Raw genomic sequence first — 228852 nt, forward strand, 5'->3', positions numbered from 1 at the left:
TCCGCACCCCGCCCCCACCGCGCCGCACCCCCGAACGCGACGCGAATCACACCCCGGTCCCAGCTGCCCCGCCGCCCCGTCCGCTTCCGGTGATCAAGAGATTTGCGTCAGATCGGAGATCGAACAGGACACAAACCTCTTGATCACCGGGGCTGACGGAGCGCGGGGTGGGGGTGGGGGTGGGGGTGGGGTTGGGGTTGGGGGCGGGGTGGGGTGGGGTGGGGGTTAGAGGGGTGGGGGGTTGACGACCTCGCCCAGGCCCGTGGCGGTGAGGTCGTCGCGGATCACCGCGGCGTCGCCCTCGACCACCAGGGTCAGCGACTCCGGGTGCAGGTGGGCGGCGGCCGCCGCCGAGACGTCGGCCACGTCGGCGGCGAGCAGCGCCTCGCGCAGCCGGGCGTGGTAGTCGTCCGGCAGATCGTGCACGACCAGCGTGGTCAGGGCCGAGGCGATCGACCGGGGACTCTGCAGCTCGACCGAGAGCTGCCCGGCCCGCCAGGAGCGGGCCACCGCCAGCTCGTCCTCGTTCACCCCGCCGGCCTGCGTACGGCTGATCTCGCCCACCGCCTCGACCAGCGCCGGCGCGGTGACGGCCGTCTGCACGGCGGAACTGACCGCGAACCGGCCGAACCGGCGGGACGAGGCGAAGTCGCCCCGGATGCCGTACGTGTAGCCGTGCACCTCGCGGATCAGGTGGTTCAGGCGGGAGGTGAAGGCCCCACCGAGCACCGTCCCCGCCAGGGTCGTCGGTACGTGGTCCGGGTGTGCCCGGTGCGGGGACGGGTGCCCCAGCCGCAGCGTGGACTGCACCGACCCCGGCCGGTCGACCAGGATGATCCGTCGCTGCGCGTGCGGCGGGACCTCGATCGGGCCGCCCCGCTCGGCCGGGCCGCCGCCCGTACCCGCGAAGGCCGCCGCGCCGAGCGCGTCCAGGTCGATCCGCTCCAGGTCGCCGGCGATGATCAGGGTGCCCGGGCGGAGGAACCACTCGGAATGGAAGACGGTGACGTCCTCGACGTCCAGGCCGGCGACCGAGTCCGGGTCGCCGTACATCGGCCGGCCCCAGCGGTTCTCGGCGCCGAACAGGTCCGCGCGCAGCACCGCGTCGGCGCGGGGGCCCGGGTTCGCCCAGTCCATCCGCAGCGCGGTCGCCTCGTCGTCGCGGACCCGGCGCACGTCGCCCGGGTCCATCCTGGGCGTGCGGACGGCCTCCGCCAGCAACTCCACGGCGGCGCCCAGCCGGTCCACCGGCACCTGGACGCTCACCTGGAACGAGTCCCAGTCCAGCCCGGTCACCAGCTCGGTACCGAGCCCCTCCAGGGCAAGCGCGTACGCGGCGGCGTCCCGCTGCGCGGTGCCCTCCTCCAGCGCCTTGGTTAGCACGGCGCCGAGCCCCTCCTTGCCGACGGGCTCCCGCCCGGCGCCGGCGTCGAGCAGCAGCAGCGCCACGGCGAGATTCTGCCCGGGCAGGTGCGCGGCGACGACCGGGCCGCCGGCGACGGTCCGCCGGACCACCTGGGGAAACCGGTACGGCCGGGCCAGCCCCGGCCCGGGACGGTCGGCGATGAGGCTCACGAGTTCTCCTCCGGCAGGTAGGTCAGGGTCACCCGGTCCTCGGGGCGCAGGACCTCGGCGGCCAGCTCGGCGATCTGGTCGGCGGTCACGGCGAGCCAGGCGGGCAGCCGTTCGGCGGCCTTCGCCGGGTCACCGAACAGGGTGGCGTAGCGGCCGAGGGTGTCGGCCCGACCGTCGACGGTGGACATCTGCCGCCACCAGGCCGTGGTGAGCAGCGCCTTGGCCCGGTCCAGCTCGGTGGCCGTCACGGGGACCGTGACCAGCTCGTCGACCACCTCGGCCACCCCGGCTTCGAGCCGCTCGGCGGTCACCCCGGGCCGGGCGGTGGCGGTGACGACCAGCGGCGCGGGGGCGTACGCGAGGTCCACCCCGTACGCGGCGACGAGGTCGGGCTGGGCGATCCGCTCGCCGTCGGCGAGCCGCTGGTAGAGGCGGCTGCCCCGGCCGCTGCCCAGCATGGCGGCGAGCACGGTGGCGACGTCGTACCCGGGGGTGCCGAACGGGTGGGTGCGGTGCGCGACGAACACGCGGGGGGCGGGCACGGCGGCGGTCACGGTCTCCCGGGCCGGCTCGCCGGTGGCCGGAACGTGCCGCCCGTCGGGCGCGGCGGGGATGTCCTCCCGGGCCGGGATGGCCCCGAAGTACTTGTCGGCGAGCGCGAACACCTCGGTCGCCGTGGTGTCGCCGACGACAGTGAGCACGGCGTTGTTCGGCGCGTAGTACGTCCGGTGGAAGCCCTGGAACGTGGCGAGGTCGGCGGCGTCCAGGTCGGCCATCGACCCGATCGTCGCGTGGTGGTACGGGTGACCCGGCGGGTAGAGCAGCGGCAGCAGCCGCAGCCACGCGTCGCCGTACGGGACGTTCTCGTAGCGCTGGCGACGCTCGTTCTTGACCACCTCGCGCTGGTTGTCCAGCGTCTCCTGGGTCAGCGCCGGCACCAGGCCGCCCATCCGGTCGGCCTCCAGCCAGAGCGCCAACTCCAGGTGCTCGGCCGGCAGGGTCTCGAAGTAGTTCGTCCGGTCGGGGTTGGTGGTGGCGTTGAGCGAGCCGCCCGCGCCCTGGACGAACTTCATGTGCTCGGTCTTCGCCACGTTCACCGACCCCTCGAACATCAGGTGCTCGAAGAGGTGGGCGAAGCCCGTCTGTCCCTCCGGCTCGTGGCGGGAGCCCACGTCGTACCAGAGGTTCACCGCCACCGCCGGGGCGGCGCGGTCCTCGCTCACCACCACGCGCAGGCCGTTGTCCAGTCGGGTCGTCTCGATCGGCCAGGGGTAACCGCTGTCGGGCATGGCCCGACGCTATCCGATCGCGCGGGCCGAAAGGTGACGAGCCGGCCGCCACGGCCCGGACCGCCCGGCCGCGTGGTCCCGCGGCCGGGCGGCCCGCCGCCGCGCTCAGTCCGGCGGCTCGTCCGGGATCGCCGCCCCCTCGGAGGTACGCCGCTCCGGCACCACGGTCGCCGCCTCCTCGGAGGTACGCCGTTCCAGCACCGTGTCCGGGGCGAGGTTCACGTCCTCCCGGATGTCCGACTCGGTGAGGATGGCGTCGGCCTGGGCCTGCGGGTCCTCGCTGCCGACGGCAGCTTCCTCGGGCAACAGGTGGGCGCGTGACTCCACCCGGTCCTGGTCGCTCTGGTCGTGACTCATACCGTCCCCTCGCTGCGCTCGGCGCCATCACGAGTCATGGCGCTGAGCTGGCCGATTCGGTCGCTACGCTCGCTCATGCCGCCTCCTGTACCCGGTCCGGGGCGCCGCGGAACGGCCCCGCCCCGTCGGGCCTGGGCAGCACCGCCTCCTCGGGCCCGGGCAGCACCGTCTCCTCAGGCCCGGGCAGCACCGCCTCCTCAGGCCTGGGCAGCCCCGCCTCCTCGGGCTGAGCGCACCGGGCCGCGCAGCTCCCCGGCTCAGCGGAACGGGCCGCGCACCTCCCCGGCTCAGCGGAACGGGCCGCGCAGCTCCCCGGCTCAGCGGAACGGGCCGCGCACCTCGTAGGTGATGCCGCCCGAGGACGAGCCCGAGGTGCCGCGCTGGGAGGAGAAGTAGAGCCGGGTGCCGTCCGGGGCGAACGCCGGGCCGGTGATCTCCGAGGAGCCCTGCCCGGTGCTCCTCAGGAACGGCGTGACGACGCCGGTCGGGGTGATTTCCATGTTCCCGCCGTGCTCCGCCACGAAGAGGTCGCCGGAACGGGCCCCGGTGATGTTGTCCACGCCGGTCAGCGGCGCGGCGCCGCCGGTCACCAACGAGTCGTCGTACGCCAGGTCGATCCGCTGGTTCACCGCGTCGTACGCCCAGACCCGGTTGTCGCCCTTGGTGGTGAACCAGCAGGTCCCGTCGGCGTACCAGCAGCCCTCGCCGCCGTTGAACACCTTCGCCCCCGAGACCTGCTGCCGGGTGTACGTCGGCGAGCCGTCCGGATCCGGCACCCGCGCCCAGCTCCCGCCGACGCCCCGCCGCCCGGGCTGATCTCGGAGTTCGAGACGTAGATCCAGCCGGTGCCGGCGGGGAAGCAGGCGCCGCCGTCGGGCGCGTCGTGCCAGGTGTACGAGGTGCCGGCCACCGCCTGCCGGGAGCGGGCGATCACGCGGCTGGTGAACCCGGCCGGCAACTGGATGCCGTTGGCGTCGGCGGCGCCCAGCGGCCCGTACGGGCTCGGGCCGGGCTGGGCCGGTGCGGCCGACGCGACGGCGGACCAGAGGCTGCCCGAGACGGCGGCGGTCCCTCCCGCGACGGTGGCGAGCAGCAGCGTACGACGGTCCATCCCGACCTCCCGGCGTCGGCGGTGTGTGGTGCCGACGCTACCGACTGCGCCATCGATGAAGGTGAACGTGAGGCGAGACTTTCCCCACGACTGGGTGAGCACCGCCGTCGCGTCGGGTAGGCTGACCGGCGTGACGCGGTCGTATCGATGGTTTAGGCAGCCGGCTGGAGGAGCCGGTGACCTCACCATGATCTGACGTCACTCCTCTTCGAGCCGGCACAGGCAGGGCGAGCCCCTGCCTTTTGCGTACGAGCAGCCGGCTCGACCCCGGGCGCCGGCCCCGGGCGCGGTCGGCGGAAGGAACCCATCGTGACGACCCCCGACCGGGTCATCGACCAGCGGATCGACCGCGTCGTGCCGTTGACCACCCCTGCCCTGCTCCACCACGACCTGCCCCTGGAGGCACCGCTCGCCGCGACGGTGCTCGACGGCCGGCGCGCGGTCGGCCGCGTGCTGGACCGCGCCGACGACCGCCTGCTCGTGGTGGTCGGCCCCTGCTCCGTGCACGACCCGGCCGCCGCCCTCGACTACGCGCGGCGGCTGCGCGCGGCGGCCGACAGGCTCGCCGACGACCTGCTGATCGTGATGCGGGTCTACTTCGAGAAGCCGCGCTCCACCGTCGGCTGGAAGGGCCTGATCAACGATCCCGGGCTGGACGGCTCCGGCGACGTGAACACCGGCCTGCGTACGGCGCGGGCGCTGCTGCTGGACGTGCTGCGCCTCGGCCTCCCGGTGGGCTGCGAGTTCCTCGACCCGATCACCCCGCAGTACATCGCCGACACGGTCGGCTGGGGCGCGATCGGTGCTCGGACGGTGGAAAGCCAGGTGCACCGGCAGCTCGCCTCGGGCCTGTCCATGCCGATCGGAATGAAGAACCGTCCCGACGGCAGCATCACGACGGCGGTGGACGCGATCCGGGCGGCCGGCGTCCCGCACGTCTTTCCCGGCATCGACGTCTCCGGCACCCCGGCGATCATGCACACCCGGGGCAACGCCGACGGTCACCTGGTCCTGCGCGGCGGCCGGGGCGGCCCGAACTACGACGCGGACTCCGTCGCGGCGGCGCTGGAGCAGCTCGGGTCGGCCGGGCTGCCGGAGCGCGTGGTGGTCGACGCCAGCCACGACAACAGCGGCAAGGACCACCGCCGTCAGCCGCTGGTCGCCGCCGACGTCGCGGCTCAGCTCGCCGCCGGCCAGCGCGGCATCGTCGGCATCATGCTGGAGAGCTTCCTGCTCCCCGGGCGGCAGGACCTGGACCCGACCCGGGAGCTGGAGTACGGCCGCTCCATCACGGATGCCTGCATCGGCTGGGACACGACGGCGGAGGTGCTGGACGACCTGGCGACTGCCGTCCGCGCCCGCCGCCGCACCCCGGCCCTGACCACCCCCGCCTAACCCCGACCCACCCACCCCCACCCCCACCCCCACCCCACCCCACCCGCACCCCTCCCCCCACCCCCCACCCCCTCCACCCACCCCCCTTCCCCCCTGGCCGACGAGGTAGCGCGAGCGCACCTCCGTGCCGTCGGCCAGCTCGGCGATCAAGAGGTTTGCGTCGAGTTCCGACTCCCCTTCTGACGCAAACTTCTTGATCGTCGCGGACCGACGGGTGGGCCGGGGCGGGGTGGGGTGGGGGGTGGGGGTGGGGGGTGGGGTGGGGTCGGGGGAATGCAGCGGCGCCCCCGGCCGGAAGGCCGGGGGCGCCGCTGGGTGTCGGTGTGCAGGTCGCCTCTCGGCGCGTGGCGCGACGCGGCTCCAGCCGGACGGTATTCCGCGAAGGCGATTTCAGGTGAGGCCCGGGGACACTGGGCACACCGACACCCCACACAACCGCGGCGAGCACCCGGCTGTTCCGGGGTGATCAGTGACGCGCGTCACATCCTGCGGGGGCATGGCGGGCCGGGTGACGTTTGACCGTTTCCGGCCCGGGTAGCTGGTCGTCATGAGCGACGAGGCCATCACCGACGGGCCGGGAACCGAGCGCACCGCGCCCGGCCGGGGCGTGCCCGACGCGGCCGTGACGAATGCCGCGGCGACGGACGCGCCCGCGGGCCCGGAGGCGGGCGACGAGCCGGACAGCCGGCCACTGGACGAGCTGCTCGACGACATCTACCACGGTCAGGAGCGGATCAGCCAGGCGACGATCTACCGCCGGGCGGTCGCCGCCGAGCTGCCCGCGGCGCTGCTCACCCGGATCGCCGCCCTTCCCGAGGGCGAGTACGCGGTGGACGAGGTGGCCGACCAGCTTGGCGGGACGGTGACGTGAGCCGCGTTGCCGGAAACAGCGGCCGGGCCGGGAGCCGCGCTGTCGGCACTCCGAACAGCGGCCGGGCCGGGAGCCGCGCTGCGGGCGCGTCGCGAGCAACAGGCGGCCCGGGCCCGCACGGCCCCGACGGAGAGGACAGCGAGATGACCGATCGCGAGGAGCAGCGCCCGGAGCACGTCGCGGCGCTCGGGCAGCCGCCGGCGGGCCGGGACGCCACGCCCGACCCGGACTTCGCCAACGAGCACGACCGGACGGCGGTGGCGCGGGACGTGATCACCGGCGAGGACGAGGACGACCGCGAGCCGGAGTCGCCGCACGGCTGGTCCGGCATGCAACCCTGAGGCCCGCCGGACCCCTGCGGCCCGAGCCGGGGCCCGTGCAGCGCCCGAGACCCGCGTGCGCCGTGCGCCCCTGAGTCCCGCAGGACCCGCAGACCCGCGTGCGCCGTGCGACCCTGAGTCCCGCGGGCCCCGTGCAGACCCGCGGGCCCCGTGCGGCCCGCCAGACGTCAGTCCTGGCGACCACCCTCGGCGGCCCGCTGCGCCACCGCGTAGCCCATCTGGAGGAAGTCGGACGCGGCCACCGCGGTCAGCGCGGTGGCCACCAGCCGGGTCAGCCGGGGGGCCAGCACGAGGCCGCCCGTGAGGCCGGTGGCGACCCACACGGCCAGGCAGAACGGGCAGCTGAGCAGCTCGCCGATGGCGTGCCGGGTGGAGCTGCCGGAGTCCCTGACCTGCTCCATCACCTCGCCGCTGCCGGTCGGGCGGTCGTAGCGGGTGAAGGGGGCGCGCAGCGGGCTGGTGACGGCGTCCTTGGACAGCAGCCGGCTCAGTTTGTGGGTGGCGATGCCGAGCAGCACCACGTCCGCGGCGGCGGGCCGTTCCGGTACGGGTCGGCCGGTCGCCTTGGCCAGCGCGGCGATCGAGGCGGTCACCCCCGCGTACGTGCCCATCGCCGCCAGGTAGCCCCCCAGCGGGCGGTGCTCGTGCGGCGCGTACGCCTGGCGCAGCCGCGCCACCTTCTGTTTCAGGGTGCTCTGGGTCAACCCGGTCTCCTCGTCGTCTCAGGGAACCCGCGCGTCGCAGGGGGCGGTGAACGGCGGCTCAGCCCGCGGTCAGGTTGTCGTCCACCTCGCGGGCCAGGTTGGCGAGGGTCTCGTCGGCCAGCCCCGCGTCCTGGACGGACCCGCCGGCCAGGTCCAGGGTCACCCGGGCACCCCCGGCGTCGACCGGTTCCACCTGGATCTCGGCCGACCAGCCGGGGGAGGACTCGCTGGCCCACCGGGCCCGCATCTGCCCCGTGCTGACGTCGGGGCGGCTGCCGCCGTCGGTCCGGAGCGCCTCGGGCAGCCACGCCGCCGCGCGGTCGGGGTCGGTCGCCGTGTTGAAGACGACCTCGGGCGGCGCGGACATCCCGCGCTCGGCGTGGTGCCGCATCACTCGTCCCGGAGGCGGTTGGGGTCGATCTCACGCCCGGGATACCGGGCGAGGTACTCGGTCTCCAGCTCGGCCGTGCGGCGCAGGTGGTTGGCCAGCGCCGAGTCGGTCGCGTGCCGCAGGGTGTCGAGGCGGGTGCGGTGCAGGCTGTGCATCTCGCGGATCAGGTCCTCGTCGGCCAACTCCGCGGGGTCGATCCCCAGCTCGACGTCGCCGGCCGCGGCGTCCGTGGACATGTCGTGAAGGTGGTCGCCGTCCCACTCGGGCACCCGCTGCTCCGGGCTGGCGTCCGTCGTACCGGCGCTCCACCGTACCGATTCGGTCATCGTCGCCCCCTCGTCTCGTCTGGGCTGGCGTCTAGACGGATGCCCAGAGCCGGTGCCACCAAACCCCGTGCAACTACGACACCGCGTCGGAGAGCGCCGCCGGCCCCGGTACCCTCGTAGGCATGAAGCGGCTCTGGACACCGGCGTGGATCGCCCGCCACGTGGCCATGGTCGTGCTGGTGGTGGGGTTTCTCGGCCTCGGCTGGTGGCAGGTCAGCCGGGCCGCCGACGGCAACACGCTGAGCTGGGGCTACGCCGTGGAGTGGCCGGTCTTCGCCGCGTTCGTGTGCTACGTCTGGTGGCGTGAGCTGCGCCACGCCCTGCGGCCCCCGGCCGCCGACGAGGCGACCCCCGCCGCGGGCGAAGCCGAGGCCGCCGCGACCGCGCCGTCCCCCGCGGCCCCCCCAGGGGTACGTCGACCGGTGCGGGTCCGGGTGCCGGCGGCGCCGGCGGACGACGCCGAGGACGCCGACCTGGCCGCCTACAACCGCTACCTGCGATGGTTGAACGCCAACCCGGGCGCCCGGCCCGGTGACTACCCCGGTTGACGCCGGGTTCGCGACTACCCCGGCCGACGCCGGGCTCGGAAGGACGGACGACGGTGGGCGGAGCCCTTACCCGGTACCGCGTGATCGCCTGGATCGTGGGCGTGGCGCTGGCCGTGCTGGTCCTGATCGGCATGCCGCTGAAGTACGGCTTCGACCGGCCGACCGTGGTCGCGGTCGTCGGCACGGCGCACGGCTGGCTCTACATGCTCTACCTGGCCGCGACGTTCGACCTGTCCCGCCGCGCGGACTGGCCGCTCAAGCGGATGCTGCTGGTGATGCTCGCCGGCACCGTGCCCTTCGTCTCCTTCTACGCCGAGCGGAAGGTCAGCCGCTGGGCCGCCCCGGAGCGGGCCCGCACCCCGGAGCCGGTCGCCGGCTGAGCGACCGGCTGGAGGGCGGGGTCGGCCCGCGCGCCGAGGTCGCCGGGCTGGCCGCCCGGTCGACCGGGTGGGTCAGCGGTCCGGGCGCCAGAGGTCGGCGGCGGGCGGGTCGCCCCAGCCGCCGTACCGCAGGCCCTCCCGGGCCCGCCGCACGGCGCGGCTGACCTGCCCGAACTGGCGCTCGTCGTCGCTGCTGAACAGCAGCACCTCCACGCCGCGGTACCAGCCCCACAGCTCGTACGGGGGCGGGCGCCAGCGGTCGCCGAGCGCGGCGAGCAGCACGGGCAGCAGGACCACCACCCCGAGGGCCAGGTACGCCCGGGCGGTGAGCCGTTCCAGGCCGCCGATGAAGCCGAGCACCACCCCGATGCCGGCGATCACGGTGGCGGTCGCCGCCACGGCCCGGACGGCGAGCCGGTCGTGCGGCCCGCGGGTGGTGTGCAGGTGGGTGATGTCGGCGACCTGCCAGGTGGTGCTGCCGACGGTGAACCGGTCCGCCGTGACGAGAATGCCGGGCCGGGAGTAGAGCAGGATCGGGGGCACTGGGGTCACCCTCGGTGACCGGGGCGGGCGGGTAGCGGAGCCATTTCTGGTCATGGCTGCCTCCGACGGCTGAGGCGCCGGGCGCGGTCCCCGTGGGTGCCCATCGACGCCGACGGGATTCCCGGCTTTCACGTTCATTCTCTTGCCGTCGCGCCAGCCCAGGCGTGCATTTTGCAGCGCGTGGCGGCCCTCGGCGGCGCCGGCCGGCGCCCGCAAACCACCGCCAATTCCGGCTTATCACGCTATCGCACCCGGTGCCCCGGCAGCATCCGCCCAGAACGACGAAAGCGGCCGATCGCCCGTCTCGGCGCATCCCACCCAGCCACGGTCACAGCCGCACCAGTGGTCGACTACCGAACGTGACAGCCACTCGCGAAACATCCGGTCGGTTCCACCTCTTTCGTCCCTGCTTCACCTGCGGGTCACTCCCGTCCCGGGATAGGTTGGGCGGGCCGGAACCGGCCGAGCGCTGTCCACCCGGGCAGCCCCGGTGCCGGTGCCGTCGCGGCGAGCGTCGCCCGGCGGGCCGTGGAGAGGAGCCCTCCGCCCTTGTCGTGTGTCAGGAATCTGCTGCGCGCCTTGGTGGCGGCCGGCGTCTCGGCCGTGCTGGTCGCCCCGGCGTCGGTGGCTCGAGCCGAGCCGTCGCCCGCCGAGCTGACGCGGCGGATCGAGAAGTCCTCGACCGAGCTGGAACGGGTCGTCGAGTCCTACAACAAGCTCACCGAGGACATGAAGGCGAACAAGTCCGCCGCGGCGGCGCTGGCGGCCCGGCTCGGGCCGCTGGAGCAACAGGCCGCGCGGAGCCGGGCGGACGTCGGCCAGATCGCCGTCACGGCGTACAAGACGGGCCGGTTGGAGGCCGCCAACGCGCTGCTCGGTCCGGGCGATCCCGGCACCCTGCTGGACCGGCTGGGCACCCTCGACCAGCTCACCCGGCAGCGCCAGGAGCGCATCGCCGGCTTCACCGAGAGCCAGCGCCGGCTGGTCGACCAGAAGACCCGGCTCGACACGACGCTGGCCAGGCAGGCCGCACAGGCGCGGCAGCTCGCCGCCACCCGGCAGCGGATCGAGAAGGACCTGGCCGAGCTGTACAAGATGCGCCGGGAGGCGTACGGGCGGGCCACGGAGCCGCCCGCCCCGCGGGCGCGGTCGGGCGGGGACGCGCCCGCCGTCTCGGGTCGGGCCGGAGCTGCGGTCCGGTACGCGTACGGCGCCCTCGGCAAGCCGTACGTCTGGGCCGCGGAGGGCCCCAACGGCTACGACTGTTCCGGCCTCACCCTGGCCGCCTGGCGGGCCGCCGGCAAGTCGCTGCCGCACAACGCCCGCATGCAGTGGGGCGCGGTCAGCCACATCAGCCGCAGCCAACTGCGCCCGGGCGACCTCGTCTTCTACAGCAACCTCGGGCACGTCGCGCTCTACGTCGGCGGCGGGCAGGTGATCCACGCCCCGACCTTCGGCCGGAACGTGGAGAAGCGGGACGTCGATCTGATGAGACCGTACGGGTACGGCCGGGTCCGCTGACGGGCCCCGGGCACGGCGAACGGCCGGCGTCCCCTGTCGGAGGACGCCGGCCGTTCGCCGTCATTGTCGCCGGGCCGGGCTGCTCGCAGCCCTGCCGCCGGCTCAGGCGGCCTGGAGCCCCTCGGCCCGGGCCAGCTCGCGCAGCCGGCCCAGCGCCTGGATCTCCAGCTGCCGGATCCGCTCCCGCGACAGCGAGAAGCGCGAGGCGACCTCGGTCAGCGAGTGCTCCCGCCCGTCCTCGAGGCCGTACCGGGCCCGCATGATGCCGGCCGACCGGTCGTCGAGGTGGTTGAGCAGGCCCTCGATGCGCTGCCGCTCCAGCCCGGTGAGGACGATGTCCTCGGGCGACGGGGCGTCGCTGTCGGCGACCAGGTCGCCGAGGTTGGTGTCGCCGTCGTCGCCGACCGGGGTGTCCAGCGACACCGTGTCCTGCGACCAGCGGACCAGCTCGTTGACCCGTTCGACGGTGACGCCCAGAGCCGCCGCGATCTGCTCCGGCTCCGGGTCGCTGCCCAGCTCGCGGGTGAGCTGACGGGCCATGTTGCGCATCCGGTTGACGTCCTCGACCAGGTGCACGGGCAGCCGCACCGTGCGCTCCTGCTGGGCGATCGCCCGGCTGATCGCCTGCCGGATCCACCAGGTCGCGTAGGTGGAGAACTTGAAGCCCCGCTCGTAGTCGAACTTCTCGACCGCCCGGACCAGGCCGGTGTTGCCCTCCTGGATCAGGTCGAGCATGGGCATCCCCGAGCGCACGTAGCGCCGGGCGATGGAGACGACCAGGCGCAGGTTGGCGCGGATGAAGAGGTCCTTCGCCCGCTCCCCCTCGGCGACCAGCCGCTCCAGTTCCTCCCGCTCGACGCCGGCGGGAACGCGGCCGGTGTCGAGCAGGTGCTCGGCGTAGAGGCCCGCCTCGATCGTCTTGGAGAGGTCGACCTCGGTGGCGGCGTCCAGCAGCGGCGTCCGGGAGATCTCGTGAAGGTAGACTCCGACCAGGTCGCGCTCCTCGGCCACCTCGTCGGTTCGCATGCCGATGTTCTTGTCCACGTTGCCCACGGTCCCCTCGCTCGCGCCGGTTGCCCGGTTCCTTGCCATCCCCACGTCCATCAGCCCTCCCCCGTAACTTCCGCTGTGCCCTCCGGTGCTGACCTGACACCTGCACAACAGATGAGACGCGTCGGGGATTCCATGTCGTGAGTCGAAAGTGTCACGAATGCCTGAGTACTAGCTGAGAGCCCGGTCCATGTTTGCTGTCAGCAGCCGTCGGGTGGCTCGGCGCTGGGCACCACGAACGGGTCGGCGGATCGACGCCCCCCAGGCATGGCACCACCGCCGACCCGGGCGGCGCAGCGACCCGCGTCACCGCCGGACTGCGATCCCTGTCACCAGCAAACACGCGCCGGCGGACCGGTGGGTTCATTCATGGATACGGAATACCCTCGCCCCGGTTGAACAATCCGCACCGGCCGCGCAGTCCCGTCCCGCCCACATCGTGACCAGGGTCACCGTACGCGAGGCGTGACAGCCGTCACGGATGCACCCGGTGGGCGGCGCTGGACGGCCCCGGCCGGCGTACGAAGCTCCGCCGGGGCGGCCCCGCGGAGCCGGGGTCAGGGGGTGGGCAGGGCGGAGGGCGCCGCCGGTCCGGGGGCGAGCAGGGCGAGGGCGCCGCGCACGTGGTCGGCGGAGCGGGCCAGGGCGACCCTGGCCGCCGGGACACCGGCGCCGGAGACGAGCGAGACGAGGGCGGTCTTCAGGTCGCCGTCGGCCTCCTGCAGGGCGCTCCGGCAGGCCTCCTCGGCGCAGCCGGTGGCCTCCATCAGAATCGAGATCATCCGGCCACGGAGCTTCGCGTTCGTGGCCACCACGTCGATCATGAGGTTCGAGTAGACCCGGCCGAGGCGCACCATCACGGCGGTGGAGAACGTGTTGAGCACCAGCTTCTGCGCGGTGCCCGCCTTCATCCGGGTCGACCCGGTCACGACCTCGGGCCCGGTGTCCACGCCGATGAAGACGTCCACCGACGACGCGGCCTCCGCCTCCGGGTTGGCGCACAGCAGCACCGTCGAGGCGCCCTGGGCCCGGGACCCGGCGAGCGCCCCGAGAACGTACGGCGTGCGCCCGCTCGCGGCCAGACCGACCACCAGGTCGCCCTCCCGGACGCAGTCGGCCGCCTCGGCCGCGCCGCCCCGTTCGTCGTCCTCGGCGTCCTCGACGGCCCGCCACATCGCGTCCGGGCCGCCGGCGAGATGGGCGCAGAACCAGTGCCGGGGGGAGTTGAAGGTGGGGGCCAGTTCGGCGGCGTCCAGCACGCCGAGCCGGCCGGAGGTGCCGGCGCCGAAGTAGTGCACCCGGCTCCCGCCGCGCAGCGCGGCGACCGCGAGGTCGACGGTGGCGGCGATCTCGTCGAGGACGGCCGCGACGGCGGCGGGCACCCGCCGGTCCGCCTCGTTGATCACGGTGAGCACGTCCCGGGTCGACATCAGGTCGAGGTCGGCGCTGAGCGGGTTGCGCCGCTCGGTGGGCGCGCCCACGCGCACGACCGGGCGGGCCGGCGTGGCGGCCATCTCGCCGGGCTCCACCCGGTTGGCGGTCATGCCCGCCTCCGGCCGGCGCCGACCCGGTGGGTCTGGACCGCCTCGGCGGTCGCCTCCAACGCCCGGCGGGCCCGGGCGCGGTTGCGGGCGGCCACCCCGACGAAGAGGCAGTCGACGACAGTGAGCTGGGCGAGGCGGCTGGCCATCGCGCCGGAGCGGTAGGTGGTCTCGCGGGCGGCTGTGGTGAGCACGAAGTCGGCGACCTCCGTGATCGGTGACCTGGGGAAGTTGGTCAGCGCCACCGTCACGGCGCCCCGGGACCGGGCCTGCTCCAGCACCTCGATCACGTCCGACGTGGTGCCGGTGTGCGAGATGCCCACCGCGACGTCGCCCCGGCCGAGCAGGGCCGCCGAGGTGAGCGCGGTGTGCACGTCGGGGAAGTAGAAGGCCGTGCGGCCGATCCGGTGCAGCTTCTGCTGGAAGTCGGAGGCGACGAAGCCGCTCGCGCCCGCGCCGTACACGTCGATCCGGCCGGCGCCGACGATCGCCTCCACGACCTGCTCGCAGACCGCCGGGTCCAACTGCTCCGCCGTCTCCTCGACGGCGCGGGCGTCGTTGAACGCGATGGTCGCGATGATCTGGGCCAGGTCGGCTCCGGGCGGGATGTCGCCGCCGACCACCCGGGCGTCGGGCGGCTCGACCCGGCGGGCGGCCTCGGCGGCGAGCCGGATGCGCAGCTGGGGATAGCCGTCCATGCCGACGGAGCGGCAGAACCGGATGACTGTCGCCTCCGAGGTCTCGGCGGCGGTGGCGAGGTCGGTGATCGTGCGCCGGGCGGCGTCCGCCGGATCGGCGACGACCAGGCGGGCCACCCGCTGCTCGGCGGGCGACAGCGAGGGGAGCAGGCCACTGATGTGGACGATCAGTCCACCGGGCTCGTGACTCGCAGAAATCTTCGCACTCTTCGCCACGGATGAAACTTACTTTCATGAGGCGTGAGCGTCAACCACGTCTCCGCGTATCGGGAAAAAGTACTCCGGCTGTTCACAATCGTCGTGGGAAGAGTGCCATTTTCGCAGCGTCCGCCGCCTCCCCCGGCGGGCCCGGTCCCTCTGCCGGACGGCGCTGGCGACGCGCCGTCCGGACGGGGTCCCCGCGCCGTACGACGGCCCGCTAACTTGTCGGGCATGGCGGATCGCAGTGTGCTGGTCACCGGAGGCACCGGCGGGCTGGGCGGGGCGGTCACCGCCGCGTTCCTGGCGGCGGGATGGCGGGTGGTCGTACCGGCGCGGGAGGGGCCGAGCCCGGCGGAGCCGGCGCGGCCGGGCGTGGTCCGGCTGGCCGCGGACCTGCTGGACCCGGCCGACGCCGCACGGGCCGTGGAGGTCGCGGCCGGAGAGCCCACCGCGCCGCTGCGCGCGGTGGTCAACCTCGTCGGCGGGTACGCCAGCGGCGGGCTGGTGCACGAGACCCCGGTCGAGGAGTTCGAGCGGATGCTGACGCTCAACCTGCGGCCGACGTACCTGGTCACCTCGGCCGCCCTGCCGCGGCTGGTCGCGGCCGGCGGCGGCGCGGTGGTCTGCGTCTCCGCCCGGGCGGCGCTGGCGCCGTTTCCCGGCGCGGCCGGGTACGTGACGGCCAAGGCCGCCGTGCTCGCCTTCGCCAACGCGGTCGCGGTGGAGTACCGGCAGCGGGGCGTGCGCTGCAACACGGTGCTGCCCAGCGTGATCGACACCCCCACCAACCGGGCCGCCCAGCCGGCCGCCGACCACGGCCGCTGGGTCTCCCCCGCCGAGATCGCGCCGGTGGTCCGCTTCCTGGCCAGCGACGAGTCCGCGCCGACCAGCGGCGCGAGCGTCCCGGTCTACGGGCGGGCCTGAGCCCACGCCAGCCACCTGCGCGGCGCCGGAGCCGCCGGGTCGGCCCGGCGCTCCCCGCGGCCGGCCCGCCGACCGGGGAGGCGTCCTCGGCCGGCAGCCACTCGGCCAGGTGGGCCTGGATCTGCCGGGACACCTCCTCTGGCGACCGGCCGGCGTCCACCACGACGAAGGTCGGGTACTCGGGCAGGGTGCGGTACGCCGTGTCCGCGGCCGCCAGCCAACCCATGGTCTCGTGGTCCTCACCGCGCCGCTCGATGCGCCGGTACGCCTCGGCTGGGTCGACGGTGAGCAGGAAGGTCACCTGCGGGGGCGGGAAGACCCGGTAGCCGGCGCGGGCCAGCCGTTCCCAGCGCTGCCCCCCGTGGGCGCGGATGCTGGCGTACTGGCAGGCCGAGTAGCGGTCCATGACGGCCGTCCGGCCGGTCATCACGCAGCTCAGCAGCGCCGCCGCGATGGCCAGCCAGCGCAGCACGGACTCCACGGCGAGCAGGCCCCGCCGGCCGACCAGCCGCTCGGCGTCCGGGCGGCCGAGCCGCTGCGCGAGCCGGCCCAGCCAGCGCCGCCCCCCGGCGTTGCGGTGATAGGTGGCGGGCCGGCCCGCGGCGGTGAGCGCGTCGGCGAGCCGGTGCGCCTGGGTGGTCTTGCCCGAACCGTCGATGCCGATCAGGGCGACGGCGCGCAGTCGGGCCCCACCGCGCCGCACCCCCAGTGACCTGGCCACCCTTGACAGGCTATCGGAGCCGCGCTCACCTCCGGCGGTTTGTCCCGGTCCGACCCCGTGCGTCCCCGACCGGGCCGCGGCAAGGTGTGGGCGACAGGCATGCCGGGTACGCAATTTGAATCCGCCTGTCCACCCTGACGACCGACGGGAGAACCAGATGGCCGAGCGCGGGGACGAGACCCTGGTACACACGTTGAAGAAGGTCGCCGCCGTGCTCAAGCAGTCCGAGATCCCGTTCGCGCTCGGCGGCAGCTTCGCCGTGTACGCCCACGGCGGGCACTCCAGCGACCACGACGTCGACTTCCTGATCCGGGAGCAGGACGTCGACCGGGCGCTGGAGGCGCTGGTCGAGGCCGGCTTCACCGCGGAGCGCCCGCCGGAGGACTGGCTGGTGAAGGTCTACGACGACGGCCGGATGGTGGACCTGATCCACCGCCCGATCGAGACCCCGGTGACGGAGGAGACCTTCGCCGACACGATCATGCGCCCGGTCGACGCGATCCACATGCCCGTGCTCTCGGCCTCCCAACTGATGGTGCACAAGCTGCTCAGCTTCTCGCAGCACTACTGCGACTTCGCCCGCGCGCTGCCGCTGGCCCGGTCCCTGCGGGAACAGATCGACTGGGAACGGGTACGGAAGGAGACGCAGCACTCGCCGTACGCGGAGGCGTTCCTGGTGCTGCTCGACCGGCTGGACGTGGTGCCGCACTCCGGCGCCACCGAGGAGAGGGAGACCGCGTGAGTGAGCACCACGCACGCGCCGCCGGGACGCCGGCCGGCGCCGCCGGCCCGCCCGACGAGTACGTCGAGGCCGAGATCCACCGCATGCTGGCCGAGGACCCGGACGTCGCCGAACAGGGGATCACGGTCGTTCTCACGGAGCGCGGGCTCGTCCTCTACGGCGAGGTGGAGAGCCCGCACCGGCGCGAGGAGATCCTGCGCCGCGTGGCCGAACGCTTCCCGGACGTGCCGATCAGCAGCGACATCGGGGTGATCCGGACCCAGGCGCCCACGCAGATCGAGCAGTTGCCGTGAGGGAGGTCGAGTGGTGATCCGGATCGCCGCCGTCGGCGACGTACACATGGACGAGGACGTGGTGGGCCGGTTCCGGCCCGCCCTGGAGGAGCTGCCCGACTGCGCCGACGCGCTGCTGCTCGCCGGCGACCTGACCCGGCACGGCACGGAGTCCGAGGCGCGCTGCGTGGCCCGCGAGTTCGGCGGGCTGGGGGTGCCGGTGGTGACCGTGCTCGGCAACCACGACCACCAGTGCGACCAGGTGCCGCAGGTGGTCAAGGTGCTCTCCGACGCCGGTATCCGCGTGCTGGAGGGCGAGGGGATCGTCCTGGAGTGCGCCGGCGGGCGGCTCGGGGTGGCCGGGGTGAAGGGGTTCGGGGGCGGCTTCGCCGGCCGGTGCGCCAGCGACTTCGGCGAGCCGGAGATGAAGGCGTTCGTGCGGACCACCAACGACAGCGCCGAGGCGCTGGGCGCGGCGCTGCGCCGCCTGGACTGCGACCTGCTGGTCGCGCTCACCCACTACTCCCCCGTGCCGGACACCCTGGCCGGCGAGCCCCTGGAGATCTACCCGTTCCTCGGGTCCTACCAGTTGGGGCAGGCGATCGACTCCGCGCCGACCGCGCTGGCGCTGCACGGGCACGCGCACGCGGGCAGCGAGCGGGGCACCACCCCGGGCGGGGTGCGGGTACGCAACGTGGCCCACCCGGTCATCAAGCAGGCTTACAGCGTCTTCCACCTGGGCGACCACCTGGATCAGGCGGAGGTTTCCCGGATCGGCGCGTCGGGTACCTGAGCAGCCATGGAGCTGATTCTCTGGATTCTCGCAGTCGTACTCGTGGTCGCCGGCATCCTCGCGCTGTTCCGCCGGCAGATCCTGTGGGGCATCGTCCTCATCGTGGTCGGGCTGCTGGTCGGCCCGGGCGGCGTCAGCATCTTCAGTTGACCCGGATAATCCCCTCCACCGACCCGCCGGGGTCGTCCTGACCGGGGCTCCGTCCTCCCAGACTGGAGCGACCCGGCCCAGGACGACCCCGGCGCTCCGCTGTCCCGGGCGCGACGGGCCCCGGCCGACGCCGGGGCCCGTCGCCGTCTCAGCAGCGGGGGACGCCCGGGATGTAGCCGTCGTAGCCGGTGTAGACGTACGCGTCCGAGACGTAGCGGCCGGCGCCGATCCGGTCCCAGATCGAGCTGGTGCCGTACGTGCCGGTGACCGTGGTGCCGCTGGTCTGGCACTGGATGGTCACCCGCGCCCCGTCGGCGACGGTGTCGACGGCGGTGTACCCGGTGCCCGGGCCGGAGCGGACGGTCAGCGGGCTGCCCGCGGTGTTCACCGTGCCGGTCGCGGTGCCGTTGCAGTTGTTGTCGCTGGTGTAGTTCTTCGTGCCCCAGTACAGGGCGAGCGTGCCGTTGAACCGGACCTGGATGTCGTTGCCGTTGAGCCGCTGCTCGTAGTGCAGGTGCGGCCCCGTGGAGCCGCCGGTGCTGCCGACCCAGCCGATCACCCTGCCGATGTTCATATTCTTCAATACGCTGCGCACAGCCTGACAGAAACCTCCAGCCGAAGGAAGTGCCTTCCATCAATCTCCGACCCCTATGAATGGGAACGCACCCACGCGGGAAGCGCGGGTTTCGGGATTGTTACTTGTCCGTGTCCGATCCGGGGTGGACTGACCCCAATGCAAGCGCTTACATGTGGGGACGTCCATCGGTACCGGCGCCGGGTCCGACACGGCTGCGCGCCGGCTAGGTAAGGAGAACGGCATGGCGGTCTTTGCCAGACCACGCCAGGCTCTCGCGATCGCCGGCGTGCTGGGGCTGGCGCTCAGCGTCACCGCCTGTGGCACCGGCAACGACAAGAAGAGCGACAAGGCGGGCTCCGCGGAGTGCGCCGCATACGACAAGTACAAGGGCCACGACGGCAAGAAGGTGACGATCTACTCGTCCATCCGGGACATCGAGGCCGACCGCCTCGACCAGTCCTGGAAGGCGTTCGAGGACTGCACCGGCATCAACATCGACCACGAGGGCAGCGCGGAGTTCGAGGCCCAGCTCGGTGTCCGGGTCGACGGCGGCAACGCCCCCGACCTCGCCTTCATCCCGCAGCCGGGTCTGCTCAAGCGGTTCGTCGACGCGGGCAAGCTGAAGCCGGTCGGCGCCGACACCAAGGCGATGGCCGAGCAGAACTACTCGGCCGACTGGCTGAAGTACAGCACCGTGAACGGCCAGCTCTACGGCGCCCCGCTCAGCTCCAACGTGAAGTCGTTCGTGTGGTACTCGCCGAAGACCTTCAAGGAGAAGGGCTGGACCGTCCCCACCACCTGGGACGAGCTGATCGCCCTGAGCGACAAGATCGCGGCGAGCGGCACCAAGCCGTGGTGCGCCGGCATCGAGTCCGGTGACGCCACCGGCTGGCCGGCCACCGACTGGATCGAGGACCTGATGCTGCGGACGCAGACCCCCGAGGTCTACGACCAGTGGACCACCCACGGCATCGCGTTCAACGACCCGAAGGTGGCCGAGGCCCTCGACAAGGCCGGCCAGATCCTCAAGAACGAGAAGTACGTCAACGGCGGCTTCGGCGGGGTGAAGAGCATCGCCACCACCGCCTTCGGTGAGGCCGGTCTGCCGATCACCACCGGCAAGTGCGCCCTGCACCGGCAGGCGTCCTTCTACGCCAACCAGTGGCCGAAGGGCACCACGGTGGCCGAGGACGGCGACGTCTTCGCGTTCTACTTCCCGGCCGTCGACCCCGCCAAGGGCAAGCCGGTGCTGGGCGGCGGCGAGTTCGTCGCGGCCTTCGCCGACCGGCCCGAGATCCAGGCGGTGCAGACCTACCTGGCCTCCGGCGAGTACGCCAACAGCCGGGCCAAGATCGGCGACTGGGTGTCGGCGAACAACAAGCTCGACCTGGCCAACGTGCCGAACCCGGTCGACAAGCTGTCCGTGCAGATCCTCCAGGACCAGAAGACCGTCTTCCGCTTCGACGGTTCCGACCTGATGCCGGCCGCCGTCGGCGCCGGGACGTTCTGGAAGGGCATGGTCGACTGGATCAACGGCAAGGACACCGCGACCGTGCTCCAGGGCATCGAGAGCAGCTGGCCGAAGTGAGCTGAGGCGGTGGTCCGGCCCGCGGGCGCGGGCCGGACCACCGGCCGAGCCGTGACCCCGAGGGAGGGTTGATGGAGTTCGACTTCGCCGCGGAGCAGCCGAAGCTCCTCATGCTGATGTACGGGCTGATCGCGTTCGTCGCGGTGGTCGGGGGCCTGCTGGTGCTCCTCGACGCCGTGCCGGCCTGGTTCGCCCGGCGCCGCGAGGCACAGCTGTTGGCCGCCTCGGCGAGCGGGGCTCCCGTGCCCCGGCGCCCGAAGCCGCGGGAGGGGATGTTCGCGTTCTTCTTCCTGCTGCCGGCGGTGCTGCTGCTCCTCGTCGGCCTGGTCGTCCCGGCCGTCCGCACCGTGCTGTTGTCCTTCATGGACGGCAGCAGCGTGGACTGGGTCGGCTTCCGGAACTACACCTGGATGTTCTCGGAGGACTCGATCGTCCGGGTGCTGACCAACACCCTGGTCTGGGTGTTGCTCGTGCCGCTGGTGGCCACCGCCTTCGGCCTGCTCTACGCCGTGATGGTGGACCGGGCGCGGTTCGAGTCGGTGGCCAAGTCGCTGATCTTCATGCCGATGGCGATCTCGTTCGTCGGCGCCGCGATCATCTGGAAGTTCGTGTACGCCTACCGGGGCGACGGGGAGGAGCAGATCGGCCTGCTCAACCAGATCGTGGTGAGCCTGGGTGGCGAGCCGAGGCAGTGGCTGCTGGATCCGCCGCTGAACACCCTGCTGCTCATCGTGATCATGGTGTGGATCCAGGCCGGCTTCGCCATGGTGGTGCTCTCCGCCGCGATCAAGGCCATCCCGGCCGACATCGTGGAGGCCGCCCGGCTCGACGGCGTCAGCCCGTGGCAGATGTTCTGGCAGATCACCCTGCCGAGCATCCGGCCCGCGCTGGTCGTCGTGGTGGTGACGCTGTCGATCGCCACGCTGAAGGTCTTCGACATCGTCCGGACCGCGACCAACGGCAACTACGACACGAGCGTCATCGCCAACGAGATGTACAACCAGGCCTTCCGGTACGGCCAGAACGGCCAGGGCTCGGCGCTGGCGGTGTTCCTGTTCGTCCTGGTGGTCCCGCTCGTGATCTACCAGATCCGCAACCTGCGCAAGCAGCGGGAGGGCTGAGATGACCACCGCAACGCCCACGCTTCCCGCCGGGGCCCAGGCCACCGGGAAGACCTCCACCGCGGCCGGCCGCGTCCGCAGGCGGCTGAACAGCCGCACCGCGACCGTGGTCTCGGTCGTCATCGCGGTGCTCTGGACGATCCCGACCTTCGGCCTGTTCGTCTCCTCGTTCCGGCCGGAGGACCAGATCAAGACCACCGGCTGGTGGACGTTCTTCAGCGACCCGCAGTTCACGCTGGAGAACTACCAGGACGTGCTGTTCGGCGGCTCCTCGTCGTCCGGGCAGCTCGCCAGCTACTTCATCAACTCGCTGGCGATCACCATCCCGTCGGTGCTGTTCCCGCTGGCCTTCGCCTCGCTGGCCGCGTACGCGCTGGCCTGGATCAACTTCCGGGGGCGGGACTGGCTCTACATCGCGATCTTCGCGTTGCAGATCGTGCCGCTGCAGATGGCCCTGGTGCCGCTGCTGAGGTTCTTCTCCACCGGCGTCAGCCTGGGCGGGGTCACCCTGCTGCCCGCCTGGGACCTGGTCGACGAGCAGAAGTTCGCCCAGGTGTGGTTCGCGCACACCTGCTTCGCGCTCCCGTTCGCGGTCTTCCTGCTGCACAACTTCATCGCGCAGCTGCCCCGGGATCTGATGGAGGCGGCCCGGGTCGACGGTGCCACCCACCCGAAGATCTTCCGCACCATCGTCCTGCCGCTGATCACCCCGGCCCTGGCGGCCTTCGGCATCTTCCAGTTCCTCTGGGTCTGGAACGACCTGCTGGTCGCGCTGATCTTCGCCGGAGGCGGCAACGAGACCGCACCGCTGACCGTCCGGCTGGCGGAACTGGCCGGCACCCGCGGGAACGAGTGGCAGCGGTTGACGGCCGGCGCGTTCGTCTCGATCGTCGTACCGCTGATCGTGTTCCTGTCGCTCCAGCGGTACTTCGTCCGCGGCCTGCTCGCGGGCAGCGTGAAGGGCTGACCCGGACGACCGCCGCCGCCCGTGCCGCGGGCGGCGGCGGTCGGTCCCGGAGCTGGGTGAACCGTGACGAACATCGATGATGTTGCCCGCCTGGCCGGGGTTTCCACGGCCACCGTCTCGCGCGCGCTGCGCGGCCTGCCGACCGTCTCCGCGGCCACCCGCCGCCGGGTGCTCGCCGCCGCCGAGCAACTCCAGTACGCCGTGTCGCCGAACGCCTCGCGGCTGGCCGGCGGCCGGACGGCCACCGTGGCGGTGGTGGTCCCGCGGATCACCCGTTGGTTCTTCGGCACCGTGGTCGAGGCGGTCGAGGACACCCTGCACGAGTCCGGATACGACCTGCTGCTCTACAACCTCGACGGCCGGGAACGCACGCGCCAGCGGGTGCTGCGCACCGCCAACCTGCACAAGCGGGTCGACGCCGTCATGCTGGTCGCCACCCCGCTGCGGCCCGCCGAGCTGACCGAACTGGCCGCGCTGGGCCTGCCCGGCGTGACGATCAGCTCCGGCAGTCGGGTGCCCGGCTGGCCCTGCGTCCGCATCGACGACGTGGCCGCCGGGGGCACCGCGACCCGGCACCTGCTCGACCTGGGCCACCGCCGGATCGCCCACATCTGCGGCGACCCCCACGACGAGCTGGCCCACACCACCCACCTGGACCGGCGGCGGGGCTACCAGGAGGCGCTGCGGGCGGCCGGCATCGTCCCCGACCCCGGCCTGGACGTCGAGTCCCAGTTCACCATCGACGGCGGCAACCGGGCCACCACCGAGCTGCTGGCCCGGGGTGAGCCGCCGACGGCGATCTTCGCCGCCTGCGACGAGATGGCGATGGGCGCCGTCCGCGCGCTGCGCGAAGCCGGCCTCCGGGTGCCGCAGGACGTCAGCGTCATCGGCATCGACGACCACGACCTGGCCGGCGTGCTCGGGCTGAGCACCATCGCCCAGCCGGCGGCCGAGCAGGGGCGCCTCGCCGCCCAGATCCTGCTGAACCCGCTCGGCGGGCGGGAGTTGTCCCCGCAGGCCGGGCGGATCCCCGACCCGGGCGACGACCCGGGGGCCGCGCCGGTGATCCTGCCCACTCGACTCGTGGTGCGCGAGTCGACCGCCCCGCCCCGGGCACACTGACCGGAACGGCTTCGACACACGGGAGAAGACCCTGAACACCAACGCGACCCACCAGGAACCGTCCGCCGGCCCGGCCACCGGCTGGTGGACCGAGGCGGTCATCTACCAGATCTACCCGCGCTCGTTCGCCGACTCCGACGGGGACGGCATGGGCGACCTGCCGGGCATCACGGCCCGCCTCGACCACCTCGCCGAGCTGGGCGTGGACGCCGTCTGGCTGTCGCCGTTCTACCCGTCGCCGCAGGCCGACGCCGGGTACGACGTGGCCGACTACCGGGGCGTGGACCCGCTCTTCGGGCAGCTCGCGGACGCGGACCGCCTGATCGCCGAGGCCCACGACCGGGGGCTCAAGGTGATCGTCGACCTGGTCCCCAACCACACCTCGTCGGCGCACCGCTGGTTCCGGGCGGCCCTCGCCGCCGCCTCCGGCGACCCCGAACGCGCCCGGTACGTCTTCCGCGACGGTCTCGGACCCGACGGGGACCAGCCGCCGAACGACTGGCGGAGCGTCTTCGGCGGGCCGGCCTGGACCCGGGTCACCGACCCGGACGGCCGTCCCGGCCAGTGGTACCTGCACCTGTTCGACCCGGGCCAGCCCGACCTGAACTGGGACAACCCCGAGGTCCGCGCCGAGTTCCTGGACGTGCTCCGGTTCTGGCTGGACCGCGGGGTGGACGGCTTCCGGGTGGACGTGGCGCACGGGCTGGTCAAGCAGGCCGACCTGGCGAACTGGCAGGAGCCGCAGGAGATCCTCTCCGGCAGCGAGGCCGACCGGCCGCGCCCGCCGATGTGGGACCAGGACGGCGTGCACGAGATCTACCGCGAGTGGCGCCGCCTGCTCGACTCGTACCCCGGAGAGCGGATCCTGGTCGCCGAGGCGTGGGTGGAGCCCGCCGAGCGACTGGTCCGGTACGTCCGGCCCGACGAGATGCACCAGGCGTTCAACTTCGAGTACCTCCAGGCGGCCTGGAGCGCTCCCGCCCAGTACGCCGTCGTCACCCGCTCGCTGGAGGCCACCGACGCCGTCGGCGCGCCCACCACCTGGGTGCTGTCGAACCACGACGTCGTCCGGCACGCCTCCCGGCTGGGCCTGCCCGTGGGCACGCCCCGGCCGAACGGCATCGGCGTCGGCGACCCGCAACCCGACGCCGCGCTGGGCCTGCGCCGGGCCCGGGCGGCCACGCTGCTGATGCTGGCCCTGCCCGGCTCCGCGTACCTGTACCAGGGCGAGGAACTGGGGTTGCCGGAGCACACGACGCTGCCGGACGAGGTGCGTCAGGACCCGACCTGGGAGCGCAGCGGACACACCGAGCGCGGCCGGGACGGCTGCCGGGTGCCGATCCCGTGGGAGGCCGACGCCCCGTCGTACGGCTTCGGGCCGACCGACGCGAGCTGGCTGCCGCAGCCGGCGCTGTGGGCCGAGTACGCCCTGGACCGGCAGCGCGGGGTGCCCGGCTCGACGTACGAGCTGTACCGGACCGCGCTGCGGCTGCGCCGCGAGCACGCGCTGGGCCGGGGCGCCCTGTACTGGCTCTCCTCCGCCGACGAGGTGCTGCACTTCCGCAACGGCGGGGTGGGCGTGCTGACGAACTTCGGCGGGCCGGCGGTGCCGCTGCCGTCCGGCGCCGAACCGCTGCACGCCAGCGGCCCGCTGACCGCGGACGGCCTGGTTCCGACGGACGTCACGGTCTGGTACCGCGCGGCCTGACCGGGTGTGCGGGGGTCCCTGCTCGACGCCCGGCGTCGAGCAGGGACCCTACCGGCGGGTGGCGCGGGTGTGCAGGAGGTCGCGCACGGCGTCGATGTCCCGGGGCGAGGTGCGCGAGGCGAGCCAGTACATGACCCCGGTGGGCACGAAGAACAGCTGGAACGCGGCCAGGCCCACGGCGTAGTTCAGCGGCGGCGGGAAGGCCACCCGCAGGGCGTGGAAGGCCACCCCGACCAGCCCGTTGCCGGCCGCCCGGCCCACCCCGTTGACCAGGTTGCCGAGGCTGTAGACGGTGCCCCGGTGCTCGGGCGGGTTGACGTCGGCGATCAGGGCGAACCAGTTCGGCGAGTTCGCCGAGGTGAGCGCGAGGGCGAGCACGGCGGTGAGCAGGCTCAGCCCGACGGTGGGCTCGGTGACCACGCTGGCCAGCACGGCGGCGACGACCGCGCCGGAGCCGGCGCCGTCGGGCACGTCGATGCGGATGGGCACGAAGAACAGCACCAGGTAGAACGGCAGGGCCGCGAGGACGCCCACCGCCGCCACCAGCGCCCGGCCGCGCGGGGTACGCCGCTGCACGGCGTCGCCGACCAGGCCGCCCACGATGGACAGCACCCCGCCGAGCTGGAACAGGGTGGCGAACACGCTGCCCACGACGACGGCCGTGGCCGGCGAGTAGCCCTGCGCCTCGGCCCGCTGGGCGAACAGCACCGGCAGCCAGACCAGCGACCCGAAGGCGGCCTGCGCGGTCAGCCCCTGCAGGACCAGCCACCGGTTGGTCCGCCGGGCGAGGATGCGCGGCAGGTCGGCGCGGGTGATGCGGTAGTCGTACCCCGCGCCGGTGGCCAGCGCCTCGGCCAGCTCCGGCTCGCTCTGCCCGCGCCGGATGTCGTACGTGAACAGGTACGCGACGGTGGCGACCAGCCCGACTGCGGTGAGCGCCACGAACGGCCGCCGCCAGTCGGTGGCGCCGAGCAGCCCGCCGGCCAGCGTGCCGGCCAGCGTGCCGACCCCCTGGGACAGCCCCCAGAAGCTCATCACCAGGCCCCGCCGGCGCGGCGAGATCAGGTCGGTGACCACGGAGAAGCCCACCGAGCCGACCGCGCCGAGGCCGACCGCGGCGACGAGCTGCGCGGCCAGGAACGTCGGGTAGTTCTGGGCGAGCGCGCTGCCGCCGGTGCCGGCCGCCCAGATCAGGGTGCCGCCCATCAGCAGCGGCTTGCGGTTCGTCCGGTCCCCGACGTACGCCCAGCCGACCGCGGCGACGGCGCTGACCAGGAAGCCGACCGCGGTGACGAGGCCGAGCAGGCGCTGCGGCACGCCGAGTGCCCCGGAGATCGGGCCGTACAGCGGCGGGACGAGGCCGATCGCCACGTTGTCCAGCGAGGCGAGCACGACGAAGACGACCACGCTGTAGAACCGGTGCGCCGGGCTGCCGCCGCGGGCCGGCCACGGCCCGCTCCTGGTCCAGGTCATGCCGGGCAGCCAATCAAATGCGGATAACGACCCGGTGACGGCCCCGGCGCGAGCGGCCCGGGTTCACAGGTAGCCGCCGATCTCGACCGGGGCGGGCCCGACCGGGGCGCCGGCGCGCAGCGCGTACAGCTCGGCCAGGCTGGCCCCCGCGGGCGGCACCCCGGCCGCGGTCCCCAGCCAGTCGGTGGCCTCCCCGTACGACAGCGGACCCACCTCGATGCGGGCCAGGCACCGGCCGGGCCGCACCACCGCCGGGTGCAGCCGGGACAGGTCCTCGTTGGTGGTGATCGCGACCAGCACCTCCTTGCCCTGGCCGAGCAGCCCGTCGGTGAGGTTGAGCAGCCGGGACAGGGCCTGCCCGGCGGCCTGCTTCGCCTCACCGCGGATCAGCTCGTCGCAGTCCTCCAGGACGAGCAGCCGCCACCGGCGGCCCGGGCCGCCCTCGTCGTCGTCCTCGTCCTCCCCGACGGCCACCTCCGACAGGTACGCCGCGTCGGCGAAGAGCACGTCGGGGTCGAGCACGCAGTCGACCTGGCACCACTGCCGCCACTGCCGGCTCAGCGCCCGCAGCACCGTGGTCTTCCCCGTGCCCGGCGCGCCGTGCAGCAGCACCAGCCGCCCGGTGACGGTCTGCGGGGTGACCGCCATCAGCGCGTCCAGGGCGGTCCGGGCGCTCGCGGTGTAGTTGCGCCGGATCTGCGACCACTCCGGGGCGGTGATCGACCGGGGGTCGCGCTGCGCGCCCCGGCGGGGGTTGTGGTGCCAGAAGCCGATCCGGCCGGTGTCCGGGTCCTCCGGCTCGCCCGCGCCCTCCACGATCTGGGCGAGGGCGGCGCGTCCGACCTCGTCGCTGACCGCGGTGACGGTGACCTCGGCGCCCCGGCCCTTCCACGTGACCACCCGGGCCGTCCAGCCGTCGCCGGCGAGCAGGCGGGAACTCTGCCGGTGCTCGACGGCGGTGCGCAGCAGGCGCCCGCCCGCCGCCGTGAGCGTGGCCTCGGGGCGGACCCGGGACAGCCGTACGGTGTGCGACCAGGGGTGCCGGCCGGTGACGAAGTCGGCCAGTGCCAGCGCGTCGATCACGTCACACGGCGTGTCGGCGTCGTCGTACTGGAGGATCGAGGGCAGGTCGCGGGCGTCATCGGCGGGGGCGGTGCGCATCAGTCGATGATCGCTAGCGGAAGGGCCGGAGTACAGCCCTCCCACCCTCCCCGAAGGGCTAGGTTCTTTCGCATCCCGCCTACGCCCCGGCACCGCCGACGCGGTCGAGGACCCGGTCGCGGGCGGCGGCGTACCGCTCCCGGACGGCGGGGACGGCCTCGGCCGCGTACTCCCGGGTGCCCGCCGGGGACCACTCGGGCGGCGCCGCGCCACCCAGGGCGACCCACGCGGCCTGGCGGGCGGCCCCGTCGGCCACGTACTCGCCGGGCGGCGGGACCACGACCGGGCAGCCGAAGACCTCCGGCGCGATCCGGCATACGGCCGCGGAGCGCGCCCCGCCGCCGACCAGGATCACCCGGTCGGCCCGGGCGCCCTGCGCGACGAGCGCGTCGAGGCCGTCGGCGAGCGCGCAGAGCATCCCCTCGACGGCGGCCCGGGCCAGGTGGGCGCGGGTCGACGTACGCAGGGTCAGCCCGTGCACCGACCCGGTGGCCGCGGGACGGTTCGGGGTCCGCTCGCCCTCCAGGTAGGGGACCATGACCAGGCCGTCCGCGCCCGGCGGGGCGGACAGCGCCAGGCCGGACAGCTCGTCCGGGCCCACCCCGAGCAGCTCGGCGGCGGCGTCGAGCACCCGGGCGGCGTTGAGCGTGCAGACCAACGGCAGGTACCGGCCGGTGGCGTCGGCGAACCCGGCGACCGTGCCGGCCGGGTCGGCGGCCGGGATGTCGGCGACGCTGAAGACGGTGCCGGACGTGCCGATCGAGACGACGACGTCGCCGGGGCGGGCACCGACGCCGAGCGCGGCGGCGGCGTTGTCCCCGGCGCCCGGGGCGAGCGCCGCGCCGCCGGCGGCCGGCCCGCCGTTGCGCACCACGCCCGCCCGGTCCGCCGGCCCGACCACCACCGGTACGCCCACCCGCCGGCCGAAGGCCCGCTCCAGCAGGTCGAACCGGTACTCCCCCGTGCCCGGGGACCAGTAGCCGGTGCCGCTGGCGTCGCTGCGGTCGGTGTGCAGCGCGTCCAGGGCCGGCGCGCCGGCCAGCCGCCAGGTCAGCCAGTCGTGCGGCAGGCAGACCGCGGCGACCCGGGCCGCGTTCGCCGGCTCGTGCCGGGCCAGCCAGCGCAACTTGGTGGCGGTGAAGCTGGCCACCGGCACGCTGCCCACCGCCTCGGCCCAGAACCGTCGGCCGGCCTCGCCCCCGCCCGCCTCCGCGATCAGGTCGTCGGCCGCCCCGGCTGACCGGGTGTCGTTCCACAGCAGCGCCGGGCGCACCACCCGGCCCGCCTCGTCGAGGCAGACCATGCCGTGCTGCTGCCCGGCGACCGAGACGGCGGCGACGTCGGCCAGCCCGCCGGCCGCCTCGGTGGCCGCCTCCAGCGCCGTCCACCAGGCCGCCGGGTCGACCTCCGTGCCGTCGGGGTGCGCGGCGCGGCCCGCGCGGACCGGCGCGCCGGTCTCCGCGTCGCGGATCACCAGCTTGCAGGACTGGGTGGACGAGTCGAACCCGGCGACCAGTGGCATGGCGGCGGCCTCAGCGGGCGCCGAGCAGGTGCTCGACGGCGAGCTGGTTGAGCCGGACGAAGCCGAAGCCCTTCGCGCCGGCCGCGTCCGGGTCGAAGTCCTCGAAGGCGGACCGGTCGGCGAGCAGGTCGGCGTAGCCCTCCCCGGCGGCCAGGGTCGGGGTGGCCAGCTCGGTCACCTTGCTCGCGGCCAGCGCCTCGGCCACCTCCAGGTCGGCCCGGAACGCCGCGGCCCGCTCCTTGAGCAGCAGGTACGTGCGCATGTTCGCCTCGGCCGACGCCCACACCCCGGCGATGTCCTCGGTGCGGGACGGCTTGTAGTCGAAGTGCCGGGGGCCCTCGTACGCCGGGCCACCGTCGGGGCCGCCGTGCTCCAGCAGGTCGACCAGGGCGAACGCGTTGAGCAGGTCGCCGTGGCCGAAGACGAGGTCCTGGTCGTACTTGATCCCGCGCTGGCCGTTGAGGTCGAGGTGGAACAGCTTGCCGTGCCAGAGCGCCTGGGCGATGCCGTGGGCGTAGTTGAGCCCGGCCATCTGCTCGTGGCCGACCTCCGGGTTGAGGCCGACCAGTTCGGGGTGCGCCAGGCTGGAGATGAACGCCAGGGCGTGCCCGACGGTGGGCAGCAGGATGTCGCCGCGCGGCTCGTTCGGCTTCGGCTCGATGGCGAAGCGCAGGTCGTAGCCGCGGTCGAGGACGTACTGGCAGAGCACGTCGACGGCCTCGCGGTAGCGCTCCAGGGCCGCCCGGACGTCCTTGGCCACGTCGTACTCGGCGCCCTCCCGGCCGCCCCACATGACGAAGGTGCGGGCGCCCAACTCGGCGGCGAGGTCGACGTTGCGCAGCACCTTGCGCAGCGCGTACCGCCGGACGTCGCGGTCGTTGCTGGTGAAGCCGCCGTCCTTGAACACGGGGTGGGTGAACAGGTTGGTGGTGACCATCGGCACGACCAGGCCGGTCTCGTCGAGCGCCCTGCGGAACCGGGTCAGCCGGGCGTCGCGGGTGGCGGCGTCGGCGCCGAAGGGGATCAGGTCGTCGTCGTGGAACGTGATCCCGTACGCCCCCAGCTCGGCGAGCCGGTGCACCGCCTCGACCGCGTCCAGCTCGGGCCGGGTGGCGTCGCCGAACGGGTCCCGGGCCTGCCAGCCCACCGTCCAGAGGCCGAAGGAGAACTTGTCGGCGGGGGTGGGACGGGGTGCCATGGCAGACCTCCGGAGCTATTTGTTCAGTGGTTGAATTATTTGGCCGGGCTGTGGCAGTGTCAAGGGGTGAACCGCCCCGCCGCCCCGACCTCGGCCGTCCGCCAGGGCAGCCTGCGCGAGCTGAACCTCGCCGTGGTGCTCGGCCGGATCGCCGCCGCGCCGCGTCCGCCCTCGCGGGCCGACGTGGCCGCCGCGACCGGCCTGACCCGGGCCACCGTCTCCGCCGTGGTCGACGACCTCATCTCCGGCCGGCTGGTGACCGAGTCCGACCCGGCGCCCCGCACCGGGGCCGGGCGGCCGGCGCGCGGCCTGGTGCTGGCCGGAAACGGCCCCGCCGGGCTGGGCCTGGAGATCAACGTCGACTACCTGGCCGCCGGCGTGGTCGACCTGACCGGCCGGGTCCGGCACCACACCGTGCGCCGGGCCGACCTGCGCCCGGTCTCCCCCGCCGACGCCCTGGCCCGGCTCGCCCAGCTGGCCGCCGCGGCCCGGGCCGACGCCGAGCGGCAGGGCCTCACCCTCGCCGGGCCGCCCTCGCGGTGCCCGGCCTGGTCGACGCCGCCGGCCTGGTCCGGCTCGCCCCGAACCTCGGCTGGCGGGACGTGGCCGTCCCCGAGCTGCTGGCCGGGCACCCGCCGCTGGTCGAGCCGGTCCCCGGCGTCCCGCCCCTGGTGGTGGAGAACGAGGCCAACCTGGCGGCCCTGGGCGAGCTGCACGCCGATCCGGAGGGGCCCGCCAGCTTCCTGCACGTCTCCGGCGAGGTGGGCATCGGTGCCGGGATCATCCTGGACGGCGCGCTGTTCCGGGGCGTACGCGGGTGGAGCGGCGAGATCGGCCACCTGCCCGTCGAGCCGGAGGGGCGGCCCTGCCGCTGCGGCGGCCGGGGCTGCCTGGAGCGGTACGCCGGCCAGGAGGTCGTCCTCGCCGCCGCCGGGCTGGCCGGGGCAGACCTGCCCGCCGACACCGCCGCCGCCCGGCTGGCCGGCCTGGCCGCCGCCGACGATCCCGCGACCCGGGCAGCGCTCGCCGAGGCCGGCCGGGCGCTCGGGGTGGCCGTCGCCGGCGTGGTGAACCTGCTGGACCTGGACACCGTGGTCCTCGGGGGCGGGTACGCCCTGCTCACCCCGTGGCTGCGGCCGCCCGTGCTGGCCGAGGTCTCCCGGCGGGTGCTGACCGCCGCCTGGTCGCCGGTGACCGTACGGCCGTCGGCGCTCGGCCCGGAGGCCGCCGTGGTCGGCGCCGCGGGATCGGTCGTCCGGCGGATCGTCGCCGATCCGGTCGGCTGGCTCGGCCGCCCCGGCTGACCCGCCGCTCCGGCCGGTGACCGCCGCCGGCCGTCCCGTCCGCCGCGCCCGTCGCCCGCCCCGTCTGTACGGGCAGCTCCATAGGCGCCACCGGACCTACAGGTACGCCGGACTACCTCGGCGAACTCCATGCCGCGAGCCCCGTCCCCGGGCCGGCGGCGGGGGACACCGCGGGCCCGGGACGGGTCAGGCCGTACGCCCCATCGAGGGCTCGCCGGGCGGCCAGCCGGCCGCCCTCGCCGCCCAGTCGCCCGGCCCCGCCCCCGCCCCCGCCGGTGCCTCCGCCGTCGGCGGCTCGGGCGCGTACCGGAGCCGGGCCACCTCGTCGAACTCCCGGATGCCCGCGAGCAGGGCCGCCCGGCCCTCGGGGGTCATCCCGGCCAGGATCACGGCCAGCCGCTGCCGGCGGTCGGCCCGCAGCTCGGCGAGGAGCCGTTCGGCCTCCGGGGTGAGATGCAGGGAGATCTCCCGCCGGTCCGAGCGGCCCGGCTCGCGCTCCAGCATCCCCGCCGCCACCAGTCGGTCACACAGCCGGCTGGCCGAGGAGAGCAGCATGTCCAGCAGCCTCGCCAGCCGGCGCAGGTTGATGCCGTCGTGCCGCTCGACCACCATCACCGCGCGCAGTTGCGCCCCCGAGAGCCGGCTGATGGTCCGCTCGCGCGCCGCGTCGAAGACCGTGAGCAGGGCGCCGGCCGCCGTTTCCAGAGCGGCGGCCATACTCGCTTCTGGTCCGCGTGGACCGTTTTCTTCGGCCATGGTGGGCACGAGACTACCCGCCGCCGAAGGTACGCCGGCCCCCTCCGAACGAAGGAGCGACGATGAGCGGTGCGGAAGACCGGGCCCGCCGGGCGCTGACCGACGCGCCCGCCGACCTGCTGGTCGACCGCGTCGCGGGGGAACTGGAGCGGTCGTACGGGATCACGGACGTCGAACTCTTCCAGGTCGACTACCGGCTCTCGGCGCTGCTGCCGCTCGGGCCCGGTGAGCCGATCGCCGAACCGGGGCATCCGGCGTGGCGGTGCTTCGACCACCAGGAGCCGATCCTCGCCGGCGACGCCGGCTACCTTCCCGTCGGCATGCGCGGCGAACGGCGCGGGGTGCTGCGGGTGGCCCCCGTCCCGGAGGACCCGGCCGCCCTCGGCGAGTTGCTCGGTGTCGCCACCGCCCTCGGGCACGAGATGACGGCGGTGAACGACACCACCGACCTCTACCGGGCCGCCCGGCGCAGCCGACGGCTCACGCTGGCCGCCGAGATGCAGTGGGAGCTGCTGCCCGGGCGGAGCCGGACGCGCCCCTCGTTCAGCCTCGCCGGACAGCTCGAACCGGCGTACGCGGTGCGGGGCGACAGCTTCGACTGGTCCGACGACGGTCACCGGCTGTGGCTGTCGGTCATCAACGGCAGCGGCGAGGGAGTCGCCGCCGCCATGTTGACCGCGCTGGCCACCCACGCCCTGCGCAACGCCCGGCGGGCCGGGATCCCCCTGGCCGACCAGGCCGCCCTCGCCGACCAGGCGGTGTACGCCCTGCACCGCGGCGCGGAGCACGTCTCGGCCCTGCTGCTGGAGCTCGACCTGGCCAGCGGGGTGACGACGGTGGTGGACGCCGGCTCGCCCCGGCTGGTGCTGCTGCGCGACGGCCGGGTGGTCCAGCAGCCCCTGGAGGCGCAGTTCCCGCTCGGCATGTTCGACGGCACGGACTACCGCGAGCAGCGGTTTCCACTGCTCCGCGACGACCGGCTGTTCGTGGTCAGCGACGGCGTCGTCGAGGCGACCGGCCGGGACGCCCAGTACGGCGAGACCGCGCTGGACCGGTTCGTACGCCGTACGGGGCCGATGGAGCCGTTGGAGGCCGTCCGGTCGCTGATCGGCGACCTGCGGGCGTTCGTGGCCGGCGACCTGGTCGACGACGCGGTGGTCGTCTGCCTGGACTGGACCGGCCCCCGGCCCTGACCGGTCAGTACGCGCCCCGGCTGCGCACCACGGCGCCGAAGGTCTTCCAGAGGATGGTCAGGTCGGCGGCCAGCGACCAGTTCTCCACGTAGTACAGGTCGAGCCGGATGCCGTCCTCCCAGCTCAGGTCGGACCGGCCGCTGACCTGCCACAGGCCGGTCATGCCGGGCTTGACCAGCAGCCGGCGGGCGACGTCGCCGTCGTAGCGGGCCACCTCGGACGGCAGCGGCGGGCGCGGGCCGACCAGGCTCATCTGGCCGAGCAGCACGTTCACCAGCTGGGGCAGCTCGTCCAGCGACCACTTGCGCAGCACCCGGCCGACCCGGGTCACCCGGGGGTCGTCGCGCATCTTGAACATCAGGCCGTCGGTCTCGTTGCGGGCGGCCAGCTCGGCCAGCAGCGCGTCGGCGTTGACGACCATCGTGCGGAACTTGAACACGCCGAACTCGCGGCCGCCCTGGCCGACCCGGGTCTGGCGGAACAGCACCGGCCCCCGGCTGTCGAGCTTGATGGCCAGCGCGATGGCCACCAGCACCGGCAGGGCCAGGGCCAGGGCCACCGAGGCGGCGGCGCGGTCGACGAAGCCCTTGACGAGCTTGCGGACCCCCCGGAACTCGGGCGCCTCGACGTGGATCAGCGGCAGGCCGGCGACCGGCCGGGTGTGGATGCGGGGACCGGCCACGTCGGTCAGCGCGGGCGCGACGACCAGGTCGACGCCGGTGCCCTCCAGCTGCCAGCCGAGCCGCCGCAGCCGGGTCGCGGTCAGCTCGCCGGAGGCCGTGACCGCCACGGTGTCCGCGCCGATCGCCGTGGCCGCCTCGGGGATACCCCGGAACGACCCGACCACCGGCACGTCGCCCAGCCGCTGCGGCACCGGCGCGAGCAGCGCGTCCGGGATGCAGGCGCCCACGACCTGGTAGCCGGCGTACGGCTCCCGGCGGAGCTGGTGCACCAGCTCCAGCACGTGCGCGGTGTCGCCGACGACCAGGACCCGGCGCGACCACCCGCGGCCCTGCGACCTGGCCCGGTGCAGCCGCTTGCGGGCCGCGAACCGGGCCACCTCCAGCCCCAGCGTGCCGACCGCGAACGAGATGGCCAGGAAGCCCCGGGAGACGCCGACGTCGGCGATGTACCCGGCGATCGCCGTGCCGCCGGCCAGCCGGAGGCTGGCCATGCTCACCCGCCGGTACTCGTCCGCGCCGTAGCCGAGCACCCGGTCGTCGTAGCAGCGCAGCACCTTCAGCGTGAGCAGCCAGGTGATCACCAGCGCGGGGGCCACGAGGACGTACGGGATCTCCGAGCCGACCGGCTCCTCGTCACCGAACCGGGCCACGTAGCCGACCAGCACCGCCACGGCCAGCACGGCCGTGTCCAGCACCACCAGCATGCGCACGTACGCCCGCTCGTCAACGCGGGCCAGCGGCCTCGGTCGATCGACACCAGGCCGCGGCGGCGTACTGGCGGGGGTCAACAGCGTCGCCGACGTCAACGGCCCTCCCCATTCTGCTGAGGACGACCCCGGTCGACGGCCGGTCTTCCTGTACGGAACCGACGGCGCCGGAGCACCCCGACATCTTGCACTGAGATCACGGCCACCGGTCACTTCGGACGGATTGCCGTCAGTTCCCTGGACCCTAGCGTCCGGGGAACCCCGTCCGCCGCACCGGTTGTCCGGGGCGACGGACCGTGTGGTACCCCTGCGGCTCAGCGTGGTGCATTCGGGCGCAACGCGATCGCCTTGAGGAAGATGTCGCCGATCTTCGTGGGGTCCCCGGTGACGAAGGTTCCGCCACCGGTGACCTTGGTGATCGACTCCAGCTCCGCCTTGCTGACGTCGTTGCCGATCCCGATGATCACGACCTGGACGGGCCGGTCGGGGTCGGCGATCCGCTGCAGCTCGGCGAGCAGCTTCTGCTGGGAGATGCCGTTGGCGTCCTCGTTCTTGCCGTCGGTGAACAGCACCACGGAGTTGACCCGCCCCGGCTCCCAACCGTCCTGGACCTCCTCGTACGCGGCCAGCATCGTGTCGTACAGGCCGGTGTCGCCGGCGGAGGGCCGGATCCCGGCCAGCCCCTGCGCCAGCGGCCGCCGGTTGCTGGACAGTGGGTTGATCGGCACGATCTCCCGGTAGTCCCGCTGGCCGTCCAGCTCGGTGGAGAAGGTCCACAGCCCGATCGTCCAGGAGTCGTCGAAGAGGTTCAGGCCGCGGCTGGCCGCCGCCACGGTGACCTGTTCGCGGGTCGCGTTGCCGGCGCTCGGCACCGGCTGTTTCATCGAGCCGGAGACGTCGATGACGGCGAGCATCCGGCCGGACTGGGTGGCGGTCGACCAGCCGGACACGGCCCGCTCGATGGCGCCGGGGTCCAGCCGCCCGCCCGCTGCCGCCGGGCCGGGGTGGCCGCCCCGTCGCGCGCCGGGCCGGCGCGCCCGCGGCGCCGTGACGCCGTCGCCCCAGCTGCCGTCCGGCGCGCGCAGCGACCTGGCGGCCAGCCGGTCACGGAAGCCCGGTGCCTCCACCGGCTCGGACGCGGAGACGTCCACCGCGACGCAGGTGCCGTCGGCCGCCGCGCCGTCGGCCACCCAGCTGGCCGCCGCGGCCTGCACGGCGGGAGCCAGTTCGGGGGCCGCCGCCACCGACAGTTCGACCTGGCCCGAACAGCCGGGCTGCAGCAGTTGCCGGTAGCCGAACCAGGCACCCGCGGCGACGACGACGAGCGCCGTCGCCGAGGCTACGGCGGCGACTCCGCGGTTACCCGAACGCATGCGATGGCGGCCTGACACGGTGACCATCCTGCGTACCTGGGTGGGGATACTGCCACGTCCGTTCGGACGAAAGTTACTCACGAACAACAGTTGAGCACGGTTCAGTGACAACGAGTGACGAGGCGGTGCCCCTGGGCCGGCCGGAGCGGCCCTGAGCAGCGACGCAGCGAACGGCCGGGCGGCGCCGACTCACGGCAGCACGCACGTCGGGCTGGGCACCGCGACGGGCTCGCCGACCGGCGTGGGGACGCCGGTGGCGGCGTCCACCCGGAGCACCCGGAGCATGTCGGCGCGCTCGTCGGCGACGTACAGGTGCTCCCCGGCCAGGGCGAAGTGTCGCGGCCACCCCCCGCCCGTCTCCACCTCGGCGACCAGCTCCGGCAGCTCGCCGCCGACGGCGAAGACCGACACGGTGCCGACGCCCCGGTTCGCCACGTAGAGGAACCGGCCGTCCGGGCCGACCGCGATCTCGGACGGCTGGACGTGACCGGCCCGGCCGCTGGCGTCCACCCTGCCCCGCTGGTGCAGCGCCCCGTCCGGGGTCAGCTCGTACGCGGTGACCGTGCCGTCCAGCTCGCCGGCGATCCAGCAACGCCGCCCGTCGGGGTGCCGGGCCAGGTGCCGGCAGCCGCTGCCGGCCGCGGCGTGCACCCGGGGGGCCCGGGGCACCAGCCGGCCGGAGGGCGCGTCGAGGTCGTACCGGTACACCGAGTCGGTGCCGAGGTCGACGGCGAGCAGCGGCCCGGCGTCCGGCGCCGGGGAGACCATGTGGGTGTGCGCCCGCTCCTGGCGGTCCGGGTCGGGGCCGTGCCCGGAGTGCACGACCACGTCGCTGCGCTCCCCCGGCACGCCCTCGGGGTCGAGCGGGAGGACGGTGACGCTCCCGCCGCCGTAGTTCGCGACGACGAGGTGCCCGCCGTCCGGGGTGACCGCGAGGTGGCAGGGTTCCGCCCCGCCGGTGGCTCGCACGCCCAGCGGGGTCAGGTCGCCGTCCGGCCCGACCCGGAACGCGCTGACCTGCCCCTCGGGCAGCTCGTTCACGGCGTACAGGACCGGCAGGGCGGGGTGCCGGGTCAGGAAGGACGGCGACGGGGTGGCCGCGACCGTGCCGAGCGGCGTCAGCGCGCCGGTGGCCGGGTCACGCCGGGCGGCGACGATGCCCTCGCCCCGCCCGCCGCTGGCCGCCGTGTATCCCCCGATGTGGACGATCGCCCGCTGCCCGGTCACCCCGAACCACCTTTCGCCGGTCCTCCGTCGATCCAACCAGAGGTCTACCCACCACCCGGCCGGCTCAGCCCTGATTCCCGCCGGATCACCCCAGCCGGCCTGACGCGGCGAACTCAGGCTGCGGGCACCGGCTCGCCGCGCTGCCGCGCGACGTGCTCCACCAGGGAGATCAGCACCAGCTTGCCGGACTGACGGTCCCGGGCGTCGCAGAACACCAGCGGCACCTCCGGGTCCAGGTCGAGGGCGTCGCGTACGGCGTCCAGGCTGAACCGGCGGCTGCCGTCGAAGCAGTTGACCCCGACCACGAACGGGATGCCCCGCTGCTCGAAGTAGTCGATGGACGGGAAGCAGTCCGCCAGCCGCCGGGTGTCGGCGAGCACCACCGCGCCGAGCGCGCCGAAGGCCAGCTCGTCCCAGAGGAACCAGAACCGGTCCTGCCCCGGGGTGCCGAACAGGTAGACCTGCAGGTCCTCGTTGATGGTGATCCGGCCGAAGTCCATCGCCACCGTCGTGGTGGACTTCCCCTCCACGCCGGAGACGTCGTCGACGTCGATCCCGGCCCCGGTGAGGACCTCCTCTGTCTGCAGCGGCCGGACCTCGCTCAGCGCGCTCACCAGCGTCGTCTTGCCCGCGCCGAAGCCCCCGGCGATCAGGATCTTCAGTGCCAGCGGGATCCGCAGCCCGGATCCGTCACGGTCATAGCGCACGGAGTCCACTGACCACCGCCTTGAGGATGTTGTCGTCGGGTAGGAACGCGCCGCGGCGCGGCTCGTGCACGGTGACCAGGCCACGGGCGAGCAGGTCGCCGACCAGCACCCGGACCACGCCCACGGCGAGGTCCAGCTCGGCGGCCAGCTCGGCGACCGAAACCGGCCGCCGGGTCAGCTCGACCAGGCGCCGGTGCTCCGGGTGCAACTGCGGGTGGGCGAACGGGTCGGCACCCCGGTTGGCCAGCACGAACGCCACCAGGTCGAGCCTGACCGTGGGCCGGACCCGCCCGCCGGTGAGGGTGTACGGGCGGACCACCGGACCGGCGTCGGCGTCCAGCCACTCGTGCCGGGGCGCGGGGGACTCAGCCCGCATCGCTGGCACCCGACCCGGCCCGGGGCGGGGCGGTGAGGTACTCGCCCACCCGGATCACCAGCATCGCCATCTCGTACGCCACCAGGCCGATGTCGGCGTCGGCCTCGCAGACCACCGCCAGGCACGCGCCCTGCCCGGCCGCCGTGACGAACAGGTACGCGGACTCCATCTCCACGACCGTCTGCCGCACCCCGCCCGCGGCGAGGTGACGGCTGGCGCCCTTGGCCAGGCTGGAGAAGCCCGAGGCCAGGGCGCAGAGGTGCTCGGCGTTGGCGCGGTCCAGGCCGGCGGAGCCCCCGAGCAGCAGCCCGTCCGCCGACAGCGCCACCGCCTGGCGGGCGGCCGGCACCCGCTCCACCAGCTCGTCGAGCAACCAGTCGAGGTCCACGTTCGGCTCTGTCGTGTGCACCACTAGGCGTCCCTCTCAGTTGGGGGCGGGGAATGCGGCAGCGCCGCGGGGCCCGCCGGGGCGGGCGGCGGGGTGGGAACGACGGGCACGCCGGCAGGGCTGGCGGGCGCCGGGGCTGGCGGCGCGGGGGCGGCCCGGTCGACGCGCTCCGGGACGGGCGGCGCGGGGGCGGCCCGGTCGACGCGCCCGGCACGGGCGGCGCGGTGGCAGCCCGGCCGGGCCGTTCCGGCACGGGCGGCGGGTCCGCCGCCCCGTCGCGCCGGCCGCGGGCGGTGCCGGCCTGCAGCGCGGACATCAGCCGTCGAGCCTCCTCGGGGGCGCGCGGCGCGGGAGCGTCCTGGCCGGTCGGGCGGGGACGCGCGCCGGGAGCGCGCCGGCGCACCCGTCGCGGCAGGCCGTCGCCACCGGCGTCCGGGTCGGCCGGCACGGAGCGGCTGGGCACCAGCGGCACCACGGCGGTCGCCGTGTCCCCACGCTCGCGGGTGGTCCGGCCGGCCCGGGCCCGGGGCAGGCTGCTCAGCCGGGTCACCCTGGCCATCCGCCGCCCGTCGGCCGAGCCCTCCGGCCCGGGTCCGGAGGGCTCGGCGGTCACCAGCTCGGACGGCACCAGCACCACGGCGGTGGTCCCGTTCGGCGCGGCCCGGCGCAGCCGCACCCGGACGCCGTGCCGGTCGGCGAGCCGGGCCACCACGAACAGCCCGAGCCGGGCGCTGTCGGCCGGGTCGAACTCCGGCGGGCCGCCCAGGCGCCGGTTGGACTCCTCGATCGCCGCGTCGGGCATGCCCAGCCCCTGGTCCGTGATCTCCACGGCGTAACCGTTCGGCAGGCTCTGGCCCCGGACGGTGACCCGGGTGCCGGGCGGGGAGAAGGCGGTGGCGTTCTCGATCAGCTCGGCGAGCAGGTGGATGACGTCGCCGACCGCCCGGCCGACCGTCGCCGCGGGCTGCACCTCGCCGATGTCGACCCGCTCGTACGACTCCACCTCCGAGATCGCGCCCCGGATCACGTCGAGCATCGCGACGGGATTGCGCCAGCCCCGGCCGGGCGCGGCCCCGGCCAGGATGACCAGGTCCTCGGCGTGCCGCCGCAGGCGGGTCGCCAGGTGGTCCACCCGGAACAGCTCGGCCAGGTCGTCCGGGTCCTCGGTACGCCGCTCCATCCGGTCCAGCAGGGCAAGCTGCCGGTGCACCAGCCCCTGGCTGCGCCGGGCGATGTTGAGGAAGACCTCGTTGAGGCCGCGCCGGAGGGTGACCTCGTCGACGGCGGCCCGGACGGCGGTGCGGCGGACCTCGTTGAAGGCGTGCCCCACCTGGCCGATCTCGTCGCGCCCGTACTCCAGCGGCGGCGCTTCCCGGGCCACGTCGACGTCCTCGCCCCGGCGCAGCCGGGCGACCACGTCCGGCAGTCGCCGCTCGGCCATGTCGAGCGCGGCGGTACGCACCCCGGACAGGCGCGCGGCCAGCGACCGGCCCACCCGCACCGCCACCAGCACCGAGGCCACCACGGCGGCCAGCCCGAGCACGCCGGCGACGCCGAGCCGGGCCAGGATGCCGAGGGCCACCGGGACGCTCCGGTCGGCGAGCTTGTCGGCCTGGGTCAACTCGAAGTCGCGCAGGCGGCGCTGGACGGCGTCCTGGCTGTCCTGCCAGGCACCGGCGTCCACCGCGGGCGGCCCGGCGGCGTCGCCCCGAATCAGCGCGTCCTGAAGGGCGCGCAGTCTGACGAAGTCCGCGCCGCCGGCCAGCTCCTGGTACGCGCTCCGGTCGGCGGCCGGCAGGTCCGCCACCGCCGCCTCCGTCAGGAAGCGTTGGTTGCCGATGGCCTGCACGAGCTGGGCGTGCTCGCCCTCGGCGTAGCGCCCGCTGGTCAGCACCCCGGCGAGCAGGGCGTCGGCCTGCCCGAGCAGCTCCCGGGAGCGGCCGAGGGCGGTCACCGCCAGGATCTGCCGGTTGAGATCGCGGTCGGGCAGGTCGGCCATCGCGGCGAACGCGTGGAAGGCGGCACCGACCATCCCGCTGTACAGTCCGATCGCCCCCGCCCGGTCGACCTGCCGGCCGTCGATGAGTCCCCGGCCGGCGGGCAGCGCGTCCAGCTCGCCGAGCAGGTGGTCGAGCCGGCTGTCGAGCAGGCCGTCGGCCGCGTCGCGCAGCCGTTCGCCGGCAACCCGGCCCCGCAGCTCGGCGATCGCCCGGTCGGTGCGCCGCCGCTGCTCGGCCAGGGCCGGCAGCTCGCCGGTGCCGGCGAGCTGCAACACGGTCAGCCGGCGCTCCCGTTGCAGCTCCGCGACGACCGTTTCGCCGGGCCGGCCGAGGTCGTAGAACAGAGTGCGGGCGGAGAGCAGGTCCAGGGCGGGGCCGAAGGCGAGCGTGGTCGCGAAGATCCACAATGCCAGCAACGCGCTCACCGGCGCGACGACCAGCGCGGTCAGCTTCGAGCGGATCGGCCAGTCGCGGGTGTTCATCGGACCTCGCCCGGAAGGTGTGGCAGTGGACGGCGCCGCACCGGCCGGGCATCGCCCCGCCGCGGTGGCTGGGCACCGGCACGGGCGCCTTGGGCAGGATACGTAATCATCGCCCGTTCCGGTACCGGCCTCTCGCCGGCCGCGCTCGCCCCGGCACGCTCCGCTGTGGACGCCCGGGACACGCGAGCCGCCGCCCCACGCGGCAATGGACGGAGCGCTTCGTCCGCGTCCTCCGTGGTCAGACGCCGGCCCCGACGCCGACGCCCTCGGCGACCCGCCGGTCGTACTCCCCGCCGCCCTGGCCCGGCGACGTGACCAGGTTCCGCGCCGGGTCGCACCCCCTGGCGAGCGGCAACCCTCCCCGACATGTTCTGGAGTGAGTCAAGTTTCGCCGCGCGGGGCAGGTCAGGAAAGTCGCCCGGATCGGGATTGGCGATCTGGGAACGGAGGGAATACCGGGTGACGAAGGAGGAGCCATGTCGCCCACGCAGGTAGTCGTCATCGTCCTGGTCGTGCTCGCGGTGGTCGCGGCGCTGGCCGTGGTCGGCCGGCAGGCCGCCCGCCGCCGCGCGCTGCGCGCCCGGTTCGGACCGGAGTACGACCGGTTGGTCGCGGAGAGCAGCAGCCGCGCGACCGCCGAGCGGGAGTTGCGGGAGCGGGAACGCCGGCACGCGGAGCTGAACCTCACCCCGCTCACCCCCGAGTCCCGGGCCCGGTACGCCGCGGCCTGGGAGGAGCTTCAGGTCCGCTTCGTCGACACCCCGGCGGAAACGGTGCGCGACGCCGACGAACTGGTCAGTCGGCTCGTCGCCGAACGCGGCTACCCCACCGGTGACTTCGACGACCAGATCGCCCGGCTCTCGGTCGAGCACGCCCGCACGCTCTCCGACTACCGGGACGCGCACGAGATCCGGCTGCGCGACGAACGGGGCGAGGCCGGCACCGAGGACCTGCGCCGGGCCCTCGTCCACTACCGGACACTCTTCGCCGACCTGCTCGGCGCGGACCCGGTGGCGCCGGTGCCGCAGCAGCGCGGGTCGGAGCAGCACGAGCCGCAGCAGCGCGAGCCGGAGCGCCGCGACCCAGGGCAGCGCGGGTCGGAGCAGCGCGGGTCGGAGCAGCGCGGGTCGGAGCAGCGCGAGCCGGAGCGCCGCGACCCAGGGCAGCGCGGGCCGGAGCAGCACGAGCCGGAGCGCCGCGACCCAGGGCAGCGCGGGCCGGAGCAGCACGAGCCGCAGCAGCGCCAGCCGGACCGACGCGAGCAGGAACGGCGCCAGCCGGACACCGCGTCCGTCGACCGGGCGCACGACGTCACGAGCCGTTGAGGGGGAGCCAGGATGCGCCAGGATCAGCAGCAGGTGAGCAGCGACCACCCCGAGGCCGTCCGGTCGGCGCCGGTGCCGGTGCCCGGCGTCCAGCCACCCGCCCACGGGGGTCGCGACGCCGAGGGTCGGGCCGACGTACCGGAGGACGTGCTGGACGAGCGGGGCACCTTCGACGACCCGGCCGGGGCCGGCGAGCGGTCCGACGGCCGGTGGGACGGGCAGCGCCCGGACGCCGACGGAACACCCGAGTTCCACGAGCCCGCGCCGCTGCCGTCCGCCTTCGGGGCCACCAGCGTGGGCGACGCGGTGGCGGCCTCGGCGATGGCGAGCGGCCGCGCCGAGGACGAGCGGGACCCCCGGGGGGAGGACACCGCCCAGCCGGGCGACGGCGCGCCGGGGCGGACCGACGAGTTCGACGACGTGCGGGCCGACCCGACGGCGGCGGACCGGCTGCACGACCCCGCGCGGTGGGCCGCCGGCACGCCCACCGCCGCGCGCCACGACCGGCCCGGCGAGGCCAGGGAGGCCGGCGAGGCCAGCGAGGCCAGCCGAGCCGGGCAGGCCGGCGAGGCCGGCGGAGCCGGGGAGGACCGGCGGGCCGAACGAGACACGCGGGCGGCTGTGGCGGCCGGCGCCGCCGGGTACGGCAGCGCCACGCCCACCATGGTCGACCCGGACGCCACCGCGCCGAACGCGTCGGCCGCGGCCGGGGCGGGCGTGACCGGGACGGCCGGGACCGGGACGGCCGGGACCGGGACGGCCGGGACCGGGACGGCCGGGACCGGGACGGCCGGGACCGGGACGGCCGGGACCGGGACGGCCGGGACCGGGACGGCCGGGACCGGGACGGCCGGGACCGGGACGGCCGGGACCGGGACGGCCGGGACCGGGACGGCCGGGACCGGGACGGCCGGGACCGGGACGGCCGGGACCGGGACGGCGGGAGGCCGGGACGGCGGCGTCGTGGCGGCGGCCCGACCCACCGGCCGCGCGGTTCCGCATGACGCCGCCACCCTGTTCGAGCCGGACGCCGCGCAGGGCTTCCGGGACCGCTGGCGGGAGGTCCAGCTCCGCTTCGTCGACGACCCGAAGGCCGCCGCCGCCGAGGCGCAGTCGCTCGTCGAGGAAGCCATCCAGGCGCTCGCCGCCGCGCTCGCCGAGCAGAAGAACCGGCTCGGCGACTGGCAGCGCGCCGACGCCGACGACACCGAGCAGCTCCGGGTGGCCGTACGCCGGTACCGGGACTTCCTGGACCGGGTGCTCGGCCGCTGACACCCGACGCACGGGCGCCCCGATCGCTCCGGTCGGGGCGTCCGCCGTGCCCGGTGCGGGGGAAAGCCGGCCGGAACCGGGGTCGGGGTCGATCGGTTTAAGTACCGGTCGTCCAGACTGCGGAGTCCAAGTGCCGGTCGTCCAGACCGCCGGCTGCCGAAGGAGGGGGTGCGGAACATGTCGGACCACAGCGAGCGCCCAGCCGACCCGCTGGTGCACCAGAGCGAGGAGGAGCGCAGCCGCTCGGCCGCCGCGCGGCTGTTCGACATCCGTCGGGTGATCGGTGGGCTGTTCGTCGCGTACGGGCTGATCGTGGGCGACATGTGGCTCTTCGAGGGGCCGGGAGCTCGAGAAGGCGCAGGGCATTCAGATCAACCTCTGGGCCGGGGCGGGGATGCTGGCCTTGGGCCTGCTGTTCCTGCTCTGGCAGTGGCTGCGCCCCGCCGAGGCGCCCGCGCCGCCCCTGGAGCGGGACGCGGCCTGAGACCTCGTGCCCGCGCCGCCCGATTCCGGCGCCCCCGGCATGCGGGGGGCCCGTCGGGGTACGCCGGTGGGATCAGGAGTACCTGGGACAGGAGGGCAGCACGATGACCGATCGTGACCCGAACGCCGGGCGGCCGCTCGAGGAGCGCCCCGAGGTGGCCGCGGCGGTGGACGACGAGACGACGGTGCCGCAGCTCATGACCGACGGCGGGGCCGACCGGGACACCCCGTCCTTCGCCGAGCCACGGGAGCGGCCCGCCGACGCCGGGAGGACCGAGGACCAGCTCGGCGACCCGTACGGCGCCGGCACGGGCGCCGGGGGGCCCAACATCCGCACCGGCGCCGAGCAGCCGTGGGACCCGGAGGACCTGGTGGCGGCCCGGGGCCAGGACCTGACGCCGGAGAACATCGAACGGGCCCGCCGGGACCTGGCCGAGCTGGGGCGGGCGGCGGTGGAGCGTACGGTGCCCTGACCCCGGGCCGACGAGCCCTGGGCCCCGACCGGGTCACCGGGCGGCACCCCACCCGGGCGGGCCGAGGCCACCCTTTGCGCGAGCCGCCCTCGGGCGGCGATCGACCCCATGTCGCCGACATGGCGCCTTCCGACCCGCCCGGACCCCGCCATGTCGCCGACTTGGCGCCTTCCCCAACCCGCCCGGACCCCGCCATGTCGCCGACATAGACCACCCACCACTCCCCGGCCGGCCTCTCCTGGCACCGAATCGGCCCGGGCTGCCGCTCGGGCGTCCGGCATGCCTGAGACCCTCGGGCCGTCGGCCTCGCTCCTCGTCGGCTGGGGCGTGGTGGTCCCCGCCATGTCGCCGACATGGCGCCTTCCGACCCGCCCGGACCCCGCCATGTCGCCGACTTGGCGCTTTCCCCAACCCGCCCGGACCCCGCCATGTCGCCGACATGGACCACCCACCACTCCCCGGCCGGCCTCTCCGGGCACCGGATCGGCCCGGGCTGCCGCTCGGGCGTCCAGGATGTCTGAGACCCTCGGGCCGTCGGCCTCGCTCCGCGTCGGCCGGGGCGTTGGTGGTCCCCGCCATGTCGCCGACATGGCGCCTTCCGACCCGCCCGGACCCCGCCATGTCGGCGACATGGCGCTTCCCCGACCCGCCTGGCGTGGTTGAGCCCGTGTGGACGGTGGGCGACTGCCGTCCGACGTGGGAGCGCTTACAGCGCAACCGCTCGATCAAGTGATCCGCTAGCCCGAGCCGGACGCCGGGTACGAGCAGGGCGCGCCGCGGGCACCGGTGACGAAGCGACATGACCGACGCGCGCGGGGGCGCCAGCTCGAAGACGCGACAAAGGGGCACGGCCCGGCCTGAACCCAACCGCGCCGAGACCAACCGACAGGGACGAGACGTGAAAGGCCTTAGCACCCCAACAACCCCAAGGCCGCATAGACTCTTAAACGCGAATCTTTCCCCTGATAAGCCGCGAAACGGTCTAACGTCTCTCGTAGCTCGACTGACGTCGGGCTCAGGACAACAGGGATGGAGTGACGCAGGTCATGGCTAACAAGAAGCTCGGGAGAGTCGTTGCGGGTGCCGCCCTCGGCGGTGCGTCCCTGCTGGTGTTCACGCCGGGGATCGCGTTCGCGGACGGCGGCCACCACGACGGCGACGAGGGCAAGGTCTTCGCCAAGCCCCACGTGGTCCGGGCCGGCGAGGAGGTCAAGCTGCTGGAGATCTGCAAGGAGCCGCAGAAGGACGCCTTCGTCTGGTCCAAGGTCACCGGCAAGGTCAAGTTGCACAAGGTCGACAAGGACAGGGACGAGCACGGCAAGGGCAAGCACGAAGAGGGCAAGGGCGAAGAGGGCAAGCCCGGCGGCTGGGGCGGTGGCGCCGCCGACGAGGACTGGGGCGGCTTCGAGCAGGGCCAGAAGCCCGAGGACGAGAAGGGCTTCAAGGGCAAGGAAGAGGACAAGCGCAAGGACGACGAGAAGCGCAAGGACGAGGACAAGGGCAAGGACGAGCACAAGGGCAAGGACGAGGGCAAGGGCAAGGACGAGGACAAGGGCCGCCACGAGGACGACAAGTGGGGCACGGACGACAACTCGACGTGGGGCAAGGACGACGACAAGAGCCGCCACGACGAGGACATGCGCAAGGACGAGGACAAGGGCAAGGACGAGGACAAGGGCCACCACGAGGACGACAAGTGGGGCACGGACGACAACTCGACGTGGGGCAAGGACGACGACAAGAGCCGCCACGACGAGGACATGCGCAAGGGCAAGGGCAAGGACGACGACTGGGAGCACGGCCGGGACTTCGTCTACCTCGGCGAGGCCACGGTCGACAAGGACGCCCGTCCGGGTCGCTACGAGCTGCACGGCTCCTGCGGCGAGGGTGAGCTCGTGGTCCTGCCGAAGGGCCACGTCGACGGCGGTGACGGCGGCATGACCACCACCAGCACCGACCGCACCCTGGCCACGGCCGGGGCCGGCATGCTGGGCGCCTCGGCGCTCGGCGGGATCGTGCTGCTGCGGCGGCGGCGGACCAATGGGTCCCTGGCCTGACGCGACGGCGACACCGGCCGGCGGCCGTCATGGGAGACCGTGGCGCGCCGCCGGCGCGGCCGTCGTCATCGTGCTCGGGATGGTCGGGGCGGGACTGCTCGGGGCCTCGCACCGGACCGCCCCGCCCGTACGGCCGCCGCAGCCACTGGCCCAGGCAAGCCCCGACGTTCCCGGCCCGACGGGGAGCTTCCGGGAACAGCAGCAGCCCGCCGAGGGCACGGGCGGCCCGGCCGACGCCAGCAGGTCGGCCGCTCCGAGCCTGGACCGGGCCACGCCCACCACCATCTCGATCCCGCGGATCGGGGTACGGGCGCAGCTCATGACCCTGGGGACGAACCCGGACGGCACCGTCCAGGTTCCCCCGCTCGACCAGGCGCAGAAGGCCGGATGGTACTCCCCGGGGCCGAGCCCGGGCGAGATCGGCAACGCGGTGATCGTCGGGCACGTGGACTCGGCCAAGATCGGCGGTCCGGCGGTCTTCTTCGAGCTGGGCGCCCTACGGCCCGGCGACGTCATCACGGTGTCCCGAGCCGACGGCCGGCAGGTCTCCTTCACCGTCGACAGCGTGAAGTCGTACCCGAAGACCAACTTTCCCAGTGAGGTCGTCTACGGCCCCAACGACCAGGCCGGCCTGCGGGTCGTGACCTGCGGAGGCCAGTTCGACCAGAACGCGGGCAGCTACCTCAACAACGTGATCGTCTTCGCGACGATGACAAGCTGACGCCGGGGCGCGCCACGGCCGGTCGGGGTCGCCGGCCGGCCGTGGCGCCTGCGCGCCCCGGCCGGCCGTGGCGCCTGCGCGCGCCGGTCAGGCCGCCGAGGTCCGCACCAGGGTACGGATCTGGCGCAGCAGCACCGACAGGGCGGCGAGGTCCGTCCGCGACTCGTCGAACTCCCCCATCGCCCGGCGGGTGCGGTGGACGGAGGTGGCGTTCGACTGCTCCCACTGCTGCACCCGCTCCTGCGGCGGCAGGTCGTCGGGCGTGGAGCCGAGAACCTCCGCGGTGAGCGCGGCCAGCGCGGCGTACAGGTCGTAGCGCAACGCCATCCGGGCCAGCGTCTGCCAGCGGTCCTCCCGCGGCAGCAGGGAGATCTTCGACAGCAGCGCGTCGACCCGGAACAGGTCGGAGAGCACGAAGTAGACCGACGCCACCTCGCCCACGTCCCGTCCGGTGGCGGCCGCCGTCTCCACCACGTCGAGCAGGCCGAAGCTGTACATCAGCCGGGTCGCCTGCTCGGCCAGCCCGCGCGGCAGGCCTTTGGCGGTCATCGCGTCCATGTGAGCCACGATGGCCTCGCGCTCGCTGCCGACGAAGAGGTGCTCCAGGTCGGGCAGGAGCCGGGCCACCCCGCCGCGCAGCCGGGCGATCTCGGCCGGCACGTCGATCGGCGAGCGCCGGTTGGTCACCAGCCAGCGCACCGCCCGGTCCAGCAGTCGCCGGGTGTCCAGGTAGACGTTGGTCTGGAGCTCCGGCGCCACCTTGTTGTCCAGCGCCTCGACCGCGTCCCACAGCTCGCCCAGCCCGAACACCTCACGGACCACGACGTACGCGCGCAGCACGTCCGCCGCGGACGCCGCGGTCTCCTCGACCACCCGGAAGACGAACGTGATGCCGCCCCGGTTGATCGCCTCGTTGACCAGGACCGTGGTGACGATGTCGCGGCGCAGCCGGTGCCGGCCCATCCGGTCGGCGAACCGCTCCCGCATCGGCGTCGGGAAGTAGTTGACCAGGACGTCGGTCGTCCACTCGTCGTCCGCGAGCCCCTCGGCCAGGATCTCGCGCTCCAGCACGATCTTGGTGTACGCGAGCAGCACCGCGAACTCCGGCGCGGTCAGCCCGGACTCCGTGCGCACCGCCAGCTCCTCGTCGGGCGGCAGCGCCTCCAGCGCCCGGTCCAGCGCGCCCGAGCGCTCCAGTTCGGTGATCATCCGGCGGTGCACGGGGAGCAGCGAGGCGGCCTGGGCCTGCGAGTTGTTGATCGCCCGGGCCTGGTCGTAGTTGTCCCGCAGCACCAGCTCGGCGACCTCGTCGGTCATCTCGGCGAGCAGCTCGTCGCGCTGGGGCACGCTGAGCACCCCGTCGGCGACCGCCGTGTTGAGCAGGATCTTGATGTTCACCTCGTGGTCGGAGCAGTCCACCCCGGCCGCGTTGTCGATGAAGTCGGTGTAGATCCGCCCGCCCGCCTGGGCGTACTCGATCCGGCCGAGCTGGGTGCAGCCGAGGTTGCCGCCCTCGCCGACCACCCGGCAGCGCAGGCTCCTGCCGTCCACCCGGATCGCGTCGTTGGACTTGTCGCCCACCTCGGCGTTGGTCTGGCTGGACGCCTTGACGTACGTGCCGATGCCACCGTTCCAGAACAGGTCGACCGGCGCGGTCAGGATGGCACGCATCAGCTCCTGCGGCGACAACTGGCTCACGTCGTCGGCCAGCCCGAGCGCGGCGCGGACCTGCGGCGAGATCGGCACGGACTTCGCCGTCCGCGGGTACACCCCGCCGCCGGCCGAGATCAGCTCCCGGTTGTAGTCCTCCCACGACGACCGGGGCAGCTCGAACAGCCGCCGCCGCTCGGCGTACGAGGTGGCCGCGTCCGGGTCCGGGTCCAGGAAGATGTGCCGGTGGTCGAACGCGGCCACCAGCCGGATGTGCTCGCTGAGCAGCATCCCGTTGCCGAACACGTCGCCGGACATGTCGCCGACGCCGACCACCGTGAAGTCCTGGGTCTGGGTGTCGTGCCCCAGCTCCCGGAAGTGCCGCTTCACCGACTCCCAGGCGCCCCGGGCGGTGATGCCCATCTTCTTGTGGTCGTAGCCGGCCGACCCGCCGGAGGCGAACGCGTCGCCGAGCCAGAAGGTGTGCCCGGCGGAGATCTCGTTGGCGATGTCGGAGAAGGTCGCCGTGCCCTTGTCGGCAGCCACCACCAGGTAGGGGTCGTCGCCGTCGTGGCGGACCACGTCGTCCGGCGGCACGATCTCACCGGCGACGATGTTGTCGGTGATGTCGAGCATCGCCCCGACGAACTCCTTGTAGCAGGCGACCGCCTCGTCCCGGTCCCCCGGCTTCTGCTTGAGCACGAAGCCGCCCTTGGCGCCCACCGGCACGATCACCGCGTTCTTCACCATCTGCGCCTTGACCAGGCCGAGCACCTCGGTCCGGAAGTCCTCCCGCCGGTCGGACCAGCGCAGCCCGCCGCGGGCCACCGGGCCGTACCGCAGGTGCACGCCCTCGAACCGCGGCGAGTACACGAAGATCTCGAACTTCGGCCGGGGAGCCGGCAGGTCCGGGATGGCCTGCGGGTCCAGCTTGAACGCCACGTACGCCTTCGGGCGGCCGCCGGCCGGCTTCTGGTAGAAGCTGGTGCGCAGCGTGGCCTGGATCAACGTCAGGTACGAGCGCAGGATCCGGTCCTGGTCGAGGCTGGCCACGTCGTCCAGCGCCGCGCCGATCTCCCCCACCAGCTCGCCGCTGCGCTCCTGGCGCTGCCCGGTGGTCAGGTCGCCGGGCTCGAAGCGGGTCTCGAACAGCTCCACCAGCAGCTCCGCGATCCGCGGGTACGTGATGAAGGTCTGCTCCATGTACTCCTGGGAGAAGATCGTCCCGGTCTGGCGCAGGTACTTCGCGTACGCCCGCAGCACCACGACCTGCCGCCAGGTGAGCCCGGCGCGCAGCACCAGCTCGTTGAAGCCGTCGACCTCGGCCTCGCCCCGCCAGGCCGCCGCGAACGCGTTCTCCACGTGCGGGCGCACCTCAACCAGGTCCTGGTGGACCTCCGGCAGCCGCAGCCCGAAGTCGTACAGCCAGATCCGGCCGTCGACGCGTTCCACCTCGTACGGGTGCTCGTCGACGACCCGGACGCCGAGGGAGTGCAGCACCGGCAGCACGGCCGACAGCATCATCGGCTCGCCGTACCGGTAGACCTTGAACCGCACGTCCATGGCCTCGGCGGGCTCCGCGGGGCCGTCGGTGCGCGGCCCCGACTGCTTGCGGAACAGGTGCATCTCGAGCTGGCCGGGCTCCTCCAGCAACTCCAGCTTGGCCAGGTCCTTCATCGCCTCGTACGGCGTGTGCCCGTCCTTGTAGCCCTCCGGGAACGCGTCGGCGTACCGGCGGAACAGGTGCTTGGCCTGCTCGTCGCCGAGCTTGCGCTCCAGCACCAGCCGGTAGTCGTCGTCCCAGAGCCGGGTCGCGTCGGCCAACTCCTCGGCGAGCAGATCGGCGTCGATCTCGCCCGGCGGGTTGGTCGGGTCGGTGCGGACGATGAAGTGCACCCGGGCGAGCATCGACTCGGTCACCCGCGTCGTGTAGTCCACCCCGAGGCCGTTCAGCTCGCGCAGCAGGATGTCCTGCATGCGCAGCCGGTTCTGGGTGGTGAACCGGTCGCGGGGCAGGTAGATGAGGCAGGAGATGAACCGCCCGTACGCGTCCCGGCGCAGGAAGACGCGCAACTGCCGGCGGCCGGCCATGCGCAGCACGCCGGTCGCCGCGTGGTACAGGTCCTCGGTCTTGATCTGGAACAGCTCGTCGCGCGGGTAGGTCTCCAGGATCTGCAGCAGGTCCTTGCCCGAGTGGCTGCGCTGGCTCAGGCCCGAGCGGTCCAGCACCTCGGCGACCTTGCGACGCACCACCGGCAGCTCCCGCACGCTGGTGCGGTACGCGGCGGTGGAGAACAGCCCGAGGAAGCGCCGCTCGCCGACCACCTCGCCGGCGTCGTCGAAGATCTTGAAGCCGATGTAGTCCAGGTACGCCGACCGGTGCACCGTCGCCCGCGAGTTGGCCTTGGTGATGATCAGCAGCCGCTTCTCCATCACCTTCTCGTGCGCCTCGGGCGTCATCGACGCCAGCGACCGCGCCTCCGGCGAGTCCGAGCGCAGGATGCCCAGCCCCGTGCCCAGCATGGCCTCCAGCGCCGGACCGGCGTCGCCGGGGGCGTCGACCAGCCGGTACTCCCGGTACCCGAGGAACGTGAAGTGATCATGAGCGAGCCAGCGGAGCAGCTCGACCGAGTCCGTGATGTCCTTCTCCGGCACCGGCGGGCGGCTGTCCGACGTACGGGCCGCCGCCAGCTCGTCCGCGAGCGCCAGGGCGCGCTGGCGCATCTTCGGCCAGTCCTCGACGGCCTCCCGGACATCGGTGAGCACCCGCTGCAGCTCACGGCGCAGCCGCTCCCGGTCGCCGGCGTCGCGCACCGGGTCGATCTCGATGCGCATCCAGCTCTCGACGATGTCCCCGTCGATCGCGTCGTCGGGTTCGGTGTCCGCCGAGACCTCGGTCAGCCGGCCCAGCGGCTCGCGGCGCACCACCATCAGCGGGTGGACCAGCAGGTGCACGTCGAGGTGATGGGAGTTGAGCAGGGCGGTCACCGAGTCGACCAGGAACGGCATGTCGTCGGTGACGATCTCGACCACCGTGTGGTGCTGGTCGGCGTCCGGCTCGTGGATGCGTAGCTTCAACTCGCCCGGCACCCGCTGCTGGGCCAGGTCCCGGTGCGCCCGGGCCGCCTCCAGCATCTCCTCGGCCGTGAACCCGATCAGCTCCTCGTCCGGGGCGAACCGCCAGAACCGGCTGACCAGCGTCGCCGCGTCGTGGTCGTCGCCGGTCAGCGCGACGGCCTGGGCGATCAGCCGTTCCGCGTTCGGGACCGGCTCGTCGAGCTCGGCGTCCTCCACGTCGCCGGCCAACGCCTCCGCGGGGAGGCCGAGATCGTAGATGGTGTCCATGCTCGAACCGGTCATCCCGGTCGTGCCGGTGTCGAGACGGCCGAAACCGTCCCCGTCGGTCGCCGTGTCGAAGCTGTCGTCCCGGCTGGTGTCAACCTGCCGGAGGTCGGGTTCCGGTTTGATCGCCGGACGCCGGTCCATCGGTGCCACTCCCCTCGACCCACAGCGTTGTGGGTCACTCTGCCGCCCAACCTTAGGCCCCCGATCATGATCATTATTCGGCGGACCACTGGCCGGACGTACGGGCTCCTACTCTGGTCCTTTCACCCGTTGCGGGTACGAGGTTGGCCGCATGCTGAGTACCCCTCGGGATGTTCGTCACACCGCCGAGCAAGCGGTCTTCCCGCACGTCGGCGGCCAGGCGGGACAGTGCGCCGGGCGTCGCCGTACTACGGTGACGGGCAGTCCGAGATCCGGAAGGACCGCCGCATGCGTCTGTCGTCCCCGCTCCGCCGGCCCCGTCCAGCGCGCTCCCGCCGGTGGCTCGTGGCGCTCGCCGCCACCGCGCTGGCCCCGGGCGTGCTCGTCGGCTGCTCGGACTCCGACGGCCCGGACCGCGCCGTGGACGCCTTCCTCGCCGGTTGGCGCACCAGCGACCTCCAGACCGTCGGCTTCATCAGCCCCGCGGGGTCCAAGCTCCCGGCGGCCGACGTGGCCAAGGAGATCAGGGAACTCTCGGGCGAGCTGGTGGCCACCCCGCCGGCGCTGCGCCGCACCGGCGACCCGAAGATCACGGCCGACATCGCCACGTCGGGCTTCCGGGTGGAGTGGACGCTGCCGGGCGGGGCCCGCTGGGAGTACGACCGCGAGGTTCGCCTCCACCGGGGCGGCGACGGCCAGTGGCAGGTGATCTGGGAGCCGAAGGTGATGCACGAGCAGCTCACGGCAGGCGACCGGCTCGGGCTGCGTCGTGACACCGGCCCCCGCGCGGGCGTGCTGGACGGCGGTGGCGCGCCCATCGTCGCGCCCCGGCCGGTGGTCCGGGTCGGCCTCCAGCCGGGTGAGGTGACCGACGTCAAGGCGGTGACGAGGCAGCTCGAGGCCGCGTTCCGCGCGGTACGGCCGGCGATCACCCCGCCGGTCGACCTGTCCGACCTGCCGAAGCGCCTCGCCGACGCGGACGACGGCGCGTTCGTCGAGGTGGTGACGCTGCGCGAGGAGGCGTACCGGCAGATCAAGTCCCGCATCTACGACCTGCCCGGCACCAAGTTCCAAACTGACAAGCTCGACCTGGCACCCACCCGCGAGTTCGCCCGGGCCCTGCTCGGCTCGGTGGACCCGGCCCAGGCCGACGACCTGGCCGCCCACCCGGAGCGGTATCAGCAGGGCGACCTGGTCGGCCACGGCGGCCTCCAGGGCCGCTACGACGAGCGGCTGCGCGGCGCCCCGGGGCTGACCGTGCTCGTCGAGCGCCGCGAGCCGGACGGGACGCTGAAGCCCACCGGCACCGAACTGTTCCAGCAGGAGCCGAAGCCCGGCCAGGCGGTGAAGACCACCCTCGACGTGATGACCCAGAACGCCGCCGACGCCGCGCTGCGGGGCGAGAAGCGCCGTGCCGCCCTGGTGGCGGTGCGGATCAGCGACGGCGCCGTGCTGGCCGCCGCCAACGGCCCCGGCCCGGCCGGCGAGAACCTCGCCTTCACCGCCCAGGTGCCGCCCGGGTCGACGTTCAAGATGGTCAGCGCCCTCGGCCTGCTCGACCGGGGCGCGGTCACCCTGGACGGCCCGGTCGACTGCCCGAAGGCGTTCGCGGTGGAGGGCCGGTCGTTCAAGAACTCCGACAACTTCGAGCTGGGCATGGTGCCGTTCCGCACCGACTTCGCCCGATCCTGCAACACGGCGTTCGCGGCGCTCGCCCCGAAGCTCGGCCCCGACGGCCTCGCCCAGGCCGGCCGGGCCCTCGGGCTGGAGGGCGAGTGGGACCTGGGCGTGGACGCGTTCCCCGGCAAGGTCTCCGCCAACGGCCCCCCGGTCGAGCAGGCCGCCGCCGCGTTCGGCCAGGGCACCACCGTGGTCAGCCCGCTGGCCATGGCCGCCGCCACCGCGGCGGTCGCCCGGGGCCGTTGGGAGCAGCCGAAGCTCGTCCTCGACCCCGCCCCGGCCAAAAGCGCCCCCGCCGGGCCGCAGCTGCGGGCCGAGTCGGTCGAGCCGCTGCGGACGATGATGCGCGAGGTGGTCACCGCGGGCACCGCGACGGCGCTGAAGGACGTCCCCGGCGCACCGGTACACGGCAAGACCGGCACCGCCGAGTACGACGACAACCCGGCGCACACCCACGCCTGGTTCGTCGGCTGGCAGGGCGACGTGGCCTTCGCGGTCTTCGTCGAGAAGGGCGGGGCGAGCACCGACAGCGCGGTGCCGATCACGGAACGCTTCCTGCGCGGTCTGCGCGCCCGCTGACCGCCCGCCGGATCCGCCGTCGCCGCGCCACCGCTACTCCCCGAGAGGCGGTGTGGCCGGTGTGGACAGCGCGCCCGTTCCGGCGGAGACATGTTGTGGGGGGCGGGCCCTGTGGGGCGCGAGTCAGGCGATGCCGGCGGCGGGCGGCGGCTCGACGTCCGGATCCGGGCGCGCGTCGCCCCGCAGCGGTAGGGCGTCCTTGCCGGCCGGCAGGGCCTCGTCCGGGTCCGGCAGGGCGTCGTCCCGGACCGGCGGGGGGACCCGGCGTAACAGGCCCGGCCCGGCCGACGCGGGCGGACCCACCGGTTCCAGCGACGCCCCGAGGGACGCGGGGCCGGTGCGGTTGACGAAGCCGCGGGGCTGCCCCGGCTCGACCGGGTCCGCTGCCGGCTCGTCGACCGGTTCGGCGGGCTCGGCGAAGCCGACGGTGACGGAGGGGCGGCGGGCGGAGGACCGGCGCGGTGCGGGCGGCGCGGCCGGGAGCAGCCGGGGCGGCACCGCGCGCGGGGCGGTGACCGGCGTCAGCCCCGCCACCAGGGTGTTGACGATCTCTGCGGCGTACGCGCCGTCCGGGTCGTAGTCGGGGTCGAAGACGGTCAGCTCGACGCCCAGGCAGTGCGGCGTGTCCACCAGGCCGGCCAGCAGGATCTCCAGCTCGGCGAAGGCGATGCCGCCCGGGTCGGGCGCGTCGACCGCCGGCATCACCGCCGGGTCGAGCACGTCGACGTCGATGTGCACCCAGTAGCCGGCGCAGTCGGCCAACTCCTCGTGCGCCCACTGGGCGGTGCGGGCCGCACCCTCGGCGCGCAGCGCCGGTACGGGCCGGGTGGTGATCCCGGCGGCCTGCAGGTCGAGGCGGTACTCGTCCTGGGCCCGGATGCCGAGGACCACCACGTCGATGTCGCGGAAGTACGGGCGCCGCCCCTCGATCGCGGTCAGGTCGGCCTGCCCGCGCCCGGTGACCAGGGCCAGGTCCTCCCCCGCCGCCGCGCCGACGTACGAGGCGTTGCCGGGGTGCCGGAAGTCGGAGTGCCCGTCGACGAAGACCAGCCCGATCCGGCCGCCGACCGCCTCGCCGAGCCGGTGCATGGCCAGCGCCGAGCCGAGCAGGATCGAGCAGTCACCGCCGAGAACCAGCGGGAACTCGCCCCGGTCGATGATCGCGCCGATCCGGTCGGCCAGCGCCGCCGAGTACGCGGCGATCTCCCGCGCGTGGCAGACGCCGTCGCCGGGGCGCCAGTCGCCGGGGTCGTACCGGGGCGGGGTCAGGCAGCCGGCGTCCCGGGCCCGCAGCCGGGCGAGCAGGCCCTGGTCGCGCAGCGCCCCCGGGGCCTTCACGCAGCCGGGGACCGAGGTCAGCGTCGGCGGGCGCAGGCCGAGGTTGGACGGCGCGTCGAGGACGGCGATGCGGCGCGTCATGGGCTCCCGTCCTCGGTGGGTCGGGCGGGCCGGCGACGCCGGCCCGCGCTGGCGTACGGCGGAATCAGAACAGGGCGCTGGCCAGGGCCCGGCGGGCGGAGGCGACGGCGGGGTCGTCCGGCCCGGCGATGGTGAAGAGGCCGACCAGGTGCTGGCGGACCTTGTCCCGGTCGTCGCCGGCGGCGCGGCGCACCAGGCCGACCAGCCGGGCGTACGCCGCCTCGGCCTGGCCGCTGAGCACCTCGATGTCGGCGGCGAGCAGGTGGGCGTCCACGTCGTCGGGGTCGGCCTCGGCGGCGGCCAGCGCGGCTCCCGGGTCGGCCCCGGCCACCCGGCGGGCCAGCCCGACCTGAGCGAGGCCGGCCTCGGCCGCGACGTCCCCCGGCGCCTCGGCGAGGATCTTCCGGTACGCGTGCTCGGCCGCGTCCAGGTCCCCGCTCATGAGGGCGTCGTCGGCCTCGTCGAGGCGCGGGTCCACCTGCTCGGCGACGGCGACGCCGCCGGCCTTGAGCACCGCGGAGATCCACTGCCGCAGCTGGGCCTCGGGAACCACCCCGGAGAACGCGTCGACCGGCTGCCCGCCGACCACCGCGTAGACCATCGGGATGCCCTGCACCCGGAACATCTGGGCGAGCCGCGGGTTGGCGTCCACGTCCACCTTGGCGAGCACCCAGGCGCCGCCGCCCTCGACCGCCAGCCGCTCCAGCACCGGCGAGAGCTGCTTGCAGGGCTGGCACCACTCGGCCCAGAAGTCCACGACCACGGGGGTGCTGAGCGAGCGCTCGAGGACCTCGGACTGGAAGGTCGCCTCGGTCACGTCCATCACGGTGGCCCCGCCACCGGTCGCGCCGCCCGGCGCGCCGGCGGGCGGACCGGCCTGGGCCGGTGTGCTGGGACGGGCGGGGGTGGGCGCGGTGCTGCGCAGTGCGCTGAGGTCGACCGCGCCGCGGGTGAAGATCGACGAGGTGATCCGTGGGTCGCTCATGGTTACCTAGTCTCGCACGGACACTGCCCAAGTCAGTTCAGCCGCGACGGCGACACCTGTGACTCTCGCGGCTGGTCGTCGGCGGTGCCGGGCCTCGCCCGGCACCGCCGGCGCGCGCCCGGTCAGAACCGGGCCGGCTCCCGGTAGACGCCCCACTCGGCGCGCAGCGCGTCGCAGATCTCGCCGAGGGTCGCCTCGGCGCGGACGGCGTCCAGCATGGCCGGGATCATGTTCTCGCCCGTACGCGAGGCCGCCACCATCCGTTCGACGGCGGCCTTGACGGCGGCGTCGTCCCGGGCCTCCTTACGCTCGGCCAGCACCCGGCGCTGCTCCAGCTCGACCTCGTGCGAGATGCGCAGGATCTCCAGGTCCTTGGCGACCGTGCCGGTGTGGCAGTTGACCCCGACGATCCTCTTCTCGCCCTTCTCCAGCGCCTGCTGGTAGGCGAAGGCGGACTCCGCGATCTGGCCGGTGAACCAGCCGTCCTCGATGCCGCGCAGGATGCCGGACGTCATCGGGCCGATGGTGTGCGGCCCGTCCCCGCCGAGCTGCCGGATCCGGGCGAAGATCGCCTCCGCCTCGGCCTCGATCCGGTCGGTGAGCGCCTCGACGTACCAGGAGCCGCCCAGCGGGTCGGCCACGTTGGTCACCCCGGTCTCCTCCATCAGCACCTGCTGGGTACGCAGGGCGATCTCGGCGGACTCGTCGGTGGGCAGGGCCAGGGTCTCGTCCAGGGCGTTGGTGTGCAGCGAGTTCGTCCCGCCGAGCACCGCGGCGAGGGCCTCGACGGCGGTGCGGACGACGTTGTTGACCGGCTGCTGGGCGGTCAGCGACACGCCGGCGGTCTGGGTGTGGAACTTCAGCCAGAGCGCCTTCTCGCTGGTGACGCCGTAGACGTCGCGCAGCCAGCGGGCCCAGATCCGGCGGGCGGCCCGGAACTTGGCGACCTCCTCGAAGAAGTCCACGTGCGAGTCGAAGAAGAAGCTGAGCCCCGGGGCGAAGACGTCGACGTCCAGCCCGCGCGACAGCCCCAGCTCCACGTACCCGAACCCGTCTGCCAGGGTGTAGGCCAGCTCCTGCGCGGCGGTCGCCCCGGCCTCGCGGATGTGGTAGCCGGAGACCGACAGCGGCTTGTACTTCGGGATCTCCCGCGCGCAGTACTCCATCAGGTCGCCGATCAGGCGCAGGTGCGGCTCCGGGTCGAACAGCCACTCCTTCTGCGCGATGTACTCCTTGAAGATGTCCGTCTGCAGGGTGCCGTCGAGGGTGGACAGGTCGGCGCCCTGGCGCTCGGCGGCCACCAGGTACATGCAGAACACCGGCACGGCGGGGCCGGAGATGGTCATCGAGGTGGTGACCCGCGCGAGGTCGATGCCGGCGAACAGCACCTCCATGTCGGCGGCGGAGTCGACGGCCACCCCGCAGTGCCCGACCTCGCCCAGCGACTGCGGGTCGTCGGAGTCGCGCCCCATCAGGGTGGGCATGTCGAACGCCACCGAGAGCCCGCCGCCGCCGGCGCCGAGGATCATCTTGTAGCGCTCGTTGGTCTGCCGGGCGTTGCCGAAGCCGGCGAACTGCCGGATGGTCCAGGTCCGCCCGCGGTAGCCGGTCGGGTGGAGACCCCGGGTGTACGGGAACTCGCCCGGCCAGCCGATCCGGTCGAAGCCCGGGTAGGCGGCGCCCTCCGGCGGGCCGTACACCGGGTCGACGGCCATCCCGGAGAGCGTGGTGAAGTCGGCGTCCCGCTTGCGCGCGGCGTCGTATCGGGCCTGCCAGCGTGCCCGTCCGGCAGCGATCTCGTCGGCGTTCATGGGCAGGGCTCCTCCTCGAGTCCTCGTCTGAAGACCGAGTGTAGAGCCCGAGCCTGAACGATCGCTAAGCCAGTTTCGTACCGGCCGGTAATCCGCCCGGCCGGGTACGCCTCGGGCGGCGGGCGCGGCCGGTCAGGCGACGGGCGCGGCCGGGTCGCCCATCGCCACGTCGTCGACCCGAATGTTGATCTCGTCGACCCGCAGCCCGTACGCCTCGACGGCCTCCGTCACCCTGGCCCGGACCGCGTCGGTCACCTGCGGCACCGGCTGCCCGGCGTCGATCACGATCACCAGGTTGACCACGGCGGCCCCGTTGGTGACGTGGGCGGAGCAGCCCCGCCGGGCGTCGCCCACCTGGTCCAGCCCGACCTTGTCGAGCACGGCGTTGAAGAACCGGGCCACGTCGCCGCCCAGCTCGGCCACCCCGGGCACCGACTTCGCGGCGGCCACCGCGATCTTCTCCACCATCTCGTCGGAGACGAGCGTGCTCCCGCCCGCCACCGCGTCCGGCGTCACCGACAGCTCCTGGGTCGCCTCGTCAGCCATGCTCTCCCCAACCGCAGACACGCGCACCGCCCCACGGATGCGTGAGGCGGTGCGAGCGTACTAGCTCCGGGCGTCCGGGGTGGACACCTCAGGAGCCGAGCTGGGACAGCAGCTCGTCGGCTGCCGCGTACGGGTCGAGCGCCCCCTCCGCCACCTTCGCCGCGAGCGTGGGCAGCTCCGTACCGTCGCGCAGCGAGCCGATCCGGTCGCGCAGCGCGCCGAGCGCGATCGCCTCGATCTCGGCGGCGGCCCGCGCCTCCCGGCGACGGCGCAGTTCGCCGTGCCGCTCCAGCCAGTCGCGGTGCTTGCCGATCGCGGCGGCGACCTCGTCGATCCCCTCGCCGCGGGCGGCGATCGTGCGGACCACCTGCGGCCGCCACTCGCCCGGGCCCCGCTCGCCCAGGGCGATCATGCCCTGGATGTCGCGGACCGTGGCGTCGGCGCCGTCCCGGTCGGCCTTGTTCACCACGAACACGTCGGCGATCTCCAGGATGCCGGCCTTCACCGCCTGGATCGCGTCGCCCATGCCGGGGGCCAGCAGCACCAGGGTGGTGTCCGCCAGCGAGGCGACCTCCACCTCGGCCTGCCCCACGCCGACCGTCTCGACCAGCACCACGTCGCAGCCGGCGCCCTCCAGCACCCGCACCGCCTGCGGCGTGGCCGCGGAGAGCCCGCCGAGGTGGCCCCGGCTGGACATCGAGCGGATGTAGACGCCCGAGTCGGTGGCGTGGTCCTGCATCCGCACCCGGTCGCCGAGGATCGCCCCGCCGGTGAACGGGCTGGACGGGTCGATGGCCAGCACGCCGACCCGGCGCCCGCGCGCCCGCAGCGCCCGGACCAACTCGTTGGTGGTGGTCGACTTGCCCACCCCGGGCGAGCCGGTCAGGCCCACCACCTGCGCCTGACCCGCGTACGGGGCGAGCGCCGCGGCGACCCGCGGCAGCACCTCGTCGCCGGACTCGACCAGGGTGATCAGCCGGGCCACCGCGCGGGGGTCGCCCGCGCGAGCCCGTTCCACCAGCATCGGCACGTCCCGGCTGCGCCGCACCGGGAGGCCGACCTGCTCCACCTGTTCGCTGCTCACTGTGCGTTCTCTGTTCGCGACTGCGGGGCTCGCAAAACCGGCTCGCTCCTCGCGCTCACTGCGTCCCTTACTGACCGGTCTCGCCCGGGGCCGGGACGTGGATGATCAGGGCGTCGCCCTGGCCGCCGCCGCCGCACAGCGCCGCCGCGCCGGTGCCGCCGCCGCGCCGCTTCAGCTCCATCGCGAGGGTGAGCACCAGCCGGGCGCCGGACATGCCGATCGGGTGGCCGAGCGCGATCGCCCCGCCGTTGACGTTCACCCTGTCCGGGCTGATGCCCAGGTCGCGGGTGGACTTGATGCCGACGGCGGCGAACGCCTCGTTGATCTCGACGAGGTCGAGGTCGGCGATGGTCAGGCCGGCCTTGCGCAGGGCGTGGTTGATCGCGTTGGAGGGCTGCGAGTGCAGGGAGTTGTCGGGGCCCGCCACGTTGCCGTGCGCGCCGACCTCGGCCAGCCAGGTCAGCCCCAGCTCCTTGGCCTTCGCCTTGCTCATCACGACCACGGCGGCGGCGCCGTCGGAGATCGGCGAGGAGCTGCCGGCGGTGATCGTGCCGTCCTTGCTGAAGGCGGGACGAAGCCTGGCCAGCCCCTCCACCGTCGTGTCCGGGCGGATGCCCTCGTCCTCGCTGATCACCAGCGGGTCGCCCTTGCGCTGCGGGATCGCCACCGGGGTGATCTCGTCGGCGAAGTGGCCGTTCTTCTGCGCGGCGGCGGCCCGCTGGTGGCTGGCCGCGGCGAACGCGTCCTGCTCCTCGCGGGTGATGCCGTGCTTCGCGCCGTGCCGCTCGGTGGACTCGCCCATCGAGCAGCAGTCCCAGGCGTCGGTCAGCCCGTCCAGCGCCATGTGGTCCTTGACCGTGACGTCGCCGTACTTGTAGCCGGATCGCTGGCCGAGCAGCAGGTGCGGGGCGTTGGTCATCGACTCCATGCCGCCGGCCACCACGATGTCGAACTCGCCGGCCCGGATGAGCTGGTCGGCCAGGGCGATCGCGTCCAGGCCGGAGAGGCAGACCTTGTTGATCGTCAACGCCGGCACCGACATCGGGACGCCGGCCTCGACCGCTGCCTGCCGGGCCGGGATCTGCCCGGCGCCGGCCTGCAGCACCTGGCCCATGATGACGTACTGCACCTGCTCGGGGGCCACCCCGGCGCGCTCCAGCGCCGCCTTGATCGCGATGCCGCCGAGCTTCGTCGCCGGGAGGTCCTTGAGGTTGCCCAGCAGGCGCCCCATGGGGGTCCGCGCGCCGCTGACGATCACCGAAGCCATTGCCCGCCTCCGAGGGGGTGCCGACCTGTACGCCTTAACGATTATTCGGTCAGACTAGCGCCATGCCTGAGAACTCCCCCGTCGAGACCGCTGCCGACTATGTCACAGACATCGGCCTGCTCCGCATCGACCACGTCGGAATCGCGGTCGCCGACCTGGACACCGCGATCGACTTCTACCAGCGGACGTTCGGGATGCGCTGCGTGCACGTCGAGACGAACGTCGAGCAGGGCGTACGCGAGGCGATGCTGGCCGTGGGCCCGACCGCCGAGGGCGGCTGCGTCCAGTTGCTCGCCCCGTTGAGCCCGGAGTCGACCATCGCGAAGTTCCTGGACCGCAAGGGGCCGGGCATCCAGCAGGTGGCGTACACCGTGGCGGACGTCGACGCGGCCTGCGCCGCGCTGCGCGAGCGCGGAATGCGGCTGCTCTACGAGACCCCCCGCCGGGGCACCGCGAACTCCCGGATCAACTTCGTCCACCCCAAGGACGCCGGCGGGGTCCTCGTCGAACTGGTCGAGCCCGCCCGCTGAGTCCCGCCCGACCCACGGCCGCTAGCGCCGACATGGCGGTGTCCGTAGGCCCCGGATACCGCCATGTCGCCGACAGAGCGCCCGCCCCAACAAAAGCACGGCCGGTGCCGAATGTGTCGGACGACGACATGGCGGCCGACGCGCACCGGTGCCGACGATGGCAGCACCCAGGCCCCGGCGCGGGTGCGGACGAACGGAGGATCACCGTGCAGCACATCCTCGAAGCGATCATGACGGCGGAGGGCTCCGACCAACCCGGGCGGCACCTCGCCGCCGTCGCCGGCCTGCCGGTGCCCGAGAGCTACCGGGGCGTGGTGGTACGCGCCGACGAGACCCGGATGTTCGAGGGCCTGGCCACCCGGGACAAGGACCCGCGCAAGGCGCTGCACGTCCAGGAGGTGCCGACCCCGGAACTGGGGCCCGGCGAGGCGCTGGTCGCCGTCATGGCCAGCGCCGTCAACTACAACACCGTCTGGACCAGCATCTTCGAGCCGGTCTCCACCTTCACGTTCCTCCGGCGCTACGGCCGGATCTCCCCGCTGGCCGCCCGGCACGACCTGCCGTACCACGTCGTGGGGTCGGACGCCGCCGGCGTGGTGCTGCGCACCGGCCCCGGGGTGACCCGGTGGAGGGCCGGCGACGAGGTGGTGGCGCACTGCCTGTCGGTGGAGCTGGAGGACGCGGCGGGCCACGACGACACGATGCTCGACCCGCAGCAGCGGATCTGGGGCTTCGAGACCAACTTCGGCGGGCTCGCCGAGCTGGCCGTGGTCAAGGCCAACCAGCTCATGCCGAAGCCGCGCCACCTGAGCTGGGAGGAGGCGGCCAGCCCGGGCCTGGTCAACTCCACCGCGTACCGGCAGCTGGTCTCGCCCCACGGGGCGAACATGAAGCAGGGCGACGTGGTGCTGATCTGGGGCGCGTCCGGCGGCCTGGGCGGCTACGCCACCCAGCTGGCCCTGAACGGCGGGGCGATCCCGGTCTGCGTGGTGTCCTCGCCCGACAAGGCCGAGCTGTGCCGCCGGATGGGCGCCGAGCTGGTCATCGACCGGGCGGCGGAGAACTTCCGGTTCTGGCGGGACGAGCACACCCAGGACCAGGACGAGTGGCGGCGCTTCGGCGAGCGGATCCGGGAGCTGACCGGCGGTGCGGACCCGGACATCGTCTTCGAGCACCCGGGCCGGGAGACCTTCGGCGCCAGCGTCTACGTCGCCAAGCGCGGCGGCACCGTCGTCACCTGCGCGTCGACCAGCGGCTACCAGCACCAGTACGACAACCGCTACCTCTGGATGCACCTCAAGCGGATCGTCGGCAGCCACTTCGCCAACTACCACGAGGCGTGGCAGGCCAACCGCCTCGTGGCGCTCGGCCGGATCCACCCGACCGTGTCGCGGACGTACCCGCTGGAGCAGACCGGCCAGGCGGCGTACGAGGTGCACCGCAACCTGCATCAGGGCAAGGTCGGGGTGCGCTGCCTGGCGCCGGCCGACGGCCTGGGCGTACGCGACCCGGAACTGCGCGCGCGGCACGAGGACGCGATCAACCGGTTCCGCGGGCGCTGACCCGCCCGGGGCGAGGGAGGCGGCGGGCGCCGCGCCGACCGCTCGCGCGACGGGCCGGCGGACGCCGGCGCCGACCTTCACCCGCCGGGCCCGGACGGCCGCCGTCCGGGTGCCGTCCGGGCGCCGTCCGGCGTCCGGGCGATGGTCGCGTGCCGCCTTTCGTCCGCACGGCCGTGCCCCGTTCCGCGAAAGCGCGGTCAGTGATCGACAAAGGGGCGCGGGGTGCCTGCGCGACCCTTTTCCCCGCCGCCCCGCCCGAGCGCCAGAACCGGGCCCGGAGCTGCGGGATCGCCCCCCGACCCCGGACCGGCGGGCGGCGGCGAGTGGGCCGGGTAAAGGCGGCGAGTTGACCATGTAAAGAGGACACGAAAGCCGCGCACCGCTCTTGCGAACCACCCCGGGGCGTCTGCCAGTATGTCCCAATGCCCCAGCAGCAGTCCTCCCCTCTTACGTTCTTCGATAACGCGAACTCGCAGCCAGATTTCACCGTTGGCCTGCGCGGATACAACGTGGGTCAGGTCGATGACTTCATCGGCCGGCTGACCGCCGCGCTGACCCAGTCCGAGCAGGCCCGCGCCGAGGCCGAGCAGCGGATGAACGACGCCCAGCGCCGGCTCCGCCAGGCCGAGCAGCGCCAGAGCGCGCTCGAGCAGAAGCTCGCCGAGACAAACAAGCAGCTCGAGGAGAACAGCCGGCCGACTCTCTCCGGCCTGGGCACCCGGGTCGAGCAGATCCTGCGGCTGGCCGAGGAGCAGGCCAACGACCACCGCAACGAGGCCAAGCGCGAGTCCGAGGGCATCCTCTCCGCGGCCCGCCTGGAGGCCCGCGAGATCACCGACAAGGCCCGCGCCGAGGCCGCCGCGATGAAGGCCACCGCCGAGCGCGAGGCGGGCGGCGTTCGCACCGCCGCCGAGCGCGAGGCCGCCGAGGTGCGCGTGCAGGCCCGCCGGGAGGCGGACACCCTCCGGGCGGACGCCGAGCGGGAGACCAAGCAGCTGCGCACCGTCACCGCGCACGAGGTCGCCGAGCTGAAGTCGACGGTGGAGCGCGAGGTGGCGACCCTGCGGGCGACCGCCGAGCGGGAGATCACCCAGCAGCGGGCCAAGGCGGCCCGGGAGGCCGAGGAGAAGCGCGCCGAGGCGACCAAGCTGCTCACCGACGCCCGCGACAAGCGCGACAAGGACCTCCAGGCCCTGGAGCTGCAACTCGCCGAGCGGCGCGAGAAGGCCGAGCGGGAGGAGTCCGAGCGGCACGCCGCCCACGTCGCGCAGACCCAGAAGCTGGTCGGCGAGGCCGAGCAGCGGGCCCGGGCCGCCCAGGAGCGGGCCAAGGAGATCGAGCAGCGCGCGGAGGCGCGCCGGGTCGAGTCCGAGCGCAGCGCCAACGAGACGGTCGAGAAGGCCAAGGCGCTCGCCGAGAAGACCCTCAGCGAGGCGAAGGCCGAGGCGAACCGCCTGCTCACCGAAGCCCGGACGGAGGCCGACCTGACCACGCAGGCCGCACGCCGCGAGGTCGAGGACCTCACCCGGCAGAAGGACGCGGTCACCGCGCAGCTCGGCCAGATGCTCTCCGGGCTGGCCGGCATCGTGCCGGGCGTGCCGGCGGCGGCCCCCGGGGCGGGGCAGGCCAAGCCGGAGGCCAAGGACGACGCCAAGGACGAGCCCGCGACCGCGGAGTCGGCCGGCTGACCGCTCGCACGGCCGGGGCATGAACGGCGCGGGGCCACACCGGGTGACCGGTGGGCACCGCGCCGTGCGCGTTTCCCAATCCCTGATGTGCCCGGGTACGACCCGGGTGAAGTAGGTCCCAACAGGCCCGTCCGTATCGCCCCAGCAGAGCCGGATGCGTGTGAGGATGGGGGCATGTCGCACGGCGAGGAACTGTTCGCTCTCGGCGGGGACGTGACCACGGAGCCCAGCTTCGAGTCCGCCCTGCGTGGGTACGAAAAACGGCAGGTGGACCGGTACGTCGCTCGCGCCGAGCACGAGATCGCGACCCTGACGGCCGAGCGGGAACAGGCTTACACGCAGATCCACAAGCTCGCCGGCCAGGTCGAGGTGCTGCAGCGCGACCTCGCGCAGGTGCGCAAGCAGATCGGCGTGGTCGACCGCGCCTCGTTCCGGCACCTCGGCCCCCGCGTCGAGCAGATCCTCACCCTTGCCGAGGAGCAGGCCGACGCCATCCTGATCGCCGCCAACGAGGAGATCGAGGCGCGGCGGGCCGCCGCCGAGCACATCGTCGCCGAGGCCAAGGAGCAGGCCGCCCAGGCGCTCAAGGACTTCGAGATCGCCCTCGCCGCCCGGCGGGCGGAGGAGGAGCGGCACAGCAAGGCGCGGCGCGACGAGGCGGACGCCGCCCTGCACGCCGCCAAGCAGGAGGCCGGCCGGCTCCGCACGACCGCCCAGGAGGAGATGGCCCGGCTCCGCACGGCGACCGAGGAGGAGGTCGCCCGGCTCCGCGAGACGGCCAAGGAGGCGTTGGCCAAGGCGCAGCAGGAGGCCACCCAGCTCCGCGACACCGCCAAGGAGATCCACACCCGGGCCCAGCAGGAGGCGACCAGGCTGCGCGGGGCCGCCAAGGAGGCGCACGCCAAGTCCCAGCAGGAGGCCACCCAGCTCCGCGAGGCGGCCAAGGAGGTGCACGTCAAGGCCCAGCAGGAGGCCAAGCGGCTCACCGACGCGGCCACGGAGGCCGGTCGGGCCACCCACGCCAAGGCGCTGCAGGAGGCCGAGCGGATCACCGACGACGCCGAGGCGGCGGCGAAGGGCACCCGCGACCGGGCCCGGCAGGAGGCCGAGCGGCTCACGACCCAGGCCGCCGAGGCGGCGAAGCACCAGCGCGCCGACACCGAGGCGTACGTGCAACGGATGCGCACGGAGACCGAGGCGTACGTCCAGCAGACCCGGTCCCAGACCCAGGAGGAGCTGGGCGCGTGGCGGGCCGGAATCGAGAAGGAGGTCAACGGCCGTCGGGAGGCCGCCGACCGGGAGCTGGTCCAGCGCAAGGCGGCCGCGGAGCGCGAGTACGCCAAGCGCCGCGACGCGCTTGAGCAGCAGTTCACCGCCCGGCAGGCCGAGCTGGAGCAGCAGTACACGGCCCGGCGGACGGAGATCGAGGAGGGCGCCGCGGAGATTCGCCGCGCCGCCGAGCAGGACGCCCTGGCGATGCGTCAGCAGGCCGAGGAGGAGGCCACCGAGCTGCTGCGCCGGGCCGAGGACGACGCGAACGACCGGCGCCGCAAGGCCGACGAGCACGTGGTCGCCTCCCGCCGCCAGTTCGAGGAGTACGCGGCCACCACCCAGCAGCACCTGGCCACCACCCAGCAGCACCTCGCGGCCACCCAGCAGGAGGTGGCCGCCGGCCGGCAGCAGCTGGCGCAGGTGATGCTGGAGATCGCCCAGGCCCAGCAGCAGTTGGCCGACCTGCGGCAGGAGACCTGGCAGTCCCGGCAGGAGTCGGACGAACTCCAGCAGCAACTGCTCGACCTCCGGCAGCAGGTCGCGGGGGCGAGCCTGTCCGCAGACGGCGCCGGTCCGGCCCGGGTCGGCCCGGTCAGCCTCGCCCCCGTCACCGTGGGCAGGGCCGGCCGGGCCGGGGCCGCCGAGGACGTCGCCCGGGTCAACGGTGTCCGAGCCGCGGCCACCGCCGGCTCCGGCCCGGCGGACCCGAGCGCCGGGCCGGCCGGGGTCGGGGCGACGCCCGCGGGCAGGGCCGAGTCGACCGGCGAGCCCGCCAAGGTCGGGCCGGCCCCGGCGGGCCCAGCACGGCGGCCGTCAGGGCGACAGCGGACGCCGGCGCGGCGAAGATCTCTCCGGCGGACGGGGCCGCGCCGACGAGGACCACGCCGGCCAACGGCTCGGCTCCGGCGAAGACGACGCCGGCCGGCGACGCCACGCCGACGAAGAGCGCCCCGGCCGACGACGGCGGGCCCGCGAAGGCCCGGCCGGTGGGCGAGCCGGTCACCACGGTGGACGGCGGCGCGGCGAGCGCCGGGGTGGACGGGGAGCCGACGGTCGCCGCGGTGCCCGGGGAGGCTGGCCGGGAGGCCACGCCCACCAAGATCACCAGCACCGGCGAGAACGGCAAGCGCCCGACGAAGCCGACCACCGACGAGCGCAGCGCGAAGCCGAGCAAGGTCACCGTCGAACCCGAGTGACCGCCGGAGCCGCCGTCCCCTCCCGCACGCACGACCACGCCCCCGCGATCTTGCACTCTTGGCCCCGACAATACGGGCATATGCCGCAGAACAAGGGCCCAAAGTGCAAGATCGCGGGCGGGATCCGGCGGGGGCGCGGGGCGGGGGCGGGGGTGGGGGGCGGGGGAAGGCGGGGGTGGGTCAGTCGGTGCGTGGGCCGGGGAGCGGGGTGTCGGCGAACGCGGCGACGGTGCGGTCGGCGTACGCGCTGACGTCGCCGGTCTCCATCGGGCCGTCCCAGGTGCGCGGCAGGGGCAGCGGGGTGCCCGGGGCGACCCGGCGGACGATCTCGTCGAGCACGTTCTCGGCGTCGCCCACCCACAGGTGCTTGGCGCCGGGTATCCCGACCACCTCTGCCTGCGGCACCGCCGCGAACCGCCGCCGGGCCTCGTCCGGCCGCAGGTAGTCGTCGAACTCCGGCACGAGGGCGGTCAACGGTTTGCCCGCCTCGGCCCAACCGGCGAGGTCGTCGGGGGTGGAGAAGCGCAGCGGCGGGGAGAGCAGGATCGCGCCCGCCACCACCGGGTCGCAGCCGTACTTCAGGGTCAGGTCGGTGCCGAACGACCAGCCGACCAACCAGATGTTCGGCAGCTCGGCGAACTCCGCGTACTCGATCGCGGCGGCGACGTCGAACCGCTCGCCGACCGCCGCGTCGAACTCGCCCTCGCTGGTGCCGCGCACGCTGCTCGTGCCGCGGGTGTTGAACCGGAGCACGGCCAGGCCGGCCAGCGCCGGCAGCCGCCACGCCGCCTTGCGGAAGACGTGGCTGTCCATCATCCCGCCGTGCGTGGGCAGCGGATGCAGGCAGACCAGGGTGCCCACCGGCTCCCGGTCCACCGGCCGGGCCAGCTCACCGACCAGGCGCAGCCCGTCGGCGGTGTGCAGCTCGATGTCCTCCCGAAAGCCGGGCAGGATCGACGACGCGCGGATCGGTGTGCTCACCGGTCAAGTCTCGCGCGCCGCCGCGCACGCCGCCCGCCGGGGCGGAAACGGGGTGACCCAGATCGCTCAGCCGTACCGGGGGGCGCCGCGGCCCCGCTGTACCGCCGGGCCGCGCCGGTCCCGGGCCCGCCAGCAGCCGCTGTGCCAGTGCCGGCGGTCGGTCAGGTCGCCCCGGCCATCCGCCGGCCAGGCCACCACGTGCGCCACGCCCGGCCGGATCTCCTGGTCGCACCCGGGACAGCGGTACGTCTTGACCGACGCGCCGCCGGAGATCCCGCGTACCTGCCAGTCGCCGTCGCGCCACTGCTGCACCGCGGGGACGCCCTGCCGGACCCGCTCGGCGTCCAGGTTGGCGTGCTCGTCCCGGCGGGGACGGTTGCGACGAGGGCTCACGGTCACCAAGGGTACGGGCCGGCCCGGCGCGGCCGACCCGGGCGGGACCTCACCAGCTCTCCGGCCGGCTCAGGTCGGCGGCGATCCGCGCCCCCCGAGCACGGTCACCGCGTCCGCCTCGGAGAAGCCCCGGCTCGGCCAGGCGAACGTGGCGATCAGGTGCCCCTTCGGCACGCCGAGCAGCTCCAACTGGCCCAACTGGGGGTCCAGGTGGGCGGGCCGGTCCCCGACCATCCGGTTTCCCTCGGTGCGGGAGCCGACGATGCCCTCGGCGTACTCCAGGGTGATTGTCATGTGCCTGGCCCCCGCGCCGGCGATGGTCAGCATCGCGCCGAGCCCCGCCGGGAAGTTCGCCACCCTCACCTCGCAGCCGCTGATCCGGGCCCCCGTCGGCAGGGCGGTCAGCCGCAGCGGGCCGCCGCAGCGGTGGGCCTGGTCCAGCCGCAGCGCGTCGAGCAGGGCGAGGAGGTCCCGCTGGATCGAGGCGATGTGGATCATGGCTTCGGAGCTGGCGGGGAGGGTCCGGCGCGACGACGGTGGCTCGGGCGTACACCCCGGGGGCCGGCTTCCAGTGCCGCAGCCAGGCGGGCTCCCCCTGGGCCCCGGTGACCTGCGACACGGCCCCGTCGGCGAACGCCCGCTCGGTGGCCTTCTTCGCCACGCCCACGGGCAGGCCCTCCACCCCCTGCTGTGCCAGTTGCGCGGCCGCGCGGTCGATCTCCACGGTCACCGTCCGGCCGCCCGCGTCGAGCCGCGCGCCCTCCACCCCGTCCCGCGCGAACCAGGACAGGTAGCGGAAGGCGCCCGGGGCGACGCCGAAGTGCAGCAGGTCCGGGTCGGTGCCGATCAGGTCGGGTCGGTCCGCCGCGCCCGGCGCGCCGTCCGCCCGCGGTGGCACCACGGCGGCCAGGCGGGACAGCCCGGGCGCGACGGCCGTCCGCTCGGGGCCCAGCCGCGACAGGTCGACCGGGCCCGCGGCCACGCCGACGCCGAGCAGGGCCACCACGCCGAACGCGGCGCCGGCGGTGGCCCCGCGGCGGCGGACGCGGCTGCGTCCCCGGGCCACCGCGCCGGCCAGTAGCCGGTCGGTGTCCACCCCGCCGTCGGCGCGCTCGTGCAGCGCCCGGACGATCCGCTGGTCGATGTCGGTCACGGCTGGCTCCCGTTCGTCGCCGGGACGCCGCAGCGCTCCCGGAGGTGTCTGAGCGCCCGCATCGCGTGGGTGCGGACGGTGACCGGCGAGCAGTCGAGGATCTGCGCGATCGTGGCGTCGTCGAAGTCCTCGTAGTAGCGCAGCACCAGCACGGCCCGCTGCCGGTCCGGGAGCACGGCGATCAGCCGCCACATCTCGTCGCGGTCGGCCGCCTCCCGGCCCAGGTCGCCCCGCTGGGGTCGCTCGGGCAGGGCCGATGTGGCCAGCTCCCGGCTGGAGCGCCGCCGCCACCAGGAGCGTTGGCGTTCACCAGCATCCGGCGCACGTACACGTCGGGCCGGTCGACGCCGGCGATCCGCCGCCAGTGCACGTACGCGCGGGCCAGCACGTCCTGCGTGAGGTCCTCGGCCCGGTGCTCGTCCCCGGTGAGCAGGCGGGCCAGCCGGAGCAGCGCCGGGCCGCGGGTGCTGTACTCCTCGAAGGTCACGCCCTCCAGACGCGCCCGGCGGCGCCGGGCGTTGACCGGGTCAGCGACTGGTGTGGTCGCGGAACCCGCGCCCGCTCTTGCGGCCCAGGTAGCCGGCGGTGACCAGGTGCTCCAGCAGCGGCGCCGGGGCGAAGCCGGGCTCGCGCAGCTCCAGGTACAGCTCGCGCTGGATGGCCAACGCGACGTCCAGGCCGACCACGTCGAGCAGCTCGAACGGGCCCATCGGGTAGCCGCAGCCGAGCTTCATCGCGTGGTCGATGTCGTCGGCCGTGGAGTAGCTGGCCTCCAGCATCCGCACCGCGTCGTTCAGGTACGGGAAGAGCAGCGCGTTGACGATGAAGCCGGACCGGTCGCCGCAGACCACCGCGGCCTTGCCGAGCTGGGCGCAGACGGCGCGGGCGGTGGCGGTGGCCTCCGCCGAGGTGCGGATGGTCTGCACGATCTCCACCAGCGGCATGATCGGCGCCGGGTTGAAGAAGTGCAGCCCGAGCACGTCGGCCGGCCGCTGGGTGGCCATCGCGACGTCGATCACCGGCAGCGACGAGGTGGTGGTGGCGAACACGACGCCGGGCTTGCAGATCTCGTCGAGGCTGGCGAAGAGGGCCTTCTTGACGCTCAACTCCTCGACGACCGCCTCCACCACGAGGTCGACGTCGGCGAGGTGCTCCAGGGTGGCCGACCAGGTGACCCGGCCGAGCGCGGCGTCCCGGTCGGCCTCGCCGAGCTTGCCCCGCACCACGCCCTTGTTCAGCGAGGTCTTGACCGCCTCGCAGACCTTCGCCGACTTCTCCGCGCCGCGGGTGATCGAGACGACCTCGTACCCGGCCCTGGCGAACACCTCGATGATCCCGGTGGCCATCGTGCCCGACCCGACGACGCCGACCTTGCTCACGACTGCGGGGCTCGCAAGCTCACTCCTCGCGCTCGCGATACCGACCCTGGCGGTCACCCGGGCGCCGTCGGCCAGCGCCGGCTCCGCCGTCACCGGCGTGTGCTCGTCCGGTACGACCTTCGGCGAGCCCGGCCGCTCGTACGTGTAGAAGCCCCGGCCGGACTTGCGGCCGAGCAGGCCCGCGGTGACCATCTGCTTGATCAGCGGCACCGGGGCGTGCCGGCGGTCCCGCCCGCCCCGCCGGTACATGGTGTCCAGGATCTCGTACGCGGTGTCCAGGCCGATCAGGTCCATCAGGGCCAACGGGCCCATCGGCAGGCCGCAGCCGAGCTTCATCGCGGCGTCGATGTCCTCGCGGCTGGCGTAGTGCGACTCGAACAGCGCCACGGCGTGGTTGAGGTAGCCGAAGAGCAGGGCGTTGGCGATGAATCCCGCCCGGTCGCTGATGGTGACGTCGACCTTGCCGAGCCGGGCGCAGAGCGCCTCCACGTCCTCGACCACGTCGGCCGACGTGACCACCGTGCGGACCACCTCGACCAGCTTCATGATGGGGGCCGGGTTGAAGAAGTGGATGCCGATGACCTGGTTGGGCCGGGTGGTGGCGACCGAGATCTCGGTGACCGACAGCGACGAGGTGTTGGTGGCCAGGATCGCCTCGGGCTTGCAGACCCGGTCCAGCTCGGCGAAGATCCGCTGCTTGAGGTCGAGGTGCTCGGGGACCGCCTCGATCGCCAGGTCCACCGAGTGCAGCGCGTCCAGCCCGACGGCGAAGCGCACCCGGGACAGCAGCGCGTCCCGGTCGGCCTCGGCGAGCTTGCCCCGGGCGACCGCCCGGTCGGTCGAGCCGGTCAGGTTTGCCCGGCCGCGCTCCAGGGCGGCGTCGGAGATCTCGACCGCGACGACGTCGAGGCCGTTGCGCGCGAACACCTCCACGATGCCCGCACCCATGGTGCCCAGCCCCACAACGCCCACGCTGGTGAACTCGCGCGCCACGACCGGGCCTCCCCAAACGTCCGCGGGGCCGCGATGAACGGCCACTAAGGTTATGCGCGCGAGTCTGCCACGTGGCGCTCGGTTGTCGAGACGCGGTGGGCCATTTCGCGGCCCGTGCCGCCCGGCTGCCCGGTCGGTGCCGCCGGGCCCGGCTCAGGCCGCCGCGGGCACCCCGGTCAGGGCCAGCAGCTCCGCGACGAACTCCGCCGGCCGCTCCAGGTGCGGGCTGTGCCCGCAGCCGGGGAACACCACCTCCCGGTACGTCCCGCCGGCCGCCGCGTACCGGTCGAGCACCGCCCGGGTCTGGCCGACCATCGGCTGCGGCGGGCAGTCGGCCGCCCCCGGCCAGCCCGGCACCGCCCCGAGCGAGCCCAGGTACGCCAGGTCGAACAGCGAGGTGTCCGAGACGATCACGTCGGCGTCCCCGCGTACCCAGGTGACCGGGGGCTTGCCGGCGCCGGCGACCAGCTCGTCGGCGATCCGGAAGTGGGTCGGGGCGAGCGCGTTCAGCACGCCCCGGTCACCCGGCGCGGTGCCCGGCCAGTGCGGCGATCCGGCGGCCGTGCCGGGGTAGTTGTCGCTCCCGGTCGCCGTGGACAGGACGCTGTCCAGCAGCAGCTCCTCGTCCTCGCGGAGCGACGCGGGGTCGGCCACGTACGCCGTCCGCAGCACGTTGCGCGGGCTCGTCGGGCCGTCCGTGCCCCGGTCACCGGCGGCGAGCCGGGCGACGAAATCCGCGTTCGCGGTGCCGGCGCCGGTGCCCGCGAAGTCGGGGGTGGTCGGCGTGCCGTCCAGGTCGCGGGTGCCGCCGAAGCCGTACGGGGAGACGGGCGCCGCCAGCAGCAGGCCGGCCACCCGGTCGGGGCGGTCGACCAGCAGCCGCATCGCCACTCCCCCGCCGAGCGAGTGCCCCACCACGACGGGTCGCGCCCCGGCCGCGAACAGCCCGGGCTCATCGAGCAGCGCGGCGACGTCGTCGGCGAAGTCCCGCAGCCCCCGCGTCGCGTCCACCGGGGCGGTCTCCGTGTCGCCGTACCCGCGCAGGTCCGGGGCGACGACCCGGAGGGTGGGCGGCAGCCGGCGCACCAGCGGCTCCCAGAACGCCGACGACGAGCAGTTGCCGTGGACGAGCAGCACAGGCACCCCGTCCGGCGGTCCGGCGACCCGAAGCCGCTGGACGATCCCGTTCGCCGTGCGGGTGTGCTGTGCCGTCTCCATCCGCGGCATCGTGCCACGCCCCGTTCGCCCGCTCCATGTGGCCGCCCCACTGCCCACCCGGCTCCCGAGTGTGGGCGGGCCTCAGTTGCGGGCGGGCAGCGGCAGCGGCAGCGGCAGGGTGGGGCGCGGGTCCCGGCGGCGACCGCCGAGCCGCAGCCCCACCGGGTCGGTGTGGGCCAGCCCGGGGTCGAAGAAGCGCAGCTCGGTGCGGCCCACCCGGATCACGTCCCCGTCGGCCAACCGCTCCGGGCCGTCGATCCGGCGGTCGTTGAGCCAGGTGCCGTTGGTCGAGCCGAGGTCCACGAGCGCCACCCCCTCGGCGGTGAGCAGCACGCTCGCGTGCCGCCGGCTCAGGTGCGGGTCGTCGACTCCGATGTCCGCGCTCGGCCCACGGCCGATCACCTGCGGTTGCCGGCTGAGCCGGAAGCTCGCGCCCCGCATCGGCCCGCCCGCCACCGTCAGCAGCGGCATCAATTCCGGAAGAAGCTCCTCCATGGACGGTACGCCTCCAGCCACCAGGGTCCGGGCGTCAGACTGCCATCACACCGTAGCGGCCCGTACCACCGCAGGGTCACCCCAGTGACGCCGGCCGGACAGCTCACATTGGCCGATTCGGCACCCGCCGTCCCGTTCCGCCGACGGCCGCCGGCCCCGCGGACCGCCGCCGGCAGTCCTACCGACGGGTAGCTTCCGGGTCTAGACTTCCGTCATGACGGCTGCGCATGTCCCGGGTAGCCCGGTCATCGAGGACGGCCGACTGGTGTCGACCAGCCCGGCCACCGGGGTGGAGGCGGGGCGGCTGCCGGTCGCGGCCCCGGCCGACGTCGAGCGGACCGTCGAGCGCGCCCGCGAGGCGGGGCGATGGTGGGCCGGCCTCGGCTTCACCGCCCGCCGGGAACGGCTGCTGCGCTGGCGGAGCCTGCTCGCCGGGCGGATCGAGGAGCTGGCCGAGCTGGTGCACACCGAGGGCGGCAAGCCGGTCGCCGACGCCGTCGTCGAGATCCTCACCGCGATCGAGCACGTCGACTGGGCCGCCCGCAACGCCCGGCGCGTGCTCGGGCCGCGCCGCGTCCGCTCCCGGCTCATCGTGGTCGAGTTCTCGGCCCACCTCGAATACCAGCCGTACGGGGTGGTGGGCGTCATCGGCCCCTGGAACTACCCCGTCCACACCCCCCTCGGCTCCGCCGCGTACGCCCTCGCCGCCGGCAACGCCGTCGTGTTCAAGCCCAGCGAGTACACCCCCGCGGTCGGGCAGTGGCTGGTGGACACCTTCACCGAGGTGGTGCCGGAGCAGCCCGTGTTCACCACGGTGCACGGCCTCGGCGACGTCGGGGCGGCGCTGTGCCGCTCCGGGGTCGACAAGCTCGCCTTCACCGGCTCGACGGCCACGGCCAAGAAGGTGATGGCCGCCTGCGCCGAGTCGCTGACGCCGGTGCTCGTGGAGGCGGGCGGCAAGGACGCGATGATCGTCGACAGCGACGCCGACCTGGACGCCGCCGCCGAGGCGTGCGTCTGGGGCGGGCTCACCAACGCCGGCCAGACCTGCATCGGCATCGAGCGGGTGTACGCGGTCGAGCCGGTCTTCGACGCGTTCGTCGCCAAGGTGGTGGAGCGGGCCGGGCGGCTGACGGTGGGCGCCGAGGGGGCCGACATCGGGCCCATCACCATGCCCCGCCAGCTGGACGTGATCCGCCGGCACATCGACGACGCGCTGGCCCGGGGCGGCCGCGCCGTGCTCGGCGGCGCCGACGCCGTACGGCCCCCGTACGTGCATCCGACCGTGCTCGTGGACGTGCCGGAGGACGCGGACGCCGTGCGGCAGGAGACCTTCGGGCCGACGCTGACCGTCAACCGGGTCCGCGACGCCGACGAGGCGGTCACCCGGGCCAACGCCCTCCCGTACGGCCTGGGGGGTTCGGTCTTCGGCCGACGGCGGGCGGTGGCCGTCGCGCGGCGGCTGCGCGCCGGGATGGTCGCGGTGAACTCGGCCCTGACCTTCGCCGGGATGTCCACCCTGCCGTTCGGCGGCGTCGGCGAGTCCGGCTTCGGCCGGATCCACGGCGAGGACGGCCTGCGCGAGTTCGGCCGCGCCAAGGCCGTCACCCGCCGCCGCGGCCCCTCGCTGCTGCCGGCGGCGACGTTCGAGCGCACCCCGGCCGACGTCGCCCGCCTGGTCAGGGCCACCAAGCTCCTGTACGGCCGCCGCCGCTGACCTGCGGCCGGCGCGACTGACCGCCGCCCGGCGACCCGCGACCGGCGCGGCACCCGCCGGCCCGGGCCGGTCGGATCAGAACAGGGTCAGCTCGTCGCGCTCGATGCCGCGCAGCTTGTCGTAGTCGACCACCACGCACCGGATGCCCCGGTCGGTGGCCAGCACCCGGGCCTGCGGCTTGATCTCCTGGGCGGCGAACACGCCGGCCACCGGCGCGAGCAGCGGATCCCGGTTCAGCAGTTCGAGGTAGCGGGTCAACTGTTCCACGCCGTCGATCTCGCCGCGCCGCTTCACCTCGACCGCGACCGTGCCCTGTTCGGCGTCCCGGCAGAGCAGGTCCACCGGCCCGATCGCCGTCATGTACTCCCGGCGGATCAGCGTGAACCCGTCGCCGAGCGCGGTCGGGTTGGCGGCCAGCAGCTCCTGCAGGTGGGCCTCCACGCCGTCCTTGCGCAGGCCCGGGTCGACGCCCAGGTCGTACGAGGTGTCCTGGAAGATCTCCTCCAGGGTGATCCGCAGCTCCTCGCCGGCCTTGTTCACGACCCGCCAGACCCCGGGGGCCTCCTTTAGCCGGCAGGGCGGGCTCATCCAGTTCAACGGCTTGTACGCCCGGTCGTCGGCGTGGATCGACACCGACCCGTCCGCCTTCACCATCAGCAACCGGGTGGCCATCGGCAGGTGTGCCGAGAGCCGTCCGACGTAGTCCACCGAGCACTTCGCAATCACCAGCCGCACCCGACGAGGGTAACGGAGACCCCGGCCCGCGCCGGCGAGCGGCACTGGCGTGCCGGTGCGATGCTGAGACGGTGTTCGAAGTGCTCACGGGTACGGGCCTCGCCGCCTCGGCGGGCCTGAACGCCTACATTCCCCTGCTCACCATGGGGCTGCTGGCCCGCTACACCGACCTGATCGAGCTGCCCAGCGGCTGGCAGTGGCTCGGCAACGGCTGGGTCGTCGTGATCCTCGCGGTGCTGCTCGCCGTCGAGGTCGTCGCCGACAAGGTCCCCGTGGTCGACCACGTCAACGACGTCGTGCAGACCGTGGTCCGGCCCACCGCCGGCGGACTCGCCTTCGGTGCCGGCTCCAGCTCCGAGACCGTCACCGTCACCGACCCCGGCCACTTCTTCTCGTCCAGCCAGTGGGTGCCGGTGGTGAGCGGCGTCCTGATCGCCCTCGGCGTCCACACGCTCAAGGCCGCGGCCCGCCCGGTCATCAACGCGACCACGGCCGGCGTCGGCGCCCCGGTGGCCAGCACCGCCGAGGACGCCACCAGCATCGTGATGTCCCTGGTCGCGATCATCCTGCCGGTGCTCGTGCTGGCGTTCCTGGTCGGCCTGTTCCTGTTCCTCCTCTGGTTCCTGCGCCGCCGCAAGGACCGCCGCCGCGAGCGCCGGGCAGCGCGGGCGGCGGGCTTCCGCGTCTGACCTTCTCCGGGTACGCCGCTGGCCGGGTCCCCGGTTCGGGGACCCGGCCAGCGGATCGTGCTTCTGTCAGCTGTTCCAGTGCTGGGCGACCAGGTCGGCGGCCTGCTGCTCCCACTGGGCGTACGCGTCCGGGTAGGCCGACACCTGCACCGTCTGCGCGGCCTGGGTCAGGGGCATGTCCTGCCACCCGTCGACCTGCCGCAGGCCCTTCAGGAACGCGGTCGTCGAGTACTCGGGGTCGGTGATCTGCTCCGGGGTGCCCCAACCCGAGGACGGGCGCTGCTGGAACAGGCCCAGCGAGTCGTGGTCGTTGGCGTCACCCAGGTGGCCGAGGTTCTCCAGCTTCGACTCCTGCAGGCTGGTGGCGATCGAGATCACCGCCGCCCGCTCCGGCAGACCGGCCTTCTTCGTCGCCGCGATGATCGCCTTCGCGTTCGCGATCTGCTCGTCGTTCAGGGCGATACGCGACTGCTGGCCCTGCACACCGTGCGGGATCAGCTTGGTGTTGTCGGGCTTGTCGGCCTGCACCACGGCAACCGGCTTCGCCTCGACCGGCGAGGCGGTGGTGGTGCTCGTGGCGTGCAGCGGACCAGCGGCCAGCCCACCGGCGAAGGCCAGACCAGCAATACCGAGAACGCTCTTACGCAGCAGCATCGTGTTCATGATCAAAGCTCCATTCGGGGGTCGACGCACACCAAAGGGGACGGCGTGCGCAAGCACCGCCAGGCGCTCGAAGGGGGGAAAGTCTCTGCCCGGTGCGACCGCGGGGCCGGGGGGTGCCTCGTCGCGGCGGGGCCTCGACACGGCGGGGGGCCTCGACACGGCGGGGGCCTCGACACGGCGGGGGCCTCGACACGGCGGGGGCCTCGACACGGCGGGGGGCCTCGTCGCGGGCGGGGGGCCTCGTCGCGGTGCCGGGAACCATGTCCAACGACCGGCGGCCCACCATCATTCCCGGCCCGGCCACCCCGCCTCCCTGAGAGCGGGCGGCCTTCCTCGGTCGTGCGTCAGGTGTAACGACCCCACCCCGCCGACGATTCCGCCCCCACGATGCCGCCGGTCACACCCCGGCGCCCCGCCGGATCGGACATTCGACGCAGAATGGCGCCCGCCGGGCGTTGATCGACTCCGTGTCGCCGACATGGTGGCTTCTGGATCGCTCGGATACCCCCATGTCTCCGCCATGGTGTCGATCACGACACCTGGCGGCGTACCGGACGATGGGGTCAGGGCCGGGACCCCGACCGGAACGAGGGACGGAGACCGAGCAGAATCGCCACGTGAACCGCACTCGCGTCCTCCCCCTCGTCGCGATCCTGACCGCCCTGGCCGGCGTGCTCGCCCTACTCGCCCTACCGACGCCCGCAGCGGAGCGCGGCCCGGCGGCGATCGTCTGGATGCCGGCGGACGCGGCGACGCCTACCCCCGAGGCGGCCCGGCCGACGCCGACATCCGGGGCGGCCCGGCCGACGGCGACGGCCGAGGCGGACGCGGCGACGGCGACGCCCGAGGCGAGGCCCGGTAGCTCCGATCCCCGACACCGGCCGCCGGTGGTCGACCACGGTCCCCGCACCGGCAACAGGGTGGCGCTCACCTTCGACGCCGACATGACCGACGCGATGCGCTACCAGCTGCGCAGCGGCGCGGTCCGGTCGTACGCGAACGCGGCGATCGTGGACCTCTTGGAACGGCAGCAGGTGCCCGCCACCTTCTTCCTGACCGGGAAGTGGGTCGAGGAGTACCCCGAGATGACCCGCCGCCTGGCCGCGAACCCGCGCTTCGAGCTGGCCAACCACACCTACGGGCATCTCGCCTTCACGCCGGACTGCTACGGCCTCCCGACGATCTCCCGCCAACGGATGGCGGCGGACGTGGCACGCACGTTCGACGTCATCGCCCCGTACGGCGGCCGGCAGACCCGCTACTTCCGCTTCCCGGGGCTGTGCCACGACCAGGTCGCGCTCACCGCGTTGGCACCGCTGGGCGTGACGGTGGTGGACGGCGACGTGGTCAGCGGGGACCCGTTCGCGAAGTCGTGGCGGCCGATCGTGGCCGCGGTGCTGTCCCGGGTACGCCCGGGCTCGGTCGTCGTCCTGCACGTCACCGAGGCGAACGCGCCGATGACCGACGAGGCGCTGCCGCACATCCTGGCCGGGCTCGCCGAGCGCGGCCTCACGCCGGCCCCGCTGTCCGAGGTACTCGACCCGGACCAGGAGCAGCCAATCCGGTAAAAATACTAGTATCGGGAGAAAGCCGGCTAAGGAGCAGGAGGCCGCCATGACCGCGTCGACGGAGAGGCCCCGCGTCCGGGAGTGCGTCGTGGCGGCCTGCGCCTACAACCGGCGCGGCGACTGCCACGCCTTCGCCATCACCATCGGCAGCAGCGACCACGCCCACTGCCACACCTTCACCACCCTTCCGAAGCCCGGCGGCGTGGACACGCTGATCGCCCAGGTCGGCGCCTGCCAGCGGGAGGACTGCCGGCACAACTCGCGCCTGGAGTGCCACGCCCCGGGCATCCGGGTCGGGCCGGACAACGACCTGGCGGACTGCATGACGTACGACCGCCGCTGACCCGAGGGCTCAGCCCAGGGCGTTGGCCTCCCGGATCACGGTCACGAGGTCGCCGATGATGTCGGTGAGGGCGAAGTCCTTGGGCGTGAACACCCGGGCGACCCCGGCCGCCCGCAGCGCTTCGGCGTCGCCCCGCGGGATGATGCCGCCGACCACCACGGGCAGGTCCCCCCGGCCGGCGGCGCGCAGGCCGTCCAGCACCGCCGGCACGGCGGCCAGGTGCGAGCCGGAGAGCACCGACAACCCGACCAGGTCGACGTCCTCCTCGACCGCGGCGGCCACGATCTCCCCGGCGGTCAGCCGGATGCCCTGGTAGACGACCTCGAAGCCGGCGTCGCGGGCGCGTACCGCGATCTGCTCGGCGCCGTTGGAGTGCCCGTCCAGGCCGGGCTTGCCGACCAGCAGCCGCAGCCGCCCGGTGCCCAGCTCGCGGGCGGTGGCGACGACGCGCTCCCGCACGGCGGCCAGTCCCGCGCCGCCGCCTGCCCCGGCCGCGCCGGCCAGCCCGGTCGGCCCCCGGTACTCCCCGAAGACCTGGCGCAGCGCGCCGGCCCACTCGCCGGTGGTCACCCCGGCCCGCACGCACTCCAGCGTCGCCGGCATCAGGTTGGCCGACGACGCGGCGTCCGCCCGCAGCCGGTCGAGCGCCGCCGCGACCGCCGCGCCGTCCCGCCCGGCCCGCCACTCGCGTACGGCGGCCACGGCCGCCGCCTCCCCCGCCGGGTCGACCTGCTCGATCGCCTCGGCGCCGGCGGCGGTCAGCGGGGACGGCTCGGTCTCGGTGAACCGGTTGACGCCGACCACCACGTCCGTGCCGGCCTCCATCCGGCGGCGGCGGTCGGCCAGCGAGGCGACCAGCGCGCTCTTGAGGTACCCGGACTCGACGGCGGCCACCACGCCGCCCATCTCCAGCACCTTCTCCAGCTCCACCCGCGCCCCGGCGACGATCCCGTCGACCAGCGCGGTCATCACGTGCGAGCCGTCGAACAGGTCCGGGTACTCCAGCAGGTCCGACTCGTACGCCAGCACCTGCTGCATCCGCAGCGACCACTGCTGGTCCCACGGACGGGGCAGCCCGAGCGCCTCGTTCCAGGCGGGCAGCTGCACGGCCCGGGCCCGGGCGTCGCGGGACAGCGTCACGCCGAGCATCTCCAGCACGATCCGCTGGACGTTGTTCTCCGGCTGGGCCTCGGTCAGCCCGAGCGAGTTGACCTGCACGCCGTACCGGAAGCGACGCTGCTTCGGGTCGGACACGCCGTACCGCTCGCGGGTGATCTCGTCCCAGAGCGCGCCGAACGCGCGCATCTTGGCGATCTCCTCGACGAAGCGCACCCCGGCGTTCACGAAGAACGAGATCCGGGCGACCACGTCGCCCATCCGCTCGGCCGGCACCTGGCCGGAGTCGCGGACGGCGTCCAGCACGGCGACGGCGGTGGCGAGGGCGAAGCCGACCTCCTGCACCGGCGTCGCGCCCGCCTCCTGCAGGTGGTACGAGCAGATGTTCACCGGGTTCCAGCGCGGCAGCTCCCGCAGCGCGTACGCGACGACGTCCGCGGTCAGCCGCAGCGACGCGGCCGGCGGGAAGATGTACGTCCCCCGGGACAGGTACTCCTTGATGATGTCGTTCTGCGTGGTGCCCGCGCAGCGGGCCAGCTCGACGCCCTGCTCCGTCGCCACCGTGCCGTAGAGGGCGAGCAGCCACATCGCCGGCGCGTTGATCGTCATCGAGGTGTTCATGTCGGCGAGCGGGATGCCGTCGAAGAGGGCACGCATGTCGCCGAGGTGGGCCACGGGCACCCCGACCCGGCCGACCTCACCGGCGGCCAGCTCGTGGTCCGGGTCGTACCCGGTCTGGGTGGGCAGGTCGAAGGCCACCGACAGCCCGGTCTGCCCCTTGGCGAGGTTGCGCCGGTAGAGCGCGTTGCTCGCGGCGGCCGAGGAGTGCCCGGCGTAGGTGCGCATCACCCAGGGGCGGTCCCGCTCGGGCAGCCGGCCGGGGAGAGCGTTCTCGTCCATGGCGGGAGTCTAGGTTACCGACCAGTAAAAGAGGCTGTGGAAAACCACACAGGTCCATGTCGGGGACGAGGGGGCACAGACGGCCCGACATGGGCCGGACCGCCACACCCCGGGCGCCGCCGGATAGCCCCGGGGTCGCACACTGGACGGCATGGATGACCAGCTCGCGATCTCCGTACGGGGACTGCGCAAGGCGTACGGCGACAACGTCGCGGTGGCGGGCCTGGACCTCGCCGTCTCCCGTGGCGAGGTGTTCGCCCTGCTCGGCCCGAACGGCGCGGGCAAGACCACGACCGTGGAGATCCTGGAGGGCTACCGGCAGCGCGACGCGGGCGAGGTGTCCGTGCTGGGCAGCGACCCCGCCAGCCCCGACCCGCGCTGGCGGTCGCGGGTCGGCATCGTGCTGCAGGGCACCGGCGAGTTCGACGAGCTGACCGTCGCCGAGGTGGTCCGGCACTTCGCCGGCTTCTATCCGGGCGCCGACGACCCGGACAAGGTGATCGAACGCGTCGGCCTGGGCGCCAAGGCCCGGGCGCGCACCCACACGCTCTCCGGCGGGCAGAAGCGCCGCCTGGACGTGGCGCTCGGCATCATCGGCCGGCCCGAGCTGCTCTTCCTCGACGAGCCGACCACCGGCTTCGACCCGGAGGCCCGGCGCGAGTTCTGGGAGCTGATCCGAGACCTCGCCGCCGCCGGCACCACCATCGTGCTCACCACCCACTACCTGGACGAGGCCGAGGCGCTGGCCGACCGGGTCGGGGTGATCGCCAGCGGCCGGCTGGTGGAGGTGGCCCCGCCCGACCTCCTCGGCAACCGCCAGGAGGCCCTGGCGACGGTCTCCTGGCGTACGCCGGAGGGGGCCGTCGAGAGCGCGGAGAGCGCGACGCCGACGGCGCTGGTCGCCGAGCTGGCCGCGCGCCACGGCGGCGAGGTGCCCGGCCTCACCGTGACCCGGCCGACCCTGGAAGACGTCTACCTCAAGATGATCGGACACCGATGACGACCACCACGAAGCCGGCGGCCCCGGTCGCCGCCGCCCCGGCGCGTCGGCTGGGGCCGGCCGCGCTCGCCCTGCGCCAGGGCCGCCTGGAGATCACCCAGTTCCTGCGCAGCCGGGAATCCGTCGTCTTCACGCTGGGCTTCCCGATCATCATGATCCTGATCTTCGCCTCGATCTTCAACGGCGAGCTCGGCGGCGGGGTGAAATTCACCCAGTACTTCGTCACCGGCATGATCGCGAGCGGCCTGATGACGGTGAGCTTCCAGAACCTCGGCATCTGGATCCCGATCGAGCGGGACCGGGGGGTGCTCAAGCGCTACCGGGGCACGCCGATGCCGAAGTGGGTGTGGTTCGCCGGCAAGGTGATCATGGTGGTGGCGGTCGGGGTGCTCGAGATCGCCCTGCTGCTCGCCGTCTCCGTCGCCCTGTTCGACCTGAGACTGCCGAGCGCGAGCGGCTGGCTCACCTTCGGCTGGGTCTCCGTCCTCGGGGTCACCGCCTGCACGCTGTGCGGCATCGCCATCTCCTCGTTGGCCCGTACGGCGCGCAGCGGTTCGGCCGTGGTCACCCCGGTCGCCCTGGTGCTCCAGTTCATCTCCGGCGTCTTCTTCGTCTTCACCGAGCTGCCGTCCTGGATGCAGCAGGTGGCGGCGCTGTTCCCGCTCAAGTGGATGTGCCAGGGCCTCCGGTCGGTCTTCCTCCCGGAGAGCTTCGGCGCCCGGGAGGCGGCCGGCGGGTTCGAGCTGGGCCGGGTGGCCCTCGTCCTCGCCCTCTGGTGCGTGATCGGCCTCGTCCTCTGCCTGACCACCTTCCGCTGGACCACCAGGCGCGACGGCTGAGGGCGGCGCCCCGCGGCGGGGCGGCCCGGAGGGGCCGAGGCTGCCAGACTGGGCCGGTGGTGCTTCGACTGACCCGGCGACGACTGCTGCTGGCCGGGGCCGGCACGGCCACCCTGGCCGTGGGGGCGGGCTGGACGGCCCGGGAGCTGACCCGGCCCCGCCCCGGGCCCGCGCCCGCGTTGCCGGACGCTCCGGCCGGCGACGAGCGGCTGGTCCAGCGGGCGTCCGCCACGCGGGGCCGTTCCGTCGACTTCTGGACGGCCGTGCCCGCGGGCCACAGCGACGGACGGGGCCTGCCGGTCTGCCTGGTGCTGCACGGCGCGTCCTCGACCCCGCGCGACTTCGCCCGGTTCGGGCTGGCCCGGTTCCTCACCGACGCCGTACGCCGGGGCGCCCCGCCGTTCGCGCTCGCCGGCGCGACCGGCGGCCGGCTGTCGTGGCGCCGCTCGGGCTCGGACGACCCGCAGCGGATGGTGCGCGAGGAACTGCCGGCGTGGTGCGCCGAGCGCGGGTTCGACACCAGCCGGATCGCCGCCTGGGGCTGGTCGATGGGGGGCTTCGGGTCGCTGCTGCTCGCCGAGACGTACCCCGGCTGGCTGCGCGCGGTGGCCGCCTTCTCCCCCGCCGTACGGCCCGGGGACGCCGTCTTCGCGGGCGCCCAGCGGCTGCGCGGGACCCCGGTGGGGCTCTGGTGCGGCCGGCAGGACGGCCTGCTACCCGAGGTACGGGCGCTCGCCCGCGCGCTGCCCGAGCCGCCGGCCCTGGCCGAGTACGCCGACGGCCGGCACAACTTCGTCTACTGGGGCACGGTGGTCCCCACCGCCTTCCCGTTCCTGGCCGGCGCGCTCACCCCACCCCGCCCGGGCCGCTGACCCTGTCCCCGCCGGCACCCGGCGGGGACAGGTGAGCCCAGCGGTTCAGTAGGTGTAGAAACCCCTGCCGGTCTTGCGGCCCAGGTCGCCGGCCGTGACCATGCGCTGGAGCAGCTCCGGCGGGAAGAACTTCTCGTCGGCGGTGTCGGTGTAGATGTTCTTCGAGGCGTGCAGCAGCACGTCCACGCCGGTCAGGTCGCAGGTGGCCAGCGGGCCCATGGCGTGGCCGAAGCCGAGCCGGCAGGCGGTGTCCAAATCCTCGGCCGACACCACGCCCGACTCGACCAGCTTCACCGCCTCCACGACCAGCGCGGCGATCAGCCGGGTGGTGACGAAGCCGGCGATGTCCCGGTTCACCACCACGACCGTCTTGCCCACGCCCTCGGCGAACGCCTTCGCGGTGGCCAGCGTCTCGTCGCTGGTCTTGTAGCCGCGCACCAGCTCGCAGAGCTTCATCATCGGCACGGGCGAGAAGAAGTGGGTGCCGACGACCGACTCGGGGCGCTCGGTCACCGCGGCGATCTGGGTGACCGGAATGGCGGAGGTGTTGGTGGCCAGCACCGCGTCGGCCTTGCAGATCTTGTTTAGCGCGCGGAACACCTCGTGCTTGACGTCCAGCCGCTCGAAGACCGCCTCGACGACGATGTCGGCGTCGGCGGCGGCCTCCAGGTCGGTGGTCGGGGTGATCCGGCCCAGCGTCGCCTCGACCTCGGAGCGGTCGATCGTGCCCTTCTCGGCGAACTTCTCCAGCGACTTCCGGATGCCGGCCAGCCCCCGCCCGGTGGCCGCGTCGTCCAGGTCCCGCAGCGTCACCTGCCAGCCCGCCTGCGCCGCCACCTGGGCGATGCCCGAGCCCATCGGCCCGGCCCCGACGACCGCGAGTCGACCCGCCATCTGCTCTCTCCCTCGCCTGAATTCGAGTGTCTGTCAGCACCCTAGTCGGCAAGACTGAACGAAGGTTAAGTCGGCCACGGCGTCCACCGGTGTTGGCGGCGTTGGGGCCCAAACATCACGCGTGACCCCGGGACCCGTCGGGGTCGGCCCCGCGCGGCCGGCGCCCGGTCAGATCTCCAGGGCCGGCTCGTCCGGTACAGTGCCCCGCTCGACCTCCACCCCCAGCGCCCGCAGGTCGGCGACGAAGTCCGGGTAGCCGCGGTCGACGTGGTGCACGTGGGAGACCTCGGTGACCCCGTCGGCGCACAACCCGGCGATGATCAGCCCTGCGCCGGCCCGGATGTCGGTGGCCCGGACGGGCGCGCCGGAGAGCCGGTCCCGCCCCCGGACAACGGCGTGATGGCCGTCGGTCTTGATGTCCGCGCCCAACCGCATCATCTCGTTGGCGAACATGAACCGGCCGTCGAAGATGTTCTCGGTGATCAGGGACGCCCCCTCGCTCACCGTGGCGAGCCCGATCGCCATCGGCAGCAGGTCGGTGGCGAAGCCCGGGTACGGCAGGGTCACCACGTCCACCGCCCTCGGGCGGTCCGCCATCCGTACCCGGAAGGCGCCCTCGCGGGTCTCGACCAGGCCGCCGGCGCAGACCAGCTTGTCCAGCGCGACCTCCAGGAACGCCGGGTCGATGCCGGTCACGGTCACGTCGCCCCGGGTCATCGCGGCGCCGAACGCCCAGGTCCCGGCGACGATCCGGTCCCCCACGGTCGCGTGCCGCACCGGCCGCAGCTCGGACACCCCCTCGATGCGCAGGGTGGAGGTGCCCTCCCCCTCGATGCGGGCGCCCATCCGGATCAGCATCGAGCAGATGTCGACGATCTCCGGCTCCCGGGCCGCGTTGTCGATCACCGTCGTGCCCCGGGCCAGCACCGCGGCCATCACCAGGTTCTCGGTGGCGCCGACGCTGGGGAAATCGAGGACGATGTCCGCGCCGTGCAGCCCGTCCGGGGCGTCGGCGATGACGAAGCCGTGCTCGCCGGAGATGTCGGCGCCCATCCGGGTCAGCCCCGAGATGTGCATGTCCAGCCCCCGGGAGCCGATGGCGTCCCCGCCGGGGTGGGCCACCCGCACGTACCCCCGCCGCGCCAGCAGAGGGCCGAGCACGCAGATCGACGCCCGCAGCCGGCGTACCAGGTCGTAGTCGGCCTCCGCGCCCGGCTGCTCCGGCACGTCGATGGTGACCGACCGGGAGCGGGCCACCCCGCCCCGGGCCACCATCGGGTCGACCGGGTCGTCGGCGTCGAACCGTACGCCGCAGCCCAGCCGGCGCAGCACCTCCCCCATGATGGCGATGTCCGTGATCCGGGGGACGTTGGTGATCACGCTTCGCCCCGGCGCGAGCAGCGCGGCGGCCATGAGCTTGAGCGCGGAGTTCTTCGCCCCGACGACGTGCACCGTCCCGCCGAGCCGGGCGTTACCGGCCACCCGGATGACATCGACGTCGTTGACCGCCGGGTCGCCGGCGTCCCCGGGGCCGACGCCGGCCGGCCGGCTCTGCTCCGGTGGACCCTGCTCCAGCCGGCCCTGCTCCGGCCGCATCGGGATGGTCAGGTCCGGGATCCGTAGGCTGTGCGTCATGGCCGTCCACCTCACGCGCATCTACACCAGGGCCGGCGACGCCGGCACGACCAGGCTGAACAACAACGAAGAGGTCGCGAAGACCGATCCGCGGATCGCCGCGTACGCCGACGTGGACGAGTGCAACGCGGCCATCGGGGTCGCGATCGCGCTCGGGCAACTCGACGACGAGCTGCGCGCGGTGCTGGGGTCGATCCAGAACGACCTGTTCGACGTCGGCGCCGACCTGGCCACGCCGGTCGAGCCGGACCCGAAGTACCCGCCGCTGCGGGTGACCGAGGAATACGTGCAGCGCCTTGAGGGCTGGTGCGACGAGTACAACGAGCGCCTGGCCAAGCTCGACTCCTTCATCCTGCCCGGCGGGACGCCGGGCGCGGCGCTGCTGCACGTGGCACGGACGGTCGCCCGGCGGGCCGAGCGCGCGGCGTGGGCACTGGTGACCCACGATCCTGACCGGACCAGCACACTTCCGGCAAAGTATCTCAACCGGCTCTCCGATCTGCTCTTCATCCTGTCAAGAACGGCAAATCCGGCGGGCGACGTGCTATGGGTCCCGGGCGGTCAGCGCTGAACGGGGAAGCGTCAGGCTCGGTTGACGCCCGGGGCCCGACTGCCGCCCCCGCCGGCGGGCTGCACCACGTCGAGGTCTGGGTGCCGGACCTGCCCGGGGCGATCCGCAGCTGGGGCTGGCTGCTGCGCGAGCTGGGCTGGACCCCGCACCAGGACTGGCCCGCCGGCCGTTCGTGGCGGCTCGGTCCGACGTACCTCGTGCTGGAGGAGTCCCCGGCGCTGTCCGGACGAAACCACGATCGGCTCGCCCCCGGCCTGAACCACCTCGCCTTCCACGCCGGGCCGCCCGCCGCGGTGGACCGGCTCGTCGCGGCCGCTCCGCGTCACGGCTGGTCACTGCTCTTCCCGGACCGCCACCCGTACGCGGGCGGTCCGCAGACGTACGCCGCGTACCTCGCGAACGACCAGGGCTACGAGGTGGAACTGGTGGCCTCCCCCACCTGACCCGGGTACGCCGTTGGCCGGGTCCCCGGTTCGGGGACCCGGCCAACGGGTTGCGCTTCTGTCAGCTGTTCCAGTGCTGGGCGACCAGGTCGGCGGCCTGCTGCTCCCACTGGGCGTACGCGTCCGGGTAGGCCGACACCTGCACCGTCTGCGCGGCGTCGGTCAGCGGCATGTCCTGCCACCCATCGACCTGCCGCAACCCCTTCAGGAACGCGGTCGTCGAGTACTCCGGGTCGGTGATCTGCTCCGGGGTGCCCCAACCCGACGACGGGCGCTGCTGGAACAGGCCCAGCGAGTCGTGGTCGTTGGCGTCACCCAGGTGCCCCAGGTTCTCCAGCTTCGACTCCTGCAGGCTGGTGGCAATCGAGATCACCGCCGCCCGCTCCGGCAGACCGGCCTTCTTCGTCGCGGCGATGATCGCCTTCGCGTTACCGGTCTGCTCCCCGTCCAGGGTGAGGTGCGACTGCGCGCCCTGCACACCGTGCGGGATCAGCTTGCTCGTGTCGGGCTTGTCGGCCTGCACGGCCACCGCGACCGGCTTCGCCTCGACCGTGGAGGCGGCGGTGGTGTCGTGGTGCAGGGGGCCGGCGGCGAGGCCACCGGCGAAGGCCAGACCGGCGATACCGAGAACGCTCTTACGCAGCAGCATCGTGTTCATGATCGAAAGCTCCATTCGGGGGTCGACGCACACCAAAGGGGGGACGGCGTGCGCAAGCACCGCCAGGCGCTCGAAGGGGGAAAGTCTCTGCCCGGTGCGACCGCGGGGCAGGGATGCCTCGCGCGGGCGGGGTGCCTCGTCGCGGCGCCGGGAACCATGTCCAACGACCGGCGGCCCACCATCATTCCGGCCCGCTGTTACACGTGGGCACTCCGGCTCGGTGTTGCCCGGGGCATTGCGGCCCGCTGTTGCCCGGGCATTGCGGCCCGCTGTTGCCCGGGCATTGCGCCCCGCTGTTGCCCGGGCATTGCGGCCCGCTGTTGCCCGGGCATTGCGGCCCGCTGTTGCTCGGGGACGGCGGTGGCTGCTCGGTCGTGCGTCACGTGTAACGACCCCACCCCCGCCACGATTCCGCCCCCACGATGCCCCCGGTCACACCCAGACGCACCACCGGAACGGACATAAGCCGCGGATCGACGCACCCGGTGCCGGGTGATCCACCCTCATGTCGCCGACATGGCGGCATCCCGCCGGCTGGACACCCCAATGTCGCCGACATGGCGCCGATCACGGGCCCCCACGGACAGCCCGCGGGGGCCAGGCGAGGTCATATCCGACAAAGCGCTTGAAGCGGACCGAATCGGATGGACCGAGATCAGACCAACCGCGCCGAGACCGCGGCTGATCAGACCCGGGCCGGGTTGATCCACGCGAGGTCACCGACAACGCAGAGCTGATCAGACCGCGGGCGGGCTGATCCACGCGAGTCACCGACACGGCGGAGCCGCCCGGAGACCCTGGCAGGATTCGGCCGCTCCAGGGCCCGTTCCGCACCAAGATCTTCAAGAGCCGAGGCGCGCACCCGCCCATGCCGCCGCACAGCGGCGACCCCGACCGACGCACCCCAAGATGCGGACAACTTCGCTGAAACTGCTGCCTCAAGCCGTCGGGAGGCCGCAGTTTCAGTGAAACTGCGCGGATCTTGGACGCGGGCGCGCGGGGACGCGCACACGGGCGGGCCGCGCAACCACCACACGCCGGGACCGGACGGCAGCGGAGAAAGCGCCGCAGTGCGGAGAGCAACCGCGGCTAGGAGAGCGACCGCAGCGAAGGAAAGGGTCAGGCCGCGGGCCAGTCCTGGGAGGCCAGACGCGGCGAGGCCGCCCCGGGCGGGGCGGCCTCGAGCCAGGAGAGGAAGCCGGTGACCGTGGAGCGAGCCATGGCGATCTCCACGGGCACCCGCTGGCTGCTACAGCGGAGGATCACCCAGTCGGCGGGCATGGAGAGCCGCTCCTGCCCCTCGGGCAGCCGCCGCCGCTCCACGACCAGCGTCTTGCGGGAGAGCACCCGCTTGGGGCGCAGAGCGAAGCTGAACATCCGGTACCAGCGGAGTTCTTCGCCGGAGAAGCGGCCGAAACCGGGCGACCAGCCCCGGCCGTCGAGGATCGTGGAGACCCGGACGCTGAGTCGGATGATCCCGCCGCTGCGGGTCACCAGTGCCCGCCGGACGAAGAGGATCAGGAGAGCGGCGAGCACGGCGGCGAGGCCGATGCCGATTCCCTCCACGATCTCCATCGGCGGGTCGGCTCAGCGACTCTGCGCGGCGGAGACGGGGGTGGCGGTCTCGGCCAGGACCGTTACGCCCTGGCTGCTCACCGAGAGGAAGCCGCCGGCCACCTCGTACGACACCTGCTCGCCGCCGGGGAGCTTGATCCGGACCTGGCCGGGCTCGGCGAGCTGGCCGAGCAGGGGCGCGTGCCCCGGCAGCACGCCCAGCTCACCCTCGGTCGTCCGGGCGACGACCATCTCGGCCTCGCCGGACCAGACCTTCTCCTCGACGGCTACGAGCTCGACGTGAAGCTGCTGTGCCACGCTGTCTCCTTGCTGCGGCGGCGGATTGTCAAAAGTCTAGTCGCGCCGCCTGTGCGCCCCCAACGCGGGTGGCGTAAGCTGCGCCACCCGTTTCGGGACCGCCCGGCGGTCCTACTTGGTCTTGTTGCGGAAGTCCGGGTGCTCCAGAAGGAACTGGTCCAGCCGTTCTTCCCGCAGTGCGGCGAAGAAGTCCTCCGCGAGCGGCAGCAACCGCTCGCCCTTGTACGCCCGGCCGGCGCCGATGCTCGTCCCCGGCAGCTTGATCAGCTCGACGTTGCTAGAGCGGATGTTCTTCAGCGCGAGCGCGAAGTCGACGACGCTGTTACCCCGGCCATTGAAGATCAGCGACTGCCCGGCGGCCCGGAGCACGTTGTCCAGCTTGATCGGGTTGGCCACCACGTCGGCGCTGAACGCCTGGTCGACCATCGCCTTGATGAACTGCTGCTGGTGGCGCTGCCGGCCGTAGTCGGCGTCCGGGACGCCGTTCTTCGGGTAACGCTGCCGGACGTAGTCCAGCGCCTGCCACCCGCTCAGGTGCTGGTCGCCCTTCTGGTAGACCGCCTGCGGGCCGATGTAGCCCTCACCGTTCGGGTTGCCCTTGCGGTGCACCCCGCTCGGCTCCCGGTGCTCGGAGCGCACCTCGCGCTCGATGTACATGTCGACGCCGCCCATCGCGTCGACGATCTTCTGGAAGCCGGTGAAGTTGATGATCGCGCCCGCGTCGAACCGGTCGATCCCGGTCACCTGCTGCACTGTCATGGCCAGCAGCTCGAAGCCTCGCGCGGCGTCCGGGTTCTGACCCGGGACCCGGCTGCCGTACGACATGGCGGCGTTGAGCTTGTCGGTGCCGCCGTGGAACTCCGCCTTGCTGAACTTCGGGATCTCCACCCGCAGATCCCGCGGCATCGAGAACAGGTACGCGCGGTCGAGCTCGGCCGGCACGTGCAGCACCATGATCGAGTCGGCCAGCGGCGGGGTCTCCGGGTTGCGCGGGTCGATGCCGACCAGCAGGATGTTGAGTGGGCCCTTGAGGTCGGTCTTGCGCTGCTGGGCACCCGCGGCCTGGTCGCCGAAGAGGTCGCCCTTGCCGATCGCGCCCTCGTAGCGCGACAGCAGCGCCTCGTAGCCCACCAGCATCGTGCCGCTGAGCAGCATGAGCACGGCGCCGAACACCGTGCACACCCGCGCCCAACGCGGGACGAGCGCCCACCCGGACGGTTTCCTCCTCCTGCCGTCCTTGCCGGCCTTACCCACGATCATCTCCGTTCGTCACGCCCACGAGTAGGAGACGGGCGTACGCAGCCGAATAGTTGCAGTGACCACCGCTCGCCCAGGGGAAGACGGCGTGGATCGACGGTACCTCGCGCACGGCGGTCCCGCCGGTCGGTGAACCGGACAGCGGAGATCATAGGGCCTCAACATGAACGAAAACCGCCCCGGTATGCACCGGGGCGGTTTCGTTGGTGTGAGGAGGACCCTAGCCCTTCATCAGCTCCGCGGCCTTGCGCTCCAGGTCCTCAAGACCGCCGCACATGAAGAAGGCCTGCTCGGGGAAGTGGTCGTACTCGCCCTCGCTGATCTTCTTGAACGCCTCGATGGTCTCCTTGATCGGGACCGTCGAGCCCGGCACGCCGGTGAACTGCTCGGCGGCGTAGGTGTTCTGCGACAGGAAGCGCTCGATGCGCCGGGCCCGGCCGACGACGAGCTTGTCCTCCTCGGAGAGCTCCTCGATGCCCAGGATGGCGATGATGTCCTGCAGGTCCTTGTACTTCTGCAGGATCCGCTTGACCTCGGTGGCGACCGCGAAGTGCTCGGCGCCGACGAACTCCGGGGCGAGGATCCGGGACGAGGACGCCAGCGGGTCCACGGCCGGGTAGATGCCCTTGTCGGAGATCGACCGCTCCAGGTTGGTGGTCGCGTCGAGGTGGGCGAACGTGGTGGCCGGGGCGGGGTCGGTGTAGTCGTCCGCCGGCACGTAGATCGCCTGCATCGAGGTGATGGCCTGGCCCCGGACGGAGGTGATCCGCTCCTGGAGCTCGCCCATCTCGTCGGCCAGGGTCGGCTGGTAACCCACGGCGCTCGGCATCCGGCCGAGCAGCGTGGAGACCTCGGAACCCGCCTGGGTGAAGCGGAAGATGTTGTCGATGAAGAGCAGCACCTCCTGCTTCTGCACGTCGCGGAAGTACTCCGCCATGGTCAGCGCGGAGAGGGCGACCCGCAGCCGGGTGCCCGGCGGCTCGTCCATCTGGCCGTAGACCAGCGCCGTCTTGTCGATGACGCCGGACTCGGTCATCTCGGCGATGAGGTCGTTGCCCTCACGGGTGCGCTCACCCACGCCGGCGAACACCGACGTGCCACCGAAGTTCCGGGCCACGCGGGTGATCATCTCCTGGATGAGCACCGTCTTGCCCACGCCCGCGCCGCCGAACAGGCCGATCTTGCCGCCCTTGACGTACGGGGCGAGCAGGTCGATGACCTTGATGCCGGTCTCCAGCATCTCGGTCTTCGGCTCCAGGTCCGCGAAGGCCGGGGCCTTGCGGTGGATCCCCCAGTGGTCGTCCGCGTTGAGCGTCTCGCCCTCGGTGAGGTTGAGGCACTCGCCGATGGCGTTGAAGACGTGGCCCTTGACCGCGTCGCCCACCGGCACCCGGATCGGCGAGCCGGTGTCGCGCACCTCGGTGCCACGGACCAGGCCGTCGGTCGGCTGCATCGAGATGGCGCGGATCAGGTTGTCGCCCAGGTGCTGGGCGACCTCCAGGGTCAGCGTCTTCTGGCCGCCGGACAGGGTCACGTCCACGTGCAGCGCGTTGAACAGGTCCGGCATGCCGTCGCGCGGGAACTCGGCGTCGACGACCGGGCCGATGACCCGGACCACGCGACCCGTGGCCGTCTTGGTCTCTACTGGGGCAGTCATCACACTTCACTTCCCGACGCGGCCAGCGCGTTCGCGCCGCCGACGATCTCGCTGATCTCCTGGGTGATCCCGGCCTGGCGGGCCGAGTTCATCTCACGCGTGTACTTCTCGATCATCTCTTCGGCGTTGTCGGTGGCGCTCTTCATCGCCCGCCGCCGGGCCGCCGACTCGCTGGCCGCCGACTCCAGCAACGCCGCGTAGATCCGCGTGTTGATGTACTTCGGCAGCAGCGCGTCGAGCAGCGCCTCCGCCTCCGGCTCGAACTCGTACGCCGGGAGCAGGCCCTCGGACCGCGGACGGTCCTCGACCTGCATCGGGCCGATGATCCGCGTCACCGGGTTCTGGGTCATCAGGGACTTGAACTCGGTGAAGACGATGTGCAGCTCGTCGATCCCGAGCACCCCGTCCGCCCCCGCGCTGCCGTCCGTGTCGTCCGCCCCGGCGGTGAACGCCTTGATCAGCGTCTCCCCGACCGTGCGGGCGTCGGCGAAGCCCGGCTGCTCCGAGAAGCCCGTCCAGCTCGCCTCGATCGGCCGGTCCCGGAACCGGTAGTACTGCACGCCCTTGCGCCCGATGACGTAGAGCACCGGCTCCTTGCCGTCGGCGCGCAGCCGGGCGATCAGCGACTCCGCCGTCCGGATCGCGTTCGAGCTGTAACCACCGGCGAGGCCACGGTCGGCGGTCACCAGCAGGACGCCCGCCCGCCGCACCCGCTCGCGCGGGGTGAGCAGCGGGTGGTCGATCCGCGCGTTGGACGCCAGCGCCGTGAGCACGCCGGTGATGGCCTGGGCGTACGGCAGGGACGCCTCCACCCGGGCCTGGGCCTTGGCGATCCGGCTCGTCGCCACGAGCTCCATCGCCTTGGTGATCTTCTTCATCCCCTTAGCGGATCGGATCCGCTGACGAAGAACGCGTACCTGGGCCGCCATCCGTCAGCCCTACTGCTTCTCGGCGGTGTCGCGGTAGCGGGTCACCGACTCGCGGTTCTCCTCGCCCTCCATGGGGGCGGCCGGCGCCTCGTTGATCCGAGGCTCGTCCTCCTTGCCCAGGAAGAGCTTCTTGAACTCGGTGATCGCGGCGTCCAGCGAGGCGATGATCTCGTCGTCCCACTTGAAGTCGGCGATCCCCGCCAGCACGCCCTCGTGCTTGTGGCGCAGGTACTGGAGGAACTCCGACTCGAAGCGCTTGATCTCGCCGACCGGGATGTCGTCGAGCTTGCCCTCGGTGCCGGCCCAGACGGAGACGACCTGCTCCTGCACCGGGTACGGCGAGTAGTTCGGCTGCTTCAGCAGCTCGACCAGCCGGGAGCCACGCTCCAGCTGGGCGCGGGACGCCTTGTCCAGGTCCGAGGCGAAGGCCGCGAACGCCTCCAGCTCGCGGTACTGGGCCAGGTTGAGCCGCAGCGAACCGGAGACCTTCCGCATCGGCTTCACCTGGGCGGCGCCGCCGACCCGGGAGACCGAGGTGCCGACGTTGATGGCCGGCCGGACGCCCTGGTTGAACAGGTCGGTCTCGAGGAAGATCTGGCCGTCGGTGATGGAGATGACGTTGGTCGGGATGAAGGCCGAGATGTCGTTGGCCTTCGTCTCGATGATCGGCAGGCCGGTCATCGAGCCGCCGCCCAGCTCGTCGGAGAGCTTGGCGCAGCGCTCCAGCAGCCGGGAGTGCAGGTAGAAGACGTCACCCGGGTACGCCTCGCGGCCCGGCGGGCGGCGCAGCAGCAGCGACACGGCCCGGTACGCCTCGGCCTGCTTGCTCAGGTCGTCGAAGACGATCAGGACGTGCTTGCCGCCGTACATCCAGTGCTGCCCGATGGACGAGCCGGTGTACGGGGCGAGGTACTTGAAGCCGGCCGGGTCGGAGGCCGGGGAGGCGACGATGGTGGTGTACTCCATCGCGCCGGCCTCCTCCAGCGTGCCCTTGATCGAGGCGATCGTGGAGGCCTTCTGGCCGATGGCGACGTAGATGCAGCGGACCTGCTTCTTCGGGTCGCCGGAGCGCCAGTTGTCCCGCTGGTTGAGGATGGTGTCCAGCGCGACGGTGGTCTTGCCGGTCTTTCGGTCGCCGATGATCAGCTGCCGCTGGCCCCGGCCGATCGGGGTCATGGCGTCGACGGCCTTGAGGCCGGTCTGCATCGGCTCGGAGACGGACTGCCGGGACATCACGTTCGGGGCCTGGAGCTCCAGCTCGCGGTAGCCCTCGTTGGCGATGTCGCCGAGGCCGTCGATCGGCTGGCCGAGCGCGTTGACCACGCGGCCGAGGAAGGCGTCGCCGACCGGCACGGAGAGCACGCGCTCGGTGCGCTTGACGCGCTGCCCCTCCTCGATCCCGCCGAAGTCACCGAGGACGACGACACCGATCTCCCGGACGTCGAGGTTCAGCGCCACGCCGAGCGTGCCGTCCTCGAACTCCAGGAGCTCGTTGGTCATGGTCGAGGGGAGGCCCTCGACGTGGGCGATGCCGTCGCCGGCGTCGGCGACGGTGCCGACCTCCTCACGGGAGACGGCGGTCGAGTAGGAGGAGACGTAGCGCTCCAGGGCGCCGCGGATCTCCTCCGTCGAGATGGTCAGCTCGGCCATCCTCTGCTTCCTTCAAGTATCAGGGGCCCGGGATACCTAGTACCGACCGGTCCGAATGGCGTCTGGCATTCAGTGCTTCGCGGGTCGCCGGTGCGTGCCGGTCAGCGCTTGGCGAGCGCGTTGCGGGTCTCGTTGAGGCGGCGCAGGACGGTGCCGTCGTACAGGTCGGAGCCAACCCGGACGCTGACGCCACCGAGGATCGAGGGGTCGACCGTCTGCTTGACGGAGACCTCCCGACCGTACATCGCGGAGAGCCGGGCACCCAGGCGGCGCTCGTCCTCGTCACTCAACGGGGCCGCCACGGTGACGTACGCGACCTGCCGGTCCCGCCGGTCGGCGGCGAGCTCGACCAGCCGGGTGAGCGAGCCGGTGAACGATCGCCCGCCGAACCCGCCCAGCGCCACCTCGACGAGGCGGACGGTGACCGGGCGGGCCTTGCCGGCCAGCAGCTCGCGGGCCAGCCCGGCCCGCTGCTCGGCCGGGGCGATCGGGTCGGCGAACGCCGCGGAGAGCGCGGGCTCGCCGGCGACCACCTGACCGAAGCGGAACAGCTCGTCCTCGACCTCGCCGAGGTCGCCGGCCGCGTCGGCGCTGGCGAGCAGCGCCTCCACGCCCAGCCGCTCGGCGCCGTCGAGCAGCTCCGACGGCGCCGACCAGCGGTCGGACACCAGCGCGGTGAGCAGGTCGAGCGCGTCCGCGCCGATCTTGCCCTGGAGCATCCCGGAGAGCAGCCCGGCGCGGTCCGATCCCGGCCGGGCCGGGTCGGACAGCGCCCGGCGCAGCCGCGGCTCGCGCCGCAGCAGGCCGGCGACGGCGAGCAGGTCGTCGGCGGTGGTGGCCACCGCCGACGGCTCCGCACCCCGCGCGTACGCCGCCAGGCGCCCGGTCGCGGCCTGGTACGACTCCCGGCTGGCGGCCTGCATCAGCGGGCCCCCGTGCTCTCGAGGTCGTTCAGGAACCGGTCGACGGTGCCCTTGCGGCGGGCCTCGTCGGCCAGCGACTCACCGACGATCTTGCTGGCCAGGTCGACCGCGATCGTGCCGACCTCCGTGCGCAGCTCGCGCACGATGGTGGCCCGCTCGGCGGCGAGCTGCTCCTTGCCGGCCGCGATGATCCGGTCGGACTCCTCCCGCGCCTTGGCGAGGATGTCCTGGCGGATGCCCTCGGCGTCGGCGCGGGCGTCGTCCCGGATCCGGGCGGCGTCGGTCCGCGCCTCGGCGAGCTGGGCCCGGTACTGCTCGAGGAGCTGGTTGGCCTCGGCCTGGGCGGCCTCGGCGCGCTTGATGCCACCCTCGATCGCATCGACGCGGGCCTGGAACGTCTGCTCCATGCGGGGGAAGACGAACTTCATCAGCACGACGCAGAGCACGATGAAGGCGATGCCACCGACCACCAGCTCCTGCCAGAGCGGGATGATCGGGTTGTGGGTGGATTCACCACCCTCAGCGGCGAGCAGGAACATGGGAAACCTCCCGGTCTAAGGGCGGGACTTAGAGGTTGCCCTGCCAGATGAAGCCGAAGGCGATGCCGAGCAGCGCGAGCGCCTCGATGACGGCGAAGCCGATCCAGACGTACGGCAGGGTGATCCGCGACGACTCCGGCTGGCGGGCGGTCGACTGGATGTAGGCGGCGAAGACCAGGCCGACACCGATGCCCGGGCCGATGGCCGCGAGGCCGTAGCCGATGGCGGCGGTGCTGCCCTCTACCGCGGCGAGAACGTCCATTGGTTTGGTTCCTCCTGGTTATCACGCGTGACGGTCACGCGGGACGACAACGGGTGGTGCGAGAAGGTGGATCAGTGTTCCTCGGCGAGGGCGCCCTGCACGTAGCTGGCGGTCAGCACGGTGAAGACGTACGCCTGCAGGCAGATCACCAGGAACTCGAGGAAGGTGAGCGCGACGGTCATCACCCAGGACAGCACCGAGACCGGGGCCAGCCAGGTGTTGGCGCTGATCATCGCGAAGCCGCCGAGCGTGAAGACCAGCAGGAGCATGTGGCCGGCGAACATGTTCGCGAAGAGACGGACGGCCAGCGAGAACGGCCGGACCAGGAAGGTCGAGAAGAACTCGATCGGGATCAGAATCGGCAGGATGTACCAGGGGGCCGGCGGGATCAGCGAGTTCTTGAAGTACTTCACGAAGCCGTGGTGCCGGATGCCGATCCAGTTGAACATCACGTAGCTGATCGCGGCGAGGAAGGCCGGGAAGGCGATGTGCGAGTTCGGCGAGATCTGGAAGAACGGCACGATCGCGAAGAAGTTCGTCAACAGGATGAAGCAGAACAGCGTGGTGAAGTACGGCGCGAACCGCACACCCGCGTGCCCGATCATGTCGACGGCGATGTTGTTCCGGACGAAGCCGTAGATCGACTCGGCGATCCACTGCTTCTTCGTCGGCACCAGCTGCGGCTTCCGGTAGCTGGCCAGGAAGAAGATGATCAGGACGCCGACGGCGATCCAGACCATGGCCGTGATCTTGGTGAACCAGTACGAGTTGTGCTCACCCCACGGGAGGATGCTGGGCAGGTAGAAGTCCTCCACGCTGGGTGGGAAACCTGCCGCGCCCTGTGCCAGGACGTTCGCCTGTCCGAACACCGCGTCCCTTCCTAAGTAGGCGTGCCCAGTCGGCGGACGACCAGGACGATCCCCCCGGCCATGCCGAGCACGACGCCGATCCCGGTGGCGATGCCGCCGGTGTCGAGCCACTGGTCGACCAGCCAGCCGATGAAGCCCCACACGAGCATGCCCGCGATCAGGTAGCTGAGCGCGGTCCAACCCTGGCCGGCTCCGGTCGGAGGTTCGTCCGGGCCGCCACTGGGTCGGGGGGTTTGGTCACCAGCCATGACGGGGCGAACGATATCAGCCATGCAGACGAGGCTGTGCCTCACCCCCCGCACAACCGTCGTTGTGTGGGCGTCGGGCGGGAAAATCGTCTGTGGGCACGCTACTCCCCTCACGCCAGCGAGAGAATGACCGGTACCGGACACATTGGCGCGTCGTCCGAAGCGTGGGACGGCGGGGCGGATCAGCCCTGCTGGCGGCGGGTGTGCACCGTGGTCAGCCACCAGATGTGCACGCCGGTCCACACCGCCACGCCGGCCGCGATGCCGAGGCAGAGCGGGACCAGCCCCGCCCAGCCGCTCGACGCGACCAGCACCATCACCCCGCCGAGCAGGGTGAGCTTGGCGACGTAAAGGCCGACGCCGAACGGCAACACCAACTGCGGGTTGCGGGCGTCGGCCCAGGCCAGCACGACCGTGGTCAGCGTGTAGCTGAGGGCGGTGACGGCCACCCCGGCGGCCACCCCGAGCGCCGCGTCGGCGCCGCCGGTGACGCCGCCGACGGCCGCGCCGAGCGCCGCCAGCACCACCGAGGAGAGCACCAGCACCGGCAGGTGGCGCAGCCGCCAGCCCCGGTCCGCGGCGGCCCGCGCCGCGTCCGCCGTCGGCTCAGCCACGGGGGTACGCCGGGAAGGCGGCGACCAGGTCGGCCACGTCGGCGGCGATCCGGGTCAGCTCGTCGGCGCCGCCGGGGGCGGCCGGGTCGGTACGCACCGCGCGGGCGATGAGCGCGGCGACCTGCCGCATCTCCCCCTCCCGCATGCCCTGGGTGGTGACGCTCGGGGTGCCCACCCGGACGCCGGAGGCGACCATCGGCTTCTGCGGGTCGTACGGGATCGCGTTCTTGTTCAGGGTGATCGTCGCGGCGTCGCAGCGGGCCTCGGCCTCCGCGCCGGTCACCCCGGCCTCCCGCAGGTCGACCAGCGCGAGGTGGGTGTCCGTGCCCCCGGACACCGGGCGCATGCCCTCGGCGGCCAGCCCGTCGGCGAGCGCCCGGGCGTTGGCCACCACCTGGGCGGCGTACGCCCGGAACTCCGGCTGGGCGGCCTCGCGCAGGGCGACCGCCTTGGCCGCGACGGCGTGCATCAGCGGGCCGCCCTGGGTGAACGGGAAGACGGCCTTGTCGATCCGCTGGGCCAGCGACTCCCGGCAGAGGATCATGCCGCCGCGCGGGCCGCGCAGCACCTTGTGGGTGGTGAAGCAGACGACGTCGGCGTACGGCACCGGCGACGGGATGGCCCCGCCCGCGACCAGCCCGATGAAGTGCGCGGCGTCCACCATCAGGTAGGCGTCCACCTCGTCGGCGATCTCGCGGAACCGGGCGAAGTCGATCAGCCGCGGATAGGCGGTCGCCCCGCAGATGATCATTTTTGGCCGGTGCGCGAGGGCCAGGTCGCGCACCTCGTCGTAGTCGATCAGCTCCGTGTCGCGGCGGACCCGGTAGCCGACGGTGGCGAACCACCGGCCGGAGAAGTTCACCCGGCTGCCGTGGGTCAGGTGCCCGCCGTGCGGCAGGTCCATCGCCAGCACCGTGTCGCCCGGCTGCACCAGCGCGGCGTACGCGGCCAGGTTGGCGCTCGCCCCGGAGTGCGGCTGGAGGTTGGCGTGCTCGGCGCCGAACAACTCCTTCGCCCGGGCAAGGCCGATCTCCTCGGCCCGGTCCACCTCGCCGCAGCCGCCGTAGTAGCGCCGGCCCGGGTAGCCCTCGGCGTACTTGTTGGTCAGCGTCGAGCCGAGCACGGCGAGGACCGCCGGCGAGGTCAGGTTCTCGCTGGCGATCAGCTGCAGGCCGCCGCGCAGCCGGTCCAACTCGCCGAGCACCACCCCCGCTATCTCCGGGTCGGTGGCGCTGAGCTGGTCGAAGTCCGGCCCCCAGAAGGTGCTCGTCGCGTTCTCCACGACGAAGAAGTCTATGGGGCCGCACACTGGAGGCCGTGAGATGCCTCGTCACGGGCGCCACCGGGTACGTCGGTGGGCGCCTCGCGCCCCGGCTGCTCGCCGAGGGACACACCGTACGCTGCCTGGCCCGTCACGCCGGCCGGCTGCGCGACGTGCCGTGGGCCGCGGACGCCGAAATCGCCGAGGCGGACCTGCGCGCGCCGGAGACCCTGCCGGCCGCGTTCGACGGCGTGGACGTCGCGTACTACCTCGTGCACTCGCTCGGGCAGGCCGGCTTCGCGAAGGCCGACCGGGAGGCGGCGGCGAACTTCGCCGCCGCGGCCCGCGGCGCTGGCGTACGGCGGATCGTCTACCTCGGCGGGCCGGAGCCGGCGGCGGCCGACCGGGCCGAGTCGCCGCACCTGCGCTCGCGGGCCGAGGTGGGACGGATCCTGCTGGCCAGCGGGGTGCCGACGGCGGTGCTGAGGGCGGCGGTGATCATCGGGTCGGGTTCGGCGTCGTTCGAGATGCTGCGGTACCTGACCGAGCGGCTGCCCGTGATGCTCACCCCGCGCTGGGTCCGCAGCCGGGTCCAGCCGGTCGCCGTCCGGGACGTGCTGCGCTACCTGGCCGGCTGCGCCACCCTGCCGCCGGAGGTCAACCGCGCCTTCGACATCGGCGGCCCCGACGTGCTCACCTTCGAGGCCATGATGCAGCGGTACGCCTACGTCGCCGGGCTGCGCCGGCGGGTCGTCGTGCGGGTACGGCCGCTGACCCCGGCGCTGTCCTCGTACTGGGTCGGGCTGGTCACGCCGGTGCCGAACGCGATCGCCCGCCCGCTGGTGGAGAGCCTGACCCACGAGTCGGTGGCCCACGAGCACGACATCGCCCGGTACGTCCCGGACCCGCCGGGCGGGCTGACCGGCTTCGACGACGCGGTGCGGCTGGCGCTGGCCAAGGTCCGCGACGCGGCGGTGGAGACCCGCTGGTCCACCGCGAGCGTGCCGAACGCCCCGGCCGAGCCGCTGCCCAGCGACCCGGGGTGGGCCGGCGGCACCGCCTACACCGACGTACGCACCCGCGCCGTGGACGCGCCGCCGGCCGCGCTCTGGCGGGTGATCGAGGGCGTCGGCGGGGAGCACGGCTGGTACTCCTTCCCGCTCGCCTGGGCGGTGCGCGGCTGGCTGGACCGGCTGGTCGGCGGCGTCGGGCTGCGCCGGGGCCGGCGCGACCCGCACCACCTGCGGGTCGGCGAGGCGCTGGACTTCTGGCGGGTCGAGGAGATCGAGCCGGGGCGGCTGCTGCGGCTGCGCGCCGAGATGCGGCTGCCCGGCCGCGCCTGGCTGGAGATGCGCGCCGAGCCCGCCGACGGGGGCCGCAGCCGGTACGTCCAGCGCGCCGTCTTCCTCCCCCGCGGGCTCGCCGGCCACGCCTACTGGAGCTCGGTGGCCCCGTTCCACGCGGTCGTCTTCGGCGGCATGGCCCGCAACATCGCCCGGGGCGCCGAGCGGGTCGCCGCCCGCTCCTGAGCCGTGTCCGGCCCGCTCGGCACCGGCCGGGGCCGGATCAGTTGCCGGTCCGCTCGGCCGTCCGCCGGAAGGCGACCGACTCACTGGGCGGAACGAAGTCGCGCGCCGGCTGACCGCGCAGGGTGTCGGAGAGGACCCGGCCGACGACGTCGATCAGGTCGGACACGACGGCCCCGCCGACGGCGTCCTGCGGGTCGTCGGGGTTCGCCGCCATCGAGGCGACGGCGAGCTGCGGGGTGAAGGCGACCACCGTCTCCGTCCCGTTGTGCTCCGAACTGCCGGTCTTGCCGGCCACCGGCCGGCGCAGCCGCTCCCGCAGGTCGGGGGCCGTGCCGCCGTCGCACTCGCGGTACATCGACTGGTCCCCCACCGGGCAGCGGGCGGCGTCCGTCGCGGCCCGGGCCACCTCGGGGTCGAGCACCGGTCGGCACTCGGGACGCCCGGCGGCGACCGGCTGGCCGGCGCCGTCGGTGATCGAGACGATGGGCGTGGGCGCGCAGTATGTCCCCTCCGCCGCCAGCGTCGCGTACGCGTTGGCCAGGTCGAGCGGGGTCGTGGCGGAGACGCCCAGGGTGAACGGCCCCCAGCCCTTCGCGCCGTATCGGGCCAGCCGGGCGTCGGACGCGGAACGGAACTTGATGCCGAGCCGCTGGGCCATCTCGACCGCCCGGTCCGCGCCGACCCGCTCGATCAGCCAGGCGAAGTACGTGTTGACCGAGCGTCCGAAGGCGTCCCACATCGTCCGGTAGCCGTCCATCGACGGGTCCGCGTTGGACGGGCACCACCGCCCGTCGCAGGAGGCGGGCCCGCCACCGGTCGGGTACCCCGTGACGAGGCGGCCCGGGGCGTCGAAATCGGTGGCCAGCGGCAGCCCGGCCTCCAGCGCGGCGAGCATGGTGAAGAGCTTGAAGGTCGAGCCGGCCTGGTAGCCCTCGATCGCCCCGCCCCCCGCCACGAGCTGGTTGACCGTGTTCGGGCGGTTCTTCCAGCCCGGCGGGTTGGCCGCCACGCTGTAGTTCCGGTTCACCGCCAGGGCGAGGACCCGGCCCGTGCCCGGCTGCACCACGGCGGTCGGCGCCGCGCGGCGGTCGTCGACGTCGTAGGTCCGCAGCACCTGCTCCATGGCGCTCTGCTGCACGGCCGGGTCGAACGAGGAGACGATCCGGAAGCCGCCCCGGCGCAGGGTGCGCTGCCGCTCGTCCGGGTTCGCGCCGAACGCCGGCTGCTCGCTCCACCAGCGGCTGAACCAGTCGCAGAAGAAGCCCCAGTCCTGGTGCTGCTCGGGCACCGCCGTGCAGTCGTTCGGCGTCGCGCTCGGCTTCAGCGCCAACTGCTCGGCCTTGGCCGCCGCCGCCGCGTCGGGCGCGACGTGGCCGGCCTTGACCAACTGGTCCAGCACGTACGCCCGGCGGGCCAGCGCCGCGTCGGCGTCGCCGTTGATCGGGTCGTCGGTGTGCGGCGACTGGACCAGCCCGGCGAGCAGGCTCGCCTCGGCGAGGGTGAGCTCGCTCGGCGGCTTGGAGAAGTACCGCTTGCTGGCGGCGGCCACCCCGTACGCCCCGGCGCCGAAGTACGCGATGTTGAGGTAGCGGCCGAGGATCTCGTCCTTGTTCAGCTTCTGCTCCAGCGCCAGGGCGTACCGCATCTCCTTGAGCTTGCGGGCCTTCGTGATCTCGGTGGCCTTGGCCCGCTGGTCCTCGGTCAGCCGCGGGTCCGTGCCGAGCACGTTGCGGACGTACTGCATGGTCAGCGTGGAGGCGCCCTGCCGGTTTCCCCCGTCGCGGGTGTTGACCGTGAGCGCCCGCAGCACGCCCCGCACGTCCACGCCGTGGTGCTGGTAGAACCGGACGTCCTCGGCGGCGACGATCGCCTGGCGCATCACCGGCGCCACCTCGGCCAGCGGCACGTCCACCCGGTCCTCGGCGTAGAACGAGGTGATCGGAGTGGTGCCGTCTTTGGCGTAGAGGGTGGACCGCTGGGCAGTCGGCGGCGTCAGCAGCGAATCGGGCAGGCCGCCGGTGAGGCCCGCGAGTTGGCTGGCGCCGACCCCGTACACCAGCGCGGCCGGCAGTGCCACGACCGCGAGCGCCAGGCCGGCGAGCGCGCCGGCGATCAGGACGGTGAACAGCTTGTCGAGACGAACCCGGATCATCAGCTCTCCCCGCAGGAGCCGGTCAGGTGCGGACCCGTCCAGCATGGCTACGCAACGGCTCAAACCCGACCCTTTTTCCCGAAAGGGGTACGGATTCCACGGGGAGAACAAGCGACGCGGGGCCGGACACGACGCCCGGCCCCGCCGATACCCGGCCGGGCCCCGTCCGGCGGTCACCCGGAGGGCGGCCCGGGCGGCCGTCAGGGCAGCAGGGCCGCGGCCAGCGGGTGGACGGTCTCCTCGATCTCGTCGGCCACCCGGCTGAAGCACTGGTCGCCGCGCCCCCACGGGTCGTCGAGGTCGTCGGTGTGCAGCGGGGAGGCGCCCTGCCGGGCGGCGTCCACGGCGGCGACCAGGGCCAGCCCCCGGGCGTACGCGGCCTCCGGGCCGGCGTCGGCCGGCGGCAGCGCGGCGGCGTCGACGGCGCCCAGCAGCCGGCCGAACTCGCCCAGCACGAAGGTGCGGGACGCGGCGTCGGGCCGCAGCGCCACGACGTACTCCTGCTGGTCGGCGGTGGCGGTGAGCACGAGGTCGGCGGCGTCGATGAGGTCGGAGCGCAGCTTGCGGGCGGCGAACCCGGCGACGTCGCCGCCGCGCGAGACCACCTGCCGGGCGGCCGGCGGGTTCATCTCCTCGCCCGCGTGCCAGCCGCCGGTGCCGGCGCTGTGGCTGTGCAGCAACTCGTCCGCGCCGACCGGGTCCAGGCCGCGCCGCGCCAGCCGCTCGCGGACGGCCAGCGCCAGCAGCCGCTCGGCCATGGGCGAGCGGCAGATGTTGCCCATGCAGACGTGCAGGACGGTGAACGGCGGCACCTCAGCCCACCCGGCTCTCGACGATGTCGGGCACCACGTCCCGCAGCTTCTCCATCGGGATCGCCCCGCCGCGCACCACCCGGGGCACGTCCCCGGTGAGGTCGACGATCGTGCTCGGCACCGGGTCCGGGCACGGCCCGGCCTCCAGGTACGCCCGCACGGCGTAACCGAGCTGGTCCCGGGCCTCCTCGGCGGTGACCGCGGCCGCCTGGCCGATCCGGTTGGCCGAGGCGACCGCCATCGGGCCGGTCTCCCGCAGCACCTCCAGCGCGACCGGGTGCAGCGGCATCCGCACGGCGACGGTGCCGCTGTCGTCGCCGAGGTCCCACGACAGGCTCGGCGAGTGCTCGATCACGATGGTCAGCGCGCCCGGCCAGAACGCCTCGACCAGGTCGCGGGCCGCCCGCGGAAGCGAGAAGGTCAGCCCGTCGAGGGTGTGCCGGGAGCCGATCAGCACCGGTGGCGCCTGCCGGGTGCCGCCCTTGGCGTCCGCGAGCGCCTTCACCGCGTACGGCGTGAAGGCGTCGGCGCCGATCCCGTAGACCGTGTCCGTCGGCAGGACGACCAGTTCGCCGTTCTTGACCGCCTCGATGGCAGCGGCGACGCCGCGGTCCCGGTCGGCCGGCGACCGGCAGTCGTAGAGCATCACGAGGAGCCAGTCTGCCACGCCGCGGCCCGGTCGGCGTGCGCGGCGTTCCCGCCCCCCGGCCTGGGGACGCGTCGTTCCCGGCGACGCGTGCCCGCGCCGGCGGGGACGACGTCAGCGTGCCCGGCGAAGGGCGGTGGCGAAGCGGGGCCGCCCCGCCAGGTCCCGGTGCTCCTCCACCACCTCGTACCGGCCGTCGGCGGCGAGCAGGGCGGGCACCGCGCCGCCGTGCGTGTCGTCGTGCTCGACGCCGAGCACCCCGCCGGGGCGCAGCAGCTCCGCGGCGCGCGCCACCACCGGCCTGATCACCGCAAGCCCGTCCGCGCCGCCGAAGACCGCCTCGTCCGGGTCGTGGGCGGCCACCTCCGGGGGTACGGCCACCGCGCGGGGCACGTACGGCGGGTTGCACAGCAGCACGTCCACCCGCCCGGCCAGCTCCGCCAGCAGGTCCGGGGCGGTGACGTCGGCGGCGACCACCGCCACCGGCCGGTCCCCGGCGGCGATCCGGTCGGCGGCGTTGCGGCGCAGCCACCGCAGCGCGTCCGGCGACCGCTCCACCGCCACCACCCGGGCGTCGGGCGCCTCCTGAGCGACCGAGAGCGCGATCGCGCCCGAGCCGCTGCACAGGTCCACCACCAGCGGGCGCCCGGCCCCCCGGGCCCGGTCGATCCCCCAGCCGGCGAGCAGCTCGGTCTCCGGCCGGGGCACGAAGACGCCCGGGCCGACCGCCAGCTCCAGGTGCCGGAAGGCGGCGCTGCCGGTGAGGTGCTGCAACGGCTCCCGGGCCACCCGGCGGGCGACCAGGTCGTCGTACCGGTCGAGCTGGTCCGGGGTGAGGCCGCCGGCCAGCGCCAGCCGACCCCGGGAGACCCCCAGCACGTACGCGGCCAGCAGCTCGGCCTCGGCGCGGGGCGCCTCGATCCCCGCCGCGCCGAGGGCGCGGGCCGCCCGCGCCACGACCGCCGAGGGGCGCAGGCGTTCTGTCCCTTCGGACGGGTGTTGCGGGAAAGGGGTCACGACATAATCATGAAGCGTCGCCGGTTCGCGCCACGAGCCGGTACGCCAGGGCGCGCCGACAAGGAGGTCGCGGGGGCGCTCGACCGGTGCGTCACCCACCTGGTCAAGGCCGCGCGGGCGCTCGGCGCGGTGGAGGACCCGGACCGGGACACCGCGTGGGCCTGGCACGACCTGGCGATGGCCTACTCGTACCTCAGCTTCCACGGGTACGCGCTCGGCGCGATCGAGCGCGCCCGGCAGCTCGGGCTGGCGGCCGGCATCCCGGAGGAGACGTTCGCCGCCCCCGGGATCCGGCTGCGCAACGCCGCCGCCCTCGACCACACCGGCGACAGCGACGGCTGCCTGCGGGTGCTCCGGGACGTGGCCGCCGACCTGAGCCGGTTTCTGCGCGGCGGGCGGGCCGACCAGCTGCGCCCGAGCAGCCTCGCGGCGTACGGCTACGCGGCGGCACGGCGGGCCGCGCTGGGCGACCGGGTGGAGACGGGCACGGACGCCGACCCGTGCCGGCTGCTCAGACACGGCGCGGACAGCGCCCGGGCCCGGGACATGCGCCAGCTCGGCCGGGTGTGCCTGGCCATCGCGGCCGGCAACCCGATCGAGGCCGTCACCCTGCTGGACGCCGCCCGGGTGTCCCACGAGACCCTCGGCGCGGCCGAGCCGGCCCGGCTGCGCAGCATCGCGTACGCCCGCGGCGGTGACCACGCGTCGGCGCACCGGGCCGACCGGCACGCGTTCCGGCTCGCCGCGCAGCGCAACGACCGGCTGCGGGACGTCTACATCGACGGCATCGCCGCCCGGATCGACCACGAGGAGATGCGCCGCGAGGCGGCCCGCTACGAGGGCGAGGCGCTCACCGATCCGCTGACCGGGTTGCCCAACCGCCGCCGGCTGGAGCGCTACATCGCGGCGGTCGTGGCCGCCGGGGAGCAGGTGGTGATCGGCGTCTGCGACCTGGACGGCTTCAAGGCGGTCAACACCCGGCACGGCCACCACTCCGGCGACCTGGTCCTCCAGCGCATCGCCGGGGTGATCAACCGGGTGATGCGCCGGGGCGACTTCGTGGCCCGCTACGGCGGCGACGAGTTCGTGGTGGTGCTCGCCGGCGCGGGCATGGCCGACGCGGCCGAGGTGGCCCGCCGGATCGAGGCGGCGGTACGCACCGAGGACTGGGAGTCCCTGGTGCCCGGCACCCCGGTCGGCGTGCCCATCGGCTTCGCCGAGGTCAACGCCACCGGCCCGGGGCCGCGCGACGCCCTCGGCGCGGCGTTCGAGGCCGCCGACCGGGAGATGCTGCGGGCGAAGACCCGCCCCCGCGCCTCCTGACCCGGGTCAGCGGCGGGTGAGTTCCGTGTCGCCCACGAGGCGGGCGGCGCGGTCGGCCTCGGCGAGGGCGTCCAGGACGCCGTCCAGCTCGCCGGCCAGCGCCAGGTCCAGGTTGTACGCCGTGTAGCCGATCCGGTGGTCGGTGATCCGGTTCTGCGGGAAGTTGTACGTGCGGATGCGCTCGGAGCGGTCGACCGTACGCACCTGCGCCTTGCGGGCGTCCGAGGCGGCGGCGTCGGCCTGCTCCTGGGCGGCGGCGAGCAGCCGGGCCCGCAGGATGCGCATCGCCTGCTCCCGGTTCTGCAGCTGGGACTTCTCGTTCTGGCAGGAGACCACGATGCCGGTCGGCAGGTGGGTGATCCGCACCGCCGAGTCGGTGGTGTTCACCGACTGCCCGCCCGGGCCGGACGAACGGAACACGTCGATGCGCAGCTCGTTCGGGTCGATCGTGACGTCGACCTCCTCGGCCTCGGGCAGCACGAGCACGCCGGCGGCGCTGGTGTGGATACGGCCCTGCGACTCGGTGACCGGGACGCGCTGCACCCGGTGCACGCCGCCCTCCCACTTGAGCCGGGACCAGACCCCGTTGCCGCCCTCCGGCACGCCCTTGGTCTTGATCGCCAGCGAGACGTCCTTGACGCCGCCCAGGTCCGAGTCCTGCGCGTCGATGACCTCGGTGAGCCAGCCGCGCCGCTCGGCGTACCGGGTGTACATCCGCAGCAGGTCGCCGGCGAAGAGGGCGGACTCCTCGCCGCCCTCGCCGGCCTTGATCTCGACGATCACGTCCTTGGCGTCGTGCGGGTCGCGCGGGATCAGCAGCTCGGCGAGGCGTTCCTCCAGCGCCGGCAGGCTGGCGGCGATCGACTCGGCCTCGGCGGCGAAGGACGGGTCCTCGGCCGCCAGCTCCTTCGCCGCGGCCAGGTCGGCGCGAGCCTGCTCCAGCTCGGCCGCCGCCTTCTGCACGGGGACCAGCTCCGCGTACCGGCGGCCGACCCGGCGGGCCGTGCCCTGGTCGGCGTGGATGGCCGGGTCCGCGAGCCGCTTCTCCAGCTCGGCGTACTCGTCGAGAAGGGCGGCCAGGCGCTCGCTGCTCATGCTCGGGTGCTCCTTCGACGACGGGGGCGGCCGGCGACCGGCCGGAGAGAAGGGAAGCAATACGGACGGCGCCCGCGCCCGGCACGAAACCGGACGCGGGCGCCGAACACGCAGTTACTTGGCCTTCTTGGCCTGAACCTTGGCGTACTTCTGCTGGAACTTCGCGACCCGGCCCGCGGTGTCGAGGACGCGCTGCTTACCGGTGTAGAACGGGTGGCAGGCGCTGCAGGTCTCGACGTGGATCGAGCCGCCCTTGGCGGTGCTGCGGGTCGTGAAGGAGTTGCCGCAGGAGCAGGTGACCTCGGTGGTCACGTACTCCGGGTGGATGTTGGCTTTCATGTCGCCTCGGTCCTCTCGTCGGTGGTCGCCGGGTCGCCGTACGCCGGCCGCGCGGGATGCGCGCCGGGCTCGGGCGTGAACCGGAACCAGTGGCCGATTGACCAGTGTGCCATGGGCGTGAGCCGACCCGGTAGGCGGGCCGCACAGCGGGTCCGGCCTCGTCAACGCACCCGCGCCCCTGAGCATTCCCGCCCGGCCGGGGGCACATTCCTCCGCCGCCCGTGGCCGGACGCGCCCCGGCGTACCGTGGTCTGGTGTCCGGTTCGCCCGAGAAACCGGCCGCGACGCGGCGGCCGCCCCGGCTGATCGCCACCCGGGGGCTGCCCGCCTCGGGCAAGACCACCTTCGCCCGCACCCTCCAGCCCTCGGTGGTCCGGGTGAACCGGGACGACCTGCGCCGCATGCTGCACGGCGAGCGGCTGTTCACCCAGTGGGCGGAGGCCCAGGTCACCCGGGCGCAACGGGCGCAGGTGGAGGCGCTGCTGCGGGGCCGGGTCAGCGTGTGCGTGGACGACACCAACCTGCGCGCCCGGACGCTGCGGGACTGGGCGCGGCTGGCCGCCGACTGCGGGGCCGGCTTCGAGGTGCACGACTTCACCGACGTACCCCTGGACGAGTGCCTGCGCCGGGACGCCGCGCGGCCGGAGGCCGACCGGGTGGGCGAGGAGGCGATCCGGCGGCTGCACCACCGCTACCTGGCCGACCGGCCGCTGCCGCTGCCGGTGCCGGAGGTCGCCCCCGGCGGCCCGGCCCGGGTGCACGACGCGCGGGGCGGGCCGCCGGAGATCGTCCTGGTGGACATCGACGGCACCGTGGCGCTGAACGTCTCCCGCAGCCCGTACGACATGACCCGGGTGGGTGAGGACGTGCCGAACGATGCGGTGATCGCGGCGGTCCGGGCGATGCACGCCGCCGGGTACGGGGTGGTGTTCTGCTCCGGCCGGGACGCCTCGGCCCGGGCCGACACCGTGGCCTGGCTCGCCCGGCACGTCCGGGTGCCCTACCTGGCCCTGCACCTGCGCGCGATCGGCGACTCCCGCAAGGACGCCGTCGTCAAGCGCGAGATCTACGAACGGGAGATCCGGCCCCGCTACCGGGTGGCCGGGGTCTTCGACGACCGGATGCAGGTGGTCCGGATGTGGCGCGCCCTCGGCCTGACGGTCTTCCAGGTGGCCGAGGGCGACTTCTGAGCAGGGCCCCCTGTCGCGCCAGGGTGCCCTGCTCAGGTCTCAGGCGGCCGGGGCCGCCGCGGCCTCGGTGAGGGCGACGGTGGCCTCGGCGCGTTCGCCGTTGACCGCCACCGCCAGCACGACCGTGGCGCCGGGGCGCAGGGCGGTCAGCTCGCCGGTCGCCGGGTCGAAGCCGGCGACGTGCCAGGGGCCAGCAGCGTGGACGAGCCGCCGCCGTCGAGGTTCAGCGCGTTCCAGGCCCCGAGTTCGGCCATCATCCGGCCGGCCTCAATCTGGGTCACGCCCCGGCTGTCCGCCTGCCGACCGTCCACGGTGAGCATGATCATCCGCCGGCCGTCGGCGGAGAAGCCGACCGCGGTGCGCGGCGCGAGGCTCGCGTCGGCGATGCTCTGCACCACCCCGTCGCGGACCAGCACGCTGCCGCCGCCGACCGCCGCGCGCAGGCCGCCGCCGTCCGACGGCTTCGGCCGCCAGGTCACGTCGACCGGGTCTCCCGGCCGCAGCCCGGCGAGCGCGTCCGCCCCGGCGTCCCGGCCCAGCAGGATGGTCGTGCCGGCGGCGATCGGCCCGCTGCCGGCCGCCCGGGTCACGCGGTCCACCCGGCCGCCGACCACGGCGACCTCGGTGACGCGGGCCGCGCCGGCCACCGCCCGCTCCCGGGCGTACGTCCCCCAGAGCGCGGTGAAAACGCCGACGCCGCCCGCCTGGATCATGTTGTTGAACTGGGTGAGGGTGACGGGACCCGTGGGCAGGGTGGCGGTGCCGTCGAAGTGCACCTGGATCACCCGGCCCAGCCCCTCGGCGTCGATCGCGACGGCGTTGGTGTGCCCGGCCACCGGCGACTGGACCAGTTCACCGGCGCGGACGCCGATCCCCTGCGCCGCGCCGGAGTTGTTGATGTCGAAGAAGTCGCCGTTGACCGCGGCGACGGCCCGGGAGCGGTCCACCGCGCCGCGCAACGGCTCGGCCTTCGTCACCGCACCCGAGTTGACGTAGTCCACGGTCACCCCGCCGGCGAGGTCGGCGGTCAGCGCGTCGGCGCGCAGCCAGCCGTCGGCGTCGTACCGGTCGAGGGCCGGCCGTCGCCGGCACGGGGCCGGCCATGGTGAGCAGCGGCGTCAGCAGCAGGACGCCGGCGAGGTGGGCAGATCGTCTGCGGGTGCGCATGGACGACAGTCAACCGGACGGTGAATAGAAGTTTCAATAGGCGACGCATTAACCGAAGGAAAATTCCAAAGGACCGGGCGCGAGGTCGCCGCGTCGGGCGGCGTCCGCGCCGGGACAGCGCCGGGTGGGTCCGCCCGGATCACCGGGACGACGAAGGGCACGGCCGCGAACGGCCGTGCCCTTCCGGTCGATCCCGCCGGGTCACTCCCCCGGCGTGGACTTCGCGATCTGCATCAGGAACTCGATGTTGGTGCGGGACTGCTTGAGCCGGTCCAGCAGCAGGTCCAGCGCCGCCTGCGAGTCCAGCGAGTGCAGGACCTTCCGGAGCTTGTGCACGATCGCCAGCTCCTCCGGCGCGAGCAGGACCTCCTCCTTGCGCGTGCCGGAGGGGTTGATGTCGATCGCCGGGAAGACCCGCTTGTCGGCGATCTTCCGGTCCAGCTTCAGCTCGGCGTTGCCGGTGCCCTTGAACTCCTCGAAGATGACCGTGTCCGCCATGGATCCGGTCTCCACCAGCGCGGTGGCGAGGATGGTCAGCGAGCCGCCGTTCTCGATGTTGCGCGCCGCGCCCAGGAAGCGCTTCGGCGGGTAGAGCGCGGTGGAGTCGATACCACCCGACATGATCCGGCCGGAGGCCGGCGCCGCCAGGTTGTACGACCGACCGAGCCGGGTCACGGAGTCGAGCAGCACGACCACGTCGTGCCCCAGCTCGACCAGCCGCTTCGCCCGCTCGATCGCCAGCTCCGCCACCGTCGTGTGGTCCTGCGGCGGACGGTCGAACGTGGCCGCGATGACCTCGCCCTTCACCGACCGCTGCATGTCGGTGACCTCTTCCGGCCGCTCGTCCACCAGCACCACCATCAGGTGGCACTCCGGGTTGTTTCGGGTGATCGCGTTGGCCAGCGCCTGGAGCACCATCGTCTTGCCGGCCTTCGGCGGCGACACGATCAGCGCCCGCTGGCCCTTGCCGATCGGCATGACCAGGTCGATCACCCGGGTGGTCAGGATGTGCGGCTCGGTCTCCAGCCGCAGCCGCTCCTGCGGGTACAGCGGAGTGAGCTTGTAGAACTCCGGCCGGCGCCGCGCCTCCTCCGGCTCCATGCCGTTGATGGTGTCCAGCCGGACCAGCGGGTTGTACTTGTCCCGCCGCTGCTCGCCCTCGCGGGCCGCGCGCACCCCGCCGGTGATCGCGTCACCGCGGCGCAGGCCGTACTTCTTGATCTGGGACATCGACACGTAGACGTCGTTCGGGCCGGCCAGGTAGCCGGTGGTCCGGACGAACGCGTAGTTGTCGAGCACGTCGATGATGCCGGCCACGGGGACGAGGACGTCGTCCTCGCCGACCTGCGGCTCCCGGGTACCCTCGCCGCCCTCGGCGCGCTCGCCCCGACCGCGACGGCGGTCCCGGAACCGGCTGCGCCGGCCACGCCGGCCGGCGCCCTCGCCGTCCTCGTCGCCGTCGTTGTCGCGCTCGGCGCGCTGGCCACGGTCGTTGCGGTCACCGCGCTCGGCCCGGTCACCGCGCTCGGCCCGCTCAGTCCGGTCCCCGCGCTCGGTCCGGTCGCCGCGCTCGGCCCGCTCGGTCCGCTCACCGCGCTCGACCCGGTCGCCGCGTTCGGCCCGCTCACCGCGCTCGGTCCGGTCGCCGCGCTCGGCCCGCTCGGTCCGCTCACCGCGCTCGACCCGGTCGCCGCGTTCGGCCCGCTCACCGCGCTCGGTCCGGTCGCCGCGCTCGGTCCGCTCGGCCCGGTCGCCGCGCTCGGCCCGGTCGCCGCGCTCGGCCCGGTCGCCGCGCTCGGCCCGGTCGCCGCGCTCGGCCCGCTCGGCCTGGTCCCGGCCGCTTCGGCCCTCGCCACGCTCCCGGCGGCCCTCGCCGCGCTCGGCCCGCTCCGCCCGCTCCGCCCGCTCGGCGGGCTCGATCGCGGGTGCGGTCTCCTCGACGCGGGTCTCGGCCGGCCGGGTCTCAGCCGCGGCAGCCCGGGTCTCAGCCGCGGCGGCGGCCCGGCTGCGCCGGGTCCGGGTCCGACCCTCGGTCGGGGCGGCGGCCGGCTCCGCAGGACGCTCGGCGCCCGACGGGGCGACCTCCGCGCGCACCTCCTCACGGGCGGCAGCGGCCGCGGCCGCGACGTCGGCCCGCGGTCGAGGGGTACCGGCGGCGGCGCCGCCCTGCCGCTCGGAGATCGCGCTGATCAGCTCGCCCTTGCGCATGCGAGCCGTACCGGAGATGCCGAGCGACGCGGCCAGGCTCTGGAGCTCTGGCAGCAGCATCGCCGACAGGCCGGTGCCGCTACGCCGACGGCGGGCGGGGGCGGCGGTGGCTTCGCCAGCGACGTTGGAAACATCCGACGTCACGTCGGTGGTGTCGCTCAATGGATTCCTTCCCTCGATAGGCCGGGACTGCCCGGAGTCGACGAAGCGGGTGGCCGGGCGGCCTCGGTGCACCCGCCTCGCATGACGCGTCGCGGGAGTCTGTGACACAGCAGCCGGTCGGTCTCCCGACTCACCAACATCGGTGAGCAGGTCTCGCCGTCTGCGGCGACCTGTGGAAACTGCGGTGCGGCGTGAGCCTTAGGCAGGGGTGACGGGCTGACCGCCGAGAGCTTCGGGGGTGCGCCGACCCGCAGGCAGATCGCGTGCTTCGCGGCTGTGCTAGGTCTAGAGCGTAATCAACTCTTCCGACCTGCGGCAACAGGGTCCCGCTCGGCGTGTCCAAGTCTACCCCTGGCGACCCGCGCTCCGTGCACGTCTATACCCAACCGCCAGGTCTGCCAACCTGTTCCCGGCGAGAAGCCTTCCGGCGGCTCGGTCAGCGCCAGCACCGTCGGGCCCGCCCCGCTGACCACAGCCGCCACACCGGCCGCACGCAACGCATCGACCAGCGCCGCGGTCTCCGGCATGCCGGCGGCGCGGTAGCCCTGGTGCAGCCGGTCGACCGTCGCCGGCAGCAGCAGCGCCGGCTCGGCGGTGAGGGCGTGCACCAGCAGCGCGGCCCGGCCGGCGGTCAGCGCGGCGTCGCCGTGCGGGACGGTGGCGGGCAGCGCGGCCCGGGCGGCCGACGTCAGGCCGCGCTGCTCGGGCACGAAGACCGTCGGCCGTACCGCCTCGGCGACGGTCAGCGAGACCGCCCGGGCTCCCGGCGGCTCCGTCCAGGCGACGGTGAAGCCACCGAGCAGGCAGGGCGCGACGTTGTCGGGGTGACCCTCGATCTCGGCCGCCAGCCGCAGCGCCGCCGCATCGTCGAGCCGGGTCGCCCCGTCGGCGACCAGAGCCCGGGCCAACTGGACGCCGGCGACGATCGCGGCGGAGGACGAGCCCAGCCCCCGGGCCTGCGGGATCCGGTTGACGCACTCCACGGCGAAGCCCGGCGGCTGAGCGCCGAGCGCCTCGAACGTGGCCCGCATGGCGCGGGCGACCAGGTGCCGCTCGTCGTCGGGCAACTCCCCCGCACCCTGCCCGGTCACCGTCACCCGGACGCCGTCGGGCACCACCTCACCCGCCACGTCGTCGTAGAGGCCGAGCGCCAGGCCCAGCGCGTCGAAGCCCGGCCCGAGGTTCGCGCTCGTGGCGGGAACCCGGACCCGCACCGGCCCGGATACGAATGTCGTCGGCACCGGCTCATGCTAAGCGGCCGGGCCGACACGGAGGGCCTTCGCCCGGTCGGTGGGATCTGATCATCTCGGCTAACCTGACCTTATCGATCATGGGGAGGGTGTCGTGGAGATCCTGAACAACCCGTTCGTGCAGGCGTCCCTGCGGCTGCCCACCCTGCTGGTGCTGGTGGTCGGGCTCGCGATGGCCCTGGTCGCGCGGAAGCGGCTGCCCGGCCGGTGCATGGCGTTGCTGGTCGGCGGGTTGCTGGCGCTCTTCCTCCAGCTCCTGGTCGACCTGGCCGCGGTGTTCGCCCTGCCCCAGCTCTACCGAAGCGGCGCCCTGTCGTTCTCCGCGCTCACCGGCGTCGCCACGGCGGTCGGCCTGGCGACCTCCGTGCTCCTCTCGGTCGGGCTGGCCCTGCTGATCGCCGCCGCGCTCGCCGGCCGCCACCCGACGCCGCCCCCCTCCCGCTGACCACCCGCCCCGCCCGGCCGCCCCGCCCGCCGGAGGCCGGCCGCCGGGCGCGGCCGCCGGCGCGGCCGCCGGGCGCGGCCGCCGGGCGCGGCCGCCGGGCGCGGCCGCCGGTGATCAAGAGAAATGCGTCGGAGTCGATCTCCCCGGTGGCGCAAACCTCTTGATCGACCGGGCGGGGACCACGCAGGCCGGGCAGGGACCACGCAGGCCGGGCAGGGACCACGCAGGCCGGGCAGGGACCACGCAGGCCGGGCAGGGACCACGCAGGCCGGGCGGGGATCACGCAGGCCGGGCGGGGACCCCACGCAGCCGGGGGGATCACGCAGGCGGGGCGGGCGCCGCGGGGGCGGGGCCGGTGCCGGCTCGGCGGCCGGGCGGTCAGGGAGAGCCGGCGGGTGGCGATCCGCCAGCCGACCGCGTAGACCACGGTGACCAGGCCGCAGCCGGCCAGCACGACCCGCTCGTCGACGACGTCGACCACCGCGGCCACGACGAGTTGGCTGACCGAGATGGCGAGCGTCGCCAGCATCATGTCGGTCGCGAACACCCGGCCGCGCAGCCGGTCCGGCACCTCGCCCTGGAGGGCGAAGTTCGACATCACCCAGTTGCTGCCGCCCGCGAAGTGCGCCACGAAGACCAGCGCCAGCACCAGCGGGAACCATCGGGCCACCGAGACGCCCAGGTAGGACAGCCCGTACAGCGACATGGACAGGGCCAGGCCGGTCAGCAGCCAGGCCCGGTTGGTCAGCACCCGGCGCATCAGGATCGGGCCGACCAGCGCACCCGCCCCGCGTACGGCGAAGAGCAGGCCCGTGCCGATCGGACCCACCCCGTACAGGCCGGCGAGCAGCGGGAAGACGGTGAGCACCCCGTTGCCGAGCCCCACCGCCGACTTGACCGTGACCAGCCCCAGCACGCGCGGGCGGTGGCCGATGTAGCGGAGCGCCTCCCCGATCGCCGCCCAGGTTCGCTGCGCCGGCGCGGCGGCGTCCCGCGGGGCCTGCAACGGCCGGCGGATCAGCGCCGCCAGGCCGGCGGCCAGGGCCAGGCCCGCGGCGGCCACCCAGAAGCAGGCGTACGGGCCGGCGGCGGCGCTCAGCACGCCGCCGAGCGAGGCGCCGACGACGGTCATGGTGCCCCAGGCCGACCCGGCGACGGCGTTGCCGGCGGCCAGCTCGTCCGGGTCGAGCACGTTGGGCAGGGCGGCCTGCGCGGCGGGCGAGTAGAAGGCCTTCGCCACCGCCACCAGGGCGATCGCCGCCATGGCCAGCCACGCCGTCCCGGCGCCCCGCACGCCGAGCAGCAGCAGCACGCCGAGTAGGGCGGCGACGTTGGCCGCGATCATGACCTTCCGGCGGTCGAACCGGTCGGCGACCACGCCCGTGACCGGCAGCAGCAGCGCCACCACGCCCGTGTCCACGGCGAGCACCAGGGCCCCCCAGATACCGCTGCCGGTCAGCTTCGGCAGCAACACCAGCAGCGGCACCATGACGAACCAGTCGGCGCCGAAGACCACCAGCTCGGCCAGGAAGAGGTTGCGGAAGCTCCGGTTGCGGACCAGGACCGAGAGGGTTGGCGACACGTCCGGCAACCCTACCCCTCGGGGTGCGGGGCGGTCGCCTGACGGAGCAGCTCGGAGACGGTCACGAAGGCGAAGCCCCGGTCCCGCAGCGCGGTGATCATGTCGGGCAGGCCGCGCAGCGCGACCAGCCGGCGGGCGTCGCCCACGTCGTGCGCGAGCAGGATGGTGCCGGGCTCCACGCCGGCGACGACCCGCCGGGCGTGCCCCGCCGGGTCACCCGGGAACTGCCTCTCGACCATCTGCAACGACCACAGCACCAGCCGGTAGTCCAGCCGGGCGGCGGCGTGCAGCACCGCGCCGCCGAGGTGTCCGTACGGCGGACGGAGCAGGCGGGGCGCGGACCCGGCGGCCTCGGCGATCGCGTCGTGGGCGCGGCGCAGGTCGTCGTGGACCTCGACGGCGTCGTGCCGGGCCAGGTCACGGTGCGCCCAGCTGTGGTTGCCCACCTCGTGCCGGCCGAGCCGGCCGCGCAGGATGCCGGCGTGCCGCCGGGCCCGTTCGCCAACCAGGAAGAACGTGGCCGGCACGGCGTACCGGTCCAGGGTGTCCAGCACCATCGGGGTCCACCGTGGCTGCGGACCGTCGTCGAAGGTGAGCGCGACCAGCCGCCGCGCGGTGCGGGCGGCCCAGACCACCGACACCTCGCCGCCGCCGACCTGCTGGCGGCCGCCGCCCAGCGTGGCGCTGGCCGGGCCGCCCGCCAGTGGCAGCCGCCGGTCGGCGATCCAGGTGGCCTGGGACATGCCCACGGCGCCCAGGGCCGCGCCTCCGGCGGCGAGCCCCGACCGGCGCAGCACGGCCCGCCGGTCCCATCGGCCAGCCCCGTCCGCCATGGCCCGCCCCCGCTCCGGGCGGTCGCCCCGCGAGGCGACCGCGAGACACCCAGTATGTGGCAAGGGGCTCGCGGTACGGGCCGGAACACGACCGGGCGGAGCCGGAAACGCCCCCGCCGGGTCGGACCCGGCGGGGGCGTCAGCCGTACGCGTCGACTACTCGGTCGGCGGCAGCGGCGACTGCCGGCTCCTCGGCAGCCGGAGCACCTCGAACTGGTCGGTACCGTCGACCAGCGCCCCGGAGGGCGCGGGCCGGGCCGGGGCCGCCACGCCGGCCGGTACGGGCTCGGCACGGCCGTCCGCCGCCGCGCCGTCCGCCCCCGGCTCCGACCCGCCGGTACGCCGGGCGCGCCGCGCCCGCAGCGACTCCTTCGTGTACTCCACCATCGTGTAGAGCGTCGGCACGAGCACCAGGGTGAGCAGGGTGGAGGTGATCAGGCCGCCGATCACCACGATCGCCAGCGGCTTGGAGATGAAGCCGCCCTCCCCGGTGAGCCCGAACGCCATCGGCAGCAGCGCGAAGATCGTGGCCACCGCCGTCATCAGGATCGGCCGCAGCCGGCGCCGGCCGCCCTCGACCACCGCCTCCCCGACCGCCATGCCCTGCGCCCGGTACTGGTTGACCAGGTCCAGCAGCACGATCGCGTTGGTCACCACGATGCCGACCAGCATGAGCACGCCGATCAGCGCCGGCACGCCCAGCGGGGTGCCGGTGGCCAGCAGCAGGCCGATCGCGCCGGTCGCCGCGAACGGGATGCTGACCAGCAGGATCAGCGCCTGGGTCAGGCTGCGGAACGTCGCCACCATGATCAGGAAGACGATCGCGATCGCGGCCAGCACGGCCAGGCCGAGGTCCCCGAACGCCTCCTCCTGGTCGGCGCTGACACCGCCGATACGCAGCGTCGCCCCCGGCAGGTCGATGGCGTCCAGCTTCTTCTGCAGCTCCTGGGTGGTCGCGCCGAGGTTGGCGCCGGTCGCCGTGCCGGTGACCGAGACGCTGCGCTCGCCGTCGATCCGGGTCACCTGCTGCGGCCCCTCGGCCTGGGTGACGTCGGCGATGTCGTCCAGCTTCACCGGCCCGACCGGCAGGGCGCGCAGCTCCTCCACCGTCGTCGGCGGCTGGCCCGCGCCGCGCAGCACCACGTCCTGCTGGACGCCGTCGACGCTCACCTGCCCCAGCGGGGTGCCCCGGTACACCTGGGCCACCAACTGCCCGACGGCCGCCTCGGTGAGCCCGACCCGGGCCGCGGCCAGCCGGTCCACCGTGACGTCGACCCGCGGCACCCGCTCGGCCAGGCTGGTCGAGACGTCCTCCACGTCCGCGAGGTCCGCCATCGCGGCCCGCGCCTGCTCGGCCGCCCGGGCCAGCACCTCCTGGTCGGCGGCCTGGACGACCACCTCCAACCGGTTGGCCGAGGCGCCGCCCTGGCCGGCGCCGAAGCTGATCTCGCCCGCGTCGGCGCCGAGCGCGTCGAACTCCCTGCGCAGCTTCTCCCGCACCCCGGCGGCGTCCGAGTCGCCGTCGAGGGTGACGGAGAAGCTGGCGGAGTCGTTGCCCCCGCCGCCCGCCCACGGCTGGTCGTTGCCGCCGGCCGTCACCTGGTACGTCTCGACGCCGTCCGTCCGCTCCAGCACCGCCTCGACCCGGCGGGCCGCCTGGTCGGTGGCGGCCAGGCCGGAGCCGGCCGGCAGTTCCTGGGTGATGGTCAGGGTGTCCTGGCCGGAGTCGTCGAGGAAGTTGGTCTTCAACGCGCCGGACAGGCAGAGCGTGCCGACCAGCACGACCAGGCCCGCCCCCACGGTGATCCAGCGGGTCTTGCGGGACCGGGTGGCGAACCCGATCGCCGGCAGGTATGCCCGCTGCAGCGGGCTGCGCAGCTCCCTCTCCTCGGCCGCCCGGCGCACCGCGGCGTCGTCCGCCCCGGCCGGCTTGGGCCGCAGGAACCAGTACGCCAGCACCGGGATCACCGTCAGCGAGACCAGCAGCGAGGCGAGCAGGGCCACCGTCACCGTGATCGCGAACGGCGCGAAGAGCTGCCCGACGAAGCCGCCGACCAGCGCGATCGGGGCGAAGACGGCGACCGTGGTGAGCGTCGAGGCGGTGACGGCGCCGGCCACCTCGCGTACGGCGGTGACGATCGCGTCCCGCTTCGGCTCGCCGTACTCCAGATGGCGCTTGATGTTCTCCAGCACCACGATCGAGTCGTCGACGACCCGCCCGACCGCGATGGTCAGCGCGCCGAGGGTGAGCAGGTTGAGCGAGTGGTCGCCGATCCAGAGCGCGATCAGGGCCACCAGCACCGACAGCGGGATGGAGACGGCGGTGACCAGGGTGGAACGGATCGAGAGCAGGAAGACCAGGATCACCACGACCGCCATGACCAGGCCGAGCAGGCCCTCCGTGGTCAGGCTCTCGATGGACCTCTCCACGAACGGCGCCTGGTCGAACACGACGGTCAGGTCCGCGCCCGCGGTGGCCCCCAGGTCGGCGAGCCGGTCGCGGATCTCGTGGGAGATCTCGACCGCGTTGCCGTCCGGGGCGGCCGTCACGGCGATGCCGAGGCTGTCCTTGCCGTTGGTACGGGTGAACGACGTCGCCGGGGCGAGCTGCTGCTCGACCGTCGCCACGTCGCCGAGCCGCACCGGCGCCGCCTTCGGCGCCGTCGGGGTCAGGACGATGCCCCGGAGGTCGTCGATCGAGGCGATCGGGGTGCCGACCTGGACGGTCAGCGAACGGGAGCCGTCGGTCACCGCGCCGGCCGGCACCGCCACGCCGTTGGTCTTCAGCGCCGCGCCGATCGCGGTCGGCGCGAGTTGCGCGGCGGCCAGCTTGGCCGGGTCCGGGGTGACCGTGACGACCTCGTCCCGGGTGCCGGTCACCGCGACCGTGCGCACCCCGTCGATCGCCTCCAACTCCGGCACCACGGTCTCGCGCAGCTTGTCGGCCAGGGCGCGCTCGTCGCCGCCGCCCGCCGCGGCGATCACCACCGCAGGCAGATCGTCGGTGGTGCCGGTGAGGATCTGCGGGTCGACGCCCTCGGGGAGCTGGCTGTCGATCCGGCCCAGCGCGGTCTCCATCTTGTTGACCACGGTGTCGAGGTCGGTGCCGAACTCGTACTGCACCTGGACGACCGTGGACCCCTCGCGGGAGGTCGAGGTCATCTTCTCCAGCCCGGGCAGGCCCTGGAGGCTGTTCTCGATCGGCTCGGTGACCTGCGACTCGACGATCTCGGGCGCGGCGCCGGGATAGACCGCCACGATGAACGCGCCCGGGAACTCCAGCGACGGCAGGAGTTGCTGCTTCAGCGACGGTACGGCGAACGCCCCGAAAAGCGTCACGACCACCGCGACGAGGGCGACCAGCCCCCGGTTGGCGAGGCTTGATCTGGCGAGCAGCGACATCGGCGTGGCTCACTCCTGGAGAAAGGCGGACAGGTCGGCAGGGAAAGTGTGCCGGACCCGATAATCCCCTCCGGCGACGGCGACGGGTCTCGCGGGCCCGCCGTGCCATCGGTAGCCACACCGCCCCGCCGATCGGCTACCCCGTTCCGCCGGTCCCCGCTGCCGGGCGGCAGCCTCAGGCGAGGTCGAGCGAGCGGGCGGCGGCCAGCGGGTCGTTGGCGATGGTGACCGGGGCCGGGGCGGTGGAGATCGCCCACTCCGGATCCTTGAGCCCGTGGCCGGTGACGGTGCAGACGACCGTGGCGCCGGCCGGGACCCGGCCCGCCGCGGCCTGCTGGAGCAGGCCGGCCACGCTGGCCGCGCTGCCCAGCTCGACGAAGACCCCGACCTCCCGGGCGAGCAGCCGGTACGCGGCGAGGATCTCCCGGTCGGTGACGGCGGCGATCAGCCCGCCCGAGGCGTCCCGGGCGTCGAGCGCCTTCGTCCAGCTCGCCGGGTTGCCGATGCGGATCGCGGTGGCGATGGTGGACGGTTCGGGCACCACCCGACCGGTGACGATGGGCGCCGCCCCGGCCGCCTGGAAGCCGTACATCTTCGGGGCGCGGGTGGCGTTGCCGGCGCGCAGGTCCTCCGTGTAGCCCAGCCAGTACGCGGAGATGTTGCCCGCGTTGCCGACCGGCAGGCAGTGGATGTCCGGCGCGTCGCCGAGCGCCTCGACGATCTCGAACGCGGCCGTCTTCTGCCCGTGCAGGCGGTCGGGGTTGACCGAGTTGACCAGCGCGACCGGGAAGTCCTGGGCGAGCTTCGCCGCCAGCGCGAGGCAGTCGTCGAAGTTGCCGTTGACCTGGAGCAGCTTCGCACCGTGCACCAGCGCCTGGGCCAGCTTGCCGAGCGCGATCTTGCCCTGCGGCACCAGCACCGCACAGGTGATCCCGGCCCGGGCCGCGTACGCCGCGGCGGAGGCGCTGGTGTTGCCGGTCGACGCGCAGATGATCGCCTTGTCGCCCGCCTCGATGGCCTTGGAGACGGCGACCGTCATGCCCCGGTCCTTGAACGAGCCGGTCGGGTTGGCGCCCTCGACCTTGAGGTAGACGTCGCAGCCGAGGCGGGCGGAGAGCACCGGCGCGGGCAGCAGCGGGGTGTTCCCCTCGTGCAGCGTGACGACCGGGGTGGCATCGGTGACCGGCAGCCGGTCCCGGTACGTCTCGATCAGGCCCCGCCACATGTCGCTCTCCTCGCCTCGGCCCGCCCCGGTCTCGTCGGGGCCCTACCCAGCGTGAACCAGCCTCCCGGACCGGCCGCCGGCACACCTCGGCTTAACCATCAGGCGGGACGGAAGGCTACGCCCCGCCCTCGACCCGAAGCACACTCGGCACCGACCGGACGATGTCCAGCCCCCGCAGCTCGCCCACGGTGGCCGCGAGCGCGGCGTCGGGCGCCGTGTGGGTGACGATGACCAGCTCGGCGTCCTCGCCCGAACCCGCCCCGGCCCCGCTCGCGCCGGCCGAGCCCTGACGGACCGTGGCGATCGACACGCCGTGCCGGGCGAACACCCCGGCGACCGCCGCCAGCACCCCGGGCCGGTCGGCCACGTCGAGGCTGACGTGGTAGCGGGTCAGCGCCTCGCCCATCGGCCGCACCGGCAGGTCCGCGTACGCCGACTCGCTGGGCGCGCGGACGCCCGCGAGCCGGTTGCGGGCCACCGCCACCACGTCGCCGAGCACGGCGCTGGCGGTCGGCGCGCCGCCCGCGCCGCGGCCGTAGAACATGAGCTGCCCGGCCGCCTCGGCCTCGACGAAGACCGCGTTGAACGCGTCGCCGACGCTGGCCAGCGGGTGGGTCCGCGGAATCATCGCCGGGTGCACCCGGACGTTGACCGTCTCCTTCCCGGCGGCGTCCGGGACCCGGGCGGCGATGCAGAGCAGCTTGATGGTGCAGCCCATCGCCCGGGCGCTCGCCACGTCGGCGGCGGTGACCTCCGTGATCCCCTCGCGGTGCACGTCCGCCGCGGTGACCCGGGTGTGGAACGCCAGCGAGGCGAGGATGGCCGCCTTGGCCGCCGCGTCGAAGCCCTCCACGTCGGCCGTCGGGTCCGCCTCGGCGTACCCCAGCGCGGTGGCCTCCTCCAGCGCCTCCGCGAATCCGGCGCCGGTGGCGTCCATGGCGGAGAGGATGAAGTTGGTGGTGCCGTTGACGATGCCGGTGACCCGGTTGACCCGGTCGCCGTGCAGCGAGTCGCGCAGCGGGCGCAGCAGCGGGATGGCCCCCGCGACGGACGCCTCGTAGTAGAGGTCCGCGCCGCCCTCGGCGGCGGCGGCGTGCAGCGCGGCGCCGTCCTCGGCGAGCAGCGCCTTGTTGGCGGTGACCACGCTCTTGCCGGCGCGCAGCGCCTCGACCAGCCAGCCGCGGGCCGGCTCGATCCCGCCGACGACCTCGACCACCACGTCGACGTCGTCCCGCTTGACCAGGCCGAGCGCGTCGGTGGTGAACAGGGCCTCGTCGACCGGCAGGTCGCCGCGGTCCCGGCCGAGCCGGCGGACGGCGATCCCGGCGATCTCCAGCGGGGCGCCGATCCGGGCGGCGAGGTCGGCCGACTGCTCGTGCAGCAGCCGCACCACCTCGCTGCCGACCGTGCCGCAGCCGAGCAGCGCCAAGCGCACAGGTGAGATCATCCGACATCCAATGCGAGAAGGTCCTGTTCCGTCTCCCGCCGGACGATCAGCCGCGCGCGTCCGTCCCGCACCGCGACCACCGGGGGCCGGGGCACGTGGTTGTAGTTGCTGGCCATGCTCCGGCAGTATGCGCCGGTGCCGGGCACCGCGAGAAGATCTCCGGGCTGCACGTCGGCGGGCAGGAATTCATCCTTCACCACGATGTCCCCGGACTCACAGTGCTTTCCCACCACGCGGGCGAGCATCGGCTCGGCCGCCGAGGCCCGGGAGGCCACGGTCGCCGAGTACGACGCGTCGTAGAGGGCGGTGCGGATGTTGTCGCTCATCCCGCCGTCCACACTCACGTACGTCCGCAACCCGTCCACGTCCTTGACGGTGCCGACCTCGTACAGGGTGAACACGGCGGGGCCGGCGATCGCCCGACCCGGTTCGATGGACAGGTGCGGCACGGCGAGCCGTTCGGCCTGGCACTCCCCCTCGACGATCTTGCGCATCCGCTTGGCCAGTTCGTGCGGGGCGGCCGGGTCGTCCTGGGTGGTGTACGCGATGCCGAAGCCGCCGCCCAGGTCCAGCTCGGGCAGCTCCACGCCCCGGGCGTCGCGGATCTGCGCCTGCAGGCCGAGCACCCGCCGGGCGGAGACCTCGAAGCCGCTGGCGTCGAAGATCTGCGAGCCGATGTGCGAGTGCAGGCCGCGCAGGTCCAGCACGCCGTCGTCGAGGACGCGCAGCGCGGCGGCGATCGCCGCCCCGCCGGCCAGCGAGAAGCCGAACTTCTGGTCCTCGTGGGCGGTGGCGATGAACTCGTGGGTGTGCGCCTCCACCCCGACGGTGACCCGGATCAGCACGCCGGGGCGTACCCCCCGCTCGCGGGCCAGCGCGGTGAGCCGGTCGATCTCGTCGAACGAGTCGAGGATGATCCGTCCGACCCCCGCGTCCAGCGCCCGGGCCAGCTCGGCCACGGACTTGTTGTTGCCGTGGAAGCCGATCCGCTCCGGCGGCATCCCGGCCGCCAGCGCCACGGCCAGCTCGCCGCCGGTGCAGACGTCGAGGTGCATGCCCTCCTCGGCGATCATCCGCACGACCGCGCGGCAGAGGAACGCCTTGCCGGCGTAGTAGACGTCGGCCTCGGGGAAGGCCGCGCGGAACTCGCGGCAGCGCGCCCGCAGGTCGTCCTCGTCGAGGACGTACACCGGGGTGCCGAACTCGGCCGCGATGTCGCGGACGCCGAGCCCCGCGACGGCGAGCGCGCCGTCGGCGGCCCGGGCCACGTTGCGCGGCCAGAGCTGCGGCACCAGAGCGTTGACGTCGACCGGCGTACGCAGCCACGCGGGCCCCCGGTTGCCCAGCTCGCCGTGCAGCGCCCCGGCCTCATGCGCGCGCATCACTTACCTCCGCTTCGCGACTGCGGGGCTCGCAAGCTCACTCCTCGCGCTCGCATGTCGCGTCACATCCTCTCGGGGGCGGACACGCCCAGCAGGTGCAGGCCGTTGGCGATCACCGTGCGGGTGGCGTCGTTGAGCCAGAGCCGGGCCCGGTGCAGGTCGGTGACCTCCTCGTCGCCGCGCGGCAGGATCCGGCAGTTGTCGTAGAACCGGTGGTACGACCCGGACAGCTCCTCCAGGTAGCGGGCCACCCGGTGCGGCTCCCGCAGCTCGGCGGCGGCGGCCACCACGGTCGGGAACTCGGCGAGCGCCTTGAGCAGCTCGTTCTCCTTCTCGTGGTCGAGCAGGTCGGGACGGAAGTCGTCGCCCGCGCCCCGGTTCAGCCCCACCTCCGCGGCGTTGCGGCCCACGCTGGCCGTCCGGGCCGCCACGTACTGGACGTAGTAGACCGGGTTGTCGCGGGTGGCCCGGGTCCACAGCTCGACGTCGATGTCGATCGGGGAGTCGCTGGAGTAGCGGGCCAGCGCGTACCGGGCGGCGTCGACGCCGATCGCGTCGACCAGGTCCTCCAGCGTAACCACGGTGCCGGCCCGCTTGCTCATCCGCAGCGGGGCGCCGTCGCGGACCAGGTTGACCAGCTGGCCGATCAGGATCTCCAGGTTGCGGTCCGGGTCGTCGCCGAAGCAGGCGGCCATCGCCCGCATCCGGCCGACGTAGCCGTGGTGGTCGGCGCCCAGCATGATCACCACGCGCTCGAAGCCGCGCTCGCGCTTGTCGAGGTAGTACGCGCAGTCCGCCGCGAAGTACGTCCACTCGCCGTTGGACTTGCGCAGCACCCGGTCCTTGTCGTCGCCGAAGTCGGTGGTGCGCAGCCAGGTCGCGCCCTCGGACTCGTAGGTGTGGCCCTGCTCGCGCAGCCGGTCCAGGGCCTCGTCCAGCTCGCCCCGCGCGTGCAGGTCCTTCTCGTTGAAGTAGGTGTCGAACTCCACCCCGAAGTCACGCAGCGAGGACTTGATCTCGGCGAACATCAGCTCGACGCCCTCGACCCGGAACACCTCCTGGGCGGCGGCGTCGTCGAGGCCCAGCACGTCCGGCCGGGCGGCCTGCACCGCCGCGGCGATCTCCGCGAGGTACGCGCCCGCGTACCCGTCCTCGGGAGCCGGCTCGCCCCGCGCGGCGGCGAGCAGCGAGCGGGCGAAGCGGTCGATCTGGGAGCCGGCGTCGTTGAAGTAGTACTCCGTGCCGACGTCCGCGCCGGTGGCGCGCAGCAGCCGGGCGAGCGCGTCGCCGACGGCGGCCCAGCGGACCCCGCCGATGTGCACCGGGCCGGTCGGGTTGGCCGAGACGAACTCCAGGTTGATCTTCAGGCCAGCGAGCGCGGCGCTGCGGCCGTACGCCGGGCCGGCCTCGACGATCGACCGGGCGAGCTGGCCGGCGACGGCCGCGTCCAGGCGGATGTTGAGGAAGCCGGGGCCGGCGATCTCCACCGACTTGATCCCCGCGGCCCGGCCGAGCTGCTCGGCCAGCGCGGCGGCCAGCTCCCGCGGCGGCACGCCCACCTTCTTGCTGAGCTGGAGGGCGAGCGTCGAGGCGTAGTCGCCGTGCTCGGGGTTGCGGGGTCGCTCCACGGCGGTGCGCTCCGGAAGGGCGGAGCGGTCCAGGCCCCGGTCGGCGAAGACGGCGTGGGCTGCGGAGAGGACGACCTCGGCGAGTTCTGCGGGAGTCACTGATCCATGTTATCGGGGGTAGACTCGGTCACCCGGCGGCGACCCTTCAGCGTGACCCCTACCCGCCACCAACGTTGACCGAGCTACCTGACGAGGCACGATGAGCATCAGCACCCCGGGCGGCCCGGAGCGCCGTCCGACCGTGGTCACCACCGGCAAGAAGCCGGCGGCGGGCCGGCCGGCGTCCGACGCCAAGGCCGGGGCGGGCAAGCCGCAGGGCGGCGCGGGCCGTTCCGGCGGCGGCAAGGGCCCCCGCAAGCCGATCGCCCCGGTCAAGGTCAGCCAGGGCCGTTCCTGGGGTCCGATCGCCCTGTTCACCGCGGTCGGGGTGCTCGCCGTGGCGATCATCGGCTACGGCGCCTGGGCCGCGTACAACGGCTCGAAGCCGTGGGAGGACCGGGCCGCCGACATCGCGGGCATCGTCAACTACCGCGAGAAGGACAAGGAGCTCACCTCGGGCGGCAACCACCAGCAGGGCCCGATCAAGTACGACATCCTCCCGCCGGTGGCCGGCCCGCACAACGCGGCCTGGCAGAACTGCATGGGCGACGTCTACGACGCCCAGATCGCCAACGAGCACGCGGTGCACAGCCTGGAGCACGGCGCGGTGTGGATCACCTACCGCCCCGACCTGCCGGCCGACCAGGTGGCCACGCTCAAGAGCAAGGTCCAGGGCCAGGAGAAGATGCTGCTCAGCCCGTTCGAGGGGCTGGACAAGCCGATCTCCCTCCAGGCCTGGGGCTACCAGCTCAAGGTCGACAACGCCGACGACAGCCGGATCGACGAGTTCATCAAGGTGCTGCGGGTCAACGCCTCGGTCGAGGGCCCGACGGCCAACTGCGCCGACGGCATCACCGCCACCGGCACCACGCCGCGTGACGGCAACCAGATGCCCACCCAGTAACCCGTACCCCGACGACGAGGACGCCCGATGACCGCACCCGCGACGACGGACCCCGACCTGGACGAGGCCCCGGTCACCGACGACGGTGACCGGCGACCCGCCCGCCGCTTCGGCACGCTGGTCGTGGCCGCCGCCGTCGTGGTCGGCCTGCTCCTCGGGTACGCGGGCGGTCTGCTGACGCCACGGCTCACCCGCCCGGGCGACGCCTCGCCGGAGGCGGGCTTCGCCCGGGACATGACCACTCACCACGCCCAGGCGGTGGCGATGGGGCTGATCGCGTACCAGCACGGCACCGATCCCGAGGTGGTGACCATCGGGGGCGACATCGCCACCGGCCAGCAGGGCGAGATCGGCACCATGCAGACCTGGCTGCGCTCGTGGGGCCTCGACCCCACCGGGTCCCAGCCCCGGATGGCGTGGATGCCCGACGGCCCGGCCATGGTGCGCGACGGCCTGATGCCGGGGATGGCCACCCCGGAGGAGATGGCCAAGCTGCGGGCGGCGAAGGGCCGCGAGCTGGACATCCTGTTCCTGGACATGATGATCCGGCACCACATCGGCGGCATCCACATGATCGACGGCATCCTCAAGGCCAGCGACGAGCCCGACGTGGTGCGCACCGCCCGCGCCATGAAGAACACCCAGCAGACCGACCTCACCAACCTCAAGAACGCGCGGGACCGCCTCAAGGGCTGAGCGCGCCGGACACCGCGGAGGGCCCGCGTTCCCGTCACCACGGCGGGGACGCGGGCCCTCCGGCGTCCGCGAGACCCTACTGCACCTTTTATACTGCTTTGCCCGTTTAGACCGATTGCCTCCTTTGGAGGGTTTTCTCCGCGCATATCGTGACCAGTCCTGATTCGGGCTCGTTGCGCAGGACGTGGGGGTTGCACTCAGAGACGCACGGCGCTCGGTCACCAGCTGGTGCCGGCGCCACACGATCGGCGGTGACGGGGCGGTGGCTGCCGTCCGTCGCGGACAGCGGCAGGGCGAGCCGGGAACGCTCAGCCGCGAGCAGGAGCTGGAACTGATCGACGTCCTGCGGGGCGTCCACCCCGACGAGTTCGGCCTGGACGAGGAACTGTGGACGCGGCAGAGCCTCACCACGCTCGTCCAGCGCCGGTTCGACCCGGCGATGGACGTCGGCGCGATCGGGGCGTACCTGCGGGCCTGGGGGTTGGGCCCGCGCGAGCCGCGCGAGCGCGCCTGCGGGCTCTGCGTCGGCGCGGTCGAGCACTGGGTACGCAGCGAGTACCCGGCGATCACCCGGGCCGCCCAGGAACACCTCGCCGAGGTCTACTGGCTGGGCCGGGTACGGCTGCGCGGGACGATGCCCGCGGCGGACGTGGTCTCCGCCGTCTCGTCGCGGGGACGGGTCCGGTTCATGGTGACCACGCCGTCGGTGGACCCGCCGCTGCCCCGGGACTTCGTGCTGCGGCTCAGCGGGGCCGAGGAGCGGCCGGTGCACCTCATCGTGGACGGCTCCTGGCCGCGCAACGAGTGGCCCCGCCGCCTGCCCCGCCGCATCCTCCTGCACCCGCTCCCCAGCTGCGGCCGGACGATCGCCGCCTGACACCCAATCGGCCCCACCCCGGCCTCGCGGCGCGCGGGGATACCGATTGGGTGATCCGGGAGGGGGTTTGCTACTCTTCTCGGGTCGCTGAGCCCCCGTAGCTCAGGGGATAGAGCACCGCCCTCCGGAGGCGGGGGCGCAGGTTCGAATCCTGCCGGGGGCACACTTGCCAAGGAAGCCGCGACCAACACGAAAGGCCGCTGACCAGGGAAAACCCGGTCAGCGGCCTTCATCGCATGTCCGGCCCACTCGGCTACCCGAGTCGGTGGAACCAGGCCGTCACGATGTGACAGACCGCCATCCACTACGCCAACGCCGCTCGACGGCTCCTGGAGACCGAAGCCGAGCGGCAACCAATGGATCATGTTCTTGGCTTATCGGGCGGCGGTGGAGGTGGGCCGCTGGCGTTCGCCGCGCCGCATTCCGGCCGCGGCAGGGCGGTAATTACTCGTAACATTACCGTCACACTAGGCAAGTACATTTCAAAGATGTCGGTTTTGAGGTCGTTTCGGCACGATTTTCCCGCGTCGATCGTGGTCTTTCTGATTGCGATCCCGTTATCCCTAGGTATCGCTGCGGCGTCCGGGGCGCCGCTGCTGGCCGGGCTGGTCGCCGCCGTCGTGGGCGGAATTGTCGCTGGCGCACTCAGCGGCGCCCCGCTGCAGGTCAGCGGGCCGGCGGCCGGCCTCACCGTGATCGTCGCGGGTACCATCGTCGAGTTCGGCTTCGCCGGTACCGCCGCGATCGTGGCCGTCGCCGGCCTGGTGCAGATCCTGCTGGGCATCACCCGCCTCGGCCGGGCAGCGCTCGCTCTGTCGCCAGCAGTCGTGCACGGCATGCTCGCCGGCATCGGTTTGGTCATCGCGCTGAGCCAGATCCACGTGGTACTCGGCGGTGCGCCACAAAGCTCTGTGTGGGCGAATCTGCGTGATTTGCCCGGCCAAGTCGTCGGTCACCACAGCGTGTCCGTGGTACTCGGCGCGCTGACCATCGCGCTGTTGCTGATTTGGCCACGTCTAGTCAAAACCACCTTGCTGCCGGCGGCGCTGATCGCCGTGGTTGCCGCCACTGTGGTCGCGGCGGTCCTGAACGCCGACGTGGATCGGGTGGACCTGCCCGCCGAGCCGCTGAGTGAACTGGCCTTCGCCCGCTGGCCGGACGCGCCGCTGCGGGAAATCACCGTGGCTGTCATCACCATCGCCCTGGTAGCGAGCGTGGAATCCCTGCTTTCAGCGGTAGCCGTTGATCGGATGCACGACGGCCCCCGCGCCAACCTCAACCGTGAACTCATCGCTCAGGGCACCGCGAACGCCGTCTCCGGCACGCTCGGCGGCCTCCCAGTCACCGGCGTTATCGTGCGAAGCTCAACCAATGTCGCGGCCGGCGCCCGCACCCGCGCCTCGGCCATCCTGCACGGCGTCTGGATCGCCGGGTTCGTGTTGGTCGGCGCCGCATGGTTGGAAATGATCCCGATGGCCGCGCTCGCCGCCGTCCTCGTGGTGGTCGGCTTACGGCTGGTGAGCCTCGCTCAGATCCGCACGTATGCCCGGCACCGGGAACTTCCCATCTATCTGATCACCGCGGTCGGCGTTGCCGCGACGGACCTGCTCACCGGGGTCGGGCTGGGCATGGCGACGGCGGGGCTCTTCATGCTGTGGCGGTTGGCCCGGTGCGAAATCCGGACCACCCAACCGGCATCCGGCACCTGGCTCGTGTCGATCACCGGAACCCTCGCGTTCATCGCCTCCGAGCGGCTCACCCGCCGACTTGCCGCGCTACCCGCCGCTCAGTACGTCGAACTCGAACTGCATCTTGACTATCTCGATCACGGTGCGTACGAAACCATCCGCGGCTGGCAGGAGTCCTACACGCGAGCCGGCGGTCAGGTCCACATCAGCGAAATACACGACTCCTGGTTCCACCGGGCGGCATCCGACGGGCTCGGCACCGGCAAACGCACCCCCCGCTGCACAACTCGGGGTGGAAGTTCTCCGGATCTCGCCTGGGACGGTTCGTAGCGCGGCGAGCGAGCCACGCTGCCCAACCCTCGACCCCGATTTCGTGCCAGCCGACGGCATCGGCGCGGCCGGACGGTAGCGCCAGCGGATCGGCTGGCTGTGCGCGCCAGCAGTCGGCGGCGCGAGCGCGGGCCGCCTCGACCACGTACGCCCGCCGCGCCGTCTCGCTGCATGGGTCGGCCGGCGGTGGGCCCGGCAGCAGTCGTTCGCGCACCGCGTCGGGCGGCCGCATCGCCCGACGTCACGGCGCGTACGGGTCCCTGCCCGCCTGGATCGCGTCGAGCAGCGCCGCCGTCCGGGCCTGGATCGCCGCGTACGGGCCCTCGCCGTGGCTGATCCGCGCCGCCCCGAGCCGGGTCAGCTCGGCGAGGCTCGGACCACCCGGCCGGTAGAGCAGGTTCACCGGGGCGTCCGCCCCGGCCACGAACTCCGCGACCTGCCCCGGCTCTGCTAGGAGGATCGGGTAGACGGAGTCCGCCCCGGCTGCCCGGTAGCGCCGGGCCCGGCGGATCGCCTCGGCGGTACGCCCGGCCGGGTCGCCGGCCCCGCGCAGGTGTACGTCGATCCGGGCGTTGAGCACCAGCGGCACGCCCGCCGCGTCGGCCGCCGCGCGAACGGCGGCAAGCAGGTCGGCCTGCTCCTCGGCGCCGCATCCCAGATCCGTACCGTCCGATCCCCGCTGGTGGAGTCGTACAGCGCGCGGGTACAGGGGTCCGAGTCCTCCAGGTTGCAGCCCACCGCCCCCGCGGACAGCAGCCGCTCGACCAGCTCGGTCGGCCGCAGCCCGTACCCGCGTTCCAGGTCGGCCGTGACGGGGACCGGCACGGCGCGGGCGATCCGGGCGACCGCGGCGAGCATCTCGTCGACAGGGGTGGCCTCGCCGTCGGCGTAGCCGAGTGATTCGGCGACGGCGGAGCTGCTGGTGGCGACGGCCGGGAAACCGGCGGCGGCGACGGCCCGGGCCGAGCCGGCGTCCCACGCGTTCGGCAGGACCAGCGGGTCGCCGGGCTTGTGCAGGGTACACAGGGTGTCCGCCTGCTCGACGAGGGTCGACGGGTTCACGGTCATGGCGCGCATCATGGCACCCCCCTGTGGCACAGCACACTCTCTGACCGATCGGTCAGGTGCTGACCGATCGGTCAGGCATGCTGGAGGGCATGGCACGAGCGGTACCGGCGACGCACGCCGAGATCCTCAGCGCGGCGGCGCGGCGGTTCGCCGTCACCGGGTACAAGGGCACCTCGCTACAGGACATCGCCGGCGAGGTCGGGGTCTCCAAGGCGACGGTGCTCTACCACTTCGCCAACAAGGAGGCCCTGCTCGGCGAGCTGATGGCCCCGGCGATCGCGGTGCTGCAGGAGCTGGACGCCCGGCTCGCCGGGCTGACCGGCGCGGCCGCCCAACAGGTCGCCGCCGAGGGCTTCGTCGACCTCGCGGTGCGCTTCCGCGGGGAGATCGCGCTGCTCCGCGGCGAGTTCGCCCACCTGCTCGAGCAGCCGGCGTTCGCGCACGTGCAGCAGATCTCCGAACGCCTCATCGCGGCGTTCGCCGGCCACTCGCCGCGCCCGGCGGTCCGCGTCGCGGCGCTGGTCGTCCTCGCCGGGATCGCGAAGACCTGCGGCGAGTTCGGCGACCTCGCGGACGACGAGCTGCGCGCGGCGCTGCTCGGCCTCGTCCGGCGCGCGCTGGAGCCCCCCGACTGACCCCCCACCCCCACCACCGACCAGCAAACCCACGACCGAGGGACAAGGAACTGATGGCGACCCTGTTGTACCGGCTCGGCCGGGCCTCGCTGCGCCGTCGACGGCTGGTGGCCGTCGTCTGGCTCGTCGTGCTCGTCGGCCTCGGCATCGCCGCGGCCACCCTGAAGGGCCCGACGGCGAGCAACTTCACCATGCCCGGCACCGAGTCGCAGCGCGCGATCGACCTGCTCGCCGAGCGGTTCCCGCAGGCCAGCGGGGCCACCGGCACCATCGCCGTGAAGGCGCCGGCGGACGGCCAGCTCGGCACCCCGCAGGGGCAGGCCCTGGTCCGGCAGGTGACCCAGGAGGCGGCCGCCCTGCCCGGCGTGGTCGGCGCGGTCGACCCGTTCCAGGCCCAGGCGGTCTCCCCGAACGGCCGGTACGCGCTGATCCAGGTGCAGTTCGCCGGCCGGGCCGACGAGGTGACCGACGACCAGCGCACCGCGTACGAGGAGGTGGGCGCGCGGGCGGAGGCGCAGGGCTGGCAGGTGGCGCCCGGCGGCGAGGTGCTCAACGCCGAGCCGGAGGTCGGCTCGACGGAGGCGCTCGGCGTCGTGGTCGCGGCGATCGTCCTGGTCGTGACGTTCGGCTCGCTGGTCGCCGCCGGGATGACGATGCTCAACGCGCTGATCGGCGTCGGCGTCGGCATGGCCGGCCTGTTCGCGCTCAGCGGCGCGATCGAGCTGACCAGCACGGCCCCGATCCTCGCCCTGATGCTCGGCCTGGCCGTCGGCATCGACTACTCGCTGTTCATCACCTCGCGGCACCGGCAGAACCTGCTCGACGGGCTCGCCCCCGCCGAGGCGGTCGGCCGGGCGGTCGGCACCGCCGGCTCCGCGGTGGTCTTCGCCGGCGCCACCGTGGTCATCGCGCTGGCCGGCCTGGCGGTGGTGGACATCCCGTTCCTGACCGTGATGGGTCTGGCCGCCGCCGGCACGGTGACCGTCGCCGTGCTCGTCGCGATCACCCTCGCCCCGGCCCTGCTCGGCTTCGCCGGCGACCGGGTGCTCCCCCGCCGGCTGCGCGGGACGGCGACGGCACGCGGCGGGGCGGCCGCCGGCGAGGCCCCGGCAGGCGGCGAGGCGCGGGCCGAGGGTCGCCCCGGCCTCGGGTTCCGGTGGGCCCGCCTGGTCACCCGGCTGCGCGTACCGGTGATCCTGGTCGGCCTGCTCGGCCTGGGCCTGCTCGCGGTGCCCGCCCCCCACATGCGGCTGGCCCTGCCGGACGCCAACACCGCTCCCGCCGGCTCGGCGGCCCGGGTCAACAACGACCTGGTCCGGGAGGGCTTCGGTCCCGGGTTCACCGGCCGGCTCGCGGTGGTCGTCACCGCCGACTCCCCGCAGGCCACCGCCGCCGCCGCGCCGCAGGTCGCCGCGCTGATCCAGCGGACGGACGGGGTGCTCGCGGTGACCCCGCCGCAGACCGACCCGACCGGGCGGACCGCCCTGCTCGGGGTGATCCCGCGCAGCGGGCCGACGGACGAGGCCACCGAGGAGCTGGTACACGACATCCGCCGCCAGGTCTCCGGGATCAGTCAGGCGGACGTGCTGCTGACCGGCGCCACGGCGATCGGCATCGACGTGTCGGAGAAGCTGTCCGACGCGCTGCCGGTCTACCTGGTGCTGGTCGTCGGCCTGTCGATCCTGCTGCTGATGCTGGTGTTCCGGTCGATCCTGGTGCCGGTCAAGGCGGCGCTGGGCTTCCTGCTCACCGTCGCGGCGACGTTCGGCATCACCGTCGCGGTGTTCCAGCAGGGGCACCTGGCCGAGCTGGTCGGCCTGGACGCCCCGGGCCCGCTCGTCAGCTTCCTGCCGATCCTGCTGATCGGCATCCTGTTCGGCCTGGCCATGGACTACGAGGTGTTCCTGGTCTCCCGGATGCGGGAGGACTTCGTGCACGGGGACACGGCGCGGCAGGCCACGATCAACGGGATGGGCCACGGCGCGCGGGTGGTCACCGCCGCCGCGCTGATCATGATCTCGGTGTTCGGCGGGTTCGTCTTCCTCGAGGACCCGGTGATCAAGTCGATGGGCTTCGCGCTCGCCGTCGGCGTGGCCATCGACGCGTTCGTGGTGCGGATGACCATCGTCCCGGCGGTGATGTCGCTGCTCGACCGGGCGGCATGGTGGCTGCCCCGCTGGCTCGGCCGGATCCTGCCGAACGTCGACGTCGAGGGCGAGGGCCTGCGCGCCCACCTCGCCGAGGCGGAGAAGGCTCCCGCCCGCTGACGTCGGGGCCCCGCCGGCACCCGGCGGGGCCCGCCGACGACCTGCTCAGACGCCCGCCGGGTACGTCTCCATCTCGCCGGGGGCGGCGAGGGCGGGCAGCGGGTGCAGGGCCGTCGTCTCGTCGCACCAGACGAACGCGTCGTAGCGCTCGCCCAGCCGGGTCGGGACGTAGTTGCCCCACGACTCGAAGCTGGGGTCGTACACGACGCCGATCGCCCGGTGGTCGAGCTGGTCGGTGACCCAGCCCGGCTGGTCGGGGCCGCCGAAGACCAGCACCGCCCGGTCCGGCATCAGCTCGTGCAGCCGCCGCTCCACCGAGCCCGGCCGGGCCGGCGGCACCACCGTCGCCTCGGCCGGCGAGCCCCACCGGGGAGCCGCCACCGTCGTCCCGCGGTAGCTGCCGAAGCCGACGAGCACCACGTCGTCCGTACCGTGCCGCTCGCGCGCGAGCTGACCGATGTTCGTCATTCCCGCGTTCGCCATGTCGGTGGCCCGGGCGTCCCCGACGTGGGTGTTGTGCGCCCAGACGATCCCCCGGGCGTCCGGGCCGTGGAGGTCCAGCAGCCGGTCCAGGGTGTCGGCCATGTGGACGTCGCGCACGTTCCACGACTCCACCCCGCCGCCGACCATCGCCCGGTAGTAGCGCTCCGCGCCCGCCACCACCTCCGCGTTCTGCCAGGCCGAGAAGCGGTCCGGGCCGTCCGCGGCGGCCTGTTCCCGGGTACGCGTCAACAGCCGCACCACCTCCTCCTCGCAGCGGGCGGAGACGAAGCGACTGTTGTCCCCGTACTCCTCAAGCCGCCGGCCGTACGGCTCGAAGCACCGGTACGCCTCCTGCGCCGCCTCCAGCGAGGTCGGGTCCTCCTCGCCGAGGTAGTCGAAGATCGCCTGCATCGACTCCCAGAGGCTGTAGACGTCCAGCCCGTGGAAGCCGGCCCGGCGGTCCTCGGGGCGCTCCGAGTTCCAGGCGCGCAGCCAGCGGGCGAAGCGGGCCACCTCGGCGTTGGCCCACATCCAGGTGGGCCAACGCTCGAAGCGTTCGAGGGCGATCCTCGGGTCGGCGAGCCCGTCGGGGGCGGCGGTCACCGAGCGGTGCACCCGCTCGCAGTCCGGCCAGTCCCCCTCGACGGCGACGAAGGAGAAGCCCAGTTCGGCGATGAGCCGCCGGCTGAGCTGCTCCCGCAGGCGGTAGTAGTCGTACGTGCCGTGCGTCGCCTCGCCGATCATGACGATCCGGGCGTTCCGGATCCGCTCCAGCAACGGATCGAAGTCGCTCGGCGCGCCCAGTCGCTGTACCAGCATGCCCGCGGCTACCCGAGCCCGGAGCGGGCAAACCCGGGGCGTCACCCGGCCGGGTGCCGGGACGGGGCGGCATGGCCCACGTCCCAGCGGGTAGCCGCGGGCATGACGGTCAGCGGGGCGCAGTTGCAGGAGTTGCAGGAGTACCTGGCGGGGCTCGACTACCCGCTCTCCCGGGAGGACCTGGTCCGCTGGGGCCAGGAGAACGGACTGAGCACCGCGGCCCTACAGCTGCTGCGGTCCCTGCCGGCCGAACAGTTCGGCTCCCCGGGCGAGCTGGGCGACGCGCTACGCGGCCTGGGCTGACCGGGGCCGTTCAGCGCAGCAGGCGGAAGAGGGTGAGCCACTGCTCGGGCCAGACCTCGCCGACGGGGGCGTCCGGCGCGAGGCGTACGGCGCGCAGCGCCGAGTACACCCGGCCCCGGGGCAGGTGCCGGCACAGCGAGGCCGCGAGCGAGCCGCCGACCCCGCCGAATCCCGCCTCCACCAACCGCCGGTACGCCGGCAGCGCGCCCGGCGGCAGCAGCGGCTCGGGCCGCCGCTCCAGGCGCAGGATGCCGGCATCGACGCGGGGCACCGGGCGGAACGCCGTACGGGGCACCGTGCCGGCGAGCCGCCACGCGTACTCCGGCCAGGTGAGGACCGTCAGCCGGCTCCACCGGCCGCCGTGGCCGGTGCGCTTGCGGGCGTACTCCAACTGGGTGAGCAGGGTGGCCGAGGTCAGCCGGTCGGCGGCGAGGCACCAGCGGACCACGGCGGCTGTCAGCGACCAGGGGATGTTGCCGACCACCGCGAACGGCTCCGGCGGCGGGGGCACCGCCAGGAAGTCGGCCCGCCGCGGGCTCACCGTCGGCAGGTCCGCGCAGGCCACGGTCAGCTCGGCGGCGGCGAGCGGGTCGACCTCGTACGCGACGAGCCGGCCGCAGCGGGCGGCCAGCGGCCGGGTCAGCGATCCCCGGCCGGCGCCCACCTCCAGCAGCAGGCCGGCGGGGTCGGGCCGGGCGGCCCGGACGATGCGGGCGACGGCGGCCGGGTCGGCGAGGAAGTTCTGGGACAGCGCGCGACGGGACCGGTCGCGTTCGGTGGCACGGGTACGGCGGGGCGCCATGGCTCGTCCTGTCTGTCGCCGGACGGCGACGGGTACGGACAGGCGGCCGGCGGGCAGCCGGCAGGGCGGGCCTGTCCGAGCGGATCGGGACTCGGACGGCCCTCGGCGCGGCGGGTAGTTCGGACAGCGCTCGCCACCCGACCGGCGGCTGCCGGGGCGCGGGCGCGCCGCCGGTGGCGGGTCGGGTCTGTACTGGGCGGATCAGGCGCGGGTCGCGTCCCGGCCGGCCGGGGCCGGACGCCGGACTCGCGGGCGGGCCGCCAGGATCGGGGCCCACGCGGCCGGCGTGCCGACCACGTCGATCAGGGCATGCGTGAACATCCCGCGAGGCTAACCGGGTCGGGCCGGGCGCACGACCGGTTTATCCGGCGGGGGCGACGGACGGCAGCGGCCGGCCGCGCCCGCGCCGCCGCGGCCGGGTCAGCCGGGGAGGCTGACGGTGCGGCCCTCGGCGCGGGCGGTCTCGGCGGCGTCGAGGACGGCCGCCACCTCCCGGCCGAACCGGACGTCGCAGCGGTGGTCCCGGGTGCCCGCGTCGATCTCCTCCAGCAACTGCTCGATCGCGGTCCCGTACGCGATCAGCGCGTTGCCGTCGCCGGGGGGCACGCTCTGCATGCCGTCGTCGCCGAAGAAGACCACGTCGCGGATGATGGCCGCCGGCGGCGCGTCCAGGGTGAGCGAGACGGTGCTGGTCGCCCCGCCGTCGTGGGTGAGCAGCAGGTGGATCAGCCCCCGGGGGCCGTCCGCCGCGGCGACCCGGCTCACCCGGCCGAGCACCGGCAGGATCAGTGACAGGGCGTGCGGCCCGATGTCCCACAGCGCGCCGCGCTCCCGCCGCCACTGCGACCCGCCGTACGGGCTGTCGGGCTGGAAGATCGACGCGAACATCGTCGCCCGGGCGTGCTGCCAGCCGCCGGCCGCCGCGGCCGAGGCGAGGAACCCGGTCACGTTCGGGTGGAAGCGCTGGGTGAAGAAGACCACCGAGGCGACCCCGGACTGCTGGGCGGCGGTGACCACCCGGTCGGCGTCGGCCAGGCTGAGCGCCAGCGGCTTGTCCAGCAGCAGGTGCCGGCCGGCCGCGGCGGCCCGGACGGCGATGTCGGCCTGCACGTCCGGCGGGAGCGCCACGGCGATCGCGTCGCAGGCGTCGATCAGCGCGTCGACGTCGGCGAAGGCGGGCACCCCGTGCCGGTCGGCCAGCGCGGCGGCCCGCTCGGCGTTGCGGCCCCACACCCCCGCCAGCGCGGCGCGGGGATGCGCGTCGATGGCCGCCGCGTGCGTCTCCGCCGCCCAGTGGCCGGTGCCGAACAACCCGAACCGCAGCACGAGGAACTCCCGGTGTCGTCGTCCGCCACGGCGATCCCGTGGCCTGATCCGAACTCCGCCACGGCGAGCCCGTGGCCGTGATCCAACCTAGTCCTCGGGCCCGTCCCGTGCAGCCACGGCAGCGGAACGGCACGGATCGGCGGGCGGGGCGAACCCGCCTCCGGGAGGGTCGCGTTGGTTGCGGCGTGGTCGAGGTGCCCGCACGAGGTACAGGTGAACGCGACGCCGTGACGGGAGCGGGGGTCACGGTGCCCGCAGGTTGAGCACGTTTGCGACGTGTACGCTGCTGGCACTTTCAGCAGTTGCCCGCCCCGCTCGGCCAGCTTGTACGCCAGCAGTTCAACGGTGCGTGCGTGGGCCTCGTTGAGCATGACCCGGTTCAGCCCGGCCTTCTGCCGCACGTTGCGGCCCGGCTCGGCGATGGTGCCTCTCGCAGAGCGGGTCATGTTTTCCACCCGCAGTTCTTCCACCGCCACGATGCCGTACCTTCCGGCGATGGTCGTGGTGGTCTTGTGCTGCCAGTCGTAGCGGCGGCGCTTGGCTCTCGCGCGTGACCCCGCGATCTGGTCGTAGGTGCGGTGCAGACGGTTCGACGTACGCTCGAACGGATTGCGGGCCCGCTTCTGCCGGGCGGCCTTGCGTTCCAGCCGCTGCAGCCGTGCCGGGGATCGGCCCGGACCAGCGGAACCGGACCACGCCGGCTTTCGGGATGCGCACCTGACCGACGCGGCGGGACAGGCGGGTGATCGCGAGGTCTCGTCCCTGCGGCACGTCAACGGACATGCGTGACCGTAGGCGGGCTTTGAACTCCGGTGCGCACGCCCGGCCTTCCCAGCAGTTTCTCCACGCCCGCACGTACGTTTTCAACACCTGCCGTGCGGCCTGCGCGGGCAGGGTTGCCCGGGCCGCGTGGCCCTGAATGTCGAGTGCGGCGGCCTGCTCCGCAGTGGGGGCGAGACGACGTACGTATCAACACCGTTGCGTTTAGCGCCGTGAGCGGGAGGCAAGCCCCTTTTCGAAGATTGTGATGTCGGCGTGGAAGGTGTAGGTCTGCGTGGTTGCGGGGTGCTGTCCGGCGTTCGGGCTGTACTTGCTGGTCGGGTTCTTGCGGGAGCGGGCCTTGATTCGAGGGCGGCGCCAGGCGGGTAGGAGGTCGGCCAGCGCGGCGTGGCCTATCGTGCCGAGGAGGTCGGTTGAGCTGCCGGGAAGGATTCCGCTGGCGGTGGTGATCGTGTCGGCGGCGGCGTCGATGAGGATGGTGAAGCTGATCCGGTCCATGTCCAGGCCGGGCTGGGTGCAGGTGGCGTCTGCTGCCGCGCGGATGAGGGCCTGGTAGGCGGTGAGCAGGGCGTACACCTCCTGCTCGATCCCGGGGATGCTGCGGGAGCGCAGGACGCGGCCGTCGAGCATGGTCGCTTTGATCGAGAAGTACGTGGTTTCGGCCTGCCAGCGTTCGTGGTAGAGGTCCACGAGTTCGTGGGCGGGGTAGCGGGTGTGGTCTGTCAGGCTGGTGATCAGCCGCCACTGCTCGCGCCGCAGGCTGCCGTCGGCCAGTGTGACGGTGACCTGCGCTTCGATGACCCGCACCAGGATGAGAGCGGGTAGGCTGCCGTAGCCGATGCGGGCCAGGTAGGAGCCGTCGGGTAGGCGACGCTGGATGGTCGGGCAGCGGCGGGCGGATGAGCGGACCAGGAACTGCGCGCCGGTGGCGCCGACGTCGCGCAGGAATTCCGCGGCGTCGAAGCCGGCGTCGGCCAGCAGCAGCATCGTGCGGTCCAGGACGCCCAGAAGCCGCCGCGCGTAAGAGCCCGCGCAAATAGGTCAGACGCGCTGCCCCAGATACGAGGCGGGCACGGACATCCATGATCATGAAGGTGCTTACGCCTCGTGATCGCCAGGAGTGTCCGTGCCCGTTGTTCCATCATGGCTGATGACCCCGCTGTGGGACCAGTTCGCCGCGCTGTTGCCCGAGCGGCCGCGGGTTGATCCGTCGCATCCGCTGGGGTGTCACCGGCCGCGGGTGGCGGATCGGCTGATATTCGAGAAGTTGTTGCAGGTGCTGCGGTTCGGGTGTGCGTACGAGTCGATCGCGGACAGTGGTTGTTCGGCGACGACGATCCGGAACCGGCGTGACGAGTGGATCACGCTGGGCGTGTTCGAACAATTGAAGGCCATCGTATTGGACACCTATGACCGGATTGTCGGACTGATTCTGGACGATATCTCGGTGGACGGGTGTATCACCAAGGCTCCCGGTGGCGGTGAGGTCGCCGGCCGGTCTCCGGTCGACCGGGGCAAGCAGGGGATGAAACGCTCCAGCATGGTCGAGGCCCGGGGGATCCCTCTCGACCGGGTTCTGGCCGGCGCGAACCGTCATGATTCACCACTACTGGCGTCTACTCTGGACAAGCTGGATGTGTTCGGTCCGCTGCCGGAGAAGGTGACAGTACACCTGGACGCCGGCTACGACTCGGCGGTCACCCGCGAGCTTCTGGCCGGCCGTAACCTGCACGCCGAAATAGCCCATAAGGGCGACAAAGCACCCATCCAGGCGGGCCGCAGGTGGCATGTCGAGCGGACGAACGCCTGGCACAACGCCTTCAACCGCCTGCAACGCTGCTACGAACGCCGAGAACGCGTCATCGACGCGTTCTTCGACCTCGCCGACGCGATCATCACTCTACGTAGCCTGATCCGGCAGGCATGGACCCTCTACCGCTGGGACAACCGTCCCACCCGGCGCCCATGATCTTGACCTATCTGCGCGACCTCTAAGCCAGTTCGCCTTCTGTTTCGGGGCCGAAGGCCGCGGCGAGCAGGGCGCGGGTCCCACACTCGATCACCACGAGCAGCCGTAGCAGCGGGTAGCCGAACTCCAGCTTGTCTCCTACGCGTTTGGGGTAGCGCCAGGTGACCCGTTCCTCGTCGGGCACGTGCAGGTGGGTGCCGTCGATGGCCACGGTACGCAGGCCCCGGTAGAACACGCCGGGCTGGCCGAGCAGACCGACGGCACCGGCCAGGGTCTCGAACAGGCGCCGTAGCGGCGCTACTCCGACCCGGCGGCGAGCGCGTGACAGTGAGGAGATACTCGGCCGCGTCAGGCACAAGCCGGCCAGGGCCGCGGTCAGCTTCCCCCACGTCGCTCGGTAGGAACAGCGGTCGAGCAGGGCGAGTGCGAGGACGAAGTACACCACGACCCGAGACGGCAGCAGCCGCAGCCGCTTCTCGCGTGTCCCGGTTTCTTCCAGCACCGCGTCGACCAGGTCGAAGTCGATGATCTGGGTCAACTCGCCCAGATGTCCGGGCGCGTGCACACCCCCGGCTACCTCGATCGACCGGGTGATGACAGACTTCTCCTGCAACGGGACTCCTGAGGCATGATCTTCTTGCTCGACACAAGTTGATCTATCAGAAGTCCCGTTCGCGTCTTCAAAGTCCCCCTTGACTCATCCGCCGATCGCCAAACGCAACGGCGTTGACGTACGTATCCGTGGTTGATCTTCACGACGCGACTCTCTTCCTCCACGGCCGCTCCCACTGGGTTTCGATGTACCTCTGGATGGTGACGGCGGACACGTTGCCGACCGACGACACGAAGTACGACCGGGACCACAGGGTTGGCAGCCGGCTGCGCAGGTGAGAGAACTCGTCGCGAAGCACCCGCGAGGTGAAGCCCTTGAACTGGTTCGCGATGTACGACGGCGAAGCGTTCGGGTCGGCCCGGACGAACAGGTGCACGTGGTCCACGAACCTAGTATACGCATGGCACATAACTAACAGAGCAGCATCAGGGCAGCGATTCACCTGCCGCCTGGAGACGGCAGCCCTCTCGCCTCAAATCGGTAGGCTGTCCCGATGACCGAGACTCCGACGGGGTGCCGTCGATGACCAGCGCGGCGGCGTCCGCCTCGCCGGTGGACGGGGCCCTCGCGACGGCGACGATCGTGCTGTCGCTCGTACTCGCGGTGTGGGCCCTGGTGGCGGCGGCGCGCAACCGGCCGCCGGACCGGGCGCAGTTCGCCGGCCTGGCCCTGCTGGAGCTGGGCCTGCTCGCGTTGGCGGCGGTGGCGCTCGCCGCCCTCGGCGGCGGCGAGTCGCCGGGCGAGCCCGGCGCGTTCTTCGGGTACCTGGTGACGCTGGTCTGCCTGCCGCCGCTGGCCTGGGTGCTGGCCCGGATGGAGCCGACCCGGTGGGGCTCGGCGATCGTCTGCGCGATCTGCCTGGTGGCCCCGGTCGTGGTGGTCCGGCTCCAGCAGACCTGGGAGGCCGTCGGTGGTTGAGCCGCGGGCGACGAACCGGGGGCCCGGCCGGCTGTTGATCGCGGTGTACGTCCTCTTCGCCATCGCCGCGACGTCACGGGCCGGGCTGCAGATCGCGACGAAGTTCGACGAGGCGCCGGTGGCCTACCTGCTCTCCGCGGTGGCCGCGCTGATCTACATCGTGGCGGCCGTCGGGTTGGCCCGGGCCGGGCACGCCGGCCGCCGGCTCGCGCTGGCCTGCTGCACCGTGGAGCTGGTCGGGGTGGTCGCGGTCGGCATCCTCAGCCTGGCCGACAGGGCGCTGTTCCCGGACGAGACCGTCTGGTCGGGGTTCGGCAGCGGCTACGGCTACATCCCGCTGGTGCTGCCGGCCCTCGGCCTGTTCTGGCTCAGGCGCACCCGCACCTGACCCACCCACCCCGTCCCACCCGGGCGATTCGCGCTTCGGACGGGCGGGGCGGCGCCGGTGGCGGTGGTCGGGTCAGTCCCTCGGGCCGCCGGCGACGTAGATGACCTGGCCGGAGACGAACGACGCGCCCTCGCTCGTCAGGAACGAGACGGTGTGCGCGACGTCCTCCGGGCGGCCGACGCGGCGGACGGGGATCTCCTTCGCGGAGTGCTCCTGCAGCGCCTCGAAGTCCACCTTCATGCGGGCGGCGGTGGCGGCGGTCATGTCCGTGACGATGAACCCGGGCGCGACCGCGTTGACGGTGACCCCGAACGGGCCCAGCTCGATGGCGAGGGTCTTGGTGAAGCCCTGGAGGCCGGCCTTCGCCGCGGAGTAGTTGGCCTGCCCCCGGTTGCCCAGCGCGGAGGTGCTGGAGAGGTTGACGATGCGGCCCCACTTCCGCTCGACCATGTGCTTCTGCGCGGCCTGGCTGAACAGGAACGCGCCGCGCAGGTGCACGCCCATGACCGTGTCCCAGTCGGCGTCGGTCATCTTGAACAGGAGGTTGTCGCGGAGCACCCCAGCGTTGTTGACGAGCACGCCCGGCGCGCCCAGCTCGGCGGCGATGCGCTCGACGGCCGCCTCGACCTGGGCCCGGTCGGACACGTCCGCGCCGACCCCGAGCGCCCGGCCGCCGTCCGCGACGATCGCGTCCACCGTGTCCTTGGTGGCCGCCTCCTCGATGTCCACCACGGCGACGGCCAGGCCGTCGGCGGCCAGCCGGCGGGCGGTGGCCGCCCCGATCCCCCGCGCGGCCCCGGTGACGATCGCGACCCGCTGCTCCTCCGCCATGCCTACCTCCCGGTAACCTACGACTGGTTCCGGGAGCCTAACCCAACGCCGCACACGCCGGGCACCGCCGATCGCGGGCCCGGTGGGGCGGTCAGAGCGCCTCGCCGCGGCGCAGGCGGATCCAGCGGTAGCCCTGCCCGGCGACCTTCAGCGCGTCCAGCTTGCCCACGTCGCCGTAGTGGCGGTCGGCGAGCACGTCGATCGGCAGGTCCGCCTCCGGCGCGAGCACGCCGAGGTCGGCCTCGGCGTCGTCGGTGCCGAGGTTGTGCAGGAACACCATCGTCCCGGTGGGGCCGTCGGCCCGGTGGGCGAGCACCCCGGGCGGCAACGGCACGTCGATGTGGGTCGTCGAGCCGGAGCCGATCTCCGGCGCCTCGCGCAGCGTACGGATCATCCGCTCGAACCAGGCCAGCAGCGAGCGCGGGTCGCTGCGCTGGGCGGTCACGTTGACCTTCTCGTACGAGTAGTCGCCCCTGTCGACCACCGGGCGGACCAGCTTCTCCGGGTCCGCGGTGGAGAAGCCGCCGTTCGGCTGGTACGACCACTGCATCGGGGTACGGATCGCCTGCCGGCCGGGCAGGGACAGGTCCTCGCCCATCCCGATCTCCTCGCCGTAGCGCAGCACCGGCGTGCCGCGCAGCGAGAACTGCAGCGCGTACGCCAGCTCGATGCGCCGCCGGTCGTTGCCCAGCATCGGGGCGAGCCGACGCCGGATGCCCCGGTCGTAGATGCGCATGTCCTCGTCGGGGCCGAACTCGGCGTACACCTGGTTGCGCTGCTCGGTGGTGAGCCGGGACAGGTCGATCTCGTCGTGGTTGCGCAGGAAGGTGGCCCACTGCCCGCCGGCCGGCAGCTTCGGGGTGTCCCGCAGCGCCTCGATGATCGGCTCCGGGTCGCGTCGGGCCAGGGCCAGCATGAGCCGCCCGTTGAGCATGAAGTCGAAGAGCATGTGCAGCCGGTTGCCCGACCCGGCGACGTCGCCGAAGAACGCGGGCAACTGGGCGGGCTCGACGTTGGCCTCGGCGAGCAGCACGGCGTCGCCCCGGCGCCACTGGACGTGCTGGCGCAGCTCCGTCAGGAAGTCGAAGTCCTTCGGCGAGTCCGGGTTGCCCGGCTCGGTCAGCTCGATGATGAACGGCACCGCGTCCATCCGGAACCCGGAGACACCGAGCTGGAGCCAGAACGAGACGATCTTCTTGACCTCCGCGCGGACCTGCGGGTTCGCGAAGTTGAGGTCCGGCTGGTACCGGTAGAACCGATGGTAGTACCAGGCCTTGGCGGTCCGGTCGTAGCTCCAGGTCTCCCGCTGCTCGCCCGGGAAGACCATGCCCTGGTGGCGGTCCGCCGGCTCCTGCTTTGACCAGACGAACCAGTCGCGGTACGGCGAGTCCGGCGAGGAGCGGGCGGACTGGAACCACGGGTGCTCGTCGGAGGTGTGGTTGACCACCAGGTCGATGATCACCCGGATGCCCCGGTTGCGTGCCTGGTGCAGCAGCTCCGCGAAGTCGCCGAGGGTGCCGAAGCGGGGGTCCACGTTGTAGAAGTCGGTGACGTCGTAGCCGTCGTCACGGTTGGGCGAAGGGTGGATCGGGTGCAGCCAGAGGCAGGTCACGCCCAGCCGGGCCAGGTAGTCCAGCCGCGCCATCAGACCCCGGAAGTCGCCGACCCCGTCGCCGTCGGAGTCGGCGTACGTGTCGACGTCGAGGCAGTAGACGACGGCCTCGGAGTACCACCTGTCACCCATGCCCCGGTACCTTCTCCGGTTTCCCGTTCCCCCAAACGCGCTCCCGCCCCGCCGGACGCGGCCGGCCGTGTAACCGCGGGCGACCCGGGTATCACCCTTCGATCCCGGCTGCTCGTGCGGAAGGACGATCATGGCCCTCGCCCAGGATGTCGACCCGGCTCAGTTCACCGGCCTGACCGGCTGGGTGGCCGGCGTCATCGACGCGCTGGGCGGTGTCGGGGTGGCCCTGCTGGTGGCGTTGGAGAGCATCGTCCCGCCGATCCCGAGCGAGATCGTGCTGGCGATGGCCGGCTACCTCGCCGCCGAGGGCCGGTTCAACGTCGTCGCGATCGTGCTCGCCGCGACGGTCGGCTCGCTGGCCGGGGCGCTGGTGCTGTACTGGCTCGGCGCGGCGCTCGGCGAGGAGCGGCTGAAGCGGTGGCTGGACCGGGTCCCGCTGGTCGACCGGGACGACCTGGAGCGGGCCGACCGCTGGTTCGAGCGGCACGGCAGGTGGGCCGTGCTGATCGGCCGGGTGGTGCCGGTGGTCCGTAGCCTCGTCTCGATCCCCGCCGGGGCGAACCGGATGCCGCTGGGCGAGTTCGTCCTGCTGAGCACCCTGGGCAGCGGCGTGTGGAACGGGCTGATCGTCGGCGCGGGCTACGCGCTCGGCACCCGCTGGCAGGAGGTGGACCGGTACAGCAGCTGGTTCAACTACGGGATCCTCGCGGCCCTCGCGGCCACGGCCGCCGCCTGGGTGGCGAAGAAGCTGCGCCGCCGCGCCGCGCGCCGGGGCGCCCGCGCGGGTGGTACGACCCGCGCGGGCGCCGACGGTGAGCAGGGCACCCTTCTCGACCGGAGGCGTTAGGAAGGGCTCTCCCGCTCAGTAGTGGGCGGTGATGGAGGTGAACTCCCAGGTGTTCTGGCTGATGCCGGAGCAGTTGGACACCACTCCCCCGCCCGGGCAGGGGCGGTCGCGGTTGACCGACCAGAACGTGAACCGGGACAGGCCGCGGGCCTTCGCCCAGTCGCGGATCTGCGTCCAGGTGGCCGGCGAGGTCAGCTCCTGCTGGTCGGACAGGCCGTTCATCCCGGAGAGCCCCATGTGCGCGTACGCGGTCGCGTCGGACCAACCGAAGGCGTTCTTCAGCGCGTTCTTCAGCCCCTCGGCGGCGTTGACCGTGTTCTGGTACATGTTCGCGCCGCCGCCGAAGTCGAACGGCATGATGGTGAAGGTGTCGATGTTCGCGCCGAGCGCGGCGGCCTGGTTGACCAGCCGGGTGCCGTAGTACGACGGCCCGGTGGTCGTGGTGCCGAACGTGATGATCGTCTTGATGCCCGGGTTGTTCTGCTTGACGATCTTCAGCGCGCCGAGGATGCGGTCCTGCACCGCCTCGTTCTCGAACTCGTCGCTGTTCTCGATGTCGATGTCGATCGCCTTCAGCCCGTACGCGTTGATGACCTGCTGGTACGCCCCGGCGAGGGCGCTGGCCGAGGCGCAGTTCGGGCCGAGCTTGTTGCCGCTCCACCCGCCGAGGGACGGGATGACGTCGCCGCCGGCCGCCCGGATCGCGGCGATGGTGCTGGCGTGCACGCCGCCGGTGAGCGGGCCGGAGCCGTCCCACGCCGGGGTGCAGCCGCCGCCGGAGAGGACGAACGCCATGGTGAACCACTCGATCCCGGTCGCACCCATCACCGTGGCGGGCGCGGGCGGGTCGCCCCAGCCCGGGTAGAGGTAGGGCGCGGCGGCCATGGGCCCGCTGCCGCCGGTGCACCCGGTGGTGGTGGCGGAGACCGGCGCGGACTTCGCCGACTCGCCGGAGGAGTTGTACGCCGTCACGGTGTAGCTGTGCGCCGAGCAGGTGGCGAGCCCGGAGATCGTCGCCGAGGTGCCGGTGACGGTGGCCCGGACGGTCGTGCCCTCGTACACCCGGTAGCCGGTCACCGTGCCGCTCACCGCGTTCCAGGCCAGCGAGACCGACGAGTTGGTGGTGCCGGTGACCCGCAGCCCGCCGGGGGTGGCCGGGCCGGACGGGCCCCCGCCGGTGCAGGAGCCCCCGTTGACCGTGCAGTTCGTCGGGTTGCCGGTGCCGTTGACGTTGAAGCCGAAGGTGGTGCTGGCACCCGGGGCGAGCGTGCCGTTCCAGGACTGGTTGACGGCGGTGACGTGCTGGCCGGAGGTGGTCAGCAGGGCGTCCCAGAAGGTGCCGACGGAGCTGCCGGCCGGCAGGTCGAACTGGACGTTCCAGGAGTTGATGGTGGTCGAGGTGTTGTTGGTGACGGTGAACTTCCCCTCGTACCCGGTCTCCCAGGTCACGGTGCGGGTGAAGGCGGCGGTGGCGGCGGACGCGGGCGGCGGGGCCGCGACGGTGGCCGCGACCACGGCGGCGGCGAGCGCGGCGGCGAACGTGGCCGCGCGCGGGGGACGGAGTTTCACGGTGGCCTCCAGGGACCGGCGGTGGGGGGTCCGCCCGGCTGGGCGGGGCTGGCCCGGGCCGCGTGGCCGGGTCAGGGCAGGGTGGCGAGGTGCGGCCTGACGGTGCGCGCGAAGCTGTTGCCGTTGCTGACGTCCCAGTTCACGGACCAGGTCATCGCGCCCCGCAGGCTCGGGTACGTGCGCGGCGGCCGGAAGCTGCCGCAGTTGGTGCCCTTGGCGAGGCAGTCGAGGGCGGCGTTGACCACGCTGGGCGCGACGACCCCGCCGCCGGCCGCGCCGGGGCCCGCGGGCAGGCCGAGCCCGACCTGGTCGGGGCGCAGGCCGGACTCCAGTTGGATGCAGGCGAGCGCGACGATGAAGTTCACCGTCCCCTGGCTGTACGCGGCGTTGTTGTCGCAGCCGAGCATCGCGCCGGAGTTGTAGAACTGGGTGTTGACCACGGTGAGGATGTCCCGGATGTCCAGCGCCAGCCTGAAGTAGCTGGTGGCCGGGTTCTGCATGTCCGGGTTGACGAAGTTGTGCCAGTACCCGGTGAGCAGGTGTCTCGGCAGGCCGCCGGTGGGCGGCGGGGTCGTCGGCGGTGGGGTGGTGGGCGGTGGGGTGGTCGTCGGCGGCCCCGTCGTCGGGGTGGGGCCGCCGCCGCAGGGCGCGCCGTTGAGCTGGCAGTTCGCCGGGCTGCCGGAGCCGGCGACGAGGAAGCCGAACGACGCGCTGGCTCCCGGCGCGAGGGTGCCGTTCCAGGACAGGTTGACGGCGGTGACCCGCTGGCCGGACGTGGTCAGCCGGGCGTCCCAGAACGAACCCAGCGTGTTGCCGGCGGGCAGGTCGAAGGTGAGGGTCCAGCCGTTGACGGTGGTCGTCCCGCCGTTGGTGATCGTGTACTTCCCCTCCCAGCCGGTCCCCCAGTCGGAGGTCTTCACGAAGCTCGCGGTGGCTCCGGCGGCGTACGCGGGCAACGCCACCCAGGCCGCTCCGACGGTCGCGGCCAGCACCGCGACCAGGGCCAGGACGAGGGATCTGGAACGCTTCACGCAGGCCTCCACCCGGACTGGGCATTCACGGCCGCCGACTCTTGCATCAATTATTAAGACTGTTAACTGTTTCTGTCCACGAAAAAATCCGCGATCTTGCACTTTGCGCCCGCGGCATGGGCGATCTGCCCCGATTGCCGGGGCAGTAAGTGCAAGATCGCGGAGGCGAAGGGGTGGGCCGGGGCCGGGGAGCTCCCCGGCCCGAGGGGTCAGTGGCGGAAGGTGAACCAGTTGACGTTGACGAAGTTGGCGGGCTGGCCGCTGGTGAAGGTCAGGTACACGGTGTGCCGGCCGGTCACCGCGCCGACGTTGCCCGGCACCGGGCGCCAGCTCTGCCAGCCGCCCGTGTTGGCGATCGCGAAGCTGCCGATCGGGGTGGCCGTGGGGCTGTCGATGCGCACCTCCACCAGGCCGCTCACCCCGCCGGCCGCGCCCGAGGCCACCCGGGCGACGAAATCGCGGGGCGGGGTCGAGCCGAACTCGACGTTGTCGAAGCGGACCCAGTCGCCGTTACGCACCGCGCCGATGTTCTGCCCACCCTCGGAGCAAGCCTCGACGATCACCCCGCTCTGGGCGTTGAACGCCTCGGCCTGGATCGTCCCGTACGCGTCGACGGTCCCGCCGGGCGGCGGCGTCGTCGGCGGGGTGCCGCCCCGGCTGTACACGGCCACGTAGTCGACGAGCATCGACCGGCCGGGCACGGTCGACGCGGTCGGCGTGGTGAAGCCGGCCACCCCGTTCGGGAAGCCGCCGCCCATCGCCACGTTCAGCAGCAGGAAGTATCCGCCGTGCCCGGTCATCTGCGTCCAGTACGGCTCGCCGACCTGGCTCTGGGTCACGGTGTGGAAGAGCTGCCCGTCGACGTACCAGCGCAGTTGCTGGGGGCTGACCGAGGTGTCCCACTCGAAGCGGTAGGTGTGGAACGCCGACTGGCAGGTGGCGCCCGGGCAGGCCCGGGAGGCACCGATGCCGTTGAACTCGTTGCACGGCCCGCCGGGGGCCACGCCGCAGTGCAGCACGCCCCACACCGAGTTGATCCCGTTGACGTTCTCCATCACGTCGAACTCGCCGATCCCTGGCCAGTTCTGGTAGTTGCCGCGGTAGGGCGAGCCGAGGGCCCAGAACGCCGGCCAGTAGCCGAGGGCCTCAGCGCCGGTCACGTTCGGCATCTGGATCCGGCCCTCGATGGCCAGCACCCCACCGGACGACGGCTTGAAGTTGCTGCGTACCGTCTCGATCCGCCCCGAGGTCCAGCCGCCGGAGGCGTTCTGCAGCGGCGTGATGCGCAGGTTGCCGGCGCCGTCGTGGGCGACGTTGGCGGTGCTGTTCGTGTACGTCTGGATCTCGCCGGTGCCCCAGTTCGGCGGCCCGCCGGGGTAGCTGGTGCCGGTGTCGATGATCCAGTTGGCGCTTGCCGGGAGGGTGTTCGCCGCCCCGGTGAAGTCGTCGCTCCACACCAGGCTCCAGCCTGCCGGGGGCGGCGGCACGGCGGCGTTCGCGGACAGGGTCGTGCCGGCGAGGGCGGTGGCGGCGGTGGCCAGTGCGGCCACCGCCAGCGAGAGTCGGCGCCGCCGGGGGGCGGGCGTCGTGCGGGCAGGTTCCATGGGACGTGCCTCTCTGCGGGGACGGGAGGGCGAGAGAGCGCTCTCTGCCCGTTGTACGCCCAGGCCCCAGACGTGTCAACGGACGTCGATGGCTGCGGCTGTGCCGGGGCGGCGCAACACCGCCTGTTCCAGCGCGGTCCAGGCCGTCGTGGTGACCAGGTAGAGCACCGCCGCCAGCGGCACCACCAGTGCCGCCACCACGGTCAGGTACGGCAGCAGCGGGACCAGCCGGGCCACGGCCGCCACCCCGGGCGCCTCCGTCGGCGCGCCGGCCCGGCCGCCGGTGCCGGCCCGACTTTCGGGCCGGCACCGGCGGCCGGGCCGGCGTTCGCGCCCGCGGGCATCCCGACGGCCGCCGCCGCGCGCCGCGCCCGCCGGGACGACCACCAGGCCAGGGCCAGCAGCGCCGCGAGCAGCGCCCCGAACAGCGGGCCCGCCGCGCCGGTCAGCCCGTCGGCAAGGTGCCAGCCCAGCGGCACCCCGGCCAGCCGCTCGGCGAGCAGCGCCGTGCCGCCCTCGTCCGTACTGAACAGCCGGTACATGACCAGGAAGAACGGCGCCTGGAGCAGGGCCGGCAGGCAGCCGGCGACCGGGCTCGCCCCGGCCGAGCGGTAGAGGGCGAACAGCTCGGTCCGCAGCCGGGCCCCCCTCACCCTAGAAGCCGCCGGCAAGGAAGGGCCCCTTCCTGGCGCTCCCCGGTAACGAACGGTTCCCCCGGGGCAGGGCGGGCGGCGCGTCGCGGCCGACACGCGGACGGCGGCGTTTCCCCCGTTGGACACTCCGGGTAATGGCCGGTCGACGACGCGGCACGATGCCGCGACCGGCATCGAACGGATGGTGAGGGCGATGGGTGGAGCAGTGGCGCAGCGGGAACGGAGCGCCGCCCCGGGCGACATGGACCTGCTCACCGTCGGCGTGGAGGAGGAGTTCCTGCTCGTCGACCCGCACACCGGCGTCGCCGTTCCCGCCGTGGACCTGGTGCTGGAGCAGGTGCCGGCGGAGTTGCGCGGGCAGGTGGAGCGCGAGTTCCAGACCAGCCAGATCGAGATCGGCAGCCCGCCCGGGCTGGAGCTGTCCTCGATCCGGCACTCCCTCGGGATGCTGCGCCGGGCGCTGTCCGAGGCCGCCGAGCGGGCCGGCGTACGGATGCTGGCCATCGGCACCGGGCCGGTGGACGGCCCGGTGCCGCCGGTGGTCGACAAGCCCCGCTTCGACGAGATGATCGAGCGGTTCCGGCTGCTGGTGCCCGGGCCGGGCAACAACGGCATGCACGTGCACGTCGGCGTGCCCGACCCGGAGACCGGGGTGCAGGTGCTCAACCACGTCCGGCCCTGGCTGCCGGTGCTGCACGCGATGACCGCCAACTCCCCGTTCGCCCGCGGCGAGGACACCGGGTACGCGAGCTGGCGCTCGGTGGAGTGGGAACACTGGCCGTCCGTGGCGCCCACGCCGTACCTGGAGTCGCACGAGCACTACCAACGGCTGATCCGGCAGCTCATCGCCAGCGGCGTGATGCTCGACGAGGGGATGCTCTACTGGTACGCCCGGCTGTCGGCCCGGTACCCGACGGTGGAGCTGCGCATCGGCGACGTCTGCCCGTCGGTGGACGACGCGGTGCTGGTCGCCGCCCTGGTGCGGGCCCTGGTGGCCACCGCGATGGCCGACATCGCCGCGGGCCGCCCGGCCATCCGCACCGACCACCACCTGCTGGTCGCCGCGCACTGGCGGGCCGCCCACGACGGGTTGGAGGGCGACGGGGTCGACCTGACCGACGGCGAGCTGTGCCCCTCGTGGGAGCTGCTCGACCGCCTCGTGGAACGGGTGCGCCCCGAGTTGGAGCGGCACGGCGACCTGGCGGAGGTGACCGACCTGCTGGGCGCGCTGCGCCGGCACGGCAGCGGCGCGGCCCGGCAGCGGGCGGTCTTTGCGCGTACCGGCAGCCTGGTCGACGTGGCGCGGGACGTGGCGCGGCAGACCCGTGGCTGAGCGCGCCGTGACAGGATGGTGTGCGTGGCGCAGCGGCTGATCGTCGTCGGTGGGGACGCCGCCGGCATGGCGGCGGCGTCGCAGGCCCGGCGCCGCCGCGACCGGTCGGACCTGGAGATCGTGGCGTTCGAGCGGGGGCGGTTCACGTCGTACTCGGCGTGCGGCATCCCGTACTGGATCAGCGGGGTGGTCCCGGAGCGGGACCAGCTCATCGCCCGCTCCCCCGCGGCGTTCCGGAACGATTTCGACATCGACGTGCGGCTGCGGCACGAGGTCACGGCGATCGACCTGACGCGCCGGGAGGTGGTCGCCCGCGACCTCGACGGCGGCGGCGAGGTCCGCGAGCGGTTCGACGACCTGGTGTACGCCGCCGGGGCGGTGCCGCTGCGGCCCGACTGGGCCGACACCGCGGCCGGCGGCGTCTTCGGCGTGCAGACCCTCGACGACGGCGCGGCGCTGCGCGAGTGGCTGGACGCCGACCCCGCGCCCCGACGCGCGGTGGTGGTCGGCGGCGGCTACGTCGGGGTGGAGATGGCCGAGGCGCTCGTCCAGCGGGGGTTGTCCGTCACCCTGGTCGAGCAGTCCGACCAGCCGATGTCCACCGTCGACAGTGACATGGGTGCCCTGGTCGCGGAGGCGATGCGGGGCGTGGGCATCGGCATCCGTACCGGCGTCGAGGTGACCGGTGTCGAGGAACGCGACGGCCGGGTGTCCGCGGTGGTCACCTCCGAGGGGCCGGTGCCGGCCGACGTGGTGGTCCTGGGCCTGGGGGTACGCCCCAACACCGCGCTTGCCGAGGCCGCCGGCCTGCCGCTGGGGCCCACCGGCGGGATCCGGGTGGACCTGCGGATGCGGGTGGCCGGGGTGCCGGGGGTATGGGCGGCGGGCGACTGCGTGGAGACCCTGCACCGGGTCAGCGGCCTGCCGGTGCACGTGCCGCTGGGCACGCACGCCAACAAGCAGGGCCGGGTCGCCGGGATCAACCTCGGCGGCGGGTACGCGACCTTCCCCGGCGTGATCGGCACTGCGGTGACCAAGGTCTGTGACCTGGAGGTGGCCCGCACGGGGCTGCGCGAGCGGGACGCGGTGGCCAGCGGCTTCGAGTTCGTCTCGGTGGTCAGCGAGTCCACCAGCCGGGCCGGCTACTACCCGGGTGCCCGGCCGATGACGGTGAAGCTGATCGCCGAGCGCCCCGGCGGGCGGCTGCTCGGGGCGCAGATCGTCGGCTGGTCGGAGGCGGCGAAGCGGATCGACGCCCTGGCCGTGGCGCTGTGGAACGGCATGACGGTGGACGAGATGACCGGCCTCGACCTCGGCTACGCGCCGCCGTTCGCGCCGGTGTGGGACCCGGTGCTGATCGCCGCCCGCAAGGCCGTCGACGCCCTGGCCCGCGCCGGCCGGTAGGGAGTGCTTCTACCGGGCGTACGGGGACATCCGCCGGCTCCGCTGACCGCGACCGCCTTGCCCGCCGGGCGACCCGCTCCCCAGGATGGCCGGATGGCGGCGAGCTGGGGCTCAGGCGCTGACGGCGGCCGCTTCCTCACCCGGCTGGCAGGTGGGGCACCAGTAGAGGTTGCGGCCGGCGAGGGTGCCGCGGCGCACCTCGTCGCCGCAGACGTGGCAGGCCGCGCCGGGCCGGCGGTAGACGTACACCTCGCCGCCGTGCCGGTCCACCCGGGGCGCGCGGCCCGTCGCCTCGGGGAGGTGGGCGTCCCGGACGGTGTCGATCCGGCCGACCTCGACAGCCCGCGTCATCAGCGCCACGAGGTCCGCCCAGAGCGCCCGCCAGCCGGTCGGGGACAGCTTCCGGCCGGGCAGGGTCGGCGCCAGCCCGGCCCGGAACAGCGCCTCGGTAACGAAGATCAACCCCGTGCCGGCCACCACGGACTGGTCCAGCAGCAGCGCCGCGAGCGCCGTCGGGCTGCGGGAGATCCGGGCGTACGCCCGGGCCGGGTCGGCGTCGGGGCGCAACGGGTCGGGCCGAGCCGCTCGCGCAGCGCCGCCACCTCGGGCGGGGTGAGCAGCTCGCAGGCGGTGGGACCGCGCAGGTCCAACCAGTGCAGGTCGCTGGTCAGCCGCAGCCGCACCTGGCCGACCGGTGGCGGCGGCTCGCCCGGCCCGTCGGCGAACTTGCCGTACAGGCCGAGGTGGACGTGCAGGGTCAGCTCGCCCGCGTAGTGGTGCAGCAGGTGCTTGCCGTACGCCTCCGTGCCCTCCAGGACCGTGCCGGCCAGCCGGGCCGCGCCCTCGGCGAAGCGGCCCTGCGGGCTGGCGGCGTGCACCTTGTCGCCGGCGAACAGCTCGGCGTGCCGGGCCGCCAGGCGATGGATGCTGTGTCCCTCTGGCACAGCCGCCAAGCGTAGCTTCCCGATGGCAGCATCCAGCCGCACCCTCGGCGAGGTGTCGGCGGCTCGGCGGTTGGGTACCTCCTGTCCGTTACCGCGTGGCTGCCGCCGACGCTCCTGGGAGGCCTCCGCGCACTGATCTGGAGGTGAACAAGGTGAAACTTCCTTCGCTGACGCGCCGGACCGAGCCGGCCCCCGCGCACGACGGTGCCGACGGCCCGTACGGGGCCACGAGCACCGTCGCCGCCGGGCGGCCGGTGGCGGCCGACCGCGACCACGAGCGCACGACGTACCGCGGCGGCGCGACGGCAATCGATGGCGAGCGCGCCGCGGACACCGAGCGGCGGGCGGCCGCGCGGGCGGCGGTGGCCCGCTCCGCCACGGGCGTCCGCCCGACGGACGACGAGGCCCACCGGGCCGGGTTCGGCCCGATCGACGCCGAGGAGCGCACCGTCGACCTCGACCGGGACCGGACAGCGCAACAGCCGGTGAACCGGGTCGACGGGGAGCCCCCGGAGCCGCCCGTGGCGGTCGGGCCGAAGCCGCGGGCCAGCCTGCTCGCCACCCTGGGCCTCGTCGTCGGGGTGGCCGGGGCGCTGTTCGTGCTGACCGGCACCCTCGCCGGGTACGGCATCGCGCTGGGCGCGCTCGGCGCCGTGCTCTCCGTCCTCGGCCTGGTCGCCACCCGGCGCCGGCACGTGGCCGGCAAGACCGACGCCCTGCTGGGGATGGCCTTCGGCCTCGGGGCCGTGGTGCTCGGGGTGCTGGCGATGACCGGCCAGTTCGACTGGCCGACCACCGACGGCGACTGGGCGCCGCGCTTCCGGGAGTGGCTCGACTCACAGTTTGCCGGTCTGCTCTGACGGGCACCTGGGATCCCGTCGGCGGTGCGCCGGCGCAGGTGAAAACGCCGGCGGCGCGCCGGCGGCCCGGACCCCCTGGTGGTTCACCAGCCGGGCACATCCTCTTCTCGGGGGCGGCGGTTCGCCGCCCCCGAAGCATGTCCGGGGCCGGATCGGGGCCGAGTATCCCAGGGACGCAACGGATCGTCGGCGCACCGGCGCGAAACGCAACGATCAGTCGGTCGACGCAACTTCCGCCGGTGGATGTCACCGTCCTCCCGCGCATACCGTTGGGCAACGGCGCCAGCCCGCGTGCCGAAGGTGGCCGGGCGCGCCCGAGCCCTGGGAGCAGGACAATGACGATGGACGCCACGAGCCAGCGCTTCCTGATGTGCCGGCCGACGTACTTCGCCGTCGACTACGCCATCAACCCGTGGATGGACCCGGCCGCGCCGGTGGACGCCGACCTGGCGCTCCGGCAGTGGAAGCGGCTGCGCCAGGTCTACCGCGAACTGGGCCACACCGTCGAGGAGATCACCCCGGTGCCCGGCCTGCCCGACATGGTCTTCGCCGCCAACGGCGGCACGGTGATCGACGGCAAGGCGATGGCCGTGCAGTTCCGCGACCCGCAGCGCGCCGACGAGGCGCCCGCGTACCGGGCGTGGTTCGAGGCCGCCGGTTTCGAGCTGTACGACCCGAAGCACGTCAACGAGGGCGAGGGCGACATCCTGCTGGCCGGCGGCGTCCTGCTCGCCGGCACCGGGTTCCGCACCGCGCACGCCTCCCACGCCCAGTTGCAGGAGGTCTTCGGCTACCCGGTGGTCACCATGCAGCTGGTGGACCCGCGCTTCTACCACCTGGACACCGCGCTCACCGTGCTCGACGAGCACACCGTGGCGTACCTGCCGGAGGCGTTCTCGCCCGGCAGCCGGGCCGTGCTGCGCCGGCTGTTCCCGGACGCGGTCCACGCCACCATGGCCGACGCCGAGGTGCTGGGCCTGAACGCGGTCAGCGACGGCCGGCACGTGGTGCTGCCCGCGCAGGCCACCGGCCTGGCCGCGAAACTGCGCGACCGGGGCTACGAGACTATCGGCGTCGACCTGTCGGAGCTGCGCAAGGCCGGCGGGGGACCGAAGTGCTGCACGTTGCGACTCCGTCAGGGAAAGGCAGACAAGTGATCGTCGACGACATGCTGCGGACGCCGGGTGCGGTCCGGGACGCGGAGCGCTGGACCGCGCACAACTACCACCCGCTGCCGGTGGTGATCAGCTCCGCGGAGGGCGCCTGGGTCACGGACGTGGACGGCCGCCGCTATCTGGACTGCCTCGCCGGCTACTCCGCGCTCAACTTCGGCCACCGGCACCCGCAGCTGATCGCCGCCGCGCACGCGCAGCTGGACAGGCTGACCCTCACCAGCCGGGCGTTCATCCACGACCAGTTCGCCGACTTCTGCCGCGAGCTGGCCGAGCTGTGCGGCAAGGACCTGGTCCTGCCGATGAACACCGGCGCGGAGGCGGTGGAGACCGCGATCAAGGTGGCCCGCAAGTGGGGTTACCAGGTCAAGGGCGTACCGGCCGGGCAGGCGAACATCGTGGTGGCCGAGGGCAACTTCCACGGGCGCACCACCACCATCGTCAGCTTCTCCACCGACGAGGACGCCCGGGCCGACTTCGGGCCGTACACGCCGGGCTTCACCGTCGTCCCCTACGGCGACCCGGCCGCGCTGGCCGCCGCGATCGACGAGAACACCGTCGCGGTGCTGATCGAGCCGATCCAGGGCGAGCAGGGCGTCGTGGTGCCGCCGGCCGGTTACCTGCCGGGCGTGCGCCGCGTCTGCGACGAGCACCGCGTGCTGTTCCTGGCCGACGAGATCCAGTCGGGCCTGGGCCGCACCGGCGAGACGTTCGCCTGCGACCACGAGGGCGTCACGCCGGACATGTACCTGCTGGGCAAGGCGCTCGGCGGCGGCATCGTGCCGGTCTCGGCCGTGGCCGCGAACGCCGACGTGCTGGGGGTGTTGAAGCCGGGCCAGCACGGCTCGACGTTCGGCGGCAACCCGCTGGCCTGCGCGGTCGCGACCGAGGTGGTCCGGCTGCTGGCCACGGGCGAGTTCCAGCACCACTCGGCCGAGCTGGGCGAGCGGCTGCACGCCGGCCTGCGGGGGCTGGTCGGCAAGGGACTGGTCGCCGTCCGGGGCCGGGGCCTGTGGGCGGGCCTCGACATCGACCCGGCGCTGATGACCGGCCGGCAGGCGTGCGAGCGGCTGATGGAGCGGGGCGTCCTCGCCAAGGACACGCACGGCTCGACCATCCGGCTCGCCCCGCCGCTGGTGATCACCACCGAGGAGATCGACCACCTGGTGGCGCAGCTCGCCGCGGTGCTGGCCGGCTGACCGCGTACGCGCAGGGCGGGCGCCGGGACCTCGGTCCCGGCGCCCGCCGTCGCTTCGCGCCCCGCCGCCCGCGTCAGGGGCGCGGCAGCCGCATCGCCATGGTGGGGGCCTCGGCCATCACCGAGGTGGGGGTGAACGGCGCGCCCGTCGGCAGTTCCTCGGCGCGGCCGACCTGCACCCCCGGGTACAGCTCGACCATGTCCCGGGCCGAGAGCACCCGGGACTGCTGCGGGGCCAGCGGGACCCGGTCGGGCTCGGCCATCGAGCCGCCGGGGCGGATGCCGGAGCCGTTGGTGCTGATGTCCGTCACGATCACCTCGCCGACCCGCAGCTCGAACCGGACGTGGCTGCGGCTGATCCAGCGCCGCGCCTCGTCGTTGAGCCACTGGCCGAGCACGATCCCGCCCTGCTGGTCGGGCGCGCGCCCGACCAGGACCGGCTGCCCCTCGGTGAGCACGAACCGGCGGCGGACCATCCCGCCGACCCGCACCGCCAGCACCTCGGTACGCGGCCGCGGCCCGGCGTCGCCGAGCCGGGCGCCGTGCCGGGGGCAGGTCGGCACGCCGTTGCGCAGGGACGGTGGCGGCTGACCGGCCGGGGCCCGGTCCACCCGGGCGAGGTCGGCGAACGCCCCGCCGCCCCCGCCGCCGAACAGGGCGCAGCCCGGCTCGGGGCAGCGCCACTGCCGGGCGAGCAGCTTCGCGCCGGCCGGCGAGCGGGTGCCCGCGACCGGCACGTTGCCGCCGCCGACGTGGGCGATGAACACCGGCCCGCCCGCGCCGGGCACCGGCGCCAGCACCCGGCCGGGCTGCTCGACCAGCCACGGAAACCGGCCCCGCAGCCCGTCGAAGCGGGCCCGGGTGAGCACCGGCAGTCCGAGCAGGTCGGCGACCTCCAGCATCCGGTCGCCCGGGTTGTCCAGCACCTCCACCAGGCCGTCGTCGGCCCACCGGCGGACGACCATCCGCTCGTTGGAGGTCAGGTCGGCGTCGGAGAGCAGCGCCCGGTGGACCACCGCGTAGACCGGAACGCTGTCCTCCTCCAGTTCGCGGGCGAGCGCGTCGATCACCATGCCGAGCCGGAGCAGGCTGGCCGGCCGGCCGCCGTCGAGATCCTGGTAGCGGATCACCTCGGCCAGGTCGAGGACGGCCCGGGCCAGCGACGGGTCGGTGCAGACCCGCCCCTCGATGGCGTCGAGCACCTTGCTGATCTCGAATCTCATCGGGCGCTCCGGAGAATGTCGTCGATCCGGCGCGCCAGCCCCAGGTCACGGTGGGTGACCCCGCCGGCCGAGTCGGTGACGCAACGGAAGGTCAGGGTCCGCCACCGGATGTCGATGTCGGGGTGATGGTCGAGCTCCTCGGCCACCACGGCGACCCGGTCGACCACCGCGATGGCCGCCGGGAAGCTGCCCAGCTCGACGACGCGGCTGATCCCGGTCGGGTCCCCCGTCCAGTCCGCCAGGCCGCCCAGCTCGTCTCGCACCGCCTCCGCGGTGAGCACGTCTGCCATGGCCCGACCCTACCGGCTGGCGCACGCGCGGCAATCTCCAGCTGCCTCGGCCGGGCCCGGGAGCTGCGGGAACGCCGCGCCGGCGCGCCCGGGGCCCGGCGCTGCGACCCCCGCCTGTCGTCCCCACCCGCTACGGTGGACCGCGGCCCGGCCGGGCGTGGCCCCAGCGGCGCCCCGGCCCACCCTTCACAAGGAGTCACCCAGAATGAACACTCGACGGCTGGCGACCACGGGGGTCGCGCTCGTCGCCGCGCTCGGTCTCGGTCTCACCGCCGGCTGCGGCAACCAGACCGGAGCGGACGCTCCAGCCGCCAACGGCAACGCGACGCCCGCCACCAGCGCGCCGGCCGACCCGCTCGCCGAGCTGACCGCCGCCGCGCTCAAGCTGAACGAGGACAGCGTCCGGGTGGACATCGAGTCCTCCGTCGTGAACGGCGGGGGGCTCATGGACCCGCGCAGCAAGGCCGCGGAGATGACCCTCGACCTGGGCTCCAGCGGCGGCAAGCTTCGCCTGATCATGGTCGGCGACGACGCGTACCTGAAGACCGCGGCGATCTCCGACAAGTGGCTGCACATGGACGCCACCACGCTCGGCGCCAGCGGCCAGTTCAACCTGATGCCCGACGGCGACCCGGGCGGGGCGAAGAAGATGCTCCAGGGCGTGGTCGAGGTGGAGAAGACCGGCGAGCGCGCCTTCTCCGGCACGCTGGACTACACGAAGGCCAACCCCGGCAACAAGGAGATCGAGGCGCTCGGCGAGAAGGCGAAGGCGGTGCCCTTCACCGCGAAGTCCGACGCGGAGGGCCGCCTCGTCGAGCTGGTCGTCGACACCAGCGTCCTGCACCCGTCGCTGGGCAAGATGACCACCCGCTACTCGGATTTCGGGGCGAGCGTGTCCCCGCAGAAGCCGCCGGCCGGCGAGACCGAGGAGGCGCCGGAGTCGCTGAAGAAGGCGTTCGGCGGCTGACACCGTCGCACCGACGCGACGGGGCGGCGCCGCTCGGCGCCGCCCCGTCGTGCGTACGGCTCAGGCGTGTCCGGCCCCGGCCCGGGTGGCCGGTCCCGGGCCGCGCAGCGGGCGGCCCACCTCGTGCAGGTGGGCGAGCGCCTGCCGGTACGACTCGACCAGCCCCGCCTCGGCGTACGGGATGCCCCGCTCGGCGCAGTACGCCCGCACGATCGGCCGGGCCCGGCGCAGGTTGCCCCGGGGCATGTTCGGGAACAGGTGGTGCTCGATCTGGAAGTTGAGCCCGCCCAGCGCCGCGTCGACGAACCGGCCGCCCCGGACGTTGCGCGAGGTGAGCACCTGCTTGCGCAGGAAGTCGAGGTCGTCGCCGGCCGTCGGCATCGGCATGCCCTTGTGGTTCGGGGCGAACGCGCAGCCCATGTACAGCCCCCAGAGGCCCTGGTGCACGGCGACGAACGCCAGCGCCCGGCCCGGCGACAGCACCGCGAACAGCAGGCCGAGGTAGCCGGCGGCGTGTGCCGCGAGCAGGAGCCCCTCGACCGCCCGGTGCCTTACCGGGGTGGCGAACCGCCCGTCCGGCCCCCGACCGACGAGCGCCCGGACGCTCGCCACGTGCAGGTTCAGCCCCTCCAGCAGCAGCATCGGGAAGAACAGCCACGCCTGCCGCCGCGCCAGCCACCGCCCGAGCCCCCGGGTCGCGGCGGCCTGCTCGTACGTCCAGACCAGCGCGCCGGCCCCGACGTCCGGGTCCTCGTCGGCGTGGTTCGGGTTGGCGTGGTGGCGGTTGTGCTTGTCCACCCACCAGCCGTAGCTGAGCCCCACCGCCAGGTTGCCGGCGAGCAGGCCGGCCACCTCGCTGGGGCCCCGCCGGCGGAACATCTGCCGGTGCCCGGCGTCGTGCCCGAGGAACGCCACCTGCGTCGTGACCACCGCCAGGCCGACCGCGACCAGGAGCTGCCACCACGAGTCGCCGACCAGCGGCACGGCCGCCCAGCCGGCCACGAAGACCGCCAGGGTCAGCGCGATCCGGGCGGCGTACGCGCCGGGGCGGCGCCGGAGCAGACCGGCGGCGCTGATCCGGCGGGACAACTGTGCGTAGTCACTGCCCCGGTTGGCCGGCGGGCCCGCCACCGCTGCAAGCACCATTTCCGCTCCCCGTACCTCGGCATCCGGGTCCCGCCGGGCGGCGTGACCTGGTGTCAAGTCTCCGGTTTACGGTAGCGCTGAGTAACCCGGGCAACCCCCGGATCCGGGGTAGGGCGGGCCCTACCCCGGCCCGCCCCGGACACTCCCCGAGGAACCCGCTCACCCCATCCGGCCCACCGCCGCCCGGAGCCGGGCCAGGTCGCGGCGGCGCCGCTCGTACGTCGCGGCCAGGCCGATCAGGGCCAGCCCGCCGCCGGCCAGGAAGATCCACCGGGGCAGCAGGTCCCAGCCGCGGACCAGTTCGTACAGCGCCAGCACGGCCAGGGTGTTCCCGCCGAGCAGCACGGGCGCCTGCCAGCGGCGGGTGGCCCCGGCCAGCACCACGCCCAGCGCGGCGGCCCCGAGGAGCAGCCGCCGCCAGGGCTGCGGATCGGGCGCGAACAGCACCGACACGAGGCTGGGCAGGAGCCCGGCGGCCAGCGCCGGCCCGAGCGCCAGCCAGCTGTTCAGCCCCGGCCGGGTACGCAGGGCCACCACCCCGGCGGCCAGGGCGAGACCCGCCGCCGGCAGTGTGTACGCCTCCAGCACCGCCACCCCGCCGGCGGCCAGCAGCAGCCAGGCGCCGAGCAACTCGCTGCCTCCGGCGATGCCCGCGAACGCCCACCGCTGCCCGCCCGGCTCGCCCCGGCGCAGCAGCCGCAGGCCGACGGCGGCGCCCCACAGCACGCAGACGGCGGCGGCGTGCCGGTACGACCCGAGCGCCTGCAGCAGCGCCAGCAGGGCGACGGCCTGGGCGGCGGCGTCCAGCGCCCGCCCGGCCGCTCCGGCCCTGACGGCCGCGAGGGCGGCGACGGCGAGGACCAGCGCCGCCACCGCCAGCACCGGGTAGGCCGCCGAGCGCAGCGGCAGGCCGGCCGCCAGCGCCGCGGTGAGCGCGAACCCGGTCGTCGCGGCGACCGCGACCAGGGCGCCGACCAGCCGTACGGCGCCCGCCCGGGCGACGGCGGCGACCAGCACGGCGACCACCACCAGCGCGGCGAGGCCGCCGAGCGTGCCGGCGCGGGTGGCGAGCAACCCGGCCAGCCCTGACCCGGTGGCCACCAGCCCGACCGGCACGGTCACCGGGGCGAGCAGCGGCCGGGGTGGGGTCAGGACGGCGGCCAGCAGGGCGGCCAACCCGACGAGCAGGACGGCGGCCGGCACCACCGGCCACGGCGCGCCGGCGGCGGCGAGCAGCACGGGCAGCGCCGCTGCGGCGAACGGCAGCGCGGCGAGCGCCGCGCCCGCCCAGGCCGCGCGGTCAGCGGACCGGGATGGCGCGTCGGCGGCCCGCGCCCGGGCGTGGGCGGAGTACCCGGCCAGCGCGGCGGCCACGGTCAGCACGAGCAGCGCCACGCCGGCCGGGGCGGCGCCGGGCACGGGTCCGCCCGTCGGCGCGCCGGACCAGGGCGGGGCTGCCTCGCCGTACGGGGCGACGAGCGCGGTGACGGTCGCCGGGGCGACGGCGAGGAGCGCGACCGCCGCCAGCCCGAGCGCGGTCAGCCGGAGCGTCGCCGCGGGACGGGCCACCGGCCCGGCGAGCACCGCCAGCAGGGTGGCCAGCGCGGCGTAGAGAGCCAGCGGCTCGTCGCCCCGTACGGCCAGCGGCGCCAGCCCGGCGAGCGCGGCCGCGAGGGCGAACGCGGTCGAGGCGTACCCGGTCAACTCCGGCCACCGGCGACGGACGGCGAGCAGGCCGACCAGCGTCAGCGCGACGGCGGCCAGGGCGGCCCGCGCCCGCCACCAGGGCTCGGCCCCGGCGGCGAGGAGCGCGACGGCCACCCCGGCCGGTACGGCCAGCAGCGCGACGGCCAGCGCGGCCCCGGCGACCCCCCGTCCGGCGGCGCCGGCCCGGCGGCCCGGGCGGCGACCGCCGTCCCGACCAGTACGACCGCGCCGAGCACGGCCGCCTCCCCGGCCGGGTCGGCCAGGCCGGCCAGGAGCGCGTGCCCGACCAGGACCGCCCCGGCCCCGGCCGGAACCAGCACGGCCCACGAGCGCCGGCCGGCGACGACGGCGGCCAGGAGGAGCGCGGCGCCGACCACCAGGTCGGCGGTGGGCACGACGGCCCAGGGCACCGGCCCGACGCCCCCGGCGCTCAGCACGGCGAGGGCGGCGGCCACCGCCGCGGTCGCCGGCCACGCCGCGCGGGGCAGCAGCGCCGCCAGCGCGACCGCCGTCACCGCCACGGCGATCGGCACCTGCCAGGCCCAGGACAGGTCCGGGCCGGCGGCGACGCCCTGCCACGGCGGCAGCGCCCGGCCCACGCCGACCGCGCCGAGCACCACGGCCAGCAGCGCGGCGACCTGCGCCGCACCGGCGACCACGACCAGCGCCCCGAGGCGCGGGCCGGCGCCGGCCCGGCGGGGCAGCAGCCGGACCGCGCCGGCCAGGGCCAGGGCGACCAGGGCCGTCGCCAGCGTCAGCAGCCCCGGCCGCAGCTGCGCCACCGGCCGGAGCAGCGCGAGGGCCAGCACCGGGACGACGGCCCCGGCCGCTGTCGCGCGGAACACCCGACCGCCGGCGACCAGCGCCGCGCCGAGCAGCGCCACGGCCACCAGCAGCAGCGGGGCCCCGGCCAGCAGCGGGGAGCCGGCGGCCCGCCCCGGGCGAGCGGCACCAACGCGCACCCCGCCGCGACCGCGAGCGCGGCACCGTGCCCGACCCAGGCCAGCACCCGGCCGGCGACGACGACCGATCCCCCGGAGGCCGCCACCGGCACACCCGTCTCGACCGGCGTCGAAGCGGCCGGCGTCGGAACGGCCGGCGTCGGAACGGCCGGCGTCGGAACGGCCGGCGTCGGAACGGCCGGCGTCGGAACGGCCGGCGTCGGAACCGCAGACGCCGGGGCGGCAGACGCGGCCGGACCCCGGCGGCGCAGGGCGGCGACCACGGCCAGGTCCAGCAGCGCGACACCGACGAACACCGCCGCCCAACCGGCCGCCGACGGCCGGGCCGGGCCGGCGAGCAGCGGCAGCACCGGCTGCGCGGCGAGCAGCGCCGCGAACCACGGCACCGCCAGCCGGGTCAGCCGCCCGTAGCCGGCCGCCACCGCCGCGCTGGCCCCCCCGACCAGCGCGGCGTAGCGGCCGCCCGACCAGCCGGACACCCCGAACAGGTCGACCGACCAGGCGGCGTACCCGTCGAGCACCACCAGCAGCAGGCCCACCGCGGCGAACGTCTCGGCGGTGCCGCGCAGCCCCCGCCGGGCCAGCACCGGCGGGACGGACAGGGCGAGCGCGGTGAACGCGAGCAGGATCAGCGCCCGCCCGGTGATCCCCACCGCGGCCCAGGCGACCGCCGTGAAGACCACGGCCGCCGTGCCCAGCAGCAGGCCGCCGAGGACGAAGAGCAGCCCCTGCACGGTCCGCGCCGACGTCTCCGGCCCGCCGACCGGAGGCACCGGCGGCACGGACGGGTACGCCGGGACCGGCCCGGGCACGGCCGCCGGCGCGGGACCGGCCATCGGCGCGGGACCGGCCATCGGCACGGGACCGGGCCCCGCCGTGGCCGGCGCCGCCGCGTGCGGTACGCCGAACGGTGTGGCCGCGCGCACCCGGGCCGCGAGGTCCGCCCGGCGGGCCTGCGCGGACCGGACCGCCGCGGCCAGTTCCAGGTACGTCCGGCGGGTCTGCTCCGCCCGCTCCGTGAGCGCGACGATCTCCCGGTCCAGCCGGATCACCTCGGCTGCCGCCGGGTCGGGCGCCCGGCCGCAGCGCCGGCAGCCGACGCTCAGGTCGGCCGGCCCGCCGCACCCGGGGCAGGGGTAGGCACTCGTGTTCACGCGGCCATCATGGTGGCCGCCCGCCACCCGGGCCCAGAGTGCGGGTACTCAGGCACGGGTCTGCTCGTACACCCAGGCCGTGTAGTCGGGGTTGCCGCTCTCCACCCGGGTCACCAGGATCTCCGGCACCTCGTACGGGTGGGTGGCCCGGATCTGGGCGACCAGCGCCGCCACCCGGTCCGAGGCGGTCTTGAACCGCACCGACCACTCCGTGCTGGTCTCCACCGCGGACCGCCACCAGTAGGTGCTGTCCACCTGGCCGCCGACCTGGGCGCACGCCGCCAGCCGGCCGGCGACCGCGGCGGCCGCCAGCACGTCGGCGACCGCCCGACTGTCCACCACCGTCGTCACCACGCTGATCTGCTCCACGAGCGCACCCTACGCGGCGTCGGCGTCGTCGCGGTTGGCCGCGATCCAGCCGTCGATCCGGGCCCACCAGTCGAAGAGCCAGTCGATGCGTTCCTGCCGGCCGACGGGGACCTCCTCCGGCGGTACGGACCAGAATCGCATCACGATCCGCTTGTCCATGGGCAGCTCCCGCCAGACGTCGGCGACGGTGAGCATCCGGTCCAGCCCGGTGTGCGCCACGAAGATCACCCCGGCGTCCGGGGCGGCGTCCAGCGCGGCGAGCATCCCGCCCGGCTGCGGGGCGAGGACGTGCTGCATCCGTTCCGCGCGCAGCGCCATCCGCTCGAGGCCGAGCCCGCGCAGCCGGGCGATGGCGCGCAGCCGGCGGCGCGGGGTGAAGTTACCGCCCTCCGGGAAGATCACGAACGCGTCGTCGTCGTCCAGCCCGGTGGCGAGGTGGCCGATCTGGGCCGTCACGGACTCGTGCCGCTCGTGGGTCGGCGCGAGGAACCGGTTGGGCAGCCGGTTGAGCAGCACGTCGATCGCCGGGTCCCACTGGAGGCTCTCCTTGAGCACGATCCGGGGCTCCCGGTGGAACCAGTTGACCAGCGCGTGGATCAGGATGAACGAGTCGCCGGGGCCGGCGTGCCGGCAGAGCACCAGCTCCGGCCGGCCGGGCAGCGCCGTGTCCGGGTCGGTGCCGACGACGTCGATGGTCAGCCGCAGCGTCCACCGGGCCTGCCAGAAGAACACCCGCAGGAACGCCCCGGCGAGCACGTAGTGCGCCCGCTGGAAGGCCGGCGCCCGCGCCCGGACGCCGAAGCCCGAGGCCAGCCAGAGCGCGAAGAGGGCGACCAGCGCCGCCGCGTCCCAGACCAGGTAGAGGCAGCCGATCCAGAGCAGCCGCAGCGGCCGCAGCCGGCCCGGCACCAGGGGGGACAGCATCAGCGCGAGCAGCGCCCAGACCGGGATGCTGGTCACCACGAGCACCGCGAGCAGCACCACGCCGGGCGCCAGCAGCAGCCGGCGGACCCACCGGGGCGGCAGCGGCATCAGCGCTCCAGGTGGGTCGCCAGGTAGCGGCGGGACGCGGTGTACGCGCGGCTGATCCGCCGGCCCACCGCCGCCATGTCCCGGTACGCCCACGGGCTGTCCTCACGCGGGCCCAGCCCGCCCGTCGGCAGCACGTGGACCTCCACCCCCTCCGGCAGCGCGGCCATCTCCCGGGCGAACCGGTGCCGGCGGGCGATCTCGAACGCGACCTGCGCGATCTCCCAGGGTCGCCGGGGCGGTGTCAGCTCCCGCTCGATCCGGCCCACCTGGAGTACGAAGATCCGCCGCGCCCCGGCGGCGACGGCCTCCCCGATCGGGATGGAGTTGACGATCCCACCGTCGACGTAGTGCTGGCCGTCGATCTCGGCCGGCGGCAGCAGCCCCGGCACCGAGGCGGATGCGAGCACCGCGGGCACCACCGGCCCACTGTCGAACCAGTGCTCGGCGGCCCGCTCGATGTTCGCCGCGCAGCACCGGAACGGCACCCGCAGGTCGGCGAAGGTGGTCGCCTCGCCCAGCTCGGTCTCCAACAGGCGGCGCAGCGGCCGGGGCGAGTGCAGGTGGGTACGGGCGGCGAAGCGGCGCAACTGCCGGGCCACCGAGTCGCCGTACACCTCGCTGGCCTCGGGCGAGGCCCAGAGCCGGACCAGCCGGTCGGTGACCGCCTCGGACGGGTCGGCGGCGACGAGGGCGCCGTTGACCGCGCCGATGGACGTGCCGAGCACCATGTCGGGGCGCACGTCGGCGCGGAACAGGGCGCGCAGCATGCCCACCTCGACCGCGCCGAGGACTCCCCCACCGCCGAGCACGAACGCCACCGGACCGCCGACCATGCCGTTCATCCTGGCACGGGCCGGCACGCCGGCCGTCCGCCCTCCCGACCCGGGCCGGCTGGCAGGTGGGCAGTAACCGGACGGCGGTTGACACGTTGGACACGCTCGCGCAACCTGATACGGCCCCGACCCCAGGCAGGTGCGACCCCGATGGTAACGCTGCACGCCGGCAGGCTGCTGGCCGGCAGGTACCGGCTCATCGAGCAGATCGGCGCTGGTGGCATGTCGGTCATCTGGCGGGCCCGGGACGAGGTGCTCGACCGGGTCGTCGCGCTCAAGGTGCTCGCGCCGTCCCTGGCGGCGGACTCCCGGTTCCGGGACATGGTCCGGGAGGAGGCGCGCTCCGCCGCCCAGCTCGTCCATCCGCATGTGACCTCGGTGCACGACTACGGCGAGACGGTCGCGCCGGACGGGAGCATCACCTCGTTCGTGGTGATGGAGCTGCTCGGCGGGGACGAGCTGGAGTACCGGCTCGCCGAGGGCCCGCTGCCCTGGCCGGAGGCCGTCGAGACCGGCGCACAGGTGGCCGAGGCGCTCGCGGCGGCGCACCAGCTGGGCATCGTGCACCGCGACATCACCCCGTCCAACATCATGATGACGCCCGTCGGCGCCAAGGTGCTCGACTTCGGGATCGCCACCCACGTCGGCGCCCCGGACGAGGACGGCGGCACCTTCGGCACGCCCGAGTACGTCGCCCCGGAGCGGCTGGACGGGGCCCCGGCCCAGCCGGCGACCGACATCTATTCGCTCGGGGTGCTGCTGTACGAGGCGCTGACGGGGCGGGTGCCGTACCCGGCGAGCACCTGGGAACAGCTCGGCGCGGCGCTGGCGACGGGCGCTCCCCCGCCCCCGCTCGACGTGCCGGGCCTGCCCGCCGAGGTGGCCCGGACGTGCCTGCGCTGCCTGGCCCGGGACCCCGGGGACCGGCCCACCGCGCAGCACGTGGCGACGGTGCTGCGCGACCAGTTGCTGCCGGCCGACCCCCAGGCCGCCACCATGCTCGCGCCGACCATGACCCTGCCCTCGGTCGTCGGCCCGCCCGAGCCGTCACCGGCCCGGACCACCCCGCCCCCAAGCCGTCACCGGCCCGGACCGCTCCCGTGCCCGAGCCGTCACCGGCCCGGACGGGCCCCGCGCCCGAGCCGTCACCAGCCCGGACCGCTGCGCCCGAGCCGTCACCGGTCCGGGGCGGGGCCGTGCCCGCTCCGCCGCCCGGGGCCCCGGCGGGGCGCCCCGCCGGATCGCGCCGGCGGTGGCTGGCGCCGGCGGTCGTGGCCGGCGCCGCGGCGCTCGCCACGACGTCGCTGCTCGTTCCCGCGCTGACCGGGGAGCCGGCCCCGCCACCCGGTGCGCTGCCGATGCGGACGCCGGCGGTCGCCACCTCGTCGGTGCCCGCGCCGGCCGTCTCGCCGATCGCCGCGCCGTCCTCCCAGGCGACCGCGGCGACCCGCGCGCCCGCCCGGACCCGCCCCGCCCCGCCGCCGGTGGCCACCACGACCCCGCCGGCCCCGGTGAGCGACGCCCGCCGGCACGCGGCGGACCGGGTCGACCGGCTCATCGACGACGGGGTGGCCAGCGGCGAGATCCGCTCCGACGTCGGTACGGACCTGCGCAGCCTGCTCGGCCACGCCACCGCCGCCAGAGGTGAGGACGACCTGGCCCTCGCGGTGCGGCGGGCCCGGGACGAGGTGGCCGAGCAGCGGCGCGGGGGCAGCATCAGCAAGGCGTACGCCCGGCAGCTCGACGCCGCGTTCAGAGAGCTCGGCGCGACCGACGCCTGACGACCCGGCCGGCCGGGCCCGGCGGCGCGACCGCGGCCGGCTCAGCGGACGGCCGCCGGCTCAGCGGACGGCCGCCGGCGTCGGCTGGCGGGTCGCCGCGCGCGTGGTCCCGTGGAGAAAGTCGTGGTAGACCGCCTCGTAGCCGAGCGCCATCGCCCCGGTGGAGAAGTTCTGCGTCACGTGGGTCCGGCAGGCCGTCGGATCGAGGTCGCCGGCCCGGCGCAGCGCGTCCGGCAGGTCGTCGGGACGGTCGCAGACCAGCCCGGTCACGCCGTCGCGGACCAACTCCGGCACGGCTCCCCGGTTCAGCGCCACCACGGGCGTACCGGTGGCCATCGCCTCGACGATCACCATGCCGAACGGCTCCTGCCACTGGATCGGCATGATCAGGCAGCGGGCGTCGACCAGCAACCGCAGGGCGGCTTCCCGGTCGGCGTTGAGCACCACGGTCACGTCGTCGCCGAGCAGCGGCTCGACCACCTCCTCGTAGTGCCGACGCTCGGGCGGCTCGTTGCACTTGCCGGCGAGCACCAGCGGCAGGCCGGCCGTGCGAGCGGCCCGGATCGCCACATCCGGGCCCTTGTCCGGGTGGAACCGGGCCAGCCACAGCACCGGGCCCCGGCTCGGCGCGCTCTTGTACGGCACGTCGGCGGTGTCGAGCGCGTTGTGCACGGTGCCCACCCAGGGCAGCGCCGGGTTCATCCGGCGCTGCGCGTGCGAGATAGCCACCAGTCCGACGCCCTCGTCGGTGTCGCCCAGCACGGTGCCGTACTCGCCGACCGGGTTGCCGTGCACGGTGGCGACGGTGGGCACCGAGCGACGACCGGCGACCAGCGGACCGATCGTGGTGTGGTCGTGGATGATGTCGAAGTCCTCGGGACCGATGAGGTGGGCGACCCGGGCCAGGTGGGCCAGTTCGGGCAGCGCCTCGCCGAGCCGCTCGTACTGGAGGTCGACGCCGACCGGGACGTAGCGGGCCCGGGTGCCGTGGTCCCGCCCGGCCCCGAAGACGGTCACCGCGTGCCCCAGGCCGACCAGCCCGTCCACCAGGCCCGCCACGACGTGCTCCAACCCGCCGTACCCGGGCGGCGGCACCGACAGCCACGGCGGGACCACCATGGCGATCCTCAGCCGCCCTTCCCCGGAACGGCCCGTCGGCTGACGGTCAACGGCCACGAGTCCTCCCCGTCGGTCCCTACGTGCGCCTGATCGCGCGCTTTCCCGGCCGGTCCCCGGTCAAACGGTCACTCCGGCCCGGACCGGCGTCAGCCGGCCACCACGAGCCGGTCGTCGTCCACCGTCCGGACCCCGGGGGCCGACCAGGCGATCCGTTCCGCCTCGTCCCGCTCCCACCAGGACCGGACCACCCCGCTGAGCACCACCGTGTCGCCATGCACCTCGGCGACCACCCGCTCGGTGCCGAGTGCCCGGGACAGGGCCCGCTGAAGGTCGCGCCGCGCGCGCTCGCCCGACGGCCGCGCCGGCCGGACCTCCACCAGGTTGGTCACGCCGCGTACGCCGCGCAGTCGGCGCAGCTCCCGCTCCGCCGTACGCCGCTGCCAGCCGAACTCGACCTCGCCGCGCAGGATCAGCCACCCGTTCGCGGCCGTCACGTCCAGCCGCTCGGCCGGCACGAAGCTGTCCCACTCGAGGGCACGGCTGGCCGCCAGGGCCAGGTCGGTGTCGGTCGGGCCGGAGACGTCGGGCGGGCGTACCTCGATGTCGTCGGCGACCGCGCGGACGCCCCGGACCCGCTGAGCGCCCCGCACCGCCGCCCAACGCTCGGCGTAACTGCCGACGGAGCCGGTCAGGGTGACCACGCCGTGCATGACCGACACCCCGACGACGGTCGGCGGGACCTGGGGGTCCCAGTCCAGCTCGGCGAGGACGTCGCGCTGGATCTCCGGGTCGGTCCGGGTGGTCGCCGCCGTGGTCATGGCACTCCTCTCCCGCGCTGGCCTCTCCCGCGCTGGGCGCTCCTGCCGTCACCGTGCCGGGCGGCGGGGTGAGCGCGGCTCACCCGGACCGGGTGAGTAGGCCCGGGCGTCGCGGGATGCCGCCGAGTCGCCGACATGGGGTGTTCGGGCCCGTGGGATACCGCCATGCCGCCGCCATGGCGCAGAGAAGGCGGCGGGTGACGAGGCCAACCCCCTTGGCCCCGCCACCCGCCGCCGGGAGGAGGCAGGTCTGCGTTGTCTGTTACGACGTCTCGGCGAGCGTCACGGTTGCCGTCGCCGGCGATCCGTTTCGCTGGTACTGCACCTCGACCCGGTCGCCCACCTTGCGGGACTGGACGGCGCCCACCAGGTCGTCGGAGTCGTTGATTACCGTGTCGCCGAACCTGGTGATCACGTCGCCCTGCCGGAGGCCGGCCTTCTCGGCGGGGCTGCCCGGCGTGACGGACGCGACCACCGCGCCGCCGTTCTCGGCCGCGGTCACGCTCACCCCCAGCGAGGGGTGGCTGACCTTCTCGCCCCGCTGGAGCTTGCTCGCGACGTCCTTGGCCTTGTTGCTCGGGATGGCGAACCCGACGCCGATGTTGCCGGTGCTCTGCCCCGAGGTGGCGATGGCGGTGTTGATGCCGATCACCTCTCCCCGCGTGTTGACCAGCGCGCCGCCGGAGTTGCCCGGGTTGATCGGCGCGTCGGTCTGGAGCAGCCCGGAGATCGAGCTGGCGCCCTGCCGCGGGTCCTGTTGCTGGCCGCTGCCGGCCTGGATCGTGCGGTCCCGTGCGCTGAGGATCCCGGCCGTGACCGAGCCCTGGAGGCCGAGCGGGCTGCCCAGCGCGAGCACCTGGTCACCGACCTGCATGGCGTCGCTGTCGCCGAACTTCGCCGCCTTCAGCCCGCTGACGCCCTTGGCCTGCACCACGGCCAGGTCGGTCTTCGGGTCGGTGCCGATGATCTTCGCCTCGACCTGCCTGCCGTCGGCGAAGACCACCCGGACGGTGTCCCCGCTCGCGGAGGCGACCACGTGGTTGTTGGTCAGCACGTAGCCGTCCCCGCTGAGGATGACACCGGAGCCCTCGCCGCTGCCGGTGGTGATCGAGACGACGCTGTCCTGGACGGACGCCGCGATCTTCGGCAGGTCGGCGCTGTTGATCACCGGGGCGGCGGAGTAGGTACGGGTGACTCCGCCGGAGTCCAGGGCCAGCGCGAGCGCGCCACCGGCGACGCCGGAGCCGAGCATCAGCGCGAACACCGCGACGCCCGCGCCGGCCAGCTTGGCGATCCGGCTCGGCCGCGCGGCCGGGCCCTGCGCCCACGGCGGGACGGGCTGGCCGGCGTGCTGCGGCGGGACGGGCTGGCCGGGCTGGTGCGGCGGGAACGGGCCCCCGGGGTACGCGGGACCGCCCGCGTGCGGGACGTAGCCGGGCTGGTGCTGGGCGCCCCCGGTCCAGCCCGACTGCTGCCCCTGCTGCCAGGGGCTGGTCGGGTACTGCCCGGCGGGCTGCGGGTGCCCCGAGACCGGGTACGGCGGCGCCGACGGGGTGGCGGCCGGCTGGGCGTACCCGCCGTACGGGTGCTGACCGGCCGCGGGGACGGAGCCGGGCCCGGCCGGCGCGGCGTCCATGGCGGGCGCGGCCTCCGGGGCGGAGGCGGAAACCGGGGCGGGCGCGGCGTCACTCCCGACGAAGGCGGCGTCGTGGCCGGCAGGCGCGCCGTGGCCGGCGTGCCCGGCAGGGGAATCGTGGCCGGCGGGGGCGTCGTGCCCGGCGTGGCTGGTGCCGGGGGTGGCGGGAGCGGTCTGGACGGCCGGAGCGGCGGGCTCTACGGCCGGGGAGTCGGAGGGGCCGCGCCCCACGCGGGGCAGCTCGGCAGTGGGTTGCGCCGGCTCGGCGTCGGTGGGCGCCGGCCGCCGCTGCGGGTCGGTCTCGTTCTCGGTCATGTCCCCAGCTTGCTCCCCGGCACTGCGACCGGCCTGGAATCCACCTGGAAGTTCGCTGAAAGTTACTCGCCCTCACCGTCCGTGTCCGCGACCACCGGCAGCCGCACCCGGAAGGTAGCTCCACCGCCCGGCGTCTCGTCCACCTCGACGGTGCCGTGGTGGGCGGCCACCAGCGCGGCCACGATGGCCAGGCCCAGGCCCGTCCCGGTGGCGCCCCCGGCCCGTCGGGTACGGGCGGCGTCGGCCCGGTAGAAGCGTTCGAAGACCCGCTCGGCCTGCTCCGGGGTGAGCCCGGGGCCGGTGTCCGTCACCTCCACCACCGCCAGGTTGCCCGGCTCGCCGCGCAGCCGCAGGGTCACCGACGCCTCGGGCGGGGTGTGGGTGAGCGCGTTGGTCATCAGGTTGCCGATCACCTGGCGCAGCCGGGCGTCGTCGCCGTAGACCAGCAGCGGTCCGGAGCCCGGGACGATGTCCAGCTCGATCCGCCGCTCCGGGGCGACCACACGTGCGGCCTGCACGGCGTCGGAGGCCAGCACCGGCAGCTCCACCGGGGCCAACGAGAGCGGCCGCTCCCGGTCCAGCCGGGCCAGCAGCAGCAGGTCCTCCACCAGCAGGCCCATCCGGGCGGCCTCGTCCTCGATCCGGCGCACCAGGCCAGCCGTCTGCTCCGGGGACCGGGCCGCGCCCTGGCGGTACAGCTCGGCGAAGCCGCGGATCGTGGTCAGCGGCGTACGCAGCTCGTGCGAGGCGTCCGCGACGAACTGCCGCATCCGCTCCTCCGAACGCCGGGCCCGGGACTCGGACGCCTGGGCCGCGATGGCGGCGTCGCGGGCGCCGGCCTCGGCGGCCCGGGCCGCGGTCTCCGAGGCGGCGCGGGCGGTGAAGGCAGCCTCGATCTGGGTGAGCATGGCGTTCAGCGCCCGGGACAGCCGGCCCAGCTCGGAGGTCGGGCAGGGGTGCCCCTCCTCCGGGTCCGGCACCCGCCGGGTGAGGTCGCCCCCGGCGATGGCGGCGGCGGTGCGCTCGATCTCCACCAGCGGCTTGAGGCTGGTGCGGACCATCGCCGCGCCGAGCGAGGCGAGCAGGATCAGCACGGCGCTGCCGACGAGCAGGTCGATCCAGATCAGCCGCTTCACCGCCAGGTCCACGTCGGTGAGGTGCTGGCCGATCATCGCCATCTGCCCGTTGGGCAGCTGGGTGTAGAGGACCCGCCAGCGCACCGCGCTGTCCCGCGCCCGGACGGTGCGCGGCTCGCCCACCCGAGCGGCGAAGCCGGCCGCGTCGCTGGGCCAGGCCGGCAGGTCGTCGACGCGGAACCGGTGATAGTCGTACCGGTAGCCGCGGACCCCGCCGGTGTTCGGGTCGGTGGCGACTACCAGGTAGTCGGTGGGGATGATCGGGTCGCCGGCGTTGGCGGTGACCATGGCGGTCTCGATGCTGCTGGTGGCGGCGCGCAACTCACCGTCGACCTGGGCGACGAGGTAGTTGCGGAGGAAATAGGTCGTCAGGGAGCTGATCACCACCAGCGCCACCGCGACCAGCGCGAGCACCGCGGCGACCAGCTTCACCCGCAGCGGTACGCCGCGCAGCCTCCCCTTCGCGAGCTGGGCGGCGTTCACGCCGCCGGCTTGCGCAGCACGTACCCCACCCCGCGCAGGGTGTGGATCAGCCGGGGCTGGGTGTTGTCCACCTTGCGGCGCAGGTAGGAGATGTAGGACTCGACGATGTTGTCGTCGCCCCGGAAGTCGTAGTTCCAGACGTGGTCGAGGATCTGCGCCTTCGACAGCACCCGGTTGGCGTTGAGCATCAGGTAGCGCAGCAGCTTGAACTCGGTGGGCGAGAGCTGCACCCGCTGCCCCGCCCGGTAGACCTCGTGGGTCTCCTCGTCCAGCTCCAGGTCGGCGAAGGTGAGCCGGGAGGGGGCCTGCTCTCCGGTCGTCGTGCGGCGCAGCACCGCCCGGATCCGGGCGGTCAGCTCCTCCAGGCTGAACGGCTTGGTGACGTAGTCGTCGCCGCCCAGGGTGAGCCCGCGGATCTTGTCGTCGGTGGCGTCGCGGGCCGTCAGGAAGACCACCGGCGTGCGGGTGCCGCCCTCGCGGAGCATCCGGATCACCTCGAAGCCGTCGAGGTCGGGCAGCATCACGTCGAGCACCACCAGGTCGGGGCGGTGGTCCTTCGCGGCGTTCAGCGCGGCGCTCCCGCTCGTCGCGGTGGCCACGTCGAAGCCGGCGAAACGGAGGCTCGCGGAGAGGAGTTCGAGGATGTTGGGGTCGTCCTCGACGACGAGCAGTCGCGCCTCGGTCTGGGTAGTGGCCATGGCGACCATCATCCGCGATGTCGCTGCGCCCGCGCTGGGCGCTTCCTGGAGACTCCCTGAGAGCGAAGCCGGGTGGCCCGCGGTCAGCGGAGCATCCGGCGCAGGCCGTCCAGTGCGCCGTCGAGGACGCGGATCGCCGTACGGAGCTGGGCGTCGCTGAGCCGACCGGCGCGTACCAGGGCGCCGACCTCGACCGTGAACGCGGCCAGCCGCTGGTCGAACTCCGCGAGCAGCGGGGAGCCCTCCGGCCCGGCGGCCCGCTGCGGGCCCGGGGGTGGTGACGGCGCCTCCCACCGGGTACGCCGGGTCTGCCGCGCCGCCTCGCGCAGCTCCCGCTTGAGGTCGCGCACCGAGCCCCGTACCTCGGTCTGGATCTCCCCGGCCAGGGCGGACAGGTCCTGCACCGAGGCGCTGATGTCGGACTCCAGGGCCGCCACCTCGGCGGCGCGCTGGCGCAGCTCGGCCCGGCCCGCCTCGGTGATCTCGTAGACCTTCCGGCCGCCGACGGCGGTGTGCGCGACCAGGCCCTCGACCTCCAGCCGTTGCAGCCGTGGGTAGATGGTGCCGGCGCTGGGCGCGTACAGGCCGAGGAAGCGGTCCTCCAGCAGGCGGATCAGCTCGTACCCGTGCTTGGGGCCGTCGTCGAGGAGCTTGAGCAAATAGAGCCGGAGCCGCCCGTGGCTGAACACCCCGCTCACGGCCGCTCCCCCTCGTCACCGTCGACCGGACGGGCGAGCAGCGCGATGCTGCCGGAGGTCGCGGTCGCCCGGAGCTTACCGGCTCCGGCGCCGATGATCCCCGCGCTGTCGCGCACGGCGCCGAGCCCCGCGCGGTCACGCACCTGGGGGAAGCCGCTGGTGATCCGGCCCGAGGTGGTGTGCAGGTGGACGGCGAGATCGCTGTCCTCGCGCACGCGCACGGTGATCGCGCCGGAGATGGTGCTGAGCTGGATGTCGCTGCCGCGCGGGTTGTCCAGGTCGCAGGTGATCTCGCCGGAGACGGTGTGGGCCCGGACGCTGCCGGCGGCGCTGTCGGCGATCACCAGCTCCCCGGAGACGGTCTCCAGGCTCACGTCGCCGGCCACCCCCAGCGCCTCCACCGACCCGGAGACGACCTTCGCCTCGGTGCGGCCCCGGACCCCCATCAGGGTGATCTGCCCGGAGGTGACGTCGGCCCGGGTGCGCCGGCGCAGGCCCGAGACGACCAGCGGCCCGTCGATCAGCGCGAGGTCGGCCGCCGCGTCGGCGGGGACGGCGATCGAGACGTCGGCCCGGAAGCGGCGGCCCAGTTGGCCGAGCCACCAGAGCACCCCGGGCAGCCGGGGGTGGCGCTCGTGCCGGACGGTCAGCACGCCGTCCCGGTGCTCCACGATCACCGGGCGGCGGCCGATCCGGGAGACGTCCACCCGGGCCGGCCCGTCCGTGCCGACGACGTTGAGCCGCCCGGCGACCAGGCGTACGTCCAGCGAGGTGACCGGCTCGTCCAGGGTGAGCCGCTGCGGACTGTCGACGGACCAGCTGGCCATGGTTTCCTCCCCGCCCGGTACGCGCGCGTCCGGCGCGTATCCCTGCGGAGAGAGTAACGCGATACATCGCGACTGAACAAGACAGTCGCGTGTCGGGGAGCCGTCAGGCCGCCAGGCCCACCCCCACCCGCAGCGTGGGCGCCGGGGGCGCGGCGGCGGGCCGGGGCATCGGCAGGCGTACCGCCGCCTCGGCGGCCCGGGCCAGCAGCCGCCGGTCCGCCCCGGCACCCGGGTGCAGCGCGGCGGCGACCGTCACCTCCGCCGTCAGGCCGCGGGCCCCGAGCACCCGCCAGACCGACCGGCCCAGGCTCTCGTCGCCGAGGAAGCCCGGGGCGGTGGTCGGGTCGGGCGCGGCACCGGCCAGGCGGTAGCCGATCCGCACCGGCACGACGGGCGCCCCGGCGTCGACCGCGGCCTGGAACACCGCCGGCCGGAACCCGCCGCCGGGGCGGCACCCGGGCAGGACGCCGCACCAGGTCGTACCCTCGGGAAAGACCGCGACCGGGTGACCCGCCCGCAGCGCCGCCGCCACCCGGGCCACCGTGGCCGGCAGCGCCCGGGGGCGCGCGCGGTCCACGAAGAGCGCGCCCGCCGCGGCGGCCAGCAGCCCGATCAGCGGCCAGTCGCGCACCTCGCGCTTGGCCAGCATGCGGGCAGGCGCCACCGCCAGCACCGCGAGGATGTCCAGCCACGACAGGTGGTTGGCGACCACGAGCGCCCGCCGGCGGGGCAGCCGGCCCCGCACCACCAGCCGGACGCCGCAGGCCCGGGCCGTCCCCGGGCCCAGCGCCGCACCGCCGACCGGCGCGCCTCGGCCGGCAGCGCGGGCAGCAGCGCGGCCAGCCCGGCCCCGGCCGCCAGCATCCCGAGTACGCCGACCAGCCGGACCAGCCGGCGGGCGACCGGCACGGTGGGGACCTCACCGGGCCGGGGCAGGCAGTCCGGCCCGCAGCCGGAGGCCGGCCGCCAGAGGTGGTGGGCGGCGGTCACGACCCGCCCCCGCCGAGAAAGTGCCGCAGGTAGCGGGGGTTCATCCGGTCCAGGGAAAACAGCACGTAGAAGTCGGCCACCCGGAAGTCCGGGTCGTACGCCGGCTCGCCGGCCACCCACGCGCCGAGCCGCAGGTACCCGCGCAGCAGTGGCGGAACGGCCACCCGGTCGGCGGACCCGGCCGCGCCCGGGACGACCGCGCCGGCCGCCGGGGTGGGTGCCTCCGGGGCGACCGCGCCCGGCTCGGCGAACCAGGGCCGCAGCGGGCGTACCCGCAGCGGCGGGGGCGCCAGGTGCCGGGCGGCCACCTGCGCCCACACCCCGGCGGCGAGCCGTCCCCCGTCGCCCACCGGCACCGAGGCGCAGCCGCCCAGCCAGCGGGAGCCGCGCAGGTGCAGGTAGCGGGCGATGCCGGCCCACATCAGGTTGACCACCGCACCGGAACGGTGGTCCGGGTGGACGCAGGACCGGCCGGCCTCCACCAGGACGTCGCGGAGCGGGTCGAGGGCGCTCAGGTCGAACTCGCCGTCGGCGTACCGGCGGCCGGTCCGTCCCGGCGGCAGCAGCCGGTACGTGCCGACCACCGCCCCGGTGCGCTCCTCGCGCACGATCAGGTGGTCGCAGTGGGCGTCGAGATCGTCAGTGTCCAGGCCGACCGGGCCGGGACGCAGGGTCGCCCCGAGCTCGGTGGCGAACACCTCGTGGCGCAGGCGTTGCGCGGCGGCGACCTGTGTCGGGTCGTCGGCGATCAGGAGGGTGTATCCGCTGGTCGTCAGGGGCGCGCCAGCGACGGACAGAACAGCCATGAGCACTGTGTAGGTGGCCCGGGTGCCGGCAGCGGGGACGACCGGTGTCGATCCGGTGAACGCCGTCCGGCGGGGGCCTCCCCACCCGGCCGGGGCGGGCGTGCGAGGCTGCCCGCAGGAGGTTGGACATGATCATCCCAGCGAGGTTCAACGGCCCGCCCGGCTCGGGCAACGGCGGCTGGAGCGCGGGCGCCTTCGCCACCGCCACCGGCGGGCACCGCGGCGTCGTCGAGGTGACGCTGCGGCAGCCGCCGCCGCTGGAGACACCGCTGACCGTCGCCCCCGGCGAGGTACGCGACCCCGACGGACTCCTGATCGCGCAGGTGCGGGCGGTCGACGAGGACCCCGAGGCGGTGCCACCGGTGGACGTCGAGACGGCGCGGACCGCCTCGGCGGCGTACCCCGGCCTGGTGGACCACCCCTTCCCCGGCTGCTACGTCTGCGGCCCGGACCGGGCCGACGGGTTGCGGATCTTCCCCGGCCGGCTGGCGGACGGCCGGACGGCGGCCGCGTTCACCGCACCGGCGGAGGTCGACCCGGCCACGGTCTGGGCCGCGCTGGACTGCCCCGGCGGCTGGGCCGTGATCGCCCCCGGGCGCCCGTACGTGCTCGGCCGGATGGCCGCCGTGGTCGATGCGCTGCCGGCCCCGGGCGACGAGTGCGTGGTGACCGGCGTGGCCGTCGGCGGCGAGGGGCGCAAGGCGCTGGTGCGCACCAGCCTGTACGGCCCGGACGGGCGGCTGCTGGGCCGCGCCCGCGCCACCTGGATCGCCCTGCCCGGGGCCTGACCGCCGCCCGTCACCGCCAGGCGCGGCGGACGGCCCGGGCGGGCGATCTCGTCCCTGGGGATGACGGTCTCCTGCCTGAGGCGGAGGCGCATCTAGGTGCCGCGCCTGATTGACCTGGTTGCGCCGCCTTGCCACGCTGTGCGACGGCGCGTCCGCAACAGCGCCACGACACTCGGCGCGACCTCGCGCCACGCACGGGAGGAGAACGATGTCTGACGGGCAGCGAAGCCCCACCACCAGCAACGGTCAGATCGTGGTGTCCGGCCTGACGAAGCAGTACAAGAACGTCCGGGCGGTCGACAATCTGTCGTTCACGGTCGAACCGGGGCGGGTGACCGGCTTCCTCGGCCCGAACGGCGCCGGCAAGACCACCACGCTCCGCATGCTGCTGAATTTGGTGACCCCGACCGGGGGCACGGCGACGATCGGCGGCCACCGGTACGCCGACCTGGCCGACCCGCTGCGCCACGTCGGCGCGGTGCTGGAGGCGTCGAGCGCGCACAAGGGCCGCACCGGCGTCAACCACCTGCGGGTGATCTGCGCGGCGGCCGGGCTGCCGAGGCAGCGGGCCGACGAGGCGCTGGCCCTGGTCGGCCTGACCCCGGCGGCCAAGCGCAAGTTCAAGGGCTACTCGCTCGGCATGAAGCAGCGCCTCGGCATCGCCGCCGCGATGCTCGGCGACCCCCGGTTGCTGATCCTCGACGAGCCGGCCAACGGGCTCGACCCGGAGGGCATCCGGTGGATGCGCGGCTTCCTCAAGGGGCTGGCCCAGGAGGGCCGGACGGTGCTGGTGTCCAGCCACCTGCTGTCGGAGATGCAGCTCCTCGCCGACGACGTGGTGATCATCGCGGCCGGCAAGCTGGTCCGGCAGGGCCCGGTCGAGCAGGTGATCGGCTCGATGTCGCAGGGCGGCCGGGTTCGGGTGCGCACCCCGCAGGCCGAGGAGTTGGCCGCGGCGCTGCGCGAGCTGTCCGCGACCGTGGAGACCGGCGAGCCCGGCGTCCTGCTGGTCGGTGGGGTGGACGCCCCGGCCATCGGTCGGGCCGCCCTCGCGGCCAAGGTGGAGTTGCACGAACTGACCACGGAACGGCCCGACCTGGAGGGCGTGTTCCTGGAGCTGACGGCCGGAAAGGCGGGCATCCGATGAACCTCGTCCGATCCGAGCTGCTCAAGATCCGCACCACGAACACCTGGTGGATCTTCGGTCTCGGCACCCTGGTCACGCTCGCGCTGGCGTTCCTGGTGAACGCGGTGAACGCCAGCTTCTCCCTCAGCGGAGAGCAGGACCTCGACAGCGTTCCGGCCGAGCAGGCGGAGCAGCTTCGCGCCGCAGCCAGCGACGTCTACCAGGCGGCGAACCTCTTCACCTCAGGCCAGTACTTCGGGCTGCTGTTCGTCATGATGCTCGGCATCCTCGTGGTGACCAACGAGTTCTATCACCAGACCGCGACGACGACCTTCCTCACCACGCCGCACCGGTCGGTGGTGGTGGCCGCCAAGTTGGTCACGGCCGCGCTGATCGGTGCGCTGTTCTGGCTGTTGACCACGGCCCTCACCATCCCCGCCACGTTCATCTATTTCGCCGCCAAGGGGTGGGAGACCCACTTCGGCGAATGGGACATCACCCGGGCGATCCTGCTGAACCTGCTCGCGTACGTGCTGTGGGGCATCTTCGGCGTCGGGTTCGGCGTGCTGATCCGCAGCCAGATCGGCGCGACCATCACCGCAGTGGTGCTGTACCTGGTCGGTACGACAGCCGCGAACCTGGTGTTCTTCCTGCTCCAGGAGTGGCTGGGCTGGGACTGGATCGGCAAGCTCGCCGTGATCATCCCGTCCACCGCCTCCACGCTGATGATCAGCGGTACCGAATTGCCGGGTAGCCCACCGCAGTGGGCCGGCGCGGTCGTACTGATCACGTACGCCGTGGTCACCGGAGCGGTCGGAACCTTGATCACGCGACGGCGCGACATCGCTTGATCTTGAACGAACAGTGAGGAGCCGGCCCCGATGGGTGATCTATGGCCACCCGTCGGGGCCGGCCCATACCCGCGCCGGAGTCGAGGGGACACGGGGTGCGCAGGAACTCTCGCGGCTTCTGTGAAACCGAACACGCGACGGAGGCGGCAATGCTTACCGTATTCGTACGGCGTAGCCTGGGAGCCGTCTCCTGCTCGCCCGCCTGCGCGGGCGACGGCGGACACCGCGTGACACACAAACCCGCGTGAAAGAGGCGATTACCGGCCGTGTCGACCCAGCAGACTTCGCAGGAGAACCCACTGGCGGGTTTCGGCCCGAACGAGTGGATCGTCGAGGAGATGTACCAGCGCTACCTCGCCGACCCAAGCAGTGTCGATTCGGCCTGGCACGACTTCTTCGCCGACTACCGCCAGGCCCCGGGCGCCGACGCGCCGGAGGGTGCGCCGGTGCAGGCCGCCCCCGCCGCGCCCGAGCCCGCCGCCGCGCCGGAGCCGGCCGCGACGGTCACCCAGCCGGCCGCGCCGCCGGTCGAGAAGGCGCCCGCGAAGCCGGCCGCGCCCGCCAAGCCGGCCGCCGCCAAGGCCACCCCCGCCAAGCCGGCCGGCGCGGGCGCCCAGACCACGCCGCTGCGCGGTGTCGCCGCGAAGATCGTCCAGAACATGGACGCCTCGCTGAGCGTGCCGACCGCGACGAGCGTCCGCGCCGTCCCGGCCAAGCTGCTGGTCGACAACCGGATCGTGATCAACAACCACCTCGCCCGCGGGCGTGGCGGCAAGGTCAGCTTCACCCACCTGATCGGGTACGCGATGGTCCGGGCGCTGGTCGAGCACCCGGAGATGAACAACTCCTACGCCGAGGCCGACGGCAAGCCGACGCTGGTGCGCCCGGAGCACGTCAACCTGGGCATCGCGATCGACCTGGCCAAGCCGGACGGCAGCCGCACCCTGGTGGTGCCGTCCATCAAGGCCTGCGAGCAGATGGACTTCCGGCAGTTCTGGCAGGCGTACGAGGACGTGGTCCGGCGCGCCCGCCGCAACGAGCTGACCATGGAGGACTACTCCGGCACCACGATCTCGCTGACCAACCCGGGCGGCATCGGCACCGTCCACTCGATCCCGCGCCTGATGACCGGGCAGAGCGCCATCATCGGCGTCGGCGCGATGGAGTACCCGGCGCCGTACCAGGGGATGAGCGAGGCCACCCTCGCCGAGCTGGCCGTCAGCAAGATCATCACGCTGACCAGCACGTACGACCACCGGATCATCCAGGGCGCCCAGTCGGGCGAGTTCCTCAAGGTGATGCACGAGCTGCTGCTCGGCGAGCGCGGCTTCTACGACCAGATCTTCACCTCGCTGCGCATCCCCTACGAGCCGGTGCGCTGGATGCGGGACGTCTTGGTCGACTCCGAGGGCCAGATCAACAAGACCGCGCGGGTGCACGAGCTGATCCACGCGTACCGGGTGCGCGGCCACCTGATGGCCGACACCGACCCGCTGGAGTTCAAGATCCGTAAGCACCCGGACCTGGACGTCCTGGAGCACGGCCTGACCCTGTGGGACCTCGACCGGACCTTCCCGGTCAACGGGTTCGCCGGCAAGCAGCGGATGAAGCTGCGCTCGATCCTCGGCGTGCTGCGCGACTCGTACTGCCGCCGGGTCGGCATCGAGTACATGCACATCCAGGACCCGGAGGAGCGGCGCTGGATCCAGGAGCGGATCGAGCGCAAGTACGAGAAGCCGACCCCGGACGAGCAGAAGCACGTGCTCAACCGGCTCAACGCCGCCGAGGCGTTCGAGACCTTCCTGCAGACCAAGTACGTCGGCCAGAAGCGCTTCTCGCTGGAGGGCGGCGAGTCGCTGATCCCGCTGCTCGGCGAGGTGCTGGAGTGCTCCGCCGAGGCGGGGCTCGACGAGGTCGTCATCGGCATGGCCCACCGGGGCCGGCTGAACGTGCTGGCCAACATCGTCGGCAAGCCGTACGAGAAGATCTTCTCGGAGTTCGAGGGGCACCTCGACCCGCGCACCACGCAGGGCTCGGGCGACGTGAAGTACCACCTCGGCCAGAACGGCAAGTTCACCACCCCGGACGGCGAGCACGCCGTCAAGGTCTCGGTGGTGGCGAACCCGTCGCACCTGGAGGCCGTCGACCCGGTGCTGGAGGGCATCGTCCGGGCCAAGCAGGACCGGATCGACCTCAAGCTGGAGGGGTACACCGTGCTGCCGCTGGCGGTGCACGGCGACGCCGCCTTCGCCGGCCAGGGCGTGGTCGCCGAGACGCTCAACCTCTCCCAGCTGCGTGGCTACCGCACCGGCGGCACGGTGCACGTGGTGGTCAACAACCAGGTCGGCTTCACCACCGCCCCGGAGCACTCCCGGTCCAGCCTCTACAGCACCGACGTCGCCCGGATGATCCAGGCGCCGATCTTCCACGTCAACGGCGACGACCCCGAGGCCGTGGTCCGGGTCGCCCGGCTGGCGTTCGAGTACCGGCAGGCGTTCAACAAGGACGTCGTGATCGACATGGTCTGCTACCGCCGGCGCGGGCACAACGAGGGCGACGACCCGTCGATGTCGAACCCGCAGATGTACCAGATCATCGACGCGCAGCGGTCGGTCCGGAAGCTCTACACCGAGGAGCTGATCGGGCGGGGCGACATCACCGTGGAGGACGCGGAGGAGCTGCTGCGCGACTACCAGGCGAAGCTCGAGCGGGTCTTCAAGGCCACGCGGGACGCCGCCTCGACGCCGCGGCAGGTGAGCCGCCCGCCCCGCCAGGACGAGCCGGAGCCGCAGGTGGACACCGCCACCGACGCCGCCGTGGTCAAGGCGATCGGCGAGGCGCACGTCAACCTGCCCGAGGGTTTCACCCCGCACAAGCGCATCCAGCAACTGCTCGACCGGCGGGCCCGGATGTCCGTCGAGGGCAACATCGACTGGGGCTTCGGCGAGATCATCGCGTTCGGCTCGTTGCTGCACGACGGGGTCACCGTCCGGCTCGCCGGGCAGGACTCCCGGCGGGGCACCTTCGTGCAGCGGCACGCGGCCGTGGTCGACTCGAAGACCGGTGCGGACCACCTCCCGCTGAGCTCGCTCACCGACGACGGCGCGCGGTCCCGGTTCTTCGTGCACGACTCCCTGCTCAGCGAGTACGCGGCGATGGGCTTCGAGTACGGCTACTCGGTGGAGAACCCCAACGCGCTGGTCTGCTGGGAGGCCCAGTTCGGCGACTTCGTCAACGGCGCCCAGTCGGTGATCGACGAGTTCATCTCCTCCGGCGAGGTGAAGTGGGGCCAGCGCTCGGCGGTCACCCTGCTGCTGCCGCACGGCCACGAGGGCCAGGGCCCGGACCACACCTCCGGCCGGCCGGAGCGGTTCCTCCAGCTCTGCGCCGAGGACAACATGCGGGTGGCCGTCCCGAGCACCCCGGCGAACCACTTCCACCTGCTGCGTCGCCAGGCCCTGTCGCCGAAGCGCAAGCCGCTGGTCGTGTTCACGCCAAAGTCGCTGCTGCGGAACAAGCTCTGCGTCTCCCCCGTCGAGGACTTCACCACCGGCACCTTCCAGCCGGTGCTGCGGGACCCGGCCGCCCCGGCGCCGCAGCAGGTGAAGCGGGTGCTGCTCTGCTCGGGCAAGGTCTACTACGACCTGTTCCAGGCCCGGACCGAGCGGGGCGTCACCGACACCGCGATCATCCGGATGGAGCAGCTCTACCCGCTGCCCGTCGAGGAGATCCGGGCGGCCCTGGCGCAGTACCCGAACGCCGAGGACTTCGCCTGGGTGCAGGAGGAGCCGGCGAACCAGGGCGCGTGGAGCTTCGTCGCGCTCAACCTGCTGGAGCACCTGTCCGACGTCCGGCTGCGTCGCATCTCCCGCCCGGCCGCCGCCGCCCCGGCGGTCGGCTCGGCCAAGATGCACGAGGTGGAGCAGAACGCGCTGATCGAGGCGGCCCTGCCCCGCCCGTGACCTGACCGCACCGCCAGCACCGGGGCAGCGACCGTAGGGTCGCTGCCCCGGTCGCGTGGCGGTGCCCTCCTGAGAGGACACCATGTACTTCACCGACCGTGGCATCGAGGAACTGGTCGAACGCCGGGGCGACGAGTCCGTCAGCGTGGAGTGGCTCGGCGAGCGGCTGCGCGACTTCGTGGACCTGAACCCGGAGTTCGAGACGCCGATCGAGCGGTTCGCCACCTGGCTGGCCCGGCTGGACGACGAGGACGACTAGGAGCCGACGCCCGGGGTACGAGGACACGGTCGGCGCGAGGAGTGAGCCGGTCCTGCGAGCCCCGCAGTCGCGAACCTAGGAGGCCCCGTGAGCGCGAGGAGTGAGCCGATCCTGCGAGCCCCGCAGTCGCGAACCTAGGTGGCCCCGTGAGCCAGGTGCTGGTCCTCAACTGTGGGTCGTCGTCGGTGAAGTACCGGGTCTACGACGGCGAGGAGACCCGGGACAGGGGCAAGATCGAGCGGATCGGCGAGCCGGGTGGTGGCCCCGCCGACCCCGAGACGACGGTCCGGGAGGTGCTCGACCGGCTGGATCTGGCCGGACTGACCGCGGTCGGGCACCGGGTCGTGCACGGCGGGCGGCGCTTCCGTGATCCGGTGCTCGTCGACGACCGCGTCGTCGCCGCGATCGAGAGTCTGGTCCCGCTCGCCCCGCTGCACAACCCGGCGAACCTGGCCGGCATCCGGGTGGCCCGGACGGCGCTGCCGGACGTTCCGCAGGTCGCCGTGTTCGACACCGCGTTCCACCACACGCTGCCCGAGGCCGCCGCGACGTACGCGATCGACCTGGCCACCGCCCGGCGGTACGGCATCCGCCGGTACGGCTTCCACGGCACCTCCCACGCGTACGTCTCCCGGCGCACGGCAGAGCTGCTGGAGCGGCCGTACGCCGAGCTGAACACCATCACCCTGCACCTGGGCAACGGGGCCAGCGCCTGCGCGGTCGCCGGCGGGCGCAGCGTGGCCACCTCGATGGGGATGTCCCCGCTGGAGGGCCTGGTGATGGGCACCCGCAGCGGCGACCTCGACCCGGCGGTCGTGTTCCACCTGCACCGCGAGGGCGGGATCGCCGTCGACCAGATCGACGACCTGCTCAACCACCGCAGCGGCCTGCGCGGCCTCACCGGGGTCAACGACATGCGCGAGGTGCTGGCCCGCCGCGAGGCCGGGGACGGGGACGCGGCGCTGGCCTTCGACGTGTACTGCCGCCGGATCACCGGGTACGTGGGGGCGTACTACGCCCTGCTCGGGCGGGTCGACGCGGTCACCTTCACGGCCGGCGTCGGCGAGAAGGCCGCCCCGGTGCGGGCCGCCGCGCTGGCCGGCCTGGACCGGCTCGGCATCAGGATCGACCCGGGGCGCAACGAGGGCACGGGCGACCGGGTCGTCTCCCCCGACGACGCCGAGGTCGCCGTGTGCGTGATCGCCACCGACGAGGAACGGGAGATCGCCCGGGAGACCCGCGCCGTCGTGGCGGGGGGCTGACCTCCCGCGCCCGTCCCGCACCGACGGGCCGCCCGGCCTCCGGGTCACCCGGTCAGCGGCGCGCGCGGCGGCGCCGGGCGCGGCCGCGGGTCGGCCCGCTCGCTCAGCTCAGGGCCAGCCAGGCGGCCACGGCCACCAGCAGCACCGCCACCGCCACGACGCCGGCGACCAGCGGCGCGCGGGACGCGGCGGCGGGCGTGGCGGCGTCCGGCGCGTGGGCGAAGGCCCGGAACTGCTCGGTGTTGCCGCTGGGGTCCACGTACTCGTCAGGCATGGCGCCGACCATAGCGGACGCCGCCACCTGGGCAGACCTCCGCGGGCGGCGCGGCGCGGGGACCGTCGGATCGGCCGAGCGACCCCGACCGGGTGGCCTTGCCGACCGGTACGGACGGCGGGGTCGGACCGGGGTCCGGGCCACCTACCGTGGCATCCGTGAGGGTACGACGGCTGGTCGCCGTGGCGACGACGGCGCTGCTGCTGGCCGGCTGCGGTACGGCGACCGCCGCCACCTCGACCGTCGCGCCGGCCCGGCCCGCGCCCACCGTGGCGTACGCGGTCGGGACTCGGACGTTCACCCTCGACCCGGCCGGGCCGCGCCCGCTGCCGGTGACCGTCTGGTATCCCGCCAGCCGGGGCGCGGTCGCGCCGGGGCGCTTGCCCGTCGTCGTGTTCAGCCACGGGCTGGACAGCCTGCCCGAGCTGCACGCCCCGCTGACCACCCGGTGGGCCGCCGCCGGGTTCGTGGTGGCGGCGCCGGCGTACCCGCACACCCGGCGCGGCGCGGCCCGGTTCACCCGGGCGGACGTGCGCAACCAGCCCGCCGACGCCTGGCGGCTGGTCCGGCACCTGGTCCGGCTCGACGCCCGCCGGGGCGACCCGCTTGCCGGCCACCTGGACGTCGCCCGGTTCGCGGCGGCCGGGCACTCGGCGGGCGGCTTCACCACCGCCGGGATGTTCGCCGCCGGGCACTCGCCCCGGCTCCGGGCGGGCATCGTGATCGCCGGCGGCGGGCTGCCCGGCGCCTTCGCCGGGGCCGCCGCGCCGCTGCTGTTCGTGCACGGGGACGCGGACCCGGTCGTCCCGGCGGGCGTCGGCCGCGCCGCGTACGACCGGACGCCCGGCCCGGCCGTGTTCCTCGCCCTGCCCGGCCGGGGCCACGGCGAGTACCTGGCCCCCGGCGACCCGGACTTCCCCCGGGTCCTCGCCGCCACCACGGACTTCCTCCGGTGGGCCCTCTACGCCGACGGGGCGGCCCTCCGCCGCCTCCCGCCGGACAGGAAGGGCCCCTTCCGCACGCCCCCGGCATAGGAGGGACCCTGACCGGGGTGACGCCGACCGGGGCACCCGCCACGCGAGGCACAATCGGGTTCATGCCCCGCCGTCGTGTCTCCGCCACGCTCGCCGCCGTGCTGCTCGCCGCCGGCCTGGCCGGCTGCTCCGGCGACACCGGGCCGGCCTGGCGCGCCGCGCCGCCGGCGGAGTCGCCGAAGGCCACCACCCCGGCGCCGCGGGTGCCCGCCGGCAGCGCGCCGAGCGAGCCCTTCGCCGTCGGCGTACGCGAGCTGAGGCTGAACCGCGACGGCGACCGGCCGCTGCCGGTGACCCTCTGGTACCCGGCGCGTGGGGCGGCGGGCGGCGCGGCGGAGCGGTCGGCGGCACCCGCCGCGGGGCGGTTCCCCGTCGTCATGTTCAGCCACGGGTTGGGCGGCCGGCCGGACGACTACGCGACCCTGGTCACCCGCTGGGCGGCGGCCGGGTTCGTGGTGGCCGCGCCGGCGTTCCCGCACACCTCCCGGGGCACCGACGGCAACGTGCTGGACGTGCTCAACCAGCCCGCCGACGTGTCGTACGCGCTGACGAAGGTGCTCGCCCTCGACGGGGCGGCGGGCGATCCGCTGCGCGGCCGGCTGGCCACCGACCGGGTGGCCGCGGCGGGGCACTCGGCCGGTGGGGTGACCACGATCGGGCTGTTCACGGCGGGGCGGGACGACCGGTTGGACGCGGGCGTGGTCTTCGCCGGCACCGCGCTCGGGGTGGGTACGGCGTTCGCCGGGGCCGCCGCGCCGCAGCTCTTTGTGCACGGGGAGGCCGACGAGGTGGTCGACTACGCGGCCGGCAGGGCGGCGTACGACAGGGTGCCCTGGCCCAAGGCGATGCTGAGCCTGCCGAAGGGCGACCACGGTCGGGCGCTGCTCACCGACGGCGCCGCCCTGCGGGTGGTCTCGGACACCACCGTCGAGTTCCTCCGCTGGACGCTGTACGGCGACGCGGCGGCCAAGCGCCGGCTCCCGGCCGACGCCACCCGGGGCGGGATCGCCACCCTCGACGACCGGTTGTAGGGGCCCTTCTTGGCGCCGCTGGCGCGAGGAGGGCCCCGCACCAGCGGCCCGGGCGGGTCACGCCGTGTGGTCGACGACGACCTTCCCGAAGACCTCGCCGGAGGCCAGCCGGGCGAACCCCTCCTCGATCCGGCTGAACGGCACCACGCTGTCCACCACCGGGCGCACCTCGTGCTCGGCGCAGAACGCCAGCAGCTCCGTCAGCTCGCCCGGGGTGCCCATCGAGGTGCCGAGGATCTCCAACTGCATGGCGAAGATCCGCCGCAGGTTGACCTTCGGCTCGTGCCCTGCGGTCGCCCCCGAGACCACGATGCGGGCCCGCGGCGCGGCCGACTTGAGGGAGTGGTCGAAGGTCGCCGCCCCGACCGTCTCGATCACCACGTCGACCCGCTCCGGCAGCCGGGCACCCGGCTCCAGCGCCGTCGCACCCAGCTCCATGATCCGCTCCCGCTTGCCGGCGGCGCGGCTGGTCGCGTACACCCGCTTGCCGAGCGCGACGGCGAGCGCGACGGCCGCGGTCGCCACGCCACCCCCGGCACCCTGCACCAGCACCGCCTCGGCGTCCTCCACCCGGCCCTTGGTGGTGAGCATCCGCCAGGCGGTGAGCCAGGCGGTGGGCAGGCAGGCGGCGTCCGCCGCCGACACGCCGGCCGGCAGGGGCAGCAGGTTCATCCGGGGTACGGCGACCCGCTCGGCGAAGGTGCCGGGGAAGTGCTCGGAGAGGATCGACATCCCGCGCGGGTCACCCGGGTCGGCGATCAGCGGGTAGACCACGACGTGGTTGCCGTCCGGGTCCACGCCGACGGCGTCGCAGCCGAGGATCATCGGCAGCCGGTCGGTGGTGAGCCCGACGCCGCGCAGGGACCAGAGGTCGTGGTGGTTGAGCGAGCTGGCCAGCACCCGCACGGTCACCCAGTCGTCCTCGGGGTGGGTCGGCTCCGGCCGCTCGCCGACGGTCAGCGCGGCGAGCGGGTTGTCGGCGTCGAAGCTGGAGGCGAAGGCAGCACGCATGATCGGCACCGTAACAAGGGAAGTGGGTGACAAGAAGGGGCCCGGCCACATGGCGGGCCCCTTCTTCCGTGTCAGGCGCGGGCGACGCCGTCGCGGCGGGCGGCCTCGGCGACGGCCTCGGCGACCGCCGGGGCGACCCGGGGGTCCAGCGGCGACGGCACGATCGCCTCGGCGGTGAGCGTCTCGGCGACCACGTTGGCGATCGCGTCCGCGGCGGCCACCTTCATCCCGTCGGTGATCCGCGTGGCCCGCGCGTCGAGGGCACCCCGGAACACCCCGGGGAAGGCCAGCACGTTGTTGATCTGGTTCGGGTAGTCGCTGCGGCCGGTGGCCACGACCGCGACGTGCCGGGCGGCCACCTCGGGGTGCACCTCGGGGGTCGGGTTGGCCAGCGCGAAGACGATTCCGCCGGGGGCCATCCCGGCCACGGCCGCCTCGGGGATCTGGCCGCCGGAGACGCCGATCAGCACGTCCGCGCCGCGCAGTGCCTCGCCGATGTCGCCCTGCCGGCCCTCGGCGTTGGTGTCCGCCGCCAGCCCCGCCTTGCTGCCGGTGAGGTCGGTGCGGTGCCGGCCGATGATCCCCCGGGAGTCACAGACGACCACCCGGTCGGCGTCCACGCCGCCGGCGATCAGCATCCGGGTCACCGCCACGCCGGCGGCCCCCGCCCCGCTGACCACGACCCGCAGGTCGCCGAGCTTGCGGTTGAGCAGGGTGGCCGCGTTGCGCAGGGCGGCGAGCACGACGATCGCGGTGCCGTGCTGGTCGTCGTGGAAGACCGGAATCGGCAGGGCCTCGTCGAGCCGGCGCTCCACCTCGAAGCAGCGCGGCGCGCTGATGTCCTCCAGGTTGATCCCGCCGAACGAGGGCGCGAGGGCCGTCACCACGGCGACGATCTCGTCGACGTCCTGGGTGTCCAGGCAGACCGGTACCGCGTCCACTCCGCCGAACTGCTTGAACAGCACCGCCTTGCCCTCCATCACGGGCAGCGCCGCGCGCGGGCCGATGTTGCCCAGGCCGAGCACGGCCGACCCGTCGGTCACCACGGCGACGGTGTGCGCCGCCCAGGTGTAGTCGTCGGCGAGGGCGGGGTCGGCGGCGATCGCCTCGCACACCCGGGCCACCCCGGGGGTGTACGCGAGGGAGAGGTCGTCGCGGCTGGTCAGCGGCACGGTCGACGTGACGGCCATCTTGCCGCCGGCGTGCAACCGGAAGACGGGATCGGCGGGATCCACAGTGGACGAAGACATGGTGACTCCAGGATCTGTCGAGCAGACGAGGCTGCCGCCGCGGACGCGAGGTGGGGCGACGAGCGGCGGTGGCGCGGTGCGGGGGGTCACCCGGGCACCTGCCGAGCATAGTGTCGGGGGTGCCTCTCCAGTGTGAGTAGTGTCATAACTTACGGGTGGCGGAAGAGACGCGGCCGCGGCCAGTAGCGGGCCACCACGCGGGCCCGCACGTCGGCGACCCCGTACGTGCGCGAGTCGTCCGTCACCAGGTCGTTGTCCCCGCGCACCCACCAGCCCCCGTCCTGCACGCGGACCGCGCGCTTGACCACGAGCAGTTCCGGGCGGGCGCGGAAGACCGCGACCACCAGGTCACCCGGGCGGACCGGACGCCCGCCCCGCCGCACCAGCAGCGCGTCGCCGTGGCGCAGCGTGGGGGCCATGGAGGGGCCGGTCACCAGCACCGCCGCGAGGGGGCCCCGCAGCAGGTCGGCGGCCCGGGGTTCGTCGGGGCGCACCGGGTTTCACCTCCACGCTTCCGGGGAGCATGTCCAGGAGTAATGTCATCTTGGATCATCGCAAACATCCCATGGAGGACCCTGATGCGCCTTCCCCGCATCCTCACGCCGCGTGTGACCGTCAGCGCCCACTGCGACCTTCCGTGCGGCGTGTACGACCCGGCGCAGGCCCGGATCGAGGCCGAGTCGATCAAAATGATCTGCGAGAAGTACCAGGCGAACACCGACCCGGAGTTCCGCACCCGGGCGATCATCATCAAGGAGCAGCGGGCCGAGCTGGTCAAGCACCACCTGTGGGTGCTCTGGACCGACTACTTCAAGCCGCAGCACTTCGAGAAGTACCCGCACCTGCACACGCTCTTCAACGAGGCCACGAAGCTGGCCGGCGCCGCCGGCGCCAAGGGCGCCACCGACCCGGCGAAGGCCGACCAGCTGCTGCAGAAGATCGAGGAGATCTCGAAGATCTTCTGGGAGACCAAGCAGGCGTGACCCTGCCCGTCCGGGTTCCGACCGTACGGCCGGCACGTCCCCACGACGTGCCGGCCGTCGTCGCGATGGTGCACGAGTTGGCCGAGTACGAGCGCGCGCCCGACCAGTGCCACCTCACGGCCGAGCAGCTCTCGGCCGCCCTATTCGGCCCGACCCCGGCGCTGTACGGCCACGTCGCGGTGGACGACGCCGACAGGCCGCTCGGCTTCGCCCTGTGGTTCCTCAACTTCTCCACCTGGGCCGGGGTGCACGGCGTGTACCTGGAGGACCTGTACGTCCGCCCGGCGGCCCGGGGCACCGGCGCGGGGCGGCATCTGCTGGCCACCCTGGCGGCGATCTGCGTGGAGCGGGGCTACCAGCGGCTGGAGTGGTGGATGATCCACTGGAACCCGGCCGCCCGCTTCTACGCCTCGATAGGCGCGAAGCCGATGGACGAGTGGGTGCCGTACCGGCTGGCGGGGTCGGCGCTGACCGAGCTCGCGGCCCAGGCGGGACGGCCGGCGGGCGATTCGTCGTCCCCGGCTGGCGCCGCGCCCGCCCACCCGCGGTCCTGAGCGGGTAGAGTCCCGCACCGGGGGGATGAGGCGTGACTCAACTGACCGGCCAGCCAGCGACCGACGACGACGTCGTGCACCTCACGGTGCCCGCCGACGGCGGCTACCTCGGCGTGCTCCGCACCGCCACGGCCGGTCTCGCCGCCCGTCTCCAGTTCGCGCTCGACGAGATCGAGGATCTGCGGATCGCCGTGGACGAGGCGTGCGCCATGCTGCTCGCGATCGCCACCCGGAACGCCGAGCTGGAGTGCCGGTTCACGGTGACGGAGAACGCGCTCACCGTCGAGGTGACCGTGCCGACCGTACGGGGCGCGACGCTGCCCTCGGAGTCGTCCTTCGCCTGGAAGGTGCTGACGGCGCTCACCACAGCCGCCGCGGCGGACGCCACGAACGGCCGAGCCACCATCTCCCTACTGACCCGCCGCGCCACCACCTACTAACCCCCACCCGTCCCCCCGTCCCCCGCCCCCACCCCCACCCCCGCGATCTGACCGGTAAATGACCTGTACCACGACGGGTTTTGGGCGCGGTGGGCTGGCCCGGTGTTGATGGCCAGCCCGGGCGGGGTGGGGGTGTGGGGTCAGGTTGTCGGTTGCAGGGTGACGGTGTGGCCGAGGGCTTCGAGTTGCCGGACCAGGCTGTTGATCTTCCGGGTGGTGTTGATACGGCGTTCGTGGAAGTCGGCGCCGAGATCGTGGTAACGGGCGGTTGGGTCGTTGAGCAGGTGCCAGATGATCACGAGGATGGAGCGGGCGACGGCGACCTTGGCCTTGCCTTTGCCTCGACGTGTGACCAGACGCCGGTAGCGTTCGGACAGGAACGTTCCCTTGCCGCGGGCGACGGTGGCTGCGGCCATACCGAGGGCGCCTTTGAGGTACGGATTGCCTTTGCCTGTCTTGCCCGCGGTGAGGCTGGTACCGGACTGGATGGTGCGCGGACACAGCTTCGCCCAGGACACCAGGTGCGCCGCGGTGGGGAACCGTGTCATGTCCAGACCGATCTCGGCGATGATCAGTTGCGCGGACTCGGTGCTGATGCCCGGGATCTCGGCCAGGCGCCGCCGGGCGTCTGGCGCCGGGGTGTCGCCGTCGCCGCCGCCCGGCTGGGACGGTGGGTCGATGTCGTCGAGTATCTGCCCGATCCGTGTGGTGAGTTTCGCGATCTCGGTGTCGAGGCGGTCGATCTGGTCGAGCAGGATCCGGGCCAACTCGCCGTGATGGTCGTCGAAGCGGCCGGTGAGTGCCTCGATGAGGGCGTTGCGTTTGCGGCGCAGCGCTCCGTGGGCCAGCGAGGCGAGGGTCGCCGGATCACGTTGACCGGCGATCAACGCCTCAACCATGTCCCGCGTCGACACCGTCCGCAGGGTGGAGGCCACCGACGACACCTTGATCAGGGCGTCTTCAAGCAGTTTCTCCAACCTCGACCAGTAGCGGGTCCGGTCCCGGACCAGATCCACCCGCATCCGGGTGTAGTCACGCAACACCCGCACCGGAGCCGCAGGCACGAACGAGGGCCGCAACAGGCCCTTCTCGGTGAGCTTGGCCAACCACACCGCGTCCAGCTTGTCGATCTTCGGCCGCCCGGGCACGTTCTTGACGTCACGGGCGTTGACCAACTGCACGTCCAACCCGGCTGCCTCGAACAGGTAGAACCAGATCCGCCAGTAGTCCGACGTGCTTTCCACGGTGACCCTCTCCACCCCCGCCGCCACCAGATCGGCGGCAAGGTCACTGACCGCGTTCGTGGTCGCCGTCACCTGCCACACCCGGCTCACCCGCCGCCCACCCGCGGCGGGTAGCCGGGTACACACCATCCCCGACTCCTTGGCCACATCGACCGCACACACCCGCTCCCAGACCTTCTCGCTGTCAGCGTCCGGGATCTCTTCGGGTAACCCGCGCATCCGCCCGCGTCCCTCCTCACCGTGATCGACCAGTGGGTAGGTCGCCCGGGGGCCTCGGTCGGGAACCGAAAATCTGACCGGCGTGCTCGAAGCAACAGTGCGTGACCCACAAGAGTCCGGGCCCCGGCGCCAGACTTGCAGACGGCCTCAACTAGACCAAGATCGATCGGCGTCGGCGGGCGACCTGTCCACCATTTTCACGCCTGCGAGGCGTCCCGAAAAGACCGGGTGACTTGCAGTTCTGGCCCCGGCAATTCGGGCCAATGCCGCGTAACGGGGGCCGAAAGTGCAAGATCGCGGCGGGGTTTGCATGGGCAGGGCGGAGCGAGAGGGGAGGGGGCGGCGGGGAGGGGGCGGGCGGGGGCCGGCGGGGGCGGGGGCGGGGGCGGGGGCGGGTTAGAAGCCGAGGGCGCGGGTGGTCGGCGGGCTCACCAGCAGCGCGCCGACGCCGAGGCCGAGCGCCATCAGCGGCACCCCCAGCCAGCCCAGCCCGCCCTGGATCATGTACCACCCGACGGGCAGCAGCATCAGCTCGAGGACGATCGCCGGGGCGCGGGCCCCGGCCCGGCGCCGGCCCAGCGCGCCGCCGAGCGCCCAGAGCGCGGCGGCGCCGCCGACGGCGAACGCGGTCACCAGGAGCGCGGACGGCAGGTCGGTGGTGTCGGCGGTGAGGTCGGCCCAGACGAGCCAGACGGCGACCAGGCCGAGAGCGACCGCCTCCGCCCGGAGCAACCGGACCGCCCAGGCGAGCGTGGTCGGGTTCGGGTCAGAGTCGATGGTCACGCGCGACACGATACCCGTGGTGGCTCGCGGTACAGTGCCGCCCATGCGGGCCGTCCTGGTCGTCAATCCGAAGGCCACCACCACGAGCGAGCGCAGCCGGGACGTACTGGTCCGGGCGCTGCGCAGTGAGGTCGATCTCGCCCTGCGGTACACGCGGCGGCGAGGCCACGCCACGGAGCTCGCCCGGGAGGCGGCCGAGGAGGGCGTCGACCTGGTGGTCACGCTCGGTGGCGACGGCACCGTGAACGAGGTGGTGAACGGCCTCATGACGGCCGAACCGCCGACCATGCGCACCGGTACGACTCCCGCCGAGCGACTGCCGGCGCTGGCCACCGTCCCCGGCGGATCCACCAACGTGTTCGCCCGGGCGCTCGGACTGCCCCGGGAGTGGCCCGAGGGCACCAGCATGATCCTGGAGGGGCTGCGGCTGGGCCGGTCCCGGACGATCGGGCTGGGCCGGGCCGACGACCGCTACTTCACGTTCTGCGCCGGCTTCGGGCTCGACGCCGCGGTGATCCGCCGGGTCGAGCGGGCCCGCCGCCGCGGGCGGGTCTCCACCCCGACGTTGTACCTCCGCTCCACGGTCAGCCAGTACTTCCTCGGCTCAGACCGCCGGCACCCGACGATCACGCTGGAACGCCCGGGCGAGCCCGCCGAGACCGAGCTGGGCACGGTCATCGTGCAGAACACCGCGCCCTGGACGTACCTGGGCGAGCGGGAGATCAACCCGAACCCGCAGGCATCGTTCGACCTCGGCCTGGACGTCCTGGCCCTGCGCCGGCTTCGCGTGATGAGTACGACACGCACCGTGACTCAATTCTTCGCCCAGAACCCCGACCCCCGGGGCCGCCAGGTGCTGCGACTGCACGACGCGGCCGAGTTCACGCTGGTCGCGAGCCGTCCGCAGGCCTTCCAGCTGGACGGGGACTATCTCGGTGAGCGGGAGAAAGTCAGATTCACATCCATTCCGGCCGCACTGAGAGTAATCTGCTAGGTCTCGGGTACAGCCTCAGGTCGAAGCGGTCCCCCACACCGCGTCGAGGCGGTGGCCGCCACACCGAGGCGAGGTGCCGGAAATGTCAGCAATGTCACCGACACTGTACTATATTGATCCTCGACTGTGGCACGGCGGGCAACCGGGTCTTCCGGGAACCCGGACAAAAGGGTCGTGAGCTTGCTCACCGCCCGGAGTTTTTCCGAGCGTCACCCTTGACATTGCGTGGGTTCGTGAAAGTATTCACAAGCGAACTTGAGTTACCGGGACATTGCCTGGATATGCTCAGCATGTTGAGCTGTTCCGGCAGGCTCCAGGGGCCGCAAGAGCCTGCTCACGCAGCGCCGAATTGATGGACGCGAACCGTCACCATCCGGCGTGCGGACGCATAAAGGAAAAGCACCAAAGCAATATCTGCCACCCATCCAGAATGAGGAGTGTTGCCGCCATGGACTGGCGCCACGATGCCGTCTGCCGCGACGAGGACCCGGAGCTGTTCTTCCCGATCGGGACGTCCGGTCCGGCCCTGCTGCAGGTGGAGCAGGCGAAGGCCGTCTGCCGGCGCTGCCCGGTGACCGACCAGTGCCTGCAGTGGGCTCTGGAGTCCGGTCAGGACGCCGGCGTCTGGGGCGGGATGAGCGAGGAGGAGCGGCGCGCCGTCAAGCGTCGCGGCGGCCTCCGGGTGCTTCGCGCTCACTCCGCCTGAACCACCGCACCACGCAGCTCCACGCCCCGGCAGGGCATGACCTGTCGGGGCGTCGCGCTGTCCGGGCCCGTTCGCCCCGGCCGCCCGTCGGCGGGGATACGCCGCGGGCGGGCGGACTGCGGCGCGGGCATCACGCCGCGGGCGGGCGGACTACGGCGCGGGCATCACGCTTCGGGCGGATGCGAGTGGGCGGACTGCGGCGCGGGCATCACGCCGCGGGCGGGCGGACCGCGGCGCGGGCATCACGCTTCGGGCGGATGCGAGTGGGCGGGCTTTGGCGCGGGCACCCGCCGGAGGCACACCGGGCACCCGCCGGAGACACACCGGGCGCACGCCGCCACGGCGGACCGCGACGCGGGCTCACGCCGGAGGTGCGGCCGCCACTCGGCGCAGCACCAGGTCGACCAGTTCCGGGGCGTCGGTGAGCGGCGCGGCGACGGTCGCCGCGCCGGCCGCCAGGGCGTCCGCCACCACCGCGTCGTGGAAGAGGCCGGGGGCCAGGAAGTACGCCGACACGGCGACCCGGCGGGCCCCCGCCGCGCGCAGGCGGGCCACCGCCGCACCGACGGCGGGCGGGGCCGCCGAGGCGTACGACACCCGGCAGGGCACCCCGTACGCGGCGCCCAGTGCCGCCGCCACCCGCCCCACCGAGGCGCGAGCCGGGGCGTCCCGCGTGCCGGCAGCGGCCAGCACGAGGGCGTCGAAGGTGCGCGGTCCCGCCTCGGTCAACCGTCGCCGCAACCCGGCCAGCAGCCCCGGGTCGACCACCCCGTCGGCGGGGCCGAGCACGTCGCAGACGCGTACGGCCAGCGGCGGCCCCGACTCGCGCGCCGCCGCGACGGCGGCCGGCACGTCGACCCGCCGGTGGTACGCGGCGGTGAACAGCAGCGGCACCACCACGGCCCGGGCGTGACCGGCCGCCGCCAACGACCGCAGCACGGCCGTCGGCCCAGGGTCGGTGTGGTCCAGCCAACTCGCCCGGACCGGGGTTCCCGGTCGGGCGGCGGCGACCGCGCGGGCGAGCGCCCGGGTGGCCGCGGCCGCCCGGGGATCCCGACTGCCGTGCGCGACCAGCACCACCGGCTCCGGCCCGGCCGCGACGGCCGGGGCCGGTACGAGCGGGCCGCCGCCCGGACGACCGGGACCGGGACGGGCGGGGCCGGGACCCGGACCGGGACCGGGACCGGGCCGGGACCGGGACCGGGGCCGGGACCCGGACCGGGACCGGGGCCGGGACCGGGCCGGGACCGGGGCCGGGACCGGGGCCGGGACCGGGGCCGGGACCGGGCCGGGACCGGGGCCGGGACCGGGGCCGGGACCGGGGCCGGGACGGGCGGGGCCGCCGCCCGGACGACCAGGGCCGCGCCCGGGGCCGGCGGCGGCGCCGCGGTCAGAGGTGCAGCCCGCACTCGGTCTTCTCGAACATCGCCCACCGGCCGGCCCGCGGGTCCTCCCCCGCCTTCGTGCGCCGGGTGCAGGGCCAGCAGCCGATCGAGCCGTATCCCCGGCGGAACAGCTCGTTGACCGGGATGTCGTGGCGCGCGATGTAGGCGTCCACGTCGGCCTGCTTCCACGCCGCGATCGGGTTCACCTTCACCCTGCCCCGGCGGGCGTCGAACGTCACCACCGGCGTGTTGGCCCGGGTCGGCGACTCGTCCCGGCGCAGCCCGGCCGCCCAGGCGTCGTACCCGGTCAGGGCCCGCTCCAGCGGCTCGACCTTCCGCAGCTGGCAGCAGTCGTCCGGGGACCGGTTGAACAGCCGGGGCCCGTACTCCCCGTCCTGCTGGCCCACCGTGAGCCGGGGGCGGATGGAGCGGACGTTCACCGGCAGCCGCCGGGCCACCTCGTCGCGCACCCTCAGCGTCTCGGGGAAGTGCAGCCCGGTGTCGAGGAAGACCACGTCCACCCCGGGCGCGACGCGGGAGACCAGGTGGGCCAGGACGGCGTCGGCCATGGAACTGGTCACGCAGAACCTGTCGCCGAACGTCTCCGCCGCCCAGCGGGCGATCTCCAGCGCCGGCGCGCCCTCCAGCTCCCGGCCCGCCCGCTCGGCCAGGGCACGCAGCTCCTCCGGGCCACGCCGCCCCGACTCGTCCGGGCGCGGCCCGCCCGGACCGACCAGCCCGAGGTCGACGGCGGAGACGAGGCGCCCGCCGCTCACCGGTGCCGACCTTTCGTTCGCGACCGCGGGGCTCGCAAGCTCACTCCTCGCACTCACCGGTGCCAACCTTTCGTTCGCGATTGCGGGGCCCGCAAGCTCACTCCTCGCACTCACCGGTGCCAACCTTTCGCTCGCGACCGCGGGGCCCGCAAGCTCACCCCTCGCACTCACCGGGCCACCGCCCGACTGAGCAGCCCCGTGAACCTCACGGTGAAGACGCGGGCGCAGGCGTGGCACTCCCACGCGCCGTGCCCGGCCTCGCTCGGGCGCAGGTCCTCCTCGCCGCAGTACGGGCAGTACAGCGGAACGGAACGGGTCTCGCTCATCGCGACACCTCGCTTCGCTCGGCGTCGCGACGAGACTCCACCACGCTGGGCCTGCCGGTTCGCTCGCTACGCTCGCTCATCGCAGTTCCTCCTCGTCGACTCTGATCACCCAGTTGGCGAACGTCTCCCCGGTGGTCCGGCCGGCCAGGTAGCGCCGGGCCAGCCGCTCCACGTACCCGGGAAGCTCGTCCGCGGTGGTCTTCAGGCCGCGCAGCTTGCGGCCGAATCCGGCGGTCTGCCCCTGCGCCATGCCCAGGCCGCCGCCCAGGTGCACCTGGAAGCCCTCGACCTGCCGGCCGTCCGGGCCGACCACGAGCTGGCCCTTCAGGCCGATGTCGGCGACCTGGGTGCGGGCGCAGGCGTTGGGGCAGCCGTTGAGGTGGATGGAGATGTCGGCGTCGAAGTCGCGCAGCCGCTCCTCCAGACGGGCCACCAGCTCCTCGCCGCGCGCCTTCGTCTCGACGATCGCCAGCTTGCAGTACTCGATGCCCGTGCAGGCCATCGTGCCGCGCCGCCACGCCGACGGCCGGGCCTCCAGGCCGATCCCGCGCAGCGCCGTCACCAGGGAGTCGGTCCGCTCCGGCGCCACGTCGAGCACCAGCAGCTTCTGGTACGGCGTGAGCCGCACCCGGTCGCTGCCGTGCGCCTCGACGACGTCGGCGAGCTGGGCGAGCTGGGCGCCGGAGACGCGCCCGACCACCGGGGCGGCGCCGACGAAGTTGCGCCCGTCGCGCTGCTGGTGCACGCCGATGTGGTCGATCGGCCTGTCGGGCAGCTCGGGGGCGGGACCGTCGAGCAGGGCCCGCCCCAGGTACTCCTTCTCCAGCACCTCGCGGAAGCGCTCCACGCCCCAGTCCGCGACGAGGAACTTCAGCCGGGCGCGGCTGCGCAGCCGGCGGTAGCCGTAGTCGCGGAAGATCCCCACCACGCCCGCCCAGACGTCGGGGACCTCGGCCAGCGGGACCCAGACGCCGAGCCGCTTGGCCAGCATGGGGTTGGTGGAGAGGCCGCCGCCGACCCAGAGGTCGAAGCCGGGGCCGTGGTCGGGGTGGTCGACGCCGAGGAACGCGATGTCGTTCGCCTCGTACGGGGTGTCGACCAGCCACGAGATCGAGGTCTTGAACTTCCGCGGGAGGTTGGAGTAGCTCTTGTCTCCGACGTACCGCTGGACGATCTCGTCGATCGCCGGCGTCGGGTCGAGCACCTCGTCCCGGGCCACCCCGGCGACCGGGCTGCCGAGCACGACCCGCGGGCAGTCGCCGCACGCCTCGGTGGTCTGCAGGCCGACGGCCTCCAGCCGGCGCCAGATCTCCGGCATGTCCTCGATCCGGATCCAGTGGTACTGGATGTTCTGCCGGTCGGTGATGTCGGCGGTGTCCCGGGCGAACTCCCGGGAGATGTCCGCGACGACCCGGAGCTGCTCCAGGGTGAGCTCGCCGCCGTCCACCCGGACCCGGAGCATGAAGAACTCGTCCTCCAGCTCGTGCGGCTCCAGCACGGCGGTGCGCCCGCCGTCGATGCCCTCGCGACGCTGGGTGTAGAGCCCCCACCAGCGGAACCGGCCGCGCAGGTCCTGCGGGTCGATCGAGGCGAAGCCCCGGTGGGCGTAGATGTTCTCGATTCGCGCCCGGACGTTCAGCGGGTTGTCGTCCTTCTTCATCCGCTCGTTGGGGTTGAGCGGCTCGCGGTGGCCGACCGCCCACTGTCCCTCCCCGCGAGGGCGGCGGGGTGCCCGCGCCGGGGGGGCCGTGGGAGCGTCGGGCCGGGCGGGGGTGCTGCTGAGCGCCATCGCGGCGTCCTCCGTTGTCTGCTGTGCCTCAGCGGCGCGGACGCGGCGGCCGGCCCGTGGGACGGGCCGTGGACGGCGATGTCGGACGGCCGGCGCGAAAGCGCGCCCGAGACGGATGGGTCGGGCGTCGTCAGTGGGCCGGACAGATGGCGCTGCGCACGCGGCCGTAGTCGACGTGGCGACGGGCCACGAAGCGACGGTCTATGGCGGCGAGCATGCGGCCATGCTCCCACACCTGCCGGGGCCCTTCCAATGGCCCAGTGTGCGATCCCACATCACGGACCGTCGATGACGCCGCCACCCCCCTCACCCGGGCACCCCGACCGGACGGCCAGGTCAGGTACCTCACCCCTCGCGCGGCGGCAGTTCGGCGTTCCACGGCGAGCGCCACCGCGGCCGGACCGCGTCCCCCTACCCACTCGGCCCCGACGCCGCGGCCGGTGTGCGACGCTCTAGCCGTGGCCGAAATGCCGGAAAAGCCGGGCTCAGTCCGGCCCTGCCCGCCCGGCCCGAGCCGGCCGGGCGGGGCATGAACGGCGGGCGGGCGGCGCGGCGGAGCGCCTCCGCGCCGCTGCGGTCGGTCCCCGTCTGGCTGGCGCCCGCGCTGCTCACGTCGACGGTCGCCCTGGTGGGGATCGACCGGGCGCAGCCGTGGCGGGACGAGCTGGCCACCTGGAGCGCCGCCACCCGGCCGCTGGGCGGGCTGGCCCGGCTGGCGGGCACCATCGACGCCGGCACCGTGCCGTACTACCTGCTGATGCACGGCTGGCTGGCGCTGGCCGGGGACTCCGCGACCGCGCTGCGGCTGCCGTCCGTGCTCGCCATGGCCGGGGCGGCCGGGCTGACCGCCGTACTCGGCGAACGGCTGCTCGGGCGGCGGGCCGGGCTGATCGGCGGGGTGCTGTTCGCGGCCGTGCCCGGCACGTCCCGGTACGCCCAGGAGGCCCGCCCGTACGCCTTCGTCGCCCTGTTCGGGGTGCTGGCGACGCTGCTGCTGGTCGGGGCGCTCGACCGCCCCGGGTGGCGCCGCTGGGCCGGGTACGCCGCCGCCGTCGCCGCGCTCGGCCTGGCGCACCTGGTGGCGCTCAGCCTGCTCGCCGCGCACGCGGTCGCGGTGCTCGCCCGGCATCGTCGAGGGGCACCCCGCCGGGCCGGGGCAGCGGGCGCCCCGGGGAGGGCGGCAGGCGAGGTCGCCGAGGCGGCCCGCGGCACGGCCAGGGCGGCCCGCGGCCCGGCCAGGGCAGCCCGCGGCCCGGCCAGGGCAGCCCGCGGCCCGGCCAGGGCAGCCCGCGATTCCGTCGACGCAGCAGGCGATCGCCCCGAGGCCGCCGGCGGCCGGGCCACGCCCGCCGCGCGCCGGGGCTCGCCGCTGCGGGGCTGGCTCGCCGCGCTCGTACCGGCGGCCGTCGCGCTGGCCCCGCTGGCGCTGCTGGGCACCCGGCAGCGGGGGCGACAGCTCGACTGGGTGGACCCCGCCCGCCTGGCCGACCTCGCCGCGCTGCCCAGCGCCCTGGCGCGCGGCGGCGCGGTCGGCGGGCTGCTGCTCGGCCTCGCCGCGCTCGGGGCGGCCCGGTCGGGCCCGCGCGCCCTGTTGCCCGCCGCCGGGGTGGCGCTGCCGGCGCTGCTGCTCTTCCTGGCCGGGCTGGCGGCCCCGGTGTGGGTGCCGCGTTACCTGTTCTTCACCGTGCCGTTCGCCTGTCTGCTGGCCGGGGCGGCGCTGGCCACGGTGGCGCTGCCGGCGGCGTCCGCCGTGGTGCTCCTCGCCGGCGTACTCGGCCTGCCCGACCAGGCGGCGCTGCGGCGCAGCCACGAGTGGCCGCCCGGCGCGCTCGTCGACTACCGGGGGGCGGCCCGGGTGGTGGACGAGGGGCGTCGCCCCGGGGACGCCGTCGTCTTCTCGCCCCGGGACGGTTGGCTCTTCCTCGACCTGGGCACCCGCTACCACCTGGGCGACCGCCAGCCCCGCGACGCACTGGCCGTACGCGGGCAGGACGCCCGCGGCGACTACTGGGCCGACGAGTGCGCGCGCCCGGCCGAGTGCCTGGCCGGCGTACGCCGGGCCTGGCTGGTCGTGGCCGGGCGACCGGCCGACCCGGTGGGCGCGGTGGCCGGGGCGAAGGGAGCCGCCCTGCGCGACACCTTCACCGTGGCGCGGATCTGGACCCGCCCGGGCGTGACGGTCGCCCTCCTGACCCGGTGACTACCGCGCACGCACCCGTCGGCCGAGGGCGGCGAGGCCAAGGTTGGCGGCTGAGCGGCACTCCCGTCGGCGTGTCGAGTCGCTCACCCGTCGACGATCGCGCCGGCGGCCGCCCCGGCGAAGGCGGGGTCGCGGGTCAGGGGCGGGCCAGGGGAACGACGAGCAGGGCCTCCGTGCCGCCCTCGGCGCCGTTGCGCAGCTCGATGCTGCCGCGCAGCTCACCGGTGACCAGGGCCCGGACGATCTGCAGGCCGAGATTGCCGCCGCGCTCCGCGTCGAACTCGGCCGGCAGGCCCCGGCCGTTGTCGGCCACCGTGACGTGCAGCTGCTTGCGGAACCGGTGCACGGAGACCACCACCTCCGGCTCCGCCGCGCCGGCCGGGCCGCCCACGCCCTCCTCCCCGGCCGGCGGGAAGCCGTGCTCGACGGCGTTGAGCAGCAGCTCGTTGAGCACCATGACCAGCGAGGTGGCGATCTCGGCGGGGAGCACCCCGAAGTTGCCCCGCCGGTGCATCCGGACGGTCTGCTCGGTCGCCGCCACCTCGGTCGCGGCGCTGGCCACCCGGTCGACGATGCCGTCGAACTCGACCGCCTCGTCGCTGGACATGGAGAGCGTCTCGTGCACCAGGGCGATGGAGGCGACCCGGCGTACGGACTCCTCCAGGGCGACCCGGGCCTCGGGCATGGCGACCCGGCGGGCCTGGAGGCGGAGCAGCGCGGCGACCGTCTGCAGGTTGTTCTTCACCCGGTGGTGGATCTCCCGGATGGTGGCGTCCTTGGTCATCAGGGCGCGGTCGCGGCGGCGTACCTCGGTGACGTCGCGGACCAGGACCAGCGCGCCGATCGGCACCCCGGCGGGTATCAGCGGAAGCGCCCGGGTCAGCATGGTCGCGCCGCGGGCCTCGATCTCGCGTCGGGGCGGCGCCTCGCCGCGCAGCGCCGCGAGGATGCCGTTGGCCGCGTCGGTTCCCTCCAGGGGATCGCCGGCCAGCCGTCGGTGCAGCTTGGCCAGGTCCTCCCCCGCGAGGTGGGAGGCGAAGCCGAGCCGCCGGTACGCGGACTGGGCGTTCGGGCTGGCGTAGGTGACCTTGCCGTCGGCGTCCAGCCGCACGAGGCCGTCCCCGACCCGGGGCGCGGACGTGGTCTCGCCGGGGTGCCGGGGCGGCGGGAACGTCCCGTCGGCGATCATCTGGGCCAGGTCGTCGGCGGTGGTCAGGTAGTTCAGTTCGAGCTGGCTGGGCGTGCGGGCGGTGGACAGGTTGGTGTCGCGGCCCACCACCGCGACCACCTCCCCGGCCTCGCCGTCGGCGGTGCGCAGCCGGACCGGGATCGCCTCGTGCCGGGCCGGCACGTCGCCGTACCAGACGGGGTCGCCCTCCCGCCAGATCCGGCCCTGCCCGTACGCGACCGCCAGGTGGGCCACCTCCGGCCCGCCGACGATCCGCCCCACCTGGTCGTCGAGATAGGCGGTGGGGGCGGTCGTCGGGCGGACCTGGGCCACGCAAAGGAACGTGCCGTCGGCGTCCACCGGCACCCAGAGCAGCAGGTCGGCGAAGGAGAGGTCGGACAGCAGCTGCCAGTCCCCGGCGATCCGGTGCAGGTGGTCGATGTCGGCCGGGCGGAGCAGCGTGTGCTCCTCGGCGAGGTCGCGCAGCGTGGACACGCAGACCAGCGTGCCACGCCACGCCGCCGGTCACATCGTCGCGGTCACCTTCTTCAGCCCGCGCGGGGCGTCCGGGTTCTCGCCCCGGGCCAGCGCCAGGGCCAGGGCCAGCCGCTGCAGCGGCAGGATGTCCAGCAGCGGGGCGTACCGCTCGTCGACGTCGGGCACGGCGATCCGGGTGGCCCCGCCACGTCGGCCGAGCCGACCACCACCACGTCGGCGCGGCGCTCGCCGAGCCGGGGCAGCACCTCCCCCATCGACCGGCCGCCGGGGCCGGAGCCGACCACGGCCAGCACGGGCACGTCCGGGTCGGTCATGGCGAGCGGGCCGTGCAGCAGGTCGGCCCCCGAGAAGGCGAGCGCCGGCAGGTACGACGTCTCCATCAGCTTCAGCGCCGCCTCCCGGGCGGTCGGGTACGCGTACCCCCGGCCGGTGGTGACGAGCTGCGCGGCGAACCGGTAGCGGGGCGCGAGCTGCGTCGCGGTGGCGTCGGCCAGGGTGCGGGCGGCCAGCTCGGGCAGTTCGGCCAACGCGGCCCGCTCCTCGGCCGGCAGCGCGCCGTCGCCGGCCCGGATCCCCTCCACCAGCATCAGCAGGGCCAGCAGCTCCGCCGTGTACGTCTTGGTGGCCGCCACCGCCCGCTCGTGCCCGGCGGCGATGTCGACGCTCAGCTCGGCGGCCCGGGCCAGCGGCGAGTCGGGCGCGTTGGTGACCGCGAGGGTCAGCGCGCCGGAGGCGCGGGCGGTGCGCAGCACCTCGGTCAGGTCGGGCGAGCCGCCGCTCTGGCTGACGCCCACGACCAGCGCGTCGGAGAGGTCGGGGCGGGCGCCGAACAGGGTGATCGCGCTGGGCGAGGCGAGCCCGGCGGGCAGGCCGAGCCGGATCTCGGTCAGGTACGCCGCGTACAGCGCGGCGTGGTCGGAGGTGCCCCGCGCGGTGAAGACCACGTGCCGGGGACGACGCTCGGCGACGGCCGCGGCGACCCGGGCGATCGCCCCGGCGTGCTCGGCGGAGAGCAGCCGCTCGTAACCGGCCGGCTGCTCGGCGATGTCGGCGGCCATCCCGGCCCCTGCACCCGTCACGGACACCCCTTCCCTGCGCGGCATCCGCGCGCTCGCTTCCCTGCGCGGCATCCGCGCTCGCTTCCCATGCGGCTCCGCGCGTCGCCTTCCGGCGCGCGGCTCGCGCACGACCCGTCAGGCGCGCGGCTCGCGCACGACCCGTCAGGCGCGCGGCTGCCGCGCAACCCTCCGCTGCGCGAATGCCGCGCGTTTGATGTTCAGCCTTGCACGTTTCTCCGGCCAAAAGCAATGTACCGAACAGCATTGCGCAGCGGATCACCACGGTGCCCCAACATCACCTAGGCTTGCCCGGCCCGGCGAATAGCTACGAGCGAGAGGCACACGTGTCCGAGGGAAGGGACGATCCCCCGCTGTCGGCGGAGGAGGAACTGGCCCTGGCCCGGCTCGCCCTGGACGAGGGCGACCTGCCGCACGCCGCCGGGCACGTGGCGGGGGCGCTGGCCCAGGCGCCGACCCTGCCCGAGGCGCACGAGACCCTCGCCCGGGTCGCCTCCGCCGGCGGCGGCGGGCTGGACCTCTTCCCGCTGCACCACCGCGCCTTCGTCGGCGCCGTGGTGGCCCGCGCGCACCTGCTCGCCGCGGCGGGCCGGCCGGCGGAGGGGCTGGAACTGCTGGCCGCCGCCACCGGCCACGACCGGCGGTCGGACTGGGCCGGCGTGCCCTGGGTGACCGCTCCCGAGCTGGCCGAACGGCTCGACCCGGAGCGCACCGCCGGGGTCCTCATGCAGGTCTGCGGCGCCCTGCCGGACCCGGTGCCGCGGGCCGAGCGGGCGCCGCTGCGGGCGTACCTCGCGCTGGCCCGCAACGCGGCCGCCGCCCATCCGGAGCACGGTCTGCTGCTGGGCGCGGCGTCCGCGCTGGCCCGGCGTCTCGGCGAGGTCGCGCTCGCGATCCAGTGGGCCGGCCGGGGCGTACGGGCGCAGCCGTCGAAGCTCGGCGAGGTCTGGCTCGGGTACGCCTACCGCAGCGCCGGCCGGACCCGGGACGCCCTGGCGGCGCTGCGCCGGGCCGTCGCGCACGACCCCGACGACCTGGCCGTGTACGCCGACATCGCCGGCACGCTCGGCGACTCCGGCCGGCTCGACGAGGCGCTGGAGTGGGTCGACCGGGCCCTGGCGCGGGACCCGACGTTCGACTGCGCCGTGCACACCGCGCACCGGCTGCGCTTCCAGCGCGACGGCGACGTGGCCCACCTGGTGGCGCTGGCCGACTTCGTGCGGGACCACCCGGACGACTCCCACGAGCACGGCGACCTCGCCGAGTGCTGCCGCAGCCGGCCCTGGCTCGGGCAGGTCACGCCGGCCGCCGGGGCCATGGTGGAGGCGCTGCGCCGGGCCCTCGCCGCCGACCACCGCGGCCTGGGCGCCGCCGTACGGCTGGAGACGCTGGAGCCGCCGAGCGCGATGCGTACGGTCGAGGCGGCCGTGCCCGGGCTGCGGGTGGAGGTGGCCGCGGTGGCCGAACCCGACCCGCGCCAGCCCCGCCGCGCGACCGACCAGCCGCTGTGGCGCTACGACGGCACGGTCCCCGCCCCGACGGTCCCCGCGCCCTCTGCCGAGGCGGCGGCCCGGGTCCGGCAGCTCGCCCAGCCGGCGTGGCCGCACCCGCCGGCCGCGTACGACGCGGCGGTCGGCCTGGCCACCCTGGACCTGACCGACCTGCTCGGGCTGCTCGTGCACCCGCCGCCGCCCCCGGCCACCGCCCTCGGCCGGGTGCTCGCGGGGCAGGACCCGTCGCTGTGGGTGCGCTGCGTGCAGGTGTGGGCGTGCCTGGGCCTGCTGCACCACCGCACCGACGAGCCGTGGGCCGCGTCGGTGCGCCGCCGCGTGCTGCTGGAGCTGGTCTGGGGGGTCGAGGACTGGATCACCGAGGCGGCCCTGTTCGCCCTGGTCACCGCGGCGTGGGTCGACCCCTCCGTACGCCCCGACGTCGTCCGCGTGGTGGCCGAGCGGCTGGCCGACGCGGCGGCCGTGGCCCGGGACCGGCCGGTGCCGATCGGGGTCTCGCTGGCCTATCTGGCCCTGGCCACGCCGGACCTGGACCCGGGGACGGCGGCGCTGGCCGGCGAGCTGATCTCCGGCCGGCCGCCGGCCCGACGCCGCCGCAACCCGCTGCGCCGCCTCTGGCACCAGCTGCTCCGCCGCCCCCGGCGCCGCCCCTGACCCCCGAGCGCGCCGCCTGACGGCGGGCGGACTCCGACGGGCGCCGTCAGACGGCGGGGGCCTTGCCCAGGGCGGTCTCCGCGCGCTCCTCGGGGGTGGCGGGGGGCGGCGGCTCGTTGGCCGTACGCAGCGGGACCTCCCGGATGAACCAGGCGAGCACCGGCACGGCGACGGTGAACAGCACCGCCCAGACGAAGACGTTCGAGATGGCGTCGGAGAGGCCGCCCAGCACCAGCTCCCGCGTCTGCGCCGGCAGCTCCTTGAGCTTCTCCAGGTCCATCCGGCCGCCCTCGCCGCCACCGCCGCTGAACGCGGCCCCGGCCGGCGAGCCGGCGAGCCGGTTGGCGAAGATCGCGCCGAACAGCGAGATGCCGAACGAGCCGCCGATGGAGCGGAAGAAGGTGGCCGCGCCGCTGGCCGCCCCGAGGTCCTTCTGCTCGACGCTGTTCTGCGCGATCAGCATCGAGGTCTGCATGAGGAAGCCCATGCCGGCGCCGAGGACGACCATGTAGAGCGCCAACTCCACCTTGCTGGTGTGCAGGTCGAGCAGCGTCAGCAGCCCCATGCCGACGGTCATGCCCACGCCGCCGACGATCGGGAAGATCCGGTAGCGGCCGGTCCTGGTGATGGCCCGGCCGGCCACCAGCGAGACCACCAGCGTCCCGAACATCATCGGCAGCAGCAGCAGGCCGCTGTTGGTGGCCGACGCGCCCTGCACGGTCTGCTGGAACAGGGGCAGGAAGTTCATCGCGCCGAACATCGCGAAGCCGAGCAGGAAGCCAATCACCGAGATCAGCGCGAAGTTGCGGTTGGCGAAGAGCCCGAGCGGCAGGATCGGCTCCGGGGCTCGCCGCTCGACGAACCCGAACGCGACCAGGGCGACCAGGGCGAGCGCGGCGAGGCCGAGGATCTGCGGGGAGGACCAGTCGTACTCGTTGCCGCCCCAGGTGGTGATCAGCACGATCGTGGTGATGCCGACCGAGAGCAGGGCGGCGCCCAGCCAGTCGATCCGGTGCTCGGTGCGGTACTTGGGCAGGTGCAGGGTGACCAGCAGCAGCACCAGCGCGACGCCGCCGAGCGGCAGGTTGACGTAGAACGCCCAGCGCCAGGAGAGGTGGTCGGTGATGAAGCCGCCCACCAGCGGGCCGGCCACCATGGCGACCGCCATGATGCCGGCCATCATGCCCTGGTACCGACCCCGCTCCCGGGGCGGCACCAGGTCGCCGATGATGGCCATGACGCCGACCATCAGGCCGCCCGCGCCGAGGCCCTGGACGGCCCGGAACGCGATCAGCTCGATCATGCCGCTGTCCGCGCCGCCGAACGCGCCGGAGCCGGCCATGCCGCACAGCGCCGAGCCGACCAGGAAGATCCCGACCGAGGTGAGGAAGATCGCCTTGCGGCCGTAGAGGTCGCCCAGCTTGCCCCAGATCGGGGTGGAGACGGTGGTGCCCAGCACGTACGCGGTGACGACCCAGGTGAAGTGGTCCACCCCACCGAACTCGCCGACGATGCGCGGCAACGCCGTACTCACGATCATGTTGTCGAGCATCGCGAGCATCATCGCGATCATCAGGCCGGAGAGGACGACCCTGATGTTGGGTCCCCGCTCCGGCACCCGGTCTGCCTGAGTCATCGGTAAGCTCCCCCCGAAGTGTGACCGACTTACTTGCCGTCCGGCTAGTTACCTTACTAGCCGGACGGTAAGTTGGGAGACGGGAAACCGTCAAGCGAGTTTGGGTGGTGTTGCACGTGAGGGAGAGCACAGGCGGCACGCGGGAACGCATCAAGACCGTCGCCCTGGAGCTCTTCACCGAGCAGGGGTACGAGAAGACCTCGCTGCGCGAGATCGCCGAGCGGCTCAACGTGACGAAGGCGGCGCTCTACTACCACTTCCGGAGCAAGGACGAGATCGTCAGCAGCTTCGTGGAGGACCGGCTGGACCGGATGGACGCGCTCATCGCGTGGGCCGAGAAGCAGCCGGCGACGCTGGCGACCCGGCGGGAGCTGATCGCCCGGTACGCCGAGGCCATGTTCGCCAGCGAGCAGGCCGCGGTGATGCGCTTCTTCGAGCAGAACCAGACGGTGCTGAAGAGCCTCTCCGCCGGCAAGCAGATGCGCGAGCGGATGATGCGCCTGGCCGACGCGCTGGCCCGGGGCGACGACTCGCCGGCCGCCCAACTGCGCGCCGCGCTGTCGCTGTTCGCCGTGCACAGCAGCTGGTTCGCCGTCCGTGCCCCGAACATCACGGACGCCGAGCGCAAGGCCCTCGGGCTGGAGATCGCGGACGAGTTGCTGGCCAGGATCGCCGACCAGGGCGAGTGAGCCCCGCCCTCGCCGGCCGGACGGACGGCCAGCTCGCGGGCGGGTCAGGCCGGCGATCGGCCGCGCGGGCGGGTCAGGCCGACGAGTGGCCGCACGGGCGGGTCAGGCCGACGAGTGGCCGCGCGGGCGGGTCAGGCCGGCGGGGCGCCCAGCTCGCGGCGGAGGCCGAGCAGCCGCACGCCGGGCAGCGGCGACCAGTCCCGCTCCGGGGCGCGGACGAAGCCGAGACGGTCGTAGAGCCGCTGGGCCGTCCCGGCGAACCCGCTGCGTACGCAGATCACCACCGCCGAGCAGCCCAGCTCGGCGGCGCGGGACAGGCAGGCCCGGGCCAGCGCGGCCCCCGCGCCGCGGCCCTGGGCCGCCGGATCGACGGCGAGCATCCGGAACTCCGCCTCGCCCGGGCCGGACAGCTCGGCGTACGGGGTGCCGGGAAGCACGAACGTGACGGAGCCCAGCAGCTCGCCGGTGGCCTCGTCGACGGCGACCAGCACCTCGCCGGTCTCCGCCCGCGCCGCCACGTCGGCGAGCACGGCGCCGTAGCCGTTCTCGCCCTTGAGCTGGCCGTCCGCCTCGTACGCGGCAACGGTCAGCCGGGCCACCGCCGGGAACTCGGCCGCGGCGGCCCGCCGGACCAGCAGGCCGCTCAACCGATCACGGCGATCAGGTCGCCGTCCTGCACCACGTCGCCCTCGTTGACCGCCAGTTGCTGCACGACACCGTCGGACTCGGCGACGACCGGAATCTCCATCTTCATCGACTCCAGGATCACCAGGGTGTCCCCCTCGGACACGGTGTCCCCGGCCGAGGCGACGACCTTCCACACGTTCGCCACCATCTCGGCGCGGATCTCCTCGGCCATCTCGGCCCTCCCTCTCCACCGGTGTCTGCGATGCGTATCCAATCATGCGCTTCGCACCGGGCGGGCGCGGCGCGGAACGGTGCCGCTGCCGCCCCGCCGGTTCCGGCCCGCCGGGCGGACGTCCGGCGCCGACGCACTAGCATCAGCGGGTCGGACCCGGGACGCCCGGGAGGCCGGTACGCGACCACCGCCGCGCTCCCGCGCGGGCGGACGTGACCAGCACATGAGGAGGTCAGCATGGCGAAGAAGGCCCGTAGGAAGAAGGCCCGCAAGAAGAGCAGCGCGAACCACGGCAAGCGCCCCAACTCCTGACGGGAGCGGCGGCGCCCGCCGTCCGTTTCAGCACACCGTCCGGCCACCCGCCGGACGCGGCGGTGGCCCGGGTCGGTCGACCCGGGCCACCGTCGTAGGTGGTTCGTCGCGCGCGGCGCGTCAGTCCGTCAGCTCGCGCGACTCGCTCGCCTCGAACACGACCAGCTCGGTCAGGCGGATCCGCAGCCGCTCGCGCAGTTGCTCCGGCGCGGTCTCGTTGCCGCAGCAGCGGGCGACCAGCGCCTTCACCTCCTGCTCCAGGCCGTACTCGCGCAGGCACGGCCCGCACTCGTCGAGGTGTCGCCGGATGAGCGTGCGGCGCGCCTCGCCGCACTCCAGGTCGAGGTAGAGGTAGACCTCCGCGAGCACCTCGCGGCAGTCCGTCTCGTGCGGCTCTCCACAGCTCACGTCACACCTCCCGGCCGGCGGCGGCGGTCGAGCCCTTGCCGGACGACGCGGCGGTGAACCCGCGGTCGGCGGCGTACCGCTCGAGCAGCTTGCGCAGGTTACGACGGCCGCGGTGCAGCCGGGACATCACGGTGCCGATGGGCGTGCCCATGATGTCGGCGACCTCCTTGTAGGAGAAGCCCTCGACGTCGGTGAGGTAGACGGCCAGGCGGAACTCCTCCGGCAGCTGCTGGAGGGCCTCCTTGACGTCGCTGTCGGGCAGCCGGTCCAGCGCCTCCGTCTCGGCCGAGCGAAGCCCGCTCGAGGTGTGCGACTCGGCCTCGGCGAGCTGCCAGTCGGTGATCTCCTCCGTGGGCGCCTGCACCGGCTGGCGCTGCCGCTTGCGGTAGGAGTTGATGTAGGTGTTGGTCAGGATCCGGTACAGCCAGGCCTTCAGGTTGGTGCCCTGCTCGAACTGGTGGAAGGCGGCGTACGCCTTCAGGTACGTCTCCTGGACCAGGTCCTCGGCATCCGCCGGGTTACGCGTCATGCGCAGCGCGGCGGCGTAGAGCTGGTCGACGAAGGGCATCGCGTCCCGCTCGAAGCGGGCCCTGCGCTCGTCCGTCTTCTCGGTTGTCAACCGCACATCCCCTCGCGTCGGATGCCTTCCCGCCGAGGATACGCGCCCGACCGCGCCCGCAGATCCACTTCCGGGCGGTGTGCCGGCGCTCACCGTCTCCGGCTGGGCCGGCGGCGCCGTCGCGGGCCAGTCCGGCCCGTCCAGCAGCTGCCGGAGCAGCCGCGCCTGGACCTGTTCGTCCCGTTCCCGGCTCCGGGTCTCCGTCGGCACCGGTCACCCCCTCGAAGCAGAAGTCTCGTCCGAGGGTGGTAACGCGGCGTGTGGGCCGCCGCATTCCTGCTCACCCGCCCCCGTTCCTGGCCCCGGCCCCGGCGGGTGCCGGCGCTGGGACCAGGAAGGGCCTGGGAGGGACGGCGCCGAGGCCCGAACCGGGCCGCCGGCACCATCGGAGTCAACGACGTGCGCCGCGCCCGGACACGGCCGGCGCCGGGTGCGGACACGGCCGACGCCCGCTCAGGGCATCGACGCCCAGCCCCGCTCGCGCAGCCAGTCGATCACCACTTTGGCCGTGCCGGCCGGGTCGACGCGCAGGTCGTGCCGCTCGCCGGGGCGGACCACCACCCGGACCGGCGGGGCCGCCTCGGGCACGCCGAACGGGTCGCGGTCGCCGTTGACCACCAGCGTCGGCAAGCCGGTGGCCAGCTCCGCCGCCCGGGAGCGTTCCGGGCGACCGGGCGGGTGCAGCGGGAAGGCCAGCGCCACCACGCCGTCGGCGCCGACCCCGGGCGCCGTGCGACAGGCGACGCGGGCGCCGCTGGACCGGCCGCCGACCACGAGCGCCGGCACGGCGGGATGCCGACGGCGCAGCTCGGCCAGCACGGCCGTCCACGCCTCGTCGAGGTGGCCTGCGGGGGCCGGCGCGCGCCGGCCGGCAACCCGGTACGGCTGGGTCACCAGGGCCACCGCCACGCCGGCGGCGACCGCGGCGTCCCGCAGGGCGCGCAGGTCCGGCGCGTCGACGTCACCGCCCGCGCCGTGCCCGAGCACGAGCAGGGCGGCCGCCGGGCCGACCGGCAGGGCGGTGTCGACCCGGGCTGGCCCGCGTGGTGTCTGGATCTCGTCGTCGTGCCGCACCGGCCCATTCTGCGGGTCGGCGCTCCTCCGTCAGCGCGAGCGGTGGAAGAGCCACCGGTCGACGGAGGAGCGCCGCCCGGTCAGCTCAGCGGGACCAGGGCGAGCAGCCGGTCCCGCACCGGCGGCCCGGCCTCGTCGGCCGCGTCCGGATCCGGATCGACCTCGCCGCGCCAGGCGACCAGCATCGCCCGACGTTCGCGCGGCGTGGTGCCGCCCCAGACGCCGTGGCAGTCACCGACCTCCAGCGCCCAGGCCAGGCAGGAGCCCTGAACGTCGCAACTGCGGCAGAGCGCGACGGCCGCGTCGGCCGGTTCGTTCGGCGCCGGAAAGAATGTCTCCGGGTCCACGCTCTGACAGGTTCCCCTGGTTCGCCATGCATCGTCCTGTTGCCGTTCACGCAACGCCCGCAACAGTCGCGGATCCCGTCGCGCGGCAGCCACCTCGTGCGGGCGGGGCATACGCGCCCGTGTCATCCACCCACCTCCCCCGTGGGACCGGAAATGTCGATGGGCGTCGTTCGCACCGTGCGAATCGACACCCACTACCGGCGCTGTGTTGTATCGCACTTCGGGACGCGGGGACAAGGGCCCGCCCGAAAACTCGCGTAAAAGTCGGCGGGACAGTTGGGCGACGATTCGTCACCAACGCCGTCAAATCAGCGCGCGACAATGCACGCAAGCAAGTGTCAGAAAAGCGTCATTTCCTCGGCCGGCGGGGCCGGCGCCGGAATGCGGTCGATCAACTGCGGTCCGTCGTTGCGTACGTTGCCGACCGCCGGCCCGACCGGCCGGATCTCCAGCCCGGCCAGCCAGTCCGGTGTTGGCGGGGCGAGCAGCGCGGCGGGGTCGTCGGCCGGGCCCAGCCAGGCGGACCAGCGCTCGCGGGGCAACAGCAGCGGCATCCGGTCGTGCACCTCGGCCAGCTCACCGACCGCCGCCGTGGTCAGCACGCTGAAGGTCAGCAGCGGCCCGGACGAACCCTCCCAGACCGACCAGATGCCGGCCAGGGCGAGCACCGAGGCGTCGGCGGGGGTCATGTAGTAGGCCTGGCGGCCGCCCTCGGCCAGCCGGACCCACTCGTACCAGCCGTCGGCGGGGACCAGGCAGCGGCGGCGGGCGAACGAGGGCGCGTACGCCCGGCTCGTGGCCACCGTCTCGGCCCGGGCGTTGATCATCCGGGCGGCGCCGGCGGGCGCGGAGGCCCAGGGCGGGACCAGCCCCCAGCGGCCGGCGGAGAGGGCCCGGTGCCCCTCGCCGGCGAGCCGGACCAGCGGCACGGAATCGGTCGGCGCCACGTTGTGGCTCGACCGGGCGCCGCCGTCGGTCTCGTCGTACGACTCGAACAGCGCGCTCAGGTCACCCGCGCTCCGGGTCGTCGCGTACCTCCCGCACATGGCCACACGCTAGCGCCCCGGGCCGTCCTCGGCTGTCCCGCCAACCGGGAGCGGATCGCGCGGCCCGCCGCCGGGCTCGCGGACACGGCAGAATGTCACCGTGGGGAACCTGACCGCGACCCGGCCGCTTCGGCCGTGGACCGCACCGACCGCGTCCGACCCGGTGATGGCCTCGCTGCGGCTGCCCGGCTCCAAGTCGATGACCGCCCGCGCGCTGGTCCTCAGCGCCCTGGCCGGCGGCCCGTCCACGCTCGCCGGGCCACTGCGCGCCCGGGACACCGAGCTGATGGCGGGCGCGCTGCGCGCGCTGGGCGCGCACATGTCGATCGCCGACGACGACCGGTGGCTCGTCCGCCCCCACCCCCTGGTCGGCCCGGCGCACGTCGACGTGGGCCTCGCCGGCACCATCATGCGCTTCGTGCCACCCGTCGCCGGCCTCGCCGAGGGGCGGATCACCTTCGACGGCGACCCGCAGGCCCGCACCCGCCCGCTCGGCCCGCTGATCGGCGCGCTGCGGTCCCTCGGCGTACGGATCGAGACCCCGGCCACCGGCACCGGCAGCCTCCCGCTGACCGTCTTCGGCGCCGGCCGGGTCACCGGCGGCGAGGTGGTGATCGACGCCTCCGCCTCCAGCCAGCTCGTCTCGGGCCTGCTGCTGGCCGCGCCGCGCTTCGACCGCGGGGTCGTCGTCCGGCACGTCGGTCCGCCGGTCCCCTCCGCGCCGCACCTGCGGATGACCGTGCAGATGCTCCGGGCCGCCGGGGCGGCGGTCGACGACGCCATGCCCGACGTCTGGGTGGTCGAGCCCGGCCCGTTGGCCGGTCGGGGCTGGGAGATCGAGCCGGACCTGTCCGGCGCGGTGCCGTTCTTCGCCGCCGCGCTGGTCACCGGCGGCGAGGTGACGCTGCAGGGCTGGCCGCGCAGCAGCGCCCAGCCGGTCGAGCAGCTCCGCTCGCTGCTGCAGCGCATGGGTGGCGACGTGACCCTCACCACCGAGGGGCTGACCGTGCGCGGCACCGGCACGGTGCGCGGGATCGACGCCGACCTGTCCGACGTGAGCGAGCTGACCCCGGCGCTGACCGCGCTGGCCATGCTCGCCGACTCGCCGTCCCGGTTCAGCGGCGTCGCGCACATCCGGGGCCACGAGACCGACCGGATCACCGCGCTGGCGCGCGAGTTCACCGCCCTGGGCGCGGACCTGACCGAGTCGGAGGACGGGCTGGAGATCCGCCCCCGCCCGCTGCGCGGCGGGACGTTCCGGACGTACCACGACCACCGGATGGCGCACGCCGCCGCGGTGGCCGGGCTCGCCGTCCCCGGCATCGAGCTGGACGACGTGTCGTGCACCTCCAAGACCATGCCGGAGTTCCCGGCACTATGGTCGGCGATGGTGACCGGAAAGAGTTGACACGACGGGGGGACGGTCCTGGCGACCAGACGGCGGGAGTACGACGAGGACGACGTACGGGTCCGGCCCGCGAGGTCCTCGCGCCCGCGTACCCGGACCCGGCCCCGGCACACGGAGGCGGTCGAGGGGTTCGTGATCGCCGTGGACCGGGGGCGCTACACCTGCGTGCTCGCCGACGACGGCCCGGGCGCATCGGCCGTCACCGCGATGCGGGCCCGGGAACTGGGCCGCAAGTCCGTCGTGGTGGGCGACCGGGTGGGCCTGGTCGGCGACACCTCCGGCACGGCCGGAGCGCTGGCCCGGATCGTCCGGATCGCCGAGCGCACCTCGGTGCTGCGGCGCACCGCCGACGACGACGAGACCACCGCCGAGGGGAAGCTCGAACGGGTCGTCGTGGCCAACGCCGACCAACTCGTCATCGTCAGCGCGCTGGCCGACCCGCCGCCGCGCACCGGCTTCGTCGACCGCTGCCTGGTGGCCGCGTACGACGCCGACGTCGAGCCGCTGCTCTGTCTCACCAAGGCCGACCTGGCCGGCCCTGAGCAGGTGCTCGGCTACTACGCCGAGCTGGAGCTGCCGTACGTGCTCGTCCGGCCCGACTCCGACCTCGACGGGCTGCGCGACCTGCTCGCCGGCCGGGTGTCGGTGCTGGTCGGGCACTCCGGGGTGGGCAAGTCGACGCTGGTCAACCGCCTCGTCCCGGACGCCGCCCGGGCCGTCGGCAGGGTCAGCGCGATCGGCCGGGGCCGGCACACCTCCACCAGCGCCGTCGCGCTGCGGCTGCCGCCCCGCCCGGGCACCGACGCCGACCCGGGGTGGATCGTCGACACACCCGGGGTGCGCAGCTTCGGGCTGGCGCACGTGTCGGCCGCCAGCGTGCTGCACGGCTTCCCCGACCTGGTCGAGGGGACGGTGGGCTGCCCGGCGAACTGCCAGCACACGGCGGACGAGGCGGACTGCGCGCTGGACGCGTGGGTCGCCGCCGGCCGGGCCGACCCGCGCCGGCTGGCCTCGTACCGCCGGCTGCTGGCCTCCCGCGCCGGGGACGCCGACCCCCGCGAGGCCGACCGCGGCCCCGGCGCCCCGCCCGCGGCCTGACGCCCGCGCCCGCGCGGGTGGGCCGGCCGACAGGTCCGGGCCGGGCGGCGCCCCGGCCCGACCGCGACCCGCCGGCAGTCCCTCCCACGCCGTGACACCCCGGCGAGCCGCCCGCGCCCGGACGGCCGGGCGGTCGCTACGGTTTCGCCATGACCGGGTACGCCGACGACCTCGCCCTCGCCCACCTGCTCGCCGACCGCGCGGACGCCGTCTCCACGGCCCGGTTCCGCGCCCTCGACCTGCGGGTGGAGGCGAAACCGGACCTCACCCCCGTGTCGGACGCGGACACGGCGGTCGAGCGGGAGATCCGCGCGCTGCTCGCCGAGCACCGGCCGGGCGACGGGCTGGTCGGCGAGGAGTACGGCGAGCAGCCCCCCGCCGGGCCGGGCGGGCGGCGCTGGGTGGTCGACCCGATCGACGGCACCAAGAACTTCGTCCGGGGAGTGCCGATCTGGGCCACCCTGATCGCCCTGCTGGAGGACGACCGGCCGGTGGCCGGGCTGGTCTCCGCCCCGGCGCTGGGCCGCCGCTGGTGGGCCGCGCGGGGCGCGGGCGCGTACGCCGGGCCGGACGCCGCCCACGGCGAACCGATCGGGGTCTCCCGCGTCGGCCGGCTCGCCGACGCCAGCTTCTGCTACTCGTCCCTGTCCGGCTGGGAGGAGGCCGGGCTGTTGGAGCCGATGCTCCAGCTCATGCGGGACACCTGGCGCAGCCGCGCGTACGGCGACTTCTACGGCTACATGCTGCTGGCGGAGGGGGCACTGGACGTGATGGTCGAGCCGGAGCTGTCACTGTGGGACGTGGCCGCGCTGGTGCCGATCGTCACCGAGGCCGGCGGGACGTTCACCGACCTGGCCGGACGGCCCGTCCCCGGCGGCGGCGTGTCCGCGCACAGCGCCGTGGCCAGCAACGGCGCGCTGCACGGCGACATCCTGGCGATGCTGGGCCGGCCGGCCGAGCGGTGATCGGGTAGCAGCCTCTATCCTCGCCAGGTGGTGTCCTCCGGCTGGTGCTTCCTCGCGGCGATGATCGTCGCGTACGGCATCGCCAACCTACTCCAGTCCGTGGCCGCGGCCCGGACCACGCTGCACCACACGTTCGACCCGGGGCTGCTGCTGCGGCTGGCCAGCCACCGCACGTACCTGGTCGGGCTGGGCTGCCAGGTGGGCGGGTTCGTGCTGGCCTTCCTGGCGCGCCGGGACCTGCCGCTGTTCCTCGTCCAGGCGAGTGTGGCGGCCGGGCTGGGGGTGACCGCCATCCTCGGTGTGCTGGTGCTCAAGTGGCGGCTGCCGGCCGCCGAGGTGGCGCTGCTGGTGCTGCTCTTCGCCGGCATCACGGGCCTGGTGCTGTCAGCGCAGCCGGCACCGTCCCGGCAGCTGGGCACCGCCGGCATGGCCGCCCTGGCGGTGGCGCTGGCCCTGATCGCCGCGCTCGGCTTCTTCGCGGTACGGCTGCACGGCGCGCCCGGCTCGGTGGCGCTCGGCTCGCTGGCCGGGCTGGCCTTCTCCGCCGCCGCGGTGGCCGCCCGCCCGCTTGCCTCCGCGTCGACCGCCGAGGCGCTCGTCCGGGATCCGCTGCTCTACCTGCTGGTGGCCCACTCGGTCGTCGGGCAGCTGCTGCTCGGGCTGGCGATGCAGCGCGGATCGACCACGGCGGCCGTGGCCGCCATGGACGCCGCCGGCGCGGTGCCGGCGGCGATCGTCGGGCTGCTGCTGCTGGGCGACAGGATCTGGCCCGGCCGGGAGTGGCTGGCCGCCCTCGGCTTCCTGGTCACGCTGGCGGCGGTGATCGGGCTGACGAGGTACGCCGAGCCGCAGCACCACCACGAGGTCGCCCGGGAGCGCGACCGCGGCATGGTGCCCGCCGGTCTCCCGCTCCGCCCCGCCGCTGACCCCTCTCGCCGCCCCGCACCACGCGCCGCCGCGCCGCCCCGCTTACGCCTAGGCCGCCTCGACCGGCCTGCGGCGGCGGACCACCCGCTCGTAGAGCCGCTCCAGCGCGCCGGCCGTCCGCTCCCAGGTGTAGCTGCACCGCACCCGATCCACCGCCGCGTGCCCGTACGCGAAGCGCCCCGCGCTGTCGCCGAGCAGCCGGCGCAGGGTGAGCCCCAGGGCGCGTACGTCGCCCGGCGGCACCAGCTTCCCGGTGACCTCGTCGACCACGGCGTCGGCGATGCCACCCATGGCGTACCCGACGACGGGCACGCCGCAGGCCATCGCCTCCAGCGAGACGCGCCCGGCGGAGGAGTAGTGCGGGGTGCAGGCGACCACGTCGGCCGAGCGGTACCAGGTGGCCATCTGGTCGTGCGGCACCGCGCCGACCAGCGTCACCTGCTCGGCCACGCCGACGCGCTCGGCCAGCTCGCGCAGGCGGCGGGCCTCCGCGTGGCCGGCGAGCTGCTCGGCCGGCGGCCCGCCCGCGATGATCAGCTCGGCGTCGCCGACCAGTCGCATCGCCCGGATCAGGTCGTCCTGCCCGTGCCCGGCCGAGAGCCCGCCGACGGAGAGGACGCGGGCGCGCTGGTCGCGCGGGGCGGCCTCCCCGTCGGGGTGGAACCGCTCCACGTCCACCCCGGCCGGCACCATCGCCACCGAGGCGCGTTGCAGGCCCATCCGGGTCAGCTCGTCGACCTCGTCGTTGCACTGCGCGACCGCGACGTCCACCGCGCGCGTCAGCGCCCGCTCCAGCGGGATGCGGGCGCCGGGGCCGTCGTATCCGGGGCCGAGGTGTCGCAGCTGCTCGACGCCGAGGGAGTGGAAGGTCTGCACGACCGGGATGTCCGTCTCCCGGACGGCGTGCGCGGCGGCCAGCCCGCCGACCCAGTAGTGCCCGTGCACCACCTCCGGGGTCCACTCCCCCGCCCACCGGTCGGCCAGCCAGCGGCCGAACTCGGGCACGTACGGGACCAGCTCGGCGGTCGGCGTCGGGGCGGGCGGGCCGACCGGAACCCGCTCCGCCCGGTACCCGTCGATCTCGACCGTGGCGGGCAGGCCGGGATCGTCCCGGCGCTCGTAGAGGTGTACCTCGTGGCCTCGGGCTGCCAGCTCGGCGGCGACCCGCGTGATGTGCTCGCGCGTGCCGACGGGTGGACCGTCGGCGGGCCTCGACGGGCCGGAGTGCGCGCACACTAGGCCGACGCGCATGGGTCACCTCCATGCGTTTCTCGAGCTGGTGGTCCTCCCGGTCAGAGGGTCCCATTAACCGCGCCCCCACGAGCCGAAACCTGGCAAGTCGGAAACGTACGACCCGGGAATCGGGAACTCCGCCGGCATGAGCGGCGCGGACGGGGGTACCGGCGAGAAATGCCTCTCACCCGCAGCCTCGACGACGCCGCGATCGTGCTCACCGGCGCCTCCAGTGGCATCGGCACGGCGACCGCGTACGCGCTGGCCCGCCGGGGCGCGGCGGTGGTACTGGCGGCGCGCAGCGAGCAGGCGTTGGAGCGGGTGGCGGCGCGGTGCCGGGAGCTGGGTGGGCGCGCCCTGGCCGTGCCGACGGACGTCACCGATCCGGCCGCGGTGCAGCGCCTCGCCGCCCACGCGGCCGACGAGTTCGGCCACATCGACGCCTGGATCAACAACGCGGCGGTCAGCGCGGTGGGGTTGTTCGACGAGATTCCGGTGCGGGAGTTCCGCCGGGTGCTGGAGGTCAACCTGCTGGGCGTCGCGTACGGGATGAAGGCCGCCCTGCCGTACCTCGACGCGGCCGGGGGCGGGGTGCTGGTCAACAACGCCTCCGTGCTGGCCGAGGTGGCGATGCCCTACCAGTCGGCGTACAACGCCACGAAGCACGGCATCCGGGGACTCTCCGACACGGTCCGGCAGGAGCTGCGGGTCACCGGGCGGACCCACGTCTCCGTCTGCACGGTGCTGCCGGCGACCATCGACACCCCGTTCTTCCGGCACGCCGCCAACCACACGGGCCACGAACTGGTGCCGCCGGCCCCGGTGTACCCGCCGGAGATCGTCGCCGAGACGATCGTCCGGGTCCTGCGCCGGCCGCGCCGCGAGGCGTACGCCGGGGGCGTCGCCCGGCTGCTCGGCGCGCAGTGGCGGCTGGCCCCGGCGCTGGCCGAGCGCGGCCTCGGCTGGTACGGCCGCCGCTTCCAGTTCGGGCCGGCGCACCGGCCCGACAGCACCGGCAACGTCTTCACCCCGGACGCGACGGGCGACCGGGAGGGCGGCTGGCCCGGGCGGCGCCGGCGGCTGCTGCGGCTGACCGCCGCGTTCGGGCTCGCTGCGGCGGGTACGGCCGTGGGGACGGCGATGGCCAGGAGAGCACGGATGGAGGCCTGATGAGCGGGGTCCACCGGCCGGATGCGAGTCCCGTAGCCGATCTGCACAATAGGATGATCATGCCGACGGATCCGCGCTGCCTGGTGGAGACCGACGAGTCGTCCGGCGTGCTCCGGCTCACCGGCGTGCTGGACGTCGCCGCCACCGGCACCGTACGGGACGCGCTGCTCGCGTGGCTCTGCCGGCGCCCCGGCCCCGTGGTGGTGGACCTGTCCGGGGCACGGATCAGCGACTCCGCCGCCCGCCGGACGCTCGCCGAGGTGCGCCGGGAGATCGCCGACTGGCCGGCGGCGGACCTGCTGGTCGTCGACCCGAGCGGGGAGACGGCCGGCGACGGGCTGTCGGTCTGGCCGACCCTCGACGAGGCGACCGTCGCGCTGGCGGCGTCGCCGATGGCCGCGGCCGCCACGAGGGAGCTGCCGCCGGACGTCGGCGCGGCGCGGGAGGCGCGGGCGCTGGTCCTGGAGGGCTGCGCCCGCTGGGGGATCGACGAGCTGGCCGAGGCGGGCTGCATCGCGGTGACCGAGATGGTCAACAACGTGGTGGCGCACGCGGGCACCCCGATGACCGTCCGGCTGGCGCCGTGGCACGACACCCTGCGCATCGGGGTACGCGACCACTCTGCGCTACAGCCGACGTACGCCGGGCTGGCCCCGCCGGACACGGCCGGCGGCCGGGGCCTGCTACTCATCGACACGGTCGCCCGCCGCTGGGGCAGCACCCCGCTGCCCGACGGCAAGCTGGTCTGGGCGATCCTGCACACCGAAGACGAGCGCCCCTGACCCCCTCTCCCCCGCGATCTTGCACTCGCTGCCCGGGAAAACCGCACATAAGCCCCGAATCGTGGGCACAAACTGCAAGATCGCCGCGGCGTCGTTAGGTCCGCGCCCGGTCCATGTCGGTTACCTGTGGTGGGCAGTGGGTAGTGCTCAGCCATGCGCGACGACCAGTACCCGACCCCCATCTCGGATCCCGAGGCGGAGGGGCTGCCCCACACCGCCGACGACGACTCGACGGCCGACGACGACACCTTCACCGGGCGCGAGGCGGACGGCCCGGAGCCGGCCCTACTGCCCTCGGACCGCACGCCGGTCGCCGTGGACCGGTACGGCACCACCGCCGAGGAGCAGCTCGACGGCGAGTCGCTGGACTACAAGCTGGGGCGGGAGGTCTACGAACGCCCCGCCGACGACCCGCTGGCCGCCTCCGTCGACCCGGGCATCGCGGCCGAGGCGGACAGCCCGGCGGCGGCCGCCCAGGCGCAGCTCGACGCGGACGTCATCGAACCCGGCCCCACCTCCGACCCGGCCTCCCCGGTCTCGCTCTACGACCACGGCCAACTCGGCACCGTCGCCGACGCCTCGGTCGGCCGGCTCGTGGAACCGGACGAGGGGGCCCACAGCGACCTGGAGACCGACAGCGTCGCGTACGACGCGGGCTCGGCCGGCGGCGGGGCGTCCGCCGAGGAGCTGGCGATCCACGAGACCCGGCCGCCCGAGGCGCGCTGACGAGCCCGCCCGGGCCGGGGACCGCTCAGTCGTCGAGGCCGCGCTCGATCGCGTACCGGGTCAACTCGACCCGGTTGTGCAGTTGCAGCTTGCCCAGCGTGTTCTGCACGTGGTTCTGCACGGTCCGGTGGGACAGCCCGAGCCGCTCGGCGATCTGCTTGTACGACATCCCCTTGGCCACCAGCCGCAGCACCTCGGTCTCCCGTTCGGTCAGCCGGGGCGCGGCGTCGTCCCGCCCCGCCGGCCCGGCTGCCGGACCGCCACCTCGCCGCCCCGCGCCCTCGCCGGCGGACGAGGCCGCGAGGCGGCGGAACTCCCCCAGCACGAGCCCGGCCAGGCCGGGCGTGAAGACCGGCTCGCCCGCGGCCGTGCGCCGCACCGCGTCCAGGAACTCGGCCGGCGCGGCCGACTTGACCAGATATCCGGTGGCCCCGGCCTTGACCGCGTCCAGGACGCTCTGCTGCTCCCCGCTGGCCGAGAGCATCAGCACGCGCACCCCGGGCAGCGCCGAGCGCAGCCCCCGGATCACCTCCACCCCGGAGATGTCCGGCAGTTGCAGGTCGAGGACGACCACGTCGGGACGGGCGGCGGCGGCCACCCGTACCGCCTGGCGCCCCTCGCCGCTGGTGGCGACCACCACGTGGCCCGCCTCGGTGAGGTCGCGGGCCACCCCCTCGCGCCACATTGGGTGGTCGTCCACCACCATCACCCGCACACCGGCGTTCCCCGACGTGCTCACCCCGCCGCCCTCGGCACGATCAGCTCCACCTCGGTGCCCGCGCCGGGCGCGGACGTGATGGTCACCGTCCCGCCGATGTCGGCCATGCGGCCGCGGATCGACTGCGCCACCCCGAGCCGGCCCTGCCGGGCGGCCTCGTCGAGCCGGCCGGCGGCGATGCCCGGGCCCTCGTCGCGTACCGA

The 228852-nt window shown here is 74.0% G+C and carries 201 protein-coding genes, 1 tRNA gene and 16 pseudogenes (1 of these 218 only partly in view); 85 read left to right on the top strand and 133 right to left on the bottom strand.

Translation table 11 applies throughout. From position 1 onward, the window contains the following. Nucleotides 1-225: 225 nt before the first annotated feature. From JD77_RS05585 to JD77_RS05605, 4 genes and pseudogenes are all read right to left on the bottom strand, one after another. Complete coding sequence (locus JD77_RS05585; RefSeq protein ID WP_145773329.1) at nucleotides 226-1575, bottom strand: M16 family metallopeptidase; 1350 nt, start codon at nucleotides 1573-1575, stop codon at nucleotides 226-228. After that, nucleotides 1572-2864 (bottom strand): M16 family metallopeptidase, encoded by a 1293-nt coding sequence (locus JD77_RS05590; protein WP_145773330.1) that lies wholly within the window; start codon nucleotides 2862-2864, stop codon nucleotides 1572-1574. Before JD77_RS05590 ends, JD77_RS05585 begins: the two co-directional genes overlap by 4 nt. Before the next feature lie 105 nt (nucleotides 2865-2969). Further along, a complete protein-coding gene (locus JD77_RS05595; protein WP_246140538.1) occupies nucleotides 2970-3221 on the bottom strand; it encodes a hypothetical protein in 252 nt (83 codons plus the stop codon). A gap of 317 nt (nucleotides 3222-3538) precedes the next feature. Then, nucleotides 3539-4332: pseudogene (locus JD77_RS05605) on the bottom strand (hypothetical protein). Nucleotides 4333-4641: 309 nt separating this feature from the next. Between JD77_RS05605 and JD77_RS05610 the strand changes: the two are divergent. The 3 genes from JD77_RS05610 (at nucleotide 4642) to JD77_RS05625 (ending at nucleotide 6939) form a co-directional block, all read left to right on the top strand. Further along, the gene (locus tag JD77_RS05610) at nucleotides 4642-5727 is read left to right on the top strand and encodes a 3-deoxy-7-phosphoheptulonate synthase (protein WP_211372496.1); all 1086 of its coding nucleotides are present in this window, start codon (nucleotides 4642-4644) and stop codon (nucleotides 5725-5727) included. A gap of 622 nt (nucleotides 5728-6349) precedes the next feature. Next, nucleotides 6350-6598 carry a hypothetical protein gene (locus JD77_RS05620; protein WP_145777435.1) on the top strand — a complete coding sequence of 83 codons (249 nt, stop codon included), beginning with the start codon at nucleotides 6350-6352 and terminating at the stop codon, nucleotides 6596-6598. 143 nt (nucleotides 6599-6741) lie between these two features. Beyond that, nucleotides 6742-6939: a hypothetical protein gene (locus JD77_RS05625; RefSeq protein ID WP_145773334.1), complete on the top strand. Its 198-nt coding sequence runs from the start codon at nucleotides 6742-6744 to the stop codon at nucleotides 6937-6939. Between the two features lie 167 nt (nucleotides 6940-7106). Here JD77_RS05625 and JD77_RS05630 read toward each other — a convergent pair whose 3' ends face one another. From JD77_RS05630 to JD77_RS05640, 3 genes are read right to left on the bottom strand one after another with little or no spacing between them, the layout of a single operon-like run. Further along, nucleotides 7107-7643 carry a DUF1360 domain-containing protein gene (locus JD77_RS05630; RefSeq protein ID WP_145773335.1) on the bottom strand — a complete coding sequence of 179 codons (537 nt, stop codon included), beginning with the start codon at nucleotides 7641-7643 and terminating at the stop codon, nucleotides 7107-7109. A gap of 58 nt (nucleotides 7644-7701) precedes the next feature. Beyond that, entirely contained in the window at nucleotides 7702-8034 is a 333-nt protein-coding gene (locus tag JD77_RS05635) for a hypothetical protein (RefSeq protein ID WP_145773336.1), read from the bottom strand. Beyond that, nucleotides 8034-8360: a DUF6158 family protein gene (locus JD77_RS05640; RefSeq protein ID WP_145773337.1), complete on the bottom strand. Its 327-nt coding sequence runs from the start codon at nucleotides 8358-8360 to the stop codon at nucleotides 8034-8036. Before JD77_RS05640 ends, JD77_RS05635 begins: the two co-directional genes overlap by 1 nt. A 122-nt stretch (nucleotides 8361-8482) precedes the next feature. Here JD77_RS05640 and JD77_RS05645 point away from each other — a divergent pair, with 122 nt between their 5' ends. Together JD77_RS05645 and JD77_RS05650 are read left to right on the top strand one after the other, a co-directional pair. Then, nucleotides 8483-8908, top strand: coding sequence for a hypothetical protein (locus JD77_RS05645; protein WP_145773338.1), 426 nt, complete (start codon nucleotides 8483-8485; stop codon nucleotides 8906-8908). Nucleotides 8909-8961: 53 nt separating this feature from the next. Continuing rightward, nucleotides 8962-9288: a DUF3817 domain-containing protein gene (locus JD77_RS05650; RefSeq protein WP_145773339.1), complete on the top strand. Its 327-nt coding sequence runs from the start codon at nucleotides 8962-8964 to the stop codon at nucleotides 9286-9288. A gap of 72 nt (nucleotides 9289-9360) precedes the next feature. Here the strand turns inward: JD77_RS05650 and JD77_RS05655 are convergent, their stop codons facing one another. Further along, complete coding sequence (locus JD77_RS05655; RefSeq protein ID WP_246140539.1) at nucleotides 9361-9831, bottom strand: DUF6232 family protein; 471 nt, start codon at nucleotides 9829-9831, stop codon at nucleotides 9361-9363. Nucleotides 9832-10380: 549 nt separating this feature from the next. Between JD77_RS05655 and JD77_RS05660 the strand changes: the two genes are divergently transcribed. After that, complete coding sequence (locus JD77_RS05660; RefSeq protein ID WP_145773341.1) at nucleotides 10381-11352, top strand: C40 family peptidase; 972 nt, start codon at nucleotides 10381-10383, stop codon at nucleotides 11350-11352. A gap of 102 nt (nucleotides 11353-11454) precedes the next feature. Here the strand turns inward: JD77_RS05660 and JD77_RS05665 are convergent, their stop codons facing one another. The 3 genes from JD77_RS05665 to JD77_RS05675 form a co-directional block, all read right to left on the bottom strand. Further along, the gene (locus tag JD77_RS05665; RefSeq protein ID WP_211372780.1) at nucleotides 11455-12444 is read right to left on the bottom strand and encodes a sigma-70 family RNA polymerase sigma factor; all 990 of its coding nucleotides are present in this window, start codon (nucleotides 12442-12444) and stop codon (nucleotides 11455-11457) included. A gap of 515 nt (nucleotides 12445-12959) precedes the next feature. Further along, nucleotides 12960-13946, bottom strand: coding sequence for an N-acetylmuramic acid 6-phosphate etherase (murQ, locus tag JD77_RS05670; protein WP_145773343.1), 987 nt, complete (start codon nucleotides 13944-13946; stop codon nucleotides 12960-12962). Further along, nucleotides 13943-14857: a MurR/RpiR family transcriptional regulator gene (locus JD77_RS05675; protein WP_145773344.1), complete on the bottom strand. Its 915-nt coding sequence runs from the start codon at nucleotides 14855-14857 to the stop codon at nucleotides 13943-13945. Before JD77_RS05675 ends, murQ begins: the two co-directional genes overlap by 4 nt. A 216-nt stretch (nucleotides 14858-15073) precedes the next feature. Here JD77_RS05675 and JD77_RS05680 point away from each other — a divergent pair, with 216 nt between their 5' ends. Continuing rightward, a complete protein-coding gene (locus JD77_RS05680) occupies nucleotides 15074-15766 on the top strand; it encodes an SDR family NAD(P)-dependent oxidoreductase (protein WP_145773345.1) in 693 nt (230 codons plus the stop codon). Nucleotides 15767-15830: 64 nt separating this feature from the next. Here JD77_RS05680 and JD77_RS05685 read toward each other — a convergent pair. Further along, nucleotides 15831-16487: pseudogene (locus tag JD77_RS05685) on the bottom strand (dTMP kinase); the annotation flags it as partial. Between JD77_RS05685 and JD77_RS05690 the strand changes: the two are divergent. The 4 genes from JD77_RS05690 (at nucleotide 16423) to JD77_RS31880 (ending at nucleotide 18444) form a co-directional block, all read left to right on the top strand. Then, the gene (locus JD77_RS05690; RefSeq protein ID WP_281292081.1) at nucleotides 16423-17229 is read left to right on the top strand and encodes a nucleotidyltransferase; all 807 of its coding nucleotides are present in this window, start codon (nucleotides 16423-16425) and stop codon (nucleotides 17227-17229) included. The pseudogene JD77_RS05685 and the gene JD77_RS05690 overlap by 65 nt on opposite strands. Nucleotides 17230-17312: 83 nt before the next feature. Beyond that, entirely contained in the window at nucleotides 17313-17522 is a 210-nt protein-coding gene (locus JD77_RS05695) for a hypothetical protein (protein WP_246141220.1), read from the top strand. Between the two features lie 10 nt (nucleotides 17523-17532). Continuing rightward, nucleotides 17533-18294: a metallophosphoesterase family protein gene (locus JD77_RS05700; protein ID WP_145773348.1), complete on the top strand. Its 762-nt coding sequence runs from the start codon at nucleotides 17533-17535 to the stop codon at nucleotides 18292-18294. A 6-nt stretch (nucleotides 18295-18300) separates the two neighbouring features. Next, a complete protein-coding gene (locus JD77_RS31880; RefSeq protein WP_018786997.1) occupies nucleotides 18301-18444 on the top strand; it encodes a GPGG-motif small membrane protein in 144 nt (47 codons plus the stop codon). Nucleotides 18445-18592: 148 nt separating this feature from the next. Here the strand turns inward: JD77_RS31880 and JD77_RS32760 are convergent, their stop codons facing one another. Next, entirely contained in the window at nucleotides 18593-19018 is a 426-nt protein-coding gene (locus tag JD77_RS32760; protein WP_246140540.1) for a M23 family metallopeptidase, read from the bottom strand. 244 nt (nucleotides 19019-19262) lie between these two features. Here JD77_RS32760 and JD77_RS05710 point away from each other — a divergent pair, with 244 nt between their 5' ends. From JD77_RS05710 to JD77_RS05730, 5 genes are all read left to right on the top strand, one after another. Further along, complete coding sequence (locus tag JD77_RS05710) at nucleotides 19263-20609, top strand: ABC transporter substrate-binding protein (protein ID WP_145773349.1); 1347 nt, start codon at nucleotides 19263-19265, stop codon at nucleotides 20607-20609. A 71-nt stretch (nucleotides 20610-20680) separates the two neighbouring features. After that, on the top strand, nucleotides 20681-21730 hold the full coding sequence (locus JD77_RS05715; protein WP_145773350.1) for a carbohydrate ABC transporter permease: 1050 nt from the start codon (nucleotides 20681-20683) through the stop codon (nucleotides 21728-21730). Between the two features lies 1 nt (nucleotide 21731). Further along, entirely contained in the window at nucleotides 21732-22697 is a 966-nt protein-coding gene (locus JD77_RS05720; RefSeq protein WP_145773351.1) for a carbohydrate ABC transporter permease, read from the top strand. Nucleotides 22698-22760: 63 nt separating this feature from the next. Continuing rightward, nucleotides 22761-23819 carry a LacI family DNA-binding transcriptional regulator gene (locus JD77_RS05725; RefSeq protein WP_145773352.1) on the top strand — a complete coding sequence of 353 codons (1059 nt, stop codon included), beginning with the start codon at nucleotides 22761-22763 and terminating at the stop codon, nucleotides 23817-23819. A 31-nt stretch (nucleotides 23820-23850) separates the two neighbouring features. Further along, on the top strand, nucleotides 23851-25527 hold the full coding sequence (locus JD77_RS05730) for a glycoside hydrolase family 13 protein (RefSeq protein ID WP_145773353.1): 1677 nt from the start codon (nucleotides 23851-23853) through the stop codon (nucleotides 25525-25527). 48 nt (nucleotides 25528-25575) lie between these two features. On the opposite strand, the gene JD77_RS05735 is transcribed toward JD77_RS05730, so the two are convergent. The 5 genes from JD77_RS05735 to JD77_RS33395 all read right to left on the bottom strand — a co-directional run bounded on the left by JD77_RS05735 (nucleotide 25576) and on the right by JD77_RS33395 (nucleotide 31123). Beyond that, a complete protein-coding gene (locus JD77_RS05735; protein WP_145773354.1) occupies nucleotides 25576-27000 on the bottom strand; it encodes an MFS transporter in 1425 nt (474 codons plus the stop codon). A gap of 63 nt (nucleotides 27001-27063) precedes the next feature. Beyond that, nucleotides 27064-28161 carry a DUF5925 domain-containing protein gene (locus tag JD77_RS05740; RefSeq protein WP_145773355.1) on the bottom strand — a complete coding sequence of 366 codons (1098 nt, stop codon included), beginning with the start codon at nucleotides 28159-28161 and terminating at the stop codon, nucleotides 27064-27066. 79 nt (nucleotides 28162-28240) lie between these two features. Beyond that, a complete protein-coding gene (gene xylB, locus JD77_RS05745; protein ID WP_145773356.1) occupies nucleotides 28241-29683 on the bottom strand; it encodes a xylulokinase in 1443 nt (480 codons plus the stop codon). Nucleotides 29684-29693: 10 nt separating this feature from the next. Then, nucleotides 29694-30881, bottom strand: coding sequence for a xylose isomerase (gene xylA, locus JD77_RS05750; protein ID WP_145773357.1), 1188 nt, complete (start codon nucleotides 30879-30881; stop codon nucleotides 29694-29696). A gap of 59 nt (nucleotides 30882-30940) precedes the next feature. Further along, nucleotides 30941-31123, bottom strand: a complete 183-nt coding sequence (locus JD77_RS33395) for a hypothetical protein (protein WP_246141372.1) — start codon at nucleotides 31121-31123, stop codon at nucleotides 30941-30943. Here JD77_RS33395 and JD77_RS05755 point away from each other — a divergent pair. Next, nucleotides 31065-32185, top strand: a pseudogene (locus JD77_RS05755) (ROK family protein). The gene JD77_RS33395 and the pseudogene JD77_RS05755 overlap by 59 nt on opposite strands. A gap of 186 nt (nucleotides 32186-32371) precedes the next feature. Here JD77_RS05755 and JD77_RS05760 read toward each other — a convergent pair. Continuing rightward, entirely contained in the window at nucleotides 32372-32902 is a 531-nt protein-coding gene (locus JD77_RS05760; RefSeq protein ID WP_145773358.1) for a MarR family winged helix-turn-helix transcriptional regulator, read from the bottom strand. Between the two features lie 101 nt (nucleotides 32903-33003). Here JD77_RS05760 and JD77_RS05765 point away from each other — a divergent pair, with 101 nt between their 5' ends. Continuing rightward, nucleotides 33004-34134, top strand: coding sequence for a PP2C family protein-serine/threonine phosphatase (locus JD77_RS05765; RefSeq protein ID WP_145773359.1), 1131 nt, complete (start codon nucleotides 33004-33006; stop codon nucleotides 34132-34134). A 4-nt stretch (nucleotides 34135-34138) separates the two neighbouring features. On the opposite strand, the gene JD77_RS05770 is transcribed toward JD77_RS05765, so the two are convergent. The 7 genes and pseudogenes from JD77_RS05770 to JD77_RS05800 all read right to left on the bottom strand — a co-directional run. Continuing rightward, entirely contained in the window at nucleotides 34139-35623 is a 1485-nt protein-coding gene (locus JD77_RS05770; RefSeq protein WP_145773360.1) for a sugar transferase, read from the bottom strand. Between the two features lie 215 nt (nucleotides 35624-35838). Continuing rightward, on the bottom strand, nucleotides 35839-36897 hold the full coding sequence (locus JD77_RS05775; protein ID WP_145773361.1) for a VWA domain-containing protein: 1059 nt from the start codon (nucleotides 36895-36897) through the stop codon (nucleotides 35839-35841). A gap of 189 nt (nucleotides 36898-37086) precedes the next feature. Then, nucleotides 37087-38124: a lactonase family protein gene (locus tag JD77_RS05780; RefSeq protein WP_145773362.1), complete on the bottom strand. Its 1038-nt coding sequence runs from the start codon at nucleotides 38122-38124 to the stop codon at nucleotides 37087-37089. 113 nt (nucleotides 38125-38237) lie between these two features. Further along, on the bottom strand, nucleotides 38238-38840 hold the full coding sequence (locus tag JD77_RS05785; protein WP_145773363.1) for a GTP-binding protein: 603 nt from the start codon (nucleotides 38838-38840) through the stop codon (nucleotides 38238-38240). Then, nucleotides 38821-39207 (bottom strand): DUF742 domain-containing protein, encoded by a 387-nt coding sequence (locus tag JD77_RS05790; protein WP_145773364.1) that lies wholly within the window; start codon nucleotides 39205-39207, stop codon nucleotides 38821-38823. Before JD77_RS05790 ends, JD77_RS05785 begins: the two co-directional genes overlap by 20 nt. Beyond that, nucleotides 39197-39619: a roadblock/LC7 domain-containing protein gene (locus JD77_RS05795; RefSeq protein ID WP_145777436.1), complete on the bottom strand. Its 423-nt coding sequence runs from the start codon at nucleotides 39617-39619 to the stop codon at nucleotides 39197-39199. Before JD77_RS05795 ends, JD77_RS05790 begins: the two co-directional genes overlap by 11 nt. Before the next feature lie 163 nt (nucleotides 39620-39782). Continuing rightward, nucleotides 39783-42077, bottom strand: a pseudogene (locus JD77_RS05800) (sensor histidine kinase); the annotation flags it as partial. Between the two features lie 476 nt (nucleotides 42078-42553). Here JD77_RS05800 and JD77_RS05805 point away from each other — a divergent pair. The 5 genes and pseudogenes from JD77_RS05805 to JD77_RS05835 all read left to right on the top strand — a co-directional run. Continuing rightward, nucleotides 42554-43150, top strand: a pseudogene (locus tag JD77_RS05805) (hypothetical protein); the annotation flags it as partial. Nucleotides 43151-43414: 264 nt separating this feature from the next. Next, nucleotides 43415-44674 carry a hypothetical protein gene (locus tag JD77_RS32765; RefSeq protein ID WP_211372497.1) on the top strand — a complete coding sequence of 420 codons (1260 nt, stop codon included), beginning with the start codon at nucleotides 43415-43417 and terminating at the stop codon, nucleotides 44672-44674. 587 nt (nucleotides 44675-45261) lie between these two features. Further along, nucleotides 45262-45630, top strand: coding sequence for a hypothetical protein (locus tag JD77_RS05820; RefSeq protein ID WP_145773365.1), 369 nt, complete (start codon nucleotides 45262-45264; stop codon nucleotides 45628-45630). 1046 nt (nucleotides 45631-46676) lie between these two features. Further along, the gene (locus JD77_RS32770; RefSeq protein ID WP_211372498.1) at nucleotides 46677-47687 is read left to right on the top strand and encodes a hypothetical protein; all 1011 of its coding nucleotides are present in this window, start codon (nucleotides 46677-46679) and stop codon (nucleotides 47685-47687) included. Next, on the top strand, nucleotides 47671-48408 hold the full coding sequence (locus JD77_RS05835) for a class F sortase (protein WP_145773367.1): 738 nt from the start codon (nucleotides 47671-47673) through the stop codon (nucleotides 48406-48408). The genes JD77_RS32770 and JD77_RS05835 overlap by 17 nt, the downstream gene beginning before the upstream one ends. 87 nt (nucleotides 48409-48495) lie before the next feature. Here JD77_RS05835 and JD77_RS05840 read toward each other — a convergent pair whose 3' ends face one another. Next, entirely contained in the window at nucleotides 48496-53544 is a 5049-nt protein-coding gene (locus tag JD77_RS05840) for an NAD-glutamate dehydrogenase (RefSeq protein ID WP_145773368.1), read from the bottom strand. Between the two features lie 288 nt (nucleotides 53545-53832). Between JD77_RS05840 and JD77_RS05845 the strand changes: the two genes are divergently transcribed. Next, on the top strand, nucleotides 53833-55803 hold the full coding sequence (locus tag JD77_RS05845) for a penicillin-binding transpeptidase domain-containing protein (RefSeq protein ID WP_145773369.1): 1971 nt from the start codon (nucleotides 53833-53835) through the stop codon (nucleotides 55801-55803). A 222-nt stretch (nucleotides 55804-56025) separates the two neighbouring features. On the opposite strand, the pseudogene JD77_RS05850 reads toward JD77_RS05845, so the two are convergent. From JD77_RS05850 to JD77_RS05875, 6 genes and pseudogenes are all read right to left on the bottom strand, one after another. Further along, nucleotides 56026-57222 (bottom strand): annotated as a pseudogene (locus JD77_RS05850) (arginase family protein); the annotation flags it as partial. 64 nt (nucleotides 57223-57286) lie between these two features. Then, nucleotides 57287-58207, bottom strand: a complete 921-nt coding sequence (locus JD77_RS05855; RefSeq protein WP_145773370.1) for a tetratricopeptide repeat protein — start codon at nucleotides 58205-58207, stop codon at nucleotides 57287-57289. A gap of 122 nt (nucleotides 58208-58329) precedes the next feature. Continuing rightward, on the bottom strand, nucleotides 58330-60018 hold the full coding sequence (gene icmA / locus JD77_RS05860; protein WP_145773371.1) for a coenzyme B12-dependent isobutyryl-CoA mutase large subunit: 1689 nt from the start codon (nucleotides 60016-60018) through the stop codon (nucleotides 58330-58332). Nucleotides 60019-60150: 132 nt separating this feature from the next. Beyond that, nucleotides 60151-60564 carry an Asp23/Gls24 family envelope stress response protein gene (locus JD77_RS05865; RefSeq protein WP_145773372.1) on the bottom strand — a complete coding sequence of 138 codons (414 nt, stop codon included), beginning with the start codon at nucleotides 60562-60564 and terminating at the stop codon, nucleotides 60151-60153. Nucleotides 60565-60652: 88 nt separating this feature from the next. Next, nucleotides 60653-61588, bottom strand: coding sequence for a methylmalonyl Co-A mutase-associated GTPase MeaB (gene meaB, locus JD77_RS05870; protein WP_246141224.1), 936 nt, complete (start codon nucleotides 61586-61588; stop codon nucleotides 60653-60655). Between the two features lie 127 nt (nucleotides 61589-61715). Beyond that, entirely contained in the window at nucleotides 61716-62915 is a 1200-nt protein-coding gene (locus tag JD77_RS05875) for an acetyl-CoA C-acetyltransferase (RefSeq protein WP_145773374.1), read from the bottom strand. Nucleotides 62916-62977: 62 nt separating this feature from the next. Here JD77_RS05875 and mce point away from each other — a divergent pair, with 62 nt between their 5' ends. The 4 genes and pseudogenes from mce to JD77_RS05895 all read left to right on the top strand — a co-directional run bounded on the left by mce (nucleotide 62978) and on the right by JD77_RS05895 (nucleotide 69163). Continuing rightward, nucleotides 62978-63445 (top strand): methylmalonyl-CoA epimerase, encoded by a 468-nt coding sequence (gene mce, locus JD77_RS05880; RefSeq protein ID WP_145773375.1) that lies wholly within the window; start codon nucleotides 62978-62980, stop codon nucleotides 63443-63445. Nucleotides 63446-63651: 206 nt separating this feature from the next. Next, nucleotides 63652-65007, top strand: a complete 1356-nt coding sequence (gene ccrA, locus JD77_RS05885) for a crotonyl-CoA carboxylase/reductase (RefSeq protein WP_145773376.1) — start codon at nucleotides 63652-63654, stop codon at nucleotides 65005-65007. 422 nt (nucleotides 65008-65429) lie between these two features. Continuing rightward, the gene (locus JD77_RS05890; protein WP_145773377.1) at nucleotides 65430-66695 is read left to right on the top strand and encodes a coiled-coil domain-containing protein; all 1266 of its coding nucleotides are present in this window, start codon (nucleotides 65430-65432) and stop codon (nucleotides 66693-66695) included. Between the two features lie 174 nt (nucleotides 66696-66869). Then, a pseudogene (locus JD77_RS05895) lies at nucleotides 66870-69163 on the top strand (coiled-coil domain-containing protein). A gap of 180 nt (nucleotides 69164-69343) precedes the next feature. Here JD77_RS05895 and JD77_RS05900 read toward each other — a convergent pair. The 7 genes and pseudogenes from JD77_RS05900 to JD77_RS05930 all read right to left on the bottom strand — a co-directional run bounded on the left by JD77_RS05900 (nucleotide 69344) and on the right by JD77_RS05930 (nucleotide 75775). After that, complete coding sequence (locus JD77_RS05900; protein WP_145773378.1) at nucleotides 69344-70144, bottom strand: alpha/beta hydrolase; 801 nt, start codon at nucleotides 70142-70144, stop codon at nucleotides 69344-69346. Between the two features lie 66 nt (nucleotides 70145-70210). After that, entirely contained in the window at nucleotides 70211-70537 is a 327-nt protein-coding gene (locus JD77_RS05905; protein ID WP_246140541.1) for a hypothetical protein, read from the bottom strand. A 69-nt stretch (nucleotides 70538-70606) separates the two neighbouring features. Continuing rightward, nucleotides 70607-71035, bottom strand: coding sequence for a hypothetical protein (locus JD77_RS05910; RefSeq protein WP_145773380.1), 429 nt, complete (start codon nucleotides 71033-71035; stop codon nucleotides 70607-70609). Between the two features lie 651 nt (nucleotides 71036-71686). After that, a pseudogene (locus JD77_RS05915) lies at nucleotides 71687-72177 on the bottom strand (SigE family RNA polymerase sigma factor). 40 nt (nucleotides 72178-72217) lie between these two features. Continuing rightward, nucleotides 72218-74062: a 3-hydroxyacyl-CoA dehydrogenase family protein gene (locus tag JD77_RS05920; protein ID WP_145773381.1), complete on the bottom strand. Its 1845-nt coding sequence runs from the start codon at nucleotides 74060-74062 to the stop codon at nucleotides 72218-72220. 153 nt (nucleotides 74063-74215) lie between these two features. Then, nucleotides 74216-75289, bottom strand: a complete 1074-nt coding sequence (locus tag JD77_RS05925) for an alpha/beta hydrolase (RefSeq protein ID WP_211372499.1) — start codon at nucleotides 75287-75289, stop codon at nucleotides 74216-74218. Between the two features lie 72 nt (nucleotides 75290-75361). After that, the gene (locus tag JD77_RS05930; RefSeq protein ID WP_145773383.1) at nucleotides 75362-75775 is read right to left on the bottom strand and encodes an FHA domain-containing protein; all 414 of its coding nucleotides are present in this window, start codon (nucleotides 75773-75775) and stop codon (nucleotides 75362-75364) included. 214 nt (nucleotides 75776-75989) lie between these two features. Here JD77_RS05930 and JD77_RS05935 point away from each other — a divergent pair, with 214 nt between their 5' ends. Then, nucleotides 75990-77492, top strand: a complete 1503-nt coding sequence (locus tag JD77_RS05935) for an aldehyde dehydrogenase family protein (RefSeq protein WP_145773384.1) — start codon at nucleotides 75990-75992, stop codon at nucleotides 77490-77492. A gap of 75 nt (nucleotides 77493-77567) precedes the next feature. Here the strand turns inward: JD77_RS05935 and nucS are convergent, their stop codons facing one another. Beyond that, the gene (nucS, locus tag JD77_RS05940) at nucleotides 77568-78227 is read right to left on the bottom strand and encodes an endonuclease NucS (RefSeq protein WP_145773385.1); all 660 of its coding nucleotides are present in this window, start codon (nucleotides 78225-78227) and stop codon (nucleotides 77568-77570) included. Between the two features lie 71 nt (nucleotides 78228-78298). On the opposite strand from nucS, the gene JD77_RS05945 reads away from it, so the two are divergent. After that, on the top strand, nucleotides 78299-78916 hold the full coding sequence (locus JD77_RS05945; protein ID WP_145773386.1) for a DUF4126 domain-containing protein: 618 nt from the start codon (nucleotides 78299-78301) through the stop codon (nucleotides 78914-78916). A gap of 66 nt (nucleotides 78917-78982) precedes the next feature. Here the strand turns inward: JD77_RS05945 and JD77_RS05950 are convergent, their stop codons facing one another. Continuing rightward, on the bottom strand, nucleotides 78983-79579 hold the full coding sequence (locus JD77_RS05950; RefSeq protein WP_145773387.1) for a hypothetical protein: 597 nt from the start codon (nucleotides 79577-79579) through the stop codon (nucleotides 78983-78985). Nucleotides 79580-80196: 617 nt separating this feature from the next. On the opposite strand from JD77_RS05950, the gene JD77_RS05955 reads away from it, so the two are divergent. Both JD77_RS05955 and JD77_RS05960 read left to right on the top strand, forming a co-directional pair. Beyond that, entirely contained in the window at nucleotides 80197-81147 is a 951-nt protein-coding gene (locus JD77_RS05955; protein ID WP_246140542.1) for a polysaccharide deacetylase family protein, read from the top strand. A 46-nt stretch (nucleotides 81148-81193) separates the two neighbouring features. Continuing rightward, nucleotides 81194-81490, top strand: a complete 297-nt coding sequence (locus JD77_RS05960; protein ID WP_145773388.1) for a DUF1540 domain-containing protein — start codon at nucleotides 81194-81196, stop codon at nucleotides 81488-81490. A gap of 9 nt (nucleotides 81491-81499) precedes the next feature. On the opposite strand, the gene JD77_RS05965 is transcribed toward JD77_RS05960, so the two are convergent. After that, nucleotides 81500-83506: a protein meaA gene (locus tag JD77_RS05965; RefSeq protein WP_145773389.1), complete on the bottom strand. Its 2007-nt coding sequence runs from the start codon at nucleotides 83504-83506 to the stop codon at nucleotides 81500-81502. A 151-nt stretch (nucleotides 83507-83657) separates the two neighbouring features. Between JD77_RS05965 and JD77_RS05970 the strand changes: the two genes are divergently transcribed. From JD77_RS05970 to JD77_RS05980, 3 genes are read left to right on the top strand one after another with little or no spacing between them, the layout of a single operon-like run. Further along, entirely contained in the window at nucleotides 83658-84506 is an 849-nt protein-coding gene (locus JD77_RS05970) for an ABC transporter ATP-binding protein (protein WP_145773390.1), read from the top strand. Next, nucleotides 84503-85345, top strand: coding sequence for an ABC transporter permease (locus JD77_RS05975; protein WP_145773391.1), 843 nt, complete (start codon nucleotides 84503-84505; stop codon nucleotides 85343-85345). Before JD77_RS05970 ends, JD77_RS05975 begins: the two co-directional genes overlap by 4 nt. 56 nt (nucleotides 85346-85401) lie before the next feature. Beyond that, nucleotides 85402-86217 (top strand): alpha/beta hydrolase, encoded by an 816-nt coding sequence (locus JD77_RS05980; RefSeq protein WP_145773392.1) that lies wholly within the window; start codon nucleotides 85402-85404, stop codon nucleotides 86215-86217. Between the two features lie 45 nt (nucleotides 86218-86262). Here JD77_RS05980 and JD77_RS05985 read toward each other — a convergent pair whose 3' ends face one another. Then, nucleotides 86263-87111, bottom strand: a complete 849-nt coding sequence (locus JD77_RS05985; protein ID WP_145773393.1) for a 3-hydroxyacyl-CoA dehydrogenase family protein — start codon at nucleotides 87109-87111, stop codon at nucleotides 86263-86265. A gap of 168 nt (nucleotides 87112-87279) precedes the next feature. Then, nucleotides 87280-88746 carry a UDP-N-acetylglucosamine 1-carboxyvinyltransferase gene (gene murA, locus JD77_RS05990; RefSeq protein WP_145773394.1) on the bottom strand — a complete coding sequence of 489 codons (1467 nt, stop codon included), beginning with the start codon at nucleotides 88744-88746 and terminating at the stop codon, nucleotides 87280-87282. Here murA and JD77_RS05995 point away from each other — a divergent pair. Both JD77_RS05995 and JD77_RS06000 read left to right on the top strand, forming a co-directional pair. Next, on the top strand, nucleotides 88745-89317 hold the full coding sequence (locus JD77_RS05995) for a cob(I)yrinic acid a,c-diamide adenosyltransferase (RefSeq protein WP_145773395.1): 573 nt from the start codon (nucleotides 88745-88747) through the stop codon (nucleotides 89315-89317). The two genes, murA and JD77_RS05995, sit on opposite strands and share 2 nt — an antisense overlap. A gap of 59 nt (nucleotides 89318-89376) precedes the next feature. Further along, a complete protein-coding gene (locus JD77_RS06000; RefSeq protein WP_342799678.1) occupies nucleotides 89377-89760 on the top strand; it encodes a VOC family protein in 384 nt (127 codons plus the stop codon). Nucleotides 89761-89821: 61 nt separating this feature from the next. Here the strand turns inward: JD77_RS06000 and JD77_RS06005 are convergent, their stop codons facing one another. From JD77_RS06005 to JD77_RS06070, 14 genes are all read right to left on the bottom strand, one after another. Further along, nucleotides 89822-90418 carry a hypothetical protein gene (locus JD77_RS06005; protein WP_145773397.1) on the bottom strand — a complete coding sequence of 199 codons (597 nt, stop codon included), beginning with the start codon at nucleotides 90416-90418 and terminating at the stop codon, nucleotides 89822-89824. A 1119-nt stretch (nucleotides 90419-91537) separates the two neighbouring features. Next, nucleotides 91538-91993, bottom strand: a complete 456-nt coding sequence (locus tag JD77_RS06010) for a DUF2550 domain-containing protein (RefSeq protein WP_145773398.1) — start codon at nucleotides 91991-91993, stop codon at nucleotides 91538-91540. 12 nt (nucleotides 91994-92005) lie between these two features. Further along, nucleotides 92006-92290, bottom strand: a complete 285-nt coding sequence (locus JD77_RS06015) for a F0F1 ATP synthase subunit epsilon (protein ID WP_145773399.1) — start codon at nucleotides 92288-92290, stop codon at nucleotides 92006-92008. Nucleotides 92291-92401: 111 nt separating this feature from the next. After that, complete coding sequence (locus JD77_RS06020) at nucleotides 92402-93550, bottom strand: LCP family protein (RefSeq protein WP_145773400.1); 1149 nt, start codon at nucleotides 93548-93550, stop codon at nucleotides 92402-92404. Nucleotides 93551-93767: 217 nt separating this feature from the next. Further along, entirely contained in the window at nucleotides 93768-95204 is a 1437-nt protein-coding gene (gene atpD, locus JD77_RS06025; RefSeq protein WP_145773401.1) for a F0F1 ATP synthase subunit beta, read from the bottom strand. Continuing rightward, entirely contained in the window at nucleotides 95204-96133 is a 930-nt protein-coding gene (locus JD77_RS06030; RefSeq protein WP_145773402.1) for a F0F1 ATP synthase subunit gamma, read from the bottom strand. Before JD77_RS06030 ends, atpD begins: the two co-directional genes overlap by 1 nt. Before the next feature lie 9 nt (nucleotides 96134-96142). After that, nucleotides 96143-97783 carry a F0F1 ATP synthase subunit alpha gene (gene atpA / locus JD77_RS06035; RefSeq protein WP_145773403.1) on the bottom strand — a complete coding sequence of 547 codons (1641 nt, stop codon included), beginning with the start codon at nucleotides 97781-97783 and terminating at the stop codon, nucleotides 96143-96145. A 101-nt stretch (nucleotides 97784-97884) separates the two neighbouring features. After that, nucleotides 97885-98706 carry a F0F1 ATP synthase subunit delta gene (locus JD77_RS06040; RefSeq protein ID WP_145773404.1) on the bottom strand — a complete coding sequence of 274 codons (822 nt, stop codon included), beginning with the start codon at nucleotides 98704-98706 and terminating at the stop codon, nucleotides 97885-97887. Next, nucleotides 98706-99245, bottom strand: coding sequence for a F0F1 ATP synthase subunit B (locus JD77_RS06045; protein WP_145773405.1), 540 nt, complete (start codon nucleotides 99243-99245; stop codon nucleotides 98706-98708). The genes JD77_RS06040 and JD77_RS06045 overlap by 1 nt, the downstream gene beginning before the upstream one ends. A 28-nt stretch (nucleotides 99246-99273) precedes the next feature. After that, complete coding sequence (locus JD77_RS06050) at nucleotides 99274-99507, bottom strand: ATP synthase F0 subunit C (protein ID WP_145773406.1); 234 nt, start codon at nucleotides 99505-99507, stop codon at nucleotides 99274-99276. Between the two features lie 71 nt (nucleotides 99508-99578). Further along, nucleotides 99579-100376: a F0F1 ATP synthase subunit A gene (gene atpB / locus JD77_RS06055; RefSeq protein WP_145773407.1), complete on the bottom strand. Its 798-nt coding sequence runs from the start codon at nucleotides 100374-100376 to the stop codon at nucleotides 99579-99581. 11 nt (nucleotides 100377-100387) lie between these two features. After that, nucleotides 100388-100624, bottom strand: coding sequence for an AtpZ/AtpI family protein (locus JD77_RS06060; RefSeq protein WP_145773408.1), 237 nt, complete (start codon nucleotides 100622-100624; stop codon nucleotides 100388-100390). A 182-nt stretch (nucleotides 100625-100806) separates the two neighbouring features. Further along, nucleotides 100807-101238, bottom strand: coding sequence for a hypothetical protein (locus tag JD77_RS06065; protein ID WP_145773409.1), 432 nt, complete (start codon nucleotides 101236-101238; stop codon nucleotides 100807-100809). Then, on the bottom strand, nucleotides 101231-102520 hold the full coding sequence (locus JD77_RS06070) for a serine hydroxymethyltransferase (protein WP_211372500.1): 1290 nt from the start codon (nucleotides 102518-102520) through the stop codon (nucleotides 101231-101233). The genes JD77_RS06065 and JD77_RS06070 overlap by 8 nt, the downstream gene beginning before the upstream one ends. A gap of 35 nt (nucleotides 102521-102555) precedes the next feature. Here JD77_RS06070 and JD77_RS06075 point away from each other — a divergent pair, with 35 nt between their 5' ends. Next, complete coding sequence (locus tag JD77_RS06075; RefSeq protein ID WP_145773411.1) at nucleotides 102556-104028, top strand: SDR family oxidoreductase; 1473 nt, start codon at nucleotides 102556-102558, stop codon at nucleotides 104026-104028. A 37-nt stretch (nucleotides 104029-104065) separates the two neighbouring features. On the opposite strand, the gene JD77_RS06080 is transcribed toward JD77_RS06075, so the two are convergent. The 4 genes from JD77_RS06080 to prmC all read right to left on the bottom strand — a co-directional run bounded on the left by JD77_RS06080 (nucleotide 104066) and on the right by prmC (nucleotide 108655). Beyond that, entirely contained in the window at nucleotides 104066-106180 is a 2115-nt protein-coding gene (locus JD77_RS06080) for a transglycosylase domain-containing protein (RefSeq protein ID WP_145773412.1), read from the bottom strand. A gap of 200 nt (nucleotides 106181-106380) precedes the next feature. Next, nucleotides 106381-106992 (bottom strand): arsenate reductase/protein-tyrosine-phosphatase family protein, encoded by a 612-nt coding sequence (locus tag JD77_RS06085; RefSeq protein ID WP_145773413.1) that lies wholly within the window; start codon nucleotides 106990-106992, stop codon nucleotides 106381-106383. 1 nt (nucleotide 106993) lies between these two features. Next, nucleotides 106994-107638 (bottom strand): L-threonylcarbamoyladenylate synthase, encoded by a 645-nt coding sequence (locus tag JD77_RS06090; RefSeq protein ID WP_145777438.1) that lies wholly within the window; start codon nucleotides 107636-107638, stop codon nucleotides 106994-106996. Nucleotides 107639-107752: 114 nt separating this feature from the next. Then, nucleotides 107753-108655, bottom strand: coding sequence for a peptide chain release factor N(5)-glutamine methyltransferase (prmC, locus tag JD77_RS06095; protein WP_145773414.1), 903 nt, complete (start codon nucleotides 108653-108655; stop codon nucleotides 107753-107755). A 72-nt stretch (nucleotides 108656-108727) separates the two neighbouring features. Here prmC and JD77_RS06100 point away from each other — a divergent pair. Then, a pseudogene (locus JD77_RS06100) lies at nucleotides 108728-109978 on the top strand (GGDEF domain-containing protein); the annotation flags it as partial. A gap of 6 nt (nucleotides 109979-109984) precedes the next feature. Here the strand turns inward: JD77_RS06100 and prfA are convergent. Next, entirely contained in the window at nucleotides 109985-111073 is a 1089-nt protein-coding gene (gene prfA / locus JD77_RS06105; protein ID WP_145773415.1) for a peptide chain release factor 1, read from the bottom strand. Nucleotides 111074-111187: 114 nt separating this feature from the next. Further along, entirely contained in the window at nucleotides 111188-111412 is a 225-nt protein-coding gene (gene rpmE, locus JD77_RS06110) for a 50S ribosomal protein L31 (protein WP_091450875.1), read from the bottom strand. 254 nt (nucleotides 111413-111666) lie between these two features. Between rpmE and JD77_RS06115 the strand changes: the two genes are divergently transcribed. Further along, nucleotides 111667-112602: a phosphatase domain-containing protein gene (locus tag JD77_RS06115; protein WP_145773416.1), complete on the top strand. Its 936-nt coding sequence runs from the start codon at nucleotides 111667-111669 to the stop codon at nucleotides 112600-112602. A gap of 146 nt (nucleotides 112603-112748) precedes the next feature. On the opposite strand, the gene JD77_RS06120 is transcribed toward JD77_RS06115, so the two are convergent. From JD77_RS06120 to thrB, 3 genes are all read right to left on the bottom strand, one after another. Then, the gene (locus tag JD77_RS06120; RefSeq protein WP_246140545.1) at nucleotides 112749-113609 is read right to left on the bottom strand and encodes a phosphodiester glycosidase family protein; all 861 of its coding nucleotides are present in this window, start codon (nucleotides 113607-113609) and stop codon (nucleotides 112749-112751) included. A 361-nt stretch (nucleotides 113610-113970) separates the two neighbouring features. Beyond that, a complete protein-coding gene (rho, locus tag JD77_RS06125) occupies nucleotides 113971-116139 on the bottom strand; it encodes a transcription termination factor Rho (protein WP_145773417.1) in 2169 nt (722 codons plus the stop codon). A gap of 296 nt (nucleotides 116140-116435) precedes the next feature. Then, a complete protein-coding gene (thrB, locus tag JD77_RS06130; RefSeq protein WP_145773418.1) occupies nucleotides 116436-117380 on the bottom strand; it encodes a homoserine kinase in 945 nt (314 codons plus the stop codon). Between the two features lie 103 nt (nucleotides 117381-117483). Here thrB and JD77_RS06135 point away from each other — a divergent pair, with 103 nt between their 5' ends. Then, nucleotides 117484-117834 carry a hypothetical protein gene (locus JD77_RS06135; RefSeq protein WP_145773419.1) on the top strand — a complete coding sequence of 117 codons (351 nt, stop codon included), beginning with the start codon at nucleotides 117484-117486 and terminating at the stop codon, nucleotides 117832-117834. Nucleotides 117835-118210: 376 nt separating this feature from the next. Here the strand turns inward: JD77_RS06135 and JD77_RS06140 are convergent. The 7 genes and pseudogenes from JD77_RS06140 to argS all read right to left on the bottom strand — a co-directional run. Beyond that, a pseudogene (locus JD77_RS06140) lies at nucleotides 118211-119416 on the bottom strand (MFS transporter); the annotation flags it as partial. Nucleotides 119417-119427: 11 nt separating this feature from the next. After that, entirely contained in the window at nucleotides 119428-120249 is an 822-nt protein-coding gene (locus JD77_RS06145) for a polysaccharide deacetylase family protein (protein WP_145773420.1), read from the bottom strand. Between the two features lie 156 nt (nucleotides 120250-120405). Beyond that, entirely contained in the window at nucleotides 120406-123651 is a 3246-nt protein-coding gene (locus JD77_RS06150; protein WP_145773421.1) for an efflux RND transporter permease subunit, read from the bottom strand. A gap of 175 nt (nucleotides 123652-123826) precedes the next feature. Next, nucleotides 123827-124876, bottom strand: coding sequence for a threonine synthase (gene thrC, locus JD77_RS06155; protein WP_145773422.1), 1050 nt, complete (start codon nucleotides 124874-124876; stop codon nucleotides 123827-123829). A 115-nt stretch (nucleotides 124877-124991) separates the two neighbouring features. After that, nucleotides 124992-126311 (bottom strand): homoserine dehydrogenase, encoded by a 1320-nt coding sequence (locus tag JD77_RS06160; protein ID WP_211372781.1) that lies wholly within the window; start codon nucleotides 126309-126311, stop codon nucleotides 124992-124994. Between the two features lie 8 nt (nucleotides 126312-126319). Beyond that, nucleotides 126320-127705: a diaminopimelate decarboxylase gene (gene lysA / locus JD77_RS06165; RefSeq protein WP_145773424.1), complete on the bottom strand. Its 1386-nt coding sequence runs from the start codon at nucleotides 127703-127705 to the stop codon at nucleotides 126320-126322. A gap of 62 nt (nucleotides 127706-127767) precedes the next feature. Continuing rightward, the gene (gene argS, locus JD77_RS06170; RefSeq protein ID WP_145773425.1) at nucleotides 127768-129432 is read right to left on the bottom strand and encodes an arginine--tRNA ligase; all 1665 of its coding nucleotides are present in this window, start codon (nucleotides 129430-129432) and stop codon (nucleotides 127768-127770) included. Nucleotides 129433-129532: 100 nt separating this feature from the next. On the opposite strand from argS, the gene JD77_RS06175 reads away from it, so the two are divergent. The 5 genes from JD77_RS06175 to JD77_RS06195 all read left to right on the top strand — a co-directional run bounded on the left by JD77_RS06175 (nucleotide 129533) and on the right by JD77_RS06195 (nucleotide 133927). Further along, nucleotides 129533-130336: a thioredoxin-like domain-containing protein gene (locus JD77_RS06175; RefSeq protein ID WP_145773426.1), complete on the top strand. Its 804-nt coding sequence runs from the start codon at nucleotides 129533-129535 to the stop codon at nucleotides 130334-130336. Nucleotides 130337-130363: 27 nt separating this feature from the next. Further along, on the top strand, nucleotides 130364-131032 hold the full coding sequence (locus JD77_RS06180; protein WP_145773427.1) for a DUF305 domain-containing protein: 669 nt from the start codon (nucleotides 130364-130366) through the stop codon (nucleotides 131030-131032). Between the two features lie 184 nt (nucleotides 131033-131216). Continuing rightward, nucleotides 131217-131909, top strand: coding sequence for a winged helix-turn-helix domain-containing protein (locus JD77_RS06185; RefSeq protein WP_145773428.1), 693 nt, complete (start codon nucleotides 131217-131219; stop codon nucleotides 131907-131909). A gap of 91 nt (nucleotides 131910-132000) precedes the next feature. Further along, a tRNA-Arg gene (locus JD77_RS06190) sits at nucleotides 132001-132072 on the top strand. A 325-nt stretch (nucleotides 132073-132397) separates the two neighbouring features. Continuing rightward, nucleotides 132398-133927 carry a SulP family inorganic anion transporter gene (locus JD77_RS06195; RefSeq protein ID WP_145773429.1) on the top strand — a complete coding sequence of 510 codons (1530 nt, stop codon included), beginning with the start codon at nucleotides 132398-132400 and terminating at the stop codon, nucleotides 133925-133927. 241 nt (nucleotides 133928-134168) lie between these two features. Here the strand turns inward: JD77_RS06195 and JD77_RS33400 are convergent, their stop codons facing one another. Together JD77_RS33400 and JD77_RS33405 are read right to left on the bottom strand one after the other, a co-directional pair. Then, on the bottom strand, nucleotides 134169-134516 hold the full coding sequence (locus JD77_RS33400; RefSeq protein WP_425463559.1) for an isocitrate lyase/phosphoenolpyruvate mutase family protein: 348 nt from the start codon (nucleotides 134514-134516) through the stop codon (nucleotides 134169-134171). A 155-nt stretch (nucleotides 134517-134671) separates the two neighbouring features. Beyond that, nucleotides 134672-135007 (bottom strand): annotated as a pseudogene (locus JD77_RS33405) (isocitrate lyase/phosphoenolpyruvate mutase family protein); the annotation flags it as partial. A gap of 77 nt (nucleotides 135008-135084) precedes the next feature. Here JD77_RS33405 and JD77_RS06205 point away from each other — a divergent pair. Both JD77_RS06205 and JD77_RS06210 read left to right on the top strand, forming a co-directional pair. Then, nucleotides 135085-135630, top strand: a complete 546-nt coding sequence (locus tag JD77_RS06205; protein WP_145773430.1) for a TetR/AcrR family transcriptional regulator — start codon at nucleotides 135085-135087, stop codon at nucleotides 135628-135630. A gap of 53 nt (nucleotides 135631-135683) precedes the next feature. Continuing rightward, nucleotides 135684-137897, top strand: coding sequence for an MMPL family transporter (locus JD77_RS06210; protein WP_145773431.1), 2214 nt, complete (start codon nucleotides 135684-135686; stop codon nucleotides 137895-137897). Nucleotides 137898-137942: 45 nt separating this feature from the next. Here the strand turns inward: JD77_RS06210 and JD77_RS06215 are convergent, their stop codons facing one another. Next, nucleotides 137943-139199 (bottom strand): erythromycin esterase family protein, encoded by a 1257-nt coding sequence (locus tag JD77_RS06215; protein WP_145773432.1) that lies wholly within the window; start codon nucleotides 139197-139199, stop codon nucleotides 137943-137945. A 102-nt stretch (nucleotides 139200-139301) separates the two neighbouring features. On the opposite strand from JD77_RS06215, the gene JD77_RS06220 reads away from it, so the two are divergent. Next, the gene (locus tag JD77_RS06220; protein WP_145773433.1) at nucleotides 139302-139502 is read left to right on the top strand and encodes a DUF2795 domain-containing protein; all 201 of its coding nucleotides are present in this window, start codon (nucleotides 139302-139304) and stop codon (nucleotides 139500-139502) included. 10 nt (nucleotides 139503-139512) lie between these two features. Here the strand turns inward: JD77_RS06220 and erm are convergent, their stop codons facing one another. From erm to JD77_RS06240, 4 genes are all read right to left on the bottom strand, one after another. Beyond that, nucleotides 139513-140304 carry an ErmE/ErmH/ErmO/ErmR family 23S rRNA (adenine(2058)-N(6))-methyltransferase gene (gene erm, locus JD77_RS06225; protein WP_145773434.1) on the bottom strand — a complete coding sequence of 264 codons (792 nt, stop codon included), beginning with the start codon at nucleotides 140302-140304 and terminating at the stop codon, nucleotides 139513-139515. Nucleotides 140305-140724: 420 nt separating this feature from the next. Next, a complete protein-coding gene (locus JD77_RS06230; RefSeq protein WP_387228204.1) occupies nucleotides 140725-141570 on the bottom strand; it encodes a Gfo/Idh/MocA family protein in 846 nt (281 codons plus the stop codon). Next, nucleotides 141456-142406: an RNA-guided endonuclease InsQ/TnpB family protein gene (locus JD77_RS35420; RefSeq protein WP_145773435.1), complete on the bottom strand. Its 951-nt coding sequence runs from the start codon at nucleotides 142404-142406 to the stop codon at nucleotides 141456-141458. The genes JD77_RS06230 and JD77_RS35420 overlap by 115 nt, the downstream gene beginning before the upstream one ends. A 208-nt stretch (nucleotides 142407-142614) precedes the next feature. Then, nucleotides 142615-143397 (bottom strand): transposase, encoded by a 783-nt coding sequence (locus tag JD77_RS06240; protein WP_145773436.1) that lies wholly within the window; start codon nucleotides 143395-143397, stop codon nucleotides 142615-142617. A 139-nt stretch (nucleotides 143398-143536) separates the two neighbouring features. Between JD77_RS06240 and JD77_RS06245 the strand changes: the two genes are divergently transcribed. After that, nucleotides 143537-144379 carry an IS5 family transposase gene (locus JD77_RS06245; RefSeq protein WP_145773437.1) on the top strand — a complete coding sequence of 281 codons (843 nt, stop codon included), beginning with the start codon at nucleotides 143537-143539 and terminating at the stop codon, nucleotides 144377-144379. A gap of 22 nt (nucleotides 144380-144401) precedes the next feature. Here JD77_RS06245 and JD77_RS06250 read toward each other — a convergent pair whose 3' ends face one another. Continuing rightward, complete coding sequence (locus JD77_RS06250; RefSeq protein WP_145773438.1) at nucleotides 144402-144992, bottom strand: transposase domain-containing protein; 591 nt, start codon at nucleotides 144990-144992, stop codon at nucleotides 144402-144404. Nucleotides 144993-145131: 139 nt separating this feature from the next. Continuing rightward, on the bottom strand, nucleotides 145132-145377 hold the full coding sequence (gene tnpA, locus JD77_RS06255) for an IS200/IS605 family transposase (RefSeq protein WP_211372502.1): 246 nt from the start codon (nucleotides 145375-145377) through the stop codon (nucleotides 145132-145134). A 137-nt stretch (nucleotides 145378-145514) separates the two neighbouring features. On the opposite strand from tnpA, the gene JD77_RS06260 reads away from it, so the two are divergent. Both JD77_RS06260 and JD77_RS06265 read left to right on the top strand, forming a co-directional pair. Next, the gene (locus JD77_RS06260) at nucleotides 145515-145910 is read left to right on the top strand and encodes a hypothetical protein (protein ID WP_145773439.1); all 396 of its coding nucleotides are present in this window, start codon (nucleotides 145515-145517) and stop codon (nucleotides 145908-145910) included. Further along, nucleotides 145903-146298 (top strand): hypothetical protein, encoded by a 396-nt coding sequence (locus JD77_RS06265; RefSeq protein ID WP_145773440.1) that lies wholly within the window; start codon nucleotides 145903-145905, stop codon nucleotides 146296-146298. The genes JD77_RS06260 and JD77_RS06265 overlap by 8 nt, the downstream gene beginning before the upstream one ends. A 72-nt stretch (nucleotides 146299-146370) precedes the next feature. Here JD77_RS06265 and fabG read toward each other — a convergent pair whose 3' ends face one another. Beyond that, on the bottom strand, nucleotides 146371-147129 hold the full coding sequence (gene fabG / locus JD77_RS06270; protein ID WP_145773441.1) for a 3-oxoacyl-ACP reductase FabG: 759 nt from the start codon (nucleotides 147127-147129) through the stop codon (nucleotides 146371-146373). A gap of 91 nt (nucleotides 147130-147220) precedes the next feature. Beyond that, entirely contained in the window at nucleotides 147221-148873 is a 1653-nt protein-coding gene (locus JD77_RS06275; protein ID WP_145773442.1) for an alpha-amylase family protein, read from the bottom strand. Between the two features lie 130 nt (nucleotides 148874-149003). On the opposite strand from JD77_RS06275, the gene JD77_RS06280 reads away from it, so the two are divergent. Next, nucleotides 149004-149720 (top strand): DedA family protein, encoded by a 717-nt coding sequence (locus tag JD77_RS06280; RefSeq protein ID WP_145773443.1) that lies wholly within the window; start codon nucleotides 149004-149006, stop codon nucleotides 149718-149720. A gap of 15 nt (nucleotides 149721-149735) precedes the next feature. Here the strand turns inward: JD77_RS06280 and JD77_RS06285 are convergent, their stop codons facing one another. The 5 genes from JD77_RS06285 to JD77_RS33415 all read right to left on the bottom strand — a co-directional run bounded on the left by JD77_RS06285 (nucleotide 149736) and on the right by JD77_RS33415 (nucleotide 154577). Further along, entirely contained in the window at nucleotides 149736-151289 is a 1554-nt protein-coding gene (locus tag JD77_RS06285; RefSeq protein ID WP_145773444.1) for a cellulose binding domain-containing protein, read from the bottom strand. A gap of 71 nt (nucleotides 151290-151360) precedes the next feature. Next, on the bottom strand, nucleotides 151361-152320 hold the full coding sequence (locus tag JD77_RS06290) for a cellulose binding domain-containing protein (protein ID WP_145773445.1): 960 nt from the start codon (nucleotides 152318-152320) through the stop codon (nucleotides 151361-151363). Nucleotides 152321-152529: 209 nt separating this feature from the next. After that, entirely contained in the window at nucleotides 152530-153924 is a 1395-nt protein-coding gene (locus JD77_RS06295; protein ID WP_145773446.1) for a carbohydrate-binding protein, read from the bottom strand. A 75-nt stretch (nucleotides 153925-153999) separates the two neighbouring features. Next, the gene (locus JD77_RS33410; protein ID WP_246140546.1) at nucleotides 154000-154161 is read right to left on the bottom strand and encodes a hypothetical protein; all 162 of its coding nucleotides are present in this window, start codon (nucleotides 154159-154161) and stop codon (nucleotides 154000-154002) included. Beyond that, nucleotides 154128-154577: a YidC/Oxa1 family membrane protein insertase gene (locus JD77_RS33415; protein WP_246140547.1), complete on the bottom strand. Its 450-nt coding sequence runs from the start codon at nucleotides 154575-154577 to the stop codon at nucleotides 154128-154130. Before JD77_RS33415 ends, JD77_RS33410 begins: the two co-directional genes overlap by 34 nt. A 193-nt stretch (nucleotides 154578-154770) precedes the next feature. Here JD77_RS33415 and JD77_RS06305 point away from each other — a divergent pair, with 193 nt between their 5' ends. After that, complete coding sequence (locus JD77_RS06305) at nucleotides 154771-155910, top strand: carboxylate-amine ligase (protein WP_387228340.1); 1140 nt, start codon at nucleotides 154771-154773, stop codon at nucleotides 155908-155910. Between the two features lie 24 nt (nucleotides 155911-155934). Then, nucleotides 155935-157314 (top strand): FAD-dependent oxidoreductase, encoded by a 1380-nt coding sequence (locus JD77_RS06310; RefSeq protein ID WP_145773447.1) that lies wholly within the window; start codon nucleotides 155935-155937, stop codon nucleotides 157312-157314. Between the two features lie 111 nt (nucleotides 157315-157425). On the opposite strand, the pseudogene JD77_RS06315 reads toward JD77_RS06310, so the two are convergent. Beyond that, a pseudogene (locus JD77_RS06315) lies at nucleotides 157426-158258 on the bottom strand (Fpg/Nei family DNA glycosylase). Nucleotides 158259-158410: 152 nt separating this feature from the next. On the opposite strand from JD77_RS06315, the gene JD77_RS06320 reads away from it, so the two are divergent. The 3 genes from JD77_RS06320 to rocD all read left to right on the top strand — a co-directional run bounded on the left by JD77_RS06320 (nucleotide 158411) and on the right by rocD (nucleotide 161489). Further along, nucleotides 158411-159118, top strand: coding sequence for a DUF308 domain-containing protein (locus tag JD77_RS06320; RefSeq protein ID WP_246140548.1), 708 nt, complete (start codon nucleotides 158411-158413; stop codon nucleotides 159116-159118). Between the two features lie 341 nt (nucleotides 159119-159459). Then, on the top strand, nucleotides 159460-160275 hold the full coding sequence (gene ddaH, locus JD77_RS06325; RefSeq protein WP_211372782.1) for a dimethylargininase: 816 nt from the start codon (nucleotides 159460-159462) through the stop codon (nucleotides 160273-160275). After that, the gene (rocD, locus tag JD77_RS06330) at nucleotides 160275-161489 is read left to right on the top strand and encodes an ornithine--oxo-acid transaminase (RefSeq protein WP_211372783.1); all 1215 of its coding nucleotides are present in this window, start codon (nucleotides 160275-160277) and stop codon (nucleotides 161487-161489) included. Before ddaH ends, rocD begins: the two co-directional genes overlap by 1 nt. Nucleotides 161490-161562: 73 nt before the next feature. Here rocD and JD77_RS06335 read toward each other — a convergent pair whose 3' ends face one another. Then, entirely contained in the window at nucleotides 161563-162711 is a 1149-nt protein-coding gene (locus tag JD77_RS06335; protein ID WP_145773449.1) for an FHA domain-containing protein, read from the bottom strand. Further along, nucleotides 162708-163001, bottom strand: a complete 294-nt coding sequence (locus JD77_RS06340; RefSeq protein WP_145773450.1) for a 4a-hydroxytetrahydrobiopterin dehydratase — start codon at nucleotides 162999-163001, stop codon at nucleotides 162708-162710. Before JD77_RS06340 ends, JD77_RS06335 begins: the two co-directional genes overlap by 4 nt. A gap of 205 nt (nucleotides 163002-163206) precedes the next feature. Between JD77_RS06340 and JD77_RS06345 the strand changes: the two genes are divergently transcribed. Beyond that, on the top strand, nucleotides 163207-163968 hold the full coding sequence (locus tag JD77_RS06345; RefSeq protein ID WP_145773451.1) for a hypothetical protein: 762 nt from the start codon (nucleotides 163207-163209) through the stop codon (nucleotides 163966-163968). A 60-nt stretch (nucleotides 163969-164028) separates the two neighbouring features. Here JD77_RS06345 and JD77_RS06350 read toward each other — a convergent pair whose 3' ends face one another. The 7 genes from JD77_RS06350 to JD77_RS06375 form a co-directional block, all read right to left on the bottom strand. Continuing rightward, the gene (locus tag JD77_RS06350; RefSeq protein ID WP_145773452.1) at nucleotides 164029-165114 is read right to left on the bottom strand and encodes a fatty acid desaturase family protein; all 1086 of its coding nucleotides are present in this window, start codon (nucleotides 165112-165114) and stop codon (nucleotides 164029-164031) included. Nucleotides 165115-165273: 159 nt separating this feature from the next. Beyond that, nucleotides 165274-166935, bottom strand: coding sequence for an SCO7613 C-terminal domain-containing membrane protein (locus tag JD77_RS06355; protein WP_145773453.1), 1662 nt, complete (start codon nucleotides 166933-166935; stop codon nucleotides 165274-165276). Continuing rightward, entirely contained in the window at nucleotides 166860-167630 is a 771-nt protein-coding gene (locus JD77_RS31890; RefSeq protein ID WP_170286384.1) for a hypothetical protein, read from the bottom strand. Before JD77_RS31890 ends, JD77_RS06355 begins: the two co-directional genes overlap by 76 nt. Beyond that, the gene (locus JD77_RS06360; RefSeq protein ID WP_145773454.1) at nucleotides 167576-168937 is read right to left on the bottom strand and encodes a hypothetical protein; all 1362 of its coding nucleotides are present in this window, start codon (nucleotides 168935-168937) and stop codon (nucleotides 167576-167578) included. The genes JD77_RS31890 and JD77_RS06360 overlap by 55 nt, the downstream gene beginning before the upstream one ends. A gap of 48 nt (nucleotides 168938-168985) precedes the next feature. Further along, nucleotides 168986-169306, bottom strand: coding sequence for a divalent-cation tolerance protein CutA (gene cutA, locus JD77_RS06365; RefSeq protein ID WP_145773455.1), 321 nt, complete (start codon nucleotides 169304-169306; stop codon nucleotides 168986-168988). Between the two features lie 9 nt (nucleotides 169307-169315). Continuing rightward, nucleotides 169316-170338, bottom strand: coding sequence for a 1-acyl-sn-glycerol-3-phosphate acyltransferase (locus JD77_RS06370; RefSeq protein WP_145773456.1), 1023 nt, complete (start codon nucleotides 170336-170338; stop codon nucleotides 169316-169318). Further along, nucleotides 170338-171171, bottom strand: coding sequence for a patatin-like phospholipase family protein (locus JD77_RS06375; RefSeq protein ID WP_145773457.1), 834 nt, complete (start codon nucleotides 171169-171171; stop codon nucleotides 170338-170340). Before JD77_RS06375 ends, JD77_RS06370 begins: the two co-directional genes overlap by 1 nt. Nucleotides 171172-171321: 150 nt before the next feature. Between JD77_RS06375 and JD77_RS34655 the strand changes: the two genes are divergently transcribed. Both JD77_RS34655 and JD77_RS33425 read left to right on the top strand, forming a co-directional pair. Continuing rightward, nucleotides 171322-172494, top strand: a complete 1173-nt coding sequence (locus JD77_RS34655) for a serine/threonine-protein kinase (RefSeq protein ID WP_281292083.1) — start codon at nucleotides 171322-171324, stop codon at nucleotides 172492-172494. Then, complete coding sequence (locus tag JD77_RS33425) at nucleotides 172443-172952, top strand: hypothetical protein (protein WP_246141373.1); 510 nt, start codon at nucleotides 172443-172445, stop codon at nucleotides 172950-172952. The genes JD77_RS34655 and JD77_RS33425 overlap by 52 nt, the downstream gene beginning before the upstream one ends. A gap of 60 nt (nucleotides 172953-173012) precedes the next feature. Here JD77_RS33425 and JD77_RS06385 read toward each other — a convergent pair whose 3' ends face one another. The 9 genes and pseudogenes from JD77_RS06385 to JD77_RS06425 all read right to left on the bottom strand — a co-directional run bounded on the left by JD77_RS06385 (nucleotide 173013) and on the right by JD77_RS06425 (nucleotide 182478). Beyond that, nucleotides 173013-174071, bottom strand: a complete 1059-nt coding sequence (locus JD77_RS06385) for a glycosyltransferase family 4 protein (protein ID WP_145777442.1) — start codon at nucleotides 174069-174071, stop codon at nucleotides 173013-173015. 146 nt (nucleotides 174072-174217) lie between these two features. After that, nucleotides 174218-174889, bottom strand: coding sequence for a BON domain-containing protein (locus JD77_RS06390; protein ID WP_145773458.1), 672 nt, complete (start codon nucleotides 174887-174889; stop codon nucleotides 174218-174220). 262 nt (nucleotides 174890-175151) lie between these two features. Further along, a complete protein-coding gene (locus tag JD77_RS06395; RefSeq protein WP_145773459.1) occupies nucleotides 175152-176840 on the bottom strand; it encodes a S1C family serine protease in 1689 nt (562 codons plus the stop codon). A gap of 62 nt (nucleotides 176841-176902) precedes the next feature. Beyond that, nucleotides 176903-178459 (bottom strand): sensor histidine kinase, encoded by a 1557-nt coding sequence (locus JD77_RS06400; RefSeq protein WP_145773460.1) that lies wholly within the window; start codon nucleotides 178457-178459, stop codon nucleotides 176903-176905. After that, nucleotides 178456-179157, bottom strand: a complete 702-nt coding sequence (locus JD77_RS06405; RefSeq protein ID WP_145773461.1) for a response regulator transcription factor — start codon at nucleotides 179155-179157, stop codon at nucleotides 178456-178458. The genes JD77_RS06400 and JD77_RS06405 overlap by 4 nt, the downstream gene beginning before the upstream one ends. A gap of 83 nt (nucleotides 179158-179240) precedes the next feature. Then, complete coding sequence (locus tag JD77_RS06410; protein WP_145773462.1) at nucleotides 179241-179855, bottom strand: PadR family transcriptional regulator; 615 nt, start codon at nucleotides 179853-179855, stop codon at nucleotides 179241-179243. Then, complete coding sequence (locus JD77_RS06415) at nucleotides 179852-180682, bottom strand: DUF4097 family beta strand repeat-containing protein (RefSeq protein WP_145773463.1); 831 nt, start codon at nucleotides 180680-180682, stop codon at nucleotides 179852-179854. Before JD77_RS06415 ends, JD77_RS06410 begins: the two co-directional genes overlap by 4 nt. A gap of 103 nt (nucleotides 180683-180785) precedes the next feature. Then, nucleotides 180786-181672 (bottom strand): annotated as a pseudogene (locus JD77_RS06420) (lysophospholipid acyltransferase family protein). Further along, nucleotides 181669-182478 carry a GNAT family N-acetyltransferase gene (locus JD77_RS06425; RefSeq protein ID WP_145773464.1) on the bottom strand — a complete coding sequence of 270 codons (810 nt, stop codon included), beginning with the start codon at nucleotides 182476-182478 and terminating at the stop codon, nucleotides 181669-181671. Before JD77_RS06425 ends, JD77_RS06420 begins: the two are co-directional and overlap by 4 nt. A gap of 128 nt (nucleotides 182479-182606) precedes the next feature. Between JD77_RS06425 and JD77_RS06430 the strand changes: the two genes are divergently transcribed. The 6 genes from JD77_RS06430 (at nucleotide 182607) to JD77_RS06450 (ending at nucleotide 190726) form a co-directional block, all read left to right on the top strand. Next, a complete protein-coding gene (locus JD77_RS06430; protein WP_145773465.1) occupies nucleotides 182607-183266 on the top strand; it encodes a hypothetical protein in 660 nt (219 codons plus the stop codon). A 208-nt stretch (nucleotides 183267-183474) separates the two neighbouring features. Further along, on the top strand, nucleotides 183475-184413 hold the full coding sequence (locus JD77_RS06435) for an ABC transporter ATP-binding protein (protein WP_145773466.1): 939 nt from the start codon (nucleotides 183475-183477) through the stop codon (nucleotides 184411-184413). Next, nucleotides 184410-185243 (top strand): ABC transporter permease subunit, encoded by an 834-nt coding sequence (locus JD77_RS06440; protein WP_145773467.1) that lies wholly within the window; start codon nucleotides 184410-184412, stop codon nucleotides 185241-185243. The genes JD77_RS06435 and JD77_RS06440 overlap by 4 nt, the downstream gene beginning before the upstream one ends. 266 nt (nucleotides 185244-185509) lie before the next feature. After that, on the top strand, nucleotides 185510-189205 hold the full coding sequence (locus JD77_RS06445; protein ID WP_145773468.1) for a multifunctional oxoglutarate decarboxylase/oxoglutarate dehydrogenase thiamine pyrophosphate-binding subunit/dihydrolipoyllysine-residue succinyltransferase subunit: 3696 nt from the start codon (nucleotides 185510-185512) through the stop codon (nucleotides 189203-189205). Between the two features lie 82 nt (nucleotides 189206-189287). Further along, complete coding sequence (locus JD77_RS31895) at nucleotides 189288-189464, top strand: DUF6104 family protein (protein WP_170286385.1); 177 nt, start codon at nucleotides 189288-189290, stop codon at nucleotides 189462-189464. A gap of 146 nt (nucleotides 189465-189610) precedes the next feature. Next, a complete protein-coding gene (locus tag JD77_RS06450; protein WP_145773469.1) occupies nucleotides 189611-190726 on the top strand; it encodes an acetate/propionate family kinase in 1116 nt (371 codons plus the stop codon). 103 nt (nucleotides 190727-190829) lie between these two features. Here JD77_RS06450 and JD77_RS31900 read toward each other — a convergent pair whose 3' ends face one another. After that, nucleotides 190830-191000 (bottom strand): hypothetical protein, encoded by a 171-nt coding sequence (locus JD77_RS31900; RefSeq protein WP_170286386.1) that lies wholly within the window; start codon nucleotides 190998-191000, stop codon nucleotides 190830-190832. 158 nt (nucleotides 191001-191158) lie between these two features. Between JD77_RS31900 and JD77_RS06455 the strand changes: the two genes are divergently transcribed. Then, nucleotides 191159-192034 (top strand): alpha/beta hydrolase family protein, encoded by an 876-nt coding sequence (locus JD77_RS06455; RefSeq protein WP_145773470.1) that lies wholly within the window; start codon nucleotides 191159-191161, stop codon nucleotides 192032-192034. Nucleotides 192035-192096: 62 nt separating this feature from the next. Beyond that, nucleotides 192097-193065, top strand: a complete 969-nt coding sequence (locus JD77_RS06460; RefSeq protein ID WP_145773471.1) for an alpha/beta hydrolase family protein — start codon at nucleotides 192097-192099, stop codon at nucleotides 193063-193065. A gap of 57 nt (nucleotides 193066-193122) precedes the next feature. Here JD77_RS06460 and JD77_RS06465 read toward each other — a convergent pair whose 3' ends face one another. From JD77_RS06465 to JD77_RS06475, 3 genes are all read right to left on the bottom strand, one after another. Next, the gene (locus JD77_RS06465) at nucleotides 193123-194076 is read right to left on the bottom strand and encodes a zinc-binding dehydrogenase (protein ID WP_145773472.1); all 954 of its coding nucleotides are present in this window, start codon (nucleotides 194074-194076) and stop codon (nucleotides 193123-193125) included. 71 nt (nucleotides 194077-194147) lie between these two features. Next, on the bottom strand, nucleotides 194148-195326 hold the full coding sequence (locus JD77_RS06470; RefSeq protein WP_145773473.1) for an NAD(P)-dependent malic enzyme: 1179 nt from the start codon (nucleotides 195324-195326) through the stop codon (nucleotides 194148-194150). Between the two features lie 149 nt (nucleotides 195327-195475). After that, nucleotides 195476-195820, bottom strand: a complete 345-nt coding sequence (locus tag JD77_RS06475) for a S24/S26 family peptidase (RefSeq protein WP_281292084.1) — start codon at nucleotides 195818-195820, stop codon at nucleotides 195476-195478. A gap of 84 nt (nucleotides 195821-195904) precedes the next feature. On the opposite strand from JD77_RS06475, the gene sodN reads away from it, so the two are divergent. Genes sodN through JD77_RS06490 form a run of 3 tightly spaced genes read left to right on the top strand, consistent with a single transcriptional unit; the run spans nucleotide 195905 to nucleotide 197303 of the window. Next, nucleotides 195905-196309: a superoxide dismutase, Ni gene (gene sodN / locus JD77_RS06480; RefSeq protein WP_145773474.1), complete on the top strand. Its 405-nt coding sequence runs from the start codon at nucleotides 195905-195907 to the stop codon at nucleotides 196307-196309. Further along, nucleotides 196306-196863, top strand: a complete 558-nt coding sequence (locus JD77_RS06485; RefSeq protein WP_387228361.1) for a GNAT family N-acetyltransferase — start codon at nucleotides 196306-196308, stop codon at nucleotides 196861-196863. The genes sodN and JD77_RS06485 overlap by 4 nt, the downstream gene beginning before the upstream one ends. A gap of 32 nt (nucleotides 196864-196895) precedes the next feature. Then, complete coding sequence (locus JD77_RS06490) at nucleotides 196896-197303, top strand: ATP-binding protein (RefSeq protein WP_145773475.1); 408 nt, start codon at nucleotides 196896-196898, stop codon at nucleotides 197301-197303. Between the two features lie 140 nt (nucleotides 197304-197443). Here the strand turns inward: JD77_RS06490 and JD77_RS06495 are convergent, their stop codons facing one another. Together JD77_RS06495 and JD77_RS06500 are read right to left on the bottom strand one after the other, a co-directional pair. Then, a complete protein-coding gene (locus JD77_RS06495) occupies nucleotides 197444-198766 on the bottom strand; it encodes an IS110 family RNA-guided transposase (RefSeq protein ID WP_145773476.1) in 1323 nt (440 codons plus the stop codon). A gap of 396 nt (nucleotides 198767-199162) precedes the next feature. Further along, nucleotides 199163-199594, bottom strand: a complete 432-nt coding sequence (locus JD77_RS06500) for a hypothetical protein (RefSeq protein WP_387226578.1) — start codon at nucleotides 199592-199594, stop codon at nucleotides 199163-199165. On the opposite strand from JD77_RS06500, the gene JD77_RS06505 reads away from it, so the two are divergent. Both JD77_RS06505 and JD77_RS06510 read left to right on the top strand, forming a co-directional pair. Beyond that, entirely contained in the window at nucleotides 199593-200543 is a 951-nt protein-coding gene (locus JD77_RS06505) for a diacylglycerol/lipid kinase family protein (protein WP_145773478.1), read from the top strand. The two genes, JD77_RS06500 and JD77_RS06505, sit on opposite strands and share 2 nt — an antisense overlap. A 448-nt stretch (nucleotides 200544-200991) precedes the next feature. Next, a complete protein-coding gene (locus tag JD77_RS06510; protein WP_073834718.1) occupies nucleotides 200992-201249 on the top strand; it encodes a WhiB family transcriptional regulator in 258 nt (85 codons plus the stop codon). 360 nt (nucleotides 201250-201609) lie between these two features. Here JD77_RS06510 and JD77_RS06515 read toward each other — a convergent pair whose 3' ends face one another. The 4 genes from JD77_RS06515 to JD77_RS06530 form a co-directional block, all read right to left on the bottom strand. After that, nucleotides 201610-202329, bottom strand: a complete 720-nt coding sequence (locus JD77_RS06515) for a sirohydrochlorin chelatase (protein ID WP_145773479.1) — start codon at nucleotides 202327-202329, stop codon at nucleotides 201610-201612. Between the two features lie 310 nt (nucleotides 202330-202639). Then, nucleotides 202640-203410, bottom strand: coding sequence for a phosphoadenylyl-sulfate reductase (locus JD77_RS06520; RefSeq protein ID WP_145773480.1), 771 nt, complete (start codon nucleotides 203408-203410; stop codon nucleotides 202640-202642). A 167-nt stretch (nucleotides 203411-203577) separates the two neighbouring features. Beyond that, on the bottom strand, nucleotides 203578-203736 hold the full coding sequence (locus JD77_RS06525; RefSeq protein WP_145773481.1) for an IS1 family transposase: 159 nt from the start codon (nucleotides 203734-203736) through the stop codon (nucleotides 203578-203580). A 76-nt stretch (nucleotides 203737-203812) separates the two neighbouring features. Continuing rightward, nucleotides 203813-205525, bottom strand: a complete 1713-nt coding sequence (locus JD77_RS06530; protein WP_145773482.1) for a nitrite/sulfite reductase — start codon at nucleotides 205523-205525, stop codon at nucleotides 203813-203815. 529 nt (nucleotides 205526-206054) lie between these two features. On the opposite strand from JD77_RS06530, the gene JD77_RS06535 reads away from it, so the two are divergent. Then, a complete protein-coding gene (locus JD77_RS06535) occupies nucleotides 206055-207725 on the top strand; it encodes a glycosyltransferase family 39 protein (RefSeq protein WP_145773483.1) in 1671 nt (556 codons plus the stop codon). A gap of 136 nt (nucleotides 207726-207861) precedes the next feature. Here the strand turns inward: JD77_RS06535 and JD77_RS06540 are convergent, their stop codons facing one another. Together JD77_RS06540 and JD77_RS06545 are read right to left on the bottom strand one after the other, a co-directional pair. Next, entirely contained in the window at nucleotides 207862-209388 is a 1527-nt protein-coding gene (locus JD77_RS06540; RefSeq protein ID WP_145773484.1) for a sensor histidine kinase, read from the bottom strand. A gap of 30 nt (nucleotides 209389-209418) precedes the next feature. Then, nucleotides 209419-210449 (bottom strand): annotated as a pseudogene (locus JD77_RS06545) (SIS domain-containing protein). Nucleotides 210450-210793: 344 nt separating this feature from the next. Between JD77_RS06545 and JD77_RS06550 the strand changes: the two are divergent. Next, nucleotides 210794-212632 carry a tetratricopeptide repeat protein gene (locus tag JD77_RS06550; protein WP_145773485.1) on the top strand — a complete coding sequence of 613 codons (1839 nt, stop codon included), beginning with the start codon at nucleotides 210794-210796 and terminating at the stop codon, nucleotides 212630-212632. 46 nt (nucleotides 212633-212678) lie between these two features. On the opposite strand, the gene JD77_RS06555 is transcribed toward JD77_RS06550, so the two are convergent. Beyond that, entirely contained in the window at nucleotides 212679-214268 is a 1590-nt protein-coding gene (locus JD77_RS06555) for an MDR family MFS transporter (protein WP_145773486.1), read from the bottom strand. Between the two features lie 110 nt (nucleotides 214269-214378). On the opposite strand from JD77_RS06555, the pseudogene JD77_RS06560 reads away from it, so the two are divergent. Beyond that, nucleotides 214379-215030 (top strand): annotated as a pseudogene (locus tag JD77_RS06560) (TetR/AcrR family transcriptional regulator); the annotation flags it as partial. A gap of 58 nt (nucleotides 215031-215088) precedes the next feature. On the opposite strand, the gene JD77_RS06565 reads toward JD77_RS06560, so the two are convergent. Beyond that, nucleotides 215089-215604 (bottom strand): GNAT family N-acetyltransferase, encoded by a 516-nt coding sequence (locus tag JD77_RS06565; RefSeq protein ID WP_145773488.1) that lies wholly within the window; start codon nucleotides 215602-215604, stop codon nucleotides 215089-215091. Then, a complete protein-coding gene (locus JD77_RS06570) occupies nucleotides 215601-215816 on the bottom strand; it encodes a biotin/lipoyl-binding carrier protein (RefSeq protein WP_091068708.1) in 216 nt (71 codons plus the stop codon). Before JD77_RS06570 ends, JD77_RS06565 begins: the two co-directional genes overlap by 4 nt. Nucleotides 215817-216053: 237 nt before the next feature. Here JD77_RS06570 and JD77_RS35425 point away from each other — a divergent pair, with 237 nt between their 5' ends. Continuing rightward, nucleotides 216054-216128, top strand: coding sequence for a 50S ribosomal protein bL37 (locus JD77_RS35425; RefSeq protein WP_387226588.1), 75 nt, complete (start codon nucleotides 216054-216056; stop codon nucleotides 216126-216128). 120 nt (nucleotides 216129-216248) lie between these two features. Here the strand turns inward: JD77_RS35425 and rsrA are convergent, their stop codons facing one another. The 5 genes from rsrA to JD77_RS06595 all read right to left on the bottom strand — a co-directional run bounded on the left by rsrA (nucleotide 216249) and on the right by JD77_RS06595 (nucleotide 219622). Then, on the bottom strand, nucleotides 216249-216536 hold the full coding sequence (gene rsrA, locus JD77_RS06575; protein ID WP_145773489.1) for a mycothiol system anti-sigma-R factor: 288 nt from the start codon (nucleotides 216534-216536) through the stop codon (nucleotides 216249-216251). Nucleotide 216537: 1 nt separating this feature from the next. Beyond that, entirely contained in the window at nucleotides 216538-217365 is an 828-nt protein-coding gene (locus JD77_RS06580; protein ID WP_145773490.1) for a sigma-70 family RNA polymerase sigma factor, read from the bottom strand. Between the two features lie 243 nt (nucleotides 217366-217608). After that, nucleotides 217609-218229: an alpha/beta hydrolase family protein gene (locus JD77_RS06585; protein WP_145773491.1), complete on the bottom strand. Its 621-nt coding sequence runs from the start codon at nucleotides 218227-218229 to the stop codon at nucleotides 217609-217611. A gap of 80 nt (nucleotides 218230-218309) precedes the next feature. Further along, complete coding sequence (locus tag JD77_RS06590; RefSeq protein WP_145773492.1) at nucleotides 218310-218702, bottom strand: WhiB family transcriptional regulator; 393 nt, start codon at nucleotides 218700-218702, stop codon at nucleotides 218310-218312. 212 nt (nucleotides 218703-218914) lie between these two features. After that, on the bottom strand, nucleotides 218915-219622 hold the full coding sequence (locus tag JD77_RS06595) for an SOS response-associated peptidase (protein WP_145773493.1): 708 nt from the start codon (nucleotides 219620-219622) through the stop codon (nucleotides 218915-218917). A gap of 100 nt (nucleotides 219623-219722) precedes the next feature. Between JD77_RS06595 and aroA the strand changes: the two genes are divergently transcribed. The 4 genes and pseudogenes from aroA to JD77_RS06615 form a co-directional block, all read left to right on the top strand. Further along, complete coding sequence (gene aroA, locus JD77_RS06600) at nucleotides 219723-221030, top strand: 3-phosphoshikimate 1-carboxyvinyltransferase (RefSeq protein ID WP_145773494.1); 1308 nt, start codon at nucleotides 219723-219725, stop codon at nucleotides 221028-221030. Between the two features lie 18 nt (nucleotides 221031-221048). Next, nucleotides 221049-222128, top strand: coding sequence for a ribosome small subunit-dependent GTPase A (gene rsgA / locus JD77_RS06605; protein WP_145773495.1), 1080 nt, complete (start codon nucleotides 221049-221051; stop codon nucleotides 222126-222128). Nucleotides 222129-222277: 149 nt separating this feature from the next. After that, the gene (gene hisN / locus JD77_RS06610) at nucleotides 222278-223093 is read left to right on the top strand and encodes a histidinol-phosphatase (protein ID WP_145773496.1); all 816 of its coding nucleotides are present in this window, start codon (nucleotides 222278-222280) and stop codon (nucleotides 223091-223093) included. A gap of 60 nt (nucleotides 223094-223153) precedes the next feature. Then, nucleotides 223154-223955: pseudogene (locus JD77_RS06615) on the top strand (hypothetical protein); the annotation flags it as partial. A 113-nt stretch (nucleotides 223956-224068) separates the two neighbouring features. Here the strand turns inward: JD77_RS06615 and JD77_RS06620 are convergent. Beyond that, nucleotides 224069-225271: a glycosyltransferase gene (locus JD77_RS06620; RefSeq protein WP_145773497.1), complete on the bottom strand. Its 1203-nt coding sequence runs from the start codon at nucleotides 225269-225271 to the stop codon at nucleotides 224069-224071. Nucleotides 225272-225430: 159 nt separating this feature from the next. Here JD77_RS06620 and JD77_RS06625 point away from each other — a divergent pair, with 159 nt between their 5' ends. From JD77_RS06625 to JD77_RS06635, 3 genes are all read left to right on the top strand, one after another. Continuing rightward, nucleotides 225431-226423, top strand: coding sequence for an SDR family oxidoreductase (locus JD77_RS06625; protein ID WP_145773498.1), 993 nt, complete (start codon nucleotides 225431-225433; stop codon nucleotides 226421-226423). A gap of 59 nt (nucleotides 226424-226482) precedes the next feature. Then, complete coding sequence (locus JD77_RS06630) at nucleotides 226483-227205, top strand: ATP-binding protein (RefSeq protein ID WP_246140549.1); 723 nt, start codon at nucleotides 226483-226485, stop codon at nucleotides 227203-227205. 153 nt (nucleotides 227206-227358) lie between these two features. Next, nucleotides 227359-227931, top strand: coding sequence for a DUF5709 domain-containing protein (locus tag JD77_RS06635; RefSeq protein ID WP_145773500.1), 573 nt, complete (start codon nucleotides 227359-227361; stop codon nucleotides 227929-227931). 25 nt (nucleotides 227932-227956) lie between these two features. Here the strand turns inward: JD77_RS06635 and JD77_RS06640 are convergent, their stop codons facing one another. Continuing rightward, on the bottom strand, nucleotides 227957-228637 hold the full coding sequence (locus JD77_RS06640; RefSeq protein WP_145777445.1) for a response regulator: 681 nt from the start codon (nucleotides 228635-228637) through the stop codon (nucleotides 227957-227959). A 29-nt stretch (nucleotides 228638-228666) separates the two neighbouring features. Continuing rightward, on the bottom strand, nucleotides 228667-228852 hold the end of the coding sequence (gene macS / locus JD77_RS06645) for a MacS family sensor histidine kinase (RefSeq protein WP_246140550.1). The gene runs 945 nt beyond the window's last position; 186 of the gene's 1131 nt are visible here — the last part of the coding sequence; its start codon lies beyond the right edge, outside the window; the stop codon is at nucleotides 228667-228669.

The organism is Micromonospora olivasterospora, from assembly GCF_007830265.1.
GTDB classification, from domain to species: Bacteria; Actinomycetota; Actinomycetes; order Mycobacteriales; family Micromonosporaceae; genus Micromonospora; species Micromonospora olivasterospora.

Bases quoted from the DNA above. Each gene is read 5' to 3' on its own strand.
- JD77_RS05590 (WP_145773330.1), bottom strand. From the start codon at position 2,864: ATGCCCGACAGCGGTTACCCCTGGCCGATCGAGACGACCCGACTGGAC.
- JD77_RS05595 (WP_246140538.1), bottom strand. From the start codon at position 3,221: ATGAGTCACGACCAGAGCGACCAGGACCGGGTGGAGTCACGCGCCCAC.
- JD77_RS05625 (WP_145773334.1), top strand. From the start codon at position 6,742: ATGACCGATCGCGAGGAGCAGCGCCCGGAGCACGTCGCGGCGCTCGGG.
- JD77_RS05635 (WP_145773336.1), bottom strand. From the start codon at position 8,034: ATGCGGCACCACGCCGAGCGCGGGATGTCCGCGCCGCCCGAGGTCGTC.
- JD77_RS05640 (WP_145773337.1), bottom strand. From the start codon at position 8,360: ATGACCGAATCGGTACGGTGGAGCGCCGGTACGACGGACGCCAGCCCG.
- JD77_RS05645 (WP_145773338.1), top strand. From the start codon at position 8,483: ATGAAGCGGCTCTGGACACCGGCGTGGATCGCCCGCCACGTGGCCATG.
- JD77_RS05665 (WP_211372780.1), bottom strand. From the start codon at position 12,444: ATGGCAAGGAACCGGGCAACCGGCGCGAGCGAGGGGACCGTGGGCAAC.
- murQ (WP_145773343.1), bottom strand. From the start codon at position 13,946: ATGACCGCCAACCGGGTGGAGCCCGGCGAGATGGCCGCCACGCCGGCC.
- JD77_RS05680 (WP_145773345.1), top strand. From the start codon at position 15,074: ATGGCGGATCGCAGTGTGCTGGTCACCGGAGGCACCGGCGGGCTGGGC.
- JD77_RS05690 (WP_281292081.1), top strand. From the start codon at position 16,423: ATGCCGATCAGGGCGACGGCGCGCAGTCGGGCCCCACCGCGCCGCACC.
- JD77_RS05695 (WP_246141220.1), top strand. From the start codon at position 17,313: ATGCTGGCCGAGGACCCGGACGTCGCCGAACAGGGGATCACGGTCGTT.
- JD77_RS31880 (WP_018786997.1), top strand. From the start codon at position 18,301: ATGGAGCTGATTCTCTGGATTCTCGCAGTCGTACTCGTGGTCGCCGGC.
- JD77_RS32760 (WP_246140540.1), bottom strand. From the start codon at position 19,018: ATGAACATCGGCAGGGTGATCGGCTGGGTCGGCAGCACCGGCGGCTCC.
- JD77_RS05710 (WP_145773349.1), top strand. From the start codon at position 19,263: ATGGCGGTCTTTGCCAGACCACGCCAGGCTCTCGCGATCGCCGGCGTG.
- JD77_RS05715 (WP_145773350.1), top strand. From the start codon at position 20,681: ATGGAGTTCGACTTCGCCGCGGAGCAGCCGAAGCTCCTCATGCTGATG.
- JD77_RS05720 (WP_145773351.1), top strand. From the start codon at position 21,732: ATGACCACCGCAACGCCCACGCTTCCCGCCGGGGCCCAGGCCACCGGG.
- JD77_RS05735 (WP_145773354.1), bottom strand. From the start codon at position 27,000: ATGACCTGGACCAGGAGCGGGCCGTGGCCGGCCCGCGGCGGCAGCCCG.
- JD77_RS05740 (WP_145773355.1), bottom strand. From the start codon at position 28,161: ATGCGCACCGCCCCCGCCGATGACGCCCGCGACCTGCCCTCGATCCTC.
- xylB (WP_145773356.1), bottom strand. From the start codon at position 29,683: ATGCCACTGGTCGCCGGGTTCGACTCGTCCACCCAGTCCTGCAAGCTG.
- xylA (WP_145773357.1), bottom strand. From the start codon at position 30,881: ATGGCACCCCGTCCCACCCCCGCCGACAAGTTCTCCTTCGGCCTCTGG.
- JD77_RS33395 (WP_246141372.1), bottom strand. From the start codon at position 31,123: ATGAGGTCGTCGACCACGGCGGAGACGGTGGCCCGGGTCAGGCCGGTC.
- JD77_RS05760 (WP_145773358.1), bottom strand. From the start codon at position 32,902: ATGGCCGCCGCTCTGGAAACGGCGGCCGGCGCCCTGCTCACGGTCTTC.
- JD77_RS05765 (WP_145773359.1), top strand. From the start codon at position 33,004: ATGAGCGGTGCGGAAGACCGGGCCCGCCGGGCGCTGACCGACGCGCCC.
- JD77_RS05775 (WP_145773361.1), bottom strand. From the start codon at position 36,897: ATGCGTTCGGGTAACCGCGGAGTCGCCGCCGTAGCCTCGGCGACGGCG.
- JD77_RS05790 (WP_145773364.1), bottom strand. From the start codon at position 39,207: ATGCGGGCTGAGTCCCCCGCGCCCCGGCACGAGTGGCTGGACGCCGAC.
- JD77_RS32765 (WP_211372497.1), top strand. From the start codon at position 43,415: ATGCGCCAGGATCAGCAGCAGGTGAGCAGCGACCACCCCGAGGCCGTC.
- JD77_RS05820 (WP_145773365.1), top strand. From the start codon at position 45,262: ATGACCGATCGTGACCCGAACGCCGGGCGGCCGCTCGAGGAGCGCCCC.
- JD77_RS32770 (WP_211372498.1), top strand. From the start codon at position 46,677: ATGGCTAACAAGAAGCTCGGGAGAGTCGTTGCGGGTGCCGCCCTCGGC.
- JD77_RS05835 (WP_145773367.1), top strand. From the start codon at position 47,671: ATGGGTCCCTGGCCTGACGCGACGGCGACACCGGCCGGCGGCCGTCAT.
- JD77_RS05840 (WP_145773368.1), bottom strand. From the start codon at position 53,544: ATGGACCGGCGTCCGGCGATCAAACCGGAACCCGACCTCCGGCAGGTT.
- JD77_RS05845 (WP_145773369.1), top strand. From the start codon at position 53,833: ATGCGTCTGTCGTCCCCGCTCCGCCGGCCCCGTCCAGCGCGCTCCCGC.
- JD77_RS05855 (WP_145773370.1), bottom strand. From the start codon at position 58,207: ATGAGCGACCCACGGATCACCTCGTCGATCTTCACCCGCGGCGCGGTC.
- icmA (WP_145773371.1), bottom strand. From the start codon at position 60,018: ATGAACGCCGACGAGATCGCTGCCGGACGGGCACGCTGGCAGGCCCGA.
- JD77_RS05865 (WP_145773372.1), bottom strand. From the start codon at position 60,564: ATGGCTGACGAGGCGACCCAGGAGCTGTCGGTGACGCCGGACGCGGTG.
- meaB (WP_246141224.1), bottom strand. From the start codon at position 61,588: ATGCTGGTGGAACGGGCTCGCGCGGGCGACCCCCGCGCGGTGGCCCGG.
- JD77_RS05875 (WP_145773374.1), bottom strand. From the start codon at position 62,915: ATGGCTTCGGTGATCGTCAGCGGCGCGCGGACCCCCATGGGGCGCCTG.
- mce (WP_145773375.1), top strand. From the start codon at position 62,978: ATGCCTGAGAACTCCCCCGTCGAGACCGCTGCCGACTATGTCACAGAC.
- JD77_RS05890 (WP_145773377.1), top strand. From the start codon at position 65,430: ATGCCCCAGCAGCAGTCCTCCCCTCTTACGTTCTTCGATAACGCGAAC.
- JD77_RS05910 (WP_145773380.1), bottom strand. From the start codon at position 71,035: ATGATCCACATCGCCTCGATCCAGCGGGACCTCCTCGCCCTGCTCGAC.
- JD77_RS05925 (WP_211372499.1), bottom strand. From the start codon at position 75,289: ATGCCGCGGATGGAGACGGCACAGCACACCCGCACGGCGAACGGGATC.
- JD77_RS05930 (WP_145773383.1), bottom strand. From the start codon at position 75,775: ATGGAGGAGCTTCTTCCGGAATTGATGCCGCTGCTGACGGTGGCGGGC.
- JD77_RS05935 (WP_145773384.1), top strand. From the start codon at position 75,990: ATGACGGCTGCGCATGTCCCGGGTAGCCCGGTCATCGAGGACGGCCGA.
- JD77_RS05950 (WP_145773387.1), bottom strand. From the start codon at position 79,579: ATGAACACGATGCTGCTGCGTAAGAGCGTTCTCGGTATTGCTGGTCTG.
- JD77_RS05960 (WP_145773388.1), top strand. From the start codon at position 81,194: ATGACCGCGTCGACGGAGAGGCCCCGCGTCCGGGAGTGCGTCGTGGCG.
- JD77_RS05965 (WP_145773389.1), bottom strand. From the start codon at position 83,506: ATGGACGAGAACGCTCTCCCCGGCCGGCTGCCCGAGCGGGACCGCCCC.
- JD77_RS05970 (WP_145773390.1), top strand. From the start codon at position 83,658: ATGGATGACCAGCTCGCGATCTCCGTACGGGGACTGCGCAAGGCGTAC.
- JD77_RS05975 (WP_145773391.1), top strand. From the start codon at position 84,503: ATGACGACCACCACGAAGCCGGCGGCCCCGGTCGCCGCCGCCCCGGCG.
- JD77_RS05985 (WP_145773393.1), bottom strand. From the start codon at position 87,111: ATGGCGGGTCGACTCGCGGTCGTCGGGGCCGGGCCGATGGGCTCGGGC.
- JD77_RS05995 (WP_145773395.1), top strand. From the start codon at position 88,745: ATGGCCGTCCACCTCACGCGCATCTACACCAGGGCCGGCGACGCCGGC.
- murA (WP_145773394.1), bottom strand. From the start codon at position 88,746: ATGACGCACAGCCTACGGATCCCGGACCTGACCATCCCGATGCGGCCG.
- JD77_RS06005 (WP_145773397.1), bottom strand. From the start codon at position 90,418: ATGAACACGATGCTGCTGCGTAAGAGCGTTCTCGGTATCGCCGGTCTG.
- JD77_RS06010 (WP_145773398.1), bottom strand. From the start codon at position 91,993: ATGGAGATCGTGGAGGGAATCGGCATCGGCCTCGCCGCCGTGCTCGCC.
- JD77_RS06020 (WP_145773400.1), bottom strand. From the start codon at position 93,550: ATGATCGTGGGTAAGGCCGGCAAGGACGGCAGGAGGAGGAAACCGTCC.
- atpD (WP_145773401.1), bottom strand. From the start codon at position 95,204: ATGACTGCCCCAGTAGAGACCAAGACGGCCACGGGTCGCGTGGTCCGG.
- JD77_RS06030 (WP_145773402.1), bottom strand. From the start codon at position 96,133: ATGGCGGCCCAGGTACGCGTTCTTCGTCAGCGGATCCGATCCGCTAAG.
- atpA (WP_145773403.1), bottom strand. From the start codon at position 97,783: ATGGCCGAGCTGACCATCTCGACGGAGGAGATCCGCGGCGCCCTGGAG.
- JD77_RS06040 (WP_145773404.1), bottom strand. From the start codon at position 98,706: ATGCAGGCCGCCAGCCGGGAGTCGTACCAGGCCGCGACCGGGCGCCTG.
- JD77_RS06045 (WP_145773405.1), bottom strand. From the start codon at position 99,245: ATGTTCCTGCTCGCCGCTGAGGGTGGTGAATCCACCCACAACCCGATC.
- JD77_RS06050 (WP_145773406.1), bottom strand. From the start codon at position 99,507: ATGGACGTTCTCGCCGCGGTAGAGGGCAGCACCGCCGCCATCGGCTAC.
- JD77_RS06060 (WP_145773408.1), bottom strand. From the start codon at position 100,624: ATGGCTGGTGACCAAACCCCCCGACCCAGTGGCGGCCCGGACGAACCT.
- JD77_RS06080 (WP_145773412.1), bottom strand. From the start codon at position 106,180: ATGATCCGGGTTCGTCTCGACAAGCTGTTCACCGTCCTGATCGCCGGC.
- JD77_RS06090 (WP_145777438.1), bottom strand. From the start codon at position 107,638: ATGCTCTACGACTGCCGGTCGCCGGCCGACCGGGACCGCGGCGTCGCC.
- prfA (WP_145773415.1), bottom strand. From the start codon at position 111,073: ATGAGCAGCGAGCGCCTGGCCGCCCTTCTCGACGAGTACGCCGAGCTG.
- rpmE (WP_091450875.1), bottom strand. From the start codon at position 111,412: ATGAAAGCCAACATCCACCCGGAGTACGTGACCACCGAGGTCACCTGC.
- JD77_RS06145 (WP_145773420.1), bottom strand. From the start codon at position 120,249: ATGGCGGACGGGGCTGGCCGATGGGACCGGCGGGCCGTGCTGCGCCGG.
- JD77_RS06150 (WP_145773421.1), bottom strand. From the start codon at position 123,651: ATGTCGCTGCTCGCCAGATCAAGCCTCGCCAACCGGGGGCTGGTCGCC.
- thrC (WP_145773422.1), bottom strand. From the start codon at position 124,876: ATGTGGCGGGGCCTGATCGAGACGTACCGGGACCGGCTGCCGGTCACC.
- lysA (WP_145773424.1), bottom strand. From the start codon at position 127,705: ATGCGCGCGCATGAGGCCGGGGCGCTGCACGGCGAGCTGGGCAACCGG.
- JD77_RS06175 (WP_145773426.1), top strand. From the start codon at position 129,533: ATGAGCATCAGCACCCCGGGCGGCCCGGAGCGCCGTCCGACCGTGGTC.
- JD77_RS06180 (WP_145773427.1), top strand. From the start codon at position 130,364: ATGACCGCACCCGCGACGACGGACCCCGACCTGGACGAGGCCCCGGTC.
- JD77_RS06195 (WP_145773429.1), top strand. From the start codon at position 132,398: ATGTCGGTTTTGAGGTCGTTTCGGCACGATTTTCCCGCGTCGATCGTG.
- JD77_RS06205 (WP_145773430.1), top strand. From the start codon at position 135,085: ATGGCACGAGCGGTACCGGCGACGCACGCCGAGATCCTCAGCGCGGCG.
- JD77_RS06210 (WP_145773431.1), top strand. From the start codon at position 135,684: ATGGCGACCCTGTTGTACCGGCTCGGCCGGGCCTCGCTGCGCCGTCGA.
- JD77_RS06215 (WP_145773432.1), bottom strand. From the start codon at position 139,199: ATGCTGGTACAGCGACTGGGCGCGCCGAGCGACTTCGATCCGTTGCTG.
- JD77_RS06220 (WP_145773433.1), top strand. From the start codon at position 139,302: ATGACGGTCAGCGGGGCGCAGTTGCAGGAGTTGCAGGAGTACCTGGCG.
- erm (WP_145773434.1), bottom strand. From the start codon at position 140,304: ATGGCGCCCCGCCGTACCCGTGCCACCGAACGCGACCGGTCCCGTCGC.
- JD77_RS06240 (WP_145773436.1), bottom strand. From the start codon at position 143,397: ATGCTGCTGCTGGCCGACGCCGGCTTCGACGCCGCGGAATTCCTGCGC.
- JD77_RS06260 (WP_145773439.1), top strand. From the start codon at position 145,515: ATGACCAGCGCGGCGGCGTCCGCCTCGCCGGTGGACGGGGCCCTCGCG.
- fabG (WP_145773441.1), bottom strand. From the start codon at position 147,129: ATGGCGGAGGAGCAGCGGGTCGCGATCGTCACCGGGGCCGCGCGGGGG.
- JD77_RS06275 (WP_145773442.1), bottom strand. From the start codon at position 148,873: ATGGGTGACAGGTGGTACTCCGAGGCCGTCGTCTACTGCCTCGACGTC.
- JD77_RS06280 (WP_145773443.1), top strand. From the start codon at position 149,004: ATGGCCCTCGCCCAGGATGTCGACCCGGCTCAGTTCACCGGCCTGACC.
- JD77_RS06295 (WP_145773446.1), bottom strand. From the start codon at position 153,924: ATGGAACCTGCCCGCACGACGCCCGCCCCCCGGCGGCGCCGACTCTCG.
- JD77_RS06305 (WP_387228340.1), top strand. From the start codon at position 154,771: ATGGGTGGAGCAGTGGCGCAGCGGGAACGGAGCGCCGCCCCGGGCGAC.
- ddaH (WP_211372782.1), top strand. From the start codon at position 159,460: ATGGACGCCACGAGCCAGCGCTTCCTGATGTGCCGGCCGACGTACTTC.
- JD77_RS06335 (WP_145773449.1), bottom strand. From the start codon at position 162,711: ATGAGATTCGAGATCAGCAAGGTGCTCGACGCCATCGAGGGGCGGGTC.
- JD77_RS06340 (WP_145773450.1), bottom strand. From the start codon at position 163,001: ATGGCAGACGTGCTCACCGCGGAGGCGGTGCGAGACGAGCTGGGCGGC.
- JD77_RS06345 (WP_145773451.1), top strand. From the start codon at position 163,207: ATGAACACTCGACGGCTGGCGACCACGGGGGTCGCGCTCGTCGCCGCG.
- JD77_RS06350 (WP_145773452.1), bottom strand. From the start codon at position 165,114: ATGGTGCTTGCAGCGGTGGCGGGCCCGCCGGCCAACCGGGGCAGTGAC.
- JD77_RS06370 (WP_145773456.1), bottom strand. From the start codon at position 170,338: ATGCCGCTGCCGCCCCGGTGGGTCCGCCGGCTGCTGCTGGCGCCCGGC.
- JD77_RS06375 (WP_145773457.1), bottom strand. From the start codon at position 171,171: ATGGTCGGCGGTCCGGTGGCGTTCGTGCTCGGCGGTGGGGGAGTCCTC.
- JD77_RS34655 (WP_281292083.1), top strand. From the start codon at position 171,322: ATGGTAACGCTGCACGCCGGCAGGCTGCTGGCCGGCAGGTACCGGCTC.
- JD77_RS06385 (WP_145777442.1), bottom strand. From the start codon at position 174,071: ATGGTGGTCCCGCCGTGGCTGTCGGTGCCGCCGCCCGGGTACGGCGGG.
- JD77_RS06390 (WP_145773458.1), bottom strand. From the start codon at position 174,889: ATGACCACGGCGGCGACCACCCGGACCGACCCGGAGATCCAGCGCGAC.
- JD77_RS06395 (WP_145773459.1), bottom strand. From the start codon at position 176,840: ATGACCGAGAACGAGACCGACCCGCAGCGGCGGCCGGCGCCCACCGAC.
- JD77_RS06405 (WP_145773461.1), bottom strand. From the start codon at position 179,157: ATGGCCACTACCCAGACCGAGGCGCGACTGCTCGTCGTCGAGGACGAC.
- JD77_RS06415 (WP_145773463.1), bottom strand. From the start codon at position 180,682: ATGGCCAGCTGGTCCGTCGACAGTCCGCAGCGGCTCACCCTGGACGAG.
- JD77_RS06425 (WP_145773464.1), bottom strand. From the start codon at position 182,478: ATGGCTGTTCTGTCCGTCGCTGGCGCGCCCCTGACGACCAGCGGATAC.
- JD77_RS06430 (WP_145773465.1), top strand. From the start codon at position 182,607: ATGATCATCCCAGCGAGGTTCAACGGCCCGCCCGGCTCGGGCAACGGC.
- JD77_RS06435 (WP_145773466.1), top strand. From the start codon at position 183,475: ATGTCTGACGGGCAGCGAAGCCCCACCACCAGCAACGGTCAGATCGTG.
- JD77_RS06440 (WP_145773467.1), top strand. From the start codon at position 184,410: ATGAACCTCGTCCGATCCGAGCTGCTCAAGATCCGCACCACGAACACC.
- JD77_RS31895 (WP_170286385.1), top strand. From the start codon at position 189,288: ATGTACTTCACCGACCGTGGCATCGAGGAACTGGTCGAACGCCGGGGC.
- JD77_RS31900 (WP_170286386.1), bottom strand. From the start codon at position 191,000: ATGCCTGACGAGTACGTGGACCCCAGCGGCAACACCGAGCAGTTCCGG.
- JD77_RS06460 (WP_145773471.1), top strand. From the start codon at position 192,097: ATGCCCCGCCGTCGTGTCTCCGCCACGCTCGCCGCCGTGCTGCTCGCC.
- JD77_RS06465 (WP_145773472.1), bottom strand. From the start codon at position 194,076: ATGCGTGCTGCCTTCGCCTCCAGCTTCGACGCCGACAACCCGCTCGCC.
- JD77_RS06470 (WP_145773473.1), bottom strand. From the start codon at position 195,326: ATGTCTTCGTCCACTGTGGATCCCGCCGATCCCGTCTTCCGGTTGCAC.
- sodN (WP_145773474.1), top strand. From the start codon at position 195,905: ATGCGCCTTCCCCGCATCCTCACGCCGCGTGTGACCGTCAGCGCCCAC.
- JD77_RS06495 (WP_145773476.1), bottom strand. From the start codon at position 198,766: ATGCGCGGGTTACCCGAAGAGATCCCGGACGCTGACAGCGAGAAGGTC.
- JD77_RS06505 (WP_145773478.1), top strand. From the start codon at position 199,593: ATGCGGGCCGTCCTGGTCGTCAATCCGAAGGCCACCACCACGAGCGAG.
- JD77_RS06500 (WP_387226578.1), bottom strand. From the start codon at position 199,594: ATGGGCGGCACTGTACCGCGAGCCACCACGGGTATCGTGTCGCGCGTG.
- JD77_RS06510 (WP_073834718.1), top strand. From the start codon at position 200,992: ATGGACTGGCGCCACGATGCCGTCTGCCGCGACGAGGACCCGGAGCTG.
- JD77_RS06525 (WP_145773481.1), bottom strand. From the start codon at position 203,736: ATGAGCGAGACCCGTTCCGTTCCGCTGTACTGCCCGTACTGCGGCGAG.
- JD77_RS06530 (WP_145773482.1), bottom strand. From the start codon at position 205,525: ATGGCGCTCAGCAGCACCCCCGCCCGGCCCGACGCTCCCACGGCCCCC.
- JD77_RS06535 (WP_145773483.1), top strand. From the start codon at position 206,055: ATGAACGGCGGGCGGGCGGCGCGGCGGAGCGCCTCCGCGCCGCTGCGG.
- JD77_RS06555 (WP_145773486.1), bottom strand. From the start codon at position 214,268: ATGACTCAGGCAGACCGGGTGCCGGAGCGGGGACCCAACATCAGGGTC.
- JD77_RS06570 (WP_091068708.1), bottom strand. From the start codon at position 215,816: ATGGCCGAGGAGATCCGCGCCGAGATGGTGGCGAACGTGTGGAAGGTC.
- JD77_RS06590 (WP_145773492.1), bottom strand. From the start codon at position 218,702: ATGACACGGGCGCGTATGCCCCGCCCGCACGAGGTGGCTGCCGCGCGA.
- JD77_RS06595 (WP_145773493.1), bottom strand. From the start codon at position 219,622: ATGTGCGGGAGGTACGCGACGACCCGGAGCGCGGGTGACCTGAGCGCG.
- hisN (WP_145773496.1), top strand. From the start codon at position 222,278: ATGACCGGGTACGCCGACGACCTCGCCCTCGCCCACCTGCTCGCCGAC.
- JD77_RS06620 (WP_145773497.1), bottom strand. From the start codon at position 225,271: ATGCGCGTCGGCCTAGTGTGCGCGCACTCCGGCCCGTCGAGGCCCGCC.
- JD77_RS06625 (WP_145773498.1), top strand. From the start codon at position 225,431: ATGCCTCTCACCCGCAGCCTCGACGACGCCGCGATCGTGCTCACCGGC.
- JD77_RS06630 (WP_246140549.1), top strand. From the start codon at position 226,483: ATGCCGACGGATCCGCGCTGCCTGGTGGAGACCGACGAGTCGTCCGGC.
- JD77_RS06635 (WP_145773500.1), top strand. From the start codon at position 227,359: ATGCGCGACGACCAGTACCCGACCCCCATCTCGGATCCCGAGGCGGAG.
- JD77_RS06640 (WP_145777445.1), bottom strand. From the start codon at position 228,637: ATGGTGGTGGACGACCACCCAATGTGGCGCGAGGGGGTGGCCCGCGAC.